The 226260-nt window shown below is 71.5% G+C and carries 204 protein-coding genes, 1 pseudogene and 1 riboswitch (1 of these 206 only partly in view); of the genes and pseudogenes, 116 read left to right on the forward strand and 89 right to left on the reverse strand.

The annotated features are described in order from the left end of the window. Positions 1–237: 237 nt before the first annotated feature. Complete coding sequence (locus tag ACIRS4_RS18965; RefSeq protein ID WP_404196934.1) at positions 238–996, reverse strand: hypothetical protein; 759 nt, start codon at positions 994–996, stop codon at positions 238–240. Between the two features lie 328 nt (positions 997–1324). Here ACIRS4_RS18965 and purN point away from each other — a divergent pair, with 328 nt between their 5' ends. Together purN and purH are read left to right on the forward strand one after the other, a co-directional pair. Next, a complete protein-coding gene (gene purN / locus ACIRS4_RS18970; protein WP_404196937.1) occupies positions 1325–1963 on the forward strand; it encodes a phosphoribosylglycinamide formyltransferase in 639 nt (212 codons plus the stop codon). Continuing rightward, entirely contained in the window at positions 1960–3543 is a 1584-nt protein-coding gene (purH, locus tag ACIRS4_RS18975) for a bifunctional phosphoribosylaminoimidazolecarboxamide formyltransferase/IMP cyclohydrolase (RefSeq protein WP_404196941.1), read from the forward strand. The genes purN and purH overlap by 4 nt, the downstream gene beginning before the upstream one ends. 89 nt (positions 3544–3632) lie before the next feature. Here the strand turns inward: purH and ACIRS4_RS18980 are convergent, their stop codons facing one another. Next, complete coding sequence (locus ACIRS4_RS18980) at positions 3633–4283, reverse strand: RDD family protein (protein ID WP_404196944.1); 651 nt, start codon at positions 4281–4283, stop codon at positions 3633–3635. 249 nt (positions 4284–4532) lie between these two features. Between ACIRS4_RS18980 and ACIRS4_RS18985 the strand changes: the two genes are divergently transcribed. The 10 genes from ACIRS4_RS18985 (at position 4533) to ACIRS4_RS19030 (ending at position 16475) form a co-directional block, all read left to right on the forward strand. Continuing rightward, positions 4533–5387, forward strand: a complete 855-nt coding sequence (locus tag ACIRS4_RS18985) for a bifunctional methylenetetrahydrofolate dehydrogenase/methenyltetrahydrofolate cyclohydrolase (RefSeq protein WP_130441231.1) — start codon at positions 4533–4535, stop codon at positions 5385–5387. 58 nt (positions 5388–5445) lie between these two features. Then, on the forward strand, positions 5446–5937 hold the full coding sequence (locus tag ACIRS4_RS18990; RefSeq protein ID WP_404197463.1) for a DUF3017 domain-containing protein: 492 nt from the start codon (positions 5446–5448) through the stop codon (positions 5935–5937). A gap of 109 nt (positions 5938–6046) precedes the next feature. Further along, positions 6047–6925, forward strand: a complete 879-nt coding sequence (locus tag ACIRS4_RS18995; protein ID WP_404196947.1) for a DUF2690 domain-containing protein — start codon at positions 6047–6049, stop codon at positions 6923–6925. Between the two features lie 429 nt (positions 6926–7354). Beyond that, the gene (locus ACIRS4_RS19000; protein WP_404196950.1) at positions 7355–8344 is read left to right on the forward strand and encodes a malate dehydrogenase; all 990 of its coding nucleotides are present in this window, start codon (positions 7355–7357) and stop codon (positions 8342–8344) included. Between the two features lie 231 nt (positions 8345–8575). Further along, on the forward strand, positions 8576–10096 hold the full coding sequence (locus ACIRS4_RS19005) for an aldehyde dehydrogenase family protein (RefSeq protein ID WP_404196952.1): 1521 nt from the start codon (positions 8576–8578) through the stop codon (positions 10094–10096). 151 nt (positions 10097–10247) lie between these two features. After that, the gene (locus tag ACIRS4_RS19010) at positions 10248–11837 is read left to right on the forward strand and encodes a GMC family oxidoreductase (protein WP_404196955.1); all 1590 of its coding nucleotides are present in this window, start codon (positions 10248–10250) and stop codon (positions 11835–11837) included. Further along, a complete protein-coding gene (locus ACIRS4_RS19015) occupies positions 11834–12958 on the forward strand; it encodes a glycine betaine/L-proline ABC transporter ATP-binding protein (protein ID WP_404196958.1) in 1125 nt (374 codons plus the stop codon). The genes ACIRS4_RS19010 and ACIRS4_RS19015 overlap by 4 nt, the downstream gene beginning before the upstream one ends. Then, on the forward strand, positions 12958–14898 hold the full coding sequence (locus ACIRS4_RS19020) for an ABC transporter permease (protein WP_404196960.1): 1941 nt from the start codon (positions 12958–12960) through the stop codon (positions 14896–14898). Before ACIRS4_RS19015 ends, ACIRS4_RS19020 begins: the two co-directional genes overlap by 1 nt. 1 nt (position 14899) lies before the next feature. Then, complete coding sequence (locus ACIRS4_RS19025) at positions 14900–15859, forward strand: ABC transporter substrate-binding protein (protein WP_404196962.1); 960 nt, start codon at positions 14900–14902, stop codon at positions 15857–15859. A 130-nt stretch (positions 15860–15989) separates the two neighbouring features. Beyond that, a complete protein-coding gene (locus ACIRS4_RS19030) occupies positions 15990–16475 on the forward strand; it encodes a carboxymuconolactone decarboxylase family protein (protein WP_404196965.1) in 486 nt (161 codons plus the stop codon). A gap of 91 nt (positions 16476–16566) precedes the next feature. On the opposite strand, the gene ACIRS4_RS19035 is transcribed toward ACIRS4_RS19030, so the two are convergent. The 6 genes from ACIRS4_RS19035 to ACIRS4_RS19060 all read right to left on the reverse strand — a co-directional run bounded on the left by ACIRS4_RS19035 (position 16567) and on the right by ACIRS4_RS19060 (position 24996). Further along, the gene (locus ACIRS4_RS19035) at positions 16567–17424 is read right to left on the reverse strand and encodes an aminotransferase class IV (protein ID WP_404196968.1); all 858 of its coding nucleotides are present in this window, start codon (positions 17422–17424) and stop codon (positions 16567–16569) included. A gap of 13 nt (positions 17425–17437) precedes the next feature. Beyond that, positions 17438–18616, reverse strand: a complete 1179-nt coding sequence (locus ACIRS4_RS19040; protein ID WP_404196971.1) for an FAD-dependent monooxygenase — start codon at positions 18614–18616, stop codon at positions 17438–17440. Further along, positions 18613–20268 carry a class I adenylate-forming enzyme family protein gene (locus ACIRS4_RS19045; RefSeq protein WP_404196973.1) on the reverse strand — a complete coding sequence of 552 codons (1656 nt, stop codon included), beginning with the start codon at positions 20266–20268 and terminating at the stop codon, positions 18613–18615. The genes ACIRS4_RS19040 and ACIRS4_RS19045 overlap by 4 nt, the downstream gene beginning before the upstream one ends. Positions 20269–20330: 62 nt before the next feature. Further along, positions 20331–21854: an AMP-binding protein gene (locus ACIRS4_RS19050; protein WP_404196976.1), complete on the reverse strand. Its 1524-nt coding sequence runs from the start codon at positions 21852–21854 to the stop codon at positions 20331–20333. Beyond that, on the reverse strand, positions 21851–24391 hold the full coding sequence (pabB, locus tag ACIRS4_RS19055; RefSeq protein ID WP_404196979.1) for an aminodeoxychorismate synthase component I: 2541 nt from the start codon (positions 24389–24391) through the stop codon (positions 21851–21853). The genes ACIRS4_RS19050 and pabB overlap by 4 nt, the downstream gene beginning before the upstream one ends. Positions 24392–24420: 29 nt before the next feature. After that, complete coding sequence (locus ACIRS4_RS19060; RefSeq protein ID WP_404196982.1) at positions 24421–24996, reverse strand: antibiotic biosynthesis monooxygenase; 576 nt, start codon at positions 24994–24996, stop codon at positions 24421–24423. Between the two features lie 407 nt (positions 24997–25403). Beyond that, positions 25404–25492: riboswitch (ZMP/ZTP riboswitch) on the forward strand. Positions 25493–25541: 49 nt separating this feature from the next. On the opposite strand from ACIRS4_RS19060, the gene ACIRS4_RS19065 reads away from it, so the two are divergent. Beyond that, the gene (locus ACIRS4_RS19065) at positions 25542–26993 is read left to right on the forward strand and encodes a glycine hydroxymethyltransferase (protein ID WP_404196985.1); all 1452 of its coding nucleotides are present in this window, start codon (positions 25542–25544) and stop codon (positions 26991–26993) included. A gap of 26 nt (positions 26994–27019) precedes the next feature. Here the strand turns inward: ACIRS4_RS19065 and ACIRS4_RS19070 are convergent, their stop codons facing one another. From ACIRS4_RS19070 to ACIRS4_RS19080, 3 genes are all read right to left on the reverse strand, one after another. After that, positions 27020–27757 (reverse strand): hypothetical protein, encoded by a 738-nt coding sequence (locus ACIRS4_RS19070; protein ID WP_404196987.1) that lies wholly within the window; start codon positions 27755–27757, stop codon positions 27020–27022. A gap of 125 nt (positions 27758–27882) precedes the next feature. Continuing rightward, complete coding sequence (locus ACIRS4_RS19075) at positions 27883–28767, reverse strand: hypothetical protein (protein WP_404196990.1); 885 nt, start codon at positions 28765–28767, stop codon at positions 27883–27885. Continuing rightward, the gene (locus tag ACIRS4_RS19080) at positions 28760–29320 is read right to left on the reverse strand and encodes an RNA polymerase sigma factor (protein ID WP_404196993.1); all 561 of its coding nucleotides are present in this window, start codon (positions 29318–29320) and stop codon (positions 28760–28762) included. The genes ACIRS4_RS19075 and ACIRS4_RS19080 overlap by 8 nt, the downstream gene beginning before the upstream one ends. Before the next feature lie 142 nt (positions 29321–29462). Here ACIRS4_RS19080 and trpS point away from each other — a divergent pair, with 142 nt between their 5' ends. Then, positions 29463–30476 (forward strand): tryptophan--tRNA ligase, encoded by a 1014-nt coding sequence (trpS, locus tag ACIRS4_RS19085; protein ID WP_404196995.1) that lies wholly within the window; start codon positions 29463–29465, stop codon positions 30474–30476. 158 nt (positions 30477–30634) lie between these two features. After that, positions 30635–31213 carry a 2'-5' RNA ligase family protein gene (locus ACIRS4_RS19090; RefSeq protein ID WP_404196997.1) on the forward strand — a complete coding sequence of 193 codons (579 nt, stop codon included), beginning with the start codon at positions 30635–30637 and terminating at the stop codon, positions 31211–31213. Here ACIRS4_RS19090 and ACIRS4_RS19095 read toward each other — a convergent pair whose 3' ends face one another. Then, positions 31214–31969, reverse strand: coding sequence for a decaprenylphospho-beta-D-erythro-pentofuranosid-2-ulose 2-reductase (locus ACIRS4_RS19095; RefSeq protein WP_404197000.1), 756 nt, complete (start codon positions 31967–31969; stop codon positions 31214–31216). It lies immediately after the preceding gene. 222 nt (positions 31970–32191) lie between these two features. On the opposite strand from ACIRS4_RS19095, the gene ACIRS4_RS19100 reads away from it, so the two are divergent. Continuing rightward, positions 32192–33139, forward strand: coding sequence for a YihY/virulence factor BrkB family protein (locus ACIRS4_RS19100; RefSeq protein ID WP_404197003.1), 948 nt, complete (start codon positions 32192–32194; stop codon positions 33137–33139). Here the strand turns inward: ACIRS4_RS19100 and ACIRS4_RS19105 are convergent. Further along, a complete protein-coding gene (locus ACIRS4_RS19105) occupies positions 33093–34475 on the reverse strand; it encodes a D-alanyl-D-alanine carboxypeptidase family protein (RefSeq protein ID WP_404197005.1) in 1383 nt (460 codons plus the stop codon). The two genes, ACIRS4_RS19100 and ACIRS4_RS19105, sit on opposite strands and share 47 nt — an antisense overlap. A 91-nt stretch (positions 34476–34566) precedes the next feature. Here ACIRS4_RS19105 and ACIRS4_RS19110 point away from each other — a divergent pair, with 91 nt between their 5' ends. The 4 genes from ACIRS4_RS19110 to ACIRS4_RS19125 all read left to right on the forward strand — a co-directional run bounded on the left by ACIRS4_RS19110 (position 34567) and on the right by ACIRS4_RS19125 (position 38384). Then, on the forward strand, positions 34567–34806 hold the full coding sequence (locus tag ACIRS4_RS19110; RefSeq protein WP_404197008.1) for an SCO4848 family membrane protein: 240 nt from the start codon (positions 34567–34569) through the stop codon (positions 34804–34806). Positions 34807–34845: 39 nt separating this feature from the next. Next, positions 34846–36111 (forward strand): metallophosphoesterase, encoded by a 1266-nt coding sequence (locus ACIRS4_RS19115; RefSeq protein WP_404197011.1) that lies wholly within the window; start codon positions 34846–34848, stop codon positions 36109–36111. A 236-nt stretch (positions 36112–36347) separates the two neighbouring features. Next, positions 36348–37886: an ABC transporter substrate-binding protein gene (locus tag ACIRS4_RS19120; protein ID WP_404197014.1), complete on the forward strand. Its 1539-nt coding sequence runs from the start codon at positions 36348–36350 to the stop codon at positions 37884–37886. A 90-nt stretch (positions 37887–37976) separates the two neighbouring features. Then, positions 37977–38384, forward strand: coding sequence for an ATP-binding protein (locus tag ACIRS4_RS19125; protein ID WP_404197016.1), 408 nt, complete (start codon positions 37977–37979; stop codon positions 38382–38384). A gap of 37 nt (positions 38385–38421) precedes the next feature. On the opposite strand, the gene ACIRS4_RS19130 is transcribed toward ACIRS4_RS19125, so the two are convergent. The 4 genes from ACIRS4_RS19130 to ACIRS4_RS19145 all read right to left on the reverse strand — a co-directional run bounded on the left by ACIRS4_RS19130 (position 38422) and on the right by ACIRS4_RS19145 (position 40678). Continuing rightward, positions 38422–39225 (reverse strand): TetR/AcrR family transcriptional regulator, encoded by an 804-nt coding sequence (locus ACIRS4_RS19130; RefSeq protein ID WP_404197018.1) that lies wholly within the window; start codon positions 39223–39225, stop codon positions 38422–38424. 11 nt (positions 39226–39236) lie between these two features. Continuing rightward, positions 39237–39746: a thiol-disulfide oxidoreductase DCC family protein gene (locus tag ACIRS4_RS19135; protein WP_404197021.1), complete on the reverse strand. Its 510-nt coding sequence runs from the start codon at positions 39744–39746 to the stop codon at positions 39237–39239. Between the two features lie 5 nt (positions 39747–39751). Continuing rightward, on the reverse strand, positions 39752–40156 hold the full coding sequence (locus ACIRS4_RS19140) for a hypothetical protein (RefSeq protein ID WP_404197024.1): 405 nt from the start codon (positions 40154–40156) through the stop codon (positions 39752–39754). Positions 40157–40270: 114 nt separating this feature from the next. Continuing rightward, positions 40271–40678 carry a VOC family protein gene (locus ACIRS4_RS19145; protein WP_404197027.1) on the reverse strand — a complete coding sequence of 136 codons (408 nt, stop codon included), beginning with the start codon at positions 40676–40678 and terminating at the stop codon, positions 40271–40273. Between the two features lie 152 nt (positions 40679–40830). Between ACIRS4_RS19145 and ACIRS4_RS19150 the strand changes: the two genes are divergently transcribed. The 3 genes from ACIRS4_RS19150 (at position 40831) to ACIRS4_RS19160 (ending at position 42128) form a co-directional block, all read left to right on the forward strand. Beyond that, a complete protein-coding gene (locus ACIRS4_RS19150; RefSeq protein WP_404197029.1) occupies positions 40831–41259 on the forward strand; it encodes a TM2 domain-containing protein in 429 nt (142 codons plus the stop codon). Next, the gene (locus ACIRS4_RS19155; RefSeq protein ID WP_404197032.1) at positions 41252–41662 is read left to right on the forward strand and encodes a DUF2752 domain-containing protein; all 411 of its coding nucleotides are present in this window, start codon (positions 41252–41254) and stop codon (positions 41660–41662) included. Before ACIRS4_RS19150 ends, ACIRS4_RS19155 begins: the two co-directional genes overlap by 8 nt. A gap of 202 nt (positions 41663–41864) precedes the next feature. Further along, complete coding sequence (locus tag ACIRS4_RS19160; protein WP_404197035.1) at positions 41865–42128, forward strand: TM2 domain-containing protein; 264 nt, start codon at positions 41865–41867, stop codon at positions 42126–42128. 80 nt (positions 42129–42208) lie between these two features. Here ACIRS4_RS19160 and ACIRS4_RS19165 read toward each other — a convergent pair whose 3' ends face one another. The 5 genes from ACIRS4_RS19165 to ACIRS4_RS19185 form a co-directional block, all read right to left on the reverse strand. Then, positions 42209–42979 (reverse strand): succinate dehydrogenase iron-sulfur subunit, encoded by a 771-nt coding sequence (locus tag ACIRS4_RS19165; protein ID WP_351095267.1) that lies wholly within the window; start codon positions 42977–42979, stop codon positions 42209–42211. Beyond that, positions 42979–44733 carry a succinate dehydrogenase flavoprotein subunit gene (gene sdhA, locus ACIRS4_RS19170; RefSeq protein ID WP_404197038.1) on the reverse strand — a complete coding sequence of 585 codons (1755 nt, stop codon included), beginning with the start codon at positions 44731–44733 and terminating at the stop codon, positions 42979–42981. Before sdhA ends, ACIRS4_RS19165 begins: the two co-directional genes overlap by 1 nt. Before the next feature lie 19 nt (positions 44734–44752). Then, complete coding sequence (locus tag ACIRS4_RS19175) at positions 44753–45235, reverse strand: succinate dehydrogenase hydrophobic membrane anchor subunit (RefSeq protein ID WP_130441293.1); 483 nt, start codon at positions 45233–45235, stop codon at positions 44753–44755. Positions 45236–45240: 5 nt separating this feature from the next. Continuing rightward, the gene (gene sdhC / locus ACIRS4_RS19180) at positions 45241–45621 is read right to left on the reverse strand and encodes a succinate dehydrogenase, cytochrome b556 subunit (protein WP_130441295.1); all 381 of its coding nucleotides are present in this window, start codon (positions 45619–45621) and stop codon (positions 45241–45243) included. Positions 45622–45811: 190 nt separating this feature from the next. Beyond that, positions 45812–46465 carry a 2-oxo-4-hydroxy-4-carboxy-5-ureidoimidazoline decarboxylase gene (locus ACIRS4_RS19185; protein WP_404197042.1) on the reverse strand — a complete coding sequence of 218 codons (654 nt, stop codon included), beginning with the start codon at positions 46463–46465 and terminating at the stop codon, positions 45812–45814. A 106-nt stretch (positions 46466–46571) separates the two neighbouring features. Between ACIRS4_RS19185 and ACIRS4_RS19190 the strand changes: the two genes are divergently transcribed. The 3 genes from ACIRS4_RS19190 (at position 46572) to ACIRS4_RS19200 (ending at position 49586) form a co-directional block, all read left to right on the forward strand. Further along, positions 46572–48272 (forward strand): glycoside hydrolase family 20 protein, encoded by a 1701-nt coding sequence (locus tag ACIRS4_RS19190; protein ID WP_404197044.1) that lies wholly within the window; start codon positions 46572–46574, stop codon positions 48270–48272. Positions 48273–48423: 151 nt separating this feature from the next. Then, positions 48424–49017 carry a hypothetical protein gene (locus tag ACIRS4_RS19195; RefSeq protein ID WP_404197047.1) on the forward strand — a complete coding sequence of 198 codons (594 nt, stop codon included), beginning with the start codon at positions 48424–48426 and terminating at the stop codon, positions 49015–49017. Between the two features lie 137 nt (positions 49018–49154). Then, on the forward strand, positions 49155–49586 hold the full coding sequence (locus tag ACIRS4_RS19200; RefSeq protein WP_404197050.1) for a hypothetical protein: 432 nt from the start codon (positions 49155–49157) through the stop codon (positions 49584–49586). 6 nt (positions 49587–49592) lie between these two features. Here the strand turns inward: ACIRS4_RS19200 and ACIRS4_RS19205 are convergent, their stop codons facing one another. Together ACIRS4_RS19205 and ACIRS4_RS19210 are read right to left on the reverse strand one after the other, a co-directional pair. Continuing rightward, positions 49593–50627, reverse strand: a complete 1035-nt coding sequence (locus tag ACIRS4_RS19205) for a LacI family DNA-binding transcriptional regulator (RefSeq protein ID WP_404197053.1) — start codon at positions 50625–50627, stop codon at positions 49593–49595. Beyond that, positions 50624–53020 (reverse strand): glycoside hydrolase family 2 protein, encoded by a 2397-nt coding sequence (locus ACIRS4_RS19210; protein WP_404197056.1) that lies wholly within the window; start codon positions 53018–53020, stop codon positions 50624–50626. The genes ACIRS4_RS19205 and ACIRS4_RS19210 overlap by 4 nt, the downstream gene beginning before the upstream one ends. 267 nt (positions 53021–53287) lie before the next feature. Here ACIRS4_RS19210 and ACIRS4_RS19215 point away from each other — a divergent pair, with 267 nt between their 5' ends. The 6 genes from ACIRS4_RS19215 (at position 53288) to ACIRS4_RS19240 (ending at position 60883) form a co-directional block, all read left to right on the forward strand. Beyond that, on the forward strand, positions 53288–54607 hold the full coding sequence (locus tag ACIRS4_RS19215; RefSeq protein WP_404197058.1) for an extracellular solute-binding protein: 1320 nt from the start codon (positions 53288–53290) through the stop codon (positions 54605–54607). 95 nt (positions 54608–54702) lie between these two features. Next, a complete protein-coding gene (locus ACIRS4_RS19220; protein WP_404197060.1) occupies positions 54703–55656 on the forward strand; it encodes a carbohydrate ABC transporter permease in 954 nt (317 codons plus the stop codon). Next, positions 55653–56507, forward strand: a complete 855-nt coding sequence (locus tag ACIRS4_RS19225) for a carbohydrate ABC transporter permease (RefSeq protein WP_404197063.1) — start codon at positions 55653–55655, stop codon at positions 56505–56507. The genes ACIRS4_RS19220 and ACIRS4_RS19225 overlap by 4 nt, the downstream gene beginning before the upstream one ends. A gap of 103 nt (positions 56508–56610) precedes the next feature. After that, positions 56611–58608 carry a glycosyl hydrolase gene (locus ACIRS4_RS19230; protein ID WP_404197065.1) on the forward strand — a complete coding sequence of 666 codons (1998 nt, stop codon included), beginning with the start codon at positions 56611–56613 and terminating at the stop codon, positions 58606–58608. 365 nt (positions 58609–58973) lie between these two features. Then, a complete protein-coding gene (locus ACIRS4_RS19235) occupies positions 58974–59633 on the forward strand; it encodes an RNA polymerase sigma factor (protein ID WP_404197068.1) in 660 nt (219 codons plus the stop codon). Beyond that, the gene (locus tag ACIRS4_RS19240; RefSeq protein WP_404197071.1) at positions 59633–60883 is read left to right on the forward strand and encodes a hypothetical protein; all 1251 of its coding nucleotides are present in this window, start codon (positions 59633–59635) and stop codon (positions 60881–60883) included. Before ACIRS4_RS19235 ends, ACIRS4_RS19240 begins: the two co-directional genes overlap by 1 nt. A 245-nt stretch (positions 60884–61128) precedes the next feature. Here the strand turns inward: ACIRS4_RS19240 and ACIRS4_RS19245 are convergent, their stop codons facing one another. After that, positions 61129–62070: a L,D-transpeptidase family protein gene (locus tag ACIRS4_RS19245; protein WP_404197074.1), complete on the reverse strand. Its 942-nt coding sequence runs from the start codon at positions 62068–62070 to the stop codon at positions 61129–61131. Positions 62071–62225: 155 nt separating this feature from the next. Here ACIRS4_RS19245 and ACIRS4_RS19250 point away from each other — a divergent pair, with 155 nt between their 5' ends. Then, positions 62226–63809 (forward strand): methylmalonyl-CoA mutase, encoded by a 1584-nt coding sequence (locus tag ACIRS4_RS19250; RefSeq protein ID WP_404197077.1) that lies wholly within the window; start codon positions 62226–62228, stop codon positions 63807–63809. Between the two features lie 163 nt (positions 63810–63972). Here ACIRS4_RS19250 and ACIRS4_RS19255 read toward each other — a convergent pair whose 3' ends face one another. Further along, complete coding sequence (locus tag ACIRS4_RS19255; protein WP_404197080.1) at positions 63973–65382, reverse strand: FAD-dependent oxidoreductase; 1410 nt, start codon at positions 65380–65382, stop codon at positions 63973–63975. Positions 65383–65454: 72 nt separating this feature from the next. Here ACIRS4_RS19255 and ACIRS4_RS19260 point away from each other — a divergent pair, with 72 nt between their 5' ends. From ACIRS4_RS19260 to ACIRS4_RS19270, 3 genes are all read left to right on the forward strand, one after another. Continuing rightward, a complete protein-coding gene (locus tag ACIRS4_RS19260; RefSeq protein ID WP_404197083.1) occupies positions 65455–66120 on the forward strand; it encodes a TetR/AcrR family transcriptional regulator C-terminal domain-containing protein in 666 nt (221 codons plus the stop codon). A gap of 134 nt (positions 66121–66254) precedes the next feature. Further along, the gene (locus ACIRS4_RS19265) at positions 66255–67238 is read left to right on the forward strand and encodes a glycosyltransferase family 2 protein (RefSeq protein WP_404197086.1); all 984 of its coding nucleotides are present in this window, start codon (positions 66255–66257) and stop codon (positions 67236–67238) included. Beyond that, the gene (locus ACIRS4_RS19270) at positions 67235–68578 is read left to right on the forward strand and encodes a polysialyltransferase family glycosyltransferase (RefSeq protein ID WP_404197089.1); all 1344 of its coding nucleotides are present in this window, start codon (positions 67235–67237) and stop codon (positions 68576–68578) included. Before ACIRS4_RS19265 ends, ACIRS4_RS19270 begins: the two co-directional genes overlap by 4 nt. Before the next feature lie 109 nt (positions 68579–68687). On the opposite strand, the gene ACIRS4_RS19275 is transcribed toward ACIRS4_RS19270, so the two are convergent. The 3 genes from ACIRS4_RS19275 to ACIRS4_RS19285 are packed head-to-tail and all read right to left on the reverse strand — an operon-like array spanning position 68688 to position 72192. Further along, positions 68688–69836, reverse strand: a complete 1149-nt coding sequence (locus ACIRS4_RS19275) for an acyltransferase family protein (protein ID WP_404197092.1) — start codon at positions 69834–69836, stop codon at positions 68688–68690. Continuing rightward, on the reverse strand, positions 69833–71212 hold the full coding sequence (locus ACIRS4_RS19280; protein WP_404197095.1) for a polysialyltransferase family glycosyltransferase: 1380 nt from the start codon (positions 71210–71212) through the stop codon (positions 69833–69835). Before ACIRS4_RS19280 ends, ACIRS4_RS19275 begins: the two co-directional genes overlap by 4 nt. Continuing rightward, on the reverse strand, positions 71212–72192 hold the full coding sequence (locus ACIRS4_RS19285; protein ID WP_404197098.1) for a glycosyltransferase family 2 protein: 981 nt from the start codon (positions 72190–72192) through the stop codon (positions 71212–71214). Before ACIRS4_RS19285 ends, ACIRS4_RS19280 begins: the two co-directional genes overlap by 1 nt. Before the next feature lie 197 nt (positions 72193–72389). On the opposite strand from ACIRS4_RS19285, the gene ACIRS4_RS19290 reads away from it, so the two are divergent. The 4 genes from ACIRS4_RS19290 to ACIRS4_RS19305 are packed head-to-tail and all read left to right on the forward strand — an operon-like array spanning position 72390 to position 77240. Further along, complete coding sequence (locus ACIRS4_RS19290; RefSeq protein WP_404197100.1) at positions 72390–73736, forward strand: DUF6716 putative glycosyltransferase; 1347 nt, start codon at positions 72390–72392, stop codon at positions 73734–73736. 20 nt (positions 73737–73756) lie between these two features. Beyond that, positions 73757–75067 (forward strand): cytidylyltransferase domain-containing protein, encoded by a 1311-nt coding sequence (locus ACIRS4_RS19295; protein WP_404197103.1) that lies wholly within the window; start codon positions 73757–73759, stop codon positions 75065–75067. 11 nt (positions 75068–75078) lie between these two features. Beyond that, a complete protein-coding gene (locus ACIRS4_RS19300; protein WP_404197106.1) occupies positions 75079–76017 on the forward strand; it encodes an N-acetylneuraminate synthase family protein in 939 nt (312 codons plus the stop codon). Positions 76018–76025: 8 nt separating this feature from the next. Continuing rightward, positions 76026–77240 carry a hypothetical protein gene (locus tag ACIRS4_RS19305; RefSeq protein ID WP_404197109.1) on the forward strand — a complete coding sequence of 405 codons (1215 nt, stop codon included), beginning with the start codon at positions 76026–76028 and terminating at the stop codon, positions 77238–77240. A 15-nt stretch (positions 77241–77255) separates the two neighbouring features. Here ACIRS4_RS19305 and ACIRS4_RS19310 read toward each other — a convergent pair. Beyond that, positions 77256–77804 (reverse strand): annotated as a pseudogene (locus ACIRS4_RS19310) (class I SAM-dependent methyltransferase); the annotation flags it as partial. Positions 77805–78148: 344 nt separating this feature from the next. Here ACIRS4_RS19310 and ACIRS4_RS19315 point away from each other — a divergent pair. The 8 genes from ACIRS4_RS19315 (at position 78149) to ACIRS4_RS19350 (ending at position 88972) form a co-directional block, all read left to right on the forward strand. Then, positions 78149–79378 (forward strand): amidohydrolase, encoded by a 1230-nt coding sequence (locus ACIRS4_RS19315; RefSeq protein ID WP_404197466.1) that lies wholly within the window; start codon positions 78149–78151, stop codon positions 79376–79378. 971 nt (positions 79379–80349) lie between these two features. Continuing rightward, a complete protein-coding gene (locus ACIRS4_RS19320; protein ID WP_404197469.1) occupies positions 80350–81417 on the forward strand; it encodes a BMP family protein in 1068 nt (355 codons plus the stop codon). Positions 81418–81661: 244 nt separating this feature from the next. Continuing rightward, entirely contained in the window at positions 81662–82714 is a 1053-nt protein-coding gene (locus tag ACIRS4_RS19325) for a BMP family protein (RefSeq protein ID WP_130441348.1), read from the forward strand. A gap of 265 nt (positions 82715–82979) precedes the next feature. Continuing rightward, on the forward strand, positions 82980–84653 hold the full coding sequence (locus tag ACIRS4_RS19330; protein WP_404197472.1) for an ABC transporter ATP-binding protein: 1674 nt from the start codon (positions 82980–82982) through the stop codon (positions 84651–84653). Then, positions 84650–85774, forward strand: a complete 1125-nt coding sequence (locus ACIRS4_RS19335; RefSeq protein ID WP_404197112.1) for an ABC transporter permease — start codon at positions 84650–84652, stop codon at positions 85772–85774. Before ACIRS4_RS19330 ends, ACIRS4_RS19335 begins: the two co-directional genes overlap by 4 nt. Continuing rightward, positions 85774–87036, forward strand: a complete 1263-nt coding sequence (locus tag ACIRS4_RS19340; RefSeq protein ID WP_404197115.1) for an ABC transporter permease — start codon at positions 85774–85776, stop codon at positions 87034–87036. The genes ACIRS4_RS19335 and ACIRS4_RS19340 overlap by 1 nt, the downstream gene beginning before the upstream one ends. Then, positions 87033–87446 (forward strand): cytidine deaminase, encoded by a 414-nt coding sequence (locus ACIRS4_RS19345; protein ID WP_404197117.1) that lies wholly within the window; start codon positions 87033–87035, stop codon positions 87444–87446. The genes ACIRS4_RS19340 and ACIRS4_RS19345 overlap by 4 nt, the downstream gene beginning before the upstream one ends. Before the next feature lie 248 nt (positions 87447–87694). Beyond that, entirely contained in the window at positions 87695–88972 is a 1278-nt protein-coding gene (locus ACIRS4_RS19350) for a thymidine phosphorylase (RefSeq protein ID WP_404197120.1), read from the forward strand. A gap of 70 nt (positions 88973–89042) precedes the next feature. Here ACIRS4_RS19350 and ACIRS4_RS19355 read toward each other — a convergent pair whose 3' ends face one another. Then, the gene (locus tag ACIRS4_RS19355) at positions 89043–90227 is read right to left on the reverse strand and encodes an SGNH/GDSL hydrolase family protein (protein WP_404197122.1); all 1185 of its coding nucleotides are present in this window, start codon (positions 90225–90227) and stop codon (positions 89043–89045) included. 46 nt (positions 90228–90273) lie between these two features. Next, the gene (locus ACIRS4_RS19360) at positions 90274–90846 is read right to left on the reverse strand and encodes a TetR/AcrR family transcriptional regulator (RefSeq protein ID WP_404197124.1); all 573 of its coding nucleotides are present in this window, start codon (positions 90844–90846) and stop codon (positions 90274–90276) included. An 87-nt stretch (positions 90847–90933) separates the two neighbouring features. Here ACIRS4_RS19360 and ACIRS4_RS19365 point away from each other — a divergent pair, with 87 nt between their 5' ends. After that, on the forward strand, positions 90934–91320 hold the full coding sequence (locus ACIRS4_RS19365) for an STAS domain-containing protein (RefSeq protein ID WP_404197127.1): 387 nt from the start codon (positions 90934–90936) through the stop codon (positions 91318–91320). On the opposite strand, the gene ACIRS4_RS19370 is transcribed toward ACIRS4_RS19365, so the two are convergent. Both ACIRS4_RS19370 and ACIRS4_RS19375 read right to left on the reverse strand, forming a co-directional pair. Further along, positions 91204–92229 (reverse strand): sigma-70 family RNA polymerase sigma factor, encoded by a 1026-nt coding sequence (locus ACIRS4_RS19370; protein WP_404197130.1) that lies wholly within the window; start codon positions 92227–92229, stop codon positions 91204–91206. The genes ACIRS4_RS19365 and ACIRS4_RS19370 overlap by 117 nt on opposite strands. 155 nt (positions 92230–92384) lie before the next feature. Beyond that, on the reverse strand, positions 92385–93689 hold the full coding sequence (locus tag ACIRS4_RS19375) for an MFS transporter (protein ID WP_404197133.1): 1305 nt from the start codon (positions 93687–93689) through the stop codon (positions 92385–92387). Between the two features lie 63 nt (positions 93690–93752). On the opposite strand from ACIRS4_RS19375, the gene ACIRS4_RS19380 reads away from it, so the two are divergent. Beyond that, entirely contained in the window at positions 93753–94715 is a 963-nt protein-coding gene (locus ACIRS4_RS19380) for a LysR substrate-binding domain-containing protein (RefSeq protein WP_404197135.1), read from the forward strand. Between the two features lie 12 nt (positions 94716–94727). Here ACIRS4_RS19380 and ACIRS4_RS19385 read toward each other — a convergent pair whose 3' ends face one another. After that, entirely contained in the window at positions 94728–95501 is a 774-nt protein-coding gene (locus ACIRS4_RS19385; RefSeq protein ID WP_404197138.1) for an alpha/beta hydrolase, read from the reverse strand. A gap of 113 nt (positions 95502–95614) precedes the next feature. On the opposite strand from ACIRS4_RS19385, the gene ACIRS4_RS19390 reads away from it, so the two are divergent. Beyond that, positions 95615–96778: an adenosine deaminase gene (locus ACIRS4_RS19390; protein ID WP_404197141.1), complete on the forward strand. Its 1164-nt coding sequence runs from the start codon at positions 95615–95617 to the stop codon at positions 96776–96778. A 134-nt stretch (positions 96779–96912) separates the two neighbouring features. Beyond that, positions 96913–97266 (forward strand): ATP-binding protein, encoded by a 354-nt coding sequence (locus tag ACIRS4_RS19395; RefSeq protein WP_404197143.1) that lies wholly within the window; start codon positions 96913–96915, stop codon positions 97264–97266. Between the two features lie 89 nt (positions 97267–97355). Here ACIRS4_RS19395 and ACIRS4_RS19400 read toward each other — a convergent pair whose 3' ends face one another. The 5 genes from ACIRS4_RS19400 to afsQ1 all read right to left on the reverse strand — a co-directional run bounded on the left by ACIRS4_RS19400 (position 97356) and on the right by afsQ1 (position 101229). Beyond that, positions 97356–97556, reverse strand: a complete 201-nt coding sequence (locus ACIRS4_RS19400; RefSeq protein WP_404197146.1) for a PspC domain-containing protein — start codon at positions 97554–97556, stop codon at positions 97356–97358. Between the two features lie 95 nt (positions 97557–97651). After that, complete coding sequence (locus tag ACIRS4_RS19405) at positions 97652–98203, reverse strand: VanZ family protein (protein WP_404197149.1); 552 nt, start codon at positions 98201–98203, stop codon at positions 97652–97654. 109 nt (positions 98204–98312) lie between these two features. Beyond that, positions 98313–98933: a hypothetical protein gene (locus ACIRS4_RS19410; RefSeq protein ID WP_404197152.1), complete on the reverse strand. Its 621-nt coding sequence runs from the start codon at positions 98931–98933 to the stop codon at positions 98313–98315. Then, the gene (locus tag ACIRS4_RS19415; RefSeq protein WP_404197155.1) at positions 98933–100555 is read right to left on the reverse strand and encodes an ATP-binding protein; all 1623 of its coding nucleotides are present in this window, start codon (positions 100553–100555) and stop codon (positions 98933–98935) included. Before ACIRS4_RS19415 ends, ACIRS4_RS19410 begins: the two co-directional genes overlap by 1 nt. Continuing rightward, positions 100552–101229, reverse strand: a complete 678-nt coding sequence (gene afsQ1 / locus ACIRS4_RS19420; protein WP_207228799.1) for a two-component system response regulator AfsQ1 — start codon at positions 101227–101229, stop codon at positions 100552–100554. Before afsQ1 ends, ACIRS4_RS19415 begins: the two co-directional genes overlap by 4 nt. 286 nt (positions 101230–101515) lie before the next feature. On the opposite strand from afsQ1, the gene ACIRS4_RS19425 reads away from it, so the two are divergent. Beyond that, entirely contained in the window at positions 101516–102280 is a 765-nt protein-coding gene (locus tag ACIRS4_RS19425; protein ID WP_358795693.1) for a SigE family RNA polymerase sigma factor, read from the forward strand. A 288-nt stretch (positions 102281–102568) separates the two neighbouring features. Here ACIRS4_RS19425 and ACIRS4_RS19430 read toward each other — a convergent pair whose 3' ends face one another. Beyond that, complete coding sequence (locus ACIRS4_RS19430) at positions 102569–103276, reverse strand: uridine kinase (RefSeq protein WP_404197158.1); 708 nt, start codon at positions 103274–103276, stop codon at positions 102569–102571. Between the two features lie 59 nt (positions 103277–103335). Here ACIRS4_RS19430 and ACIRS4_RS19435 point away from each other — a divergent pair, with 59 nt between their 5' ends. Continuing rightward, complete coding sequence (locus ACIRS4_RS19435) at positions 103336–103740, forward strand: hypothetical protein (RefSeq protein WP_404197161.1); 405 nt, start codon at positions 103336–103338, stop codon at positions 103738–103740. 92 nt (positions 103741–103832) lie between these two features. On the opposite strand, the gene ACIRS4_RS19440 is transcribed toward ACIRS4_RS19435, so the two are convergent. From ACIRS4_RS19440 to ACIRS4_RS19455, 4 genes are all read right to left on the reverse strand, one after another. Beyond that, positions 103833–104741 (reverse strand): aldehyde dehydrogenase family protein, encoded by a 909-nt coding sequence (locus ACIRS4_RS19440; protein ID WP_404197164.1) that lies wholly within the window; start codon positions 104739–104741, stop codon positions 103833–103835. Next, on the reverse strand, positions 104742–106199 hold the full coding sequence (locus tag ACIRS4_RS19445; protein WP_404197167.1) for an aldehyde dehydrogenase family protein: 1458 nt from the start codon (positions 106197–106199) through the stop codon (positions 104742–104744). A gap of 5 nt (positions 106200–106204) precedes the next feature. After that, positions 106205–107167 (reverse strand): deoxyribose-phosphate aldolase, encoded by a 963-nt coding sequence (gene deoC / locus ACIRS4_RS19450; protein ID WP_404197170.1) that lies wholly within the window; start codon positions 107165–107167, stop codon positions 106205–106207. A 763-nt stretch (positions 107168–107930) separates the two neighbouring features. Then, positions 107931–108737: an IPT/TIG domain-containing protein gene (locus ACIRS4_RS19455; protein ID WP_404197172.1), complete on the reverse strand. Its 807-nt coding sequence runs from the start codon at positions 108735–108737 to the stop codon at positions 107931–107933. A gap of 624 nt (positions 108738–109361) precedes the next feature. On the opposite strand from ACIRS4_RS19455, the gene ACIRS4_RS19460 reads away from it, so the two are divergent. The 4 genes from ACIRS4_RS19460 (at position 109362) to ACIRS4_RS19475 (ending at position 122382) form a co-directional block, all read left to right on the forward strand. Then, positions 109362–110096, forward strand: coding sequence for a PH domain-containing protein (locus ACIRS4_RS19460; RefSeq protein WP_404197175.1), 735 nt, complete (start codon positions 109362–109364; stop codon positions 110094–110096). A 343-nt stretch (positions 110097–110439) separates the two neighbouring features. Then, positions 110440–111057 carry a BMP family ABC transporter substrate-binding protein gene (locus ACIRS4_RS19465; RefSeq protein ID WP_404197178.1) on the forward strand — a complete coding sequence of 206 codons (618 nt, stop codon included), beginning with the start codon at positions 110440–110442 and terminating at the stop codon, positions 111055–111057. Positions 111058–111241: 184 nt separating this feature from the next. Further along, complete coding sequence (locus ACIRS4_RS19470; protein WP_404197181.1) at positions 111242–121933, forward strand: LamG-like jellyroll fold domain-containing protein; 10692 nt, start codon at positions 111242–111244, stop codon at positions 121931–121933. After that, entirely contained in the window at positions 121930–122382 is a 453-nt protein-coding gene (locus ACIRS4_RS19475) for an SUKH-3 domain-containing protein (RefSeq protein ID WP_404197184.1), read from the forward strand. Before ACIRS4_RS19470 ends, ACIRS4_RS19475 begins: the two co-directional genes overlap by 4 nt. Positions 122383–122496: 114 nt before the next feature. On the opposite strand, the gene ACIRS4_RS19480 is transcribed toward ACIRS4_RS19475, so the two are convergent. The 3 genes from ACIRS4_RS19480 to ACIRS4_RS19490 form a co-directional block, all read right to left on the reverse strand. Then, positions 122497–124128 (reverse strand): phospho-sugar mutase, encoded by a 1632-nt coding sequence (locus tag ACIRS4_RS19480; RefSeq protein WP_404197186.1) that lies wholly within the window; start codon positions 124126–124128, stop codon positions 122497–122499. A 227-nt stretch (positions 124129–124355) separates the two neighbouring features. Beyond that, a complete protein-coding gene (locus tag ACIRS4_RS19485; protein WP_358795704.1) occupies positions 124356–125180 on the reverse strand; it encodes a purine-nucleoside phosphorylase in 825 nt (274 codons plus the stop codon). Between the two features lie 123 nt (positions 125181–125303). Then, positions 125304–125744 (reverse strand): gamma-glutamylcyclotransferase, encoded by a 441-nt coding sequence (locus ACIRS4_RS19490; protein ID WP_404197189.1) that lies wholly within the window; start codon positions 125742–125744, stop codon positions 125304–125306. A gap of 102 nt (positions 125745–125846) precedes the next feature. Between ACIRS4_RS19490 and ACIRS4_RS19495 the strand changes: the two genes are divergently transcribed. After that, entirely contained in the window at positions 125847–127295 is a 1449-nt protein-coding gene (locus tag ACIRS4_RS19495) for an NAD(P)H-quinone dehydrogenase (protein WP_404197192.1), read from the forward strand. Positions 127296–127502: 207 nt separating this feature from the next. Next, positions 127503–128471 (forward strand): DeoR/GlpR family DNA-binding transcription regulator, encoded by a 969-nt coding sequence (locus ACIRS4_RS19500; protein WP_404197195.1) that lies wholly within the window; start codon positions 127503–127505, stop codon positions 128469–128471. Positions 128472–128578: 107 nt separating this feature from the next. Here ACIRS4_RS19500 and ACIRS4_RS19505 read toward each other — a convergent pair whose 3' ends face one another. Then, complete coding sequence (locus ACIRS4_RS19505; protein ID WP_404197197.1) at positions 128579–130351, reverse strand: acetyl/propionyl/methylcrotonyl-CoA carboxylase subunit alpha; 1773 nt, start codon at positions 130349–130351, stop codon at positions 128579–128581. A gap of 377 nt (positions 130352–130728) precedes the next feature. Here ACIRS4_RS19505 and ACIRS4_RS19510 point away from each other — a divergent pair, with 377 nt between their 5' ends. Continuing rightward, a complete protein-coding gene (locus ACIRS4_RS19510; RefSeq protein WP_404197200.1) occupies positions 130729–131325 on the forward strand; it encodes a hypothetical protein in 597 nt (198 codons plus the stop codon). Here the strand turns inward: ACIRS4_RS19510 and ACIRS4_RS19515 are convergent. From ACIRS4_RS19515 to ACIRS4_RS19530, 4 genes are all read right to left on the reverse strand, one after another. Continuing rightward, positions 131297–131914 carry a Maf family protein gene (locus ACIRS4_RS19515; protein ID WP_404197203.1) on the reverse strand — a complete coding sequence of 206 codons (618 nt, stop codon included), beginning with the start codon at positions 131912–131914 and terminating at the stop codon, positions 131297–131299. The two genes, ACIRS4_RS19510 and ACIRS4_RS19515, sit on opposite strands and share 29 nt — an antisense overlap. Before the next feature lie 43 nt (positions 131915–131957). Next, entirely contained in the window at positions 131958–132086 is a 129-nt protein-coding gene (gene mmpB / locus ACIRS4_RS19520) for a morphogenic membrane protein MmpB (protein ID WP_278044759.1), read from the reverse strand. Between the two features lie 109 nt (positions 132087–132195). Further along, positions 132196–132405: an acyl-CoA carboxylase epsilon subunit gene (locus ACIRS4_RS19525; RefSeq protein ID WP_404197207.1), complete on the reverse strand. Its 210-nt coding sequence runs from the start codon at positions 132403–132405 to the stop codon at positions 132196–132198. A 9-nt stretch (positions 132406–132414) separates the two neighbouring features. Next, complete coding sequence (locus ACIRS4_RS19530; RefSeq protein ID WP_404197210.1) at positions 132415–134034, reverse strand: acyl-CoA carboxylase subunit beta; 1620 nt, start codon at positions 134032–134034, stop codon at positions 132415–132417. A 110-nt stretch (positions 134035–134144) separates the two neighbouring features. Here ACIRS4_RS19530 and ACIRS4_RS19535 point away from each other — a divergent pair, with 110 nt between their 5' ends. Together ACIRS4_RS19535 and ACIRS4_RS19540 are read left to right on the forward strand one after the other, a co-directional pair. Beyond that, positions 134145–135005: a biotin--[acetyl-CoA-carboxylase] ligase gene (locus ACIRS4_RS19535; RefSeq protein WP_404197213.1), complete on the forward strand. Its 861-nt coding sequence runs from the start codon at positions 134145–134147 to the stop codon at positions 135003–135005. Between the two features lie 240 nt (positions 135006–135245). After that, positions 135246–136412, forward strand: a complete 1167-nt coding sequence (locus tag ACIRS4_RS19540; protein ID WP_404197215.1) for an adenylate/guanylate cyclase domain-containing protein — start codon at positions 135246–135248, stop codon at positions 136410–136412. 6 nt (positions 136413–136418) lie between these two features. Here ACIRS4_RS19540 and ACIRS4_RS19545 read toward each other — a convergent pair whose 3' ends face one another. Next, the gene (locus ACIRS4_RS19545; protein WP_404197217.1) at positions 136419–137141 is read right to left on the reverse strand and encodes a hypothetical protein; all 723 of its coding nucleotides are present in this window, start codon (positions 137139–137141) and stop codon (positions 136419–136421) included. Between the two features lie 232 nt (positions 137142–137373). Here ACIRS4_RS19545 and ACIRS4_RS19550 point away from each other — a divergent pair, with 232 nt between their 5' ends. The 3 genes from ACIRS4_RS19550 to hutH all read left to right on the forward strand — a co-directional run bounded on the left by ACIRS4_RS19550 (position 137374) and on the right by hutH (position 140998). Beyond that, positions 137374–138174 carry an enoyl-CoA hydratase/isomerase family protein gene (locus ACIRS4_RS19550; protein WP_404197220.1) on the forward strand — a complete coding sequence of 267 codons (801 nt, stop codon included), beginning with the start codon at positions 137374–137376 and terminating at the stop codon, positions 138172–138174. 54 nt (positions 138175–138228) lie between these two features. Continuing rightward, a complete protein-coding gene (locus ACIRS4_RS19555) occupies positions 138229–139371 on the forward strand; it encodes a diguanylate cyclase domain-containing protein (protein WP_404197223.1) in 1143 nt (380 codons plus the stop codon). Positions 139372–139459: 88 nt separating this feature from the next. Beyond that, positions 139460–140998 (forward strand): histidine ammonia-lyase, encoded by a 1539-nt coding sequence (hutH, locus tag ACIRS4_RS19560; protein ID WP_404197475.1) that lies wholly within the window; start codon positions 139460–139462, stop codon positions 140996–140998. Positions 140999–141064: 66 nt separating this feature from the next. Here hutH and ACIRS4_RS19565 read toward each other — a convergent pair whose 3' ends face one another. Both ACIRS4_RS19565 and ACIRS4_RS19570 read right to left on the reverse strand, forming a co-directional pair. Further along, positions 141065–141859 (reverse strand): hypothetical protein, encoded by a 795-nt coding sequence (locus ACIRS4_RS19565; RefSeq protein WP_404197226.1) that lies wholly within the window; start codon positions 141857–141859, stop codon positions 141065–141067. Positions 141860–141912: 53 nt separating this feature from the next. Beyond that, positions 141913–142299: an LPXTG cell wall anchor domain-containing protein gene (locus ACIRS4_RS19570; RefSeq protein WP_404197229.1), complete on the reverse strand. Its 387-nt coding sequence runs from the start codon at positions 142297–142299 to the stop codon at positions 141913–141915. A gap of 110 nt (positions 142300–142409) precedes the next feature. Here ACIRS4_RS19570 and ACIRS4_RS19575 point away from each other — a divergent pair, with 110 nt between their 5' ends. The 3 genes from ACIRS4_RS19575 (at position 142410) to ACIRS4_RS19585 (ending at position 145252) form a co-directional block, all read left to right on the forward strand. After that, complete coding sequence (locus ACIRS4_RS19575) at positions 142410–142775, forward strand: hypothetical protein (RefSeq protein WP_404197231.1); 366 nt, start codon at positions 142410–142412, stop codon at positions 142773–142775. A gap of 251 nt (positions 142776–143026) precedes the next feature. Beyond that, positions 143027–144289 (forward strand): Ig-like domain-containing protein, encoded by a 1263-nt coding sequence (locus ACIRS4_RS19580; RefSeq protein WP_404197234.1) that lies wholly within the window; start codon positions 143027–143029, stop codon positions 144287–144289. A gap of 177 nt (positions 144290–144466) precedes the next feature. Further along, a complete protein-coding gene (locus ACIRS4_RS19585) occupies positions 144467–145252 on the forward strand; it encodes a group II truncated hemoglobin (protein ID WP_404197237.1) in 786 nt (261 codons plus the stop codon). Positions 145253–145304: 52 nt separating this feature from the next. On the opposite strand, the gene ACIRS4_RS19590 is transcribed toward ACIRS4_RS19585, so the two are convergent. Continuing rightward, a complete protein-coding gene (locus tag ACIRS4_RS19590; protein ID WP_404197240.1) occupies positions 145305–146213 on the reverse strand; it encodes a helix-turn-helix domain-containing protein in 909 nt (302 codons plus the stop codon). A 192-nt stretch (positions 146214–146405) separates the two neighbouring features. On the opposite strand from ACIRS4_RS19590, the gene ACIRS4_RS19595 reads away from it, so the two are divergent. Both ACIRS4_RS19595 and msrA read left to right on the forward strand, forming a co-directional pair. Continuing rightward, positions 146406–147449 (forward strand): NAD(P)-dependent alcohol dehydrogenase, encoded by a 1044-nt coding sequence (locus ACIRS4_RS19595; protein WP_404197243.1) that lies wholly within the window; start codon positions 146406–146408, stop codon positions 147447–147449. 146 nt (positions 147450–147595) lie between these two features. Next, complete coding sequence (gene msrA / locus ACIRS4_RS19600) at positions 147596–148108, forward strand: peptide-methionine (S)-S-oxide reductase MsrA (protein ID WP_404197246.1); 513 nt, start codon at positions 147596–147598, stop codon at positions 148106–148108. A gap of 69 nt (positions 148109–148177) precedes the next feature. Here msrA and ACIRS4_RS19605 read toward each other — a convergent pair whose 3' ends face one another. Then, the gene (locus ACIRS4_RS19605) at positions 148178–149296 is read right to left on the reverse strand and encodes a hypothetical protein (protein WP_404197249.1); all 1119 of its coding nucleotides are present in this window, start codon (positions 149294–149296) and stop codon (positions 148178–148180) included. Between the two features lie 84 nt (positions 149297–149380). On the opposite strand from ACIRS4_RS19605, the gene ACIRS4_RS19610 reads away from it, so the two are divergent. Continuing rightward, entirely contained in the window at positions 149381–150535 is a 1155-nt protein-coding gene (locus ACIRS4_RS19610) for a cystathionine gamma-synthase (protein WP_404197252.1), read from the forward strand. A 10-nt stretch (positions 150536–150545) separates the two neighbouring features. Here the strand turns inward: ACIRS4_RS19610 and ACIRS4_RS19615 are convergent, their stop codons facing one another. The 3 genes from ACIRS4_RS19615 to ACIRS4_RS19625 form a co-directional block, all read right to left on the reverse strand. Then, a complete protein-coding gene (locus ACIRS4_RS19615) occupies positions 150546–150794 on the reverse strand; it encodes a hypothetical protein (RefSeq protein ID WP_404197254.1) in 249 nt (82 codons plus the stop codon). Between the two features lie 46 nt (positions 150795–150840). After that, complete coding sequence (locus ACIRS4_RS19620) at positions 150841–151341, reverse strand: sigma factor-like helix-turn-helix DNA-binding protein (RefSeq protein WP_404197257.1); 501 nt, start codon at positions 151339–151341, stop codon at positions 150841–150843. Between the two features lie 156 nt (positions 151342–151497). After that, positions 151498–151998 (reverse strand): MarR family winged helix-turn-helix transcriptional regulator, encoded by a 501-nt coding sequence (locus tag ACIRS4_RS19625; RefSeq protein WP_404197478.1) that lies wholly within the window; start codon positions 151996–151998, stop codon positions 151498–151500. A gap of 170 nt (positions 151999–152168) precedes the next feature. Between ACIRS4_RS19625 and ilvA the strand changes: the two genes are divergently transcribed. The 3 genes from ilvA (at position 152169) to ACIRS4_RS19640 (ending at position 155390) form a co-directional block, all read left to right on the forward strand. Then, a complete protein-coding gene (gene ilvA / locus ACIRS4_RS19630) occupies positions 152169–153398 on the forward strand; it encodes a threonine ammonia-lyase (protein WP_404197260.1) in 1230 nt (409 codons plus the stop codon). A gap of 151 nt (positions 153399–153549) precedes the next feature. Then, the gene (locus ACIRS4_RS19635) at positions 153550–154536 is read left to right on the forward strand and encodes an ATP-binding cassette domain-containing protein (RefSeq protein ID WP_404197262.1); all 987 of its coding nucleotides are present in this window, start codon (positions 153550–153552) and stop codon (positions 154534–154536) included. After that, positions 154533–155390, forward strand: a complete 858-nt coding sequence (locus tag ACIRS4_RS19640; protein WP_404197264.1) for an ABC transporter permease — start codon at positions 154533–154535, stop codon at positions 155388–155390. Before ACIRS4_RS19635 ends, ACIRS4_RS19640 begins: the two co-directional genes overlap by 4 nt. A 58-nt stretch (positions 155391–155448) precedes the next feature. Here the strand turns inward: ACIRS4_RS19640 and greA are convergent, their stop codons facing one another. Beyond that, positions 155449–155949 carry a transcription elongation factor GreA gene (greA, locus tag ACIRS4_RS19645; RefSeq protein WP_351097727.1) on the reverse strand — a complete coding sequence of 167 codons (501 nt, stop codon included), beginning with the start codon at positions 155947–155949 and terminating at the stop codon, positions 155449–155451. Between the two features lie 213 nt (positions 155950–156162). After that, entirely contained in the window at positions 156163–156561 is a 399-nt protein-coding gene (locus ACIRS4_RS19650; protein ID WP_404197267.1) for a DUF4307 domain-containing protein, read from the reverse strand. 171 nt (positions 156562–156732) lie between these two features. Here ACIRS4_RS19650 and mca point away from each other — a divergent pair, with 171 nt between their 5' ends. From mca to ACIRS4_RS19665, 3 genes are all read left to right on the forward strand, one after another. Continuing rightward, positions 156733–157593 (forward strand): mycothiol conjugate amidase Mca, encoded by an 861-nt coding sequence (gene mca / locus ACIRS4_RS19655; protein WP_404197481.1) that lies wholly within the window; start codon positions 156733–156735, stop codon positions 157591–157593. Beyond that, positions 157586–157846 carry a hypothetical protein gene (locus ACIRS4_RS19660; protein WP_404197270.1) on the forward strand — a complete coding sequence of 87 codons (261 nt, stop codon included), beginning with the start codon at positions 157586–157588 and terminating at the stop codon, positions 157844–157846. The genes mca and ACIRS4_RS19660 overlap by 8 nt, the downstream gene beginning before the upstream one ends. A 152-nt stretch (positions 157847–157998) precedes the next feature. Next, complete coding sequence (locus tag ACIRS4_RS19665) at positions 157999–160032, forward strand: thioredoxin domain-containing protein (protein ID WP_404197272.1); 2034 nt, start codon at positions 157999–158001, stop codon at positions 160030–160032. Between the two features lie 66 nt (positions 160033–160098). On the opposite strand, the gene ACIRS4_RS19670 is transcribed toward ACIRS4_RS19665, so the two are convergent. From ACIRS4_RS19670 to ACIRS4_RS19685, 4 genes are all read right to left on the reverse strand, one after another. Next, positions 160099–160830 carry a Mut7-C RNAse domain-containing protein gene (locus ACIRS4_RS19670; RefSeq protein WP_404197275.1) on the reverse strand — a complete coding sequence of 244 codons (732 nt, stop codon included), beginning with the start codon at positions 160828–160830 and terminating at the stop codon, positions 160099–160101. A gap of 80 nt (positions 160831–160910) precedes the next feature. After that, positions 160911–161549, reverse strand: coding sequence for a TetR/AcrR family transcriptional regulator (locus ACIRS4_RS19675; protein ID WP_404197278.1), 639 nt, complete (start codon positions 161547–161549; stop codon positions 160911–160913). Continuing rightward, the gene (locus ACIRS4_RS19680) at positions 161546–163126 is read right to left on the reverse strand and encodes an MFS transporter (protein ID WP_404197280.1); all 1581 of its coding nucleotides are present in this window, start codon (positions 163124–163126) and stop codon (positions 161546–161548) included. Before ACIRS4_RS19680 ends, ACIRS4_RS19675 begins: the two co-directional genes overlap by 4 nt. Before the next feature lie 124 nt (positions 163127–163250). Then, positions 163251–163964, reverse strand: coding sequence for a hemolysin III family protein (locus tag ACIRS4_RS19685; RefSeq protein ID WP_404197283.1), 714 nt, complete (start codon positions 163962–163964; stop codon positions 163251–163253). 294 nt (positions 163965–164258) lie between these two features. Here ACIRS4_RS19685 and ACIRS4_RS19690 point away from each other — a divergent pair, with 294 nt between their 5' ends. After that, positions 164259–166082 carry a phosphoenolpyruvate carboxykinase (GTP) gene (locus ACIRS4_RS19690; protein WP_404197286.1) on the forward strand — a complete coding sequence of 608 codons (1824 nt, stop codon included), beginning with the start codon at positions 164259–164261 and terminating at the stop codon, positions 166080–166082. A gap of 396 nt (positions 166083–166478) precedes the next feature. Beyond that, entirely contained in the window at positions 166479–167450 is a 972-nt protein-coding gene (locus ACIRS4_RS19695; RefSeq protein WP_404197289.1) for a hypothetical protein, read from the forward strand. A 97-nt stretch (positions 167451–167547) separates the two neighbouring features. Here the strand turns inward: ACIRS4_RS19695 and ACIRS4_RS19700 are convergent, their stop codons facing one another. From ACIRS4_RS19700 to ACIRS4_RS19710, 3 genes are all read right to left on the reverse strand, one after another. Beyond that, on the reverse strand, positions 167548–168822 hold the full coding sequence (locus tag ACIRS4_RS19700) for a glycosyltransferase (RefSeq protein ID WP_404197292.1): 1275 nt from the start codon (positions 168820–168822) through the stop codon (positions 167548–167550). A gap of 306 nt (positions 168823–169128) precedes the next feature. Next, positions 169129–169551 (reverse strand): hypothetical protein, encoded by a 423-nt coding sequence (locus tag ACIRS4_RS19705; protein WP_404197294.1) that lies wholly within the window; start codon positions 169549–169551, stop codon positions 169129–169131. A 154-nt stretch (positions 169552–169705) separates the two neighbouring features. Further along, entirely contained in the window at positions 169706–170917 is a 1212-nt protein-coding gene (locus ACIRS4_RS19710; RefSeq protein WP_403812013.1) for a pyridoxal phosphate-dependent aminotransferase, read from the reverse strand. A 170-nt stretch (positions 170918–171087) separates the two neighbouring features. Between ACIRS4_RS19710 and ACIRS4_RS19715 the strand changes: the two genes are divergently transcribed. Both ACIRS4_RS19715 and ACIRS4_RS19720 read left to right on the forward strand, forming a co-directional pair. After that, entirely contained in the window at positions 171088–171675 is a 588-nt protein-coding gene (locus ACIRS4_RS19715; RefSeq protein ID WP_404197297.1) for a hypothetical protein, read from the forward strand. Between the two features lie 123 nt (positions 171676–171798). Beyond that, a complete protein-coding gene (locus ACIRS4_RS19720; protein WP_404197299.1) occupies positions 171799–172692 on the forward strand; it encodes a trypsin-like serine peptidase in 894 nt (297 codons plus the stop codon). 18 nt (positions 172693–172710) lie between these two features. Here ACIRS4_RS19720 and ACIRS4_RS19725 read toward each other — a convergent pair whose 3' ends face one another. Further along, positions 172711–174360 (reverse strand): amidohydrolase family protein, encoded by a 1650-nt coding sequence (locus ACIRS4_RS19725; protein ID WP_404197301.1) that lies wholly within the window; start codon positions 174358–174360, stop codon positions 172711–172713. 11 nt (positions 174361–174371) lie between these two features. After that, positions 174372–175637: an amino acid deaminase gene (locus ACIRS4_RS19730; protein WP_404197304.1), complete on the reverse strand. Its 1266-nt coding sequence runs from the start codon at positions 175635–175637 to the stop codon at positions 174372–174374. A gap of 215 nt (positions 175638–175852) precedes the next feature. Here ACIRS4_RS19730 and ACIRS4_RS19735 point away from each other — a divergent pair, with 215 nt between their 5' ends. Continuing rightward, positions 175853–176467, forward strand: a complete 615-nt coding sequence (locus ACIRS4_RS19735; protein WP_404197307.1) for a hypothetical protein — start codon at positions 175853–175855, stop codon at positions 176465–176467. A gap of 73 nt (positions 176468–176540) precedes the next feature. Here ACIRS4_RS19735 and ACIRS4_RS19740 read toward each other — a convergent pair whose 3' ends face one another. Then, on the reverse strand, positions 176541–177938 hold the full coding sequence (locus ACIRS4_RS19740; protein WP_404197309.1) for a M14 family metallopeptidase: 1398 nt from the start codon (positions 177936–177938) through the stop codon (positions 176541–176543). A gap of 201 nt (positions 177939–178139) precedes the next feature. Between ACIRS4_RS19740 and ACIRS4_RS19745 the strand changes: the two genes are divergently transcribed. Beyond that, positions 178140–179468, forward strand: coding sequence for an Nramp family divalent metal transporter (locus tag ACIRS4_RS19745; RefSeq protein WP_404197311.1), 1329 nt, complete (start codon positions 178140–178142; stop codon positions 179466–179468). 85 nt (positions 179469–179553) lie between these two features. Here the strand turns inward: ACIRS4_RS19745 and ACIRS4_RS19750 are convergent, their stop codons facing one another. Next, positions 179554–180432, reverse strand: a complete 879-nt coding sequence (locus ACIRS4_RS19750) for a helix-turn-helix transcriptional regulator (RefSeq protein WP_404197313.1) — start codon at positions 180430–180432, stop codon at positions 179554–179556. Between the two features lie 102 nt (positions 180433–180534). Here ACIRS4_RS19750 and ACIRS4_RS19755 point away from each other — a divergent pair, with 102 nt between their 5' ends. The 6 genes from ACIRS4_RS19755 to ACIRS4_RS19780 all read left to right on the forward strand — a co-directional run bounded on the left by ACIRS4_RS19755 (position 180535) and on the right by ACIRS4_RS19780 (position 184847). After that, positions 180535–181230: an SDR family NAD(P)-dependent oxidoreductase gene (locus ACIRS4_RS19755; protein ID WP_404197315.1), complete on the forward strand. Its 696-nt coding sequence runs from the start codon at positions 180535–180537 to the stop codon at positions 181228–181230. 89 nt (positions 181231–181319) lie between these two features. Beyond that, positions 181320–181946 carry an NAD(P)-dependent oxidoreductase gene (locus ACIRS4_RS19760; protein WP_404197317.1) on the forward strand — a complete coding sequence of 209 codons (627 nt, stop codon included), beginning with the start codon at positions 181320–181322 and terminating at the stop codon, positions 181944–181946. A gap of 83 nt (positions 181947–182029) precedes the next feature. Further along, on the forward strand, positions 182030–182506 hold the full coding sequence (locus ACIRS4_RS19765; RefSeq protein WP_404197319.1) for a 4-oxalocrotonate tautomerase family protein: 477 nt from the start codon (positions 182030–182032) through the stop codon (positions 182504–182506). 195 nt (positions 182507–182701) lie between these two features. Beyond that, the gene (locus ACIRS4_RS19770; protein WP_404197321.1) at positions 182702–183133 is read left to right on the forward strand and encodes a 4-oxalocrotonate tautomerase family protein; all 432 of its coding nucleotides are present in this window, start codon (positions 182702–182704) and stop codon (positions 183131–183133) included. Continuing rightward, complete coding sequence (locus ACIRS4_RS19775) at positions 183126–184136, forward strand: zinc-binding dehydrogenase (protein ID WP_404197324.1); 1011 nt, start codon at positions 183126–183128, stop codon at positions 184134–184136. Before ACIRS4_RS19770 ends, ACIRS4_RS19775 begins: the two co-directional genes overlap by 8 nt. Positions 184137–184181: 45 nt before the next feature. Further along, positions 184182–184847, forward strand: coding sequence for a PaaI family thioesterase (locus ACIRS4_RS19780; RefSeq protein ID WP_404197327.1), 666 nt, complete (start codon positions 184182–184184; stop codon positions 184845–184847). A 121-nt stretch (positions 184848–184968) separates the two neighbouring features. Here ACIRS4_RS19780 and ACIRS4_RS19785 read toward each other — a convergent pair whose 3' ends face one another. The 7 genes from ACIRS4_RS19785 to ACIRS4_RS19815 all read right to left on the reverse strand — a co-directional run bounded on the left by ACIRS4_RS19785 (position 184969) and on the right by ACIRS4_RS19815 (position 193953). After that, entirely contained in the window at positions 184969–186228 is a 1260-nt protein-coding gene (locus ACIRS4_RS19785; protein WP_404197330.1) for a hypothetical protein, read from the reverse strand. A 71-nt stretch (positions 186229–186299) separates the two neighbouring features. Beyond that, complete coding sequence (locus ACIRS4_RS19790; RefSeq protein ID WP_404197333.1) at positions 186300–186809, reverse strand: SigE family RNA polymerase sigma factor; 510 nt, start codon at positions 186807–186809, stop codon at positions 186300–186302. Positions 186810–187098: 289 nt separating this feature from the next. Beyond that, complete coding sequence (locus tag ACIRS4_RS19795; RefSeq protein ID WP_404197336.1) at positions 187099–187509, reverse strand: Imm50 family immunity protein; 411 nt, start codon at positions 187507–187509, stop codon at positions 187099–187101. Beyond that, positions 187496–187999 (reverse strand): Imm50 family immunity protein, encoded by a 504-nt coding sequence (locus tag ACIRS4_RS19800; protein ID WP_404197338.1) that lies wholly within the window; start codon positions 187997–187999, stop codon positions 187496–187498. Before ACIRS4_RS19800 ends, ACIRS4_RS19795 begins: the two co-directional genes overlap by 14 nt. Continuing rightward, positions 187989–192659: a putative T7SS-secreted protein gene (locus tag ACIRS4_RS19805; protein WP_404197341.1), complete on the reverse strand. Its 4671-nt coding sequence runs from the start codon at positions 192657–192659 to the stop codon at positions 187989–187991. Before ACIRS4_RS19805 ends, ACIRS4_RS19800 begins: the two co-directional genes overlap by 11 nt. After that, on the reverse strand, positions 192659–193351 hold the full coding sequence (locus ACIRS4_RS19810) for a hypothetical protein (RefSeq protein ID WP_404197344.1): 693 nt from the start codon (positions 193349–193351) through the stop codon (positions 192659–192661). Before ACIRS4_RS19810 ends, ACIRS4_RS19805 begins: the two co-directional genes overlap by 1 nt. After that, a complete protein-coding gene (locus ACIRS4_RS19815; RefSeq protein WP_404197347.1) occupies positions 193348–193953 on the reverse strand; it encodes a hypothetical protein in 606 nt (201 codons plus the stop codon). The genes ACIRS4_RS19810 and ACIRS4_RS19815 overlap by 4 nt, the downstream gene beginning before the upstream one ends. Positions 193954–194469: 516 nt before the next feature. Between ACIRS4_RS19815 and ACIRS4_RS19820 the strand changes: the two genes are divergently transcribed. The 14 genes from ACIRS4_RS19820 (at position 194470) to ACIRS4_RS19885 (ending at position 205638) form a co-directional block, all read left to right on the forward strand. Continuing rightward, positions 194470–195336, forward strand: coding sequence for a hypothetical protein (locus ACIRS4_RS19820; protein ID WP_404197349.1), 867 nt, complete (start codon positions 194470–194472; stop codon positions 195334–195336). Positions 195337–195398: 62 nt separating this feature from the next. Further along, positions 195399–196106 (forward strand): Flp pilus assembly protein CpaB, encoded by a 708-nt coding sequence (gene cpaB, locus ACIRS4_RS19825; RefSeq protein ID WP_404197351.1) that lies wholly within the window; start codon positions 195399–195401, stop codon positions 196104–196106. A gap of 12 nt (positions 196107–196118) precedes the next feature. Further along, positions 196119–197366 carry a CpaE family protein gene (locus ACIRS4_RS19830; RefSeq protein ID WP_404197354.1) on the forward strand — a complete coding sequence of 416 codons (1248 nt, stop codon included), beginning with the start codon at positions 196119–196121 and terminating at the stop codon, positions 197364–197366. A gap of 5 nt (positions 197367–197371) precedes the next feature. Then, entirely contained in the window at positions 197372–197779 is a 408-nt protein-coding gene (locus ACIRS4_RS19835) for a TadE/TadG family type IV pilus assembly protein (protein ID WP_404197357.1), read from the forward strand. A 1-nt stretch (position 197780) separates the two neighbouring features. After that, positions 197781–198152, forward strand: a complete 372-nt coding sequence (locus ACIRS4_RS19840; RefSeq protein WP_404197360.1) for a TadE/TadG family type IV pilus assembly protein — start codon at positions 197781–197783, stop codon at positions 198150–198152. Positions 198153–198165: 13 nt separating this feature from the next. Then, entirely contained in the window at positions 198166–199503 is a 1338-nt protein-coding gene (locus ACIRS4_RS19845; protein ID WP_404197362.1) for a CpaF family protein, read from the forward strand. 4 nt (positions 199504–199507) lie between these two features. Continuing rightward, positions 199508–200452, forward strand: coding sequence for a type II secretion system F family protein (locus ACIRS4_RS19850; protein WP_404197365.1), 945 nt, complete (start codon positions 199508–199510; stop codon positions 200450–200452). A gap of 16 nt (positions 200453–200468) precedes the next feature. After that, positions 200469–201356 carry a DUF5936 domain-containing protein gene (locus ACIRS4_RS19855; protein ID WP_404197368.1) on the forward strand — a complete coding sequence of 296 codons (888 nt, stop codon included), beginning with the start codon at positions 200469–200471 and terminating at the stop codon, positions 201354–201356. Between the two features lie 10 nt (positions 201357–201366). Then, positions 201367–202695 carry a sensor histidine kinase gene (locus tag ACIRS4_RS19860; protein ID WP_404197371.1) on the forward strand — a complete coding sequence of 443 codons (1329 nt, stop codon included), beginning with the start codon at positions 201367–201369 and terminating at the stop codon, positions 202693–202695. Between the two features lie 14 nt (positions 202696–202709). Next, on the forward strand, positions 202710–203474 hold the full coding sequence (locus ACIRS4_RS19865) for a response regulator (protein ID WP_404197373.1): 765 nt from the start codon (positions 202710–202712) through the stop codon (positions 203472–203474). Between the two features lie 117 nt (positions 203475–203591). Continuing rightward, on the forward strand, positions 203592–203822 hold the full coding sequence (locus ACIRS4_RS19870) for a Flp family type IVb pilin (protein ID WP_351097815.1): 231 nt from the start codon (positions 203592–203594) through the stop codon (positions 203820–203822). Continuing rightward, entirely contained in the window at positions 203819–204409 is a 591-nt protein-coding gene (locus ACIRS4_RS19875) for a pilus assembly protein TadG-related protein (RefSeq protein ID WP_404197483.1), read from the forward strand. Before ACIRS4_RS19870 ends, ACIRS4_RS19875 begins: the two co-directional genes overlap by 4 nt. 16 nt (positions 204410–204425) lie before the next feature. Beyond that, positions 204426–205016: a hypothetical protein gene (locus ACIRS4_RS19880; RefSeq protein WP_404197376.1), complete on the forward strand. Its 591-nt coding sequence runs from the start codon at positions 204426–204428 to the stop codon at positions 205014–205016. A 7-nt stretch (positions 205017–205023) separates the two neighbouring features. Then, the gene (locus ACIRS4_RS19885; protein WP_130441523.1) at positions 205024–205638 is read left to right on the forward strand and encodes an OmpA family protein; all 615 of its coding nucleotides are present in this window, start codon (positions 205024–205026) and stop codon (positions 205636–205638) included. On the opposite strand, the gene ACIRS4_RS19890 is transcribed toward ACIRS4_RS19885, so the two are convergent. Then, on the reverse strand, positions 205613–205990 hold the full coding sequence (locus ACIRS4_RS19890) for a DUF192 domain-containing protein (protein ID WP_404197379.1): 378 nt from the start codon (positions 205988–205990) through the stop codon (positions 205613–205615). The genes ACIRS4_RS19885 and ACIRS4_RS19890 overlap by 26 nt on opposite strands. 107 nt (positions 205991–206097) lie before the next feature. On the opposite strand from ACIRS4_RS19890, the gene ACIRS4_RS19895 reads away from it, so the two are divergent. The 7 genes from ACIRS4_RS19895 to ACIRS4_RS19925 all read left to right on the forward strand — a co-directional run bounded on the left by ACIRS4_RS19895 (position 206098) and on the right by ACIRS4_RS19925 (position 214503). After that, entirely contained in the window at positions 206098–206973 is an 876-nt protein-coding gene (locus ACIRS4_RS19895) for an LLM class flavin-dependent oxidoreductase (protein WP_404197381.1), read from the forward strand. A 1-nt stretch (position 206974) separates the two neighbouring features. Further along, positions 206975–207784, forward strand: coding sequence for a methyltransferase domain-containing protein (locus ACIRS4_RS19900; RefSeq protein ID WP_404197384.1), 810 nt, complete (start codon positions 206975–206977; stop codon positions 207782–207784). An 891-nt stretch (positions 207785–208675) separates the two neighbouring features. Continuing rightward, the gene (locus ACIRS4_RS19905; protein ID WP_130441532.1) at positions 208676–209449 is read left to right on the forward strand and encodes an isoprenyl transferase; all 774 of its coding nucleotides are present in this window, start codon (positions 208676–208678) and stop codon (positions 209447–209449) included. A gap of 351 nt (positions 209450–209800) precedes the next feature. After that, complete coding sequence (locus ACIRS4_RS19910; RefSeq protein ID WP_404197387.1) at positions 209801–211126, forward strand: PhoH family protein; 1326 nt, start codon at positions 209801–209803, stop codon at positions 211124–211126. A gap of 417 nt (positions 211127–211543) precedes the next feature. After that, positions 211544–212227 (forward strand): transglycosylase SLT domain-containing protein, encoded by a 684-nt coding sequence (locus ACIRS4_RS19915; protein ID WP_404197390.1) that lies wholly within the window; start codon positions 211544–211546, stop codon positions 212225–212227. A gap of 62 nt (positions 212228–212289) precedes the next feature. Continuing rightward, on the forward strand, positions 212290–213024 hold the full coding sequence (locus tag ACIRS4_RS19920; RefSeq protein ID WP_404197393.1) for a transglycosylase SLT domain-containing protein: 735 nt from the start codon (positions 212290–212292) through the stop codon (positions 213022–213024). A gap of 156 nt (positions 213025–213180) precedes the next feature. Further along, entirely contained in the window at positions 213181–214503 is a 1323-nt protein-coding gene (locus ACIRS4_RS19925) for an AI-2E family transporter (RefSeq protein WP_404197396.1), read from the forward strand. A 78-nt stretch (positions 214504–214581) separates the two neighbouring features. Here the strand turns inward: ACIRS4_RS19925 and ACIRS4_RS19930 are convergent, their stop codons facing one another. Together ACIRS4_RS19930 and ACIRS4_RS19935 are read right to left on the reverse strand one after the other, a co-directional pair. Next, a complete protein-coding gene (locus tag ACIRS4_RS19930) occupies positions 214582–215115 on the reverse strand; it encodes an alkyl hydroperoxide reductase (RefSeq protein ID WP_404197399.1) in 534 nt (177 codons plus the stop codon). A gap of 6 nt (positions 215116–215121) precedes the next feature. Further along, complete coding sequence (locus ACIRS4_RS19935; RefSeq protein ID WP_404197402.1) at positions 215122–215676, reverse strand: peroxiredoxin; 555 nt, start codon at positions 215674–215676, stop codon at positions 215122–215124. A gap of 175 nt (positions 215677–215851) precedes the next feature. Here ACIRS4_RS19935 and ACIRS4_RS19940 point away from each other — a divergent pair, with 175 nt between their 5' ends. From ACIRS4_RS19940 to ACIRS4_RS19955, 4 genes are all read left to right on the forward strand, one after another. Then, the gene (locus ACIRS4_RS19940) at positions 215852–216802 is read left to right on the forward strand and encodes a LysR substrate-binding domain-containing protein (protein WP_404197486.1); all 951 of its coding nucleotides are present in this window, start codon (positions 215852–215854) and stop codon (positions 216800–216802) included. Between the two features lie 187 nt (positions 216803–216989). Then, positions 216990–217892 carry a MarR family transcriptional regulator gene (locus tag ACIRS4_RS19945; protein ID WP_404197405.1) on the forward strand — a complete coding sequence of 301 codons (903 nt, stop codon included), beginning with the start codon at positions 216990–216992 and terminating at the stop codon, positions 217890–217892. A 72-nt stretch (positions 217893–217964) separates the two neighbouring features. Beyond that, on the forward strand, positions 217965–218387 hold the full coding sequence (locus tag ACIRS4_RS19950; RefSeq protein ID WP_404197407.1) for a roadblock/LC7 domain-containing protein: 423 nt from the start codon (positions 217965–217967) through the stop codon (positions 218385–218387). A 4-nt stretch (positions 218388–218391) separates the two neighbouring features. Next, positions 218392–218820 carry a hypothetical protein gene (locus ACIRS4_RS19955; RefSeq protein WP_404197410.1) on the forward strand — a complete coding sequence of 143 codons (429 nt, stop codon included), beginning with the start codon at positions 218392–218394 and terminating at the stop codon, positions 218818–218820. A gap of 60 nt (positions 218821–218880) precedes the next feature. On the opposite strand, the gene ACIRS4_RS19960 is transcribed toward ACIRS4_RS19955, so the two are convergent. The 5 genes from ACIRS4_RS19960 to ACIRS4_RS19980 all read right to left on the reverse strand — a co-directional run bounded on the left by ACIRS4_RS19960 (position 218881) and on the right by ACIRS4_RS19980 (position 223766). Continuing rightward, positions 218881–221199 (reverse strand): ABC transporter permease, encoded by a 2319-nt coding sequence (locus ACIRS4_RS19960; RefSeq protein WP_404197413.1) that lies wholly within the window; start codon positions 221197–221199, stop codon positions 218881–218883. Next, positions 221196–221885: an ABC transporter ATP-binding protein gene (locus tag ACIRS4_RS19965; protein WP_404197415.1), complete on the reverse strand. Its 690-nt coding sequence runs from the start codon at positions 221883–221885 to the stop codon at positions 221196–221198. The genes ACIRS4_RS19960 and ACIRS4_RS19965 overlap by 4 nt, the downstream gene beginning before the upstream one ends. Next, positions 221882–222406, reverse strand: a complete 525-nt coding sequence (locus ACIRS4_RS19970) for a PadR family transcriptional regulator (protein ID WP_404197417.1) — start codon at positions 222404–222406, stop codon at positions 221882–221884. Before ACIRS4_RS19970 ends, ACIRS4_RS19965 begins: the two co-directional genes overlap by 4 nt. A gap of 140 nt (positions 222407–222546) precedes the next feature. Then, positions 222547–222804, reverse strand: a complete 258-nt coding sequence (locus ACIRS4_RS19975; protein ID WP_404197419.1) for a hypothetical protein — start codon at positions 222802–222804, stop codon at positions 222547–222549. Beyond that, on the reverse strand, positions 222801–223766 hold the full coding sequence (locus ACIRS4_RS19980) for an SPFH domain-containing protein (protein WP_404197421.1): 966 nt from the start codon (positions 223764–223766) through the stop codon (positions 222801–222803). Before ACIRS4_RS19980 ends, ACIRS4_RS19975 begins: the two co-directional genes overlap by 4 nt. Before the next feature lie 258 nt (positions 223767–224024). Between ACIRS4_RS19980 and ACIRS4_RS19985 the strand changes: the two genes are divergently transcribed. Next, a protein-coding gene (locus ACIRS4_RS19985; RefSeq protein WP_404197424.1) for a transglycosylase domain-containing protein crosses the window boundary here: on the forward strand, positions 224025–226260 show its 5' portion. 218 nt of this gene lie beyond the right edge of the window; the window shows 2236 of its 2454 coding nt (coding positions 1–2236); it begins with the start codon at positions 224025–224027; the stop codon falls past the right edge of the window.

The following is a 226260-nucleotide window of genomic DNA, read 5'->3' on the forward strand; positions in this document are numbered from 1 at the left end:
TGCTCCCGGACTCCCGCGTCGGCTCTGCTCCCGGACTCCCGCGTCGGCTCTGCTCCCGGACTCCCGCGTCGGCTCTGCTCCCGGACTCCCGCGTCGGCTCTGCTCCCGGACTCCCGCGTCGGCCCTGCCCTCGGACGAGCCCCCGCGTCGGCCCTGGACGGGCCGCGTCTTCAAGATCACCCTGGAGGGGGCGCCGCCCCCGGGCGGGCTGGACGCGCCGCGGCCCCGCCCCACGGGCTAAGCGTTCGCGCCCAGTACCTCTCGCAGCTGTTCCGGCAGCAGCTTGCTGCACGTCTGCTTCGCCTCGTTCGTCAAGGCGTCGTTCGTGCAGGTGTAGTAGTCGCGGTAGACCAGTTGCGCGGTGAAGGTGACGGCCACCAGGGACAGGGCCAGGCCCGCTGTGACCAGGCCGCTGATCGCGGCGGTCCGCTGGGGGCGGCCGGCGGGCTCGGAGGGCTGCGGAGCCGTCGGGTCGGGCGTGCGCGGCTTGGCGCGAAGGGCGCTGATGCCCCAGTGCAGGGCGAGCGCGCCGAGCAGCAGGGCCACGTACGGCCAGCCGAAGAGGGCGAAGAAGAAGGCCCACATCCCGCACAGCAGCGCGTACCGCGCACGGCGCTGGGAGGGGTCCGTCGGGTCCCAGCGGGGGCCGGGCTGCTGGCCGCCGGGGCCGCCCTCGCCGCCGCCGGGGCGCTCGCCGAAGCCGCCGGGGGCGCGGCCGGGCTGGCGGTCGCTCCACTGACCGCCCCAGGGGGAGCCCGACGCATCCCGGGAGCCGTCGGAGTCGTCGCCCGGGGCGGGGTGGCGGGGCTGCCAGGGGCGGTCGGGGGCGCCCTCCGGCGGCGGGGCGAAGGGGTTGTCGTCCTGGGGGGCGCCGCCGGAGTCGGAGGGCGCGTCGGGCGGGGTCGTGGGGCGCTCTCGCAGCAGCACGGCGCCGCGCTCCCCTCTCTGCGGTGACTGCGGGAGGAGCGTGAGGAGTCGCAGACTGCGGTCCGGCATCAAGTGAGCGTCTTCCCCTTGGTGATCACGACCGAGATCGAGTCGATCCCGGATTCGACTGTGTTTCGACTGTGTGCGGATGTCTACGGATGTCTGTGGCATCGACCGCCGGTGTCCGCGTTCACTTCGAGAACGTGCCGCACGGCGGTCGCGTTCCCGAGCCCGCTCGCCCCTGACGCTACCTGTCGGCCCCGCCCCCGTCCCGAGGGGGCCGTGCGGTGTGCCGGTATCGTTGCTGGCGGTCGGCCGCTTCGTAGACTTCCCCGTATCCCGGGGCGCGAAGCATTCGTACGACCCTACAAACGCTCTCCCGAGAAAGGGCCCCGCCGTGGCCGCCAAGCCCGTGGCCGAGCCGGCCAAGCGCCTCGTCGTGCTGGTCTCCGGATCCGGAACGAACCTCCAGGCGCTGCTCGACGAGATCGCCGCCGCCGGCGCGGAGGCCTACGGGGCCGAGATCGTGGCCGTCGGCGCCGACCGCGAGGGCGTCGAAGGGCTCGCGCGGGCCGAGCGGGCCGGGATCCCCACCTTCGTGCGGAAGGTGAAGGACTTCGGCACGCGCGAGGAGTGGGACGCCGCCCTCGCCGAGGCCGTCGCCGCACACGAACCCGACCTCGTCGTCTCGGCCGGTTTCATGAAGATCGTGGGCAAGGAGTTCCTGGCGCGGTTCGGGGGGCGGTTCGTCAACACCCACCCGGCCCTCCTGCCCAGTTTTCCCGGCGCCCACGGCGTCCGTGACGCGCTCGCGTACGGCGCCAGGGTCACCGGCTGCACCGTCCACTTCGTCGACGACGGCGTCGACACCGGCCCGATCATCGCCCAGGGCGTGGTCGAGGTCCGGGACGAGGACGACGAGAGCGCGCTGCACGAGCGCATCAAGGAAGTCGAGCGAAGGCTGCTCGTCGAGGTCGTGGGGCGGCTCGCCCGCAACGGCTATCGCATTGAGGGACGAAAGGTAGTTATCCAGTGACCGCCGACAGCACTGTCACGGCCGAGAGCAGCAAGCGGGGCATCCGTCGCGCGCTCGTCAGCGTCTACGACAAGACCGGGCTCGAGGAGCTCGCCCGCGGGCTGCACGAGGCCGGCGTCGCGCTCGTCTCCACCGGCTCCACCGCCGCCCGTATCGCCGCCGCCGGCGTCCCCGTCACCAAGGTCGAGGAGCTCACCGGCTTCCCCGAGTGCCTCGACGGCCGCGTCAAGACCCTGCACCCGAAGGTCCACGCCGGCATCCTCGCCGACCTGCGGCTCCCCGAGCACCGGGCGCAGCTGGAGGAGCTCGGCGTCGAGCCGTTCGACCTCGTCGTCGTCAACCTCTACCCGTTCCGTGAGACCGTCGCCTCCGGCGCCTCGCCCGACGAGTGCGTGGAGCAGATCGACATCGGCGGGCCGTCCATGGTGCGCGCCGCCGCCAAGAACCACCCCTCCGTCGCCGTCGTCACCAGCCCGGAGCGCTACGGCGACGTCCTCGCCGCGGTCGGCTCCGGCGGCTTCGACCTCGCCACCCGCAAGCGGCTCGCCGCCGAGGCCTTCCAGCACACCGCCGCCTACGACGTGGCGGTCGCCTCCTGGTTCGCGTCGTCGTACGCGCCCGTGGACGAGTCGCGCTTCCCCGACTTCCTCGGCGCGACCTGGGAACGCAAGAACACCCTGCGCTACGGCGAGAACCCGCACCAGCCCGCCGCCCTCTACGTCGACGGCGCAGGCGGCGGCCTCGCCGAGGCCGAGCAGCTGCACGGCAAGGAGATGTCGTACAACAACTACACGGACACGGACGCCGCGCGCCGTGCCGCGTACGACCACGCCGAGCCCGCCGTCGCGATCATCAAGCACGCCAACCCGTGCGGCATCGCGGTCGGCGCGGACGTCGCCGAGGCGCACCGCAAGGCGCACGCGTGCGACCCGCTGTCGGCCTTCGGCGGGGTCATCGCCGTCAACCGGCCGGTCAGCAAGGAGATGGCGGAGCAGGTCGCCGAGATCTTCACCGAGGTCATCGTCGCGCCGGACTACGAGGACGGCGCGCTGGAGGCTCTCGCGAAGAAGAAGAACATCCGGGTGCTGAAGGCTCCCGGCGCGCCCGCCGCGCCGGTCGAGGTCAAGCCCGTCGACGGCGGCGCGCTGCTCCAGGTGACGGACCGGCTCCAGGCCGACGGCGACGACCCGGCCCAGTGGACGCTGGCGACCGGCGAGGCGCTCGGCGCGCAGGAGCTCCAGGAGCTCGCCTTCGCCTGGCGGGCCTGCCGGGCCGTGAAGTCCAACGCCATCCTGCTCGCCAAGGACGGCGCCTCCGTCGGCGTCGGCATGGGGCAGGTCAACCGGGTCGACTCCGCGAAGCTCGCGGTGGAGCGGGCCGGCGCGGAGCGCGCGCGGGGGGCGTACGCCGCCTCCGACGCGTTCTTCCCCTTCCCGGACGGGCTGGAGATCCTCACCGAGGCCGGGGTGAAGGCCGTGGTGCAGCCCGGCGGTTCGGTCCGCGACGAGCAGGTCGTCGAGGCCGCGCGCAAGGCCGGCGTCACGATGTACTTCACCGGGACGCGGCACTTCTTCCACTGAGCCGCTGCTGACGCCATGAGAGGGCCCGCCGACCGTTTCCACGGTCGGCGGGCCCTCTCATACGGGTCTCGGCGCGAGTCCCCCGCCGGTTACCGGGCGCGGATCACCAGGGTCGAGCACACCTTGTCGGCGAACGTCTGCTTCTTGTCGTCCCACAGCGGCCACAGGTAGCCGAGGTAGCAGGGCAGGCCGTCGAGGATGTGCGCGAGGCGGCGGACGAAGGCCATGCCGAAGCCGAGGGTGCTGCCGTCCGCCTCGCGCAGCACGCGCGTGCCGACGGCCTTCTTGCCGATGGTCTGGCCGGTCGTGCCCTCCTTGTAGATCTGGAAGAGACCCATGCCGAAGGCGTAGAGAACACCGAGCAGCGACAGGATGCCCGCGGCGGCCGAGTCGGAGCCCATGGCGCTGGAGATGCCGATCAGCAGGTACATCGGCCCCATGATGATCAGGCCGTCGAGCAGCGTCGCCCCGAGCCGCAGGCCCCAGTGGGCGAGCTCGGGCCCGGTGCCGTAGCCGTAGCCCGGCGCTTGCGGGTAGTTGTAGCCCTGCTGCGGATGACCCGGCTGCTGGGGGTAGCCGTAGCCCTGCTGCGGCGGGACGCCCTGGGGGGCCTGCGGGTAGGCCGGGTAGCCGGGCTGCTGCGGGTTCTGCTGCGGCGCTCCGTAAGGGTTGCCGCCGGGCTGACCGAAGCTCGGCGGTTGTTCCCCGTAGGGGTTGCCTCCGGGCTGACCGAAGCTCATGACCGTGTTCCTCCGTTGCGTTTGCGGGGACGTCGCGATGCCGCGGAGGAACGTGTGAGCGAGAGCGGTTCGTCCCCCTGCCGGACCGCGGTGATGCGCCGTTCATCGTCATGTGCCGGACGAGTGATTGTCCAGTCGGATATACGGCTGTTGTGCAAGTGCAACATCAGTGGTCAAGAGGGGGCCTGGGGGGCGGCCCCGGCCGACCCTGATTGGAACCGGGGTCCGGTCATCCGGGAGGATGGGCGTATGACCGCCCAGCTTCTCGATGGCAAGGCCACCGCAGCCGAGATCAAGTCGGATCTGACCGCCCGTGTGGCGGCGCTGAAGGGCAAGGGCGTCACGCCCGGCCTCGGCACGATCCTCGTCGGGGACGACCCCGGCAGCCAGAAGTACGTCGCCGGCAAGCACCGCGACTGCGCCGAGGTCGGCATCGCCTCCATCCAGCGCGAGCTGCCCGGCACGGCCACGCAGGAGGAGATCGAGGCGGTCGTCCGCGAGCTGAACGAGGACCCCGCCTGCACCGGCTACATCGTGCAGCTTCCGCTGCCCCGGGGCATCGACGAGAACCGCATCCTCGAACTCATGGACCCGGCCAAGGACGCCGACGGCCTGCACCCGATGAACCTCGGCCGTCTGGTCCTCAACGAGCCCGCCCCGCTGCCCTGCACGCCCAACGGCATCCTCACGCTGCTGCGCCGGCACGGCGTCGAGATCAAGGGCGCCGAGGTCGTGATCGTCGGCCGCGGGGTCACCATCGGGCGTCCGATGCCGCTGCTGCTGACCCGCCGCAGCGAGAACGCCACGGTCACGCAGTGCCACACGGGCACCCGGGACCTGTCGGCGCACCTGAAGCGCGCGGACATCATCGTCGCCGCCGCCGGTTCCGCCCACCTGGTCCGGCCCGAGGACGTCAAGCCTGGCGCGGCCGTCCTCGACGTCGGCGTCTCCCGCAACGCCGAGGGGCGGATCGTGGGCGACGTCCACCCGGACGTCCGCGAGGTCGCCGGCTGGATCTCCCCCAACCCGGGCGGCGTGGGCCCGATGACCCGCGCGCAGCTGCTCGTCAACGTGGTCGAGGCGGCCGAGCGCAGTGCCGGCTGACAACGCGCAGAAGCCCGAGACCCCCGAGCCCTCCGACCCCGCCGAGACTCCCGAGGCCATGGAGACCCCGGCGAAGGCTCAGAGTGCCCTCGACGAGGCGTTCGAGGAACCCGTCGTCCGCGACCCGGTCAGCGCGCCGGACGCCGAGGGCGTCCCGCGCCGCAGCACGCGCCGCTTCCCGCTGTTCACCCGGGACACCGCGCGCCCCGAGGGCGGCGGTCGGGCCGCGCCCCGCGACGCCCCGGCGCCGGCGCGGCAGTGGCCGATGCTCGTGGTCCTGGGCCTGGTCGCGCTCGGCCTGCTGCTGACCGCGTTCGACGTGTTCAGGATCGGCACCATCGTGATCGGCGCGGGGCTGCTCACCGGCGCGGTGCTGCGCTGGCTCAGGCTCAACGTCGGCATGCTCGCCGTCCGTTCGCGCTTCACCGACGTCGCGACGTACGGGGTGCTGGGTGTGACGATCGTCCTGCTGGCGCTGATGGCGCAGCCGCGTCCGTGGCTCCAGATCCCGTTCCTGGGTGACACCCTGCACTTCACCGTGAGCAACTAAGAACTGTAGGGATTACGGGACATCCCTTAGCCCGTCCGAGCGCTACCGTGGTCGAACGGCCGAACGGTCATAAGCGGAAAAAGGGTTCACGGCGGAGGGAGGGGGGCCGATGCCTCGCTGGAGGGACCTTCCGGATGAACTCGACCCGTCGGTAGAGGAGTTGGCCCGTCGGCTACGGCGACTCGTGGACCACGCCGGCCTCGGCGTCGCCACCCTCGCCGACCGCACCGGCTACGGCGGGGCGTCCTGGGAGCGGTATCTCGACGGGCGGCTCCTCGCGCCGAAGGGCGCGGTCATCGCCCTGGCCGAGGTCACGGGCGCCGATCCGGCCGTTCTGATACCGCTGTGGGAGTCGGCCGAGCGCGCCTGGAACCGGGCGGGACGGCGGGAGGACGCGGCCTCGGAGGCCGTCCGCCTGTCCCGGGCGCGGACGGCCACGATCACCCGCCCCGTCCCGGAGCGTCCGCCCCCCGCTCCCGCCCCGCATCCGAGGCGGCCCCGCCCGGTCGTGTTCCTCGCCGGGGCTGTCGGCGTCGTGGGCGTCGCCGTGGGGGCGTTCCTCCTCACCCACGCCGACGCGGACTTGCCGGCGAAGGGCCGGACCGTCGCTGCCTCCCCTTCGCCGTCCCCCGCGCCCGCCGCGCCCCTCCCGCCCGGCGTGCTGTGCTTCGGGGCCGGCTGCACGGGCAAGGACGCGGAGGAGGCGGGCTGCGGCGGCGACCTGACGGCCACGGCGAGGAGCGTCACCGTGGGCGCCGTGCTGCTGGAGGTCCGCTACAGCCGGACCTGCGGCGCGGCCTGGGGGCGGATCACCCCGGCGGTCGCAGGCGACGTGGTGCGGGTGACCGCCGGCGCTATCCGGTACACCGGGCGGGTCACGGCCGCCGGCGAGACCGTCGCGTACACCCCGATGGTGGCCGTGAAGAACCCGGCCGAGATCCGTGCGTGCGCCGCACTCGCCTCGGGCCAGGAGGGCTGCACGCCCTAGAAAGGGGCCGCCGCACCCGTGACGCGTGGCCCGCGCCCCCGGGGAAGCCCCTTGCTCCAACCGAGTGAAGCCGGCGAAAAACCCGGCCGCCGGAGGAATATCCGGCACGCCGTGGGGCACGCGAACCGTACCCCCACGGGAGTCCGGCCCCCCGGCACCCCCACCCGGCGGCCGCCCGTTCCCTCTCCCGGATCGGCGGCCGCCGTTTCGCGTCCCCGGCGCACACCGGCCGAGTCCCCGAGTCGCCCCGCGAGATCCCGGCCGGACCCCGACCGGCTGTGGCCTGGGCCACACCGCCCCGGCGGCCCGGGATCCCGGAGGCGCGATAGCCTGACCGCTGGTCGATCTCTTGGTATCAAGAGATCGATCATCTGTACGTCCCACCCGGGGCAGGGACGCCCCACCGCCAGCTGTCATACGGAGAACGCCATGACCCGCACTCCCGTGAACGTCACCGTCACCGGCGCGGCCGGCCAGATCGGTTACGCCCTGCTCTTCCGCATCGCCTCCGGCCAGCTGCTCGGCGCGGACGTGCCGGTCAAGCTGCGCCTGCTGGAGATCACCCCGGCGCTCAAGGCCGCCGAGGGCACGGCCATGGAGCTGGACGACTGCGCGTTCCCGCTGCTCCAGGGCATCGAGATCACGGACGACCCGAACGTCGCCTTCGACGGCACGAACGTCGCCCTCCTCGTCGGCGCCCGCCCCCGCACCAAGGGCATGGAGCGCGGCGACCTCCTCGAGGCCAACGGCGGCATCTTCAAGCCGCAGGGCAAGGCCATCAACGACCACGCCGCGGACGACGTCAAGATCCTCGTCGTCGGCAACCCGGCCAACACCAACGCGCTGATCGCCCAGGCCGCCGCGCCGGACGTACCGGCCGAGCGCTTCACCGCGATGACCCGCCTCGACCACAACCGCGCGCTGACCCAGCTCGCGAAGAAGACGGGCTCCACGGTCGCCGACATCAAGCGCCTGACCATCTGGGGCAACCACTCCGCCACGCAGTACCCGGACATCTTCCACGCCACGGTCGCCGGCAAGAACGCCGCCGAGGTCGTCGACGACGAGAAGTGGCTGGCCGAGGACTTCATCCCGACCGTCGCCAAGCGCGGCGCCGCCATCATCGAGGCCCGTGGCGCCTCGTCGGCCGCCTCCGCCGCCAACGCCGCCATCGACCACGTGTACACGTGGGTCAACGGCACCGCGGACGGCGACTGGGCCTCCATGGGCATCCCGTCGGACGGCTCCTACGGCGTCCCGGAGGGCCTCATCTCCTCCTTCCCCGTCACCGTCAAGGACGGCAAGTACGAGATCGTCCAGGGCCTGGAGATCAACGAGTTCTCCCGCGCCCGCATCGACGCCTCCGTGAAGGAGCTGGAGGAGGAGCGCGAGGCGGTCCGCGCCCTCGGCCTCATCTGAGCTTTCTGAGCCAACTGTTTCCGACGATCCCCGGGTGGAGCCTTCCACCCGGGGATTGTCGCGTTCCTGTGTACGGTTTGTGCCGTTTCCTGTGCATGTTCAGTGACACGGCCCACTTTCGGCCATGGATTGCGCATGCAATCGCAGGGCCGGGGCATGCGGTCACGGTCCCAGTGAGTGACACGTGTGTGACACACGGGCAGCGAACAGGAACGGAAGGCAATCCCGATCATGGCGGACAACACAGAACTCCAGGCGCGGAAGACCATCCACGTGGACGGGGAATGGCGTGAAGCCGTCTCAGGCGCCACGCGCGAGATCCTCGACCCCGCGGACGCCCTGCCCTTCGCCGTGATCGCGGAGGGCGACGAGAAGGACACCGATCTCGCGATCGAGGCCGCCCGCAAGGCCTTCGACCACGGTCCCTGGCCGCACACCCCGGCCGCCGAGCGCGCCGCCCTGCTGCGCCGCGTCGCCGATCTCCTCACCCGGGACCGCGAGCGGCTGGGTCTGCTGGAGAGCCGTGACGCGGGCAAGACCGTCGAAGAGGGACGCGTCGACATCGACTGCGTCGCCGACGCCTTCCGCTACTTCGCCGACCTCGTCGCCGCCGAGGCCCCCGGCCGGGTCGTCGATGCGGGCTCGCCCGACATCCACAGCGTCGTCGTACACGAGCCGATAGGCGTCTGCGCGCTGATCACTCCCTGGAACTACCCGCTGCTTCAGGCCAGTTGGAAGATCGCGCCGGCCCTGGCCGCCGGCGACACCTTCGTGGTCAAGCCCAGCGAGATCACCCCGCTGACCACCGTCGCGCTCATCGAGCTGCTCACCGAGGCCGGACTGCCCGCCGGCGTCGCCAACATCGTCACCGGCCCCGGCCACACCGTCGGCGCCCGGCTCTCCGAACACCCCGACGTCGACCTGGTCTCCTTCACCGGCGGTCTGGTCAGCGGCACCAAGGTCGCGCAGGCCGCCGCCCCCACCGTCAAGAAGGTCGCCCTCGAACTCGGCGGCAAGAACCCCAACGTCGTCTTCGCCGACGCCTGCGCCACGGAGGAAGGCTTCGACACGGCCGTCGACCAGGCCCTCAACGCGGCCTTCATCCACAGCGGCCAGGTCTGCTCGGCCGGCGCCCGGCTCATCGTCGAGGAGTCCGTCCGCGACCGCTTCGTCGACGAACTCGCCCGCCGCGCCGGGAAGATCCGCCTCGGCCGCGGCACCGAGGACGGCGTCGAGTGCGGCCCCCTCGTCTCCGAGCAGCAGCGCGCCAAGGTCGAGGACTACGTCGAGTCGGCCCTCAAGGAGGGCGCGGTGCTGCGTTCCGGAGGCCGGCGCCCCGACCCCGCGCCCGAACGGCCCGAGAACGGCTACTTCTACGAGCCGACCGTCCTCGACCACTGCCACCGCGAGATGAGGGTCGTCCGCGAGGAGGTCTTCGGACCCGTCGTCACCGTGGAGACCTTCCGCACCGAGGACGAGGCCGTCGCTCTCGCCAACGACACCGAGTACGGTCTCGCGGGCGGTGTGTGGACCACCGACGCCGGCCGCGCCCGCCGCGTCGCCGCCCGGCTGCGCCACGGCACCATCTGGATCAACGACTTCCACCCCTACCTGCCGCAGGCGGAATGGGGCGGCTTCGGCAAGAGCGGCGTCGGCCGCGAACTCGGCCCGGCCGGACTCGCCGAGTACCGCGAGGCCAAGCACGTCTACCAGAACCTCGCGCCCAAGCCCGTCCGCTGGTTCGCCGGCTGAGCCCACGCGCCCGGCCGGCCCGCCCCACCATCACGCCCCCCCACGGGCGTCTCCTGATCTTCCCTCACCCCTCCCATCCCATCCCTCCTCCCCGTAGGACCCCGTCAGATCTCCAGTTCCTCCCCCATCGCACCCCTGGAGTACCACGCTCATGTCCGATCACACCCACGCGTTCGATGAATACGACTATGTCGTCATAGGCGGCGGCACGGCCGGGTCGGTCATCGCCTCCCGCCTCACCGAGAACCCCGACGTGACCGTCGCCGTCATCGAGGGCGGCCCCAGCGACGTCGGCCGCGACGACGTGCTGACCTTGCGCCGCTGGATGGGTCTGCTCGGCGGCGAGCTGGACTACGACTACCCGACCACCGAGCAGCCGCGCGGCAACTCCCACATCCGGCACAGCCGGGCCCGTGTCCTCGGCGGCTGTTCCTCCCACAACACCCTCATCGCCTTCAAGCCGCTGCCCTCCGACTGGGACGAGTGGGAGCAGGCCGGCGCCGAGGGCTGGGGCGCGGTGCCGATGGAGGCCTACTACGCCCGCCTGAAGAACAACATCGTCCCGGTGGACGAGAAGGACCGCAACGCCATCGCCCGCGACTTCGTCGACGCGGCGCAGTCGGCGCTCGGCGTGCCCCGCGTCGAAGGCTTCAACAAGAAGCCTTTCGACGACGGCGTCGGCTTCTTCGACCTCGCCTACCACCCGGAGAACAACAAGCGCTCCAGCGCCTCGGTGGCCTATCTGCACCCGGTGATGGACGAGCGCCCCAACCTGACGATCCTGCTGGAGACCTGGGCCTACCGGCTGGAGCTCGACGGCACCCACGTGCGGGGCGTCCACGTGCGCGCCAAGGACGGCGAGGAGTTCGTCGTACGGGCCCGGGGCGAGGTCCTGCTGTGCGCCGGCGCCGTCGACTCCCCGCGACTGCTCATGCACTCCGGCATCGGCCCCAAGGCCGACCTGGACGCGCTCGGCATCCCCGTCGTCCACGACCTGCCCGGCGTCGGCGAGAACCTCCTCGACCACCCCGAGTCGGTGATCGTCTGGGAGACCGACGGCCCGATCCCGGAGAACTCCGCGATGGACTCCGACGCCGGCCTGTTCGTGCGCCGCGACGCCGGACACGCGGGCCCGGACCTGATGTTCCACTTCTACCAGATCCCCTTCACCGACAACCCGGAGCGACTGGGCTACGAGCGGCCGGAGTTCGGCGTCTCCATGACCCCGAACATCCCCAAGCCCAAGAGCCGCGGCAGGCTCTACCTGACCAGCGCCGACCCGTCGGTCAAGCCCGCCCTGGACTTCCGGTACTTCACCGACGAGGACGACTACGACGCCCGCACCCTCGTCGACGGCATCCGCATCGCCCGCGAGATCGCCGCGACCGAGCCGCTGGCCCCCTGGCTCAGGCGCGAGGTGGCCCCCGGCCCGCACGTCACGAGCGACGAGGAGCTCAGCGAGTACGCCCGCAAGGTCGCCCACACCGTGTACCACCCGGCGGGCACCTGCCGCATGGGCGCCGCCGACGACGAACTCGCTGTCGTCGATCCGAAGTTGCGCGTACGCGGCCTTGAGGGGCTGCGCATCGCCGACGCCTCGGTCTTCCCGACGATGACCGCTGTGAACCCGATGATCGGAGTACTGATGGTGGGGGAGAAGGCCGCTGAACTCATCGGCGAGGACGCCGGTGACCAGGTCGGTGCGCGTACCGCCGAGCGGATCGGTGGTGGTTCGCGATGACCGAGGTCTCCAACTCCCCGGTTTTCCGCGTCGAGGGCCTGTGGAAGGTCTTCGGCCCCAAGCCGGAACGCGTCCCGGTGGACCCCGAGCTGGCCGCCCTCCCGGCCGCCGAGCTGCGCTCGCGCACCGGCTGCACGGCCGCCGTCCGGGACGTCTCCTTCGACGTGCGCAAGGGCGAGGTCTTCGTCGTCATGGGCCTGTCCGGCTCCGGCAAGTCCACCCTGGTGCGCTGCCTGACCCGGCTGATCGAGCCGACGGCCGGCAGCATCGTCGTCGACGGCGAGGACGTCCGCGCCATGGACCGCGCCCGGCTGCGCGAACTGCGCCGCCACCGGGCCGCCATGGTCTTCCAGCACTTCGGTCTCCTCCCGCACCGCACGGTCCTCGACAACGTGGCCTACGGCCTGGAGATCCAGGGCGTCGGCAAGGCCGAGCGGCGCGACCGGGCCCGCGAGATCGTCGCCAAGGTCGGCCTGGACGGCATGGAGACGCGCCGGCCCGGCCAGCTCTCCGGCGGCCAGCAGCAGCGCGTCGGACTGGCCCGCGCGCTCGCCGTCGACCCGGAGGTCCTGCTGTTCGACGAGCCGTTCAGCGCGCTCGACCCGCTCATCCGGCGGGACATGCAGGAGGAGGTGGTCCGCCTCCACCGCGAGGAGGGCCGCACGATGGTCTTCATCACCCACGACCTCAACGAGGCGCTCAAGCTCGGCGACCGCATCGCCCTGATGCGCGACGGCCGCGTCGTCCAGCTCGGCACCCCAGAGGAGATCGTCGGCTCGCCCGCCGACGAATACGTCCGCGAGTTCGTCCGCGACGTGCCCCGCGAACAGGTCCTCACGGTCCGCTCCGCCATGCGCCGGGCCTCCGCCGACGAGGCCGGCAGCGGCCCCGCCGTCGCCCCCGACGCCACCGTGTCCGAGGCGATCGAGGCGGTCGCCCGCGCCAAGGCGCCGGCCCGGGTCGTCGACCACGGGCGCTGCGTCGGCGTGGTCGACTCCGAGGCGCTGCTCGGCGTCGTCGCCGGCACGGCAGGCCCGGCGGGCGCCGACGGCACGGGGCGGCACGCCGCGCCGGAACCTCGTAAGGAGGCCGCCCCCGAGCCTCGTAAGGAGGCCGTGTGATGGCGACGATCACCGCACCCGCCTTCCGCCCCGGCGTCCCCGCCTTCCTCAAGCACCGGGCCGTCCACAAGCTGCTCGCCCTCGCGGTCGCCGCCGCGGTTCTCGTGCCGCTCGCCGACGCCCGCTGGGCGAGCGGCAGCTGGCCGCAGGCCCTGACCGTCGACCTCACCAAGCCGCTGACCGGTGTCAGCGACTGGATCATCGACAACCGGGACAGCCATCCGCTGTTCCTGTACTTCTTCGGCCACATCAGCAACGCCGTCGTGCTGTCCGTGCGCGCCGTCTACCTGGTGCTGCTGGGCGTCGGCTGGGCCGGCGTCACCGCACTGGGCGCGCTCGTCGCCTGGCGGGTCGCCGGAGCCCGGCTGGCGCTGGGCACCGCCGCCGCGTTCCTCGCCTGCGGGCTCCTCGGCATGTGGGTGCCGACCATGCAGACCCTCGCGCTGATGGTGGTCGCCGTTCTCGCCTCGGTCGTCGTCGGCGCCGTGCTCGGCCTCGCCGCCGGGCTCTCCGACCGCATGGAACGGATCCTGCGGCCGGTTCTGGACACCATGCAGGTGCTCCCCGCCTTCGCCTACCTGCTGCCCGTCGTCCTCGTCTTCGGCATCGGCGTCCCGGCGGCCGTCCTGGCCACCGTCGTCTACGCCGCCCCGCCCATGGCCCGGCTCACCGCGCTCGGTCTGCGCTGCGCCGACAAGGGCGTCCTGGAGGCGGTGGAGTCGCTCGGCGCGACCGCCCGCCAGCGGCTGCTGACCGCGCGGATCCCGCTCGCCCGCAAGGAACTCCTCCTCGGCCTCAACCAGACGATCATGATGGCGCTGTCCATGGCCGTCATCGCCTCCGTGATCGGCGGCGGCGGTCTCGGTGACCGCGTCTACCAGGCGCTCGCCTCGGTCGACGTGGGCGCGGCCCTCGCGGCCGGCATCCCGATCGTGCTGCTCGCCGTCGTCCTGGACCGGGTGACGGCCGCCGCGGGACAGGGCACCGGCGAGAACCACCGCACCCGGGGCGTCTACGCGCTGCTCGCCGTCGCCGTGGTGGTCGTGGTCGGCGGCCGGCTGATCGGGCGCCTCGACTGGCCCGACACCTGGACGATCGCCATCGCCGAGCCGGTCAACCGTGTCGTGGACTGGATGACGGCGCACCTCTACTCCGGCGTCCCCGTCGTCGGCGGCACCGCCGACTGGGCGGGCCACTTCACCACCTGGCTCCTCGACCCGCTCCGGGACGGCCTGCAGGCGCTGCCCTGGTGGTCCGTGCTGCTCCTGGTCGCCGCGCTGGCCTGGGTGATCGGCACCTGGCGCACCGCGCTCACCGCCGTCCTCGCCATGGCCGCGATCGGCGTGCTGGGTGTGTGGGAACCCTCCCTGGACACGCTGTCCCAGGTCCTCGCCGCGGTCGCCGTCACTCTCGTCCTCGGCTTCGGGACCGCCGTCGCCGCGGCCCGCAGCGACCGCGTGGAGCGGCTGCTGCGGCCCGTCCTGGACGTCTTCCAGACGATGCCGCAGTTCGTGTACCTCATCCCGGTCGTCGCGCTGTTCGGCGTGGGCCGCGCCCCGGCGGTCGCCGCGGCCGTCGTCTACGCCCTGCCGGCCGTCGTCCGCATCACGGCCCAGGGGCTGCGCCAGGTCGACCCGGCCGCCATGGAGTCCGCCCGTTCCCTCGGCGCCACCGGCAGCCAGCAGCTGCGGCAGGTACAGCTGCCGCTGGCCCGCCCGGCGCTGCTGCTCGCCGTGAACCAGGGCGTCGTGCTGGTCCTCGCCGTCGTCATCATCGGCGGTCTGGTCGGCGGCGGCGCGCTCGGCTACGACGTCGTCTTCGGCCTCGCCCAGGGCGACCTGGCGACCGGTCTGGTGGCCGGCGCCGCGATCGTCTGCCTCGGCCTGATGCTCGACCGGGTGACCCAGCCGGCCGACCGGCGTACTCAGAAGGGAGCGTGACATGCGACTTCGTACGACGACCGCCGTGGTCAGCGGTGTCTCCGCGCTCGCGCTGCTGACCGGGTGCGGCGCCGCCGACATGACCAAGCAGGCCTCGCCGTTCGCCAACGCCCAGGGCTCCAAGTCCGTCACCCTGTCGGTGCAGTCCTGGGTGGGCGCGCAGGCCAACGTCGCCGTCGCCCAGTACATCCTGGAGCACGAGCTCGGCTACCGCGTCGACACCGTGCAGGTCGACGAGGTCCCCGCCTGGGACGCCCTCAGCCAGGGCCGCGTCGACGCGATCCTGGAGGACTGGGGCCACCCCGAGCAGGAGAAGCGCTACGTCGACGACAAGAAGACCATCGCGCGCGGCGGCGAACTCGGCGTCACCGGGCACATCGGCTGGTTCGTGCCGACGTACTTCGCCAAGCAGCACCCCGACGTCACGAACTGGAAGAACCTCAACAAGTACGCCGAGCAGTTCCGCACGCCCGAGAGCGGCGGCAAGGGCCAGCTCATGGACGGCTCCCCGTCCTACGTCACCAACGACAAGGCGCTGGTGCAGAACCTGAAGCTGGACTACCAGGTGGTCTTCGCCGGCTCCGAGGCCGCCCAGATCACCCAGATGAGGCAGTTCGCCAAGGAGAAGAAGCCCTTCCTGACCTACTGGTACGCCCCGCAGTGGCTGTTCGAGAAGGTCCCCATGACGGAGGTCCAGCTGCCCCCGTACAAGGAGGGCTGCGACGCGGTGCCCGACAAGGTGGCCTGCGGCTACCCGCACACCCCGCTGGAGAAGTACCTCAACGCGGACTTCGCGAAGAAGGGCGGCAAGGCGGCCGCCTTCCTGAAGAAGTTCAAGTGGACCACCGAGGACCAGAACGCGGTCTCCCTCATGATCGCCGACCAGAAGCTCACCCCCGAGGAGGCGGCGAAGAAGTGGGTGAAGACCCACGAGTCGACCTGGCGGTCCTGGCTGAGCTGACCCGGACGGGGCCGCCTCACCGTGGGCGGCCCCCGGCCGGTTCCTCCGGCCCCCGACATCGCCCGAATGAAAAAGGGCGGGCGTCGAAGTTTTTCTCACCGGAAGTGAAAACGTCGGTTAGAGTCGGCGCATGAGCACTAGTGACCCCATATCGCGCGTGGCCCTCAAGAAAATCACCCCCGATGTGTCCACCGCGATGGGCGCCCTGCACGGCGCCGCCGTTTCCGCCGCCCGCGATGCGAAGGTCGAACCGGAGATCCTGGAACTGATCAGGATCCGCGCCTCGCAGATCAACGGGTGCGCGTTCTGCCTCGACATGCACACCAAGGACGCCCGCTCCCAGGGGGAGACCGAGCAGCGGATCTATGCCCTCAACGCCTGGCGGGAGACCCCGTTCTTCAACGGACGGGAGCGTGCCGCGCTGGCGTTGACCGAGGCGGTGACGCTGGTCCACGACGGCCGGGTGCCGGACGACGTGTACGCGGAGGCGGCCGAGGTCTTCGACGACGAACAGATCGCGGCGCTGATCTGGGCGGCCACCGTCATCAACGCCTACAACCGGATCGCCATCGCGACCCGGATGGTTCCCGGGGGTTATCAGCCCGCCGCGAAGTGATGCAACGGCGAATTCGGGCATCGGCTTTTTCCGCCGATGCCCTTCGCGTTGCCGTCGCTTTCTCGACGCTTTGTCGTCGATTCTTTTCCCGCTATGTGTGCGGCAGCGGCTCCGTGAGGTTATCCAGCCAGTTACGCCATTCCGCCGCCTTTGTCGCGGGGCCCGCCTTCATGGTGTCGTCCGTCCAGCTCGTCACCGGGCGGATGCCGTGCAGCGCGTTCACGAGCCACACCTCCCGGCCGGACAGCTCGGCCACCGTGCGCCTGCGGTGGGCGACGGGGACCGCCGAGCGGGCGGCCCGCTCCTGGATCAGTCCGGCCGTCACCCCGGGCAGCACGGGCGCCCCGTCAGGGGGCAGACAGAGGGTGTCGCCCTCCCACCACAGCACGCTCGCGGTCGCCGACTCCAGCACCGTCCCCGACGCGTCCACCAGAGGAGCCTCCTGGGCCCCCTCGGCGACGGCCCGCGCCCGCACCCCCGCCAGGGCGTCCAGGTCCGGGCCCTTGTGCCGGGGCACGCCGCGCGGGTCGGGCTGACCGGCCGACCACAGCCGCACCTGCGTGCCGAGCGGCGGCGCCTTGCGCAACCGCAGCCGCAGCTCCAGCGACCCGGCGGCCAGCTCCACCCGGGGGAACCACTCACCCGTGCGCGGCAGCGCGGCCGTCATGTCGTGCCAGAACTCCACCAGCCTGCGCGGCCCCGGCCCGCCGGGCTCCCCGCACGCCCCGGACTCCGCGCAGGCCCGCAGGAACCGCTCCCGGTGCCGCCCGTACCCGCGCACGCGGCCCTCGGCCAGCAGCCATGAGTCCGCCACCAGCAGGGGCTCCGCCGACGCCCGGCCCGAAGCGTGGTCCGACGTCTCCTTCGCCGCCCCGTCCGCCCACGGCGTCGGGCCCCCGCCCGGCGTCCAGGTCAGCAGCCCCTCTTGCGCGGCCAGTCGTGCAGTCACCCGTGCCTCCCGCTCAGTACTTGCCGCCCGCCACCGCCGGCGCCCCGTGCCGGGGACCGTACGGCGCGTGCTCCAGCCACGACCCGCACGACGGCAGCACCGGCGCGAGGGCCGCCGCGGCCCGCTGGCGGAGCCGTACGCTCCGTCGCCGCGGCCGCAGATGGTCCAGCGCGATCCCCGCGGCCTCGCTGTTGAACAGGCCCGCCGCCCGCCGTACGGCCGCGAACTCTTCCACCGCCTCGGCCGTGCCGGCCGCGACCGCCTCGGCCGCCGCCGCCGCGTCCGCGATCCCGCTGTTCATGCCCCGTGCGCCGAACGGCGGGAACAGATGCGCCGCCTCCCCGGCCAGCAGCACCCGCCGGTGCGGATCGGTGAAGGAGGCCGCCACCTTGCGCAGAAAACGGTACGTCGACACCCACAGGATCCGCTCGGCGTACCCCTCGCCCACCACACCGGGCAGCCAGCGCCGTACCGCCTCCTCGGCGCCCCAGTCCTCCTCCGCGTCGTGGTCGTGGCACTGCAGGTCCACCTGGAAGCCGCCGGTGAACGGCACCCGCATCACACTGCGGCCGCCGACGCCCGGATGCTCGTAGTGGAACACCCGCTCCAGCGGCAGCTCGCCTCCTGGCACGTCCGCCACGTCCGCGACCACGTGGAAACCCTCGCCCCGCGTCCCCTCCAGCGCGATGCCCAGCGCCTCACGGACCGCCGAGCGCGCCCCGTCCGCGGCGATGACGTACCCGGCGCTCCACTCCCTGCCGTCCCGGGCGGTCAGCGAGACACCGGCCGCGCCGGTCTGGACGCCCACGATCCGCGCGCCCCAGACGAACTCCACGCCCTCCCGCTCGCACGCGGCGCGCAGGAAGCGCTCGGTGTCCACCTGGCGCAGGCTGGTGAACGGCGGCAGCCCCGACGGGGGCGGGAACGTACGCGCGTACACCTCGCGGCCCCGGTACAGAGTGCGCCGGGTGTGCCAGGTCCGGCCGTACCCGGTGATCTCGGCGGCCAGCCCCGGGCACATCCCGTCCAGCAGCCGCAGCGTCTCCCGGTGCACGAACAGGGCCCGGCTGCCCGGCCGTTCACGGTCCTTCGGGTCGGCCTCCAGCAGCACCACGGGCAGCCCGCGCCCGCGCAGCGCGAGCGCGGCCGACAGCCCGACCGGGCCGGCGCCGACCACCACGACCGGGGTCATGCGCGCGCGCCCTCGGCCAGCATGCGGGTGATCTCCACCCGCTTCACCTTCCACGTCGCGGTCATCGGCAGCTCCTCGAACCGCCACTGCCGGGGCTCCGCCATCGCGGGCAGGTCCGCCGTCGCCTCCCGCCAGCGCTCCGCGTCCAGCGGCCGTTCGCCCCGCACGCACACCACCGGCACCGGCTCCCGGTCCACACCGGGCACGATGACCACCTCACGCAGCTCCTCCAGACGCGACATCAGGACGTCCTCGACCTCCAGGTTGCTGTGCACCGAGTCGATCTTGTCCACCTCACGGTCGATCAGGTGCAGCACCCCGAACCGGTTCCGGTAGCCCATGTCGCCCATCTGCCACCACTCGCCGTCCAGCTGACGTTCGTAGGTCTCCCGCGCGCCCAGGTAGGTGAGGATGCGGCCCCGTGTGCGCGCCTCGATCCGGCCCGCCACACCGGGCGCGACCGGCCGGCCTCGGTCGTCGGTGACACGGATCCGGGTGAAGCCCGGGATGCCGCTGCCCACCCGGCGACCGTCCGCGCGGGCGGCGCTGCGCCGGGTGAACCACTGGAAGGCCACCGGGCCCGTCTCGCTCTGCCCGTACAGCTGGATCAGCCAGGGCGCACGGCGCTTCGACGCCTGCAGCAGCCGCCGCACCGTGCGCGGATGGATCGCGTCGAACGTCGAGCCGTACGACCGGACCCGGGACAGCGGGGCCCCAGGCGCGTCGGCCAACTCCTCCCAGAGCACGAAGGTGTTGGGGTGGGTCTCGACGATCCCGGGGCGGTGCCTCGACAGCAGCGGCCCCACGTTCGCCGGTTCCGGGTCGGTGATCAGCACCAGCGGACTGCCGAAGCGCAGCAGGACGCCGAGCAGGTGGTAGAAGCGCGAGTGCACGAACGACATGTGCAGGGCCGCGGTCTCCCCGCGGGTGGGCCAGCCCATCGCCTGCTGCGGCACCAGCCGGTTCCACATGGTGTTCGCGCAGTGCACGGCCAGCTTGGGGATGCCGGTGGTGCCCGAGCTGTGCGTGATCAGCGCGGGTTCCCGCGGATGGAGCCGGACCGGCGGGGGCGGCTCGGCCCCCGCGTACTTCCCGAGGGGCTCGGCGTACGTCGCGGAGGGCGCGGCGGGCTGCCCCGAGGACGCGCCGGACGCCCCGGCTTCCCCGGACGCTCCGGCTTCCCCGGAGGCCCCGGCCACCGGCGCGTCGTCCACGGTCAGCGTCCGCCGCACCAGGCAGGACACGTCGACGTCGGCGAGCGGACCCGCCAGCTTCGCCCGGTCGGTGATCAGCCACGGCCGGCGCAGCCGCGCCAGCAACTGCCCCACGACCGGCCCCGACAGCCCGGGCGACAGCAGCGCGGGGACCGCGCCGATACGGGAGATCGCGCAGGTCAGCAGCACGATGTCCACGTTGTCGGTCTTGTGGACGGCCACCTGCTCCGAGGGCCGTACCCCCGCCTCCCACAGCCTGGCCGACAGCTCCTCGACGACGTCGGCCAGGACCGCGTAGCTGAGGTCCACCCCGCGGGCCGGGTCGACGTCCAGCGGCCGGTCCAGGGTGACGAAGACGGAGCCGTGCCGGTCGGCCGCCCGCCGGAACAACGGGCCGAGATAGAACCCGCGGTCGGCGAGCAGGGACTGCTGGGACATGCGGCTGTTCCTTTCACTTCGGTCGTGCGGCTCTGAGGGGGTGCGCGTCCGGTCGCGCCGGGTCACCACGCGCCCTTGCGGACCAGGTGACGGCGGAGCTTGCCCGTAGGGGTGCGGGGCAGCGACGGGACGAAGCTGACGCTGCGCGGCACCTTGAAGGCGGCCAGCCGCCGGCGCGCCAGCGCGATCAGGTCGTCCTCCAGACCGGCCGGCGCCGCGCCGCGCGGGACGACGAACGCCCGCAGCCGGCTGGCGCCGCCACCGTCCCGCACGGCCACGACCGCGACCTCCCGCACCGCCGGATGACCGCGCAGCGCCTCCTCCACCTCCAACGGCGAGACGGTGATGCCGCCGACCATCTCCATGTCGTCGGAGCGGCCCAAGTGCCGGTACGTGCCGTCCGGTTCGCGGCGCGCCCGGTCACGGGTGGCCAGCCAGCCGCCGACCAGGGTCCGTTCGGTCTCCTCGGGACGGTTCAGGTAGCCGGACGTCACCGTCGGGCCGCGCACCCACAGCTCGCCCTCGGCGCCCTCGGGCAGCGGACGCCCGTCACGGTCGCGGATCTCCACCTCGAAGCCGGGCACGGGACGGCCCACTGTGCCGGGGCGGTTGTGGGCCACGCTGTTGGCGCAGAAGGCGTGCCCGGCCTCGGTCGAGCCGATCTGCTCCAGCACCGGCGCGCCGAGCAGAGCGGTGACCTGTCTCTCCAGTACGGCGGGCATGCCCTCACCGGCCGACACGGCGGCCCGTACGGAGGCGAAGCAGGCCTCGTGCCCGTTGCCGCGGTCGGCCGCCAGGGCGGCGTACCCGGACGGCACGGAGTAGAGCAGCGTCACCCGGTGCCGGACGACCAGCTCGTCCACCGCCGCCGGGGTGGGGCGCCGGTCGGTCAGCACCGCGGAGGAACCGGAGAAGAGCGGGAAGACGAAGGCGTTGCCGAAGCCGTAGGCGAAGTACAGCCGGGACACCGACAGGGTGACGTCGTCCTCGGTGATCCGCAGCAGCCGTCTGCCCACCAGCTCGTGGTAGAGGCGCGGGTCGCCGTGTCGGTGCACGACCCCCTTGGGGGTGCCCGTGGTGCCCGACGTGTACTGGATGTACAGCGCGGTGCGCTCGTCGACGGGGTGGGCAGCGGCCGGCTCGGCGAAGGGCGCGAGCGCGAGGAGCTGGTCCGCGCCTAGCTGGGCCCGGCCGGCGAACCGGCTCTCCAGACCCGGGCCGGTGACGCACAGGACGGCGTCGGTGTCCTCGGCCATGAACGCGTGCTCCCGGGCCGGGAGTTCGGGGTTCACCAGGACCGCGGTGGCTCCCGTGCGGGCGACGCCGAGGAAGGCGACGATCCAGGCGATGCCGTCCGGCAGGGCGAGCAGCACCCGGTCGCCGGGGCGCACGCCGTGGTCGGCGAGCACGGTGGCGGCGCCGGCCGCGAGGGCGTGCACCTCGCCGTGGGTCCAGGTCCGGTGCCCCTGGTGGAAGGCGGCCCGCTCGTGCCAGCCGCGCTGCCCGGCGAGCACGGCGAGGTGCGCCGCGAGGTTGCCGGGGACGTGGAGGTCGGCCGGGGACAGCGTGGACTGCGGTGACGTCATGGGGCCGGCTCCGGGGTGACGATCTGGGAGGTTTGCGCGGTCCGGGCGTCGGCGCGCACCGTGGACGGGCGCTGCTGGGGGCCACGGGAGGCGGCGACCGGCTCCCGGCGCTGCCGGGCCGGCGGCCGCTCGGCGGACGGCCGTGCGGGCGGCAGAGCGGGTGGCAGCGATGACGGCGGGGCCGCCGGCCGGGCGGCCGCCCTCGCCGGCTGCCGGCCGGCAGCCGGGGGACGCCAGGCCAGGGCGGCGGCGTGCGCCCGCGTCTGCCCGGCCGTCTTCAGCAGCATCTCGTCGTACTCCGCGGCCGGGTCGGAGTCGAGGACGATCGCCCCGCCGGCCCCGACGCGCATCAGCCCGTCGGCGATCACGGCCGTGCGGATGACGATGCTCAGATCGGCGTCGCCGCCGCAGCCCAGGTAGCCGAGGGCGCCGGAGTAGACCCCGCGGGCCTCGGTCTCCAGGTCGTCGATGATCTCCATCGTGCGGAGCTTGGGCGCGCCGGTCATCGAGCCGCCCGGGAAGCAGGCGCGGACGCAGTCCACCGCGTCCCTGTCCTCGCGCAGCCGGCCCTCGACGGTGGACACGAGCTGATGCACCGTCGTGTACGTCTCGGTCTCCATGAGCCCGGTCACCCGGACCGTCCCGGTCCGGCAGAGCCTGCCGAGGTCGTTGCGCAGCAGGTCGACGATCATCAGGTTCTCGGCGCGGGTCTTGTCGTCCGCGCCGAGCTCGTCCCGCAGCCGGGCGTCTTCCACGGGATCCTCGGCGCGGCGCGCGGTGCCCTTGATGGGCCTGGCCTCGGCCACGCCGTCCCGGGTGATGCGCAGGAACCGCTCGGGGGAGGAGCCGGCCACGTCGAGGTCCCCGAACTTCAGGAAGGCCCCGTACGGCGCCGGGTCGCTGCGGCGCAGCACGCGGTAGAAGCCGAAGGCGTCGGGCGGCGCGGGCAGCCGGGCGGCGTCGGTCAGGCACACCTCGTAGCTGGTGCCGGCCAGCAGCTCCCGGCGGCAGGCGGCGATGTCGGCGAGGTACGTCTCGCGGTCGCGGACCAGCCAGGGTTCGGCTGCGGCGGGGTCCGGCTCCGCCGTCGGCACGGGCGGCGCGGGCAGGGCGGGGCCGGGTTCCGTGACCAGGCGGGTCAGCCGGGCGTGCGCCGTGTCCAGCCAGTCGGCGGCCTCCCGCGCGGCCTGCGCGGTGTCCTCCGCGAGGCAGACGGCGTAGGTGACGCCCTCCTCGTGGTCCACGGCGATCAGCCGGTCGGCGAAGAGCCAGCAGGCGTCGGGGACGTCGGAGCTGTGCCGGTTGGGGGAGCCGCAGTCGGCCTTGGTCTCGTAGCCGAAGTACCCGACGTAGCCGCCGGTGAAGCCGAAGGGCAGCTCGGCGGGGTCCACCCGGCGGCTCGCCAACTGCCGCTTCAGATAGTCGAAGACGCTCGCGCGGACCTTGCGCGGGGGCCTCCCGGGCCGCTCGATCTCGCAGCGTCCGGAGTCGACGTCGTAGCGCACGAACTCCGAGAGGGGACCGCTGCCGTCCCCGAAGAACGAGAACCGCGACCGCCCCGGCTCGACGAGTGAACTGTCCAGCCAGAACGCCCGCTCGGCCCCCGCGTACATCCGCCCGAAAGCGGTCTCGGCGTCGACTGCCCCCTCGACCCGCCGCCACTGCACCCGGTACCCGACCCCTTCGGTCCGCCGGGGGCGGGGGACCAGGGGAGCGGCGGGATGCGCCGCCTTGGCCGTGGTGCTCTCCGGGGCGGTCTCCGTGGGCGCGGGGTGCGGCGGGTGGGCCAGGGTGGCCAGCGGGAGCACCGTCGCCGTCGAGGTCACCGGCGCCGGTGAGAGCGGGGCCGGTGAGAGCGGGGCCGGGGAGCGCAGGACTCCCGCCGTCCGGGAGGCGCCCGCGGGGCGGGCGGTCGCGTTCAGGGGGACCGCGGTGTTCTTCGCGCGCAGCTTGCGCGCCCGCTCGGCCGTCAGGTTGCGGAAGTTCACCAGCATGCGGTGGCCGTACTCGGTGAGCACCGACTCGGGGTGGAACTGCACGCCCCACAGCGGCCGCGTACGGTGCCGCAGGCCCATCAGCACGCCGTCCTCCGCCCAGGCGGTGGCCTCCAGCGTGTCCGGCAACGGCTCGCGCACGGCCAGCGAGTGGTAGCGGACCGCGGTGAAGTCCTGCGGCAGGCCCTGGAACAGGTCACGGTCGTCGTGCCGCACGGTGGTCAGGTAGCCGTGCCGGGGCTCCGGCGCGGCCGTGACCTCGCCGTGCTCCCCGAGCGCGATCCCCTGGTGTCCCAGGCAGACGCCGAGCAGGGGCAGCGTGGAGCCGGCGATCACCCGGGCCGCGATGCCGAAGTCACGCGCGTTCTCCGGGTGCCCGGGTCCGGGCGACACCACCACGTTGTCGAACTCGGCGAGGTCGGGAACCGCTTCCGCCGGGGTGTCGTTGAGGATCACCACCGGTTCCTCGCCGTTGACCTCGGCGATCAGCTGGAACAGGTTGTACGTGTACGAGTCGTAATTGTCGATGAGCAGGGTCTTCACCCGCCCACCTCCCTCTGGTCGTTCCCGTCCTACGCGGTGCGTTTGTGCCGTCCGCGCAGCGCCTGAAGCGGTGGATACAGCCATTTCTTGAAAAATCGCTGGAGGCGCGGCATAAGAATCCAGGTGACGAGTCCCGTCACGCAGAGGCACAGCAACAGCGTACGAATGAGCGGATTGAGCGCGCCGAGATAGGGAAGCACGGTCACATTGAATATGAGCACCGGTGGAAAAACGGCGCTCATATTCACGAACCAGAGCTTCCATTTCGACGGCGGAGCCGGTGGGGCGGGCTGTGGGGCCTGGGAGTCGAACCAGGCCTTGCCGCCACGAACACTCTTGCGGCCCGCCTGCCGGGAGAACCCGACGGCCTCGACGTCCCACTGCCGGCGAGCGCTCGACTCCTCCCAGGCGGCCACGTCGCGCTCGCTGGCGAAGCGGTAGACCACATGCCATTCCGCCTCTCCGTCAACAAGGACGCCACCTCCCAGAAAGCCCGGTTGCCGGGCGCTCGCGGCCAGCATGGCCCAGCCCCAGGAGTGGAAGTCCGACTCGTGGCCCGGCACCACGTGGTAGGCCACGGTGACGGTGACGGGATTACTGGTCACGCTTTCGAGTACGGCCGGAACAACCGCTGTGTTCAAGCTTCAATGAACTTTTTTCGGCCGCCGGTAATGTCGATCTTGTGACGTTTTGGGACAGGCTCCTTTGTTATGTCGGTCGATCATCCGGGGTAACTTCTGATGGAATTCTGGAAAGCGCTTGCGGCGGCGGACGGAATGGCGCATCATTCCCGCGCACCTCCGGAAAGGGCCCGGAAAGAACCCGAAAAGGGCCCCCGGAAAGGGCTCCGCGATCCCTTCATGGCCTCTCCCCGATGCCTCCCTGAGTCCTCCGCAATCCCTCCACGTGACCCCCGCGAGGCCTCCGGACGGCCGAACGCACGCGCGGTGAAAAAGACGTCGCTCGCATGGTGGACGCGCGCCCTTGCCGTCCGTACCCGGCCGGTAGGCTGACCACGGGCCGTGACTGGCGCGCTGGGATGGGACGGACCATCGGGGAGCGGCCCGTGTGAGACGAGTGCCGTGCGCCTGGGCCGAGCCGTGAACCCGTGACCGCTTCTCAGCACCCACGCCACCCGGAGGCCGACGAGATGTCAGAGCAGCAGCCCCTCTCCACCCAGTCCACCGCCTTCCGCGCCGCCCTCGACGTCGTCCGCGCCGTGGAGCCCCGCGTCGCCGACGCCATCGGCCAGGAGGTCGCCGACCAGCGCGAGATGCTCAAGCTGATCGCCTCGGAGAACTACGCCTCCCCGGCCACGCTCCTCGCGATGGGCAACTGGTTCAGCGACAAGTACGCCGAGGGCACCGTGGGCCGCCGCTTCTACGCCGGCTGTCGCAACGTCGACACGGTCGAGTCCCTCGCCGCCGAGCACGCCCGCGAACTCTTCGGCGCCCGCCACGCCTACGTCCAGCCGCACTCCGGCATCGACGCCAACCTCGTCGCCTTCTGGGCCGTCCTCGCCGACCGCGTCGAGGCGCCGTTCCTGGAGAAGGCCGGCGCCCGCCAGGTCAACGACCTCTCCGAGGCCGACTGGGCCGAACTGCGCCAGGCCTTCGGCAACCAGCGCATGCTCGGCATGTCCCTCGACGCCGGCGGCCACCTCACCCACGGCTTCCGCCCCAACATCTCCGGCAAGATGTTCGACCAGCGCTCCTACGGCACCGACCCGGCCACCGGCCTGATCGACTACGACGCCCTGCGCGCCTCCGCCCGCGAGTTCAAGCCGCTGATCATCGTCGCCGGCTACTCGGCCTACCCGCGCCTGGTGAACTTCCGGATCATGCGCGAGATCGCCGACGAGGTCGGCGCGACGCTGATGGTCGACATGGCCCACTTCGCGGGTCTCGTCGCGGGCAAGGTCCTCACCGGCGACTTCGACCCGGTGCCGCACGCCCAGATCGTCACCACCACCACCCACAAGTCGCTGCGCGGCCCGCGCGGCGGCATGGTCCTGTGCGACGACTCCCTCAAGGACCAGGTGGACCGCGGCTGCCCGATGGTCCTCGGCGGCCCCCTCCCGCATGTGATGGCCGCCAAGGCCGTCGCCCTCGCCGAGGCCCGGCAGCCGTCCTTCCAGGACTACGCCCAGCGCATCGTCGACAACTCCCGCGCCCTCGCCGAAGGCCTCATGCGCCGGGGCGCGACCCTCGTCACCGGCGGCACCGACAACCACCTCAACCTGATCGACGTCGCCACCTCCTACGGCCTCACCGGCCGCCAGGCGGAGGCCGCCCTGCTGGACTCCGGCATCGTCACCAACCGCAACGCCATCCCCGCCGACCCCAACGGCGCCTGGTACACCTCCGGCATCCGCATCGGCACCCCGGCGCTCACCACCCGCGGCCTGGGTACGGCGGAGATGGACGAGGTCGCGGGGCTGATCGACCGAGTCCTCATCACGACGCAGCCCGGCACGACGAAGTCGGGCGCCCCGAGCAAGGCCTCCCACGTCCTCGACCAGAAGATCGCCGACGAGGTCGCCCACCGAGCCACCGACCTCGTCGCCGGTTTCCCCCTGTACCCGGACATCGACCTCGGCTGACCGAAACCTGCGAGCTCCGTCTCCTGTCAGAGATCGATGAGCTTGCGTCGCGGCTCGTGCGGCGGCCCGGACACCTCCGGCGCTGCCGCACGGCGTGTCAGAAGGGCCCAGCAGAAGCCCAGGGCGAGGCCCAGTGCGAGCGCGGGTATCGCCCACCACCAGCCGGTCCCGAGGGCCGGGTCGCCACTGGCGGCCGACCGGGCGACCGGCTCGTCCACACCGGCGGACGGCTTCGCGGAGGCCTTCGCCGCCCCGGGCGCGGGCCCCTCCGCCGCGCCGGACAGGCCGCCGGCCCCCGTGCCCGCCGATTCGCCCATGACCCCCAGCTCGGTGAACAGCGTCCGTAACCGAGCGGGATTCTTCGGCTGGTGCCAGGCACCAGCCGACGAGGTCCCCGCCGACGAGTCCTCCAGGGACGTCTCGATCCAGATCCCCCGGTCGCCGGGCCTCAGCCAGTACACCCGGTCCACCCGCCAGGGATGCACGTCATGCGCGAGCCACGTGATGTTGATCATGTGGCCCGTCACCTCGTCCAGCTTCGTGGGCCCCGCCCCGCCCGCTCCGCCCGAGTCGTGCAGAAGTCTGTCCAACCGGCCGTAGTCGTTGTCCGTGCCGTACAGCGAGGCCGTCTCCCGGCTCGTGGGCGAGGCCAGCAGCACACTCGTCGGCCCGCCCGCCGCCGAGGGCGTGGCGCCGAGCACCACACCCGCGAAGGCCAGCGCCAACGCCCCCGCAAGAGCGACCAGTTCACGCAACCAGCGCATCCGACACCCCCAGGTCCGAACCGGTGCGGCCCGCCCGCACTCGCCGTGTCACTTCTGGTACACCGCCCGGCCCGTCGGGGTTCCCACCTTTCCGGGCCGTTCCGGGCCGCCTCCGAGACCGTGCGTCAGGTCACCGACCGGGCGATCTCCAGGGCCCGTTCCCTGGATTCGACGCCTTCCAGACGGAACGTCAACTCGACGCCGTCCGCGCCGCGGTGGGTCCACAGCAGCGTCGGTCCGGCCGTGCGCTCCGACCGGGTGAAACGCTCGCCGTCCGCGCCCACCAGCCAGAACGTCAGCACATGCGGCTTCGGGAACCACAGGGCGTACTCCGGCACGACTTGGCCGGATTCCGCGCCGTCCCCGCCCTCGCCCAGCGGCAGGAACTCGGGCTGCTCCTCGACGGTCTTGACGAACGCGAAGTCCAGACCCGCCCGGAACTCGTCGACCTCGATCGTGCGCCCGCGCTCCCGTCGGCACAGGGCCACCAGGGACCGGTCTCCCGGCAAGGGCACCACCGTGACCGCGTCCGGCTCCCCGAACGCGCGCGGCACCACGGGCCGGAATCCCGCCTGCCGCGCGGCCTGACCGAGCGAGACGGATCCGTCACAGCCCGGTGCCGCATCCCGCGCGGACGGCACCGCGGACGGATCCACCCGCACCTCGACCCCGCCGAAGCCGAACCAGTCCGCCACGGACGCCCGCACAGGAGGAGTGAGCACGAGGACGGCGACCAGCCCGCACAGCCCGGCGGCTGTCGCCCGCCACCGCGCCCTCGCCCGGCGGCGCGCCGATCTCAGCCACTCGGCGGGCCCCCGCGGCTCGGCCACCGGCACGGGCACCTGCTCGGCGAGTATCCGCCGGAGCACCTGCTCGACCACGGTCTCGCCCCCGTCGTCCCCCGGCCGGTCCAGCGCACGCCCGAGCGCCCGCAGCTCCTCCGGCAGCCCGGTGTCCCGGTCCTGTGCCCGCAGCTCCTTCGGCGGTCCGGCGTCCCGGTCCTCACCCATCGTCGTCACCTCCTCCCCGCACCCCGCCCTCCGGCAACAGCCGCCCCAGTTTGCGCAGGGCGCGATTCAGCCGGGACTTCACCGTCCCCCTCGGCCAGCCCAGCGCCTGGGCCGTCTCGGGCTCGTCCATCTCCAGCAGGTAGCGGTACGTGACGACCAGCCGGTGCTCCTCACTGAGCCGGTCCAGCGCGGACAGCAGTGCGAGGCGTCGCTCGCCCGCCACGGCCGCAACCGCCGGATCGGCCGACTCCGGTATCAGCGGCTCCGCCCCCGCCATCGCAGCCTCCCGGCCCGCCAGCGTCAGCCGCCGGCCCGCCGCCCGCACGGTGTTGCGCGTCTCGTTGGCGACGATCGACAGCAGCCACGGCCGGAACGACTCGCCGTCCCGGAAGCGCCCCAGCGAGCAGTACGCCTTGAAGAAGGCCTGCTGCACCACGTCCTCCGCGTCCGCGCCCGCGCCCAGCGCTCGGGCCGCCCTCAGCGCGATCCCCGTATGGGCCCGCACCAGGTCCGCGTACGCCTCCGGCTCCCCGGCGCGTACGCGTGCGATCACCACGGCCTCATCGGCGATGCGGCCCCCCTCCCGCGCTTTCACACTCTTGCTACACCGCCGAGCGCCGATAGGTTCCCGCCCCGGGCACATCGGTTCCCGACGGATTCCGGAGCGGTCCCCCACACCTGAGACAATGGTGGACATGGCCTATGACCGACCCCGCGTGCTCTCCGGGATCCAGCCCACCGCCGGCTCGTTCCACCTCGGCAACTACCTGGGCGCCGTGCGCCAGTGGGTGGCTCTGCAGGAGTCCCACGACGCCTTCTACATGGTCGTCGACCTGCACGCGATCACGGTCCCGCAGGATCCGAAGGAACTGGTCGCCAACACACGGCTGGCCGCGGCGCAGCTCCTCGCGGCCGGCCTCGACCCCGACCGCTGCACGCTGTTCGTGCAGAGCCACGTCCCCGAGCACGCGCAGCTCGCCTGGGTGATGAACTGCCTCACCGGCTTCGGCGAGGCGTCCCGGATGACGCAGTTCAAGGACAAGTCCGCCAAGCAGGGCGCCGACCGCGCCTCCGTCGGCCTGTTCACGTACCCGATCCTCCAGGTCGCCGACATCCTGCTCTACCAGGCCGACGAGGTCCCCGTGGGCGAGGACCAGCGCCAGCACATCGAGCTCACCCGTGACCTCGCCGAGCGCTTCAACGGCCGCTTCGGGGAGACCTTCACGATCCCGAAGCCGTACATCCTGCGGGAGACGGCGAAGATCTACGACCTCCAGGAGCCGTCGATCAAGATGAGCAAGTCGGCGTCCACGCCGAAGGGCCTCATCAACCTGCTCGACGACCCCAAGGCCACCGCGAAGAAGGTCAAGAGCGCGGTCACCGACACCGACACGGTCGTGCGCTACGACACCGAGAACAAGCCCGGTGTCAGCAACCTGCTCACCGTCTACTCGACGCTGACCGGCGTGAGCATCCCGGAGCTGGAGCAGCGCTACGAGGGCAAGCTGTACGGCGCGCTCAAGACCGACCTCGCCGAGATCGTCGTCGACTTCGTGACCCCCTTCCGGGAGCGCACCCAGCAGTACCTCGACGACCCCGAGACGCTCGACTCGCTCCTGGCCAAGGGCGCCGAGAAGGCACGGGCCGTCGCGGCGGAGACGCTGTCCCAGGCGTACGAGAGGGTGGGCTTCCTGCCCGCGAAGCACTGAACGCGGCCGGGCGCACCACCGCACACACCGTCCGCCGGCAGAGCGCTGCACATCACTTCGGCTGCGCCTGCCCAGCGCACAGCGGTGGCCGTACAGTCGATAGACGTACGACTGAGCACGCGTGCGACAGCACGTTTGACACGACGACAGGAGACGACGTGGGGACCGTAACGATCGGCGTGTCGATCGCGGTCCCGGAGCCTCACGGCAGCCTGCTCCAGGAGCGGCGCGCGGGCTTCGGCGACGCCGCCGCGCACGGCATCCCCACGCACGTCACCCTGCTTCCGCCGACCGAGGTCGACTCCGCGAGCCTGCCGGCCGTCGAGGCGCATCTGCTGCGGGTCGCCTCGGCGGGCCGGCCGTTCCCGATGCGACTGTCCGGGACGGGCACCTTCCGGCCCCTGTCGCCGGTGGTGTACGTGCGGATCGCCGAGGGCCGGACGGACTGCACCCGGCTCCAGCAGCAGGTCCGCGACCCCGCGGGCCCCATCGCACGCGAACTGCAGTTCCCGTACCACCCGCACGTCACCGTGGCGCACGGCATCGACGAGGCGGCCATGGACCGCGCCTTCGCGGAGCTCGCCGACTACGAGGCGCAGTGGTCCTGCACCGGCTTCGCGCTCTACGAACAGGGCGCCGACGCCGTCTGGCGCAAGCTGCGCGAGTACCCCTTCGGCGGGCCGACGGTGCCCCCGCAGACCCCCCACGTCGACCGCGACACCCTGCCCACCCGGTAACTACAGCGGCAGTCTGCGGAAGAGCCCCCGCGGCAGATGCCGCAGCGCCGCCATCCGCACGCGCAGCAGGCCCGGCGCCCACACCGTCTCCGAGCGGCGGCGCAGGCCCAGCTCGATAGCCGTGGCGACCGCCTCCGGAGTGGTGGCCAGGGGCCCTTCGGGAAGGCCGGCGGTGCTCCTCGTCCGCACGAAACCCGGGCGTACGACCATGACGTGCACGCCCGTGCCGTACAGCGCGTCGCCCAGCCCCTGGGTGAAGGCGTCCAGGCCGGCCTTGCTGGAGCCGTAGATGAAGTCGGCGCGGCGGGCGCGCTCGCCGGCGACGGAGGACAGCACGACCAGCGAGCCGTGGCCCTGCGACTGCAGTGCGCACGCGGCGACCAGGCCCGCCGACACCGCGCCCGTGTAGTTGGTCTGCGCGACGCGCACGGCCGCCGCCGGGTCGCGCTCGTCGTGCGCCTGATCGCCCGGCACTCCGAACGCGAGCAGCACCAGGTCGACGTCGCCCTCCGCGAACACCTTGCCGAGGACGCTCTCGTGGGACCCGGGGTCGAGCGCGTCGAAGGCGACCGTGTGCACCAGCGCGCCCAGGGCGCGCAGCCCGGCCGCGGCCGACTCCAGGGCCGGTGAGGGGCGCCCCGCCAGCCACACCGTGCGGGTGCGGCGGGCGATCAGACGGCGCGCGGTGGCCAGCGCGATCTCCGACGTCCCGCCGAGGACGAGGAGGGACCGGGGAAGGCCAAAGGCGTCCTTCACGACAGCTCCTGGAGGTCGAGGGCCGACGGACATGTCGGCGACCGTACCGCCCTCCCGCAAGGCGGTTCATGGTGAAACATCCCCGACTACCCGAAACGGGTGATTAGTGGGATGTCGCCCCACGGGAGGCCCGTACCGGCCGGCAGCCGCACGTGGTCGGCCTGGGCCGACCGAGGCCGGTCCTGGGAGCATCGGCTGCATCCGCGAGGGCAGAGTCGGAGTATGGACTGGCTGAAAAAGCTCCCCGGGATCGGGCCGCTCGTCACGCGCGCGATGCTCACGCACGCGTGGCGGTCCTACGAACGGCTCGACCGGGTGCACTGGACCCGGCTGGCCGCCGCGATGACGTTCACCAGCTTCGTCGCGCTCTTCCCGCTGCTGACCCTGGCCGCCACCATCGCCGCCGCCACACTGGGCGCCGAGCGGCAGGGCGAGCTCCGGGACAAGCTCACCGAGCAGGTGCCCGGCATCTCCGACCAGCTGGACATCGAAGGCCTGGTGCAGAACGCCGGCACCGTCGGTCTCATCGCCGCCGCCGCGCTGCTGTTCACCGGCGTCGGCTGGGCCGGCTCGACGCGTGAATGCCTGCGAGCCGTCTGGGAGCTGTCCGACGAGGAGGAGAACCCCGTCCTGCGCAAGGTCAAGGACCTCGGCATCCTCCTCGGCCTCGGCGGCGCGGTCCTCCTCACCCTCGCCGCCTCCACGGTCGCCTCCGCGATGGTCGGCTGGATCACCCGGCAGCTCGGCATCGACGAGGGCGGCTGGGGCGGCGTCCTGCTGCACGTCGTCGCGTTCCTCGTCGCCGTCCTCGCGGACTTCCTGCTGCTCCTGTACGTCCTCACCCTGCTGCCCGGCGTCGAACCGAGCCGCCACCGCCTGTTCGTGGCCGCGCTGACCGGCGCGGTCGGCTTCGAACTGCTGAAGCTGCTGCTCAGCGGCTACATGCAGGGCGTCGCCACGAAGAGCATGTACGGCGCGTTCGGCGTGCCCATCGCCCTGCTGCTGTGGATCAACTTCACCGCGAAACTGGTCCTGTTCAGCGCCTCGTGGACGGCGACGCCCGCCAAGGAGGCGGACGAGGAGCACCGCGAGGCCGCGAACGGCGACGCCGGCCCCGGCGAGCTCAGCGGCGGCGGCGCACCAGGTCCGGCAGCGGCCACCGGCGGTTGACGAGGTACGCGGCACCCGCGAGCAGCACCAGCACCCCACCGGTGATCGCCATGGCGATGCCGACGCCTCCGGCGCCCTTCCCGGTCACCGCGCCGGCCACGGGCTTCGCGGACCCGTTCCCCGTGCCGCCGGCCCCTCCCGTCGCCGCGGAGTCCTCACCCGCCCCCTTCGAGGGCTTGCCGCCGGGCTGGGCGCCGGACTGCACGGCGCCCTTCGGCGGGACCAGCTCGCCGACGGGCCGCACCTTGCCGGCCGCCTGGAAACCCCAGTCGAACAGGGCGGCGGTCTCCTTGTAGACCTCGTTGTGGGCGCTCTTCTCCGGGTTCATGACGGTGACCAGCAGCACCCGGCCGCCCCGCTCGGCGACCCCGGTGAAGGTGGCGCCCGCGTTGGTGGTGTTGCCGTTCTTGACGCCGGCGATGCCCGGGTACTGGGAGATGTCGTAGTCGCCGCGCAGCAGCCGGTTGGTGTTCTGGATCTCGAAGGTGCGGCGGGTGGTCTTGCCCTTCTTGTCCTTCTTCGTCTCGCCCGGGAACGCGGCCCGCACGGTCGAGCAGTACTCCCGGAAGTCCTTCTTCTGCAGCCCGGAGCGGGCGATCAGCGTCAGGTCGTACGCCGATGACACCTGGCCCGAGGCGTCGTAGCCGTCGGGGGAGACCACGTGCGTGTCGAGGGCCTGGAGGTCCTCGGCGTGCTCGTTCATCTCCGCCACCGTCCGGCCGACGCCGCCGTTCATCGACGACAGCACGCGCACGGCGTCGTTGCCGGACTTCAGGAACACTCCCAGCCAGAGGTCGTGGACCGAGTAGGTCTCGTTCTCCTTTATCCCGACCAGGCTGGAACCCGGGCCGAGGCCCTCCAGGTCCTTCGGGGTGACCTTGTGCCGCGCGGTCCCGGGGAAGCGCGGCAGCACGGTGTCCGCGAACAGCATCTTCAGCGTGCTCGCCGGGGCCAGCCGCCAGTGCGCGTTGTGCGCGGCGAGCACCTCGCCGGACTCGGCGTCCGCGACGATCCACGACCGGGCGGTGACGTCCTTCGGCAGCACCGGGGCGCCCCCCGCCAGGTCGGCCTGCGTCCCGGCCTGCCCGAGGCGCACGCCGCCCACGGTCGACATGCCCGCCGGGGGAGTGGCCGTCGGACTCTTCGACGGCGAGGCCCCTGCGGACGGCGAGGCCCCCGCGGACGGGGAGGCGGGCACGGGCGGGGAGGCGGGCGCGGACGGTGACGGGCTCGGTGGGGCCGCCAGGGACATGGGCGCGGTCAGCGCGAGGGACGCGAGGGTCGCGGAGGTGACCAGCAGGGATCGCCTGACGGTCTGCATCAAAGGTGCGGGCACGACGCAGAACGTACCTGCCCGGCGGGTCGAAGTCCCGCGCCCCTCCCCACCCCGGACACGGAACCGGACACCGGGCGGCGATACTGAAGGCATGAAGCTCAGCCGCCCCGTGTCCTGGTTCCTGCTCGCCTTCGGGGTGTGGAGCTGGGTCATCTGGATCACTTTCGTCAAAAACCTGATCAAGGACGGCAGCGGGCTGGCGTTCGAGGACGGCGACCCGACGGCGTACTTCTGGGTGCATCTGATGCTGGCCGTCGTCTCCTTCGTATTGGGGACGGTCATCGGCGTCATCGGGTTGCGCGGACTGCGCGCACTGCGCCGAACGTCATAGCCACCACCGACCACAGCAGACAGCGGGGACCAAGACACCGTGGCCATCCTTTTCGTGCTGCTCGCCCTGGCCGTTCTGGCCGTCGTCGTGACGGCCAACTGGTACGTGTGGCGGCGGCTGTTCCGGGACACCACCCGTGGCCCCGGCTGGGTCCGCCGCGGCGGCGCGGCCCTCATCGCGGGCGGCTGGGCCATGGCCGTCGGCGCCCTCGTCGCCGAGCGCACCGGCGCCCCCTTCCCGCTCCAGCAGGCCCTGGCCTGGCCGGGCTTTTTGTGGCTGGCGCTGTCGGTGTACCTGCTGCTGGGCGTTCTCGCCGGCGAGGCGGTACGCCCCCTGCTGCGCCGTCACCTGGAACGACGCGACCGCACGTCCGAGCGGGCGGCCCCCGCCCCGACGCCGGCGGTGGTGACGGCGCCCCCGCTCGCCGCCGCAGAGGACCCGGCGCCTCCCGCCCCTCCCGCGCCTCCCGCGTCCCCCGCGCCCTCCCGGCGTCTGTTCGTCTCCCGGGTCGTCGGCGGGGCCGCGGCGGCCGCCGCCGTCGGGACCGTCGGCTACGGCACCTACGGCGTGCTGCGAGGGCCGAGGGTGAAGCGGGTCACCGTCCCCTTGGCCAAGCTGCCGCGCGCGGCCCACGGTTACCGGATCGCCGTCGTCAGCGACATCCATCTGGGGCCGGTCCTCGGCCGGGACTTCGCCCGCAAGGTCGTCGACACGATCAACGGAACCCAGCCGGACCTGATCGCCGTCGTCGGCGACCTGGTCGACGGCAGCGTCAAGGACCTCGGTCCGGCCGCCGCGCCGCTCGCCGGGCTGAAGGCCCGTCACGGCAGCTTCTTCGTCACCGGCAACCACGAGTACTTCTCCGGCGCCGAGCAGTGGGTGGAGGAGGTGCGCCGCCTCGGCCTGCTCCCGCTGGAGAACGCGCGCACGGAACTGCCGTGGTTCGACCTGGCCGGCGTCAACGACGTGGCGGGCGAGAGCGAGGGCCACGGCCCCGACTTCGTCAAGGCGCTCGGCGACCGGGACACCGCACGCGCGTGCGTGCTCCTCGCCCACCAGCCCGTGCAGATCCACGACGCCGTCGAGCACGGCGTCGACCTCCAGCTCTCCGGCCACACCCACGGCGGCCAGCTCTGGCCCGGCAGCCTCATCGCCGCCGCCGCGAACCCCACGGTGGCGGGCCTGGAACGCTACGGCGACACCCAGCTCTACGTCTCCCGGGGCGCCGGCGCCTGGGGTCCACCCACCCGAGTGGGCGCCCCCTCGGACATCACCCTCATCCAACTGACCTCCCCCGACGCCTGACCGCCCGCCCTCCCGGCCTTCCCCGGCCGCGGACAGCCGCGCCCCTGGGGAGGGAGGACTTGTGCAACTCGGTTGAAACAACCGGTCGGTAAGTACTTTCTCATCTCCGCCCAATCCCCTTCCCCCGGCCGAAACCGGTGTGGTTAGGTGAGCCCGCCGCCAAGGGGAGCGGCGCTTTTCATGTGCCGGGCGTACGGGCCCGGGGAGGGCAGGGCACACCCATGCGCTCGGTTCGCATGCGCATCCTGGTCACGTCGATGGTGCTCGCGGTGGTCGCGGTGGGCGGCTGGCAGTTGATGCCGGCCCGGGGCGGCCCGGGCAAGGCGATCAAGGTCGGCACGACGGACACCGTCACCTCGCTCGACCCGGCCGGCGCCTACGACGCCGCTTCCTGGGCGCTGTTCAGCAACGTCTTCCAGTCGCTGCTGACGTACGAGCCGGGCGGCACGACACCGGTCCCCGACGCGGCCAGGAGCTGCGCGTTCGCCGCCGGCGGTCTCACCACGTACCGGTGCCGTCTGCGCGACGACCTCACCTTCCCCAGCGGCCGCGAGCTGACCGCCGAGGACGTGAAGTACTCCTTCGACCGGGTGAAGAAGATCAACGCCGAGGTGGGCCCCGCTAGCCTGCTGTCCACCCTGAGGTCGGTGGACGCCCAGGGCGACACCGTCACCTTCCATCTCGCCGCTCCGGACGCCACGTTCCCGTTCAAGGTGGCCACCGGCGCCGGCTCGATCGTCGACCGCGAGCGCTACCCGGCGGACAGCCTGCGCACCGGCGACCAGGTCGACGGCACCGGACCGTACACACTCACCGGCTACACCAAGGGCAAGCGCGCCGAGCTCACCCCCAACTCCCGCTATCACGGCGCGGTCAGCACCGGACGACCCGTGGAACTGCGGTACTACGCCGACCCCGAGGCCCTCGACCAGGCGTGGAAGGCCAAGGAGGTCGACGCCGCCACCCGCCAGCTGCCCCCGAACGTGCTGGCCGCCCTGAACACCAGCGACCCGGACCAGCGCGTCACCGAGGCAGACAGCTCCGAGACCCGCAACCTGTACTTCAACACCCGCGCCGGGTCCCCCCTGCACCAGGCAGCCGTCCGCAAGGCGGTGGCCTGGCTGATCGACCGCGAGCAACTGGCGAACTCCGTGTACGACGGCACCGTCGACCCGCTGTTCTCCCTGATCCCGACCGGCATCACCGGCCACACCACCTCCTTCTTCGACGCCTACCCGGACCAGAACCCCCAGAAGGCGCGCAAGCTGCTCCAGCAGGCCGGCGTCAGCGTCCCCGTCGCCTTCACCTACGGCTACGGGCTGGGCAGCGGCGCGGCCGAGCAGGAGGCCAAGGAGATCAAGCGGCAGCTGGAGGCCTCCGGTCTGTTCGAGGTGACCGTCAAGGGCTACGAATGGACCGACTTCCAGAAGCGGTGGGCGACCGGCAAGCTCGACGCGTACGCCGTCGGCTGGGTCGCCGACTATCCCGACCCGGACACCTTCGCCGCCCCGCTCGTCGGCACCGGCTCCACCATGAACACGGGCTACAGCAGCAAGCCGGTCGACGGCTTCATCAAGGACAGCCGCCGCTACGCCGACCGGAGCCGTGTCTTCGACGACTTCCGCGAACTCCAGGAGTTCATCGCCGACGACGTGCCGGTCGTCCCGCTGTGGCAGCGCAAAGAGTACGTCCTGACCAGCGCGGACGTCGGCGGCGGCCAGTATCTCGCGGACGGCGACGGCGTGTTCCGGCTGTGGAAGTTGAACTGGATCTGACTCCGGCAGCCGTGCGTCCGCATGCGTCCGCCGCACACCGGGCAGTCACCCGACGCGGGTCCTGGTGGCGGAGGTGTGGGAGGAGCAGACGTGCTGAGACGCAACTCCTTCCGGCTGCCCCGGCACCCGGCGTCCGTCGGGCTCGCCCGGCGCCGGGTGCGGGACCATCTGGCCCAGTGGGGCCACGGCCCGGACGACCCGGCCCTCGGTGACGCCCTGCTGCTGGTCTCCGAGCTGGCGACCAACGTCGTACGCCACGGGCTGCTGCGGGAGCGGGAGTTCGAGGTGGCCGTGACGGCCCTCGCCGACGGCTCCTGCCTCATCGAGGTCTCGGACGAGGGCCGCCACGAGCCGCGCCCCCGCGCGGTCTCCGAGTGGGACGAGCACGGCCGCGGGCTGCACCTGGTGGAGCATGTGGCGGCAGCGTGGGGGGTGTGGGGCCGGGGCCGGCACGGCAAGACGGTGTGGGCTCTGGTGCTCACCGCCGACGAGGCCTGACGCGAAGCCCACGGCGACGCCCACGGACCCGCGCCGCCTACGCCTCGCCCCGCTTCCTCGCCGGGTCCGGCAGAGCCCTCGTCATTCCCGGCAGGAAGTCCGTGAACAGCTCGTGCACCTCGTGGACGAGCGGCCGCAGCACCCGGAACCGCGACAGCGTCACCCCGCGGGCGGTGAGGCGCGCGCCCCGCTCCGCGAGCCGGTAGCTGCGCTCACGTCCCTCCGTGCGGTCGAAGATCCAGTACAGGACGAGCCCCATCTGGGAGAGCCACATCAACTCGGGCAGCACCTCCCGCAGTTCCTCCGGCACCTTCGCCTTGGACCCGGCGAGCACCTGCTGGTGGACGGCGATCGCCTCCAGGCGCGCGTGCTCCGACTCCGGGGAGAAGGGGCTGAGCGGGCTGTCCGGGTCGGCGGCGTTCTTGAAGAACTGCACGGCGAACTCGTGGTACGGCGTGGCCACGTCCAGCCAGACCCGCAGCACGCCCGCGAGCCGCGCCTCCAGGCTCGTCTCCCTGGCCAGGACGTCCCGGATCGCCACCCGGTGCTCGGCGGCGAGCCGGTCGTAGAAGCCCTGGATCAGGTGCTCCTTGCCCGCGAAGTAGTAGTAGGCGTTGCCCACGGAGACACCGGCCTCCTGGGCGATGGCCCGCATCGTCGTCTTGTCGTAGCCGCGCTCCTGGAACAGCCGCATCGCGGTCTCCAGGATCAGCGCGCGGGTCTGCTCGGACTTGGACCGGGCGGCGCCCTCGGCCCCCTCGACCGCCTCGGCGGGGTCGGAGAGCGCGGAGGACTCGGACGGGGCGGCGCCCTCTGCGGGGCCTTCGTTCTTCGCGGACACGGAAGGAAAGCCTAGTCAGTGGCGCACGCGCCGCCGGCACAGGAGGGCGGGGTGTAGGTCCAGCCGTTGTGCGGGTGGAAGGACCAGCCGTCGGCGCTTCGGTACACGCCGCCGCCCCAGCCGGTGTCCCTCCACCGGGCCCCGCGCCACTTGGCGGCGGCCAGGACCGCGCCCTTGGCGAGCTTCGCCCCGGCGGGGGTGCTCAGGCGGTGGGCGAGCGGGCGGTGCTCGCGCAGGGCCCACAGGGTGACGATCCACGCGGCGGAGCCCCGGTAGACCTGGCCGCCGTCGCCCACGACGGTGATCTCCTCCAGGGTGGCCCGGTGGTCCAGCCCGGGGAAGCGGGCGGCGGCCTCCGGGGAGGCGGCCGGGACCAGGTCCAGCGGGACCAGTTGCGGTTGCCGGGCCAGCCAGTCGCGCACGAAGGAGCACAGGCCGCAGTCGGCGTCGTAGAGCACGGTGAGCCGGCGGACCGGGACGCGGGCGGCGTCCCGGTCGGCGCCGGCGCGGTCGGCCGTCATCGCGCTCACGCCCCGGCCGAGGGCGCCCAGCCCTGCGGGGCGACCGGCGGGACGTGCTCGCGCTCCATGACCCCGCGCCGCCGGATCCGGTTGAGCACGTACACGTTGCTCAGGTGCATCACGCCGAGCACCAGGAGCACCACGCCGAGCTTGGTCGACAGTGCCTCGAAGACGCCGCGGGTGTCCTGGATCGTCTCGTCCCCGCTGAGGTACAGCGCGACGAAGCCGAGGTTGACGAGGTAGAAGCCGACCACCAGGAGGTGGTTGACGGCGTCGGCGAGCTTCTCGTTCCCGTGCAGCACGTCGGCGAGGAAGATCCGTCCGTTGCGGCTGAGGGTCCGGGCGACCCAGACGGTCAGACCGATGCTGACCACCAGGTAGATGACGTACGCGATGACCGTGCGATCCATGTTCCCCACCTCTTCTGAACGCGTTCAAAACACTGTCGCAGAGCGACTGTAGACCTCTTTCTGAACGCGTTCAACTGACGGGCGGATGTGAGGTCGGACGCACCGCCCCCCGGCTCAGGCCCGGCCCAGTTCGGGACGCTTGGAGTAGTCCGTGAAACCCAGGACGTTGCCCCACGGGTCGGCGATCTCGACGAGCCAGCCGGTGGCCGCGGAGGCCGGCCCCTCCAGCGGGGTGATGCCGGCGGACGCCAGCCGCCGGGCCGCCGCGCGGGCGTCCGGCACCTCCAGCCACACGCGCGGGCAGGCCCACGGCGGCGTGCGGTGTCCCAGGGCGTCCTCCCGGCGCAGCAGGACGCCGGGCGTCTCGCCGCCGACCCTCAGCAGGGCGATGCCGGCCTCGTCGAACCGGTACGCCACCGCGAACCCGGCCCGCTCGTAGAAGTCCACGGCTTCGCCGAGATCCCCCACGGGCAGCAGCACGTTGTCGAACCCGAGCAGCTCGTACGACTCATCATCTGACATACCGTCACCATAGGGTCGCAGCGGTCACGAACCGGTCATTGCCCGGGGGTGCTCCGGGCCCGGCTTCTCACCGTCGCCCTTTCTGCTGCAAGATGACCTGCACTCACCTGTTGCGCCGTACATCCGATCATCTGGTCCCGGGAGACATCACCTTGTCCGAACAGCCGCAGTACCCCCAGCAGCCGCCCCAGCAGCCCGGGTACGGCCATCCGCAGGGCGGCGGCCCCTACGGGTACCCGCAGCAGGGCCAGCAGCCGCCCGGCTACCCCCCGCCCGCGGGCTACCCCGGCGGGGGCGGCTACCCGCCCCCCGGCGGCGGTTACCCCGGCGACCCCAGCGCCCCCTATGGCTACGACCCCTACGGGCGGCCCTACTCCGACAAGTCGAAGATCGTCGCCGGCATCCTCCAGCTGTTCCTGGGCAGCTTCGGCGTCGGCCGGTTCTACATCGGCAACGTCGGGATCGGCCTCGCCCAGCTCTTCACCTGCGGCGGGCTCGGCATCTGGGCGCTGATCGACGGCATCATCCTGCTCACCAGCAACGACAAGACCGACGCCGACGGCCGGATCCTGCGTGGCTGACCTGGCGGGCCGGGAGCACGGCTCCCTCCTGCGGCACCCGGCGGCGGCTCCCCTCGCGGTGCTCGCCGCCGGGGCGGCCGGCTCCGCCTATCTGTACGTCACCGACCCGCACGAAGGCGGGCACCTGCTGCCCCGGTGCCCCTTCCGGTTCGTCACCGGGCTGCTCTGCCCGGCCTGCGGCGGCACCCGCATGGTGTACGACCTGATGCACGGCGACCTCGCCCGGGCCTGGCTCGACAACCGGGCCCTGCTGCTCGCCTCGCCGTTCGCCCTCGCGCTGCTGGCGCGGTGGATGTGGGACGGCCTGCACGGCCGGCGCCGGCAGCTCCGGCTCGGCCGCCCCGCCCAGGCCGTCGTCCTGGGTCTGGCCGTCGCCTGGACCGTCGTACGCAACACCGTTTGACCATCGGCTCGCGCACTGGCCGATTTTGATCACGGAACTGGAACGATCGGTCCCGGCCACTCCCGTTCGCCCCACCGGCCTCTCTAGGCTCACGTTTCACAGGGGGGCGTTCTCGCATGTCCATGCACGGCCGACGCGACCGCACGTCAGGTCGCGATCCCTCCTGGCGTCCCCGTTCGCAGTGAACCCAGGAGCAGTTCCCATGAGCGTCCCCAACCACGAGGCCCCCTACGGCGTCGACCCGCTGGGTCGTCCGTACTCCGACAAGTCGAAGATCGTGGCGGGCATCCTCCAGATCTTCCTGGGCGGTCTCGGCATCGGCCGCTTCTACGTCGGCTCCGTCGGCGTGGGCATCGCCCAGCTCCTCACCTGCGGCGGCCTCGGCCTCTGGTCGCTGATCGACGGCATCCTGTTCCTCACCAGCAACGACCGCACCGACAAGCAGGGCCGCGTCCTGCGCGGCTGAGCGACCGCCCGCCGTACACGTCCGATGGCCCCGCTCCGGGAACGGAGCGGGGCCATCGGCGTGTCAGGGGCGAGGAAGCCTCAGAAGCGGCGCGTGATCAGCGCCCGCTTCACCTCCTGGATCGCCTTGGTGACCTCGATGCCACGCGGGCAGGCGTCCGTGCAGTTGAAGGTCGTGCGGCAACGCCACACGCCGTCACGGTCGTTGAGGATCTCCAGGCGCTGCTCGCCGGCCTCGTCACGCGAGTCGAAGATGAACCGGTGCGCGTTGACGATGGCCGCCGGGCCGAAGTACTGCCCGTCGTTCCAGAACACCGGGCACGACGACGTGCAGGCCGCGCAGAGGATGCACTTCGTCGTGTCGTCGAAGCGCTCGCGGTCCTCCGCCGTCTGCAGGCGTTCCCGCGTCGGCTCGTTGGTGTCCTTCGTGATCAGGAAGGGCATCACGTCGCGGTACGCCTGGAAGAACGGCTCCATGTCGACCACGAGGTCCTTCAGGACCGTCAGGCCCTTGATGGGCTCGACCGTGATCGGCTTCTCCGGGTTGATGTCCTTGATCAGCGTCTTGCACGCCAGACGGTTCTTGCCGTTGATCCGCATCGCGTCCGAGCCGCAGATGCCGTGGGCGCAGGAACGGCGGAAGGTCAGCGTGCCGTCGACGTCCCACTTGATCTTGTGCAGACCGTCGAGGACGCGCTCCTTGGGGTCGATCTCCAGCTGGAAGTCTTCCCAGGTCGCCTCCGCGGAGACCTCCGGGTTGAACCGGCGGATCCGGAAGGTGACGGTGATGTACGGGGAGGCCGCGGACGCCGAATCGGGGGTCTCGGCCTTGTCCAGAACGGGAGTTGCCATCAGTACTTACGCTCCATCGGCTGGTAGCGGGTCTGGACGACCGGCTTGTAGTCGAGGCGGACGGTCTCGGTGCCGTCGTCGCCGACCTCGCGGTACGCCATGGTGTGACGCATGAAGTTGACGTCGTCGCGGTTGGGGTAGTCCTCGCGGTAGTGACCGCCGCGGGACTCCTTGCGGGCCAGCGCCGACACCGCCATGACCTCGGCCAGGTCCAGCAGGTTGCCCAGCTCGACGGCCTCCAGCAGGTCCGTGTTGAACCGCTTGCCCTTGTCCTGGATCGCCACGTTCCGGTAGCGCTCGCGCAGCTCGGCGATCTTCTCGACGGCCGTCTTGATGGTCTGCTCGGTGCGGAACACCATGACGTTGGCGTCCATGGTCTCCTGGAGCTCGCGGCGCAGCTCCGCCACCCGCTCGGTGCCGGTCGAGCTGCGCAGCCGCTCGATCTGCTCGACGACCAGGGACTCCGGGTTCTCCGGCAGCTCGACGAACTCCGCCTTCTGGGAGTACTCGGCGGCGGCGATGCCGGCGCGGCGCCCGAAGACGTTGATGTCCAGCAGCGAGTTGGTGCCCAGACGGTTCGCGCCGTGCACGGACACGCAGGCGACCTCGCCGGCGGCGTACAGGCCGGGCACGACGGTGGTGTTGTCCGCCAGCACCTCGCCCTCGACGTTCGTCGGAATGCCGCCCATCGCGTAGTGCGCGGTCGGCTGGATCGGGATCGGGTCGGTGTACGGCTCGATGCCCAGGTAGGTCCGCGCGAACTCGGTGATGTCCGGCAGCTTGGCGTCCAGCTGCTCCGGCGGGAGGTGGGTGAGGTCCAGGAAGACGTGGTCGCCCTCGGGACCGCAGCCGCGGCCCTCACGGATCTCGGTGTAGATCGAGCGGGAGACGACGTCACGGGACGCGAGGTCCTTCATGACCGGCGCGTACTTCTCCATGAAGCGCTCGCCGTCCTTGTTGCGCAGGATGCCGCCCTCGCCGCGGGCGCCCTCCGTCAGCAGGATGCCCATGCGCCAGATGCCGGTCGGGTGGAACTGGAAGAACTCCATGTCCTCCAGCGGCAGCCCGCGCCGGTACACGGCCGCCTGACCGTCACCGGTCAGGGTGTGCGCGTTCGACGTCACCTTGAAGAACTTGCCGGTGCCGCCGGAGGCGTAGATCACGGCCTTCGCCTGGAAGATGTGGATCTCGCCGGTCGCCAGCTCGTACGCCACGACGCCGGCCGACTTCTTGACGCCGTCGACCTCGGTGATCAGCTGGTCCAGGACGTAGAACTCGTTGAAGAACTCCACGCCCTCCTTGACGCAGTTCTGGTACAGCGTCTGGAGGATCATGTGACCGGTGCGGTCGGCCGCGTAGCAGGAGCGGCGGACCGGGGCCTCGCCGTGGTTGCGGCTGTGGCCGCCGAAGCGGCGCTGGTCGATGGTGCCGTTCGGGGTCCGGTTGAACGGCAGGCCCATCTTCTCCAGGTCGAGGACGGAGTCGATGGCCTCCTTCGCCAGGATCTCGGCGGCGTCCTGGTCGACCAGGTAGTCACCGCCCTTGACCGTGTCGAAGGTGTGCCACTCCCAGTTGTCCTCCTCCACGTTGGCCAGCGCGGCGGCCATGCCGCCCTGCGCGGCGCCCGTGTGGGAGCGGGTGGGGTAGAGCTTCGTCAGGACCGCGGTGCGGCTGCGCTTCGTCGACTCGATGGCCGCGCGCATGCCCGCGCCGCCGGCGCCGACGATGACGGTCTCGTACTTGTGGATCTTCATGATTCTCGCAGCCCCGTGCCTAGCGGATGTTCGGGTCGAAGGTGAAGATCACCAGCGTGCCCAGCAGGATGGTGAACACCGTGGCGGTGTAGAGCAGGCCCTTCAGCCACAGCCGGGTGTTCGCGCGCTCCGCGTAGTCGTTGATGACCGTGCGCAGACCGTTCGCCCCGTGCAGCATCGCCAGCCACAGCATCAGCAGGTCCCAGACCTGCCAGAACGGGGACGCCCAGCGGCCCGCCACGAAGGCGAAGCCGATCTTCGACACGCCGCCGTCCAGCACCAGCTGGATGAGCAGGTGGCCGATGACCAGGACGACGAGCACCACGCCGGACAGGCGCATGAACAGCCACGCGGCCATCTCGAAGTTGCCCCGGGTCGACTTCGGGGACTTCTTGGTGCGCTTGCGCGGGGCCTCGATCAGCGGGGCCGGGTTGTCGACGCTGTAGCCGGAACCGCCCTCGACGGGGCCGATGCCGGAAGCGGTGGTTTCAGTGGTCGCCATCTGTCTCAGCTCCCGAGGACTTCACGAGCGGCGTGGCCGAGGACGGGGTAGATCGCCCCGAGCATCAGCACGACCCAGATGCCCACGACGGTCCAGAGCATCTGCTTCTGGTAGCGCGGGCCCTTCGACCAGAAGTCGACGGCGATGACACGCAGGCCGTTCAGCGCGTGGAAGAGGATGGCGGCGACGAGGCCGTACTCCAGCACGGCCACGATCGGCGTCTTGTACGTGGCTACGACCTTGTCGTAGTCCTCGGGGGAGACACGCACGAGTGCGGTGTCCAGCACGTGTACGAACAGGAAGAAGAAGATGAGGACGCCGGTGACTCGATGAGCCACCCAGGACCACATTCCTTCCCGGCCGCGGTACAGCGTTCCAGCCGGCACGGAAGAACCCTCCGGGAGCGGGGACTGGGGCCTGCCGGCTTCGGCGTCGGACGGGCCCGGCCGGGTACGGTCCACCGGCCCCCAGCATCGTAGCGACGCGCTGCCGCTGGGCTTACGGGGGGCCTCCCGGTGTGATCCAAGTGGCACGCGTTCGGGTGAACCTCGGCGGCGGCCCGGACGTTATGTTCGGTTATCTACCGACTGCGGGTGCGTTTCGGCTGGTCGCGCAGTTCCCCGCGCCCCTCAAGTGGGTCATCAACCGCCCTCTTGCCAGGCGGCGGAGTTCTTCGGCCGCCACCTCGCGCTCGGTCTCCGGATCGTTTGTCAATCGTGACCGGAATGCTTCGAGAGTGTGGTCGAGGGATTCCTCGGGAGGCGTGTCGCCGAGGTAGAGGACGAAGGCGTGGCCGAAGCGGGACTCGTAGGCGGCGTGGGCCGCGCTGAGGGCGGTGTGGGCGGCTCCGTAGGCGTCGGCCGGGAGGGCGGGGAGGGCCTCTGCGGCCAGCGCTTCCGCCAGGTCGGCCGGGGTCAGGTCGTACGCCGCCTCGTCGGACGCGGCCAGCAGGGCGTCCGGGGTGGGGTAGGGGCGGTGGTCCGCGACGCTGCGGGCCCAGCGCGGGCTGTGCAGACAGGTCAGCAGGGTGCGGCGGGCCTCGTCGTCGGGCGCGCCGTTGAACCCGTCCAGGGCGGGCGAAGGCATACGGGTCTGCTCGGGGAGCGTCGGTATGGCGACGCCGCCCGGGAGGCGGGAGATACGGTGCGCAGACAGCGTGGGTCCTCGCGTCACGTGTGATGTGTCAGGGGATCTTGTGAATGGTGTGACCACGTTATCGAGAGTGGTCATGACCTGTCCGAGAGATGCCCGAATTTCACCCGCACGGGAGAGTTTCGGAATCAGGGGTGGACCCCTTCGGCGCGCTTGACGCGCGCTCGGGTCGTAGGTTGGCGGAGTGAGCAGGCACAGGCACCGGCGCAGGGCGCCGGAGAAGAACCCGCAGAAAGTGACGCGGCGGGCCCTGCTGGCCGGTGGTCTCGTCGTCGTCCTGGGAGCCGGGGTGGGCGTATGGGCCTCCGGCGACGGGGACGGCGGAGCACCGGCCGGAGCGGCGGCGCGGCAGACCGACGGCGACGGCGGCAGCAAGGCCTCGGGCGGCGACAAGGCGGCCGGCGGCAGGTCCGCGGGCGGCCCAGCGGCGGCGGCGAGCCCGTCGCCCAGCCGCTCGTACGCGCTCTCGCAGCCGCCGCGGACCATACCCGCGGTCCGCTCGCACACCGCCGCGCGCGGACCCGGCTGGCGTCCCGCCGCCGGGCACCGGGTGGTGGTGGGCGACGCGGGCCTCGCCGACGAGGGGCGGCTGATAGCCGGCGAGCTGAAGATGTCCTACGCGGGCGTTCGGAGCGACACCCGCGCGGGGGACCTGCGGCTGACGCGGAACAAGGGCGCGGGCGCGAACCCGGAGTCGTACACCATGACCGTGCGGGGCGGGCAGGTCACCGTCAGCGGGCCGTCCGACGCCGGGGTCTTCTACGGCACACGGACGCTGAAGCAGGAGGTGCACGGCGGCGGCACGGCCCCCGAGGGCGTCGTCCGCGACGAGCCGGCCAAGCCGCGGCGCGGGTTCATGCTCGACATCGCCCGCAAGAACTTCACGGCGGACTGGATACAGGACCGCGTCCGCGAGCTGGGCGACCTGAAGTACAACGAGATCGGGCTGCACTTCTCCGACGACCAGGCCTTCCGGATCCAGTCCGACACCCACCCCGAGATCGTCTCCGCGAAGCACCTCACCAAGGCGCAGGTCAAGCAGATCGTCGACCTCGCGGCGAGCCGGCACATCACCGTCGTCCCCGAGATCGACTCGCCCGGACATCTGGGCGCGGTCCTCGCCGCCCACCCCGAGCTGCAACTGCGCAACGTGCGGGGCAACGCCACCCGCGGGGCGATCGACATCTCCAAGCCCGCCTCCGCCGCCCTCCTGGACGACCTGCTGAACGAGTTCGCCGGGCTGTTCCCGGGAGCGCAGTGGCACCTGGGCGGCGACGAGTACCAGGCGCTGACCGTCTCCGACCCCGAGGCCTCCTACCCGCAGCTCGCCGCCGCCGCCCGCAAGGCCTACGGCCCCGGCGCGGGTGTCGCCGACCTCGCCACCGGCTGGCTGAACGCCCGTGCCGACACCGTCCGCGCCCATGACCGCACCATGCGGGTGTGGAACGACGGCTTCTTCCGGCAGACGTCGGTGAAGGCCGCCGGCGACCTGGAGGCCGCCTACTGGACCGGCAAGGAGATCGGTGCGCGGCAGCCCCTCTCCTACCTGAGCACCGGCCGCAAGGTGATCAACTACAACGACGAGTACCTGTACTACGTCCTCGGCGAGCCCCAGACCTTCGTCTACCCGACGGGGCAGCGGATCTACGAGCAGTGGACCCCGCGGGTGCTGCGCGGCAGCACGGCGGTGCCCGCGAAATACGACGGCCAGATACTCGGCGGGACCTTCGCCGTCTGGTGCGACCTCGCGAACTCGCAGACGCAGGACCAGGTCGCGGCAGGCATCCGGATGCCTCTGCGGGCGACCGTCCAGAAGCTGTGGGACCCGGGCGCGCCGAAGCTGTCCTGGACGCAGTTCAAGGCGCTGGCGAACCGGCTGGGCTGACGGGGCCTCAGAGGATCGGCGCGGGGTGATCGTGGCTGAATCCTTGCGTTGATCCGTTTCGCCGTGCACCCTTTGACACTCCCTGACTGTCGCACGCAGTGAGGGGAACTGCGGGCTCCGTAAGGATGGGGCCCGGGGGAGGGAGGCGTGCATGAGCGTGGTGGACCTCATCGCCACGGCGGACGATCGCGGCCTGGCGGCGAGCGGACTGGCTTGTTTGGATCGGTGCGTGCCGCTGCTGGGCGGCGACGACGAGATCCTGCGCCCGCTGTGGGCGAACCTCACCGACGACTCCGACCCGGCGGGCTGGGGCCCGCTGGTCGAGCAGGTGCGGGCCAAACTGGACGCCGACGCGGGGGCTTTCGGCGACTCCGCGGCTCAGCGCGGCTCGGGGGATGCCGGCGACGAGCCCGTGCGGCTTGCGCGGCGCATGCTCGACGCGGCTCCCGCCGGGCGCTCCGCCGCCGAGCTGCGGGAGTGGGCCGAGGCCTGCTCGGTCGCCTCCCTCGGCATCCACCGGCTCCTCGACCCGGCCGACGACCCGACCCCGCTCGACGCGCGCCGCGCCGGGGACACCGAGGGCATGCCCCCGCTCGCCGCCGCCGAGCTGCGCCGCCAGCTCACCGTGCTGGAGGTCGTCGCCGCACGCGGCGCGGGCGGCCTGCGCCAGGCCCTGGGCCTCACCACGGAGGGCCGCCGCGTCCTGCGCGCGGCGGTCTCCCGCCGGGCCCGCGCCGCGGGCTGAGGCACGCGAGCCCTATGGGCGTCGTGTGGGCGTGCTGCGGGGGAGGCGGGGTGGTCCTGCACCGGTCCGGGAAAACACCCGTCTGAGGGCCCTCGACCCGGTGACGAACGCGGTCCCTTCCGCACATGATCCCTGGTATGACCAGCGCGACGACAGCCTTCCCGCAGACCCCGCACGCCCCCGAGGGACGCCCCCACGCCGCCGCGAAACCGGTGCGGTGGGCGGCCGACGCCGTGGCCACCCTGCGCGAGGGCGCGCGGCTGCGGCTCGACTACACGGCGCGGAGCCTGTGGCGCGTCGACCGGCTCATCGAGGACCTGCGGCGGGAGGGCACGCCGTACGCCGCCGTGGACGGCGTGCTGCGCGGGCTCGGCTCGTACGCGGGCGAGGTGCTCGCCCGTGAGACCGGCGCCGAGTGGTGGGCGACGGGCGGCGACCACTGGGTCCGCACGCCCGACGGCCGCCTCTGGGACCCGATCGACGAGGCCCGCCGCTGCTTCGCCGGCCACGGCTCCCTGCGCCTGCTGTGCCGGGACGCGACCACCGCTGGCCCCGCGTCGACGATGTGACGTCTCCTACCTGAGTGGTGGGGCCGTCGATCCGCGAGGGGTGAGCGAGGGCGTGGCGACCTGGTGGGACGAGGCTTCCTCGTCGCCCATGACCGCGAACAGGGTACGGGCGACGTCCGCGCCGAACCCGTGCACGTCGTGGCTCATCGCGGACAGCGGCGGGTGGGTCAGCCGGCACAGCTGGGAGTCGTCCCAGGCGAGCAGGGAGAGGTCACGCGGCACCGACAGGCCCAGTTCCGCGGCGACGGCGGTCCCGGCGACGGCCATGATGTCGTTGTCGTAGAGGATCGCCGTGGGCCGCTCGGCCATGAGCAGCAGGGAACGGGTGGCGCGGGCCCCCTCCTCGCCCTCGTAGCCCGTGGCGATCTGGAGGTCGTCGGCGAGGCCCAGTTCGCGCGTGGCCTCGGTGAACGCCTTCGCGCGGATGGCGCTGTGCCCGAGTCCGGCGGGACCGCCGACGCGGGCGATGCGGCGATGGCCGAGCGCCGCCAGATAGCGCACGGCCTCCGTGGCGGCGGTGGCGTCGTCCGTCCACACCGAGGTGAAGCCGCCCGTCAGCGACGGGTGGCCGACCGCCACCGCGGGGAGCCCGATGGCCCGCAGCGCGGGCACGCGGGGATCGTTCTCGCGGAAGTCCACCAGGATCGATCCGCCCACCTGCCGGCCCTGCCACCACCGCTGCTGGAGCGCGATCTCCTCGTCCACGTCCCGCACCAGATGCAGCAGGAGCGAGCAGGACCGCTCGGCCAGCACGCTCTCCACCCCGGAGATGAACTCCATGTAGAACGGCTCCAGCCCGAGCAGCCGGGCCGGCCGGCAGATGGCGAGGCCGATGGTGTCCACCCTGGTCCCGGACGACAGGCCGCGGGCCCGGACGTTGGGGGCCCAGCCCAGGTCCCGGGCCGCCTGGAAGATGCGGTCACGGGTGGAGTCGGACACCCCGGGCCTGTCGTTGAAGGCGAGCGACACCGCTCCCTTCGACACGCCGGCCCGGGCCGCCACGTCCTTGATGGTGACGCGTCGGGGAGGTGCTGCGCTCACGTCGGTTCCACGCAGAAGACGGCCGCCCGGGCCGCCGCGGTGCCGGGCTCGGACCAGCCGCCCACCCGGATCCTGGTCTCCTCGCCGGGAAGCAGAGTGACAAGACCTGTGTCGGCCGTCGCGTCGGGGGCGAGGCGGTCGGGTTGCAGGAGGAGGTCCCGTACGAGGGTTTGCGCTGTGACCACGACGTCGACTGTATCCGCAGCGCCGGCGACCGGTTCCACGCGCACGTCGAACCGGGGAGGCGGGTAGGGGAACTCGCGGTCCGGCACCGGGAAGTGCACGGCGCGCAGCCCGTCCACGTCCGCGACCAGGAACTCTCCCTCCCCTGCGACGCCGAGTGCGTCCACGGGCAGCGGTGTCCGGACGGCGTCACGCGCCGCCACCTCCACGGTGAGCGGCACCCGGGCGGACACCGCCCCGTCGGCGGTGGTCCGGCGGACGGTGACCTCGGCCCGCCAGGGGGTGGCCGACTGGTTGACCAGCCCGAGCACGACCCCCTCGGCGGCGGGCTGGAGGGTGAGCAGCCGGTCGGCGTACAGGCGCCGCAGCTCGTGGTGGAGCGGCTTGAGCCGGCCGTCTCCGTCGACGGCGGACCAGGAGCTGACCGGCCAGCAGTCGTTGAGCTGCCACACGATCGTGCCCGCGCAGCGGGGCCAGTGGGAGCGCCAGTGCTCGATGCCCGCGGCGATCGCCCGTGCCTGGACCACCTGGGTCAGGTAGTGCCAGCGGTCGAAGTCGCCCTCGGGGAGCGCGAAATGGCGTGCCACCCCGCGGTTCAGTTTGCCGTTGCCGTCCTCGGCCTTCTGGTGGTGCAGCATGCCCGGCGAGCCGGGCGCCAGGTCCTCGCCCGGCAGGGCGCGGCGCAGGGTGGCCAGGGCGGGCGGCGCCTGCCAGCCGAACTCGGCGACGAACCGGGGCACGCTGTCGCGGTACCCGGCGAAGTCGCGGCGGTTCCACACTTCCCAGGAGTGGTGGGTGCCGTGTGCCGGATCGTTGGGGTGGTGGTCCCAGGAACCGGACCAGGGGCTGCCCGCCGTGTACGGCCGGGTCGGGTCCAGCTCGGCCACGACCCGCGGCAGCAGGCCCAGGTAGTACCCCTCGCCCCAGGAGTCTCCGGCGAGTTCGGGCTCCCACCCCCAGTCCCTGAAGCCCCACAGGTTCTCGTTGTTGCCGTTCCACACCACCAGCGAGGGATGCGGCATGAGACGTACGACGTTCTCGCGTGCCTCGGCCTCCACCTCGCCGCGCAGCGGCTGCTCCTCGGGGTAGGCGGAGCAGGCGAACAGGAAGTCCTGCCACACCATCAGGCCGAGTTCGTCGCAGGCGTCGTAGAAGGCCTCGTCCTCGTAGATGCCGCCGCCCCAGACGCGGACGAGGTCGATGTTCGCGTCAGCGGCCTGGGAGAGGCGGTGGCGGTAGCGCTCGGGGGTGATGCGGGAGGGCAGGACGTCGTCGGGGATCCAGTTCACGCCGCGGGTGAAGAGGCGTACCCCGTTGACGACGAGGGTGAAGCCGGTGCCGTGCTCGTCGGCGGTGCGGTCCACTTCGACCGTGCGGAAGCCGATCCGGCGCCGCCAGGCGTCCAGTGGGCTGTCGCCGTCGGTGAGGGTGACCGTCAGGTCGTGGAGCGGCTGCCCGCCCTGGCCGCGCGGCCACCACAGCTCCGGCTCGGGGACGTCCAGGACGAGGGTCGCCTCCGTGCCCTCGACGGTGATCCCGGTGTCGACGCCGGCCACGGAGGCCCGTGCGGTCAGCGGGCGTCCGGCGCCGGCGGCGGTGCGCTCCAGGACGAGGCGGACCTCCACCCGTCCGCGCGTCCCGACGACCGTGACCGCGGGCCGGACCTGGGCGATCCTGGCCGTCGACCAGTGCTCCAGGCGGACCGGCCGCCACATGCCGGCGGTGACGACGGTGGGTCCCCAGTCCCAGCCGAAGCTGCACGCCATCTTGCGGATGTACTGGGACGGTTCGGGATAGACGTTGGGCCGGTCGCCGACCGCCTTGCGCACCGCCTCGGCCTCCTCGCGGGCCGGGGTGAACAGCACCTGGAGCTCGCCGCCGCGGCCGGTGACGTCGAACCGGTACGAGCGGTGCATGTTGCGGGTCCGGCCGAGCACCTCGCCGTCCAGCGTGATCTCGGCCGCGGTGTCGAGGCCGTCGAAGACCAGGTCCGTCCGTTCGTGGGCGCTCTCGGTGGTGAGCCGGGCGGTGTACGTCCAGGCACGGTCGCCGACCCAGGCCACCTCGTGCTCGTTGGCGCCGATGAAGGGGTCCGGGATGAGCCCCGCGCCCAGGAGGTCGGCGTGCACGCAGCCCGGCACCCGGGCGGGCAGCACCTCGTCCCCGTGGCACAGCCCCCACCCGTCGCTGAGCTCGGTGACGTCCTTCATGTGCGGCTCCCCTCACGGAGGTCGGTCTTGGTCACGGCGCAGGCCAACCTAACCGCCTGAGCAAGCGATGTCCATAAACCGGTATAGCCCCGCCCTGTGTGCGGCTTATGGCGAGTTTTACCTTGATTAAGCCCAGGTGTATCCGCCGGCTTTCGGGGCTCGGGGTAACAATTTTGTCTCTGGAGCTTTACCGGTTCAATTTGGCGGTGCCATAGTGCCGACAGCCCAAAGCCGGGTCTGAGCCGCACACTGGAAGGAGCTGGGCGTATGGGGAGGAAGGCACTCGCCGTCGCCGCACTGACCGCAGTCATGGCGGTCACCGCGACGGGATGCACGGGAGCGGCGGCGCCGAAGGGCGAGTCGGCTGCCGCGGCGTCGGATCCGGGCAGCGTGTCCGGCGCCATCACCGTCCTGACGCACCGTACGGACCTGGTGCAGAACGGGACGCTGAAGAAGTACGCCGCCACGTTCAACAAGATCTACCCCAAGGTGACCGTGAAGTTCGACGGCATCACCGACTACGAGGGTGAGGTCAAGATCCGCATGAACACCCGCAACTACGGTGACGTGCTGATGATCCCGAACGCGATCGCCAAGAAGGACTACCCGTCGTTCTTCGCCTCCCTCGGCAGTGCCACCGAGCTGAGCAGGAAGTACCGCTTCACCGACAAGGCGAATGTCGACGGCAAGGTGTACGGCCTCGCGACCGTGGGCAACGCCGACGGCTTCGTCTACAACAAGGCCGTCTGGAAGAAGGCCGGCATCACCTCCTGGCCCACCAGCCCGGAGCAGTTCCTGACCGGTCTCAGGGCTGTCAAGGCCAAGACCGACGCGGTGCCGTACTACACGAACTTCAAGGACCAGTGGCCGCTGACCGCCGGCACCGCGAGCATCGGCTCGGTCAGCTGCGACGCACAGGCCAACGACAAGCTGGCGACCTCCACCGCCCCCTGGGCCGCGGGCAGCGACCTCGACGTCATCGACACCCTGCTCTACGACGTCGTCCACGAAAAGCTCATCGAGAAGGACCCCTCCACCACCAACTGGGAGAACTCCAAGGGCATGATCGCCCGCGGTGAGATCGCCACCATGCAGCTCGGCTCCTGGGCCATCAGCCAGATGCAGAACGCGGCGACGACGGCCGGGACGAACCCCGACGACATCGGCTTCATGCCGTTCCCCGCGCAGAAGAACGGCAAGTTCTGCGGCATGCTCTCCTCCGACTACCAGGAAGCGGTGAGCATCCACTCCAAGAACAAGGCCGCCGCACGGGCGTGGGTCGACTGGTTCACCGACAAGTCCGGCTTCGCGCAGAACGAGGGCTCCATCCCGACGCTCAAGTCCGGTGCCCTGCCTGCCACCTTGAAGCCCTTCGAGGACAACGGTGTCAGCCTGATGGAGCGGTCCGAGGCCAAGAGCACCCAGGTCAACGCCATCGACAACGCGGCCGAGATCGGCCTGGCCAAGCCCGACTACCGGCAGAAGCTGGTCGACATGGCGCGTGGCGTCCAGGGCGGAAGCCTGAAGGACTACTTCGCCGACCTCGACAAGAAGTGGAGCCGGGCGGCGAAGTCCGCGGGCAGCTGACGGGGAGCGACACCCGGGGGCCGGGGCCGGGGCCGGACGCCCGCCGGCCGGCCCCGGCCCGCCGACCGCGTCAAGTGGACGACCGAAAGGCCGACATGACCCACACCACCCACCCGCCCGCCGCACGCGTGGACAAGGAGAGCACCAGCACCCGCCCGGCGCCGAGCGGTTCCCGCTCCGGCGGGGGAGTCCTGCGCAGGGCGACCCCGTGGTTGTTCCTCCTGGCTCCGCTGGTCCTGCTGATCACGTTCACCTACGTGCCCGTGGCGAACATGATCTACTACAGCTTCACCGACTGGGACGGCGTCAGCCCGGAGATCCACCTCACGGGAACCGGCAACTACGCCGAGCTGTTCACCAGGCCCGAGCTGTTCCGGGTGTTCTTCGTCAGCCTCTACTACCTGGCCGCGTCCGTCGTGCAGATCGTCATCGCCCTGTACTTCGCGACCGTCCTGAGCTTCAACCTGCGCCTGCGCAACCTGTTCAAGGGAATCCTGTTCTTCCCGTACCTCATCAACGGCGTCGCGATCGGCTTCGTCTTCCTGTACTTCTTCCAAGACGGCGGCACACTCGACTCGGTGCTGTCCTGGTTCGGCGCGGGCGCCGACCACTCCTGGCTCGGCACGCCGACGTCCGCGAACGTCTCCCTGGCGGGCGTGTCCGTCTGGCGCTTCACCGGCCTGAACTTCGTGCTCTTCCTGGGAGCGATCCAGTCCGTCCCGGGGGAGCTGTACGAGGCGGCCCAGCTCGACGGCGCCACCCGCTGGCACCAGTTCCGGCACCTGATCCTTCCGAGCATCAAGCCCGTGGTCAGCCTGAGCGTGATCCTCGCCGTGTCCGGCTCGCTGTCGGTGTTCGAGATCCCCTACATCATGACCGGCGGCGCCACGGGCACCACGACGTTCGTCATCCAGACGGTGAAACTCGCGTTCCAGTTCAACAAGACGGGGCTGGCCTCGGCCGCCGCCGTCGTACTGCTCCTGATCATCCTGCTGATCACCTGGATCCAGCGCCGCCTCGTGCCCGACGAGAGAGTGGACCTCGTATGACCGCCGACACGGTGGACGGCCGTCGTCCCCGGGGCATCGCCTCGGTCCTCATCCATCTGTCCCTGGTCCTGGCCTCGCTGGTGGTCCTGGTCCCCCTGGCCGTCGTGTTCCTCACCTCGCTCAAGACGGAGAAGGAGGCGACGAACGGAGGCGGGGCGTTCCGACCTCCCGGCGACTGGCTGAACTTCTCCAACTACGTCACGGCCTTCCGGGACGGCCAGATGCTGACGGCGTTCGGGAACACCGCCTTCATCCTGCTGTTCTCCGTCACCGGCACCGTGATCATCGGCTCGATGACCGCGTACGCCATCGACCGCTTCCACTTCCGGGGCAAGAAGCTGGTCATGGGGCTGTTCCTGGTGGCCGCCCTGGTACCGGGCGTGACCACGCAGGTGGCCACCTTCCAGGTGGTCAACAGCTTCGGTCTCTTCGACACCCGGTGGGCGCCGATCCTGCTGTACACGGGCACCGACATCGTGTCCATCTACATCTTCCTGCAGTTCATCCGCTCGATCCCCGTCTCCCTCGACGAGGCCGCCCGACTCGACGGCGCGAACGCGCTCACCGTCTACTGGCGGATCATCTTCCCGCTGCTCAAGCCGGCGATCGCCACCGTCGTCATCATCAAGGGCATCACGGTCTACAACGACTTCTACATCCCGTTCCTCTACATGCCTTCCGAGAACCTCGGCACGATGTCCACCGCCCTGTTCCGCTTCAAGGGCCCCTACGGCGCCCACTGGGAGGCCATATCGGCCGGCGCGATCCTCGTCATCGTGCCGACGCTGGTCGTCTTCCTCTTCCTCCAGCGCTACATCTACAACGGGTTCGCGCGCGGCGCCACCAAGTGAGACCGGTGTCCGACCGCCCGACCGCGTGACCCGTCCGCCCGGTTCACGGCTCGAAGCGAGCTGCCGTCCCGCACGAGGAATCGCCACGTCGAAGGAGACGTACATGACCGACTCGCCGCTGAACCGCCGCACGTTCCTCGTCATCGGCACCGCGGTCGCCATGACGGCCGGCACCCGGTTGCCGGCGGCCGCAGCGCCCGCCGGCGCCGCGACACCGGTCCGGATCGTCGACGACAGGGCGACCCCCGCCACCCGCTCGCTCTTCGCGTATCTCAAGAAGCAGCAGGGGAAGGGCATCCTGTTCGGTCACCAGCACGACCTCACCTACGGCTTCACCTTCACCACCCCCGACGGCAAGGCGTCCGACACCGAGGCGGCGGTGGGCGACCACCCCGCGGTCTTCGGCTGGGACACCCTCATCCTCGACGGCCGCGAACGCCCCGGCAGCGAGGAGGCGACCGAGGCCGACAACATCGCCGCGCTCAGCCGGTGCATCCAGCAGGGGGACGCACGGGGAGGGATCAACACGCTCAGCGCCCACATGCCGAACTTCGTCACGGGCGGGGACTTCTACGACACCTCGGGCCGGGTGGTCGCCCAGATCCTCCCCGGCGGAGCGAAGCACGCCGAGTTCAACGCCTTCCTCGACCGCGTCGCGAAGGCGGTCGAGGGCGCGCGGCGGCCGGACGGCACCCTGATCCCGGTGATCTTCCGCCCCTTCCACGAGAACAACGGCGGCTGGTTCTGGTGGGGCGCCGGCCACACCGCGTCCGCCGAGTTCATCGAGGTGTACCGCTACACCGTCGAGTACCTGCGCGACACCCGGTGCGTCCGCAACCTGCTCTACGCCTATTCGCCCAACTCCGGCTTCGGAGGCGACCCGACGGGCTACCTCAAGACCTACCCGGGCGACGAGTTCGTCGACGTCCTCGGCTACGACGCCTACGACGATTCAGCCGGCTCGACGGCCTGGCTCGACGGCCTGGTGAAGGACCTGGCGATGGTCGTCCGGCTCGCGAACGAACGCGGCAAGGCGCCCGCCTACTCCGAGTTCGGGGAGAGCGGCGTCGAGAACCGCGACCCGAACTGGTTCACCCGACTCCTGGCGGCCGTCAAGGCGGACCCGCAGGCCCGGCAGGCGACCTTCATGCTCACCTGGGCCAACTTCGGCGGCGACAACCGCGCTTACGTTCCGTACCAGGGCCGGCCCCTGCTGCCCGACTTCGTCGAGTACCACCAGGACCCGTACACGGTGTTCGCCGCCGACCTGGGCAAGGTGTTCTCCCTCCGCACCACCGCGACCGGGAACGCCCCGTTCCTGCACCTCGTGACCCCCACGGACCGGCAGCGCGTGACGGTCCCCCGCACGACCGTCCGGGTGCGGGTCACCTCCGGGAAGGCGAGCCGGGTCACCTACGCCGTGGACGACGGCCCCGCCCGGCCGCTGCGCCTCGACGCCGAAGGCTTCTGGTCGGGCGTCTGGTCGATCGCCCCGGCCCGGCTGGACAACCGCCCGGTGACCGTCAAGGTGAGCGCGCGGGTGGGAGGAAGGACGTTCACCGACTCGGCCCTGGTCTTCCTCGGCGAGGCCCCGCCCCTGCCGGCGGGATGGGTCGACGACTTCGAGGGGTACGCCGGGGACGACGTCAGCCTGAGCGAGGCGTACAGCCATGTCAACGCCAACACCACCACCCTGTCGGCCGACCACAAGTCCTCGGGCTCCCACGGGCTGGCCTACGCGTACGACTTCACCGGCGCCGAGTACACCGGCATCGGCAAGCCGGTCGACGCGGACTGGTCGGCCTTCACCTCCATGGCCCTGTGGCTGCGGGGAGACGGTTCCGCGAACGGGGCCGTGCTCCAGATCGTCGCCGACGGCGCCTACTTCGAGTACGGGGCCTCGCTGAGCGACACGAACGGGAAGGAGGTCAGGGCGCCGTTCAGCGCGTTCAAGCCCGCCCCCTGGGACACCGCGCACGCCGATGCCGTGCTCGACGCGGCCCACCTCGCCAAGGTGAGCGGGTTCAACCTGTACCTCGGCCACGGAAACGGCGCGGCGACCAAGGGAGTCGTGTACGTGGACGACATCAGAGCCGAATGAGCCCCTGAAGACGAACGACGCCCACCGGACCCGCCCGCCCCGGTCCACCCCCGGTGGGGCGAGGCGACGACGACCGGGGCCGCCACCCCCCACAGGAGAGGCCCCGGCCGCCGCGCGGACACGGGCCGCGCGGCGGCCCGTACTCTCCTCAGCGCCGGGAGTGCGTTTTTTGTCACACCGGAAGCGGGACTTCGCGTCACGAGTCGATTGCATTTTGTACGGACATGGACGACCGGCGGTTTCAGGTCGTAACGTGCCTTTCGCGCCGGACGGCGGAGCGGCCGGAACACCGCGATCACCCGCGGACCAGTCGCGGACCATCCGTGGATCGGTGAGACCGCCATCATCAATCGAGGAACCACGACGTGGGGGACGACGCGGAGCTGACCGCCGCGGTGCTCGCGGCACAGCGCGGAGACGAGACCGGGTTCCGTGCTGTGTACCGCGCGGTGCACCCTCGGCTGCTCGGCTATGTCCGCACACTCGTCGGCGACCTCGACGCGGAGGACGTCACCTCCGAGGCCTGGCTCCAGATCGCCCGCGACCTCGAACGCTTCAGCGGGGACGCCGACCGGTTCCGGGGCTGGGCCGCCCGGATAGCCCGCAACCGCGCCCTCGACCACATCCGCATGCGTGGCCGGCGGCCCGCCGTCGGCGGTGACGAGGCGGAGCTGACCGGCCGGCCCGCCGAGTCCGACACCGCCGGCGAGGCCATCGAGGCCCTCGCGACCGGCCGCACGCTCGACCTCATCGCCCGGCTGCCGCAGGACCAGGCCGAGGCCGTCGTCCTGCGGGTCGTCGTGGGCCTCGACGCCAAGACCGCCGCCGAGACCCTCGGCAAACGACCCGGCGCCGTGCGCACGGCCGCCCACCGGGGGCTGAAGAAGCTCGCCGAGCTGCTCGGCGACGACCCCGAGACGGCCGGCGTCCTCGACGCGCTGCCGCCGCAACGCGCGACGCGCTCCCGCGCGGTCACGTCCGCCGGTGTGACGCATGCGTACGCACGGACGCAGAAGGACATGTGATGGCCGACGAGCGCTGTGCCCACCCGGGGGACGACGAGCCCTCCGGCGACCCCGCCGCGCGCCGGCGGCCCGGCCGATGGCTGGACGGCCGTACGGCGGAACGGCTGCTGGACGGGGACGCGCCGGACAACGCTGTCGCCCCCGCCCACCGCGACGAGGCCGAACGCCTCGCCCGCACCCTGAACGCCCTGGCCGCCCTCTCCGACCCGCCGGTCCCGCCGGACGAGGAACTCCCCGGCGAGGCGTCGGCCCTGGCGGCCTTCCGCAAGATCCACGCGGACCGCACGACACCCACGACCGCCTACGTCGACTCCCGCGACCCCTCCGCCGACGCGGCGGTGCTCGCGTTCCGCGCGGCCCGGGCCGAACAGGGCGGCGCCTCCGGGGCGCAGGGCGCACCCGCCCCTGACGACGGGGCGGACGCCCAGGTGGTGCGGATCGGCGCGGGGCGGCCCGAGCGGACGCCGTCGCGCCGCGGCCGGACCGTTCGCCTGGGCGCGGCGGCCGCCCTGGCCGTCGGCATGGCGGGCGGGGTGGCGGCGGCGACCGGTGTCGGCGGGTTCCCCGCCCCCTTCGACGCCGCCGAGCCCGCCCCGGTCACCTCCGTCTCCGCCGCAGCGACGCCCGGACCTCCTCTTCCGCTCGACTCCCCTTCTCCTGCGCTGTCCCCCTCACCCGCGCCGGGCGCGGGCCACGGCGGCCGGGCCGGCCCGGACACCCCGGGCGGCACGGCGAGCGGCGGCCCGGCCGCCCCGAGCGCCGGGGGCAAGGCGAAGGGCGACGGTGACGGAGGCGGCCCCGGCGTCGGGAACCGCCGCGCCTGGCCGAGCGGCGTGCCCGCCGCCTGCCGGGACCTGCGCGACGGCAAGATCCTGAACCAGCAGCGCCGCCGCTCCCTGGAGAGCGCCGCGGGCGGCGTCTGGCGTGTGCCGGTGTACTGCGCCCACGTCCTCACCACTCCCGACGGCCCGTCCGGCACGGACACCGGGACGCAGAAGCCCGGCGGGCAGGGCCGGACCGGCGGCCACGGTCAGAACGGCTGGGGCGGGCAGTACGGCGGCCCCGGCGGCGACGGCGCCGGCTGGGGCGGCGGCAAGCCCGGCCTGGGCGACGGCCACGGCCACGGTCCTGATCACGGCCGCCACCACGGCAGGGGCGGGAAGGGCGACAGGGGCGCGGACGGCGAGGACGGCGGCCAGGGTGGCCAGGGCGACGGGGCCGGGAACGCCGGCGGGAACGGCGGCGACTAGAGAGCCCGGTCAGCCTCGCCCGCATGACCCCCGTGCCCCCTTCTGACCTGCGGTTTCTCGCGTCGTCGAAAATTCTCCGGCTCAGGTGTGACGTTTTTGCTGGGCCCGGCGCAGTTAGAAGTGAGCCGACTGGTCATCGGCCCTCGCATGGAGCCGGGGTTCCCCCCGTACCTACGGCTCGTGCACCTGGCGCGGGCGGGACACGTTCCCCCGGTCCCGCCCGCGCCCCCCACGTCGCAGGCACCTCACCAGGAGACGACGACCTTGTCGCCGTCCCTCACCTGCGCGAACAGCCTCGCGATCGCCCCCTCGTCCCGGACGTTGACACAGCCGTGCGACGCCCCCGCGTACCCCCGCATCGCGAAGTCGGACGAGTAGTGCACCGCCTGACCGCCGCTGAAGAACATCGCGTACGGCATCGGTGAGTCGTAGAGCGTGGACACATGGTGGCGGGACTTCCAGTAGACCTGGAACACGCCCTCGCGGGTGGGCGTGTACTGGGAGCCGAACCGCACCGACATCGTCGACACGGTCCGCCCGTCGATCATCCAGCGCAGTGTCCGGCTCGTCTTGTCCACGCAGATCACCCGCCCGGTCAGGCACCGGGGGTCGGGTGCGGCGGCGGGCTGGCCACCCAGCAGATACAGCTCCCAGCGGCCCGGCTCGTGGGTCATGGCCAGCAGCCGCTGCCAGGTCACGGTGTCCGTCTGTCCCGTGCGCGGCAGCCCGCGCTTGCCCTGGAACCCCTTCACGGCCTCCGCGGTCGCGCCGTCGTACGTCCCCGTCGGCCCGTCGTGCAGCCAGTCGACCTGCCGCAGCCTGGCCTGGAGCTCGCGCACGTCCCGCCCGTAGGCGCCGCGGGACCACAGGACGGCAGGCGGGGCCGCCGTCGAAGCCGTGGGCGTCGGGCTCTCCGCGGGCGGCGACGTCCGGGGTCCGGCGTCGGCCGCTGTCGCCGCCGGACCGGGAGCGCCCGAGGCGTCGCCCGCCCCCGGGCTGACGCGGACGTGGACCGGCGCCCGGCCCTTGGGGTCGGCGGGGGCCGGCTGCACCGTGCAGCCGCACACCGTCACCAGAGCCGCCGCACCCACCGCGGCGACGACCGCTCTCACCCTGCCGCGCTTGCCCGTGAGGCCACTGAGGCCGGTGGAGCCCCTGAAGCCCGCGGCGTCCGTCATTGCCGTCATGCCCGTACTACGCACTCGCGACCCCCGTCGTCTCACCGGCGTACGTCCTCGGTCCCTGAATGGTCCATGGAGTTGTTCCCCGCGGATGACGACGCGCGAACGGCCCGGCATTGTTGGGACCGAAGGCGTGACAGTGCGGCGGAAGGTGTCACCCCATGGCGCGCGAGTCGGAATCAGGGCTTCCCATCGAGCCGGTGTACGGGCCTGACGGCCTCACGAGCGGCTGGGACCCGGCGGAGAGACTGGGCGAGCCGGGTTCGTACCCCTATACCCGGGGCGTGTACCCGACGATGTACACCGGGCGGCCCTGGACGATGCGCCAGTACGCCGGTTTCGGCACGGCGGCCGAGTCCAACGCCCGCTACAAGCAGCTCATCGCGCACGGCACGACCGGCCTGTCCGTCGCCTTCGACCTGCCCACCCAGATGGGCCACGACTCCGACGCCCCGCTCGCGCACGGCGAGGTCGGCAAGGTGGGCGTCGCCGTCGACTCCCTCGACGACATGCGGGTGCTGTTCGACGGGATCCCGCTGGACCGGGTCTCCACGTCGATGACGATCAACGCCCCGGCCGCCCTGCTGCTCCTGCTCTACCAACTGGTCGCCGAGGAACAGGGCGTGGGCGGCGACCGGCTCACCGGCACGATCCAGAACGACGTGCTGAAGGAGTACATCGCCCGCGGGACGTACATCTTCCCGCCGGGGCCCTCGCTGCGCCTGATCGCCGACACGTTCAGGTACTGCCGGGCCGAGATCCCCCGGTGGAACACCATCTCCATCTCCGGCTACCACATGGCCGAGGCGGGAGCCTCGCCCGCGCAGGAGATCGCCTTCACCCTCGCCGACGGCGTCGAGTACGTCCGCACGGCGGTCGCGGCCGGCATGGACGTCGACGACTTCGCGCCCAGGCTCTCCTTCTTCTTCGTGGCCCGTACGACGCTGCTGGAGGAGGTCGCCAAGTTCCGTGCCGCGCGCCGCATGTGGGCGCGGCTGATGCGGGACGAGTTCGGCGCGCGCGACCCCAGGTCGCTGATGCTGCGCTTCCACACGCAGACGGCCGGCGTGCAGCTGACGGCCCAGCAGCCCGAGGTGAACCTCGTCCGGGTGGCCGTCCAGGCGCTCGCGGCAGTCCTCGGCGGCACCCAGTCCCTGCACACCAACTCCTTCGACGAGGCGATCGCGCTGCCCACCGACAAGAGCGCGCGCCTGGCCCTGCGTACGCAGCAGGTGCTCGCGCACGAGACGGACGTGACCGCGACGGTCGACCCCTTCGCCGGGTCGTACGCCGTGGAGAGGATGACCGACGACGTGGAGGCGGCGGCGCTGGAGCTGATGCGCAAGGTCGAGGACCTCGGCGGGGCGGTGGCGGCCATCGAGCGCGGCTTCCAGAAGCGGGAGATCGAGCGCAACGCCTACCGCATCGCCCAGGAGACCGACTCGGGGGATCGGGTCGTCGTCGGCGTCAACCGCTTCCGCCTCGACGAGGAGGAGCCGTACGAGCCGCTCCGCGTCGACCCGGCCATCGAGGCCCGGCAGACGGAGCGGCTGGCCCGGCTGCGTGCCGAACGCGACCGGCCGGCGGTGGACGCGGCGCTGGCGGCGCTGCGGAAGGCCGCCGAGGGCGAGGACAACGTCCTGTATCCGATGAAGGAGGCGCTCAGGGCACGGGCGACGGTGGGCGAGGTGTGCGGCGCGCTCCGGGAGGTCTGGGGAAGCCATGTGCCGGCGGAGGCGTTCTGAACGGAGGGGATTCCTCCGAACGGGTGATCGCCGAGGCTCTCCTCGACGCTGACGGCCAGTGCCGTGACCGGAAAGGTCTGCCGGGAAGCTCGCGGAGTCCACAACGCGGCGGTGGGGGAGCCGTGCCGGGCGTCGCGAGCCGGTGAACCTCTCCGGACACGCCCTAGCGCTGCCCGAACCGGCTGAGGTAGTCCACGGCCCCGGCCGTTCCGTCCCCGGCCCAGCCGACATGGCCGTCCGGCCGGACGAGGAACAGTCCGGAGCCGTACGTCCCCGGAGTGCCCTCGCCGTGGACCACCCGCACGGCGGCCGGAACAGCGTCCGGTGTCGGCGTGCCCACCGCGACCAGGGTCCAGTGCGGTCCCCGGAAGGCGTCGAAGAGGCGGACGCCGCCGACCGTGCCGTCCGGCGCGCGGTCCCCTGCCCGTACCGCTCCCGGCGTCCGGCGCGTCTCCTCCGTCAGGCTCGACTCCCGGTAGCCGATGCCCAGTTGACGGGTCGCCGCCCCGCGTCCGACCTCCCCGCGGTGCACGCGCGTCGACAGGCCCAGCATCTCGGCCGCGACGGTCCGCCGTTCCTCCTCGTAGGTGTCGAGCAGGGAGGCGTCCGCCCCGTCCCGCAGCACCGCGCCCAGCTTCCAGCCCAGGTTGTAGGCGTCCTGCACGCTGGTGTTGAGGCCCTGGCCGCCGGCCGGCGAGTGGACGTGTGCCGCGTCCCCTGCCAGGAACACCCGACCGGCCCGGAACCGGTCCGCGAGGGCCGCTCGCGGGCGGAAGTCGGACGCCCAGCGCACCTCGGTCACGTCCTCGGGCGCGAGGTGCGAGCGGGCGGCGACGAGCTTGCGGACCCCGTCGAGGGAGAGGTCCACCTCCGTCCCTTCGGGGAACTGCGCCACCGCCTGGAAGTCCTCCGTACCCGCGAGCGGGCAGATCACCAGGAAGCCGTCGTCTTCCCCGCGCGCGGGGAAGATGTGCCAGTTGTCGCGGTCCAGCCCGGTGATCCGCAGATCCGCCACCAGCGTCGGGCGCGGGTCGACGCTCTCCCCGGTCATGCCGACGCCGAGCGCCCGGCGCACGCCGGAGCGGCCGCCGTCCGCCGCGACGAGGTACCGCGCGCGGACGTCCGGTCCGGACGCGAAGTGCGCCGTCACGCCCAGCTCGTCCTGAGCGATCCCGACGACCTCCCGCCCGAAGGAGACCGACCCGCCCAGCTCCTCCAGGCGCGCCCGCAGGACCTCCTGCGTCCGCCACTGCGGCACCAGCAGCGGCTCGGCGTACGGCGAGTCCTCGGTCGTCTCCGCCGGGTCGAACATCCGGTGCTCGCCCATCCGCCGCCCGTCCTGCCAGATCATCCCGACCGGGTAGCCGCCCCCGGCCGCGCGGATCGCGTCCAGTACGCCGAGGTCGTCGAAGACCTCCAGCGTGCGGGGCTGGAGGCCCTTGCCGCGCGAACCCGGGAACAGCGCGTCGCCCCGTTCCGCCACGAGCGCGTCCACCCCGCGCCGGGCCAGGTCGACGCCCAGGGTCAGCCCGCAGGGGCCCGCGCCGACGACCAGTACGTCCGTCGTGATCATTCCCAGTCTCCTTAACGCTGTTAAGTTCCGCCTGCCACGAAGACTGGCCTTAACGCCGTTAAGCTGTCAAGCGTGAACACGGAACGACGTGCGCCCCTCGACCGGAAACGGGTGGCCGACACAGCGCTGAGACTCCTCAACGAGGTCGGCCTCGACGGCCTCACCCTGCGGGCCATCGCCAAGGAGCTGGACGTCAAAGCGCCCGCCCTGTACTGGCACTTCAAGGACAAGCAGGCCCTGCTCGACGAGATGGCGACCGAGATGTACCGCCGGATGACCGCCGGCACGCCGCTCGACCCGGACGACACCTGGCGCGAGCGGATGCTCAAGGCCAACCACGGCCTGCGCACGGCGCTGCTCGGCTACCGCGACGGCGCGAAGGTGTTCAGCGGCTCACGGTTCACCGGCATCGAGCACGCCGGGCAGATGGAGGACAACCTGCGCCTCTTCACGGCCGCCGGCTTCACCCTCGCCCAGGCCGTGCGCGCGATCACGACGACGTACCTCTACACGCTCGGCTTCGTCACCGAGGAACAGGGCGTCCAGCCCCTGCCAGACGAACGGCGCGAGGGCTTCGACGTCGACGAACGCGCCCGCCTGATGGCCGACTTCCCGCTGTCGGCCGCGGCCGGCGCGGAGATCTTCGACCAGTACGACCGGGCATTCGCGGAAGGACTCGAACTCCTCCTGGCGGGAATCGAGGCGCGGTACACGCGCCCGCCCGGCCCCGCCGACTGAACCCGAGGGCCGCGCGGCCGGTTCACCGCCTCTTCATCCGAGCTTCCCCTCGCACAGGCACGCAGTTACCCGCCGCTCAAGCCTGCCCTTCCTACGATCGTGCGACCTCCCGCTCAGAATTCAGGTGCGCACACGTGGCCAACAGAATCACCCTGTCCGTCGTCGTCCCCTGCTACAACATCGAGCCGTACGTCGCCGAGACCGTGACCAGCCTGGTCAACAACGCCCGGGACGACTTCGAGTTCCTCTTCGTCGAGGACCGCTCCACCAAGGACAGGACCTACGAGGCCCTCCTCGCCCTGACCGAGAAGCTCCCCCGCAGCAGGGTGATCCGGCACGAGCACAACGGCGGGCTGGCGACCGCGCGCAACACCGGCATCGACGCCGCCGAAGGCCGCTACCTCACCTTCCTCGACGGCGACGACTGGCTGGCCCCGGGCCACCTCGCCCGGGTGGTCGGCGTCGCCGAACGGTTCGACGTCGACTTCGTCCGCACCGACCACGTCCAGGTCACCGGTGTCGAACGGGCCGTCCACCGCGCGCCCGAGGGCCGCCGCCACACCCCGCTCGACCCACGCGAGTCCATCCTCCCCGTCGACGACACGACCATGGTCGACTACCCGTACGCCTGGGCCGGCGTCTACCACCGCCGCCTCCTCGACCGGGGCATGCTGCGCTTCCACGACGGGCTGCGCACCGCCGAGGACCGACCGTGGATCTGGGACCTGCACCGCAGGGCGGACTCCTACGTCGTCGCGAGTCTGCCCGGCGTCTTCTACCGCCGGGGGCTCACCGGTTCGCTCACCCAGATCGGCGATGTGCGCCAGCTGGACTTCTTCCGCGCCTTCGACCTCGTCCTCGCCGAACTCGCCGACGACCCCGAGGCCGGCCGGCTGCGCCGCAAGGCGCTGCGCGACTACTGCGTCGTCATCGCCCACCAACTCCTCGACCGGCGACGCTTCGAACGCGGCGTGGCAGCGCGGCTGAGGCAGCTGGCCGCCGGGGCGCTCGGCGCGATGAGCGAGGAGGAACTGGGGGAGGCCGTGGTGGGGATGGGCGAGGAACGCGTCCGGGTGCTGCGCCGGGTGCGGGGCGGCATGAAGGGAGTGGCCGCGTGATCCAGGTCTTCTGCTCCGCCACCCAGTACGCGGCCGCGACCGTCACCGCCGCGATCCGCGCCGGTCTGTTCGGCCCGCGCGAGGGCGTGCGCCGCGTCCTCGTCGTCAGCGACACCTCCGCCGTGCCGGAGGTCGGCACCCCGCTGGACCGGATGCCCGGCTTCGACGCGCTGCGCGGCGAGTTCGACGAGGTGCGCTCCTGGAACGCCTTCATCTCCCCCCACCACCCGGCCGGCTGGTCGCCGCGCGCCCAGGACGCCCGGCTCTGGGAGAAGGCCGTACGCCTCGCCTGGGACCTCGGCGACGAACCCGTCGAGATCGCCTGCGAGTCCCTCCAGGCCAACCCCTCCCGCGCGATCGCCGACATCTTCGCGGACAGCCCCCTCCACGTGTACGCGGACGGCCTGATGAGCTACGGCCCGACCCGCAACCGCATCCCGCACGGCGTGAGCAGCCGCATCGCGCGCGTGCTCCACCTCGACCTCGTTCCCGGGCTGCGGCCGATGCTGCTGTCCGAGTACGGCGTGCCTTCCGTGGCGGTGCCGGACGCGGCGGTCGTCGACGTCCTCGCCCGGCTCGGGGAGGCGAACGCCCGCCTCCTCGCCGAGCGGCTCCCCGCCGACCGCCCGCCCACCGCCGTACTCCTCGGCCAGTACCTCTCCGCGATCGACCTGATCAGCCAGGACGAGGAGGAGCGGCTGCACGTCCGCATGCTGCGGGCCGCCGCCCGCGCGGGTCACGAGGACGTGCTGTTCAAGCCGCACCCGAGCGCGCCCACCGTCTACGGCGAGGCCCTTCAGGCGGCTGCCGCGGAACTCGGTGTACGGCTCACCGTCCTGACCGAACCCGTCCTCGCCGAGACCGTCTTCGCGCACCTGAAGCCGAAGCTCGTCATCGGCTGCTTCTCGACGGCGCTGATGACCGCCGCCGCGTTCTACGGCATCCCCGTCGCCCGCGTCGGCACCGAACTGCTCCTGGAGCGCATCACGCCGTACGAGAACAGCAACCGGATCCCGCTCACGATCATCGACGCGGCCCTGCCCGACGCGGAACGCTCCCCGCTGGGAGAGCCGGTCGAACTTGCCGGTCTGGCCGATGAGTTGACGCCCCTCGTGCGGGCGGTGGCCTATTGCATGCAGTCCCGCAGGCATCACGCTCTGCGGACCGAGGTTGTCGCCTGGCTCGCCGTCCATCTCGCCGACCGCGAGCGGTACTTCAAGCGGCGGCGGTTGACCAACCTGCGGTTGCCCGGTGGGGCGCCGGTGCGGGGAGCCGCGCTGCGGCGGCATCCTGCCGTGCGGCGGGCGGTACGCAGGCTGCGGGCCACGGCGGCGCAATAGGGGGTGCCGCGTGATGTCGTCCCGCGTCTGCGGCTGCATCGTGGCTGGTCGCGCAGTTCCCCGCGCCCCTGGCAGGGACGGGGCGCTGCGCGCCTCCGCCCCTGCCGTCCTAGTCCCGGCGGACCTGCAGTGACTTCTTCATGCGGGGGCCGAGCGGTTTCTCCACGTAGCGGTGCAGCAGCCAGGCGATGGCCAGCATGGACAGGACCGTCGCGGCGAGCGTCGCGTACGGGTCCAGGTGCATGCCGCGGTACAGCACGCGGATGAAGAACCAGCCCAGGTGCTCGTGGACCAGGTAGAACGGGTACGTCAGCGCGCCCGCCACGGTCAGCCAGCGCCAGTTCGCCCGGCTCGTCCAGCCCAGGGCCACCGCGGCGACGGCGGCGAAGGCGAGGAAGGCGATCGCCTGGATGACGTAGGGGTTGCGATGGAAGTCGCCGTGCATGCCCGGGTGCCACAGGGCCGTCACCGAGTAGCGCTGGCCGAGCAGGAAACTGACGCCGACGATCCCCCACAGCAGCAGGTCACTGCCGAAGCGGTGGATCAGGTACAGGGCGAGACCGCCGATGAAGTACGGCGCGTGGTCGCGCATCACCAGCTCGTCGGTCAGCGGATGGTCGGCGACCCGGGCGAAGACGCCGGCCAGTGTCCACAGGACGCAGAACACGACCACCCGCCGGTAGGTGACGCCCCGCCAGACCACGCACAGCGCGAACAGAGCGTAGAAGCGGACCTCCACCCAGAGCGTCCAGTCCACGCCCAGCACCCGGTGAGCCCCCATCGGCTGTTGCAGCATGGTGAGGTTGACGAGGAGCTCGTCCGAGCGCAGCGGCGCGGACACCACCGGCAGGATCAGTCCCGCGGCGGTGACCAGCACGATCGCCGCCCAGTACGCGGGGTACAGCCGGGCTGCCCGGGAGCGGAAGAAGTCGTCCGGGGTCCGGCCCCAGCTGCTCATGCAGATCACGAAGCCGCTGATCACGAAGAAGAACTGCACGCCCAGGCTGCCGTAAGTGGCGAACTGCGACAGCGTCGGGAACTTCACGCCCGGGGACTGGCGCCAGGACTGCGCGACCTCGCCGTTCTTGCCGGCGTAGTGGTAGAAGCACACCATCAGGGCCGCCAGCAGACGCAGGCCGTCCAGCGCGCGCAGCCGGCCGTCCGCCCGGGGCCGCACGGTCGAGCGGTCGGGGAGGGGGAGGGTCAGCCGGGGCGCCGGACTCGTCGCCGGTCCCATGGCCTGGTCGGTCGCGCTCATCCTGGAGGCCTTCCGTGGAGGGGCAGTCTGGTGGGAATGCGGATGTGGGGGACGCGTCCGCTGCGCAGCGCCCTCGCCCGGCGTGCCAGCCGGCGTACGGCCGGGTTGCGGGGCAGGAACGCCAGTCCCGCCGGAACACCCCCCGGCAGGGCCAGTGACGCCAGCCGCCGGCGGGTGAAGTAGCGCGAGGCCGCCCGGCCGGGGTGCGCGGACAGGTACCGTTCCGCCTCGCCCCGCAGCTCCGGATGAATCCTGGGCCGCATGGCGAAACCCACCGCCCGCAGGAGCGCGGCCAGTTCCCGCACCCGTTCCGCCGACGGAGGTGTCCACCCGGTCGTCACCCCTGCGGGGTCCTCCAGGTCCGGCAGCAGCGCGTCGACGACGGTGAGCGGCGCCCGCTCGGCGTTCCCGTACGGCGTGAGCCCAGCCAGCGCGGCGCCCGTCCCGGCCCGCGCGACCGGGAGGCCGTACAGCACGGCGGCGGTCAGCAGCGCGGGGGAGGAGCAGCCGACGACCAGGGCGGGCCGCAGTCGCCGGAAGGCGACCTCCGCGAGCACGGGCCTTTCCAGCACGGTGAGTTCGGCGCCCAGCCGGCTCGCCTCGTCCTCCAGCGGCCGGTACCGGCGTGCGGGCGCCGCCGGGTGCGGCGCGAAGACCAGCGCCCGGTGCCCGAGCGCCACCGCGCCGCGCACCATGCGCAGATGCGGCTCCTCCTGCGCGGCGGAGCCGCACCGCCCGAGCAGCAGGGCGGGCCGCTCGGCCGGCTCCGGCAACTCCTCTTCCAAATCTGCGAGTTCGCCGGTCACCTGGAGGAACGCCCCGGACGGCACCGGCACCGCCGGCACGCCGAACTCGGTGAGCAGCAGCGGGGTGAGACCCGGCACCAGGTCGAGGTGCAGCAGCCGGCCGACGCGGGTCCCGATCAGCGGGTCGAGCTTGTCGGGGCTGGGGCCGTAGCTCAGCAGATCGTCGGCGTAGACGTCCACGGGGGCCCCGGTGAACACCTGGCACAGCGCCGACGACGGGTTGCCGTGGACGGACTCCACCGCGAGGTGGACCTCGTCGTCGCCGAGCCCCCACAGCAGCCGCAGGTGCCGCTCCCACAGCGGGACGTCGTCCGGGCGCGGTGTCCAGCCGCCCGGGTGGAAGGGGGAGACGGCCTCGTTCCAGGAGTGCACCTCGTCGAAGCGTTCCCGGATGCGGGCGAAGCCGGGCGCGGCGGCGACGGACGGGGCGGTCTCGGGGTTGGGCGCGGTGTCGGCGACCAGCAGCAGCCGGCGGTCGGACGGCTCGAACAGGCCGGCGTCGAGAGCGGCGGCCAGCGTCGCCGCGCCGCGCACGGTGGAGACGCAGAAGATCCGGGCGGTGCGGGGCATCAACGGGCCCCCGTCCCCGCGGTCACCGGCCGGCGCCGAACCCGGCGCAGCGTGCCCGCCCGCCGGGCGTCCATCGTCTCCATGACCTGAGCGAGCACGTCCTGCGGCATCCTCCGCAGGGCGGCGGCGCACATCGCGCGCAGCCTGCGCGCCACGGCCGGCTCGAACCGCTCGATCGAGCCGAGATGGTGGGCCATGACCGCGCAGTACGTGCGCACCGCCTTCGGCAGCAGCGCCCCGGCCTCGGGGTCGCGTGCCGTCTCCTCGACGACCTGGTCGAAGGCGCGCACGAAGTCCAGTTGCCGCACATCACCGATCTGGGTGAGCGAAGAGGCCACCCCGCGCCGGTAGAAGACGCCCAGCAGTCCTACGACCGCGAAGGTCTCCGCCTCCCGGTGCAGCTTCCAGATCCACGGCCGGTCCTCGGCGGTGCGCAGCCCGTCGGTGAAGTGAAGCAGCCCGCGCTCGACCAGCCGGCGGTGGTAGACGCCCGCCCACGCGTAGGCGTAGTCCACGGGCGTGGACCGGTCGGCGGGCAGGATCGCCGCCCGAGGGTCCAGCACCGTCCAACGGCGTCCGTGCGGGACGCGGTGCACGGCGCGGGCCCGCCCGGTGCACTGCACATGGTCGGTGCGCACGAAGTCGCAGCCCAATCCCTCGATCGCGTCGACCAGTCGGGGAAGGTGGCCGGGCGCGAGCCAGTCGTCGCCGTCGAGGAAGGTCAGGTACTCGCCGTGCGCCCTGTCGATGCCGGAGTTCCTCGCGCTCGCCAGCCCCGCGTTCCGCTCGTGCGACACCAGCACCGCGCCCGGCAGTTCGCGTTCCGCGCGGGCGAGGATGTCGGGGGTCGCGTCGGTCGAACAGTCGTCGACCAGAATGAACTCGAAGTCGGCGCGCGCATTCGCACGCAAACTCTTGAGTGTGTCGGACGCGAATTGCTGCACGTTGTAGAACGGCACGATCACCGAGAGCTTGGGCACGCCGAAAACCCTAGGAGGCCTTATTGCGGCTCCCCTTGACGCCCGGAATATGGCTGGTGAACTCGATGTGTCGGAACGGTGCATCGCGGATGCGCAACGGCCGCCGGCCGGCCGGTTATTACTTCGGCCTTACTCCGTTAACCATTCGTTGAATCACGGTTCGGCCCGTCCTGGATTTCGCTTCCTAGGTTCGAGCCGTGCCACTTCGTACTCCGAAGCCCCTGCGGGTCGCCGTCCTCGCCGACTCCGACACCCGCTGGAAATGGGGCGCCCTGACCGCGGGACGCGTCCTGCCCGCCGGCCCCGCCGCCGCCCCGGTGCTGGACGGCTTCCTCCTGCGCGGCAGGGCCACCCCCACCCCCCGCCAACTGCGCGAGGTCGGCGTCCGGGCCGACTCGCTGCGCGAGGTGACGGCCGTGGAGTTCCTGCGCGTCATGGCGCGTGAGTCGTACGACGTGCTGGTCCTCGCCCTCGTGGGCGGCGGTGTCCAGGCCGTGCTGCACGGCCTGGGGCGGGTCTGGGACGGGCGGAGCGAGCGGCCCGTCGTCGTCACCGGCTACGTCGGCGTCGTCTACGAGAAGCTCGCCGACGGTCTGCTGCTGCGGCACGGCGCGGACCTCGTCCTCGCCAACTCCCGCCAGGACGCGGAGCGTTTCCGCGCGGTGTACGAAGGGGTGGGCGCCGACGCCACAGCGGTGACCGAGGTGGCCCTGCCGTTCCTCGGCGGCGCCCCCTACCAAGGCGAACACAGCCCTTACACCGTGGTGTTCGCGGCGCAGCCCTCCGTGCCGGAGAGCCGCGCGGACCGCGCCTATCTGCTGGACAGGCTGATCCGGCACGCACGGCGCCACCCCGACCGGGAGGTGCTGCTCAAGCTCCGCTCCCAGCCGGGCGAACACACCACCCACGTCGAGGAGTTGCCCTACCAGAAGCTGGTGCGCGACCTCGACGCGCCGCCCAACCTCCACCTGGTCTACGGCAACATGGGCGAGGTCCTCGACCGCGCCGACCTCATGGTCACGGTCAGTTCCACGGCCGCAATGGAGTCCCTGCACCGCCGCGTCCCCACCGTCGTCCTCACCGACCTCGGCGTCCGCGAGGCCCTCGGCAACCACCACTTCATCGGCTCCGGCTGCCTCGCCTCCTGGGACCAGCTCGACGCCGGACACCGGCCCGCGCCCGACCCGCGGTGGGTGGCCCGGCAGGGCGTGGCCCCCGGCGCCGCCGGTGGAGCCGCCGCGGCGGGAGGGTCGTACGCCACCGCCTTCGACGCGGCGCGCGAGCGGATCGGCGCGCTGCTCGACCGGCCCGGCGGTCTGCCGCCGCTGACCCCGTACTACACACCCACGACCGCGCCCGGCTACCTGCCCGGCATCCTCGCCCGCCACCACCTCGGCCCGGACGGCAGCCCGCTGCCCGGCGCGCCCGCCGCCGACGAGGAGCCCGGAGCCATCCGCAGGATCGTCCGCCGGGCGGCGCTCGGCGCCTACCGGCACGGAGTGCAGCGGGTGGCGCCCGTCATCCGGCGGATGGGGGAGCTGTGACCCGTCAAGGAGAGACACCCATGACCGACCACCGGCCCGGCGCGCACCGCGTCCTCGCCGTCATCCCCGCGCGCGGCGGCTCCAAGGGCGTGCCCGCGAAGAACCTCGCACCCGTCGGCGGAGTGCCGCTGGTGGCGCGGGCGGTCCGAGAGTGCCGCGCCACCCGCCTGGTGACGGACGTCGTCGTCTCCACCGACGACCAGGCCATCGCCGCCGCGGCCCGGGAGGCCGGCGCGCAGGTCGTGCCGCGGCCCGCCGCCATCGCCGGCGACACCGCGACCTCGGAGGCGGCGGTCCTGCACGCCATGGACGCCCACGCCGCCCTGAGCGGCGCACCCGCCGACGTGGTGCTCCTGGTCCAGTGCACCAGCCCGTTCCTCGTCCGGCAGGACATCGACGCGGTGGCGGCGGCGGTGACGGAGGGCGGCGCGGACACCGCGCTGACCGTCGCGCCGTTCCACGGCTTCGTCTGGCGCGACGCGGCCGACGACCTCGCCGCGCACGGCGGGACCGGCGACGGCGGGACCCCTCCCGCACGGGCCGCCGGCGGCCACGGCGTCAACCACGACAAGTCCTTCCGCCCCCGCCGCCAGGACCGCCCCCAGGACCTGCTGGAGACCGGCGCCGCCTACGCCATGGACGCGGCCGGCTTCCGCGAGCACCGCCACCGCTTCTTCGGGCACACCGCCCTCGTACGGACCGACCCCGCCCGCGTCCTGGAGATCGACGACCCGCACGACCTCGCCCGCGCCCGGGCGCTGGCCCCCCTCCTCGACGCGAACGGCCCCGGCGCCCTGCCGACCGCCGGCGACGTCGACGCCGTCGTCCTCGACTTCGACGGCACCCAGACCGACGACCGGGTGCTGATCGACTCCGAAGGACGGGAGTTCGTCTCCGTCCACCGCGGCGACGGACTCGGCATCGCGGCCCTGCGCCGCAGCGGGCTGAAGATGCTGATCCTTTCCACGGAACGCAACCCGGTCGTCGCCGCCCGCGCCCGCAAGCTCGAACTGCCGGTGCTGCACGGCGTCGACCGCAAGGACCTCGCACTCAAGCAGTGGTGCGACGAACAGGGCGTCGCACCGGAGCGCGTGCTCTACGTCGGCAACGACGTCAACGACCTCCCGTGCTTCGCCCTCGTCGGCTGGCCCGTGGCGGTCGCGAGCGCCCACGACGTCGTGCGCGGCGCCGCGCGCGCGGTCACCGCCCTCCCCGGCGGCGACGGCGCGATCCGGGAGATCGCCGGCTGGCTCCTCGGGCCCGCCCTCGACCCGGTCACCCCCCTCACTCCCCTCGACCCTCTCCCTCCCCTCACCCCCCTTTCCCGGTAAGGAACCCACAGATGAGCACCAACTCCCGCCTCCGCCGCTTCGGTTCGCGCACCGCCGGACCCGGCCGCCCCGTCTACGTCTGCGGCGAGATCGGCATCAACCACAACGGCGAGCTGGAGAACGCCCTCAAGCTGATCGACGTGGCCGCCGAGGCCGGCTGCGACGCCGTGAAGTTCCAGAAGCGCACCCCGGAGATCTGCACCCCGCGCGACCAGTGGGACATCGAGCGCGACACGCCCTGGGGCCGCATGACCTACATCGACTACCGGCACCGCGTCGAGTTCGGCGAGGACGAGTACCGCGCCATCGACGACTACTGCAAGACCAAGGGCATCGCCTGGTTCGCCTCCCCGTGGGACACCGAGGCCGTCGCCTTCCTGGAGAAGTTCGACGTCCCCGCCCACAAGGTCGCCTCCGCCTCCCTCACCGACGACGAACTGCTGCGCGCCCTGCGTGCCACCGGCCGCACCGTCATCCTCTCCACCGGCATGTCCACCCCGAAGCAGATCCGGCACGCGGTCGAGGTCCTCGGCAGCGAGAACATCCTGCTCTGCCACGCCACCTCGACCTACCCGGCGAAGGCCGAGGAGCTCAACCTCCGCGTCATCAACAGCCTCCAGGCCGAGTACCCGAACGTCCCGATCGGCTACTCCGGCCACGAGACCGGCCTGCAGACCACCCTGGCCGCCGTCGCCCTCGGCGCCGCGTTCGTAGAACGCCACATCACCCTCGACCGCGCGATGTGGGGCTCCGACCAGGCCGCCTCCGTCGAACCGCAGGGCCTTCAGCGCCTCGTCCGCGACATCCGCACCATCGAGGCGTCCCTCGGCGACGGCGTCAAGAAGGTCTACGACTCCGAACTCGGCCCCATGAGGAAGCTGCGCCGCGTCCCCGGCGTCGTCGCCGAGGCGGAGATCGCCGCGGCGGCGGGCGAGCCCGTCGCGGTCTGACGACACCGATGAGCCCCCGCGCCGGCGCGGCCGGCACCACCCCCCACACCCTCGCCTTCGTCGAGAGCCCGGTGCAGCTGCTCAACGTCCTGGAATGGGCGCACGCTCGAGGCCTCGGCGGCGAGGAGCGCTCCGGCGCGGAGCTCACCGTCGTCGTTCTGTCCCCGGTCGACCCGATGACCCGCGGCCAACTGCGCCGCATGGCCGAACTGGCCCGCGACGAAGGCCACATGGTCCGCTGGGAGGATGCCCGCGACGGCGCGGGCGCGCCCCTGCACACCGTCCGCGGTCTGACCCCGCTGCTGCGCGCGGCGAGCCGGATCGTCGTCGGCGACCCCTTCTCCCGCTACGTCCAGCTCCTGCTGACGATCGCCCGCCCCGCCGACCTCGTCGTCGTCGACGACGGCACGGCCACCATGGAGTTCGTCGGTCAACTGGCGCGCGGTGAAAGGCTCGTGCGCTGGCACCGCACGGGCGGCCGGCCCAGCCCCCGCGATCTGCTCTTCGCGCCGGTGTCGGCCGCCGCCCGCCGCCGTCTGACGCCCGGCCCGGGCCGGGGGGTGGAGGTCTTCTCCTCCATGCCGGTGCCGCAGACCCCGGCCGGCGTCACGGTCACCGCCAACGCCTTCGCCTGGACCCGGTCCCGCTTCGGCCCGCCGCGCGTGACCAAGGGCGCCGACCTGGTCGGCACGTCCCTCGTCGAGACGGGCGTCGTGGACGGCGACCGCTACCTCGACGCCGTCGGCCTCCTCGCCCGGACCCACGGCGCGGCCCGCTACTTCGCGCACCGCCGGGAGAGCGCCGACAAACTCCGCCGTCTCGCCGCCGCGACCGGACTGGAGATCGTCCGCCCCGACCTGCCCCTCGAACTGATCGCCCGCCGCGGCCCCGTCGGCCGCACCGTCCTCAGCTTCCCCTCCACCGTCGTCCACACCCTGCCCCTGGCCCTGACCGGCACCGGGGTCCGCGTGGCCGTCTGCGACATCGACCCCGACTGGCTGACCGGCCACGCCTCCCCCCGCGCCCAGGGCTTCCTCACCGCGGTGACCGCCACGGCCCGGGCCGCCCACGACCTCACCGAGGTCACACCGCGACAGACGTCAGCTCTCCCGCTTATGGGCCAGCAGGAAGGACACCGGGCGACTGGTCTCGGCCTCGGGCTCCAGGACGGTGCTGGCCAGCAGGGTGAGGCCGGCCTGTTCGAGGTGGGCGGTGACCGCTGACGGGGAGCGCCAGTGGTAGGAGAGGGCGACCTCCCGCCCGAAACGCTCCGTGAGCTGCTGCTCCTCCCCGCCGCCGGTCTGGAAGCAGAGCAGGACGTAACCGCCCGGGGCGAGGACCCGCCGGAACTCCGCGAGCACACCCGGCAGATGGGCGTCCGGCACATGGATGAGCGAGAACAGGGCGAGCACTCCGCCCAGCGTTCCGTCGGGCAGGTCCAGGGACTCCATCGACCCCACGTGGAACCGCACCCCGGGATGGGTCCGCCGGGCCAGCGCCGTCATCCTCGGTGAGACGTCGACGCCGAACACCGGGACACCGAGTCGGGCCAGCCGCGCCGTGACGTGCCCCGGCCCGCTGCCCACGTCCGCGACGGGCTCGCGCCCCCTGGATCTGACCAGTTCCGCGAAGGCGCAGAGCAGCGCCCGGTCCAGGGGCCGGCGCTCCAGCCAGTCGGGGATCTGCCGGGCGTACTCCTCGGCGATCGCGTCGTACGAGGTCCGTGCGTCCCGCACGAAACCGGGCTCCGCGATCACCGGACAGGAGCGTGTGTTCGGTGCGCTCACGGGCCGGACTCTACCGACGCGGCCCCCGCCGGGAGGCCGAACCCGCAGATCCGCCCGCTGACCCCGGGTGCGCGGGCCCGGACCGGCGCCCTCGGACGTCCCGGTACGTGGACAGGCCCGGCGTGATCCGCTCGGGGCGTGGTATGCGTGGAAGTGGAGAGAGTAAAAAGTGGGATGGATCAGGATTCATGATCCACTCGGGCGAAGTCGGCCGAGTGTACCCATCCCGAAAGACAGCCATGCGCCGTGCGACCGGCTTTTCTGCCTCTAACGGGCTGAATTTTTGTTGATCGTGGGTCAGTCGACCGTCCCGGCGTCCTACCCTTCAGAGGGTGAAGCAACTGATGTCCCGAGAGTCCGAGGCCGATCCTTCAGGGGACGCGGTGCTCCCCGGCGCCCTGCCGGAGGCCCTGCGCGCTGAGCTCGTCGCCTTCCGCCGCGACATGCACATGCACCCCGAGCTCGGCAACCAGGAGTTCCGCACGACCGCCGCGATCAAGGAGCGCCTGGAGCGGGCCGGCCTCAAGCCGCGCGTCCTCGCCGCCGGGACCGGCCTCGTCTGTGACATCGGCGACGCGAGCGACGGCACGCCGGTCCTCGCCATGCGCGCCGACATCGACGCGCTGCCCATCCCGGACACCAAGACCGAGTGCTCCTACCGCTCGACGGTGCCCGACCGCGCCCACGCCTGCGGCCACGACATGCACACCACCGTCGTCCTCGGCGCCGGCCTCGTCCTCGCCGACCTGCACCGCCAGGGTCTGCTGCCGCGTCCGGTGCGGCTGGTCTTCCAGCCCGCCGAGGAGGTGCTGCCCGGCGGCGCCGCCGACGCCATCCAGGACGGCGTGCTGGAGGGCGTCGGCCGGATCATCGCCGTGCACTGCGACCCGCGCGTGGACGCGGGGCTGATCGGGCTGCGCGCGGGCCCCATCACCTCTGCCTGCGACCGCCTGGAGATCGCCCTCGAAGGCCCCGGCGGTCACACCGCCCGCCCGCACCTGACCACCGACCTCGTCACCGCCGCCGCCCGTGTCGTCACCGATGTGCCCGCGCTCGTCGGCCGCCGCGTCGACACCCGTGCCGGCCTCGCGGTGACCTGGGGCCGGATCGACTGCGGTCACGCGCCGAACGTCATCCCGCAGCACGCCGAGCTCTCCGGCACCGTGCGCTGCCTCGACATCGAGGCCTGGCGGCAGGCTCCCGACCTGGTGGTCGCCGCGATCGACGAGGTCGCCAACCTGCACCGCGCCAAGTCGGAGATCAACTACGTCCGGGGCGTCCCGCCGGTCGTCAACGACGCCGACGTCACCGCCCTGCTCAACGACGCGATGATCGCCCGCCATGGCGAGGGCACCGTGGAGAGCACCGAGCAGAGCCTCGGCGGCGAGGACTTCTCCTGGTACCTGGAGCGCGTCCCCGGCGCCATGGCCCGCCTCGGCGTCCGCCACCCCGGCGAGCGCACCGTCCGCGACCTCCACCAGGGCGACTTCGACGCCGACGAGTCCGCGATCAAGGTCGGCGTGGAACTGTTCACCGCAGCAGCCCTCCTGGACGCCGCAACCCGAACGGCCTGACGAGGGCCGCCCCGAACGGCCTGAACGGGAGCGACCCGGGCGGCGGCCTGAGCGGTGGCGACCATCCCAGCCTGCACGGGGAGCGACCCGCGGGGCCTGAGCGGGAGCGGCCCGGGCGGAGGCCTGAGCGGCAGCGACCAGCACAGCCCGCGCGGAGCGTGACCGCGGGGCCTGAGCGGAAGCCGCCCGGACGGCCTGCGGGAGCGAATCCGGCGGCCCGCCCGAATGGCAGGCACGGCCTGGGTGGAAGTGGCCCGTGCGGCCTGCGATGGATCGTCCCGGGAGGCCCACGCGGGGAGCGACCCGTGGGGGCCTGGGCGGGAGCGGCCGGTACGGCTTGCGGAAGTGAGCCCGGCAGTCCGCGCGGAAGTGGCCAGTACGGCCTGAATGGGAGTGGCACGCGTGGTCCGTGCGGCAGAGGCCCGGGCGGCCCGCGCGGGGGCGACCCGGATGGCTCAAACGGCGGTGACCAGCGCAGTCCGCGCGGGGAGTGACGGCGGCAGCCGGACCGGGCGAGGCCAATACCGCCCTGCGGAAGCGAGCCCGGCAGCCCGCGCGGAATCGGCCAGTACGGCCTGAGCGGGAGTGGCCCGGGCCGCCCGCGCGGAGGGACCGGGCGGCACCCGCGGCAGCGGCCTGCACAGTCCGCGGCAGCGATCCACACCGCCCGCCGGCAGCGACCAGCACGGTTCACGCGGCAGCGGCCGGTGCGGTGGGGTGGCCGGAAGGGGGTCCTTCGTCTGGCGGTGGCACCCGGCCGGGACCGCCCGGGCCCGCCTGGGACGCGGTGGCGGCACGAATCGATAACGGCCGGAGGAAACCCCGTTCCCCTCCCCTTCTACGCGCGTTACTGTGCGCCGAAATCGCCAGCCGGATCGGACAGTTGGGGGAGCCGCGCCGGAGGCGCCACATGGGGACACGCGGGCCGTTCGGCGGCGCCGTGGGGATGAAGGGTGCTTGCTGTGCGTTCGATCTCTCGGAAGACCAGATTCTCCCAGGCCGCCGTGGCCGTCGCGGTCGTCGCGCTCGCGGCCTCCGGCTGCGGCGAGTCCAGCACCGGCGCGAAGAGCGACGGCGACAAGCAGTCGTCCGGCAAGTACTCGGGCAAGGGCGTCGGCCTCGCGTACGACATCGGCGGCAAGGGCGACCAGTCGTTCAACGACGCCGCCTTCGCCGGCTTCCAGAAGGCCGACAAGGAGTTCGGCATCGGCGGCCGGGACGTCGAGCCCCAGGACGGCGAGTCCGAGGCGGACAAGGTCCAGCGTCTGACCCAGCTGGCCAAGGAGGGCTACAACCCGGTCATCGGCGTCGGCTACATCTACGCGTCGGCCGTCAAGGAGGTCTCCGCGAAGTTCCCGAACACCACCTTCGGGATCATCGACGACGAGACCGTGCAGGCCAAGAACGTCGCCGACCTGGTCTTCCACGAGGAGCAGGCCTCCTACCTGGCCGGCGTCGCCGCCGCCAAGGCGACCAAGAAGGCCCACATCGGCTTCATCGGCGGCGTGGACATCCCGCTGATCCACAAGTTCGAGGCCGGTTACGTCCAGGGCGCCAAGTCGGTCAACCCCAAGATCAAGATCGAGTCGCAGTACCTGACGGAGACCCCCCAGGAGGGCGGCTTCTCCAGCCCCGACAAGGGCAAGGCGGGCGCGAGCGGCCAGATCGACGCCGGCGCCGACGTCATCTACCACGCGGCCGGCCTCTCCGGCCAGGGCGTGATCTCCGAGGCCGCCGCCAAGAAGGTGTGGGCCATCGGCGTCGACTCCGACCAGTACAACCAGAGCTCGCTGGCCGCCTACAAGGACTACATCCTCGGCTCGGCCCTGAAGAACGTCGGCGGCGCGGTCTACGACCTGGCCAAGTCGGTGTACGAGGGCAAGCCCCTGTCCGGCGTGGTCCGCGGCAGCCTCGCCAACGACGGCGTGGGCTTCGCCGACTCCAACCCCAAGTACAAGGCCCTGACCGACGTGGTCGCCGCGGTCGACAAGGCCAAGAAGGACATCGTCGACGGCAAGGTCAAGGTCGACACGAAGTAACGCTTCGGCACACACGGGAACGGCCGCTGCCCGGCCCTCCCCAAAACCCGCACCGGCATCCCCGCAGACCACAGCGCCCCTCGCCTTCCGCGAGGGGCGCTGTGCTGTCCGTAATCTCCAAACCGACTGCGGCCACAGCTCGATAACGGACCGGACAGAAGCCTTTTTCCGCCAGGTCTACGCGCGTTACGCTGCGGCGGAACCAGCGCCTGGTTTGGGCGCTTGCACAAAGGAGTCACGTTCCATGCGCCGGGTGTCCCGTATCGCGGTTGCGGGTGTTGCGACCGCTGCCCTCGCCGTCACCGTTTCCGCTTGCGGAAGCTCGTCCAAGTCGTCGTCCTCCTCCGCCGGCGAAGACAAGAACCTGGGCCTCGCGCTCGCGTACGACATCGGCGGCAAGGGCGACCAGTCCTTCAATGATGCCGCCACCGCGGGCATGGAGAAGGCCAACACGGAGTTCGGTTACAAGTCCTCCGCGGTCGAGCCGCAGGACGGCGAGTCCGAGGCCGACAAGGTGCAGCGCCTGGAGAGCCTCGCCAAGCAGGGCTACAACCCGGTCATCGGCGTCGGCTTCGCCTACGCGCCGGCGGTCAAGGAGGTCTCCGCCAAGTTCCCGAAGACCACCTTCGGCATCGTCGACGACGAGACCATCAAGGCCGCCAACGTCGCCGACCTGGTCTTCCACGAGGAGCAGGCCTCCTACCTGGCCGGCGTCGCCGCCGCCAAGGCCACCAAGACCAACGTGGTCGGCTTCATCGGCGGTGTCGACATCCCGCTGATCCACAAGTTCGGCGCCGGCTTCAAGCAGGGCGTCCAGGACACCAAGAAGGGCGTCACGGTCAAGGAGCAGTACCTGACCGAGACCCCCGCCGAGGGCGGCTTCTCCAGCCCCGACAAGGGTGAGAGCGCGGCCGAGGGCCAGATCGACGCGAAGGCCGACGTGGTCTACGCCGCCGCCGGCCTGTCCGGCCAGGGCGTCATCAAGGCCGCCGCCGCGGCCAAGGTCTGGGCGATCGGCGTCGACTCCGACCAGTACAAGCAGGACGCGCTGAAGGCGTACAAGGCCTCGATCCTGACCTCGGCCATGAAGAACGTCGAGGGCGCGGTCTACGAGCTGGCCAAGTCCGTCAAGGACGGCAAGCCGCAGACCGGCGTGATCCGCGGCAGCCTCTCCAACGGCGGCGTGAGCCTGTCGGCCTCCAACCCGGCCTTCGCGTCGAACAAGGAGATCCAGGACGCGGTCAACAAGGCCGCCGAGGCGATCAAGGCCGGCACGATCAAGGTGAAGACCTCCTGACCGCAGTGTCGAGGCCTGCCGAAGGTCTCTCATAGGCCGGTCGAGGACATGGCCAAACGGGCGCTGTGATGACAGCGTTACGCCCACGCGACGGGGCACGGGACGCAAGCTCGGCCCGCGCCCCGTTCGCGCGGCAGAATGCTCGGAACGGATCGGGACTCGATCGGAAATTCGATCAAGTGGATCAAGCCGATCAAGTCCGAGCACTATTTAAAGCAGGGGCGCTACGCGCGTAGAGTGGCCCCTTTCCCGAGGAGAGTGCGCCATCGACGCGTCCAGCAGCCCTCCGCTCACCGCCCGGTCGACAGTCGCGGTAGAGCTCGCGGGCATCACCAAGCGATTCCCCGGTGTCGTCGCCAACCACGACATCCGCCTGACCGTCCGCAAGGGCACCGTGCACGCCCTGGTCGGCGAGAACGGCGCCGGCAAGTCGACCCTGATGAAGATCCTCTACGGCATGCAGAAGCCGGACGAGGGCACCATCGAGGTCGACGGCGACCAGGTGAGCTTCTCCAGCCCCGCCGACGCCATCGCCCGCGGTATCGGCATGGTCCACCAGCACTTCATGCTCGCGGACAACCTGACGGTCCTGGAGAACGTCGTCCTCGGCAGCGAGAAGCTGTACGGAATCGGCGGCGGCGCCCGCAAGAAGATCAAGGAGATCTCCGACCGCTACGGCCTCGGGGTGCGCCCCGACGTCCTGGTCGAGGACCTCGGCGTCGCCGAGCGCCAGCGCGTGGAGATCCTCAAGGTCCTCTTCCGCGGCGCCCGCACCCTCATCCTCGACGAGCCGACCGCCGTCCTCGTCCCGCAGGAGGTCGACGCGCTCTTCGACAACCTGCGCGAGCTGAAGTCCGAGGGCCTCTCCGTCATCTTCATCTCCCACAAGCTGGGCGAGGTGCTGTCCGTCGCCGACGACATCACCGTCATCCGGCGCGGCACCACCGTCGGCACGGCCGTCCCCGCAGAGACGACCCCGCGCCAGCTCGCCGAGATGATGGTCGGCAGCGAGCTGCCCACCCCGGAGACCGCGGAGTCGACGGTCACCGACCGGGCCGTCATCGAGGTCGAGAAGCTCACCGTCTACGCCGGCGGCGGCGCCTCCGTGGGCTGGGAGGAGGAGCCCGCCGGAGCGGGACTCACCGAGTTCTCGGGCGGCGGCGACGCCAAGCGCGTCCTCGACGACGTCACCTTCACCATCCACGCCGGCGAGGTCATGGGCATCGCCGGTGTCGAGGGCAACGGCCAGACCGAGCTGATCGACGCGCTGATCGGCACCAAGCACGCCCACTCCGGCGCCATCCGCTTCCTCGGCGAGGACATCACCCCCTGGCCGACCCGCAAGCGCCGCGAGTCCGGCGTCGGCTACATCCCCGAGGACCGCCACCGCCAGGGCCTGCTCCTGGAGGCCCCCCTCTGGGAGAACCGCATCCTCGGCCATGTGACCGAGGCCCCCAACGCCAAGGGCTTCTGGCTGAACCCCAAGGGCGCGCAGGCCGACACCCGCCGGATCGTCGAGGAGTACGACGTCCGCACTCCCGGCATCGACGTCACCGCCGCCTCCCTCTCCGGCGGCAACCAGCAGAAGCTGATCGTCGGCCGCGAGATGAGCCACAACCCCAAGTTCCTGATCGCCGCCCACCCCACCCGCGGTGTGGACGTCGGCGCGCAGGCCCAGATCTGGGACCGCATCCGCGAGGCCCGCCGCGAGGGCCTGGCCGTGCTGCTGATCTCCGCCGACCTGGACGAGCTCATCGGCCTGTCGGACACCCTGCGGGTGATCTACGACGGCAGGCTGGTCGCCGACGCCGATCCCGCCACCATCACCCCCGAGGAGCTGGGCTCGGCCATGACGGGCGCCGCGTCCGGTCATCTGGAACACGTTGAGACGCCCATGGCAGACGACGAAGCTGCCGGCCCGGAGGACGAGGCCCGATGAAGAAGTTCGACAAGGAGCGCCTGCTCCTCGCGGTGGCCGGCCCGGTCATGGCGCTCGTCGCGGCGATCCTGCTGACCTCGGTCGTGCTGATCGCCTCCGGCAAGAACCCGTTCGAGCCGTACGGGCTGATGCTGGAGCAGATCCCGTTCTCCGACGTCCAGGTCCTGATCCTCAACCAGGCGTCGCTGTACTACATCGCCGCCCTCGCGGTCGCCCTCGGCTTCCGCATGAACCTGTTCAACATCGGCGTCGACGGCCAGTACCGCCTCGCCGCCATGATGGTCGCGGTGGTCGGCGCGCACGTGGCGCTGCCGTCCTTCCTGCAGATCCCGCTGCTGCTGCTGGTCGGCTCGCTCACCGGCGCGTTCTGGGCGGGCATCGCGGGCGTCCTGAAGGTCACCCGCGGTGTCAGCGAGGTCGTCGCGACGATCATGCTGAACGCGATCGCCACCAGCGTCATCGGCTACCTCACCCTCCGCGAGAACTTCGGCGTCCTGGTCGGCGACAACGTCACCACCGGCGAGATGAAGGAGTCCGGCTGGGTCCCCGGCATCAACCTCGGCGCGGACGTCGGCGAGATCTACGGCCTGGTCTTCCTCGCCGTCGCGCTCGGCATCGGCTACTGGGTCGTGCTCAACCGCACCCGCTTCGGCTTCGACCTGCGCGCCACCGGCGAGTCGGAGACCGCCGCCGCGGCCTCCGGCGTCAACGCCAAGCGCATGGTCCTCACCGCCATGCTGATCTCCGGCGCGGTCGCCGGCCTGTCCGGCCTGCCGCTGCTCCTCGGCGACGCCCACACCTACAGCCTGAGCTTCCCGACCGGCCTCGGCTTCACCGCCATCGGCATCGCGCTCCTCGGCCGCAACAACCCCGGCGGCATCGCGCTCGCCGCGCTGCTGTGGGCCTTCCTGGAGAAGACCTCGCCCGCCCTCGACTACGCCACCCCGGTCGCGTACGAGAAGGAGATCGCCACGATCATGCAGGGCCTGATCGTCTTCGCGGTCGTCATCTCCTACGAGTTCGTCCGCCAGTGGGGTCTGCGCCGCCAGCAGAAGCGGGTCGGCGCCGAGCTCGCCGCCCAGGCCGCCAACAACAACGCCAAGAAGGAGGTGGCGGCCTGATGTCCACCGCGACCATCGCCGAGCCGCAGGCGAAGAAGCCCGGCAAGGGCGGCCGCCGCATGTCACTCCCGGTACTCCTGCTGGTCATCGCGGGCGTGCTGGTCCTCACCTCGATCGTGCGCCTGATCAGCGGCGCGGACGGCATCACCTCGACCGGGCAGATGTCCACCGCGCTGCGGCTGGCCGTCCCGATCGGCCTGGCCGGCCTCGGCGGCCTGTGGGCCGAGCGCGCGGGCGTCGTCAACATCGGCCTCGAGGGCATGATGATCCTCGGCACCTGGTTCGGCGCCTGGGCCGGTTACCAGTGGGGCCCGTGGACCGGCGTGGCCTTCGGCATCATCGGCGGCGCGCTCGGCGCCGTGCTGCACGCCGTCGCCACCGTCACCTTCAACGTCAACCACATCGTCTCCGGTGTGGCGCTGAACATCCTGGCCCTCGGCACCACCCGCTACCTGTCGAAGTTCACCTTCGAGGAGGCCCCGCAGGGCTCCTCCAAGCAGTCCCCGCCGATCGACTCGCTCGGCACCTTCGACATCCCCGGCCTGTCGGACTGGCTGCAGACGCTGAACGGCAAGCACTGGTTCCTGGTCTCCGACCTCGCCGGTCTGATCGGCGGCCTGGTCACCAACCTCTCGCCGCTCACCGTCGTCGCCGTCGCGCTCGTCCCGGCCACCTGGTGGGTGCTGTGGCGCACCGCCTTCGGCCTGCGTCTGCGCTCCTGCGGCGAGAACCCGGTGGCCGCCGAGTCCCTCGGCGTCAACGTCTACAAGTACAAGTACATCGCCGTGATCATCTCCGGCGGCTTCGCCGGTCTCGGCGGCGCGTTCCTGTCCATCGTGGCCTCGAACGTCTACCTGGACGGCCAGACCGCGGGCCGCGGCTACATCGGCCTCGCCGCGATGATCTTCGGCAACTGGATGCCGGGCGGCCTCGCCCTCGGCGCGGGCCTGTTCGGTTACACCGACAGCCTCAACCTGCGCGGCGGCACCACCAACGTGCACGCGCTGATCCTGCTGCTGGCCATCCTGACGGTGATCGGCGCGGCCTACCTGGCGTGGCAGAAGAAGTACGTCAGCGCCGTGAGCACCCTGCTGGCCTCGGTCGTGCTGTTCGTCTGGTACGTCAGCGTGGACGAGGTCCCGCGCCAGGTCGTCTCCGCCGCCCCGTACCTCGTCACCCTGCTGGTGCTGTCGCTGTCCGCCCAACGCCTGCGCATGCCCAAGGCGGACGGTCTGCCGTACCGGAAGGGACAGGGCAAGTGACCCCGGCCGCCGTCGACTGGGACGCTCTGCGGGAGCTGGCCCGGGAGGCCATGAGCCACGCGTACGCCCCCTACTCGGGCTACCCGGTAGGGGTCGCGGCCCTCGTCGACGACGGCCGCACGGTCACCGGCTGCAACGTGGAGAACGCCTCCTACGGGCTCGGCCTGTGCGCCGAGTGCGGGCTCGTCTCCGAGCTCCAGCGGACCGGCGGCGGTCGGCTGACCCACTTCACCTGCGTGGACGGGCGGGGCGAGGTCCTCGTGCCGTGCGGCCGCTGCCGCCAGCTGCTGTTCGAGTTCGGCGGGCCGGACCTGCTGCTGGAGACCCCGGCCGGCATCCTCCCGCTGGCCGACATGCTCCCGCAGGCCTTCGGCCCCGACCACCTCAGGCAGCCGGGCCACACCGAGTAAGGGGTTCTTGCGCTATGAGCGTCCGATCAGGGCGCGTGGTCTGGTGCCGTGCATCGCAAGGCGCCGGAGGTCGCTGGTAGCGGAGCTACCAGGGGGCTTCGGCAACGCGGCGAGGTGCGGTGCCAGGCCGCGCGACCCGGACGGGCATAGTGCTAGGACCCCTAAGCCCCCCGTGCGGCCCCTGAGCCCGCTCGCCTCGGGCACAGGGGCCCGCACGGTCTTGATTTCCCGAAAGGAACGTTATGGCCATGGACGCCATCTCCGTCATCCGCACCAAGCGGGACCGCGGTGAGCTCAGCGACGAGCAGATCGACTGGGTCATCGACGCGTACACCCGCGGCGAGGTCGCCGACGAGCAGATGTCGTCGCTCGCCATGGCGATCCTGCTGAACGGCATGAACCGCCGTGAGATCGCCCGCTGGACGGCCGCGATGATCGCCTCCGGCGAGCGCATGGACTTCTCGTCCCTGTCCCGTCCGACCGCCGACAAGCACTCCACGGGCGGCGTCGGCGACAAGATCACGCTTCCCCTCGCCCCCCTCGTCGCGGCCTGCGGGGCAGCCGTTCCCCAGCTCTCCGGCCGCGGCCTCGGCCACACCGGCGGCACCCTGGACAAGCTGGAGTCGATCCCCGGCTGGCGCGCGCTGCTCTCCAACGAGGAGATGCTGTCGGTGCTGGACGGCACGGGCGCGGTGATCTGCGCGGCCGGCGACGGTCTCGCCCCGGCCGACAAGAAGCTCTACGCCCTGCGGGACGTCACCGGCACCGTCGAGGCCATACCGCTGATCGCCTCCTCGATCATGTCCAAGAAGATCGCCGAGGGCACCGGCTCGCTGGTCCTGGACGTCAAGGTCGGCACCGGCGCCTTCATGAAGACCATCGAGGACGCCCGCGAACTCGCCTCCACGATGGTGGGCCTCGGCACCGACCACGGTGTGAAGACCGTCGCCCTGCTCACCGACATGTCCACCCCGCTCGGCCTCACCGCCGGCAACGCCCTGGAGGTCCGCGAGTCCGTCGAGGTCCTCGCCGGCGGCGGCCCCTCCGACGTCGTGGAACTCACCGTCGCCCTGGCCCGCGAGATGCTCGACGCGGCCGGCGTGCGCGACGCCGACCCGGCGAAGGCCCTGGCCGACGGCTCGGCGATGGACGTCTGGCGCCGCATGATCGCGGCCCAGGGCGGCGACCCCGACGCGAAGCTGCCGGTGGCCCGCGAGCAGCACGTGATCAAGGCCCCTTCCACCGGCGTCCTCACCCGCCTGGACGCCTACGGCATCGGCGTCGCCGCCTGGCGTCTCGGCGCGGGCCGCGCCCGCAAGGAGGACCCGGTGCAGGCGGGCGCCGGCGTGGAACTCCACGCCAAGCCCGGCGACACCGTGGCCGAGGGCCAGCCCCTCCTCACCCTCCACACGGACACCCCGGAGCGCTTCGACTACGCGCTCCGGTCGATCGAGGGCTCCTACGACATCGCCACCCCGGGAACGCGGCACGAGGCGACCCCGGTGGTACTGGAGCGCATCGCCTGAGACAGCCCGTCCCGAGGGCCGCGGCCCCCGGGACGGGGCGGGAAGGGGCGGCGGGGGGCGAGAATCGCCGTCAGGCGAACGCGCCCCCCTCCCCGAAGACCAGCGCGGCGAACCGCTCGCCCATCCGGCGATGGGTCGCCGCATCCGGGTGGAGCTGATCCGGCAACGGCAGCTCCTCCACGTCCCCCTCCCCGTACAGCTCCCGCCCATCGACGTGGCGCAGGAACGGATCCTCGGCCGCCCGCTCCGAGACGATGCGCTCCAGCTCCCGCCGGATCACCCGCAACGTCAGTTTCCCCCCGGCCACCTCCGCCGCCTCTCCCATCGGCACGAACGTCAACCGCCCTTCCCCCAGCCCGCCGAAGTCCGGCGCGGTGGGCCCGGGCGTCTCCTCGTGCATCGGGCACAGAATCGGCGAGACGACCAGCAGCGGCGTCCGCGGATGCCCCTCCCGCACGGTGTCCAGGAACCCGTGCACGGCGGGCCCGAAAGCCCGCAACCGCATCAGATCCAGATTGACCAGATTGATCCCGATCTTGAGGCTGATCAGATCGGCCTCCGTGTCCCGTATCGCCCGCGCGGTGAACGGATCGAGCAGCGCGCTCCCACCCAGCCCGAGGTTGACCAGCTCGACCCCGCCGAGCGACGCGGCGACCGCGGGCCAGATGCCGGTGGGTCCCGCCCCGTCGGAGCCGTGGCTGATCGAACTGCCGTGATGCAGCCACACCCTCCGCCCCGACGGACGTGCCGGCTCGACCGGCGCGTCCGTGCGCAGGGCGACGAGCTCGGTGGTCTCGTTGTGCGGCAGCCAGATCTCGACGTCCTTGTCGCCCTCGGGCAGACCCTCGAAGCGGACGGTCCCGGGCCGGCCGGCGCGGCGTTCGACGCTTCCGTCCCGCATGTCCATGGTCACCGTGTTGCCGTCGGAGATCCTGCCCCGGCCGGCGGGACGGCCGTCGGCGAGCAGTTCGTAGACGCCGTCGGGACGGGGCGGCGCGCCGATGTAGAGCCGTTTGGTGGGCAGCGCGTCGAGTTCGACGGCGGTGGCCCTGGTGCGGAACGCCAGCCGGACGCCCGACGGCTGGGACTCGGCCATGGCGAGCTGCTCGTCGGCGCACTGGGCGCGGGCCCGGGCGGGCAGCCGGTGCGGCAGCACGCCGTGCTCGGTCCGCTCGACGTCCAGGGCGCCGCGCAGCAGCGCGGCGGTGACGGGCGTGGTGATCCAGCGGTCGTGGGAGCGGTCGTCGGTGGGCATGACCTCATCCTTGTCGTTCGACGAGAAGGGGCGGGCGGCGCGCGTCTCAGGAGGGCGCGGGCCAGTTCCGCAGCAGGGCGTCGAGGGCGTCCACGATCCGCATCCAGCTCTCCTGACTGTCGGGGGCGCTGTGGTCGAAGCCGCCGCCCAGCTCCAGGCCGACGTATCCGTTGAAGACGCTGCCCAGCAGACGCACGGCGTGGGTCTGGTCCGGTTCGCTCAGGTCGTAGCCGCGCAGGATCGCCCGGGTCATCCCGGCGTGCCGGACGCCGGCGCTCGCGGCGGCCGTCTCCGCGTCGAGCCGAAGCTGGGCGGCGGCCCAGCGGCCGGGGTGTTCGCGGGCGTAGTCGCGGTACACGCCTCCCAGGGCGGCGAGCGCGTCCTTGCCGGCCCGCCCGGCCAGCGCGGCCGCGCCCCGGTCGGCCAGCTCCTCCAGGGCGACCAGGGCGATCCGCGTCCTCAGGTCCTGGGAGTTGCGCACATGCGAGTAGAGGCTCGCGACCTTGACGTCGAAGCGCCTGGCCAGCGCCGAGACGGTCACCTGGTCGAAGCCGACCTCGTCGGCCAGTTCCGCGCCCGCTCGGGCGAGGCGTTCCGGGGTCAGACCTGCACGCACCATGGAACCGATTATGCAATTGCCTAAAGGTATTAGGCAAACAAGGCGCCCCCTGTCGGAGCCTCGGCACCCCTTAGGAGTGAGCTGACGATGAGTTACGCGTCCACGCCCGGTCTACCGCACGTGGACGAGACGACACCGCCCGTACTCACCCTGCCCGGACCCATACCCCGCGCCCGGGTGCCCGAACTCTGCGACGACGTGGGCGCGATGCTGCAGCGCACCGGGGCCCGGGCCGTCGTCTGCGACGTCACGCGCCTCGGACCGCCGGGGCTCGGGACCGTCGATCTGCTGGCCCGGCTGCAACTGGCCGCCCGCAGGGCCGGCGGGCGGGTCCGGCTGCGCGATCCCGATCCCTCGCTACGCGCCCTGCTGGACCTGGTCGGGCTCCGCTTCGAGGTGGAGGGGGAGGCCGAAGAGGGGGAACCAGCGCGCGGTGTCGAGGAAGAAGTGGAATCCGGTGAGGCGGCCCTCTGACACCTCCAGCACCTGGATCGCCCACGGCGCGAACCCGCCCGCCTCCGGGTCGGGCTTGTACTGCGCGAACCCCGGCAGACCGTTGACCTCGACGGGCAGCAGCCGTGAGCCCGCGCAGGCCGCGCCGAACGTCGTCATGAAGCCCGCGATGTCGTCGTGACCGGTCAGCCACAGGTCGAACGGCGGCATCGACATCACGGCGTCCTCGTGCAACAGGGCCGTCAGCGCCGTCATGTCGTACCCCTCGAACGCGGCCACATAGCGCTCCAGGAGTTCGCGCTGCCCCTCGTCCAGAGGGTCGGAGACCGCCGCGTCCGCGCCGGAGTCCGCCCGCTCGGCGAGCGTCGCGCGGGCCCGCTGCAGGGCGCTGTTCACCGAGGCCACCGACGTGCCGAGCAACTCGGCGACCTCGCCGGCCCGCCACGCCAGCACCTCGCGCAGGATGAGCACCGCCCGCTGCTTGGGCGGCAGTTGCTGCAAAGCCGCCATGAACGCCAGCCGCACGGACTCCTTGGCCACGGCCGCCTCCGCCGGGTCCTGGACCGCCGGCAGCACCCGCGCGTCGGGCATCGGCTCCAGCCAGGTGTGGTCGGGGCTGGGTGACAGGGCCGCCTGGGCGAGCGGCGTGGACTCGGTGAGGTCCATCGGGCGGGCACGCTTGTTGCCGGCCGAGAGCATGTCCAGACAGACGTTCGTCGCGATCCGGTACAGCCACGAGCGCAGGCTGGAGCGGCCCTCGAATCTGTCGTAGCTCCGCCATGCCCGCACCAGGGTGTCCTGCACGGCGTCCTCGGCCTCGAAGGAGGAGCCGAGCATCCGGTAGCAGTAGCCGGTCAGCTCGACCCGGTGCTTCTCCAGCCTCGCGTCGAGATCGTCGACCGTCGCCATGCCCGCCGTACCGTCAGTCATCGTCGTCCACCCACCCCTGTGGCCCGTCTGTCACGCCCCAGTGCGCCCAGTACTCCGGAAGCTATCGCACGCCACTGACAACGGCCCGCCGAGCCGCGGAAACCGCAGGTGGGGGCCGTTCGTCAGAAGTCGGTCAGGGGCTGCCGACGAGCCTTTCAGCCGGCGGCGAGAAGCGTCTGGCGGCGGGCCGCCCGGGTGCCGAACACGGTGATCGTCACGACGCCCAGCACCGCGAGGACGCCCACGCCGACCGTGCCGGCCCAGCCGCCCGCGTGGAAGGCGATCGCGCCGACCGTGCTGCCCGCGCTGGAGCCGATGTAGTACGCCGACTGGTAGAGCGCCGACGCCTGGGCACGGCCCGTCGTCGCCGTCTTGCTGACCGCCGACGACGCCACCGCGTGGCCCGCGAAGAAGCCCGCCGTGATCAGCACCAGGCCCAGCAGCACCAGCGGCAGCGAGTCCGCCAGGGAGAACAGCAGGCCCGTCGCCGTGGTGCCGCCCGCCAGGTACAGCGCCCCGCGCCGGCCGAGGGTGCCGACCAGGCGGCCCGCCGTCGACGCCGACACCGTGCCCACCAGGTACACCAGGAAGATCGAGCCGACGATGCCCTGCGGGAGCGAGAACGGCGCCTCGGTGAGCCGGTAGCCGATGACCGTGTACACACCGCCGAAGACGGTCATGAACAGCGCGCCGATCGCGTACAGCCGGCACAGCAGCGGGTTCGACAGGTGGGCGCGGACCGTACGGGCCAGGACGCGCGGGCGCAGCGAGCCCGGGGCGAAGTGCCGCGGCGTCGGCAGCAGCAGCCGGAAGGCGACGGCGCAGGCCACCGCGAGCACGCCGATCGCGCCGACGGCGATCCGCCAGCCCCACTCCTGGGCGACCCAGCCGGTGATGACCCGGCCGCTCATCCCGCCGACGCTGTTGCCCGCGACGAACAGGCCGATCGCGGTGACCAGAGCACGCGGACGGACCTCCTCCGCGAGATAGGCGGTGGCCGAGGCGGGCAGTCCGGCCAGGGCCGCGCCCTGCACGCCCCGCAGCACGACCAGCCAGCCCAGCGAGGGGGCGAAGGGCACCAGCAGGCCGACGCCCACGGCGACGGCCAGCGAGGCCGTCATCACCGCGCGGCGGCCGTAGCGCTCCGACAGGGCGCTCATCGGCAGGACGAACAGCGCCAGACCGCCGGTCGCCGCCGCCACCGTCCAGCTCGCCTCGCTCGCCGCGACCCCGAACTCGCCGGAGATCAACGGCAGCAGCGCCTGCGTGGAGTACAGCAGGGCGAAGGTGGCCACACCGGCGAGGAAGAGGGCGAGGCTCATCCGGCGGTAGCCGGGGCCGCCCGGGGCCATACGGGAGTCGGAATCCGCCCGGGACACGCCGGAGACGGCGGAGGCGGAGGAGGGAACGGTCGCGACGGCGCCCACAGCGGTGGACGCCCCGGTACTGGCGGGAGACATGCTTCGAAACTACGGACGACCCCGCTCATCCGTCCAATGCATGGAATCGCCATAATCGTTCCCATGGTGCATCAGCAGAGGTCACAGAGCCGCCTGTCACCGTTCAGTGACACAACAGACATGAATGACGACATCGTCACGCTCCTCGCCCCGCGGCTCGCGTACTTCGCGGGCGTCGCGCGCACCGAGCACGTCACCCGGGCCGCGCACGAGATGCAGGTTCCGCAGTCCACCCTGTCGAGGGCCATGGTCCGCCTGGAACAGGACCTCGGCGTCGACCTGTTCGCCCGCCACGGCCGCACGGTCTCCCTCACCCCCGCCGGCCGCACCTTCCTCACCTCCGTCGAACGGGCCCTCGCCGAGATCGAGCGGGCCGCCGACGAGGTGCGGGCGGACGCCGACGCCGCCACCGGCAAGGTGGCCTTCGGGTTCCTGCACACCATGGGCGCCGAGACCGTCCCCGCCCTGATCCACGCCTTCCGCGCGGACCACCCCCGCGTCCGCTTCAGCCTCGTCCAGAACTACGGCGAGGCGATGCTCGAAGGCCTGCGGGCCGGCGAACTCGACCTCTGTCTGACCTCGCCGATCCCCGACGCCCCCGACCTGGTCGCCCGCCGGCTGGACGAGCAGAAGCTGCGCCTGGTCGTCCCCGCCGACCACCGCCTCGCCGCCCGCAGACGCGTCCGCCTCGCGGAGGCCGCCGACGAGAGCTTCGTGACGCTGGAACCCGGCTACGGACTGCGCCGCATCACCGACGCCCTCTGCCTGGAGGCCGGTTTCCGCCCGAGGGTCGCCTTCGAGGGCGAGGAGGCGGAAACCCTGAGGGGGCTGGTGGCGGCGGGCCTGGGCGTCGCCCTCCTCCCGCCCCCGGCCGTCCCCCGCCCCGGCGTGGTGGAACTGACGGTCACGGCGCCGAGAGCGGTCCGGGAGATCGGCGTCGCCTGGCTGGACGGCCACCCGGACACACCCCCGGTGGCCGCCTTCAAGAAGTTCCTGCTGTCGAGAAGGGGACACCTGCTGCCCTGACGGGGCGACCCCCTACCGCCGCAACGACTTGCCGAACCCCGCAGCCAACGGCATCCGCAGCCCCAGCGGCGGCGGAGCCATCAACGCGTCCTCGACCGGCCGGGAGAACCCCCGCCCGAACAGCACGCCCATCACGAAGTCCTCACCCAGGGAGAGCACTTCGTTCCGGTACTGATGCAGCCCGTGCCCGTCGGCGTGGACCTCGAACCGGCACACCTCCCGGTTCACCTTCTTCGCCCGGGCGGCCAGCCGGAACGACAGCTCGGGGTCGGTGCGTTCGTCGTGCGTGCCGTGCACGATCAGCACCTGCCGGCCCACCAACTGCTTCACCGGTTCGGGCGCGGCCGCCATGTCCTCCTCCGGCAGCCAAGGAGCGATCGCGAGCACCGAGTTGACGGCGTCGTGCCCGCCCGCGTGCAGGGCGGCCCGTCCGCCCATGCCGACGCCGGCCAGGCACACGGGGACGTCCCCGTAGCGCCGTACGGCCTCGTCGGCGGCCCAGGAGGCGTCGGCGACGAGCCGGGCCTCGCTGCCGTTCCAGCCGCGGTAGCGGTACTGCACCGGGTGCACCGCCAGCCCGTCGCGCCGCCCCGCGCGGGCGAGCCTGCGGCCGAGGGCGCGGACCGGCGAGGCCGCCCGGGCCGCCCAGGACAGCGCCGAGGGTCTGCGCTCGGAGACCTCCGTCCCGTCGGGGAGCAGCAGCACCACGCCGCTCACCGTCTCCGGCTCCGGTCCGATCGCCTTCCCCAGCCCGGCCGTTCGTACCGGCGTCGCTTGCTGTCCCATGGCAGAACAGTGTCAGAAGCGCGGGCGTACGCGACCTGTCCTCGCGGTCACCGTTGCATATCGGCCGGAGCGCGCACCGCGCCGTCTACGCGCGTAGGAGTTAGAGTGCGGAAATGACGAGCCAGAGCATCCAGAGGGGCGCCGCACCGAGTTCGGACCAGATCCGCCGCGCGCCCAAGGTTCTGCTGCACGACCACCTCGACGGCGGGCTGCGCCCCGGCACCGTCGTCGACCTGGCCCGCGAGGCGGCCTACGACCGTCTCCCCGAGAGCGATCCCGACAAGCTCGGCGTCTGGTTCCGGGAGGCCGCCGACTCCGGTTCCCTCGAACGGTATCTGGAGACCTTCTCGCACACCGTCGGCGTGATGCAGACCCGGGACGCGCTCGTGCGGGTCGCCCGCGAGTGCGCCGAGGACCTCGCCGAGGACGGCGTCGTCTACGCCGAGGTGCGCTACGCCCCCGAACAGCACCTCGACGGCGGACTGAGCCTGGAGGAGGTCGTCGAAGCCGTCAACGAGGGCTTCCGGCAGGGCGAACGGCTGGCCCGCGACAACGGCCGCCGCATCCGCGTGGGCGCCCTCCTCACCGCGATGCGGCACGCGGCCCGCGCTCTGGAGATCGCCGAACTCGCCAACCGCTACCGGGACTCGGGCGTCGTCGGCTTCGACATCGCCGGCGCGGAGGCCGGCTACCCGCCCACCCGGCACCTCGACGCCTTCGAGTACCTCAAGCGCGAGAACAACCACTTCACCATCCACGCCGGCGAGGCCTTCGGGCTGCCGTCCATCTGGCAGGCCCTCCAGTGGTGCGGCGCCGACCGGCTCGGGCACGGGGTGCGCATCATCGACGACATCGAGGTCGCCGAGGACGGCTCGGTGAAGCTCGGCCGGCTCGCCTCCTACGTGCGCGACAAGCGGATCCCGCTCGAACTGTGCCCCAGCTCCAACCTCCAGACCGGGGCCGCCGACTCCTACGCCGAGCACCCGATCGGACTGCTGCGCCGGCTCCACTTCCGCGCCACCGTCAACACGGACAATCGTCTGATGTCCGGCACCAGTATGAGCCAGGAATTCGAGCACCTTGTCGACGCATTCGGTTATACGCTCGACGACCTCGCATGGTTCTCCGTCAATGCTATGAAGTCAGCTTTCATTCCTTTCGATGAACGGCTGGCCATGATCAATGACGTGATCAAGCCCGGTTATGCCGAGCTGAAGTCCGAATGGCTGTTCCAGCAGACCGCTTCCACCAGCGGTTCCGTGGCCGGGGAGAGCTGAACCCCGCAATTCTGGGGCACGGAATTCGGGCGGGCCTTCACGGTCCGTCCGCATTTCGGTGTTTGCGGTGGGCGCCTTTCCGTGTTTACGGTCTTGGACCGCTCAGTTCCCCTGTCTTCGAGGACGCATTCATCATGAAGCAGTCTGCTGCCAAGACCCTCGGCGTCGCCGCCCTCGGCGCCGCCTTCGCCGCCGTCGGCGCGGGCGCCGCCAACGCCGCCCCGGCCGTCCCGGACGCCGCCCAGGCGCTGGACGGCGTCACCAAGACGCTGCCGGCGGAGAACGTCGCCCAGGCGCTGCCGGGCGCCGACGGGGTGCTGGAGCAGGCCCAGCCGTCCCTCGGCGCGGGACTGGCCGCCGTGCAGCCGGTCGCCGAGAACGTGCTCGCGCAGGGCCCCACCGCGCCCGTCGCGGGCCTCCTGGGCGGGCTGCCGGTGCAGGGTCTGCCGACCCACGGCCTCCCGGTGAACGGCATCCCCCTGGGCTGACCCGCCTCACCCGTCGCCGGGGCGCACCCGTACCCACGGGCGCGCCCCGACGGCGTTCCGCGCTCGGCGCCGTCGGCGGACCTGCGGCCTCACCAGGCCGCGCGGCTCCCGCCCTCCGCGGGCAGGAAGATCCACAGAGCGATGTAGAGCAGGAACTGCGGGCCCGGCAGTAGACAGGACAGCAGGAACAGCACGCGCATCGTCGTCGAGGAGACGCCGAACCGGCGGGCCAGCGCGGCGCACACTCCGGCGATCACGCGGTCGTTCGTGGGGCGGGCGAGGGCGGACATCTGCGGCTCCTTCGCGAGCGTCGGTCCGAGGCGGCCCTGTGCGGCCGTCCCGACTGCCTTCCACGCTAAGGAGACGAAGGGGACGAAGCGTCGCTCTACGGGGCGATCCCGACCCTGGGAATCGTCGGGGTCCTCCCCTGAGCCACCTCGTCCGCCCAGGCCGCCCGCCGCTGCCGGCGCTCACTGCGGCGCCGCAGCCGGCCACGGGCCGCCGGCACCACCGCCACGTGCGCCAGCGCCACGCCCGTCGTGTTCAACAGCAGCGAGTCGACGTCCACGACGCGACCGGGCACCCCGGTCTGCAACAGCTCGACGGCCAGCGACATCAGGGCGCCCGCAGCGACCGTACGGACGAAGGAGGCGAGCGGGGAGACCCGCAGCCGGCCGTGGGCCAGCGGCAGCAGCACGCCCACCGGGGCGAACAGCGCGAGTCCCTCGCATATGCGCCGCGCCGCCTGCGGCCAGCCCAGCCGCAGATCGGCGCGGATGCCGGCGAAGGGATGCAGATTGGTGGGCATCACCCACGGGACGTCGAGCGGGCGCAGCGTGCACCAGGCGACGAACAGAAGGTGTGCGGCCAGGAGGACGATCCCGGTCGCACGGATGCGGATCACGGCGCTGCCGCCGATGGAGCCTTGACGCTGCACGAACCCCTAGACGCGCCCCCCGGCACGATCGGTTCCGGCCCGGGACAGGTGTGCCCCCTGTCACTCCCCGGGCGACCCTTAAGGGCTTCCCGAAGGGTCCTGAGGGTCCTCAGGCGATGGCCGTGGACGGCGGCTTCTTGGCGCCCGGCCGTGAACGCACCTCGTCCGTGCACGCGTACCGGCGCGGCCGCTCCGCGTCCGGACCGCCCAGCACCACCGAGCCGTCCCCCTCGGCCGCCGCCGAGTCGGAGAACGTGCACACCAGTTGGGCGAGGGCGTACGAGGTCAGGTCGCCGGGGGAGACGCTCAGCCGCAGCGCGTCGTCGGGATCCCCGGGGCGCGGCCCCGCCACCTTGACGCCGCCGTTCACGTCCGTCGTGTAGCCGGCCTCCTTCTCGGCCGCCGACGGCGACCCGGCCAGCTCGTTCAGCAGGCCCTGGGCGACCAGGACGCGCCGCGCGGAGTCCACGGCGCCGTCCGGCACCGGCAGGCTCCGGTCCACGGCGACCAGCGACGAGCCGCACAGCAGGAACACCCGCACCGGTACGCCCCGTGAGCTCTGCGCCGCAGCGTCCGGCCCGGCGAGGGAGCAGCGCACCCAGGAGGGCGCGGGGCCGAAGTCGGTCGGCACCTCGGTCGCCCGGATCCCGCAGCCGGCGAGCAGCACAGCCGAGAGCCCCGCGAGCAGCGGCAGGGCGAGCCGACGGCGAGCGTTCCCTCGTACGTTCATCAGGCGTCCCCCCGCATGTCCCGCTGCGCCTCCGTGCGCACGTCGCTCCGTATGTCGCCCGGCACGTCCTTCTGCCGGTCCTCGCCGTCCGCGTCCGTCCCCTCCGGTTCCGAGACGCCCCGCGGCAGTCGCAGCGTGAACACCGCGCCTCCGTCGGGGGAGTTGGCGGCCGTGATCCCGCCGCCGTGGATATGGGCGTTCTCCAGGGCGATGGACAGCCCCAGACCGCTGCCCTCGGAGCGCGGGCGGGAGGCGCTCGCCTTGTAGAACCGGTCGAACACGTGCGGCAGGACGTCCTCGGGGATGCCGGGGCCGTGGTCGCGCACCGCGATGACCATCTCGTCGTCCGCCGCCGTCACCGACACCCGCACCGGCGAACCGCCGTGCTTGAGCGCGTTGCCGATGAGGTTGGCCAGGATCACGTCCAGGCGGCGCGGATCGATCCGCGCGTGGAGGCCCCGTTCGGCGTCCAGCTCGACCGCGTCCAGCCAGGCCCGCGCGTCGATGCAGTGCGTGATCTGGTCGGCGACGTCCACGTCGTCCAGCACGAGCCGCGCCGTGCCGGCGTCGAAGCGGGTCACCTCCATCAGGTTCTCCACCAGGTCGTTGAGCCGCCGCGTCTCGGACACCACGAGCCGCACCGCCGGCTCGATCATCGGGTCGATGCCGCCGGACTCGGCGTCCAGCTCCTCCTCCAGCACCTCCGTGACGGCGGTGATCGCGGTGAGCGGCGTGCGCAGCTCATGACTCATGTCCGCCACGAAGCGGCGCGAGGCCTCGTCCCGGGCGGCCATGTCGGCGACCCGTTTCTCCAGCGCCTCCGCCGTCCGGTTGAACGTCCGCGACAGATCGGCCAGTTCGTCCGTCCCGGAGACCCGCAGCCGGGTGTCGAGCTGCCCCTCGCCGAGCCGGCGCGCGGCGACCCCCAGCCGGTGCACCGGCTTCAGCACGGTCGTCGCGGCAGCCTGCGCCAGCAGCGCGGCGCCGACCAGCGCCAGCCCGGTGGCGATCCCGAGCGACCACGCCAGCGAGTTGAGGTCCTTGGCCTCCGGTTCGAGGGACTTGCGCATGTAGCCGGTCGGCCCCCCGCCGAGCACCCTCGTCCCCGCCACCAGATACGGCGTCCCGTGGTCGACGACCCGCTGCCAGTACAGGTGGTACGGCGACTTGTTGCCCGCGCCGGTGTCCTGCTTGCGGTTCACCGCGGCGCGCAGCGACTCGGGCACGTCCTGGAGCGAGAAGCCGTTCAGGCCCCCGGAGCTGCCGTACACCGCAGCGCCGCCCGCGTCCTCGGCGACGAGCAGCACGCTGAAGCGCTGGCTGCTGTTGGCCATCTGCCCGGCCGTGTGCTGCAGTTCGTCCTGCGAGGGATCGGCGGGCAGCGCGCCCGCCCGGTTCTGCATCTCCTGCTCGAAGTCCCGCAGCACCGCGCCCTGCGTACGCGTCAGCACCGCCTCGCGGTTGAGCCAGTACGCGATGCCGGACGCGGACACGGCGGCGGTCAGCGCCACCAGCCCGAAGACCACCACCAGCCGCAGCCGCAGGCTCGTGAAACGCAGCCGTGCGATGTGTCCCTTGCGCGCCGCGGACCAGCCGCGGATCCCCCCTTGCCGTCGGATCACTGAGGGTTGTCCAGGCGGTAGCCGACTCCGCGCACGGTACGGATCAAGGTCGGGGAGGACGGCACGTCCTCGACCTTGGCGCGCAGCCGCTGGACGCAGGCGTCCACCAGCCGGGAGTCGCCGAGGTAGTCGTGCTCCCACACCAGCCGCAGCAACTGCTGCCTCGACAGCGCCTGACCGGGCCGCCGGCTCAGCTCGAGGAGCAGCCGCAGTTCAGTGGGGGTCAGCTGGAGGTCCTCGCCGTTCTTCGTCACCGTCATCGCCGCGCGGTCGATGACGAGGCTGCCGAAGGCCGCCGAGTCGTTCGACTCCCGTTCCCCGCGGCGCAGCACGGCCCGGATGCGGGCGTCGAGCACCCGCCCCTGGACAGGCTTGACCACGTAGTCGTCGGCGCCGGACTCCAGCCCGACCACCACGTCGATGTCGTCGCTGCGCGCGGTCAGCAGGATGATCGGCAGCTGGTCGGTGCGCCGGATGCGCCGGCACACCTCGAAACCGTCGATGCCGGGCAGCATGACGTCCAGCACGATCAGATCCGGCCGCTGCTCGCGCAGCAGCTTCAGACCGTCCTCACCGCTCGCAGCGGTCGCCACCCGGTGTCCCTGGCGCGTCAGTGAGAGCTCCAGGGCCGTACGGATGGCGTCGTCGTCCTCGATCAGCAACAGGGAAGGCACGGGCTCATTCTGGCCCATGGCGGCCCGTCGTTCGACCTGTGGGGCATGACGGTTGCAGCACCGCCTCGTGTGAACGATCTGTGGTGTCGCCGTGAGCGACCCCTGTGACAGGTCTGTGACAGTCGGCGGACACGGCGATGAAGTGACCCCGGCAAGCTTTTCGGCACAGGCAAGGAAGCAGGACCGGAAGCGAGCCGGAAGGCGAGAGACCGGGAGCGGAACGCCGACGGCGAGCCGCACGGAACAAGAGACCGAAACACCGGAAGTCCACGACGGGGGGCGCGAGATGAACACGCTGCACGGGCTGAGCAACAGCGCAGTGGTCACGCGTCTGCACGACGTGCACCGGGTTTCCGAGAAGTCCGGTGTTACGAGCGGACGGGGGTGCGCTCGCAACACCGGACGTCAGCACACGACCTTCATGTCCGTGGTCGACGGGCGCTCGGGGGAGAGCGCCAGGGCGGCCGACGGGGGAGTCGCGTACGGGGAGGAGCAGGGGGAGCGCCGCTCCCTGACGGAGGCAGCGGACGCCGAAGCGGCGTTCACCGCCTACGTACAGGAGCGCCGCGCCTCCCTGTACGCGACCGCGTTCCACCTCACCGGGGACCGGTTCGAGGCCGAGGACCTGCTGCAGAGCGCGCTGTTCTCGACCTACCGGGCCTGGGACCGGATCAGCGACAAGGCCGCGGTCGGCGGCTACCTCCGCCGGACCATGACCAACCTGCACATCAGCGCGTGGCGCCGCCGCAAGCTGAACGAGTACCCGACCGAGGAGCTGCCGGAGACGGCCGGCGACACGGACGCGATGCGCGGCACCGAACTGCGCGCCGTCCTGTGGCAGGCGCTGGCCCGGCTGCCCGAACTCCAGCGCACGATGCTGGTCCTTCGCTACTACGAGGGCCGCACCGACCCGGAGATCGCGGAGATCCTCGACATCAGTGTCGGCACGGTGAAGTCCAGCATCTGGCGGTCGCTCCGCCGGCTGCGCGAGGACGAGGTCCTCAGCTTCGGCCGTGACGAGGAGGACGCCTTCGGCGAGCTCGTCGCCTGAGGTGAACGGGGGAGCCGGCTCCGTTCAGGGAAGCCGGTGTACGGGGGAACACGGGGGAGCGGTACCGGGGGGCCCGACGGGGGAAGCTCGGGGAGCGGTACCGCACCACGCCGCCGGGCGCCTGCGGGGGGACACGCAGGCGCAAGAAAGCGGGGGAAGCACGGGGGAGCACGAAGAAGCGGGGCTGGAGGGCCGGGGGGTCCGTCCAGCCCCGCTTTCGTGCTGTCCCGAGCGCCCGCAGGCCGTCCGTACGCCCGGCGAGACGCCCCGCGGGCCGCCGTACGCCCGCTACGCGGCCGTACGCGTCGTCGGCGCGCGCCGGCCCGCCGCCGCGGAGGCCAGGCGGCCCATGGCCTCGTCACGGTCGCAGGCGTACGCGCCGAGCGCCGACTGCCGGGCCACGATGGAGCGTTCGGTCCGCATCAGGCGCCAGCCACGCCGCAGCAGGAAGGGAACCGATTTGCGGCCCTCCTTCAAGTCCCGCAGGAAGCGCCGCCGGAACGTCGTCACCGCACCGCGGCTCAGGCACAACGCGTCGGCCAGGACGCCCAGTTCACGGCAGCGGCCGATGATCTCGGCGGCGAAGATGCCCTCGGCGATGAACAGCGGGGTCCGCCCGATGTCGACCGACTCCACGCCGGTGCGGGCGCTCAGGGAGATGTCGTAGACGGGTACGCCGGTACGGCCCGTGCGGCACAGTTCGGTGATCGCGGCGATCGCGGTGTCCGCGTCCCAGGAGCCGGGATGGTCCCAGTCGATGTCGGAGCTCCCCGCCACCAGCGGCAGGGTCGGGTCGTCGCCCTCCTTGTAGAAGTCGTCGAGCCGCAGCACCGGAAGGCCGGAGCGGGCCGCGAGAAGGGACTTGCCGGAGCCGGAGGGGCCGCAGAGCAGCACGACGCGCGCGGGTATGGGCGGATGGGAACTCACGGGACACCAGTGTGAGGCATCGACCGGCCCCGTCACGACCCCGCGGGTCGGCTTTGCAGCGCGCGTCACACCCCAACTACCCTTCGTGTCGACCCGATCACCGAACGCACCAGAAAGTGGGCGCCGCGATGGCCCGACACGCTTCCCCCAAGAACCCCGCCGGCCGGCGCGCCCTGGTCGCCCTCGCTACGGCGGGGGCGGCGCTGGGCGTGGGCGCGGGGACCGCCGCCGCCGACACCGCGCCGGGCCTGGACCTGGGGCAGACCCGCCCCACCTCCCTGGGCGAGGTCGACCCGCAGGCGGCCCTGGCGACCCTGACCGGCACGGTCGGCTACGCCACCGGCCCCGTCGCGGACCTCAAGCCCAACCCCCTCGCCGGTACCGGGGTGGACCCCCTCGACAACGGCGTGGGCACCCAGCTCGCCGACTTCCAGCCCCTGAAGTCCCAGATGCTGACGGGCCAGGTGGCCCAGGCGGAGTCGTTCCGCAGCATGCCGGTGGTCGGCCAGGCGGCGGGCCTGCTGGGAGCCTGACCGCTTCCCGTGGGGCCCACCTCCCGAACGAACAGGCCGGGTCCCTCCGTCCGGAGAGACCCGGCCTGCGCTGCACGACGTGCGGCCCGGTGTCAGTACGACGAGCCCGACGCGCCCAGCGATCCCGTCGGGTGCCAGACCGTCTTGGTCTCCAGGAACGCCGTCATGCGGTCGATGCCCGGGGTGGCGGACCAGTCGTCCACAGGCTGTGGACGCAGGACGCGCTTCAGGTTGTCCGCGGCGGCGATCTCCAGTTCCTTCGCCAGCGCCTCGTCCGCGCCCGCGAGGTCGATCGCGTTGACGTCCTGGTGGGCGGCGAGGGGCGCCGCGAGCTCCGCCGTACGGCCGGAGAGGACGTTGACGACTCCGCCGGGGACGTCGGAGGTGGCCAGGACCTCACCGAGGGAGAGGGCGGGCAGCGGGGCCTTCTCGGAGGCGATCACGACCGCCGTGCTGCCCGTCGCGATCACCGGGGCCAGCACGCTCACCAGGCCCAGGAACGACGACTCCTGCGGGGCCAGGACGGCCACCACGCCCGTCGGCTCGGGGGAGGACAGGTTGAAGTACGGCCCCGCGACCGGGTTGCCGCCGCCCAGCACCTGGGCGATCTTGTCGGTCCAGCCCGCGTACCAGACCCAGCGGTCGATCGTCGCCTCGACCTGCTCGGCGGCCTTCGACTTCGACAGGCCCTCCGCGTCGGCGACCTCGTGCGCGAACTGGTTCTTCCGGCCCTCGAGCATCTCGGCGACCCGGTACAGGACCTGGCCCCGGTTGTACGCCGTCGCGCCCGCCCAGCCGCCGAACGCCTTGCGGGCGGCGACGACCGCGTCCCGGGCGTCCTTGCGGGAGGACAGGGGCGCGTTCGCCAGCCACTTCCCCTTCGAGTCGCTCACCTCGTACACCCGGCCGCTCTCGGAACGCGGGAACTTCCCGCCGACGTACAGCTTGTAGGTCTTGAAGACGCTGAGACGCTGCTGCTCGGACTTATCGACTGTGCTCATTTATCGCTCGCCCTCCGGGCTCGACGGGGCGAGGTACGCCTCCAGGCCGTGTCGGCCGCCCTCGCGGCCGAAGCCCGACTCCTTGTAGCCGCCGAACGGCGAGGTGGGGTCGAACTTGTTGAACGTGTTGGACCAGACGACGCCGGCCCGCAGCTTGCTCGCCACCGCGAGGATGCGCGAGCCCTTCTCCGTCCAGATGCCCGCCGACAGGCCGTACGGCGTGTTGTTCGCCTTGGCGACGGCCTCGTCCGGGGTGCGGAAGGTGAGGACCGACAGGACCGGGCCGAAGATCTCGTCGCGGGCGACGGTGTGCGCCTGGGTGACGTTGGTGAACAGCGTCGGGGCGAACCAGAAGCCGGACGTGGGCAGCTCACAGGCCGGCGACCAGCGCTCGGCGCCCTCGGCCTCGCCCTGGTCGGCGAGCGCGGTGATCCGGGCCAGCTGCTCGGCGGAGTTGATCGCGCCGATGTCGGTGTTCTTGTCCAGCGGGTCGCCGAGGCGCAGGGTGGACAGCCGCCGCTTCAGCGACTCCAGCAGCTCGTCGTGGATCGACTCCTGGACGAGCAGTCGCGAGCCCGCGCAGCAGACCTGGCCCTGGTTGAAGAAGATGCCGCCGACGATGCCCTCGACGGCCTGGTCGATCGGCGCGTCGTCGAAGACGATGTTGGCGCCCTTGCCGCCCAGTTCCAGCGTGAGCTTCTTGTGGCTGCCGGCGACCGTGCGGGCGATCTCCTTGCCGACGGCGGTGGAGCCGGTGAAGGCGACCTTGTTCACGTCCGGGTGGGCGACGAGCGCGGCGCCCGCGTCGCCGTAGCCGGGCAGGATGTTGACGACGCCCCTGGGCAGGCCCGCCTGGCGGCAGATGTCCGCGAAGAACAGCGCCGACAGGGGGGTGGTCTCGGCCGGCTTGAGGACGACCGTGTTGCCGGTGGCGAGCGCCGGAGCGATCTTCCAGGCCAGCATCAGCAGCGGGAAGTTCCAGGGGATCACCTGGCCGGCGACGCCCAGCGGACGGGGCGAGGGCCCGAAGCCGGCGTGGTCGAGCTTGTCGGCCCAGCCGGCGTAGTAGAAGAAGTGCGCGGCGACGAGCGGCAGGTCCGCGTCGCGGGTCTCCTTGATCGGCTTGCCGTTGTCCAGCGTCTCCAGGACGGCGAGCTCACGGCTGCGCTCCTGGATGATGCGGGCGATGCGGAACAGGTACTTCGCGCGCTCGGAGCCCGGAAGCGCCGACCACTTCCCGAACGCCTTGCGGGCGGCCCGTACGGCCCGGTCCACGTCCTCGGCGCCGGCCTGGGCCACCTCGGAGAGGACTTCCTCGGTGGACGGGGAGACCGTCTTGAAGACCTTGCCGTCCGCCGCGTCGGCGAACTCGCCGTCGATGAAGAGGCCGTAGGACGGCGCGATGTCGACGACCGAGCGGGACTCGGGAGCCGGGGCGTACTCGAATGCGGATGCCATGGTGATCAGTCCACCGTCACGTAGTCGGGGCCGGAGTAGCGGCCGGTGGCCAGCTTCTGACGCTGCATCAGCAGGTCGTTCAGCAGCGAGGAGGCGCCGAAGCGGAACCAGTGGTTGTCCAGCCAGTCCTCGCCCACGGTCTCGTTGACCAGGACGAGGAACTTGACCGCGTCCTTGGTGGTGCGGATGCCGCCGGCCGGCTTCACACCGACCTGGACGCCGGTCTGGGCGCGGAAGTCGCGGACGGCCTCCAGCATGAGGAGGGTGTTCGCGGGCGTCGCGTTGACGGCCACCTTGCCGGTGGACGTCTTGATGAAGTCGGCGCCCGCGAGCATGCCGATCCAGCTGGCGCGGCGGATGTTGTCGTAGGTCGACAGCTCGCCCGTCTCGAAGATGACCTTGAGCCGGGCGGAGTCGCCGCAGGCCTCCTTGACGGCGACGATCTCGTCGTACACCTTGCCGAACCGGCCCGCGAGGAACGCCCCGCGGTCGATGACCATGTCGATCTCGTCCGCGCCCGCGGCGACGGCGTCACGGACGTCGGCAAGCTTCACGTCGAGCGCGGCGCGGCCGGCCGGGAAGGCGGTGGCGACGGAGGCCACCTTCACGCCGGAGCCGGCGACGGCGGCCTTGGCGGCGGCCACCATGTCCGGATACACGCAGACCGCGGCCGTGGCGGGCGTGGTGCGGTCGGTGGGGTCGGGGTGGACCGCCTTCGCGCCGAGCGCCCGGACCTTGCCCGGGGTGTCCGCGCCTTCCAGCGTCGTCAGGTCGACCATGGAAATGGCCAGGTCGATGGCGTACGCCTTCGCGGTCGTCTTGATGGATCGGGTGCCGAGGGATGCGGCGCGCGCCTCCAGGCCGACCGTGTCGACGCCGGGCAGCCCGTGGAGGAAGCGGCGCAGCGAGCTGTCGGACGTCGTGACGTCCGCGAGTGCGTGAGCTGCGGTGGGTGCATTGGTGGGCATGGTCACCAGACGAGCATATCTACGCGCGTAGCGGGTGTACACCCCGGCGGCGGATCGGGGGCGGTTCCGGAGTGGCGTCCAGTGGGCACGCCGGTGGGCCGGCGCTGCGGCGGCCTCCCGCCGGGAACCGGCGGGGAATGGTGAATACGGGGTGAGCGGCGCCAGAGGCGAGGTCATCGCCGGAGTGACGAACACCGGCGGATATCTGAATTGCCGCGCCTTGACCGGGGAATTGTCCACACCGTCCGGCAGGAGCCGTTTTGTGGACTTTCGCGGGGTGGATGACCAACCGCCCAGCCGGCGCCAAGGAAATGACGCCGGCTGGGGGATCCATTCCTCTCGGGGGGTGCCCATCGCGACGTCGAGCTCGATGCTGGGCTGCCCTACGCGCAAGGCAGACAGCGGCCGGGCCGGACACCGCGCCCCCCGGAGAGGTTGGGCTGCCCACCGGTTGGATACCTCCAGTGACGCAGAATGCGGAATATGCCGCAAGGGATATGAACTCCCGTCACCCGATCGGAGGGGCGTATTCAGGAGCGCATTCCAGGGGAGGGTGGTTCGCTATTCCATTACTGAAAATATTGTCCGGTGTATGCGTCATCGATCGCTAATGGAGAAGGCCGTCCTGCCGGCCTTGATCCCTGCGGGAAGGATCGATTTTGCAGCAGAGGAATCCGGTCGGTGGTCCGTCGGCCGCCGTGACGGGACCCACGCACGCGTGCGGGCCGGGCGGCGATCGCCGTCCGGCCCGCACGCGCCTCTGTCACACGTAGGTGAACCCGCCGGCGACGGTCACACTGCCGGCCGGCGTCGTCACGACGACCGCCGCGTTCCCGGCCACTCCGGCCGGCGTGATGGCCGCCAGCACGGTGCCGGTGACGTCGACGACCACGCTGGTCGCCGGGACGCCGCCGATGGTCACGCTGGCCCCGGCGAGGTTGGTGCCGATGATGGCGATCGGCGTGCCGCCGACGGTGGCGCCCACCGACGGGGTGATGGAGACCGCCGTGGGCAGCGGCAGACCGACGTAGGTGAACCCGCCGGCGACGGTGGTGCTGCCCGCCGGCGTGGTCACGACGACGGGGACGTTCCCGGCGGCGTGCGGCGGGGTGACGCCGGTGAGCAGGACGCCCGCGACGACGTTCACGCCGACGGCGGGAACCCCGTCGAAGGTGACGCTGGCGCCGGTGAGGTTGGTCCCCACGATCGTGAAGGGGGTGCCGCCGGTCGTCGGGCCGGTCGGCGGGGTGAAGACGAGGACCGTCGGCGGCGACGGCACGACCGGTCCCACGTAGGTGTAGTTCGCGGGCGTGCTCGCGCCGGCCGGGGTGGTCACCACGACGGGCACGTTGCCGGCGGCGTGCGGGGGCGCGACCACGGTGATCAGGAAGCCGAAGAGGTCCTGGGAGACGATGGTCGCGGGTGTGCCCCCGAAGGTGACCGAGGTGGCGCCGCCGAGGTTGGTGCCGATGAGCAGGACGCTGTTGCCGCCGGTGGTCGGCCCGAAGCCGGGCACGGCGGCGATCAGCGTCGGCGTCGACAGGACGGGGAGCAGGCTGGGTGCAGACATGGCTGTCCTCCTGGACGAGGTTGTGGTGTGTGCGAGGCACGGCGCTCGCGCCCCGCGGGTGCCGGAGTGGTTCTGGGCCGGGTCGGCACTGCCGCATGGGCAGGGAAGAGGGTCCGAGTGGGGACGTCGGACGATCAGGGTGCCGGGGTCAGAGGCCACGATCTTGGTCGCTGTGACGGCCTTCGACGAGCCGCCGAAGACCTGTCGTCCAGCGCTCGGCATGGGCTGCAGCGCGGCTGCATGTGCGACGGACGCACATGAGACAGGTCGCGAGCATCAGCGATACGCGCTACCCCGAATGGGATGGGCCGCCCACCGGTATGTCCATTGATCCATGCGGGTGAGGGAGTGACAAGAGAGCTGACGGAACATCACCCGTATGGCGGGGCGCGCGACCTGCGCCGACGCCGTACGGCCCGTACCGGCCTTCCGATGCGCCCGTCTGCGCCCTTGTTCACGGCGGGACGGGAGTTTCACCTCCGCGTGGTTGTGGAAGAGGAGGCCCGTCGGCGAGGGGGCGGGGCCGAGGGCTTGGAAAGGCCGGCGTTCCCGCTCACCGCCGCTCGGGCGCCCGGCGTCCGGGCGGGTCGGCCCGGCGCGGGGCGCTGCGGCAGAATCGGGGGCATGACGACCCCGGAAGACCAGTCACCAGCACCGCGGCCCCCGGCGCCCGAGTCCAAGGACCGCATCTACCGGTCCCCCTCCGGCATCGCGGCCGGAGTGCTGCTGCTCGGGCTCGTCGGCTGGCTCGGCCTCGACGCGATCCTCGCCGGCAAGGGCCGCACGCCGTGGCTGGCGCTGGCGACGCTGCTCCTTCTGGTGCCGCTGATCGTCGCGTTCACGGTCCGCCCCGCGGTGTACGCCAACGAGGATCGTCTGCGCGTGCGCAACCCGTTCCGGGTGATCGCACTCCCCTGGGGCGAGGTCGACTCCCTCCGGTCCGGCTATTCCAACGAGGTCGTCACCCACGCCGGGGCGAAGTTCCAGCTGTGGGCGATCCCGGTCTCCCTGCGCGCCCGCAAGAAGGCGAACCGGCAGGAGGCCAGAGCGGAGGCGGACCGCGAGGGACGCGGCGGCGGCCGGGGCGGCCGTCGAGCCGGGGGCCTGGGCGGGTTCGGCGGCTTCGGCGGCGGCGAACCGACCGCGCGCGGCGCGAACGCGCGTACCGGTACGGGCGCTCCCGAGGGCCCGGTGAGAGCCGAAGGCGACAAGATCATCCACGAGCTGCGGCTCCTGCGCGAGGTGCGGGAGAAGGCGGGCGGCGCCCAGGGCGAGGTGACGATCCGCTGGGCTTGGGAGATCATGGGCCCCGCGGCGGCGGGCGCGGTGCTCCTCGGCATCCTGCTCGGCCTGGGCTGAACCCCGGCGCGACACGCCTCCCACCGCCGAGGGACCATGACGCGACACCCCCGCGACCGACGAGGCCCGGGGCGAGGCCCCGGCGCGATCCGCTGACGTCTGCCGCGCCCGGCCCCTCGATCAGCGTGCCGAGCGGGCCGTAGGCATCTGCGTGCCCAGCGGGCCGTACGCCCGAGCACGTGCCCGTCCGGGGCGTGCCGGTCGCGGGCGTCGTCGGCGCGGGTGTCACCGTCGATACGGCCTGATCCGGCCGGCCCCCGCGCCGTCCGATCGGGCGCGGTCCACCGTCCAGTCAGTCACCGGTGCACAGCCGCACCGACCCGAGAGTCGAGGGGGGCTTCCCATGAAGACCCGGCGCAATTGGCGCAGCAACAGCAAGCAGAACCCCGAGCGCGGGGCGTGGGCCCCGGCCCTGGTGAACAGGGTGGCGGAGGCGGTGCGCAGCCGCCGGGGCAGGTTGGCGGGCGGTGTCGCCGTCGCGCTGCTCGCCCTGGCGGGCGGCCTGTGGCTGCTCCTCGGCGGGGACGAGGACGGGAACCGGCCCCCCGACTCCCGGGCACGGGAGTACCAGGACGTCGACGCCTGCCTGTTGACCGGTGCGGACGGCATAGCCCAGGGGACGGTCGCCTCCTCGGTGTGGGACGGGATGCAGCAGGCGTCCGAGGAGACCCGGGCCAGGGTGAGCTGGGTGCCGGTCACGGGGGAGCAGTCGGCGGCCAACGTCCGGCCGTTCCTCAACGGGCTCGTGCAGCGGCAGTGCGAGGTCGTCCTGACGGTGGGCACACCGCAGGCACAAGCCGTCGAAGCGATCGCCCCCCAGCATCCGTCCCTGCCGTTCCTCGTGGTGGGCAAGGGTGTGGCGACGGCGAAGAACAACGTCACCGTCGTACCGCCGGGGGAGGGTCTCAAGGCCGCGGTGGAGCGGGAGATCCGGGACGCCGCGTCGGACAAGAGGTCCTGAACAGCCGCAAACTGATCACCACTCAGTAAAGATCACATAAACATGGGGATCTCGTGTAGAAATTTTGTTCGCGAATCAGCAAACCTTGCGAGGTTCTGTAAGAACCACGTAAAGGCTGTCCATGCGCAAGCAACGGGGGCGTGGTACTCGCCTGTTTCCGCCGGGTCGAACCGGCAGGCGCAGGATGAGGACCACGGCGCTATCTGTTCTCGTCTTCTTCTCCTTCACCCTCACCACCGAGACGGCGGCGGCGACGGGCGCCACGCTGCCCGCGCTGAGCATGCCCGAGCTGTCGCTGTCCGGTCTGTGGGAGTGGGCCGGTGAGTCGCCGCTCGACACGCCCGACCAGCAGGGCGGCACCGCCGAGGGCAAGAGCCACACCGCCTCGACCGCCGCCACCAGCGCCGACGACGGGGTGGGGCGCGCGCCGGGCGAGGGCAAGGGCGAACTCGACGTGTACGAGCGGCCCGTGGACGAGACCGACAAGGTCACGACGGGCTCCGCGACCGCCACGGCGAAGAGCTTCGACCCCGCCACCAGCGAGCGTGACGCGGCCAAGTCCACCGCCATGTCGGACTACTTCGTCAACGCCGACGGCTCCACCACGATCCGCCACTACACCGGCCGGGCCAACTTCAAGGACGCCGACGGCACCTGGCAGCCGATCGACACCGGCCTGGTCAAGGGCGAGGACGGACGGTTCACGCAGGAGGCCAACTCCCTCGACGTCGAGTTCGCCCCGGACTCCCGCGACGAGGAACTGGCCTCCGTCGAACTCGGCGACGGCCGCGCGCTGTCGTACACCCTCCAGGGCGCCCGCGAGGTCACGGCGGCCGAGAAGCGCGACGGCACCCTCGTCTACGCCGGTGTCCTGCCCGGCACGGACGTGGAACTCGTCCCCACCGCCGACGGGTTCAAGGAGAACGTCGTCCTGCACTCCAAGGACGCGGCCGACTCCTGGGTGTTCCGGCTGGACGCCAAGGGGCTGACCCCGCGCCTCGCCGACAACGGCGACGTGGAGTTCACCGGCGCCGACGGCAAGGTGACCGCGAGCATCCCGCACGCCTTCATGGTCGACTCCCGCATCGACCCCCGCTCGGGCGAGGGCACGCGTTCGCAGCAGGTCTCCTACGAACTCACCACCGTGGACGGCGAGCCGGCGCTGCGGATGACCGCCGACCGGGCCTGGCTGGACGACCCCGAGCGGGTCTACCCGGTCACCGTCGATCCGACGACGGTCGTCGCCTCCAGCGAGGCGACGTACGTGCAGTCCGACGCGAGCATCAACCGCTCCAACGAGGCGCAGATCAAGGTCGGTTCGTACGACTCGGGCACCAACAAGGCGAACTCCTTCCTGCAGTTCTCCACGCTGAGCTCCAAGATCGCCGGCCAGAAGGTCTCCGCCGCGACCCTCAACGTGTACGCGATGTGGTCGTCGACGTGCACCGCGACGCCGTTCTCGGTGTACCCGGTGACGCAGTCGTGGTCGCCTTCGACGACCACCGCCTACCCCGGTCCCTCGTACGGTTCCGCCATCGGCACGGCGACCGTCGCGCCCGGCGCCTCGTGCAGCAACAGCGACGGCAGCACCGACGTCGGTGTGAAGATGCCGGTCACGCTGTCGACGCCGTGGTTCACGCAGGTCGCCACCGGCGGCGCCAACTACGGTCTGGCGATGGCCGCTCCGACCTCGGACGGGCTGCACTGGAAGCGGTTCCACTCCGACGACTCGGCGACCGCCGCCATGCGTCCCTCGCTGGACCTGACCTACGCGGCCAACACCCAGCCGCAGGTCAACGCCCAGTACCCGCCGGAGAACTTCCAGGCCAACACCCTCCAGCCGGAGCTGCTGGTCTACGCGAGCGACGCCGACAAGTGGCCCAACCCGGCCCTGACCTACACCTTCGAGGTGTACGACGCCGACTCCGGCAGCACCACCCCCGTCGTCACGTCCGGCGCCCTGGCCAAGGGCAGCTGGAAGATACCCGCGGGCAAGCTCAAGTGGTCCAAGAACTACGCCTGGTACGTCGGCGTGTCCGACGGCTACCAGGAAGTGACCTACTCCAGCCGCTTCACCACCGCCGTACCGCAGCCGCCGGTCACCTCGGGCCTCGCCCAGAACACCGACGGGCACGACTTCGACCCCTCGGACGGCAACTACACCACCGATGACACCGACGCGGACGTCGAGGTCGTCGGCCCCTCGCTCCAGATCGACCGCTCCTACAACAGCCTCGACCCGCGCACCGACCAGGCCTTCGGCGCCGGCTGGTCGACGGTCGCCGACATGAAGGCCGCCGAGGTCAAGGACCCCTCCGGCGCGGTCACCAGCGTGATCGTCACCTACCCCGGCGGTGAGCAGGTCGCCTTCGGCCGCAACACCGACGGCACGTTCCAGCCCCCGCTCGGCCGGTACGCCCGGCTGCTCGCGGTGTCCGGCGGATACACGCTGACGGACAAGGAGTTCACCGAGTACGCCTTCAAGCAGGCCACCGCCAAGGCGGGCACGTACGCGATCTCCGGCATCAAGGACTACGCCGGCCGCGCCGAGACGTTCACGTACAACGCCTCCAAGCAGCTGACGAAGATCACCAACAGCACGGCCAAGCGGTCCCTGACGCTGACCTGGACGACCCCCTCCGGGGCGAGCGCCGCGCACGTCGACTCCGTCGCCACCGACCCCTCGGTCACGGGTGACGCGACCACCGTCCAGACCTGGAAGTACGGCTACTCCGGCGACCGGCTCACCTCGGTCTGCCCGCCGGCGAGCCCGGCCAAGTGCACCACGTACGGCTACGCCACCGGCAACCACTACCGCACCACGGTCCTCGACGCCGACCCCTACGCCTACTGGCGGCTCGGTGAGGCGAGCGGCACGACCGTCGCCACGGACACGGTCGACACCAACCAGGGTCGCTACAACGGCCTCTACCACGATGTGACCCTGGGCAGCTCCTCCCTGCTGGCGGGCTCGACCCAGAAGACGGCCACCTTCAACGGCACCACGTCCTACGTCGAGATGCCGTCCGCGCCCGGCGCGACGCCGTCGTACATGACGGTCTCCCTGTGGTTCAAGACCACCACGCCCGGAGGCGTCCTCTTCTACTACGGCGACAAGCCGCTGAGCGACTCCGACCCCGTCGCCAACACGACCAAGAACACCCCCGCGGTCTACGTCGGCACCGACGGCAAGCTGCGCGGCTGCCTCGCCATGTCGCCGAGCTGCAGCCCCACCGCCGTCTCCACCGCCACGGTCACCGACGGCCAGTGGCACAACGCGGTCCTCACGGGCCAGGCCAGCAGCCAGACCCTGTACCTGGACGGCGTCTCCCAGGGCTCGCTGACCGGCGCCATCAACGACTGGGAGCAGCCCTGGATCTCGCTCGGCGCGGGTGTGAACACCCATGGCTGGCCGGCGATGAACCCGGACGACAAGCTCGGGCACTACACCGGCCAGATGGCCGAGGCAGCGATCTACTCGGAGCCCCTCGACCCGTCGGCGATCACCGCGCAGTTCCAGGCCGCCAAGCGGTCCACCGGACTGCTCGACAAGATCACCACGCCCGGCGGCAAGGTCCAGGCGAAGGTCGAGTACGGCACGACCGACGACCTCGTCCAGCAGGTCACGGACGGCGACGGGGGCGTTTGGAAGCTCAACCCGTCCGCCGTCAAGGGTTCTTCGCAGGTCTACCGCTCGGCGGTCATGGGTTCCGCCCCGACCGGGTACTGGCGCCTCGCCGACACCCTCGGCGCGCCGCAGGCAGCGAACGAGGTGCACACCGGCTTCGGCACGAACAACACCGTCACGCAGGGCGTGGCCGGCCCGTTCGGCGCCGGTGACGTGACCGCCGCCTCCTTCAACGGCACCTCGTCGTACGCCGAGATCCCGTACACCCCCTGGCACGGCTCCTCGCAACGAGCCGTCGAGCTGTGGTTCAAGACCGCCCGTCCCGGCACGCTCCTCTCCGACCAGTCGCAGCCGCCGACCCTGTCCGCCCCGTCCGGCACCTGGACTCCCACGCTGTACGTCGGCGCGGACGGCAAGCTGCGCGGTCACTGGTGGAGTTCGGGCACCGCGAACGCGGACTTCGGGTCCACGAAGGCCGTCACCGACAACGTCTGGCACCACGCGGTCCTGACCGCCGACGGCGCCAAGCAGACCCTGTACGTCGACGGCGTCAAGCAGGCCGACCTCGCCAGCGGGGTGAACGACCAGTCCAACACCCGCACGTTCATCGGCGCGGGCTTCAACAAGTGGTTCAGCTCGCCCGGTGACGTGAGCTTCTTCAACGGCTCCATCGCCGAGGTCGCGGCCTACGACCACGCCCTGACCGAGGACCAGGTCGAGCAGCACTGGTCCGCCTACAAGGCCTCGTCCGGCGTCGCACCGGTGCGCACCGTCACGCTCACCGACCCGACCGACAAGACCCTGACCTACGTGTACGACGCGGAGATGGGCAACCGTCTGCTGGCCGCGATCGACACCAACGGCAAGCGGACGACGTACGGTTACGACACGTCCGGCTTCCTGCACACGGTGACCGACGCCAACGGCAACCGGAGCATCACCGGTCACGACATCCGCGGCAACACGGTCTCGCAGACCGACTGCCAGGACACGGCCGCCGACAAGTGCGCCACCGAGTACTACACGTACTACCCCGACGCGACCACCGCCTTCCCGGCGATGGACCCGCGCAACGACCTGCTCCTCACCGAGCGGGACGCCCGCTCCGCGTCCGCCACCGACAACACGTACCTGACCAGCTACACCTACGACGCCGGCGGCAACCTGCTCACCGTCACCGGCCCGCCGGTGGCAGGTCACCCGGGCGGCCGTACGGCGTCCACGACCTACACCACGTCGTCGACGCCGGCCGCCGAGGGCGGCACGGCGGTCGCGCCGGCCGGTCTGATGGACACGGTCACGACTCCCGGCGGCAAGCGGACGAAGTACGTCTACTTCGCCGACGGAGACCTCGCCGAGACCCTCGACGCCAACGGCGCGAAGGTCAAGTACACCTACGACGACATCGGCAGGCAGAGCAGCAAGACGGAGATCTCCGACGCCCAGCCGAGCGGCCTCACCACCTCCTGGACGTACGACAAGAACGACCAGGTCGTCACCGAGACCAGCCCCCCGGTCACCAACCGCGTCACCGGCGCCAGGCACCAGGCCAAGTCGACCACCGTCTTCGACGACGACGGCAACATCGTGTCGCAGACCGTCGCCGACCTGACCGGCGGAGACGCCTCGCGCACCACCTCGATGACGTACGACGCCTACAACCGGCTCGTCTCGCGGACGGACCCGGGCGGCGACACCACGTCCTTCGAGTACGACGTCTACGGCAACAAGGTGAAGGAGACCGACCCCGAGGGCAACGTCAACGCCTACACCTTCGACGCCGAGGGGCGGCCGCTGACCACCAGCCTCCTGAACCACACCGGCGACCCGAACGACCCGAAGTCGCCGAGCACCCTGGTCCAGGAGTCCCGGGCCTACGACCCGGCGGGACGGCTCGCCTCCCTCACCGACGCGATGGGCTGGGTGACGGCGTACACCTACACCGACGACGGCCTCGCGGCGTCGGTCGTGCGCAAGGACCCGGCGACCGGCAAGCAGTTCGTCGAGCAGGACAACACCTACGACCTGGCCGGCAACCTGATCAAGCAGGTCACCAATGACGGCCGCACCACCACCACGTTCGCGGTGGACGCCGCCGACCGCGTCACCTCGTCGGTGCTCGACCCGACCGGCGTCAACCGCACCACGAAGGTCTCCTACGACCCGGACGACAACGTCGTGACCGAGTCCGAGACCGACCCGGCGACCGGTGACACCGACCAGGTGGACAGTCGCTACGACAACCTCGGCAACATCACCGGCACCACCGTCCACGACGGCACCACCGCCCCCGTGGCCCGCTGGAAGCTGGCCGAGACCAGCGGCCTCACCGCTCAGGACTCCTCGGGCGGCAACAACAAGCTGACGCTGACCAGCGCCGTGACCCGCTCCACCGAGAAGGGCGGAGCGATCGTCGTCAAGGGCGCGGGCTCCTACGCCCAGTCGAGCGGGCCCGCCGTCAACACCGGTGGCAGCTTCACCGTCTCGGCGTGGGTCAAGCTCAACTCGACCACCGCCAACAGCGACGTCGTCGCCCAGGACGGCAAGACCGCCAGCGGCTTCCAGCTGTACTACTCCACGGCGTACGGCTGGACCTTCAACCGCCACGCGGCCGACGCGACCAACGCGGCGACCATTCGCGCCTCCTCCGGCACCTCGGCGGTGACGTCGGGCGTCTGGACCCACCTCACCGGTGTGTACGACCAGGCCTCCGCGTCGCTCAAGCTGTACGTCAACGGCGCCCAGTCCGGGACCACGACCGCCTTCACCACCCCCTGGGAGTCCACCGGTCCGCTCCAGCTCGGACGGCGTCTGTACAACGGCGCCTACGCCGAGAACACGCAGGCCGCCATCGCCGACGTCCAGGTCTACGGCGAGGCGCTGACCGCCTCCCAGGTGTCCGCGGTGTACGGCGGCACGCTTCCCGCGGCGGGCAGTTCGGTCCGCACGACGACATGGAAGCTGGACCAGCGCGGCCTGCCCACGTCGATGACCGACGCGGTCGGCAACACCACCGACTACGGCTACGACGAGGCGGCGCAGCAGACCACGGTCACCGAGCCCGCCGTCAACGCGGAGACCGGCGGCGGCGCGGCCTCCTCCGTCCGCCCGATCTCGATGACGGGCTACAACACCTTCGGCGAGACGACGGAGACCTCCGACCCGCTCGGCAACGTCACGACCGTCGCCTACGACGCGGAGGGGCAGGAGACCTCGACCACGTCCCCGGGCTACACCGCGCCGGGGTCCACCACCCCGGTCACCGCGACCGCCTGGAACGAGTACAACGAGCTCGGCCAGGTCACCGCGGAGGTCGACCCGCTGGGCAACCGCACGACGTACACCTACACCCAGCTCGGCGACGTGGCCTCGGTCACCGAGCCCGGCGGCGGCAAGTCCACGTTCGTCTACTCCACCAACGGCGACCTGCTGTCGGCCACGCGGCCCGGCGGGGCGCGCGAGGAGTCGACCTGGGACTACCTCGGGCGTGAGCTGACCAGCACGGACATCGTGCGTCAGCCGACGCAGCGGGCGTACACGTCGATCAACGAGTACGACGCGCCGGGCGGCGACCTGTCCCGGACCGTGAGCGCGGCGGGTGTGGCCGAGTCGTACAAGTACAACGCGCTCGGCGAGGTCACAGAGGTGACCGACGGCGCCGGCAACACCTCGAAGTTCACGTACACCATGGACGGCGACGTCCTCACCGCGACGAACCCGGACGGCACCGGCACCCGCAACACCTACGACGGCTACGGCCAGTTGACGGAGACCAGCGACCTGGACACGTCGGGCGCGGTGCTGCGCACCAGCCGCACGGCGTACGACCGCGCGGGCAACGCGGTGTCGGCGACCGACCCCCGCGGGCACAGCACGACGTACACGTACGACCCGACGGGCCTGGTCACCAAGGCGGTCGAACCCGTCTCGGCCACCGAGTCCATCACCACGACCTTCGGCTACGACGTGGCGGGCAACCCCACGCGCTTCACCGACGGCCGCGGCAACCCGTTCATCACGACCTACAACACGTGGGGGCTGCCCGAGTCGGTGATCGAACCGTCCACCCCGGCCCACCCCGACCTCGCCGACCGCACCTTCACCACGGTGTACGACGCGGCCGGCCGCACCAAGGAGCAGCGCTCCCCGGGCGGAGTCGTCGTCACCCAGGAGTACGACGCCAAGAGCCGGCTGGTGAAGCAGTCCGGCACCGGCGCGGAGGCCGAGACGGTCGACCACACCTACGCCTACGACTCCGACGACCGCGTCACCTCGGTGACGGGCACGGACTCCGACACCGGCAGGGACACGTTCACGTACGACGACCGGGACCTGCTCCTGTCGACGTCGGGACCGTCCGGCGCCTCGTCCTTCGCCTATGACGGCGACGGCGCGATGACGTCCCGGACGGACGCCTCGGGCACCTCGACGTACGCCTACGACACGGCCGGCCGCCTGAAGACGCAGGTCGACGGCGCCACCGGCACGACGATGACGTACTCCTACGACGTCGACAGCAAGGTCAAGCAGATCGACCTCGGCAGCGGCAAGGCCAAGAGGGAGTTCTCCTACGACGCGCTGCAACGGCCGACGTCGGAGAAGCTGACCTCGCCCACCGGCAAGACGGTGGCGTCCCTCGCGTACGGCTGGGACGAGAACGACAACCTGACGTCGAAGACGACGACGGGCGTCACGGGCGCGGCCACGAACACCTACACCTACGACTGGGCGAACCGCCTGACGTCGTGGAACAACGGGACGACGACGGAGGTCTACGGCTACGACGCCTCGGGCAACCGCACCCGCGTCGGCGGCGACACCTACACCTACGACGCCCGCAACCGGCTCACCTCGGACGGGCACTCCACGTACGCGTACACCGCGCGCGGCACCATGAAGACCACGACGGACGAGAGCGGCCGGCAGACGTCGGTCAAGGCGGACGCCTTCAACCGCGTGATCAGCGAGGGCGACCGCACGTACGCCTACGACGGCCTCGACCGGGTGCTCAACGCCAAGGACGAGACCGGCGCGGAGGCCTTCTCCTTCCGGTACAGCGGCTTGGGCAACGACGTGGCCTCCGACGGCTCCGCCGTCTACAGCCGCGGGGCGGACGGTTCGCTCGCGGGCGTGAAGACGGCCCTGTCGTCGGTGCTGGTGTGGACCGACCTCCACGACGACGTGGTGGCCCAGTTCACCGACGCCGCCGAGACGCTGTCGGGCTCGACGACGTACGCGCCGTTCGGCAAGGTCACCGCCACCACCGGCATGCTGGGCAACCTCGGCTACCAGTCGGGCTGGACCGACCCGGAGACGGCCAAGGTCAACATGGCCGCGCGCTGGTACTCGCCGGAGACCGGGCAGTTCGACAGCCGTGACACGGTGTCCAACAGCCCGCTGCCGGCGTCGGTGAACGCCAACCGCTACTCCTTCGCCAACCAGAACCCGATGACGGAGATGGACCCGACGGGCCACTGGTCCATCGGCGGCCTGGTGAAGAGCTTCAAGAAGACCGTCAAGAAGGCCGCGAAGAAGGCCAAGTCGGCCGTCAAGTCGACCTGGAAGAAGGGCAAGGCCGCGGTCAAGAAGGCCGCGAAGAAGGTCCGCAAGGTCGCGAAGGCCGTCAAGCGCGCGGTCAAGAAGGTCGTACGCAAGGCGCACCGCGCGGTACGCAAGGCGGTGCGGTACGTCCAGGACAGCGTCAAGAAGGTCAAGAGATACGCCAAGCGGGCCTACAAGTACGCCAAACGCCAGGTCCATCGCGTCGTCCACAAGGTCAAGAAGACGGCACGGGCGGTGGCCAAGGCCGTCAAACACGTCGCCAAGAAGGCGGTCGCGGCCGGCAAGAAGGCGGCCAAGAAGATCGGCAGAGGCCTGAAGAAGGCAGCCAAGGCCTCAGCCAATTACGTCAAGCAGCATGCGGCGACCATCGTCTCGGTCGCTGTGGGTGTGGTGGTCTTCGCCGGCTGTACGGGAGCCACCTTGGGCGGTGGCGTCCTGGCCTGCGCGGCCCTGGCGGGCGCGGCGGCCAACGGCGTCGGCTACATGATGAGCGACGGTCCCAAGTCGGTCGGCGGGCTTCTCGGTTCGATGGCGATCGGCGCCGTGACCGGAGCCGTCGGCGGCGCTGTGGGCGGCGCGGCCTCCGGCGCGGTCGGTCGCCTGCTGGCGGGCGTCGGCGGCAAGGTGGCGCAGGGCGCGGCCATGGGCGCCGCGGGCGGCGCTGCCGAAGGCGCGGTCGGCTACGGCATCAGCTGCGCGGCGAGCGAGGAAGGCTGCAGCGCGAGCGGCGCGGCCAAGGCGACGGCGACCGGCGCGGTGGTCGGCGGCATCTTCGGAGCGGCGGCGAGCAAGTACGGCGGCAAGGGCAAGTCGTCCAAGTCCGACGAGACGCCGGCGGCAAGCTGCCGCGTCCCCGCGAGGCACAGCTTCACCGGTCTCACCGGTGTGCTGATGGCCAACGGCGCCGTCAAGCAGATATCCGAGGTCAAGGTCGGCGACTACGTCCTGACCGCTGAACCCGGCAAGAAGAAGAAGGAGAAGCACCGCGTCAAGGCGGTCATCGTCACCAAGACCGACCGTGACTACGTCGACGTCGTCGTAGCCACCAAGTCCGGCAAGAAGGCGATCCAGACCACCAAGCACCACCAGTTCTACGAGGTCAGCCACAACAGCTGGACCCAGGCGGGCGACCTCAAGCCGGGCCAGACCCTCCAGAACGCCGACGGGGCGGCGACCCGCATCGTCGAGATCAAGTCGTACACGGCGCAGAGGGTCACGTACGACCTCAGCGTCGAGAGCCTGCACACGTACCATGTGCTCGCGGGTGCCACGCCGGTACTGGTGCACAATTGCGACGAGGTCGATCTTCGGCAGGAGCTGACCCAGCTCGGCCGAGCTCGGATCAACCAGATCAAGGCCGGGCTTTCTGACGATGGCTTCTTTCCGGGCGCGTTCAGTGTGGGACGTGACCGAACCACCGGTAAGACGTACTACGGCGAGAGCGGGCCTGAGGACGGGCTTCACCCAGATGTGACATCGCGGCTTCCGGGTGAATCCCAGCACCCCGCTGGTCGCCCGCCGGGCGTATGCGCAGAGGCGCGTATGTGCACCAATGCCCTGAACGACGGAGCCTCTTTGGAGAACCTGGATATCATCACGCTCAACCAGAAGGGTAAGAAGTTCCCGATGTGCGACAACTGTAAAGTGTGGGTTCCGGGGGCAGTCAGGAAGGTGTTGACCGGATGAGCGAATCCAACGAGAACGCCCGGCGACAGAGGCTGCGGGACGCGTTCCCTGGTGCCACGCGAGTGGACCTGGGGGAGGCTTCTGTCGAGCGGGTGGCAGGACTCTACGAAGAAGCCGGCTATCCGGTGGAGACGGAACTTCTCAGTTTCCTCTCGGAGTACCGAGAGTGCTCCATTTCATGGATGTATCGCGGAACGGAGGTGGGGGTGACCATCGATGCTGAAGAGGCGCTCTCTTTCTATCCGGGAAACATTCGTATCTACTCTCGTAGAGTGGGTCGCCCTCTGGTCCCCGTCGGGTCTGCATTCGCCACCGAAGAAGTGGTTCTGATGGCGCGTGATGGCGACGTGTTTCTCGGTGGAGACGCGGGAATGCAGTACGTGGGCAACGGGTTCGTGAAATCCGTGCTGGCTCTGATTTCCGGCGACTGGGACAAGACCTTCTTCTGAGCGCGCTGAAATCAGCCACAGTTCTGCATGAGGGCTCGGATGCCAAATGACAGGCGCCCTGCGTTTTCGCAGGGCGCCTGTCATTTGTGGTGTGCCGAACTCCCTCGGGTCGGGTCAGATGCCGGCCGCCGCCGAGAGGTCGTGCTTGATCGCTGTCAGGAGGTCCGTCGCCTTCGCGTGCGCCGTCGGGAGGTCGGCGTGGGCCGGGGCCGGGACCACCACCTCCAGGTAGCACTTCAGCTTGGGCTCCGTGCCGCTCGGGCGGACGATGACGCGGGCGCCGTCCAGGGTGTAGCGCAGGCCGTCGGTCGGGGGGAGAGTGTCCGTGCCCTGGGTGAGGTCCTCGGCCCGGGTGACCCGGAGACCGGCGAGCGTGGTCGGCGGGTGCTCGCGCAGGCGGGTCATCGCGTTCGCGATGACCGACAGGTCCTCCACGCGGACCGACAACTGGTCGGTCGCGTGCAGGCCGTGCTCGACGGCCAGGTCGTCCAGGAGGTCAAGCAGCGTGCGGTTCTCCGACTTGAGCTGCGAGGCCAGTTCCGTGATGAGGAGGGCCGCCGTGATGCCGTCCTTGTCGCGGACGCCCTCGGGGTCGACGCAGTAGCCGAGCGCCTCCTCGTAGCCGTAGCGCAGACCGTCCACGCGGGCGATCCACTTGAAGCCGGTGAGGGTCTCCTCGTAGGGCAGGCCCGCCTTCTCGGCGATCCGGCCCAGCAGCGACGAGGAGACGATCGACTCGGCGAACGTGCCCCGCGCGCCGCGGGCGACCAGGTGGGCCGCGAGCAGCGCGCCGACCTCGTCGCCGCGCAGCATGCGCCAGTCGCCGCCGTCCTTGACCGCCACCGCGCAGCGGTCGGCGTCCGGGTCGTTGGCGATGACCAGGTCCGGGTCGCTCTCGCGGGCCTTCGCGAAGGCGAGGTCCATCGCGCCGGGCTCTTCCGGGTTGGGGAAGGCGACCGTCGGGAAGTCCGGGTCGGGTTCGGCCTGTTCGGCGACGAGGACCGGCTCGGGGAAGCCGGCGCGGGCGAACGCGGCGAGGAGGACGTCCTTGCCGACGCCGTGCATCGCCGTGTAGACCGTGCGGGCCGTGCGGGGGGAGGCGGGGTCGAGGACCGCGTCCGTGCGGGCCAGGTACGCATCCAGGACGGAGTCGTCCAGCGTCTGCCAGCCGGACTCCGGGCGCGGTACGTCGTCCAGCGAGCGGACGGCGGCGATCTCGGCGGCGATCTCCGCGTCGGCCGGCGGGACGATCTGGGAGCCGTCGCCCAGGTAGACCTTGTAGCCGTTGTCGCGGGGCGGGTTGTGGCTGGCGGTGACCTCGACGCCGGCGACCGCGCCCAGGTGCCTGATGGCGTACGCCAGGACGGGGGTGGGGAGGGGGCGGGGGAGGACGGCCGCGCGCAGGCCCGCTCCCGTCATCACGGCGGCGGTGTCCTGCGCGAACTCCGCCGACTTGTGGCGGGCGTCGTAGCCGATGACGACGAGGCCGTCGCCCTGGCCCTTGGCCTTGAGGTACGCGGCCAGGCCGGCGGCGGCGCGGATGACGACGGCGCGGTTCATGCGCATGGGGCCGGCCCCGAGTTCGCCCCGCAGGCCTGCGGTGCCGAACTGGAGGGTGCCGGAGAAGCGGGCGGTCAGCTCGGTGACGTCTCCCGCGTCGAGGAGCTTCGCGAGTTCCTCGCGGGTCTCCGGGTCGGGGTCCTCGGCGAGCCACGTCTGGGCGCGGGCGGTCAGGTCGTCGTGCACGGTTGGGTCAGCCTCTCGTGTGGTCGTGGGTTTCCTCGCCCCCGCCGCCCCTTCCCGTCCCGTCCTCGGGGGCTGCCGCCCCCGGGCCCCCGCTCCGGCCCTGAACGGGCCTCGTCCTCGAACGCCGGACGGGCTGGACGGCCTCACCCCGATGGGGAGCGGGCGAGCCCGGGGGCGGCAGCCCCCGGTGGGTTTCAGGGGCGGTGCCCCCGAACGCCGGGTCGGCCCTACAGCCGGCCCAGCACCTGCGCCAGCAGCGATCCCATCCGCGTCGCGCTGTCCCGCCCGGCCTGCAGAACCTCCTCGTGGTTCAGCGGCTCGCCGGTCATGCCGGCGGCGAGGTTGGTGACGAGGGAGATGCCCAGCACCTCCGCGCCCGCCTCCCGCGCGGCGATGGCCTCGAGGACCGTGGACATGCCCACCAGGTCGGCGCCGATCGTGCGCGCCATCCGGATCTCCGCCGGCGTCTCGTAGTGCGGGCCGGGGAACTGGGCGTAGACGCCCTCCTCCAGCGAGGAGTCGATCTCCTTGCACAGCGTCCGCAGCCGCGGCGAGTAGAGGTCCGTGAGGTCGACGAAGTTCGCGCCGACGATCGGGGAGGTCGCCGTCAGGTTGAGGTGGTCGCTGATCAGGACCGGCTGGCCGGGGCGCATGCCCTCGCGCAGGCCGCCGCAGCCGTTGGTCAGGACGATCGTCTTGCTGCCGGCCGCCACCGCGGTCCGCACGCCGTGGGCGACGGCGGCCACGCCGCGGCCCTCGTAGTAGTGGGTGCGGCCCAGGAAGACCAGGGCGCGCTTCTCGCCGATCCGGTACGAGCGGATCTTGCCGCCGTGGCCCTCGACCGCCGGCGGCGGGAAGCCGGGCAGCTCGGTGACCGGGAACTCGGCGTCCGGCGCGCCCAGGGCGTCCACGGCCGGTGCCCAGCCGGAGCCCATCACGAGGGCGACGTCGTGGGTCTCGGCGCCGGTCAGTTCGCGCAGCCGCGCCGCGGCGGCGTCGGCGGCCCCGTAAGGGTCGCCCTGGATGTCGTCCGGGAGAAGAGATGCGTTCACGCGATGAGGGTAGCCCGGATCGGCCTACGCGCGTAGATGAGGAACCCGACGGGATGGGGATCGTTGCCTTGTCGTTTCCAACCAGCGGCTCGGACGACCGCTCACCGGTCGTGGGCTGCCGCCTCAGCAGGGCCGCTTCCGCAGTTCCATCACGTAATCGTGTGGTGCTCCCGCCGACTCCGCCGCGTCGGCGATCTCGCCGAGGTAGCGGGCCGACGGCAGGCCGCCCTCGTAGCCGTTGAGGACGTACGTCCAGCCCTGCTCCTCGCCGTCGAGGGTGTGGGCGCGGATCCGGGTGCGCCGGTAGACGTCGAGGCTGCCGACGCCCTCCCAGCGGTCCAGGGACTCCTCGTCCATGGGGGCGATGTCGTACAGCGCCACGAAGACCTGCGAGAAGGGGTCCTCCACGATCGTCGCGAGCGCGCCCTCCCAGCCCATGTGCTCGCCGCCGAAGGTCAGCCGCCAGCCGTTCAGCCAGCCCGTCGCGCGCAGCGGGGAGTGCGGGGCGCGGCGGGTCATCAGCCGCGCGTCGAGGTTGCCGGCGTACGCGGCGTAGAGCGACATGGGTCGAGAGTACGGCAGCCCGGGCGAGGCCACCGAGGTGTCCGCCGCCACTCGGGCACCGCCCGCCCCCCGGGGAAGTGCCGCGTCGACGCGTGCGGGACAATGGAGTACGTGACTCGGATCGTGATCATCGGTGGCGGACCCGGCGGCTATGAAGCGGCCCTGGTGGCCGCGCAGCTCGGCGCGGAGGTGACCGTCGTCGACGCCGACGGTCTGGGCGGGGCGTCGGTGCTCACCGACTGCGTGCCGTCGAAGACGCTCATCGCCACGGCGGAGGTGATGACCACCTTCGACTCCTCCTACGAGGAGCTGGGCATCATCGTCGCCGACGACACCCCGCCGCTGGAGCAGGCGGCCCGGGTGGTCGGGGTGGACCTGCACAAGGTCAACCGGCGCGTGAAGCGGCTCGCGCTCGCGCAGTCGCACGACATCACCGCCTCCGTGACCCGCGCCGGCGCGCGCGTGCTGCGGGGGCGCGGCCGGCTGGAGGGCATGCAGTCCCTGGACGGCTCCCGCAAGGTCGTGGTCACCGCCGCCGACGGCACCGAGGAGACCCTCACCGCCGACGCCGTCCTCATCGCCACCGGCGGTCACCCGCGCGAGCTGCCCGACGCCCAGCCCGACGGCGAGCGCATCCTCAACTGGACCCAGGTCTACGACCTGCGGGAGCTGCCCGAGGAGCTCATCGTGGTCGGCTCCGGCGTGACCGGCGCCGAGTTCGCCGGCGCCTACCAGGCCCTGGGCTCCAAGGTGACGCTGGTGTCGTCCCGGGACCGGGTGCTGCCCGGCGAGGACCCGGACGCCGCCGCCGTCCTGGAGGACGTCTTCCGCCGCCGCGGCATGAACGTGATGGCCCGCTCCCGCGCGCAGTCCGCCAAGCGCGTCGGCGACCGGGTCGAGGTGACGCTCGCCGACGGCCGGGTCATCACCGGCTCGCACTGTCTGATGGCCGTCGGCGCGATCCCCAACAGCGAGGGGCTCGGCCTCGAGGAAGCGGGCGTCAGGGTCCGCGACTCCGGGCACATCTGGACCGACAAGGTCTCCCGCACGACCGCCCCCGGCGTGTACGCCGCCGGCGACGTGACCGGCGTCTTCGCGCTCGCCTCCGTCGCCGCCATGCAGGGCCGCATCGCCATGTACCACTTCCTCGGCGACGCGGTGGCCCCGCTCAACCTCAAGACGGTCTCCTCCAACGTCTTCACCGACCCCGAGATCGCCACCGTCGGCTACACCCAGGCCGACGTGGACGCGGGCAAGATCGACGCCCGGGTCGTCAAGCTGCCGCTGCTGCGCAACCCGCGCGCGAAGATGCAGGGCATCCGGGACGGCTTCGTCAAGATCTTCTGCCGCCCGGGCACGGGGATCGTGGTCGGCGGTGTGGTCGTGGCGCCGCGCGCCTCGGAGCTCATCCACCCCATCTCGATCGCCGTCGACAACAATCTGACGGTCGAACAGATCGCGAAGGCCTTCACGGTGTACCCGTCGCTGTCGGGCTCGATCGCCGAAGTCGCGCGGCAGTTGCACACGCGCAAGGCGGGGGACGAGGCCTGAGGGCCGGGCCGCGCAGGGCGCCCACCAGGCCCTGGGGGGTCGGCCGGAATCGACTCCCCGCTGGTCACGGGGAGTTGTGGCCCGTGCGGATGGCATAGGCGAGGCAACTAGACCCCTATACCACCTCTGTCCCTACTGTGCGAACAACTTCTATTATTCGGCGCAAAGAGCTGAAAGCAGACGGTCGCCCGCGTTACTGTCAGTTTCGTGTTCGCTGCAGAACGTCGCCAATTGATCCTCGAAATGGTGCGAGCCAACGGAGCCGTGTCGCTCCGTGAGCTCGCCCGCGTCGTCCAGACCTCCGAAGTGACCGTACGGCGGGACGTGCGCGCACTGGAGGCAGAAGGACTCCTCGACCGCCGGCACGGCGGTGCGGTATTGCCGGGCGGTTTCACGCGGGAGTCCGGCTTTCCGCAGAAGTCCCATCTCGCGACCGCCGAGAAGACCGCCATCGCCGACCTCGCCGCCAACTTCGTGGAAGAGGGCGAGGCCATCGTGGTCGGGGCGGGTACCACCACCCAGGAGCTCGCGCGCCGCCTCGCCCGGGTGCCAGGCCTGACCGTCGTCACCAACTCCCTGCTGGTGGCTCAGGCGTTGGCCCACGCGAACCGGGTGGAGGTAGTGATGACCGGCGGCACGCTCCGAGGGTCCAACTACGCCCTCGTCGGCAGCGGGGCCGAGCAGTCCCTCCAGGGACTGCGGGTCTCGCGGGCCTTCCTCTCCGGAAGCGGACTCACCGCCGAGCGCGGACTGTCCACGTCCAACATGCTCTCCGCGTCCGTGGACCGGGCGCTGGTGCAGGCCGCCGCCGAGGTCGTCGTCCTCGCCGATCACACCAAGCTGGGCACCGACACCATGTTCCAGACCGTGCCGACGGACGTCATCACCCGTCTGGTGACCGACGAACCGCCCGCCCACGACGACCGCGCCGCCACCGAACTCCAGGCCCTCGCCGACCAGGGGGTGCAGATCGCCGTGGCCGGGGCGTCGGGAAACCCGGGGGGTGACGCGGTCCCGGCGCGCCGTCAGCAGCAGCGCCGGGACGTCCCCCTGCCCGCCCCCCGCCGGGGCCAGGTCCCCGGCGCGAACGGACTGCGCACGGCCGCGGTGCTGGGCGGGGAGCAGACCCCGGGGGGTGAGCGGGCGGCCCGCGTCGCGGATCTCCGCCGCCGCTGAGCCGGACCCCCGAAGGGGGCCGGGCCGGGAATCCACTCCCGATGTACGGCGAGGCGCCCGCCGGATCCCAGGGATCCCGCGGGCGCCTCGGCGCGTGTGCCTCTGTGTCAGTCCTTGATCTCGCAGATCGCCGCGCCCGACGTGACCGACGCGCCCACCTCCGCGGACAGGCCCTTGACCGTGCCGGAGCGGTGCGCGTTCAGCGGCTGCTCCATCTTCATGGCTTCCAGGACGACGATCAGGTCGCCTTCCTGGACCTCCTGGCCTTCCTCGACCGCGATCTTGACGATGGTGCCCTGCATCGGGGAGGCGAGGGTGTCGCCGGAGGCGACGGGGCCGGACTTCTTCGCCGCGCGGCGCTTGGGCTTGGCGCCGGCGGCCAGGCCGGTGCGGGCCAGCGACATGCCCAGCGACGACGGCAGCGAGACCTCCAGACGCTTGCCGCCGACCTCGACGACGACCGTCTCACGGCCGGGCTCCTCGTCCGTCTCCGCGTCGCCGGGAGCGGTGAAGGGCTTGATCTCGTTGACGAACTCGGTCTCGATCCAGCGGGTGTGGACCGTGAACGGATCGGCCGAGCCGGTCAGCTCCGGCGCGAACGCCGGGTCCCTGACCACCGCGCGGTGGAAGGGGATCGCCGTCGCCATGCCCTCGACCTGGAACTCCTCCAGCGCGCGGGCGGCCCGCTCCAGCGCCTCCTTACGGGTGCGGCCGGTGACGATCAGCTTCGCCAGCAGCGAGTCCCACGCCGGGCCGATCACACTGCCCGACTCCACGCCCGCGTCCAGACGCACACCCGGACCCGACGGCGCGTCGAAGAGCGTGACCGTGCCCGGAGCGGGCAGGAAGCCCCGGCCCGGGTCCTCGCCGTTGATGCGGAACTCGAAGGAGTGACCGCGCAGCGCCGGGTCGCCGTAGCCGAGCTCCTCGCCGTCGGCGATCCGGAACATCTCCCGCACGAGGTCGATGCCGGCGACCTCCTCGGTGACCGGGTGCTCCACCTGGAGACGGGTGTTGACCTCCAGGAAGGAGATCGTCCCGTCCAGACCGACGAGGAACTCCACCGTGCCGGCGCCGACGTAGCCGGCCTCCTTCAGGATGGCCTTGGAGGAGGAGTACAGCTCGGCGAGCTGCTCGTCGGACAGGAACGGCGCCGGGGCCTCCTCGACCAGCTTCTGGTGGCGGCGCTGCAGCGAGCAGTCGCGGGTGGACACCACGACCACGTTGCCGTGCCGGTCGGCCAGGCACTGCGTCTCCACATGGCGCGGCTTGTCGAGGTAGCGCTCGACGAAGCACTCGCCGCGGCCGAACGCGGCGACCGCCTCCCGCACCGCCGACTCATACAGCTCGGGCACTTCCTGCAGCGTCCGGGCGACCTTCAGACCCCGCCCGCCGCCACCGAAAGCGGCCTTGATCGCGATCGGCAGACCGTGCTCCTCGGCGAAGGCGACGACCTCGTCCGCGCCGGACACCGGATCCGGCGTGCCCGCCACCAGCGGCGCGCCGGCCCGCTGGGCGATATGACGGGCGGCCACCTTGTCACCCAGGTCACGGATGGCCTGCGGCGGCGGACCGATCCAGATCAGACCCGCGTCCAGCACCGCCTGGGCGAACTCGGCGTTCTCCGAGAGGAAGCCGTACCCCGGATGGACGGCGTCCGCACCGGACTCACGCGCGGCGGTCAGCACCTTGCCGATGTCCAGATAGCTGCTCGCCGGTGTGTCACCGCCCAGGGCGAACGCCTCATCCGCGGCGCGGACATGCAGAGCGTCCCGGTCCGGGTCCGCGTATACGGCCACGCTCGCGATACCGGCATCCCGGCACGCCCGGGCCACGCGGACTGCGATTTCGCCACGGTTGGCGATGAGCACCTTGCGCACGATTGAGGCTCCCTCCTTGAAACAAGCCGAGTTTAGGGACTGCCGACACGGCTCTTCGACCCGTCCCCAGAGGTGAGCTTGCCCACACGGAGCGTGATGCGAGGCTCACTCGACCGCGAAATCCCTTGTAGTACCGCCGTACGCAGCACTCCTCCCGGAAACCCTAGCCCTCCATTGTGGCCAAGGTCTCTGTGAGCACGTGCTGCGGCCCACTCCGTTTCTTTGTGGAGTCCCTACGAATGGCCCAACGATTCTTTGCCGCCCGCGGAACCCTTGTCCCGCGGTTTACCCGTTAGTAGCGTTCGCGATGTCACGAACGCACGTACTTGGAGTAACGAGGGCCCCGCTCGGGGCCGGGTCGAAAGTGGGTGGGGCCGGTGGTGCGCAGGCCGGTGGCTGCGGTGGTGACGCTGGTGCTGTTCGCCGAGGCGCTCGGTGTGGCGGCGCTGAACTGGTTCCTCGGCGTGGTCGTGGACCGTCAGCACATGTCCCTCGCGGGGCTGGACCCTGACGTGATGTCGACCTCGTCGAAGATCGGCGGGCTCGTCTTCGGCCTGTACTTCGTGCTGTGCGGGGTGGTCACCCTGCTGGTGCTGATCCGCGACCGCCCGCCGGCCGGCCTCGGCCGCATCCTGCTGGTCAGCGCCGCCGTGGTGCACGGCCTCTTGGGCGCCTTCAGCTGGGGCCTGGTGGGCCGGTCGGCGTTCGCCTTCATGATGGTCGTGCTCGCGCTGATCGTCCTGCTGCTGATGGGCTACGACCGCCAGGAGGGCCCGCCCGCCACCGAACCGGCGTCCACCGCGCCCTCGGACGCAGGTCCGCCGGCGGGCGGCCCGTCGGACGTCCGTCCGTCCGGGCACGGTCCGTCGGGCGACGGCCCCGAAGGCGAGGGTCCGTCGGGGCACGGCCCCTCGGGCGCCGGTCCCTCCGGCGGCGGGCCTGCGGTCACCGCGCTGGTGACCACAGCTCCGTGATGCCCACGCCCAGCTCGGCCAGCAGTCGCCTGACGAGGGGCAGACTGATGCCGATGACGTTGCCGTGGTCGCCGTCGATGCCGTTGATGAAGGGCGCCGAGCGGCCGTCGAGGGTGAAGGCGCCCGCGACGTGGAGCGGCTCGCCCGAGGCGACGTACGCGGCGATCTCCTCGTCCGTCGGCTCGCCGAAGTGGACCACCGTGGAGGCCACGGCGGAGGTGTACCGCCCGGCGGCGGTGTCGTAGACGCAGTGACCGGTCTGGAGCGTGCCCGCGCGGCCGCGCATCCCCTTCCAGCGGGCGGTGGCCTCCTCGGCGTCCGCCGGCTTGCCCAGCGCCTGGCCGTCCAGGTCGAGGACCGAATCGCAGCCGATCACCAGCGCACCCTTGACCTCGGGCTTCGCCGCCACGACGGAGGCCTTCGCCTCGGCCAGGGCCAGCGCCAGCTCGGCCGGGGTGGGGGCGGTGACGGCGTCCTCGTCGACCCCGCTCACGATCACCTCGGGAGCGAGTCCCGCCTGTCGCAACAGGCCCAGCCGGGCGGGGGACTGAGAGGCGAGGACGAGGCGGCGGCGCGGCTGATCGGTCATGCGGTCAAGCGTATCGGCCGGCGCTCGGCGCGGTCCGGCCGCTTCACCCGAGGGCCAGCACCAGCAGCGCCACCAGCATGGCCACCGCGAGGAAGAGACCGAGCCGTCTCAGCGTCTCCTGCATGGCGCGGAGTTCGTCGGGCGGCTCGTTCTTCGGGTCGGACCACAGCATTCCACCAGCGTGCGGCCTGGCCGGGGCCGGTGCCTGAGTACGGGTACTCAAAAACATGCCCCGGGTTGTCCCTCTGTGCGCGGTTCCCCGCGCTCCTGAAGATCTGCTCTCAGCTCGGCCAGTAGGTGCGGGACCAGGACGACCGTCCCGGTTGCGGGACCCGGCGGGCCGCTATCCGGGACGGGTCGGACCATGCGTCCTTGGGGGCGAGGTCCGCGCCGGACGGCTGGGCCGCCGCCGCCGCGGCGCGGGCGCGGACCACCGCCAGGGCGGCGGCCAGCTCCTCCGGGGTCGGATTGCCTCGAACGACCTTGATCACAGCGGCTCCTTACAGGGGGATGTTGCCGTGCTTCTTCGGAGGCAGGGATTCCCGCTTGGTACGCAGTTGACGCAGACCGCGCACGACGTGCCGGCGGGTGTCCGACGGCATGATCACCGCGTCGACGTAACCGCGTTCGGCCGCGACGTAGGGGTTGAGCAGGGCGTCCTCGTACTCCTGGATCAGCCGGGCCCGCGTGGCGTCGCCGTCCCCCGCGGCCTCCGCCTCGGCGATGGTGCGGCGGTGCAGGATGTTGACCGCGCCCTGCGCGCCCATCACGGCGATCTGGGCGGTCGGCCAGGCCAGGTTGAGGTCGGCGCCGAGGTGCTTGGAGCCCATGACGTCGTACGCCCCGCCGAAGGCCTTGCGGGTGATGACGGTGATCAGCGGGACGGTCGCCTCCGCGTACGCGTAGATCAGCTTGGCGCCGCGGCGGATGATGCCGTCGTGCTCCTGGTCGACGCCCGGCAGGAAGCCCGGCACGTCGACGAAGGTGATCACCGGGATGTTGAAGGCGTCGCAGGTGCGCACGAAACGCGCGGCCTTCTCGCTGGCCTTGATGTCCAGGCAACCCGCGAACTGCATCGGCTGGTTGGCGACGATGCCGACCGGGTGGCCCTCCACCCGCCCGAAGCCGGTGAGGATGTTCGGCGCGAACAGCGGCTGCGTCTCGAAGAACTCGGCGTCGTCCAGGACGTGTTCGATCACCGTGTGCATGTCGTACGGCTGGTTGGCGCTGTCCGGGACCAGCGAATCGAGCTCCAGGTCCTCGTCGTTGACGGAGAGGTCCGCCTCCTCCGGGAACGCCGGGGCCTCGCTGAGGTTGTTCGACGGCAGGTACGACAGGAGCTGCTTGACGTACTCGACGGCGTCCTTCTCGTCGCCCGCCATGTGATGGGCCACGCCCGACGTGGAGTTGTGGGTCCGGGCGCCGCCCAGCTCCTCGAAGCCGACGTCCTCGCCGGTGACCGTCTTGATGACGTCCGGCCCGGTGATGAACATGTGCGAGGTCTGGTCGACCATCACCGTGAAGTCGGTGATCGCCGGCGAGTACACCGCGCCGCCCGCGCACGGCCCGACGACCAGGCTGATCTGCGGGATGACGCCGCTCGCATGGGTGTTGCGGCGGAAGATCTCGCCGTACGCGCCGAGCGAGGCCACGCCCTCCTGGATGCGGGCGCCGCCGGAGTCGTTGATGCCGATGACCGGGCAGCCGGTCTTCAGCGCGAAGTCCATGACCTTGACGATCTTCTGGCCGTAGACCTCGCCGAGGGCGCCGCCGAAGACGGTGAAGTCCTGGGAGAACACGGCCACCGGGCGGCCGTCGACGGTGCCGTAACCGGTGACGACGCCGTCCCCGTAGGGGCGGTTCTGATCCAGCCCGAAGTTGGTGGAGCGGTGCCGGGCGAACTCGTCCAGCTCGATGAAGGACCCCTCGTCCAGGAGGAGTTCGATGCGCTCACGGGCCGTCAGCTTGCCCTTGGCGTGCTGCTTCTCGACGGCGCGCTCGGAGCCGGCGTGCGTCGCCTCCTGGACGCGGCGCTGCAGGTCAGCGAGCTTGCCCGCGGTCGTGTGGATGTCGATCCCCGGGTTCCCGTGGATCTCTTGGCGCTCTTCCGGCTCGGACATCGGGATGCGGCTCCCTGCCTGCTCAAAAGGGGGGACGGTTACTCATCCGTAGAGTAGTGCTGGGTCAACCGATCGGCAGTGCGGCGTTTCACACACCTAGGGTGGCTTGCATGACGCCGCGAGATGCAGCAGACGCCAGCCGCTGGTCCGACCTCGACCGCCCGCCGCTCAACGCCGCCGCGCTGCGGTGCGGGCTCGTCCGGGAGGGCGGGCTGTGGACCGCGGTGGAGGTGGTGCCGCGCACCGGCTCCACCAACTCCGACCTCGTCGCGCTCGCGGCCGCCGGGAAGGCGGGCGAGGGGAGCGTGCTCGTCGCCGAGGAGCAGACCGCGGGCCGCGGCCGCCTGGACCGCCAGTGGTCCGCGCCGCCCCGATCGGGCCTGTTCTTCTCCGTTCTGCTGCGCCCGGCCGGGATCCCGGTCGGCCGCTGGGGCTGGCTGCCCCTGCTGACGGGCGTCGCGGTCGCCACCGGACTGTCCCGCGCGGCCGGCGTGGACACGGCACTCAAGTGGCCGAACGACCTGCTGGTGACCGTCGGCGGCGAGGAGCGCAAGGCCGGCGGCATCCTCGCCGAGCGCGCCGGCGAGGACGGCGTCGTCGTAGGCGTGGGGATCAACGTCACGCTCCGGGCCGGCGAACTGCCCGTGCCGCAGGCGGGCTCCCTGGTCCTCGCCGACGCGGTGACCACCGACCGCGACCCCCTGCTGCGGTCCGTGCTGCGCACCCTGGAGGACTGGTACACCCGCTGGCGCGCCGCCGACGGCGACCCGGCCGTCAGCGGCCTCCAGGAGGCGTACGCGGCGGGCTGCGCCACGCTGGGCCGCACGGTCCGGGCGGAACTCCCCGGCGACCGCGCGATCACCGGCGAGGCGACGGCGATCGACGGCGACGGCAGGCTGGTGATCACCACACAGGCAGGCGCCCGCGAACCGGTGGGGGCAGGAGACATCGTCCACCTGAGGCCGGTGTGAGAGGGGGCCGCGAACGCCCCGTGCGGCTCCGCCGTGTGGGCGCGACCGGCCACAGGGTGACTGCACCCACGAGAGACCCCCGCCCCAGTGGCCGAACAAGGACCACACCGACCCCGTACACAGTGGAAAGGCACCTCGACTCAAGGACCGGCGGAACCCGACGGAGTGAGCTGGCGCACACCTGCCGTAGAGTTGAGGCCGGTCGATACCTGACCGCGGTAGATCGGAAGGGCAGCACGCGTGACCGTCGACGACACGGGCTCCGGCGAGGGCGAGGGCGTGGACGGCCGGGTTGACCCTCCTCCACTCTCGGCCTCGTCCGAGCGGGGGGATCCCCTGGCCCCCGAGCCGGGCGACGACCCGCTCGCCCTGCGCCTGGAACAGCTCATCCTGGGCGCCGAGCGCCGCTACACCCCGTTCCAGGCGGCCCGCAGCGCAGGCGTCTCCATGGAGCTGGCGTCCCGTTTCTGGCGGGCGATGGGCTTCGCCGACATAGGGCAGGCCAAGGCGCTCACCGAGGCCGACGTCCTGGCCCTGCGACGCCTCGCCGGTCTCGTGGAGGCGGGCCTGCTGAGCGAGGCCATGGCGGTGCAGGTCGCGCGGTCCACTGGCCAGACCACCGCACGTCTGGCGGAGTGGCAGATCGACTCCTTCCTGGAGGGGCTCACCGAGCCGCCCGAGCCGGGGATGACCCGCACCGAGGTCACGTATCCCATCGTCGAGCTGCTCCTGCCCGAGCTGGAGGAGTTCCTCGTCTACGTCTGGCGCCGCCAGCTCGCCGCCTCGGCGGGCCGGGTCGTGCAGGCCGCCGACGACGAGGAGATGGTCGACCGGCGGCTCGCCGTCGGCTTCGCCGACCTCGTCGGGTTCACGCGGCTGACGCGGCGCATGGAGGAGGAGGAGCTCGGCGAGCTCGTCGAGGCCTTCGAGACGACCGCCGCCGACCTGGTGGCCGCTCGCGGCGGCCGGCTCATCAAGACCCTCGGCGACGAGGTCCTGTACGCCGCCGACGACGCGGGCACCGCCGCCGACATCGCGTTGCTGCTGGTGGAGACCATGAGCAACGACGAGACGATGCCCGAGCTGCGGGTCGGCATGGCGTTCGGCACGGTGACCACCCGGATGGGCGATGTGTTCGGGACGACCGTCAACCTGGCCTCGCGGCTGACGTCGATAGCGCCGCGGGACGCCGTCCTCGTCGACAGCGCCTTCGCCGAGGAGCTGATCCGCACCGGTGACGCGCCCGCCTCCGAGGCGCAGGCGGCCGAGGAGGCGGCGGCCGCCGAGAAGGAGGGCGAGGAGCCGCCCGTGTACCGGTTCGCCCTCCAGCCGATGTGGCAGCGGCCGGTGCGAGGGCTCGGCGTGGTCGAGCCCTGGCTGCTCACCCGGCGCGCCGGCGGCGAGTGAACCCGGCTACCGCTTCGGTGCGAGGAGCGGGTCCACACAGAGGCCGATGACCGGTACGCACAGCCCGGGTCGGTCCGGCCGCTGCGTCACGGGGGCCGCCGTGCCGGGTTCGGGCGCGGGTGTGGACGGCTCAGGGCCGGCTGTCGACCGGGGCGGGGTGGATCGGGAAGGCGTCTCCGGCGACCCCGGCGTCTGCGGGGCGCGTTCCGCTGCGGGCCCGGTGGGTCCGGGGCGCCTCGGGGCCGCCGTCGCGGGCGCGGAGGAGGCGCCGCGGCTGCGGGCAGGGACCACCGGGGCGGCGGAGCCGGTGGCGGCGGGGCTCGCGCCGGGGGCCGGGGCCGCGGACGGTCCGCCGCCCATGGGCGCGGGCGCCGTCGGATGCGCGGCGGGGGTGGACGGGGCCGCCGTCGGCGGGGCGTCCGTCGACTCCGCGGTGGGCTCCATGCGCGGGTCGGCCTCCGCCGTGCCGATGCCGGGCACGGACGCGTCGGGCGTCAGCCGTACGAGGCTCAGCGCGCCGGCCGCGAGAGCGAGACCGCCGGCGGCGAGCAGCACCTTGCGGGGCCGGGGGCGGCGGTGCCGGCCGCGGGCCCGCGGGAGCCAGAGGCGGACGTGTTCGGCCGGCTCCGCCATGTGCTCCGCTGTCCCGGTCCCGGTCCCGGTCGCCGTCCGCTGTTCGTACGGTCTTCCGTACGTTCCGGTGTGCGTCTTCACCGGTGTCGTCGCCATCGCGTTGCCTCCCCCGTCTGTGCGCCCCCGATGCGCCGTGGCGGACGCACGTTATGCGCTCCCGTGGGCGGTGTGGGGAGAGTCGGGCGGGATGTCACCCGAACGGGTAAGCGGCGGTCGGCGGGAGCGGGTGACGGGCGGTGGCGGACGCGGCCGGCCCTTTCCCCGGCGGGGCGCGGCTGCGATGATCGGGCGAGCTGGAGTTGTTAACCCGCGTTAACCGGAGGGTGTCATGAGCGAGGAACGGTTCGGGGAGTTCGTGCTGGTGCGGCGGCACGAGGACGGGCATGTCGCGGAGCTGGCCCTCGACCGGCCGAAGGCCATGAACGCCGTGTCGAGCGAGATGGCCCGGTCCATCGGCGCGGCCTGTGCGGCGCTGGGCGAGGACCGGGACGTACGGGTGGTCGTGGTGACCTCGACGCACGAGCGGGCCTTCTGCGTGGGGGCCGACCTGAAGGAGCGGAACTCGCTGACCGACGCGGAGCTGGTACGGCAGCGGCCGGTGGCGCGGGGCGCGTACACCGGGGTGCTGGAACTGCCGGTGCCGACGGTGGCGGCGGTCCACGGGTTCGCGCTGGGAGGCGGGTTCGAGCTGGCGTTGGCGTGCGACGTGATCGTGGCCGACCGTACGGCCGTGGTGGGGCTGCCGGAGGTGTCGGTCGGGGTGATCCCGGGAGGCGGAGGCACGCAGTTGCTGCCCCGGCGGGTGGGAGCGGCCCGGGCGGCCGAGCTGATCTTCACCGCGCGGCGGGTGGAGGCGGCGGAGGCGAGTGAGCTCGGGCTCGTGGACGTGCTGGTGGAGGCGGGTCGCGACCGGGAGGAGGCGTTGGCCCTGGCGGCCCGGATGGGGGCGAACTCGCCGGTGGGGCTGCGGGCGGCCAAGCGGGCGCTGCGGCTGGGGCAGGGGCTGGACCTGCGCGCGGGGCTGGAGGTCGAGGACGCGGCGTGGCGCGCGGTGGCGTTCTCGGGGGACCGGGCGGAGGGGGTGGCGGCGTTCAACGAGAAGCGGGCGCCGCGCTGGCCGGGGGAGTGAGCGGCCACCGGGCTGGGCGCGGCGTTTGGCGGGGAATGTCCCTAGCCTGGGGTGATGGGTGATGACGGACGGCTCGCGGCTGTGGTGGCGCTCGCGCAGGGGATGGCCGCCGCGCGGTCGCCCAGGCAGTCGTGGCGGGCGGCGGCGCTCGGGGCGTGCCGGGCGCTGTCCGGCGGTTTCGCCGCCCTGTCGGTGTGGGAGCGGGACCTCGGACGGCTGCGCGTCCTCGTGAACGTCGGGGAGCTGGCCCCGGACGAGGAGGAGTTCCCGGAGGGCGAGGCCTACCCGGTGCACCAGTTCCCCGAGATCACCGAGTTCCTGCACGAACGCTGGGTGTCCGGCGGCGAGCCCAACGCCTGGGTGGAGACGGCCGAGGGCGCCGCCGCCGGCCGGCCCGGGTACTGCCACCAGCGGGTGGCCGCCCTGCGCCGACGGGGCCGGGGCTCCTGCGTCGTCGCGCCGATCGTGCAGCACGGCCTCGCCTGGGGCGAGCTGTACGTGGCCCGCCCGGCCGGAGCCCCCGCCTTCGAGCGCGCGGACGCCGACTTCGCCACTGTCCTGGCCGCCGTGGTCGCCGCCGGGATCGCGCAGACCGAGCGGCTGGAGGAGGCCCGCCGGCTCGCCTTCACCGACGCCCTCACCGGCCTGGCCAACCGCCGCGCGGTCGACGTACGGCTGGAGGAGGCCGTCGAGCGGCACCGGACCGGCGGGGACGTCGTCAGCCTCGCGGTCTGCGATATCAACGGGCTCAAACGGGTCAACGACAGCCTCGGGCACGCCGTCGGCGACCGCCTGCTGGAACGGTTCGGCTCGGTGCTGTCGCTGTGCGGGGCGATGCTGCCCGGGGCGATCGCCGCGCGGCTCGGCGGGGACGAGTTCTGTCTGCTGGCGGTCGGCCCGTCCGCCGACGACATGGTGAAGGTCGCCGGAGAACTGTGCCGGCGGGCCGCCGAGCTGGAGCTGGGGGAGGGCGTGGCCTGCGGCGTCGCCTCCACCGGCGACCCGATCGGACCCGTGCGCTCCGCCCGCCGCCTCTTCCGGCTCGCGGACGCCGCCCAGTACCGGGCGAAGGCCGTACGGGCCTCCCGCCCGGTCGTCGCGGGCCGGGAGGGGCCCGACGACCCCGTCGTACGCCTCGCCGACGAGCCGCCGCGCGGGCCGGCCGCCGAACGCCGCAGCTTCCGCGGCCGGCCGTGACGCCGGCCATGACGCGGCCGGTCGCAAGGAGCGCGACGACCGCCTGGTGACATCCTCGTCTTCACTGCGTACGCTCCTGAATATGGATATGCATACTGTGGTGGTGGGGACGTCCGGCGTCACCGCGTCCGACGTGCTCGCCGTGGCGCGAGGCGGCGCGCGGATCGAGCTGTCCGAGGAGGCGGTCGCCGCCCTCGCCGCGGCGCGCGGGATCGTGGACGCGCTGGCGGCCAAGCCCGAGCCCGTCTACGGCGTCTCCACCGGTTTCGGCGCCCTCGCCACCCGGCACATCAGCCAGGAGCTGCGCGCACAGCTCCAGCGCAACATCGTCCGCTCGCACGCCGCCGGCATGGGGCCGCGCGTGGAGCGCGAGGTGGTGCGGGCCCTGATGTTCCTGCGGCTCAAGACCGTCTGCTCCGGGCACACCGGCGTACGGCCCGAGGTCGCGCAGACCATGGCCGACCTGCTGAACGCCGGCGTCACCCCCGTCGTCCACGAGTACGGCTCCCTCGGCTGCTCCGGCGACCTCGCACCGCTCTCGCACTGCGCCCTGACCCTCATGGGCGAGGGGGACGCCGAGGACGCGGACGGCGTCGTCCGCCCGGCCGGCGAACTCCTCGCCGCGCACGGCATCGCCCCCGTCGAGCTGCGAGAAAAGGAGGGGCTCGCCCTCCTCAACGGCACCGACGGCATGCTCGGCATGCTGATCATGGCCCTGGACGACCTGGACACCCTCTACAAGTCCGCCGACGTCACCGCCGCGCTCAGCCTGGAGGCACTGCTCGGCACCGACAAGGTCCTCGCGCCCGAGCTGCACGCCATCCGCCCCCACCCGGGCCAGGGCGCCAGCGCCGCCAACATGCTAGCCGTGCTGAAGGGTTCGGAGCTCACCGGGCACCACCAGGACGACGCGCCCCGCGTCCAGGATGCCTACTCGGTGCGCTGCGCGCCCCAGGTCGCCGGCGCCGGACGCGACACCATGGCGCACGCCCGCCTGGTCGCCGAGCGGGAACTCGCCTCGGCCGTCGACAACCCCGTCGTGCTCCCGGACGGGCGCGTGGAGTCCAACGGCAACTTCCACGGCGCGCCCGTGGCCTACGTCCTCGACTTCCTCGCCATCGCCGCCGCCGACCTCGCCTCCATCGCCGAGCGCCGCACCGACCGGCTGCTGGACAAGAACCGCAGCCACGGCCTGCCGCCGTTCCTCGCCGACGACGCCGGCGTCGACTCCGGGCTGATGATCGCCCAGTACACGCAGGCCGCACTGGTCAGCGAGATGAAGCGGCTCGCCGTGCCGGCGTCCGCCGACTCCATCCCGTCCTCCGCGATGCAGGAGGACCACGTCTCCATGGGCTGGTCGGCCGCCCGCAAGCTGCGCACGGCCGTCGACGACCTCGCGCGCGTCATCGCCGTCGAGCTCTACGCCGCCACCCGCGCCGTCGAACTGCGCGAGGGGCTCACCCCCGCGCCCGCCACGCGGGCGGTCGTCGAGGCGGTGCGCGCGGCGGGCGTCCAGGGCCCGGGCCCGGACCGGTTCCTCGCCCCCGACCTCGCGGCGGCGGACGCGTTCGTGCGCGACGGGCGGCTCGTCGCGGCGGTGGAGACGGTCACGGGGCCGCTGCGGTAGCCGGCGGAAACGGCGCGGGGCCCTGCCGGGTGTGTCTGCCGGCAGGGCCCCGATGCGTGAAGGGGGCTACTTGAGCTTGGCGACCTGCGCCTGGACGACCGGGGCCGGGACCTTGGACTCCCCGCCCTTCGACATCGCGCCGAAGTTGATCGCGTAGAACGTGGCGACGACGCCGCCCTTGCGCGCCACCTCCACGTTGAACTTGGCCGTGCCCTCTCCGTCCATGTCGGCCACGGCGGTGAACGCCGTGGACTCGTCGGCGGTGGCGGACGCCTTCCCCGCGGTGACCTTGGTGATCTTCTGCGTCTCGCCGTCGGAGGTGATGCCGAAGCCGCCGGAGCAGGCGGCGACGCCGTCGGAGACCGCCTTGAACGCCTTCTGTGCGCCGTCGCCGTCGTAGGAGGAGAGGCCCACGAAGGTCGTGGCCATGTCGAACGCGTCCTCGAGGCTGCTGAGAGAGTCCTTCGAGGCGGAGGGGCTCGCCGCCTTGTCCTCGGCCACCGTGTTGCTCGCGCCGGCGTTCGTCTCACCCGGCGGCAGGGCGGCCATGGCGTAGGCGAGGGGTGCGCACTCCGCCTTGTCGACCTTCACGACGGCCTTGGACTTCGGCAGGGTGGCGTCCCCCGAGTCCACCTTGTAGCCCTTGATCTCGCCCTGCGCGAGCAGGAGCTTCTCCAACTCGGCCGCGGCCAGGCCCTTCTCGGCCGGTGCCGACGACGCGGGAGTGCTCGCGGCGGTCCCCGCGGCCCCCTTCGCGTCGTCCTTCTTCGAACCGTCGTCAGAACAGCCCGTGATGAGGGCGAGCGACAGCGCGCCCGCCACGGTCACGGCGCACAGCCGCGCCCCCGATGATCTCTTCATGGGCGGACTATGAGCGTTGAGTCATGTAAGCGTCAAGTCGATCCAAAAGCGACTCAGAAGCCGAGCCGCTCCCGCCGCACCGAGTACGCCACGAAAGCCGCCCCCAGGGCGAGCAGGGCGGTCCCGCCGACCACGTAGGGCGTGGTGTCGAAGCTGCCGGTGTCGGCGAGGCGGGCCCCGTCGGCGGTCGTGGCGACGCCCGATGAGGCGCCGGTGGCGTCGGCGGTGCCGGCGGTGGTGTCGGACGCGGTGGAGGCGTGGGACGCCGTGGACGCGTGGGACGTCGCCGAGACGGCCCGCGCCTGCGTGGTGACGTGTGTCGTCACTGCCGTTCTCGCCTGGTCGTCCGGTGTCGCGTTGGCGTTCGGGACGAACCACAGGGCACCCAACAGGGTCCCCGCGGCGGTGGCGGTCAGCAACGGACGGCGAGCGGATGACACGGAATATCGATCCCCTTGTGGCGCTGGCGAATTGGCCGTGTGGGCCGATGCTAATGAAAGGCGCGGGTCGCGGGAAAGTTGCGGGAGGGCGGAGCCGTACGCTCCGGTGCATGAACACAGAAGAGACGTCACGATATGTCCGGCTTCGCGTGGAACTCGTGCTGGAAATCGACGATGCGGACGCGGTGACCGAGGCCGCACTGCGACGCGTCGCCGAGGATCCCGAGATGCCGGAGAGCGAGCGCACGCACGCCGAGAGCACCGTGCGGGAGGACACCGCAGAGGCCCTCGCCTACCTCGTCGATCCCTTCGACCTGGTCGGCGACGTGCCGGGAGTGGAACTCCAACAGGCCTCCTGGTCCAGCGAACCCGTCGCCCACGACCCCGACGCGCCCGACTGGGACCTCGACGACGAGTTCGACGGCGACGGTGAGGGCGACGCCGGCGATGACGGCGACGATTCGCGCATCGGCTGAGCGTCTTGGGAAACTCGTGGCCCCGGGCGGCAACCGCCGCCCGGGGTTTCGTCGTCTCAAGGGACGCGCTGGCCGACATCCGCACCACGGATCCCGGCGGACCTTCCGCCGTGAGGCGGTCCGCACCGCCCGTGAACGTGGTGTGGCCCACACATTCCGCGGAAGTGGAACGGGGAGAACCGGTCGTAGCGTTGAAGCCCTTGACGAGGACTCTCGACGGGGACTCACGGGGTTTACGGGAATCGGCAACGATGGAGAAGCGTGTGATGACGAACAGTAGGCGGCGCAGGGGTCTGGCGACCGCGTCCGCACTGCTCGGCGGTGTTCTGGTGCTCTCTGCGTGTTCGAGCGGCGACAGCAGCGCCTCGGACGACAAGGGCAGTTCCTCACAGGCGAAAGCCGACGAGGCGGCGGCCGAGAAGGCATCCGAGGCCCAGATCAAGATCACGCCTGCGGACGGTTCCAACAACGCCTCCATCAACAAGTCGGCGGCCGTCACGGTGAGCAAGGGCACGCTCACCACGGTGACGATGACCGCCGCCGACGGCACCGCCGTGAAGGGCGAGTTGTCCGCCGACAAGACCAGCTGGAAGCCGAGCGGACAGCTCGAGCGGTCCACCACCTACAAGCTCGCGGCGACCGCGAAGGACTCCGACGGCCGCGAGGCCCACGAGAACGCCTCCTTCACCACGGTCTCCCCGGCCAACAGCTTCATAGCCAACTTCACGCCCGAGGACGGCTCCACCGTCGGCGTGGGCATGCCGGTGTCGATCAACTTCAACAAGGAGATCACCGACAAGGCCGCCGTCCAGAAGGGCATCACGGTCAACTCCACCGGGGGCCAGGAGATCGCCTGCCACTGGTTCAGCACCACCCGCATGGACTGCCGGCCGGACGAGTACTGGAAGGAGAACTCCACCGTCACGCTGAAGCTCGCGCTCGACGGCGTCCAGGGCGCCAAGGGCGTCTACGGCGTCCAGCAGAAGACGGTCACCTTCAAGATCGGCCGCAACCAGGTCACCTACGTCGACGCGAAGACCAAGCAGATGAAGGTCACGCGGAACGGCAAGACCGTGCGCACCATCCCGATCTCCGCCGGCTCGCCCGAGAACAAGACGTACGAGGGCCAGATGGTGATCTCCGAGAAGTTCAAGGAGACCCGGATGAACGGCGCGTCGGTCGGCTTCACCGACGACGACGGCAAGGGCGAGTACGACATCAAGGACGTGCCGCACGCCATGCGCCTGACCACCTCCGGCACCTTCGTGCACGGCAACTACTGGGGCGCGAAGTCCATCTTCGGCTCGGTGAACACCAGCCACGGCTGCGTCGGCCTCTCCGACGCCAAGGGCGCCAACGACAGCGGCACGCCCGGCGCGTGGTTCTACAACAACTCCATGGTCGGCGACGTCGTGGTCGTCCAGAACACCGGCGACAAGACGGTGTCCCCGGACAACGGCCTCAACGGCTGGAACATGGACTGGGCCCAGTGGAAGGCGGGTTCGGCCGCCTGAGCCGCCCGCGCTGAGCCACGCCTCCCCGATGCCGTCCCCTTCCCGGGGGCGGCATCGGCGTCTGTGCGGCCGCCTCCGCAGCCCCCCGAGCGCTCCGCCCGCCGCGTTCGCTGAGCGCTGAGCGAACGCCCCGCCGGAAGACGAGCCTCCAGCGGCCGTTCGTGCTTGCGTAGGCCCATGACGGCAGCAGAGACAGCCAGCAAGGTCATCGAGTACATCCGGTACCGCATTCCCGAGGAACGCTCCGCCGACTTCCTCGCCGCCTATCACCGCGCCGCCCCCCTCCTCGCGGCCTCCCCCCACTGCGTCGACTACGAACTCGCGCGCTGCGAGGAGGACTTCGCCCACTTCGTGCTGCGCATCACCTGGACGTCCACGGCGGACCACCTCGAAGGCTTCCGCACCTCGGACCTGTTCCCCGCCTTCCTCGCCGAGATCCGTCCGTACGTCGGGCACATCGAGGAGATGCGGCACTACAAGCCCACCTCGGTGCGCGGCCGGGGCTCCGCCGAACCCACCCTGTACGCGTGGGCGGGCGGCGCGGAGGCCTTCACCCGCCTGACGGAGGCCTTCTACGCCAAGGTGCTCGACGACGACCTCCTCGCCCCCGTCTTCGCGGGCCTGGCCCCCGAGCACGCCGAGCACGTCGCCCTCTGGCTGGCGGAGGTCTTCGGCGGCCCGCAGACCTACTCCGCGACGCAGGGCGGCCACAGCCACATGGTCGCCAAGCACTTCGGCCGGGACATCACCGAGCCCCAGCGGCGCCGCTGGGTGAACCTGATCCAGGACGCGGCGGACGAGGCGGGCCTCCCCACGGACGCGGAGTTCCGCTCGGCGTTCCTGGCGTACGTCGAGTGGGGCACGCGCCTGGCCGTGCACTTCTCGGGGCCGGACGCCAAACCGCCGGCCGAGCAGCCGGTGCCGAAGTGGGGCTGGGGCGCGGCCCCGCCGTACCAGGGCTGACGTCTGAGCCCGGGACCCCGCCGGCGCGGGGCGCCTCGCTCCGGGCGGCCCCTCAGGCCCCGGTCCCGGCCCGCGGAGCAGCCGCGTCAGCGCCCCAGCTGGCCAGCAGCCGCAGCGCGTCCGCCGAGGGCGACCCGGGCTCCGCGTGATACGTCACCAGCGACTGCTCCCCGTCCCCCATCAGCCGGAATCCCTCGAAGTTCAGGGACAGTTCGCCCACCAGTGGATGCCGGAGCCGCTTCACGCCGAACGTCTTGTCCTTGACGTCGTGGGTCGCCCACAGCCGCCGGAAGTCCTCGCTCTTCACCGACAACTCGCCCACCAGCGCCGACAGTCGGGGATCGTCCGGGTGGCAGCCGGCGTCCATGCGCAACGCGCACACGATGTCGATCGCCTTCTGCTCCCAGTCGACGAACAGCTCCTGGTAGGCGGGCCGCAGGAACACCAGCCGGGCCCAGTTCCGCTCCCCGGCCGGGAGTTCGCCCCAGTCGCCGAAGACGGCCGCCGCCATCCGGTTCCACGCGAGGATCTCCGCGCGCCGGCCCACGACATACGCGGGCACCCCGTCCATCTGGTCCAGCAACTGCCACAGCGAGGCCCGCACCTGCTGGCTGCGCGCCGTCGGCTTCTTCTTGTGCTGCTTGGGCTTGGCGAGATGCGTGAGGTGGGCGTGCTCGGCGTCGGACAGCCGCAGCGCGCGGGCGATGGAGCCCAGCACCTCCGCGGACACGTTCCGCCCGTTGCCCTGCTCCAGCCGCGTGTAGTACGCCACCGACACCCCGGCCAGCTGCGCCAGCTCCTCGCGCCGCAGCCCCGGCACCCGGCGGCGCCCGAAGTCGGGCAGCCCGACGTCCTCGGGCTTCAGCCGGGCGCGCCGGGTGCGCAGGAACTCGCTGAGCTCGGCCCGCCGGTCCAGACGCCCGCCGGACCCCTGTACGGCGGCTTCGCTCTGTTCGTCCATACCGCCAGTATTCCTGGTCGTACGCCCCCGATCCTGACCCCGCCAGTGGTACGCACACCGAACGTAGGCACAGGTGAGGCCTGGGTGAGCCGCGCGTCTTCGGGCAGGCTGGTGCCTCGGAACCGAACACCGTGCCCGGCCGAACGACAGGCCGGACGCCGCACACCGAACCACTGCTAGGAGATCCACGGCATGACCACCGTCGCCGCCTACGCGGCCCCCTCCGCCAAGGCTCCGCTGGAGCGCACGACGATCGAGCGCCGCGAGGTCGGCGAGTTCGACGTCCTGATCGACATCAAGTTCGCCGGCATCTGCCACTCCGACATCCACCAGGCCCGGGAGGGCTGGGGCGAGGCCGTCTTCCCGATGGTCCCCGGCCATGAGATAGCCGGCGTGGTCAGCGAGGTCGGCGCCGGTGTGACGAAGTTCGCCGTCGGCGACCGGGTGGGCGTGGGCTGCATGGTCGACTCCTGCCGCGAGTGCGAGAACTGCAAGGCCGGCCTGGAGCAGTACTGCACCGGCGGCGGCATGGTCGGCACGTACAACTCCGTCGGCAAGGACGGCGAGCCCACCTACGGCGGCTACTCGCAGAAGATCGTCGTCGACGAGAACTACGTCGTCCGCGTCCCCGACGGCCTCGCGCTCGACGTGGCCGCCCCGCTGCTCTGCGCCGGCATCACCACGTACTCGCCGCTGAAGCACTGGAACGCCGGCCCCGGCAAGAAGGTCGCCGTCCTCGGCATGGGCGGCCTCGGCCACATGGGCGTCAAGATCGCGCACGCGCTCGGCGCCGAGGTGACGGTGCTCTCCCAGTCGCTGCGCAAGCAGGACGACGGACTGCGGCTCGGCGCCGACCACTACTACGCCACCAGCGACCCGGAGACCTTCAAGAAGCTGGCCGGCACCTTCGACGTCATCCTCTCCACCGTCTCCGCCCCGCTGAACCTGGACGCCTACCTGTCCCTGCTGCGGACGGACGGCGCCTTCGTGAACGTCGGCGCCCCCGAGGAGCCCGTCGCGCTCAACCTGTTCTCGGTGATCGGCGGCCGCAAGACCCTCGCCGGCTCGGGCATCGGCGGCATCCAGGAGACCCAGGAGATGCTCGACTTCTGCGCCGCGCACGGCTTCGGCGCGGAGATCGAGCTGATCAGCGCCTCCGAGATCAACGAGGCCTACGAGCGCGTCCTCGCCAGCGACGTCCGCTACCGCTTCGTCATCGACGCGGCCACGATCTGATCCGGCCCCACCCGCGAACCGCACCGAGCCCCGGCCCCGCGCCGGGGCTCGGCGCGTGAGCCGGGACCACGGAATCGTCGGGGGGCCGCGTGTGTTGTCCAGGGTGGGCCCGGAGGACCGGGCTGACAGACGTGGGAGGAGCCGTGATGGCTGTGCAGACGCAGAGGGCCGTGCTTGCGGGCGGATGCTTCTGGGGCATGGAGGAACTGATCCGCCGGCTCCCGGGGGTGACGGCCACCCGGGTCGGCTACACCGGGGGCGACGTGCCGAACGCGACGTACCGCGACCACGGCACGCACGCGGAGGCCATCGAGATCCTCTACGACCCGGAGAAGACCGACTACCGCGCCCTCCTGGAGTTCTTCTTCCAGATCCACGACCCGAGCACGAAGAACCGCCAGGGCAACGACATCGGCCTCAGCTACCGCTCGGCGATCTACTACGTCGACGACGAGCAGAAGCGGATCGCCGAGGACACCATCGCGGACGTCGACGCCTCCGGACTGTGGCCCGGCAAGGTCGTCACCGAGGTGGAGCCGGTCGGCCCCTTCTGGGAGGCCGAACCCGAGCACCAGGACTACCTCCAGCGCTACCCCGACGGCTACACCTGCCACTTCCCCCGCCCGGGATGGCGGCTCCCCGCCCGCACGGAAGGCTGACCCCCAGGGCCGGACCGCCAGGTTTGACCCCGGGCGCGACGACCGCGAGGCCGCCCGGCCGGCGCCCGCTCAGTGCGGCAGCGACGCCGGGCTGCCGCCGTTCGCCTCGAAGCCCGCCACCGCCAGGGCCCGGTACACGGCGAACTCCGCCGCCGGGTCCGCGGACAGCGTCCACGGCAGCGCGCCCACATGACCGTCGACGTGTATCAGCTGGTTCATGGCCTCCGACCAGCGCTCCGAACGCACCAGGAAGAACACCAGGAGATGGCGCACATGAGCCGCCATCGGGTCGTCGGGGCGGGCCGACTGGACGGCGAACAGCGCGCCGTGGACCGCCTTGCGCACCACCTCGCTCCGGTAGAAGCCGCTCACCAGGTTCACCTCGGGCAGGTGCTCGAACACCGCGAACAGGGGCATCGCGGCGAGCAGCGAACCCCCGGGCGCGCGGGCCGCGGCCGCCTCCGCGAAGGACGTCGCCTCCTCGCGCGAACCGTGCCACTTCTCGCACCAGTAGTGCAGAGCCGCCAGATGCGCCCCCATGTGCGCGGGCGCGCGGTCCAGGATCTTCAGCCAGAGCCGCTCGAACTCCGGCTGCGAGTAGTCCAGCCCCCGCGCCACGGACAGCTCGACGATGTACGGGATCGGGTCGCCGGGGGCCAGCAACGTCGCCTGACCACAGGCGTCCTGGGCCTCCTCCATGATGATCCGGAAGTCGTCCGTGCCCGGCGTCGACGTCCGCCACGCCTGCTGCACCAGGAACTCGGCGTGCACCGCCGCGCCGCCCGCGTCCTTGGGCTCCTCGGTCCGCCACACCCGCAGCCACTGCCCGCCCGGGGTCTCGGAGACGCCGCCCGGCCGCTGCTGCAGCTCCAGCGCCGCGGCCCCCGCGAAGGCCTGCACACGCTGCCAGCGCCGCTCGCCCTCCGTCTCGGTCCCCGCCAGCAACTGCTGCGCCGCCCGGTAGTCCTGCGTGCGCTGCACCACGGCCAGGACGTCCAGCAGGTCCTGGTCGGGGCCGGGCATGCGGATGTCGAGCTCCTCCTCGCGGACGAAGCCGTAGTTCGCCGGATCCGCGGCGTCGGGGTGGCCCGCCGGGACCTGCTCGATCGTGCCCCGCCGGCGCCGCAGGAACGGGAGCAGGACGAAGCTGAGCATGACCAGCGCCACCAGGACCCAGAGAATCTCCATGTCTCAAGGGTTCCAGAAGCCGCTGACAATTGGCCAACCCGGTCGGGTCGAGCCCGCCGCTTCGGCGCATTACCCTCGGGACCCATGAGCGACAGGCACATCAGTCAGCATTTCGAGACCCTCGCGATCCACGCGGGCAACACCGCCGATCCCCTGACCGGCGCGGTCGTCCCGCCGATCTACCAGGTCTCGACCTACAAGCAGGACGGCGTCGGCGGTCTGCGCGGCGGCTACGAGTACAGCCGCAGCGCCAATCCGACCAGGACCGCCCTCGAGGAGAACCTCGCCGCCCTGGAGGGCGGCGTCCGGGGTCTCGCGTTCGCTTCCGGACTGGCGGCCGAGGACTGCCTGTTGCGTACGCTGCTGCGGCCCGGCGACCACGTGGTCATCCCCAACGACGCCTACGGCGGCACGTTCAGGCTGTTCGCGAAGGTCGTCTCCCGGTGGGGCGTGGAGTGGTCGGTGGCCGACACCAGCGACCCGGCCGCCGTACGCGCCGCGATCACCCCGAAGACGAAGGCCGTGTGGGTGGAGACCCCCTCCAACCCGCTGCTCGGCATCACCGACATCGCCGCCCTCGCGCAGATCGCGCGGGACGCGGGCGCGCGGCTCGTCGTCGACAACACCTTCGCCACCCCCTACCTCCAGCAGCCGCTGGCGCTCGGCGCGGACGTCGTCGTGCACTCGCTGACCAAGTACATGGGCGGCCACTCCGACGTCGTGGGCGGCGCGCTGATCGTGGGCGACCGGGAGCTCGGCGAGGAACTGGCCTTCCACCAGAACGCGATGGGCGCGGTCGCCGGGCCCTTCGACTCCTGGCTGGTGCTGCGCGGCACGAAGACGCTGTCGGTGCGCATGGACCGGCACAGCGAGAACGCCACCAAGATCGCCGACATGCTGACCCGGCACGCGCGCGTGACGCGCGTCCTCTACCCGGGGCTGCCGGACCACCCCGGCCACGAGGTCGCCGCCAAGCAGATGCGGGCCTTCGGCGGCATGGTGTCGTTCCAGGTCGAGGGCGGCGAGGAGGCGGCCGTCGAGGTCTGCAACCGCGCCAAGGTGTTCACGCTCGGCGAGTCCCTCGGCGGCGTGGAGTCCCTGATCGAGCACCCCGGGCGCATGACGCACGCGTCCGCGGCCGGCTCGGCCCTCGAGGTCCCGGCCGACCTCGTGCGCCTCTCCGTGGGCATCGAGAACGTCGACGACCTCCTGGACGACCTCCAGCAGGCCCTCGGCTGAGGCCTGAGACTCACCAGTTCGTCAGGGGTGGGGTCGTCTCCGACGGCGGCTCCACCCAGGGCTGGACCGTCACCGCCCAGACGGTGAACGCCACGGCCACGGCCAGCAGCGTCAGCCACAGCAGCCTCCGGGCGAGCGCGCGGCGACGCAGCAGGCGGTCGCCGCGGCGTACGACGTCCTCGTGGAGCTCCGGGGGCACGCGCGGCGCCGTCCGCTCCATGATCCGCCGTACGGCGGCCTCCCGTTCCGGCCGGTTCACGGGAGCCTCCACGGGCCAGGTGCCGGGGCGTCCGCGTCCTGCGTCCTCACGGCGTCGCCGTCCTCGCCGCCGCCCCGGCCGCCGCCGGGTTCGCGGCGGGCGGGCGCGGGGGGTGCAGCAGGGTCGCCGTCGCCCGGTCGCACAGGGCGTGGACGCGCTCCGCCGGGAGGCCGAGGAGGGCCGCGACCTGTTCCTCCCCGACGCCCTCGTACAGCCGCAGCACCAGGATCAGGCGCTCCTGGGGCGTGAGCGCGGCCAGCGCTCCGGTGGGGCGGGGGCCGCCGTGGCGGTGCCAGGCGCCGCGGGCGAAGCGGGTGGCCAGGTACTGGCGGGCTCGGTCGTACGGGTCCTCGCCGCGCAGCCGGTCCCAGCACGCGTACGTGTGCGCGAGGGCCAGTGTCAGCAGGCGCCGCGCGCGCGGGTTGTCGTCCGGCGCCTCCGCCGTGAGCAGGGTGGCGGTGTGCAGCAGCCGTCCGCCCGCGCCGGCGACGAACGCCTGGAACTGCCTGGCCCGGCGGGCCGCCTGCGCCTCATGACGTGCTCTCACCGCGCCCTCCCGCCCGTCGGCGACCCCCTGGAACGGACCCCGGCGGTGTGCGGACGGGGACCCGGTCTCATATAGGGCCAGGGGCGGGGTTTCGGTCAAGAGCCACGCACGCGCGGGATCCTCGCCCCAGCACCTCCGGACGCCTTGGGGGCAGGCTCAGGAAGCGGGCGCCGGCTCCGCGCCGGGGAGCCCCTGGGCGGCCATCCGCGCGGACAGCGCGCCGTTGAAGCGCGTCAGGAGCATGCAGAAGGACTCGCGCTCCTCCGGCTCCCAGTCCTGGGTCAGTTCCGCCATCAACCTGCGTCTGGACGAGCGCACTTCCTCGAGGCGCGACATCCCGCGCGGGGACAGCTGCAGTACCACGGCCCGGCCGTCCTCCGGGTGCGAGGTCCGCTTGACCAGCCCCGTGTCGACGAGGGGAGCCACCTGCCGGGTGACGGTCGAGGAGTCGATGCCCATGCTCGCGGCGAGCGCCTTGACGCCCATCGGACCCTCGTTGTCGAGACGGTTCAGCAGCAGGTACGCGGCGCGGTCCATGGAGTTGCGCACCTGCCCGACGCCGCCGAGCCGGGTCTGTTCGGCACGGCGCGCGAACACCGCTACCTCGTGCTGCAGCGTGTCGAGGAGACCGGTGTCACCGACGGTCGTCATGTCCATCGACATTTCAGGTGTTGTGGGCATGGCCGGGGGCTCGCTTCATGAAAAGGGGTGCTGGGTTGGGGGACAGGGTACGCGGCTGGAAGGCAGGCCGTACCGGCGCTGAGGAAACCGGTCTCGGTGGTTGGTCACAGCGGTTGTTCCCGCTTGTGAACTGCGATGCTGGAGTCATGAGCTACGGCACGGCTGACTCCTCGCGGCCCGTCACCCTCGACGACGTGCGCGGCGCGCAGAAGATGCTCACGGGCGTGGCGCGGACGACCGCGATGGAGGGCAGCCGGCACCTGTCCCAGCTCGTCGGGGCGCCGGTGCACCTGAAGTGCGAGAACCTCCAGCGGACGGGGTCGTTCAAGCTGCGCGGCGCGTACGTGCGCATAGCCGGTCTGCTGCCGGAGGAGCGGGCCGCCGGGGTGGTCGCCGCGAGCGCCGGCAACCACGCGCAGGGCGTGGCCCTGGCGTCGTCGCTGCTGGGCGTGCGGTCGACGGTGTTCATGCCGCAGGGCGCCCCGCTGCCGAAGGTCAGCGCGACGCGGGAGTACGGCGCCGAGGTGCGGCTGCACGGCCAGGTCGTCGACGAGACGCTGGCGGCGGCGCAGGAGTACGCGGACGAGACCGGCGCGGTGTTCATCCACCCCTTCGACCACGCGGACGTCATCGCCGGGCAGGGCACGGTCGGCCTGGAGATCCTGGAGCAGTGCCCGCAGGTGCGCACGATCGTCGTCGGGATCGGCGGCGGGGGGCTGGCGGCGGGCATCGCGGTCGCGGTGAAGGCGCTGCGGCCGGACGTGCGGCTGGTGGGCGTGCAGGCGGAGGGTGCGGCGGCGTATCCGCCCTCACTGGCGGCCGGGCGTCCGGTGTCGCTGAGCAACCCGGCGACGATGGCCGACGGCATCAAGGTGGGACGCCCCGGCGACGTGCCGTTCGGGATCGTCGGCGATCTCGTCGACGAGGTGCGCACGGTCTCGGAGGGCGAGCTGTCCACGGCGCTCCTGCTCTGTCTGGAGCGGGCCAAGCTGGTCGTCGAGCCGGCCGGGGCGAGCCCGGTCGCGGCGCTGCTGAGCGAGCCCGGCGCGTTCGAGGGCCCGGTCGTCGCGGTGCTGTCCGGGGGCAACGTCGACCCGGTGCTGATGCAGCGCGTCCTGCGCCACGGCATGGCCGCGCAGGGCCGCTACCTGGCCGTTCGTCTGCGTCTGACGGACCGGCCGGGGGCGCTGGCCACACTTCTGGGGGCGTTGTCAGTGGTGGACGCTAACGTCCTGGACGTGAGCCATGTGCGAACCGATCCCCGGCTCGGGCTCTCGGAGGCGGAGGTCGAGCTGCATCTGGAGACGAAGGGGCCGGTGCACTGCGTCGAGGTCGGTCAGGCTTTGCGCGAAGCGGGCTACACGGTCATCGACTGACCGGTCGCCGACGAGTTGATCACCGCTCCTTCACTCGTTCGGGTAAGTCCATTGAGAGACGCGATATATCGCGTTATGGTGTGTGTCGCATGGCTCGACCCAATGACCCCCGACGACGATCCCCGACGACGCGGAGACTCAGGAGACTCATATGCCAGGCGCCATCCATGCCGAAGGACTGGTGAAGACCTTCGGTGACGTCAAGGCTCTGGACGGCGTCGATCTCGACGTCCCGGAGGGCACGGTCCTCGGCCTGCTCGGGCCGAACGGGGCGGGCAAGACCACCACGGTCCGCTGCCTGACCACACTCCTGCGCCCGGACAGCGGTCGCGCCGTGGTCGCCGGGCTGGACGTGCTCAAGCACCCCGACGCGGTCCGGCGCTCGATCGGCCTGTCCGGCCAGTTCGCCGCGGTGGACGAGTACCTCACCGGCCGCGAGAACCTCCAGATGGTCGGCCAGCTCTACCAGATGCGGACCGCGGACGCGAAGGCCCGTGCCGCGGAGCTGCTCGACCAGTTCGACCTGGCCGACGCCGCCGACCGCACCGCCAAGACCTACTCCGGAGGCATGCGCCGCCGCCTCGACCTGGCGGCCGCGCTGGTCGTGTCACCGCCCGTGATGTTCATGGACGAGCCGACGACCGGTCTCGACCCGCGCAACCGCCAGCTCCTGTGGGACGTGATCAAGCGCCTCGTCTCCGGCGGCACCACACTGCTGCTGACCACCCAGTACCTGGAGGAGGCCGACCATCTCGCGCACGACATCGCGGTCGTCGACCACGGCAAGGTGATCGCCCGCGGCACCTCCGACGAGCTCAAAGCCCGCACCGGCGGCGAGCGCGTGGAGGTCGTGGTCCACGACCGCGAGCACATCCCCGCCGCCGCCGAGGTGCTGGCCGGCTTCGGCAAGGGCGAGACCGCCGTCGAGGAGCACACCCGCAAGCTCACCGTGCCCGTCACCGGCGGCGCGAAGCTGCTCGCCGAGGTCATCCGCGAACTGGACGCCCGTGGCATCGAGATGGACGACGTCGGTCTGCGCCGCCCCACCCTCGACGACGTCTTCCTGTCCCTCACCGGCCATGTCGCCGACTCGAAGAACGGCGAGACGGGCCACCACGCCAAGGAGGAAGCGAAATGAGCGCCGCCACCCAGGCCGCCCCCGCTGCGGCGCCGAACCGCCCGCGAGGACAGGCCGTCCGGGACTCCCTGGTCGTTGCAAAACGCAACTTGATCAGAATGTCCAGAATTCCTGAGATGGTCATTTTCGGGCTTATTCAGCCCATCATGTTCGTGGTGCTGTTCACTTATGTCTTCGGTGGGTCCATGCAGATCGGCGGCAGCACCAGCGCCACCGACTACAAGAACTTCCTCATGGCGGGGATCTTCGCCCAGACCGTCACCTTCGCCACCGCCGGAGCCGGCGCGGGCATCGCCGACGACATGCACAAGGGCCTCATCGACCGCTTCCGTTCCCTGCCCATGGCGCGCGGCGCGGTCCTCACCGGCCGCACCCTCGCCGACCTGGTGCAGACGGCGCTCACCCTGCTCGTCCTCGCCGTCGTCGCGCTCCTGGTCGGCTGGCGCCCCGGCTCCGACGGCAGCACGAACGCCGCACGGGTTCTGGCCGCCTTCGGGCTGCTGCTCCTGCTCGGTTACGCGTTCACCTGGATCGGCGCTCTGATCGGCCTGTCCGTGCGCACCCCCGAGGCCGCCACCTCCGGCGGGCTGATCTGGCTCTTCCCGGTCACCTTCATCTCGAACGCGTTCGTGGACACCAGCAACATGACGCCCTGGCTGCGCCATGTCGCCGAGTGGAATCCCTTCAGCGCGACCGTCCAGGCCTGCCGGGTCCTCTTCGCCAACCCGGGCCAGTCGCCGTCCGACGCCTGGCCCATGCAGCACCCGGTCTGGGCCTCGCTGATCTACTCGGTCCTGATCGTCCTCGTGTTCCGCACGCTGGCGGTGCGCAAGTACCGCTCGGCCACCGCATGAGCGATGCCCCCGGCGCCGCAGGGGCGCCGGGGGCATCGGACAGAAGATCAGAAATCCGTCAGCCGTTGTAGGGCTCGGCCTTGAGGATGCGGACGGAGGCGGTCTTGCCGTTCGGCAGCTCGTACTCCGCGTCCTCGCCGACCTTGTGACCGATCACGCCGGCCCCCAGCGGGGACTGCGGCGAGTAGGTCTCGATGTCGGCGCTCGCGTACTCGCGCGAGGCCAGCAGGAAGTCCAGGGTGTCGTCCTCGTCACCGTCGAAGGCGATCGTCACGACCATGCCGGGGGCCACCGCACCGTCCGCGGACGCCGGAGCCTCGCCGACCTTCGCGTTCTCCAGGAGCTGGGTCAGCTGGCGCACGCGCAGCTCCTGCTTGCCCTGCTCCTCCTTGGCCGCGTGGTACCCGCCGTTCTCGCGCAGGTCGCCCTCCTCGCGCGCGGCCGCGATCTTGGCGGCGATCTCCGTGCGCGCAGGACCAGTAAGGTACTCAAGCTCGTCCTTGAGCTTGTTGTACGCCTCCTGGGTCAGCCAGGTGACGTTCTCGCTGGTCTGGGTCACAGGGTGCTCCTCGTCGGTACTGGGAATACAAAGCGTCGCCCTGCCCGGAAGCATGTTCCTCCAGAGATGGGCGAAACCACGAGCCTAACAATTCAGGGGCCGAAGGGGGAGGACATAAGCCACCAGAATTACGTCGGCGCAGGTCACCGCGTATGTATTGCGGAGGAAAGACGGGCGCCCGGCGGGCGGAGGGCCGCGGCCGGGACCGTGGGGTCAGTCCGCGTGACAGCCGAGCAGTTCCGCCGTCGTGCCCTGCGCCGTCGTACGCAGCGTGACCACGCGGTCGATCCGGGTGTCCGAGCCGGAGAACCGGAAGTCCGCCCGGCCCACCTCGGCGCCGTTCTCGGCCTGCGAGCGGACCGTGCAGTAGCCGCTCGTGCCCGCGTCCTTGCGGACCTCCAGATGCGCCTGCACCGAATTCGCGGTGGCCTTGAAACTGATCACCTCGGCGCTGATCTTGTTCTGGCCGACGTAGTGGTAGGCGAAGTAGCCCACCAGGGCGAGGAGCGCCGCGCCCAGGACGGCGCCTACGAGCTTGAGGGTGCGGTCGGCGCGCTCGTCGGAGGAGCGGCCGTAACGACCCTGGGGCGGTCGCGTGGTCGCCGTACTCATGATCGTCCTCTCCGCGGGGGCGGGACGAACGTCCCGAATCAAGGCATCGGAGCCCCGCTCCGGAATTATTGAGCCCCCGATTCGGTCACTATAGAAGCCGCCGACCGCACCCCGGCCCATGGGGGGCGCCGACTTATCGAGGATTGAGTCTTGACTGACCAGCTGCGACTGATGGCCGTCCACGCGCACCCCGACGACGAGTCGAGCAAGGGCGCGGCCACCATGGCGAAGTACGTGTCCGAGGGGGTGGACGTGCTGGTCGTGACCTGCACGGGAGGGGAGCGCGGCTCCATCCTCAACCCCAAGCTCCAGGGCGACGCCTACATCGAGGAGCACATCCACGAGGTGCGCAAAAAGGAGATGGACGAGGCCCGCGAGATCCTCGGGGTCAAGCAGGAGTGGCTCGGCTTCGTCGACTCCGGCCTCCCCGAGGGCGACCCGCTGCCCCCGCTGCCCGAGGGCTGCTTCGCCCTGGAGGACGTGGACCGGGCGGCCGGCGAGCTGGTGCGGCAGATCCGCTCCTTCCGCCCGCAGGTGATCACCACCTACGACGAGAACGGCGGCTACCCGCACCCCGACCACATCATGACCCACAAGATCTCGATGGTCGCCTTCGAGGGCGCCGAGGACACCGTGAAGTACCCGGAGGACGAGTACGGGCCGGCGTACCGTCCGCTGAAGCTCTACTACAACCAGGGCTTCAACCGCCCCCGTACCGAGGCGCTGCACCACGCGATGCTCGACCGCGGGCTGGAGTCCCCCTACGGTGAGTGGCTCAAGCGCTGGGACGAGTTCGGGCGGAAGGAGCGCACCCTCACCACGCACGTCCCGTGCGCCGACTTCTACGAGATCCGTGACAAGGCGCTGATCGCGCACGCCACGCAGATCGACCCCGACGGCGGCTGGTTCCGGGTGCCGATGGACATCCAGAGGGAGGTCTGGCCCACGGAGGAGTACGAGCTCGCGAAGTCGCGGGTGGACACCTCCCTCCCCGAGGACGACCTGTTTGCGGGCATCCGCGACAATGCCTGACATGAGCGCAAGCGTGAGCCTGGCAGTGACGCAGTTCGCCACCCTCGCCAAGGAGGTGGACGAGGACAAGGTCACCCCCGGCGTCCTCGGTTTCATCGTCTTCGCGGTGATGGCCCTGGCCGTGTGGGGCCTGATGAAGTCCATGAGCAAGCACATGGGCAAGGTCGACTTCGAGGAGAAGTCCGACCCGGACCAGCCGGCGGCCCCCGCCGGCGACGGCTCCAAGGGCAAGGCCTCCCCGGCGAACGGCTGACCCGCCCGCAGGGGTGCGAGCACCCCTGAGATCCGCCCCACGCACACCCGTGCCCCGTGGGGCGGCCCCCGGCACGCCCCCGCGCCGTGCCACGGCCGCCCCGACGGACGCCTGACGCACGGGGGGCGGGGTACTGCGGCAGGATGGACGTCATGGCGAACCGACTGGCCCACGAGACCTCCCCCTATCTCCTCCAGCACGCCGACAACCCGGTCGACTGGTGGCCCTGGTCGGCGGAGGCGTTCGAGGAGGCGCGCAGGCGGGGCGTGCCGGTGCTGCTCAGCGTGGGGTACTCCAGCTGCCACTGGTGCCATGTGATGGCGCACGAGTCGTTCGAGGACCAGGCGACCGCCGACTACCTCAACGAGCACTTCCTCAGCGTCAAGGTGGACCGCGAGGAGCGTCCCGACGTCGACGCCGTGTACATGGAGGCCGTGCAGGCCGCCACCGGGCAGGGCGGCTGGCCGATGACCGTTTTCCTCACGCCGGACGCCGAGCCCTTCTACTTCGGCACGTACTTCCCGCCCGCGCCCCGGCACGGCATGCCGTCCTTCCGGCAGGTGCTGGAAGGGGTGCGGCACGCCTGGACCGACCGGCGCGAGGAGGTCGCCGAGGTCGCCGGGAAGATCGTGCGGGATCTGGCGGGCCGGGAGATCTCCTACGGCGACGACGTCGCCCCGGGCGAGCAGGAGCTGTCGCAGGCGCTGCTCGGGCTGACCCGGGAGTACGACCCGCAGCGCGGCGGGTTCGGCGGGGCGCCCAAGTTCCCGCCGTCCATGGTGATCGAGTTCCTGCTGCGCCACCACGCCCGCACCGGCGCCGAGGGCGCGCTGCAGATGGCCCGGGACACCTGCGAACGCATGGCCCGCGGCGGGATCTACGACCAGCTCGGCGGCGGCTTCGCGCGCTACTCCGTGGACCGGGACTGGATCGTGCCGCACTTCGAGAAGATGCTGTACGACAACGCGCTGCTGTGCCGGGTGTACGCGCACCTGTGGAGGGCCACCGGCTCGGAGCTCGCGCGCCGGGTCGCGCTGGAGACCGCCGACTTCATGGTGCGCGAACTGCGCACCGCCGAGGGCGGGTTCGCCTCCGCGCTGGACGCCGACAGCGACGACGGGACCGGCCGGCACGTCGAGGGCGCCTACTACGTCTGGACGCCCGGGCAGCTCACGGAGGTCCTCGGTGCCGAGGACGCGCAGGCGGCCGCCCAGTACTTCGGCGTCACCGAGTCGGGCACCTTCGAGGAGGGCGCCTCCGTCCTGCAACTCCCGCAGCAGGAGGGTGTGTTCGACGCCGAGAAGGTCGCGTCGATCAAGGAGCGGCTGTCGGCTGCGCGGGCGGCACGGCCTGCTCCCGGCCGGGACGACAAGGTCGTCGCCGCCTGGAACGGGCTCGCGATCGCCGCGCTGGCCGAGACCGGCGCGTACTTCGACCGCCCCGACCTCGTCGACGCGGCCGTCGCCGCCGCCGACCTCCTCGTACGGCTGCACCTCGACGACCGGGCCCGGCTGGCCCGCACCAGCAAGGACGGGCACGTCGGCGCGAACGCGGGCGTGCTGGAGGACTACGCCGACGTGGCGGAGGGCTTCCTCGCGCTGGCCTCCGTGACGGGGGAGGGCGTGTGGCTGGAGTTCGCGGGCTTCCTGCTCGACCATGTGCTGGTCCGTTTCGCGGACCCTGAGTCGGGGGCGCTGTACGACACCGCCGCGGACGCCGAGCGGCTCATCCGGCGGCCGCAGGACCCGACCGACAACGCGGTGCCCTCCGGGTGGTCGGCGGCCGCGGGCGCACTGCTGTCGTACGCGGCGCACACCGGCTCCGAGCCCCATCGCACCGCCGCCGAGCGGGCGTCGGGGGTCGTGAAGGCGCTCGGGCCGCGAGTGCCGCGGTTCATCGGATGGGGGCTGGCCGTGGCGGAGGCGCTGCTCGACGGGCCGCGGGAGGTGGCCGTGGTCGGCCGGGCCGGGGGCGATCCCGCCGCCGACGAGCTGCACCGCACCGCGCTGCTCGGCACCGCGCCCGGCGCGGTGGTCGCCCGGGGCGCGCTGGACAGCGAGGAGTTCCCGCTGCTCGCTGACCGGGTGCTCGTGGAGGGCGCGGCGACGGCGTACGTCTGCCGGGGGTTCGTGTGCGACCTGCCGACGACGGACGCGGACGCCCTGCGGGACAGGCTCACCCGGTAAGGGGGTGTCCTGTTCGTCTCCGGGTGCGGCGGCGCCGGGCTGACGTCCACGGGACAGCCCTTGGGCTCAGTCGGTGGACGCGAACTCCGTCATCGCTCGTTCCACGATGGTCTCCAGCTGTTCGTGGTGCGCGCCCTTCCAGTAGGCGCGGCCGCATTCCCGGCACTGGGCGAACACGTCGTAGGAGCGCTGCGTGCCGTGCTTCAGCTGGTCGGCGACCTCGTCCTTGGTGGCCTGTCCGAGCAGACCGTTGCAGGCGGTGCAGCGCGTCCAGGGGCGCAGCTCCGGCGCGAACCGGGCGAGGACGTCGCGGAGTTGGTCGTCGGGGCGGGTGCTGTAGACGTAGCCGCCGGCCCACAGTTCGCGGCGGCGCAGCAGGCCCCGGTCGCGGCTGAGCATGACCCGGCGCTCGGCGGCGGAGCGGGCGGCGAGGGCCGGGTCGCCGATGTCCGTCGACTCGTAAGCGGTGTCCACGCCGAGCAGGCGCATCCGGCGGGCGAGGGTGCCGAGGTGGACGTCGAGGAGAAAGCGCAGGGGCGCGCCGGGCACCCGCTGGGGCCGGGCGACGGGGCGGACGCTCACCGACTCGCCGTGCGCCGGGATGTGCGAGAACGGCGCCTCACGGCCGTCGACGACGAGGGCGCCGACCTCGGTCAGGGGGACGCCGAGGGATTCCACGACATGGCCGAGGGTGGAGACGCCGTCGACGGCGAGGGGGTGGACGCCGGCCCGCCGGGCGTGCGGGACGAACAGGGCCAGTTCGGGGGCGACTTCGACGTGGATCTCGGATGTGCTCACCCGGCCAGGATGGCACGGGGAGGGCCCGGGCTCGCCCGGGTTTTCCCGGCCCTTCCCCCGGCCCCTCCCTGAGGCCTCGCTCAGGGGCCTTCCCGGGGCAGGCCGTGCTGGAGGACCCGCAGGGCGCGGTCGACGAGTTCGGCGAAGTCGTCCCGGTGGCCGTTCTCCGCCCAGTACAGCGAGGTCTCCATCAGGCCGCCGAGGAGGGACATCGCGTGCACCCGCACCTCCAGGCTGTCGGGGGCGCGGCCGGTGCGTTCGGCGATGGCGGTGCACAGCATGCGGCCGGTGGCCGACATGCTCTCCATCATCCGGGAGCGCACCGCCGGGACCTCGACCATCAGCCGGGTGCGCAGCCGCGCCACCTCGGGGTCCTCCTCGACGCCGGTGCGGACGGCCTCCCGCAGCATGTGCCGGATGCTGTCCGTCCACGGCTCGTCGGCGGGCCGCCCGCGCAGCTCCTCCAGCAGGACGGCGTCGTACTCGTCGGTGAGGACGATGTCCTCCTTGGCCGGGAAGTAGCGGAAGACGGTCGACGGCGACACCTCCGCCCGCTCGGCGATCTGCTCGATCGTGGTGGCCTCGTACCCCTGCTCCTCGACGAGGGCGTAGGTCGCGGCGCGGATCGCCTCACGGGTCTTGATCTTCTTGCGCTCTCGGAGTCCCGGCCGGGGGCGGTCGGCGGGGGAGGTGGTCTGTACGGCCGTCATGCTGGTCATTGTCGGACATCGGCCCGCGGCAGGGCCACGTCCGGCGGCTCGGGCGACTCGCCGGCCTCCCGCGTCGCGGGGCGGGGCGCGGAAGGCAGCAGCGCGGCGGCGAGCAGGGCGGCGACGATCGCCGCGATCCCGCACACCACGAGGGCGACGTCCATGCCGTGGACGTACGCGCTGTTCGCGGAGGCGGTCAGCTCGACGAGGCCTGTGCGCTCGGCGAGCAGGTGGGCCGCGACGACGGAGCCCTCGGCGGCGTCGGCGGCCTCCGTGGGCAGTCCGGTGACGTGAAGGCGGCCGCGGTAGGCGCTTGCGAGGAGGCTGCCGAGCAGGGCGATGCCGATCGCGCCGCCCACCTGGCGCAGTGTCATCAGCAGCCCGGAGCCGCTTCCGGCCCGATCGGACGGCAGGGTGCCGAGGGCGCCCGACATCGCGGGCACGAGGGAGAAGCCGAACCCGAACCCTGCGATCGACAGCCACAGCGCGGTGAAGCCGTAGCCGGAGTCCACTGTCGTACGGCTGCCCAGGAGCGCCGCGAAGGCCAGCACCGCCAGACCGGCGCTCACCACGGCCCGCGCGCCGAGGCGGAGGACGAACGGCTGCGCGGCCCGGGCGGCCACGACCAGTCCGCCCATCATCGGCAGCAGCCGCACCCCGGTGCCGAGGGCGTCGTGGCCGAGGACCGCCTGGAGGTAGGGCGGCAGCACGAACAGCAGCCCGGACAGGACGAAGACCACCAGGGTCGCCGCGAGCGTGTTGAACAGGAACCCGCGCCGGGCGAGCAGCGCCAGGTCGAGCAGGGGCCGGGGCATCCGGCGTTCGCGCAGCACCAGGGCGGTGATCAGGGCGAGGGCCGCGCCCAGCGTGCCGAGGACGAGCGGATCGGCCCAGCCGCGTCCGGGCGCCTCGATGATGGCGTAGACGAGCGCGCCGAGCCCCGCCGCGGTGAGCGCGGTGGAGACGGCGTCGACCTCGGGCGACGACGGGTCGCGGGTCTCCGGCAGCAGCAGGAGGCATGAGGCGATGCCGAGCGCGGCCATCGGGACGTTGACGAGGAAGACCGAGCCCCACCAGAAGTGGTCGAGCAGCCAGCCGCCGACGATCGGGCCGAGCGGCAGGCCGAGCGTCGAACCGGCGGAGACGACGCCGACGGCCTTGGCGCGTTCCTCGGGTGCGAACAGCGAGGGCAGGACCGACAGGGCGAGCGGAGTGACCAGCGCCGCCCCGACGCCCATCAGCGCGCGGGCGGCGATGACCGCGCTCACGTTCTCGGTGAGCGCTCCCGCCAGCGAGCCGGCCAGGAAGACGCCGAGTCCGGTGATCAGCATCCGCCGTCGGCCGAACCGGTCGCCGAGCAGCCCGGCGGGGAGCATCAGCGCCGCGAAGACGACGACGTAAGCGTCGGCCATCCACTGTTGTTCCCCGGTGCTCGCGCCCAGGTCGGCGGCCATCGTGGGCAGCGCCACGTTCAGGATCGTGATGTCGAAGCCGAGCGTCAGCATGCTCGCGACCAGGGCCCCCAGGGCCCACCAGCGTCGGGGGTCCGGGTGGGTGGACCCGGCAGGTAAAGTGACAGCATCCATGAAATGAGAGTAGCTCTCAAAATGTAGCGGCTGTCAATACTCGGGAATTCGGCGTCGGTGCGGGCAACGCGAAAGGGCCACGGCTCGCAAGCCGTGGCCCTCTTCGCTTCGGGGTGGGGGTGCTCTACGTGTGCTGGTACGCCACCAGTGAGATCCCCACGTAGTGGACGACGAACGCGGCCAGTGTGAAGGAGTGGAAGACCTCGTGGAAGCCGAACCAGCGCGGTGACGGGTTGGGGCGCTTGATGCCGTAGATCACGCCGCCGGCGCTGTAGAGCAGGCCGCCGAGGACCACCAGGACCAGGACGGCGATGCCGCCGGTGCGCATGAAGTCCGGGAGGAAGAACACGGCCGCCCAGCCCATCGCGATGTAGCAGGGGGTGTAGAGCCAGCGCGGGGCGCCGACCCAGAAGACCCTGAACACGATCCCCGCGGCGGCGGCGGCCCAGATGCCCCACAGCAGCCACTGCCCCTTGGCGCCGGGCAGGAGCAGCATCGTCAGCGGGGTGTAGGTGCCCGCGATGATCAGGAAGATGTTCGCGTGGTCGAGGCGGCGCAGGATGCCGTCCATGCGCGGAGACCAGTCGCCCCGGTGGTACAGGGCGCTCACGCCGAACAGCAGGCAGGCGGTCAGCGCGTAGATGCCGCAGGCGATGCGGCCTCTGGTGGAGTCGGCCAGGGCGGTGAGCACCAGCCCGGCGATGAGCGCGGCCGGGAACATACCGAGGTGCAGCCAGCCGCGCAGCTTGGGCTTGACCGGGTGCGGCAGGGAGAGCGCGACGGGACCGCGGCCGGCGGCCGGCTGGTCCGTGGGCGCGTCGGGGGCGGACGCAGTCATACCCGGCATCGTACCCAGGGAACAACCGTAAGTTGCGGGTCCGTGCGGCGAGATGGGAGCCCCGAGTGCCCGTCGTCTCGCGCCGGACCGCAGGTGGGGGACGGGGTGCGCCCGCACACGTGGCGAGCCTCACGCCGCTCATCTGTGACGTCCCCTGGACAGATGCGCTCATTCGGCGGATGATCAAATGAGTGCGGTCGGCACCGGATGAGCGCTCAGCAGGCAGCTGCGAAGCATCCGGGCCGCGGCCCCCACGGGGCAGACAAGGACAAAATCCCTCACCTAGGAGCGATCGTGGCGCGCGACATCGCGGCTCCCCCCGTCATCCCCACCCAGCACCAGGAACTGATCTCGTGGGTCAACGAGATCGCCGAACTGACGCAGCCGGACAACGTGGTCTGGTGTGACGGATCCGAGGCCGAGTACGAGCGGCTCTGCGAGGAGCTGGTCGCGAAGGGCACCTTCAAGAAACTCGACCCGGTCAAGCGCCCGCATTCCTACTACGCGGCCTCCGACCCGACCGACGTCGCGCGTGTGGAGGACCGCACCTACATCTGCTCCGAGAAGGAGGAGGACGCGGGCCCGACCAACCACTGGAAGGACCCCGCGGAGATGCGGGAGATCTTCAGCGGCGAGAAGGGCGTATTCCGCGGCTCGATGCGCGGCCGGACGATGTACGTCGTCCCGTTCTGCATGGGCCCCCTCGGCTCGGACCTCTCCGCCATCGGCGTCGAGATCACCGACTCCGCCTACGTCGCCGTCTCCATGCGCACCATGACCCGCATGGGACAGCCCGTCCTCGACGAGCTCGGCTCCGACGGCTTCTTCGTGCGTGCCGTGCACACGCTCGGAGCGCCGCTCGCGGAGGGCCAGGAGGACGTGCCCTGGCCGTGCAACAGCACCAAGTACATCTCCCACTTCCCCGAGAGCCGCGAGATCTGGTCCTACGGCTCCGGCTACGGCGGCAACGCCCTGCTCGGCAAGAAGTGCTACGCCCTGCGCATCGCCTCCGTCATGGCCCGCGACGAGGGCTGGCTCGCCGAGCACATGCTCGTGCTCAAGCTGACCCCGCCGCAGGGCGAGGCCAAGTACGTCGCCGCCGCCTTCCCGAGCGCCTGCGGCAAGACCAACCTCGCCATGCTGGAGCCCACCGTCTCCGGCTGGACCGTGGAGACCATCGGCGACGACATCGCCTGGATGCGCTTCGGCGAGGACGGCCGCCTGTACGCCATCAACCCCGAGGCCGGCTTCTTCGGCGTCGCCCCCGGCACCGGTGAGCACACCAACGCCAACGCGATGAAGACGCTCTGGGGCAACGCCGTCTTCACCAACGTGGCGCTGACGGACGACGACGACATCTGGTGGGAGGGCATGACGGAGGAGACCCCGGCCCACCTCACCGACTGGAAGGGCAACGACTGGACGCCGCAGTCGGGCGTCCCGGCCGCCCACCCCAACGCCCGCTTCACCGTCCCCGCCGCCCAGTGCCCGATCATCGCGCCCGAGTGGGAGGACCCCAAGGGCGTGCCGATCTCCGCGATCCTCTTCGGCGGCCGGCGCGCCACCGCCGTACCGCTGGTCACGGAGTCCTTCGACTGGAACCACGGCGTCTTCCTCGGCGCCAACGTGGCCTCCGAGAAGACCGCCGCGGCCGAGGGCAAGGTCGGCGAGCTGCGCCGCGACCCCTTCGCGATGCTGCCGTTCTGCGGCTACAACATGGGCGACTACATGGGCCACTGGATCGACGTCGCCAAGGGCAAGGACCAGTCCAAGCTGCCGAAGATCTACTACGTGAACTGGTTCCGCAAGAACGACGCGGGCAAGTTCGTCTGGCCCGGCTTCGGTGAGAACAGCCGCGTGCTGAAGTGGATCGTCGAGCGCCTCGACGGCAAGGCCGAGGGCGTCGAGACCCCCATCGGCGTGCTGCCGGCCAAGGGTGCGCTGGACACCGACGGTCTGGAACTGGCCGACTCCGACCTCGACTTCCTGCTCACCGTCGACAAGGAGGTCTGGCGCGAGGAGGCCGCCCTGGTGCCCGAGCACCTCAACACCTTCGGCGACCACACGCCCAAGGAGCTGTGGGACGAATACCGCGCGCTGGTGGAGCGCCTGGGCTGAGCCGAGCCCCCAAGACGCCGCGGCCGGCTCCGATCGTGCCCTGACCAGCAACATCGTCACGGTCGGCCGCGGTGAGAGCACCATACGGACGAGGTCCCGCACAACGGCGTGCGGGACCTCGTCCGTGTGTCGGCGCCGATGCCGGCGCCGGGCCTTCGCGGCGGTCGGCTCGCGCTGTCCGATTCCATCCTTTTGGAGGTGTGGCGGGCGGTCGCCAAAGGTGCACGCGCCGCTCGGGTGATCCTTGTCCACGAGGAGGGCGAACACATAATCATTCTTCATGAAAAGGGAAGAACTGCCTCGTCTGTGTCCGCAAGGGGATGAGGCACGCAAGCGAGACGAAGCGTGTGAAACGCATGCTGGCGGTCTGATCCCTCTTCCGTGAGGAAGGTTCTCTTGAACCGTAGAACGATTCGAATCGCGCGCCTGAGATCCGCCACCATGGTGTCGGTGGGCGCGGTCGCCGTCGCCCTCAGCGTTGTCCCGAGCACGGTGGCCGTCGCCGACGCGATGCACGGGTCCGGCGGCGGCCGCGCCGCGACGCACCTGCGCGCGAACAACGCCCCCACCGGCGTCATCGCCGACGCGATCCGCCGGGCCGGCGCGGCCGGCCAGGCCCCGGTGCTTCGGGCGAGCGCCCTGGACTACGGCAACGACGGCCGTGGACACGGCGGTCACGACCGTGGCCCCCAGGGCCCGCGCGGCCCCCAGGGCAAGCCCGGCAAGCCGGGCCCGCAGGGCCCGCAGGGAGCCCAGGGAGCCCAGGGTGCTCAGGGCGCGCAGGGTGCTCAGGGCGCGCAGGGTGCTCAGGGTGCTCAGGGTGCTCAGGGTGCTCAGGGCGCGCAGGGTGCTCAGGGCGCGCAGGGTGCTCAGGGCGCGCAGGGTGCTCAGGGTGCTCAGGGCGCGCAAGGAGCCCAGGGTGCTCAGGGTGCTGCTGGTGCCGACGGCGCTCAGGGTGCTCAGGGTGCTCAGGGCGCGCAAGGAGCTCAGGGAGCCCAGGGTGCTCAGGGAGCCCAGGGCGCTCAGGGAGCCCAGGGCGCGCAGGGCGCGCAAGGAGCTCAGGGAGCCCAGGGCGCGCAGGGCGCGCAAGGAGCTCAGGGAGCCCAGGGTGCTCAGGGCGCGCAGGGTGCTCAGGGCACGGTCGGCAGTTCCTACGTGATCACCGGCACCGGTGTCGGAATCGCGACCGCCGACTGCCTCGACAACGACGTCGCCACGGGCGGCGGGGCTCTGACGACCACGGGCGTCCTCATGGGGAGCGTCCCGACCGGCGGTACCGCCGTCACGCCTCCCACCGGGTGGCAGGGCACGGTCACCGGAGAGGGAGCCACCGTCACCACCTACGTGGTGTGTGCCGTGGTGCCGTAACCCCTCTGCGCGGCGCCCCCGAGGCTCAGGCCGAGGGGGCGCCGTTCGAGTGGTGACACGCCGCATCGGCCGAACGGGTGTCGAGGGGGCGAGGGGCCTAGACCAGCAGCGGCCCGCCGCACCGCTCGGCGCCGTCCTTCATCGCGATGAGGTTGGCGATCACGTACGAGATGTTCTTCTCGGAGTGCCACTCGGACGGGAAGCAGGTGGCCAGCCGCGAACTCTGGAACCGTGCCTCGAGGTCGGGCACGTAGGTGCGGTACTGGTCGTCCGTGTAGTACCAGAACGAGTTCTCGTTGTAGTACGCGACATGACTCGGGTCCTGGTGCGCGCCGCGGCCGTCGGAGCTGGGCGTCGTGGTGAGGAGCATGCCGCCGGGGGCCAGCAGCCGGTACAGCTCGTTGATCAACGGCACCTTCGCGGGCACGTGCTCGAGGAAGTTCACGGCCCGCACCAGACCGACGGAGTCGTCGGGCAGGTCCAGTCTGTCGGGCAGGGCGGCGACGATGTCGACCCCCTCGCCCGGCTGCTTGTCGACGCCCGTGTAGCCGGGCGGCTTGCGGCGGGCCGCGCCGAGGTCCAGCGCGAGGAGCCCCTTGCGGTACGTCCAGGAGAGGGCGTTGGCCTCGATGTACTTGTCGTACAGAGCGACCGTCTCACGCTGGATGTACGCGTTGATCTCCGGGTCCCGCTGGGTGTTCGCGGGGTGCATCCGCTGGAGGTACAGACAGCGGGGGATGTGGTGGAAGTCGCCGACGTGGAAGAGGCGGCACATCAGGTCCTGGTCGTCCAGCACCGTGCGGGTCGCGTCGTAGCCCCCGGACTTCTCGTAGGCCTCCTTGCGGAACGCCCGCACATGGTTGGGCGCATACCAGATGTAGGCGACGTTGTGCGGCGTCGGCGCCATGGACCGGACCTGCAGCAGCTTGCGGCCGTCGACGCGCACGTCCTCGTAGTGCCAGCCGTGCGCCTCGTTGAAACGGCTGTCGTCCCGCTTGCCGTCCTCGGTGATCTGCGCGGTGTTGCTGTAGACGAAGACGGCGTCGGGATGCGCGTCGAAGGCCTCGCCGAGCTCCGCCAGGCACGCCTTCGCCAGCAGGTCGTCGTGGTCGAGTTCCACGAGGATCTCGCCCCGGGCCAGTTCGCAGGCCCTGCGCTTGGCCGCTCCGACGCCGACGGCGTCGTCGGCGATCTCCACCCGGACCCTGTCGTCGGGGTGTTCCGGCCGCCAGCGGGCCCCGTTGTTGAGCAGGACGATCCATTCCCAGTCCGGGCAGGTCTGCGCCTGCAGGGTCGCCAGGCACTCGTCGAGGAACCGGGGCCGGTGGCTGGGGGTGAAGACGGAGAACCTGGGCGTCGCGGTCGACGTCATCTGATGCTCCCTGCTGGTCTCGATCAGGGGGAGCCAGGCGGTCGGAGCGGGATTCCGGCACTTTTGGTGCGGGGAACGGCTTCTGGGACCGGCCGCGACCGCTCGGCGTATTCTCCGCTGACGTTACGAGGCCGCGCCGACGCCGCCGTCGTCCGGCGGGCCCCGGGGCGCGCAGTCCACCCGAATGTACGCAGAAGGCGCCCGCTGACGCGGACGCAGCTCATGGGTGCGGATGGCGCCCGGTCCGCGCGTCGCTGCGGGTGCACGCGGACCGGGGCCGTCGAGGGGGACCCGGGGCGGGGTCGGTCAGCCGGCGGTGGCCAGTCGCTCGTCCGCCAGCGCGGCGGAGTGGGCGTCCATGCGCTCCGCCGTGAGGATCGCGACCGCCGTGTCGGCCCGGGAGGCGGCGACGACGAGGGCGCGTCCGGCGAGGGTGTGCGCCCGCCGGTGCAGTGCCGCCGCCTGGGGCGCGCCGGCTCCGGAGGTCGTGGAGCGGGCCGGAGCCCGCCCGCCGCGCAGCCGGCCCACCTGCTGGGCGAGCCGCTCCGCCGCGGTGTCCAGGTCGGCGGACGGCGTCAGGCCGCGCAGTTCGTCGGTGACGGCGAGGAGGGCCGCGAGATGGCCCGCGAGCTGGATGTCCAGCTCCTCCTCGCGGGACCGGTGCGGGAAGCCGGGGTTGGGCCCGTCCACCGTGCTATGGACCGACTTGGTGCGGATCGGTTCGTACATGGGAGGGCCTCCTGAGCGTTTCCAGGAAACCATCCTAGCTTGGATTGCGTCTAAAGTTGAGTCGAGGGTGAAATTGGTTCGGTTCGCCGCTGAACATGTTCCGGGGCCGGTGCCGCCCGTGCCCGGGGTTGGTGCCTGCCGCCCGTGTCCGGCGTCAGTGCTGGCTGTAGCCGTCCAGGAAGCGGCCGATCCGGCCGACCGCGTCCCGCAGGTCCGTCACCGTCGGCAGGGTCACCACCCGGAAGTGGTCCGGCTCGGGCCAGTTGAAGCCCGTGCCCTGAACCACCATGATCTTCTCGCGGCGCAGCAGGTCCAGGACCATCCGCCGGTCGTCCTTGATCTTGAACACCGTCGGGTCCAGGCGCGGGAAGAGGTACAGCGCACCCTTCGGGCGTACGCACGTCACGCCCGGGATCTGCGTCAGCAGCTCGTAGGCGGTGTCCATCTGCTCCCGCAGTCGCCCGCCGGGCAGCACCAGGTCGTCGATGGTCTGGCGGCCGCTGAGGGCGGCCACCACGCCGTGCTGTCCCGGCATGTTCGCACACAGCCGCATGTTGGCCAGGATCGTCAGGCCCTCGATGTAGGAGTCGGCGTGGGCGCGCGGGCCGGAGATCGACATCCAGCCGACCCGGTAGCCGGCCACCCGGTACGCCTTCGACATGCCGTTGAAGGTGAGGGTGAGCAGGTCGGGGGCGATCGCGGCGGTCGGGGTGTGCGTGGCGCCGTCGTAGAGGATCTTGTCGTAGATCTCGTCCGAGCAGACGAGGAGGTTGTGGCGGCGGGCGATGTCCGTGAGCCCGCGGATCATGGCCTCGTCGTACACCGCGCCCGTGGGATTGTTCGGGTTGATGATGACGAGCGCCTTGGTGCGGTCGGTGACCTTGCGTTCGATGTCGGCGAGGTCGGGCATCCAGTCGGACTGCTCGTCGCAGCGGTAGTGCACGGCCGTGCCGCCGGAGAGGGAGACGGCGGCGGTCCACAGCGGGTAGTCCGGGGCGGGGACGAGCACCTCGTCGCCGTCGTCCAGCAGGCCCTGCATCGCCATCACGATCAGCTCGGAGACGCCGTTGCCGATGAAGACGTGCTCGACGTCCGTCTCTATGCCGAGGGTCTGGTTGTGCATGACGACCGCGCGGCGGGCGGCCAGCAGGCCCTTGGCGTCGCCGTAGCCGTGCGCCGAGGAGACGTTGCGGAGGATGTCCTCCAGGATCTCCGGCGGGCAGTCGAAGCCGAAGGCGGCCGGGTTGCCGGTGTTCAGCTTCAGGATGCGGTGCCCCGCCGCTTCCAGGCGCATCGCCTCCTCGAGAACCGGCCCCCGGATCTCGTAACAGACGTTGGCGAGCTTGGTCGACTGGATCACCTGCATGTCTGGGAGCTTACGGCTCGGTAACGCCTCTCGGGGGGTGTTTTCCGCCACGTGGGACGAGTGTTTTGGGCGGGTATCGCCGCTCGCTGTCCCAAGGGCCCCACTGGTCTCTAGAATGCGCGGCCATGTCCAGGCCTGGTGAAAGAGGAACCCCCCGGGTTCCGCCGAACGTGTACCTCCCGAGGGGGGCGGACGCGCCGGCGTACGACGCGTACGCGGATCCGGCCGCCGCCCACGGCTGGCAGAACGCCTATGACGAGACGGCCGAGCTGCCCCGCGTCGGCCCCCCGGCCGGCGCCGTCGGCCCTTCGGCGGGCCGGGCCGGCCGACGGCGCGAGGCGCGCCGGGCCGGAGGGCGGCGCTCACGGCGAACGGGGCTCGCGGCGGGGGCCGTGGGGCTGGTGTCCGTGGGTGCGGTGGTCGCGGCGCTGGGCTTCTCCTCGGGTCCCGAAGGCGCCCGGCGGACCGGCCCGGAGGGCACGCGCTCGGCGACGGACGGCCCCGCCGGCCCGGCGGAGCCCGCGTCCCCCTCCGTGGCGGTGAGCGCTCCCGGCGGCCCCGGTGCGCAGACGCCCGCTCCCCGGGTCGCTCCGTCCTCCTCGGCCGCGGCGACCGAGGCCTCCGCGGCCGAGGCCTCGCCCTCGGCCGGGGACGCCACGAGTTCGGCGCCCGCCGCCTCGGCGTCCTCGCCGGCCACGCCCTCCGAGCGGGCGAAGGGGAAGGGGCGCGGACAGGGGACGTCCAAGAGCCGCCGCTAGAGCCTCCCGTGGCTGAAAGCCACTGCTTGTTCTCTCCCTCCCTCGCGCTAACAATGCGCATGACAAGCCAGTGGGCGGCCGGAAGATCTCCGGTCGCCCTGTCATGCAGAGGGGACCCCCCACATGAGCAAGCCTCTCGTCGCCGCGCTCTTCGCCCTGGCGATCGCCGGGGCCGGCGCGGCGCCCGCGACCGCGGCGCCGGCCTCCACGACCACCGCCCCCGCCGCCACGGCGGCCGCCGCGAGCACCGCGGCCAAGCCGGCCGCCGCCTCGCCGACCCTCAAGGCCGTCACCTTCGCCGGGACCGTCGCGCTCAGCAACTGCTCCGGTTCCGTCGTGCGCTTCCCCAACTCCCTGGACACCGCGCCCGCGCTGGTCCTCACCAACGGCCACTGCCTGGAGAGCGGCTTCCCGGAGCCCGGCGAGGTGCTCGTCAACCGGGCGTCCACCCGCTCCTTCGGCCTGCTCAACTCCGCCGGCACCCGCGTCGCCACCCTGCGCGCCAGCAAGATCGCCTACGGCACCATGACCGACACCGACGCCGCGATCTACCAGCTGACCAGCAGCTACGCGACGATCCGCAACTCGTACGGCATCAACGCGCTCACCGTCCAGGACACCCACCCGACGGCCGGCACCGCCATCACCGTGGCCTCCGGCTACTGGAAGCGGATGTACAGCTGCAACATCGACGGGTTCGTGTACCGGATGAAGGAGGGCGACTGGACCTGGAAGGACTCGGTCCGTTACACCTCCGCCTGCCAGACCATCGGCGGCACCTCCGGCTCCCCGGTGATCGACCAGGCCACCGGCAAGGTCGTCGCGGTGAACAACACCGGCAACGAGGACGGCGGGCGCTGCACCGAGAACAACCCCTGCGAGGTCGACGCGAACGGCAACGTCACCGTCCGCAAGGGCATCAACTACGCCCAGGAGACGTACCTGTTCGCCGCCTGCTTCACCAGCGGCAACCAGCTCAACCTGAACGCGGCCGGCTGCGCGGTGCCCAAGCCGTAAGCCCTGAAGGGCGCTCCGTCACACGGGACTGCGACGGATCGCCCGGCCCGCGAGCGTGTCCGTGCGACGGCCGTCCTCGATGACGAAACGGCCGTCGATCAGGACGTGCGGGATACCGGTGGACAGCGTGCGCGGGGCGGCGTGGACGGAGCCGGTCGCGACGGTGCGCGGATCGAAGAGGACCAGGTCGGCGCGGTAGCCCTCGCGGACCAGGCCCCGGTCCGGCAGGCGCAGCCGGGCCGCCGGGCGGGAGGTGAGATGGGCGACGCACTCCTCCAGCGACAGCACGCCCGACTCCCGCACGCAGTGGCCGAGGTAGTGCGGGAACGTGCCGTAAGCGCGAGGGTCGGGTTCCGCGCCGTGCGGGATGCCGTCGGACCCGCCGGTGTGGACACGGTGCCGCATGATCGCGCGGACGTCCTCCTCGTGCCCCACTTGGTGGAGGATCGCCGGGGCCGGCCGGTCTTCGACGAGCAGCCGGCGCGCCGTCGTCCAGGGCGCCTCGCCGCGCAGGTCCGCCGACTCCCGGACCGTGCGGCCCACGTGGTCGGCGAGGTGCGCGGCCGTCACCCCGGAGATCTCGACCGTGTCCCAGTCGACGGGCACGCCGTGGCAGCCGTCGGAGCCCACGACCTCCAGCTCGTGACGGATCCGGTCGGCGGTCGCGTCGTCCGCCAATCGGGCGAGGACCGCCTCCGGGCCGCCCTCGCCCGCCCAGCTCGGCAGCAGTCCGGCCAGCGTCGTGCAGCCGGAGGTGTGGGCACAGGTGTCGAGGGTGATGTCGACGCCGGCCGCCAGCGCCTCGTCCAGCAGGGACAGCAACCGCGGGGCCCGGCCCTCGTTCACGCCGAAGTCCGGTGTGGCCTGCGCGAGATGGAGCGGGCAGCCGGAGTTGCGGGCGACCTCCACCATGTCCGCGCACGCGTCGACCGCGCCCGGGCCGCAGGAGCGGTGACGCGTGCAGTGGTAGCCGCCGTACGACGCCACCACCCGGCACAGTTCGGTCAGTTCGGCGCCCCCGGCATACCTGCCGGGCGAGTACGTCCGCCCGGAGGACATGCCGACCGCGCCCTGCTCCATGCCCTCCGCCACCAGCAGCCGCATCCGCTCCAGCTCCCGGGGTGTCGCCGCCCGGTCCTCCCAGCCGACGGCGAGCGCCCGCACCGCCCCCTGGGGAATCAGATAGACCGCGTTGACCGCGATGCCCCTCCCGTCGACGCCGTGGTCCAGCCGGTCCAGGTACTCGCCCACCGAACGCCAGTCGAAGTCGAGGTCGAAGTCGAGGTCGAAGTCGACGTCGCCGCCGTGGCCGTCCCGCCCGGCGATCGCCCGGCGCACCCCGGCCAGTGTCCGGTCGTCGACCGGGGCGTACGACAGGCCGTCCTGGCCCAGGACTTCGAGGGTCACGCCCTGCGCGGCCTTGGCGCTGTGGTCGGGGTCGCACAGCAGCGCCAGATCGCTGTGGGCGTGCATGTCGATGAAGCCAGGGGAGAGGACCAGGCCATCCGCGTCCAACTCGCGCATCGCGCTCGGGCGTTGACAGCCCGCCGCCGCGGCCTCCTGGACGATCGCGACGATCCTTCCGTCGTCGACCACCACATCGGCGCGGTACGACGGTCCGCCGGAGCCGTCGACGACGTCCGCGTCCCGGATGACGAGGTCTTCCATCCTCGCGTTCCTCAGAAGAAGGTGCGGATGTAGTCGACGACCGTGCCGTCCGCCTCGGTCAGCGGGATCACCGGCCACTTGTCGAAGGTCGTGCACGGGTGGGACAGGCCGAGGCCCACCCAGTCGCCGACCTCGACGTCCGCCTCGGGCAGGGTGCGCAGCCAGGCGTGCTGGTCGGACAGTGCGGTGACGGTGACGCCGGTCGCGGGGCGTTCCGCGCCGTCCCGGCGGATCACCCGGGCGACGGGGAGGTCCATGTCGTGGCCGGCGTCCCGCTTGCCGCCGTTCACGAACGCCTGCTCGGGCGAGGGCCGGGAGAGCACCTGTGTCCACAGGCGGAGCGCCGGTTCCAGGGCGCCCTCCTCGGGGACCCGGTTGAACGGGGTGAGCTCGCGGTAATGGCCGTCGTCGTGCGAGACGTACGCGCCCGATCGCAGCAACTTCAGTACCGGGACGGAGAGTTCGGGGATCTCCGCGAAGACCTCGGCGACCACGTCGAACCACTCGCTGCCGCCCGCGCTGACCACGATCTCGTCCAGGCCCGGGAAGCGTCCCGCCTCGTCGAAACCCATGGCGAGGGCGACCAGCCGCCGCAGCCAGGCCCGCACGCGCTCCGGGGACGCGTCCGGCACCGAGGCCTCGTAGCCGGCGACACCGACCAGCCGCAAGGTCGTCGTGGCCGCGACCGCGTCCGCGACCGCCGCGCACTCCGCCTCCGTCCGCACGCCCGTGCGGGCGCCCTCCCCGGCGGCCAGTTCGACCACGACGTCCACGGGCCGCCGCGCGCCGCGCAGCGCCGCGTCCATCAGTTCGACGCCGCGTACCGAGTCGACGTAGCAGAGGAGACGGAAGTCGTCGTCCGCGTCGAGCTCGGCGGAGATCCAGCGCAGCGCGGCCGCATCCACGACCTCGTTGGCGAGGAACACCCGCTGGAAGCCGAACTCCCTTGCCACGCGCACCTGGTGGGGGGCGGCGAGAGTGATGCCCCAGGCGCCGTGGTCGAGCTGCCGCTGGAAGAGCCGGGGCGCCATTGTCGTCTTGCCGTGCGGGGCGAAGGCGAGGCCGTGACGGATCGCGTACGTCTCCATCAGGCGCAGGTTGTGCTCCAGGCGCTCGGCGGACAGGACCAGGACGGGGGTGGTGAAGCCGTCGGTGAAGAGGTTGCGGCGCTGGGCGGCGAGTTCGCCCAAGGTGATGCCGTCGGCGTCCGGGGGGAGGCCCCTGAAGCGGTGGTCGACTCGTTCCCCGGCGAGACGGGCGAGCGCTTCGCTGCTCATCGAGAGCCTCCTGATCTGCCTTGTCGCTACTGCCTCACGTTAGTCGCGTATGTCGTCCGCTCCTGTCCGACATCCCCGCCGGGCGAGGCCGCGCTCGGGGCGACGGGTCGCCCCCCTCTGACCGCTTGACCCCCCGACCGCCTGAAGTAGGCGTCTCATAACGAAGTTCGGGGCGGGCTGTGTCCGGCACAGGATCGTCGACCATACTGCCCGGTGTGGAGCAGCGCATAGGTTCGAGCAGCCAGCCCCTGGAGGGCGCCGGATTCGACCCGGCATTCATCCCCGGGCTCACGTCGCCCGTGACCGTCGAGCCGGAGGACGACAGGCCGGAGGACGGCAGGCCGGAGGACGCGAGGGCGGGGGCCGCCGAGGCGGCGAAGTCCGAGGCGTCCGAGGCGTCCGAGGCAGAGAAGGCCGACGCCGGTGAGTCCGCGACGGCGCGGACGCCGGAAGCGGCCGACGAGACCGCCGATGCGGAGCGGGAGACGCCCGACGGCCCTGTCTTCGAGGCCTCCGACCGGCGGGCGCGGATCGTCGCCGACGCCAGGGGCGTCCGGCTCCGCCTCGACGAGGAGGAGTGCGAGTTCCGCTGGGACGAGATCGGCGCCGTGGAGACGGAGACGCCCCGCTTCGGCAAGCGGTACACCGTCACGGTCCACACCCCTGACCGCCGCTGGTACCCGATCGAGATCGAGGCGACGGCCAGGGACCGCTTCAAGGAGTGGGACGAGCGCCTCGACGAGGTGCTGGACGCCTACTTCGAGGACGAGGCCCCCGCGGAGCCGACGGAACCCGAAGGGCCGGCAGAGCCGGAAGGCGACGACCGGTAGGACAGCCGGGTGCACGGGACCCCGCGCACCCGGCTCCGTGGCCCAGTGCCGTGACCGGAAAGGTTCACCGGCTCTAGCCGCAGTACTGCGCCGCCTTGCCGATGGACCGGTACATGCAGTCGGCGTTCTCCAGCAGTTGCAGCACCGCGTCCCTGTTCCGCGCGGTCTCCCGCTCGATGACCTCGTCGGGCGGGTAGAAGCCGCCGCCGCCCGCAGAGCCCGGGTACATCTCGAAGGTGTACCCGAAGATCTTGTGGGCGCCCCAGAGGTAGTCGTCGATCGACCCGTCGGTGATGTACAGGTCGCTCGACTGCTCGGGCGTGTAGCCGTTGCTCGCGGCCATCGAACGGCCCACCGTGGCGAAGGCGTTGCGGTCGTCCGCCGTCATCCCGGTGGTGGTGTCCGAGTAGGTGAAACCGAAGGGCCACAGCACCAGTTCGCTGTAGGTGTGGAAGTCGATGCCGGCCTTGATCTGCTGCACGCCGCCGACGACCCGGCCGCGCACGAAGTCGGAGACCACCTTCACCTCGGGCGCGGACTCGGCCGCCGGGCCCCGGTAGGTCTCGGAGGACGTCGAGCCGGAGGAGCCGCCGCAGCAGCCCCAGCGGAAGGCCCAGTTGCGGTTGAGGTCCGTACCGACGTTCGATGAACCGGAGTTGGGCTGGCGGTTCTTGCGCCAGGAGCGGTAGGAGCCGGTCGCGACGTCGTACTCGCCGCCGTCCGGGTTGACGTCCGGGACGATCCAGATCTCCCGGCTGTTCACCATGTTCGTGATGCGTGCGTCGGTGCCGTAGCCGGCGCCCAGCTCGCGGATCAGGTAGAGCGCCATCTCGACGGTGAGGTGCTCACGGGCGTGCTGGTGGTGGGTGAACAGCACCTCCGGCTCGGCCTCGTCGGAGGCGACGTTGTCGCTGATCTTGACGGCGACGATGTCCCGGCCCTGGTACGACTTCCCGATCACCCGTTTGCTGATGATGCTCGGGTGGGCCGCGATCCGCTGGTCGATCTCCGCGTTCATCTCGGCGTAGTTGTGGTAGCGGGAGTCGGCGGAGGGGAAGTCGTAGAGCCGGGCCCCGCCCCCGGCGGCGCGGTCCGGCGCGGAGCCCAGGAGCGCGACCTCGTACCCCTGGGCGCGCAGCTTGCCGATCTGGTCGGCGCGGCCGGAGACGACGACGGTCTCCTCGTCGGCCTCGTCCACGCTCACCCCGGAGGCGGCGATGGCGGTGCGGGTCTGCGGGGTGCTGTGGGGGACGTGGATCTCGTACTGGCGGACGTCGTCGGCGGCGGGCGCGGCCTTGGGGGCGCTGCGCGCGGCGGCGTCGGTGGCGGTCGCCGAGAGGGGCGCGGCGAGGGCCAGGGCCAGCAGGGCAGCGAGGGCGGCGGTCCGTCCGCCGCGGGCACTGCGGCCGTCCGGTGCGCCGGGGCGGCCGTCTGCGTGTCGTGCGCCTGAGCCGCGTATGCGAAGTCGCATGAAGTCTCCTCGGTTCTCCGGGAGTCCGGGGTCGCCGGACGTGTGGGGAGTGGAGCGGGGGTGGTCCTGCGTGCGACGTGCTGCTGCTGTGCGCTTGCTGTGTGCGGCGTGCGGGGTGTCGCTCATCGTCGAGGCATGACATGGTCAGGTCAATAGCGTGTCCTCTTGCGGACGGAGCGGCTTTGCTGTTCCTTGACCTTCATGGCGGACACCACGGGAAACCCCACGCACTCCGAGGCAGCATCCGGCACCGACCGCACCACATCCCCCCGCAAGTCCAGTTGGCGCCACATCGGCCCCGGCATCGTCGTCGCCGCGACCGGCGTCGGCGCCGGCGACCTGGTCGCCACCCTCATCGCCGGCAGCAACTTCGGCTACACCCTGCTGTGGGCGGCCGTAGCCGGCTGTCTGGTGAAGATCTCCCTCGCGGAAGCGGCCGGCCGCTGGCATCTCTCCACCGGGCGCACCCTTTTCGACGGCTGGGCGAGCCTCGGCCGCTGGACGAGCTGGTTCTTCGTCGCCTACGTCGTCGTCTGGGGGTTCGTGTACGGGGCAGCGGCGATGTCGTCCAGCGCGCTGCCGCTGCAGGCGCTGTTCCCCGGCGTGATGGACCTGCGATGGTGGGCCGTCGCCTGCGGACTGGTCGGCCTGGTCTTCGTCTGGTTCAACAAGTACGCCGTCTTCGAGAAGGTCATGACGGTCCTGGTCGGCGTCATGTTCGCGGTGACGGTGTACCTGGCGGTCCGCGTCACCCCCAACCTCCCGGACGCCCTCGCCGGCCTGCTGCCGGTCCTTCCCGACGAGAAGGACTCCGTCCTCAACACCCTCGGCCTGATCGGCGGCGTGGGCGGCACCATCACGCTCGCCGCGTACGGCTACTGGGTCAACGCCAAGGGCTGGACCGACACCGGGTGGATGAAGGTGATGCGCCTGGACAACCGGGTCGCGTACGCCACCACAGGCGTCTTCGTCGTCGCGATGCTCTTCGTCGGGGCCGAGCTGTTGCACTCGGCGAACGTGGCCATCGCGAGCGGCGACAAGGGGCTGATCCAGCTCGGCGACATCCTGGAGGAGGAGTACGGTTCGGCCACCGCCACGTTCTTCCTCGTCGGCTTCTTCGCCACCTCCTTCACCTCCCTCATCGGCGTCTGGCACGGCGTGAGCCTGATGTTCGCCGACTTCGTGGCCCGCTCTCGCCGGGGCGACAGCGCGACGGGCGCCGAGGTCGCCTCGGGCGAGCGGGAGCGCTCGTGGCCCTTCCGGCTGTACCTGCTGTGGCTGACGTTCCCGCCGATCGTGCTCCTCTTCCAGGGCCAGCCGTTCCGGCTGATCATCCTGTACGGGGTGCTGGGCGCGGCCTTCCTGCCGTTCCTCGCCCTGACGCTGATCTGGCTGCTCAACTCGGCCCGCACGCCCCGGGAATGGCGCAACGGCCCGCTGAGCAACGTGATGCTCGCGGCGGCGGGGCTGCTGTTCCTGGTGCTGTGCGTGAAGCAGGTCTGGGACCAGCCCTGGGCCGACTTCTTCTGAGCCGCGCTCTCTCCGGCGGGTGCCGCGAGTTCACCGACGGACCCTGCCTCTGCGTGCTGGACGAGATCCGGCCGGCCCGATCACGCTATGGCCTGGAGTACAGGCTGGGCCCCGGAGGCGAGGAGCCGTCGGCGCGGACGCCGTTCGTGACCCGCAGGAACTCCAGCTTTTCCGCATCGGCGGAACCCGCGGCCACCGTGTAGACGACGAGGCGGACGTCGCAGCCCGGGACGGTGAGCACGTCGCAGTCGCATGTCACCTCACCGACCTGGGGGTGCACGATGGTCTTGCGGGCCGAGACGTGCGGACCGACCGCACCCTCGTCCCACAGCCTGGTGAACTCCGCACTGGTGGAGTTCAGTTCCTCGACGAGGTCGATCAGTCCACGGTCGCGGGGGTAGTCGACGAGAGCCGTGCGCAGGTCGGCCACGAGGGCGGGGCCGAGGGCGTCGCCGTCCTGGAGCACGGGCCAGGCCGCGAGCCCTGAGGGGCCCGCGGCGAAGACCGCCCGCACCAGGTTCCGCTCGGCGTGTGTCCGTCCGCTGGGGTCGCCCAGCAGCGCCGCCCACGCGGGAGTCCAGGACAGCAAGGTCCAGTCGGCGCTGAACACGCCCACGGGGAACCCTCCGAGGCGGGCCAGCATCCGTTGGACCCCCGCCGGAACATGCGTGGAGACCGTCCCCTCCTGGGGAGGGAGGAGGCCGGCCAGCCGGTAGGCGTGATCGCGCTCCACGGGTTGCAGTTGCAGGGCCCTGGCCAGGCTCGCGACGACCTGCGCCGAAGGGCTCGTGGCGCGCCCCTGCTCCAGCCGCACCACATAGTCGACCGACAGCCCTGCGAGCTCGGCCAGTTCCTCGCGTCGCAACCCCACCGCACGGCGTCCGGGCCGCGAAGTCCGCCCGACGTCGAGGGGGGAAAGCCGGTCGCGCCAGCGGCGCAATGCCGTGCCAAGGGTTTCGTCCACTCGACCATTGTGTCCGCCGGACAGCCGATGTGCCTGGTACTGGCGGTCCTACCGTCGCCCAGGGCACTGGTTGTCCTCTCGTCACGGGCCGAGAGTGAACGCATGACGACGACATTCATCACAGGAGCCAACAAGTCCCTCGGGTACGAGACCGCCCGCCGCCTGATCGAGGCCGGTCACACCGTCCTCGTCGGCGCTCGTGATCCGGAGCGTGGCCAGGCGGCCGCCGACGCGCTCGGCGCCCGGTTCATCCAGATCGATGTGACGGACGAGGCCTCGGTGGCCGCGGCCGTCGCCGACGTCGAGGCCCGCGAGGGCGGCGTCGACGTCCTGATCAACAACGCCGGCGTCTTCGGGACACACCACCCCGCCGACGAGATCACGGCCGCTGACGCCGGCGAGGTGTTCGAGGTCAACGTCGTGGGGATCGTCCGGGTGACGCACGCGTTCCTGCCGCTGCTGCGCAAGTCCGCGAACCCGGTCATCGTCAATGTGTCCAGCGGCATGGGGTCGTTCGCGGCCACCCATGACCCGGGGCGCGTCGAGGGCCGAGCCGTCGCGCCGCTCTACACGGCGTCGAAGGCCGCTGTGACCATGCTGACCACGCAGTACGCGAAGTCCTGGCCGGACCTGAAGGTGAACGCGGCCGACCCGGGCTACACCGCGACCGACTTCAACGGACACAGCGGCCCGCAGACGGTGACCGAGGGGACCGACGCGATCGTCGAACTCGCCACCCTCGGGGCGGACGGACCGACCGGAACCTTCCGTGACCGTCACGGTGAGATGCCCTGGTGATCCACCTCCGGATGCGGGATGTGCCCGGGGAAGACCTCGCCGGCCTCGCGTGACACCGACCCGACCCCGCGGATGAAAGGCACCATGTCATGAAGCTGTTGGTCCTCGGAGCGACCGGTCCCACCGGCCGCCACCTCATCGACCTGGCCCTGCGCGCAGGCGACCAGGTCACCGCCCTGGTCCGCGACCCGGCCGGGCTGGGGGAGCCGGCGGGTCAGGTCACGGTGCTCACCGGAGACGCGACCTCCCGCCACGACGTCTCCGCCGCCCTGGCCGGGCAGGACGCCGTCGTCTCCGCCCTCGGCCGGGGCACTTCGGTGGTCGCCGACGACCTCTTCGCGCGCGCCTCGGCGGCTTTGATCGCGGCCGCGCAGGAGACCGGCGTGTCCCGTGCGGTGTGGCTGTCGTCCTTCGGGGTCGGCCACACCCTCGCGTGGGCGAGCGTGCCCCAGAAGGCCATCTACCGGACCTTGCTGCGCTCGATCTACGCCAACAAGGAGATCGCCGACGACGCCATCCGCGCCAGCGGGCTGGACTGGACCGTGGTCTACCCGACCCGGCTGACCCACGGCCCGGCCAGGGGCACGTACCGCGCGGACGACCGGCTGCCGATGAAGGGCAACCCGACGATCAGCCGGGCGGACGTCGCCGCCTTCATGCACCGGGCGGTGCACGGGAGCGAGTGGATCGGCCGCTCGGCTGTCATCTCCGACTGAGTGTCCGCAACACCGGTATGACAGTCGTTATAGGCGAGGTGTAGCCTGACCGCCGTCTATAACGACTGTCATAGGAGTGTGTCGTGACGATCATCACGGTGAGCGCCCTGAAGGGCCGCCTGAGCCAGGAGCAGCGCCGCAAGCTTGCCGAGACGCTGACGGACGCGGTCCTCGTTCCCGAGGTCGGGCAGTTCGCCCCCGCCGCGAGGGTCGGATTCCAAGTGCACTTCGTGGAGCGTGAGGCCGACATGATGGCCATCGGCGGGCGGCTCCTCACCGACGCCGGCCCGGACGCCGACGTCATGGCGATCGATGTGACGGTGATGGACGGGGACTGGCGGGACGAGGTTCGAGCCGAGGTCGTCGAGCGCGTCCTGGCCGCGATGGCCGACGCCTGTGGACTCCCGGAGCCCTCGCCGGCCTGGTGGGTCACCTTCCGGGTGATCGACGAGGGCAGCTGGGGGTCACGCGGCGGCGTACTCTCCGTGCTCTCCCTCCTGGGCAGCGGCGTGTTCACCGAGGAGAAGGCCGAAGCCGTCCGCGCCGCACTCGGCGCGTGAACCGCGTCCGCGTCCGCGTCAGCGCTTGAGCGTCGCTGGCCGCGCGGACTGCTCCGCCTCCTCTCGCGTGACGGCGTAGTGCTCCTGGCCGCCCGGGCGCGTCCCCTCTGGCTATAACGATCGTCATAGTCTACGGTGGCCACTCGTTATGACGATCGTCATAACGAGTGGCCCTCGAAGAGCGAAGGAGTCGCCATGCCCATGATCCGACTGACCGCCCCCACCGGTTCTCTGAGCGAGGAGGGCCGCACCACCGTCCAGCGGAACCTCGCCGCCGTGCTGCTGCGTTGGGAGGGCGCCCCCGACACCGCCTTCTTCCGCGCCCAGGCGTGGAGCTACCTCGTCGAAACGCCCGAGGGCGCGCAGACCACGGCCGAGGACGACGCGCCACGATTCCTGGTGGAAGTCACCGTCCCGCAGGGGGCTTTGTCCGAGCGCCGAAAGGCCGGCCTGGTCGAGGAGGCGACGAAGACCGTCCTGTCCGCGGCCGGCCTCTGCCCGGACGACGCCCTGCGGGTGTGGGTCCTGGTGCACGAGCAGCCCGACGGCACCTGGGGCGCGGGCGGCGCCGTCATCCGCTACGCCGACCTGGTGGCCATGGCGAAGGGGGAGCGCACCGATGCGTGAACTGACCTACGTCGCCCGGCGCACCGTCGAATGGCGAGAAGCGCCCGACCCCACGATCCGGTCGAGCGACGACGCGATCGTCGCTCCGGTCGCTGCCACTCCCTGCGATGTCGACTCCTCCATCCTCGCCGGCCACGGCTTCGTCGCCCCGCCCTTCGCCCTCGGCCACGAGTGCGTCGCCAGGGTCGTGGAAACCGGCGACGCGGTCACTGCCGTCGCCCCCGGCGATCTCGTCGTCGTCCCGTGGTCCATCAACTGCGGCGACTGCGACCGCTGCCGGGCCGGGCTCACCGCGCACTGCACCGCCGTGCCCTACATGGCCATGTACGGCGCACCCGTCGGCGGGAACTGGGGCGGACTCTTCTCCGACCTGGTCCGCGTCCCGTACGCCGACGCCATGCTCGTGCCCCTGCCCGCCGGCCTCGACCCGGTCGCCATGGCCTCCGCCAGCGACAACTGGTCCCTGGCCTGGCGCCTGATCGCACCCCACCTCAAGGACCGCCCCGGAGCCCGCGTCCTGGTCGTCGCCCGCGGGAGCATCGGCCTCTACGTCTGCGACATCGCCCGCGCGCTCGGCGCCTGTGACGTGCTCTACGTCGACCCCGACCCCGAACACCGCGCACTCGCACGGGGCTTCGGAGCCGTCACCGCCGAGTCCCTGGAGTCGGTCCCGCGGGGCTACGACCTCGCCGTGGAGGCCACCGGACGGGTCGACCAGCTCGCCGCCACCGTCAAGTGCCTCGCCCCGGAAGGGATCTGCGAGAGCGCGGGCAACCACTTCCGCCCCGGCGAACTGCCCCTGCTCGACATGTATCTCACCGGCGTCACGCTGCGCATCGCCCGCGACAACGTACGCGCCCACATCCCAGAAGCCCTCGCACTCGCCGCCGCCGGCGAGGTCGACCCCGGGAAGGTCGTCTCCCACGTCATCGACTGGGACGACCTGCCGAACGCCCTCCCGGAAAAGCATCTGAAACCGGTCTTCGTCCGCGCGGACGTCTGACCGTCCCGGATGCCGCCCCACCGCCCCAGCACACCCGGAAGCCCGATGCACACCTCCCTCACCGACCCGCCGGCCGCCGGCACACCGGAGCTGGAACGCCAGAAGGCGGCCATCAACCGCCTCGGCGACGAACTGCGCGCCTTGGTGGAAGCCACCGTCCGCACCGCCGCCTCCCCTGCGACCCTCCACCGCATGGCGGACGGCGTGCGCACCCTCACCGGACAGCTCACCGGGCGCCCACGCGCGAGGGGCGAGATCCCCGAAGTCGACGAATTCCCCAACGGCACCCGGATCTACAGCCCGGTCAGCGGAGTCGGCAGCCCGCTCGCCCCGCCGATGCGGGTCACGCCCGCCGACGACGGCCTGATCGGCGAGTGCACCCTCGGCATCGCTCACGAAGGACCGCCCGGCTACGGCCACGGCGGCATGAGCGCGATGCTCCTGGACGAACTCATGGGCCGCGCCTGCGCGGCAGCCGACATGCCCGGCCTGACCGTCTCCCTCCAGACGCGCTATCACCGACCGGTCCCGCTGGAGACGCCCCTGCGAATCCTCGCGCGCGTCACCGGCACGAACGACCGCAAGATCTTGGTGAGCGGTTCGATCACGAGCCGGGCGGATCCCGGCACGCAACTCGTCACGGCCGACGGGACCTTCGTCGCCCCCGACCCCCACCGCGCCCGCGCCCTGTTCCCCGGCATGCGGCCGTAGCTGCCCCAGGTCAGCGCCCCGTGACTCCCGTTCGCCGCACGAGTGGCAGCCCACGGAACGGCGGGTCGCCCCATCCCGCCGGCCGGCCGTGTGCGGAGGCCGGCCGGCGGGAGGCGGCTGATCAGCGGCCGATCGAGTCCCAGTGCGGGGCGAGGGCGATGTCCCTCAACTCCTGCATGGTGAGGACCGGTTCCGGCCGGGTCGCCCCCGTCTTCAGGCCGGCCGCGTTGTAGGCGCTGACCACGACCCGCTTGCCGTCCTTGCGCATGGTGTCGACGGTCCACATGACGACCCCGGCGCGCCCCTTCTCGTCCGGCTGCTGACGGGTCTTCACCCGGGTGCCGTCGGGAAGGGTCTCGGCCCCCTGGTACAGAGAGTCGGCGACGTCCAGCATGTTCGGCTGCACGTTGATCTCGACGTAGCCGCGGCCCTTGCCGTCGTCGACGACGACGTAGCCGTACTCCGGCTCCTGCCCGCCGCGCGAGAGGACCTTCACGTCCTTGGGCAGCCGGGCGGTGAGGACGCCGAGGATCCGCTGGAGCCCCACGCCCCGGTCCGCGCTCGGCGACGCGACCGGCGCCTTGGTCGGCTGGGGCACGGCGTCGATGATCCGGCGCCACTCCGTCGCCGCGGCGAGCCTCTTCAGCCCCGCCGTGTCCAGCGGCGGCTCGGGACGGCTGACCGGCTTGCCCTTCTCCGCCGGGGAGTTCCACTCGGACACGTTCACCCGCTGTCCGGACGGCGTGATCAGCTCCGCCCCCCACGCCTTGGTGTCCGCGCGCCGGTCGGGGTACTCGTACCCCTTGAAGACGGTGATCGCGGACCCGTCGGGCAGCGTGCCGGACTCGCAGCTGTCCAGCCCGGACGGCGCGCCCTCGCCCGTCTCCGGGCACGGCAGCACCTCGTGGGCCGGGTCGAAGCCGCGGCCCGTCGGGATCCGGCCCAGCCCCACGGAGACGGCCGCCGGGCCCTTGCCGTCGTCGTACACGACGTAGGCGAGCGGTCCGGCCTCATCGGCCGTCCCCCGGCCCTCCTGGCCGCTGAACGTGCCCCCCGGCAGCAGCTTCTCGAGCGTCTTGACCACTTCGCGGGCGGAGAACCCGCCCGCTCGGGGCGTGGCCGTACCCTTCGCCGCGACGGAGGACTCGGCCGGCTGCGGACTGCTGTCGGACGGTACGAGCAGGGCACCGCCCACCCCCACGAGGGCGAGCCCTGCCGCACCCCCCGCGACGGCGGCCCGCCGCCGCAGCCGCAGCCGGCGACCACGCGCCTGGCCGGCGGCGGCGAGCGCCGCCCGGTCGGTGTCGAAGGAGCCGCCCGCGTCGCGCAGGGCGACGGAGAGCTGGTCCTCGAAGGGGTCGGGGAACTGGTCAACGGGCATGGCACACCACCGGTTTCCGTGGCTCGAAGTGATGAGAGAAGTCGTGGGGGTCGTGTGCGGGCGTGACGCGACTACGGTCGCGCGTACTCGCCGATGTCCTCGCCCAGCAGCTCCCGCAGCCGGCCGAGAGCCCGTACGCACCGAGTGCGCACGGCGGCGGAACTGGCGTTCATGGCCCCGGCCGTCTCCTCCACGGACCGGTCCTCCCAGTACCGCAGGACGAGGACGGCCCGGTCCTTGGCGGGCAGCCGGCCGAGGGCCTGCATCAGCGTCAACCGCAGCGTCACGTCGACTCCCGCGCCGGCGGCGCGTTCGGGGACGACGTCCACGGCGCGCTCGCCGCTGCTGCGCCGGCGCTGGTGCGCGAGGAAGGTGCGGGTGAGGACGGTCTGGGCGTACGCGGCGGGGTTGTCGGCGCGCACGACGCGCCCCCAGCGGACGTACAGCCTGCCGAGGGTCTCCTGAACCAGATCCTCGGCGAGGTGCGTGTCCCCCGCGGTGAGCAGACAAGCGGACCGGTACAACTGCCCCGTCCGCGCCGCAGCGAAGTCCGCGTACTCGTCCGCGCGGGCCTGTCTCATGCGCTCCCCCAGCTTCCTGTGTCCGTCGTCCGTCCGCAGTGTCCTCACCTCACTGATGTGGTGGGGCGGGGAAATGTTTCAAGGGGGGAGGAAGGAACTTGCGCAGACTTCGATCCCCGACCGCGCCCTCGCCGCAGACCCGGCTGTGCCGCCTGGTGGTCGCCTCGTCAGAGCTCGCAGACGATGTCGCTGTCCCGCTGAGGGGGCGGGACCAGGGTGGCCCCAGGCTCCTGTCGGGGCCGACGACACCGAGCCGGTTTACCGCCCCCAGGGGGGTCGCTACCGCGCTTCAGGTGCCCTCGGCGGCCAGATACACGCGGACGCCGGCCAAACCCACCGACGAAGCGCGGAAGCTGATGCCGGCCGGCTCGCGACCGGCTTTGACGGTGACCCCTTCTCTCCGTGTGCCTGAAATATCGAAGTCCTTGGCCTCGGTGGCGCTCCACCCATTGACGGTGAATTCGGCCAGATCCTCAAATAGAAAATAGAATTCCAAGCGATTGTACGGCTTTTCACTCCACTCGGGTCGAGGGTTCGAAGGGAGGATTTTGGTGGCGAACGCAATAGTCACCGAGTCGCCTCGCTCGTCGAGGTGAACGTAGAAAAGTTCGCACTGTTCCGGTGCGGGAGGGGCGTCTGTGTAAAGTTCACCCAGAAACTGGGGTGAGCTGAGGAGATCAAGCCAATCAGGCGTGCTCATAATATGTCTTCTCGCAGGTCTCTGGGAGGGAGCTGTGACGCAGTGCGTCGAGTCGGCTCAAAAATGACCTCGGCCCGCTGTCCGATCCGTCGGAGTGAATCCGGAAAGCGCTCAAGTGCCCGATGACTACGGAGTCGCTGCACTCGAATGCAAGGTCGATCGTGTCGCTCTTCGCCCGGATGTGAACGCTCCCTCGATCTCTTTGGGGGGCCGCTTCGATCCGGGCGGTGGCCGGTGGTTCCCAGGCCTGGATCGTCATATTCTCTACCGCCAGGAACTGGAGATGGCACTGGACCGTGTCCAAGCTCGCGTCCAGCCAGCTTTGCGGGGCCGCTTCAGGGAAATATGGAAGGTCGACGCGGAGCGTCACAGTGGGGCCGCGCCAGTTGATATTGATCGAACGCACTCTTACGACATCTCCGAGTACGGGGGCGGCCCCATAAATCGAATGCAGCGCATCAGGATTGATGATCAGTTCGTCAACGGTCATAGTAGTAATGTTCCTCTGCGCCTGGAATCTGCCCGTTACGCTGGTCCTCGTACGGCCGTACGTGGACATGCGATGGCTGATAACCGGGCTCGCCCGGTTGCTGGTGTCCGAACCAATGATCCTGGTACACGATGAGGTCCCGCCCATTGGGATGCTCGTACACCTCTTCAGTGTAGAAGATGGGTCGATGGTTCTCATCCATGAGTTGCTTGGATCCCATCCACTCCGGAGTCGTGGCAGGGACATAATTGTTGACATCGATGGGTTCGGCGCCTTCCGGAATTCCTGCATCGCGCAATGCGTCGGCTTTGGCGCCTTCGAGGGAGCGTCCAACCTTACCCGGGTATTCCGGAGAAAGCCCGAGGGGGTCGCTCCACGTGTTGGGATTATCGACGTAGGTGGCAGGGTTGGGTGCGGGGCCGATCCCCAGCGGGTCGGGGCTGAGGTATCGAGCGACCTCGGGGGCATAGTGCCGGAAATAATTGTAGTGCAGCCCCGTTTCAGGATCGTAGTATTGGCCAGGGAACCGCAATGGCGTATAGGCGGTGCTATTGGTGGCCCATGCCGTCGTGCCCCACAGCGTGCTGCGTGTTCGCCAGGCGATTTCGCCCTGCTCGTCGACGAGTTCGGTCGGGGTGCCGACCAGGTCCGTGACGACCGCGAAGAAACGGGAATCGATTGCCTCCTGGGTGGCGTCGGCTCCGAGAATGCGTTCGGTCTGGGCGAGGGGATGCAAGCCCTGGTGATCCCACGTGAGGGTGACCGAGTTGGGCAGGGTGGGGCATGTCGTGGTTTGTTCGCACAGGGTTGTTCCGTCCCAGGTGAACAGGACTTGCTCGACAACCGTTTCGCCGTCCCGCGCCAGGCGGAGCTTCGCAGTGCGACGGCCCAGGGGATCGTAGGTGTAGCGCCAGCGAGTGCCGTCCGGGGTGGTGACGGAGGTCAGGCGGCTCTCCGCGTCCCACTCGTAGCGCCAGGTGTCCGGCTTGCGGGACAGCCGGGTCATCTGGCGGAGAACGACGCGGCCAAGGTCGTCGTGTTCATAGCGGACGCGGCCCGCCCGGGTGATGCGGGTGCCTCTGTATTCGCGGTCGCCGCTCGCCTCTCCGCCCGGGTGTGATTCCGGCCAGGACGCGGAAGTCTGGTTGCCCGCCGCGTCGTACGCGTACGCCTCCGTCCAGTTCGTCGCGTGCACCGCCGTCACCCGGCCCGCCGCGTCCACGTCGAAGGTGCGCCGACCCGCGAGCTGGTCGTCGATGTCGATCAGATTTCCGTCAGCGCGGTAGGTGTACGTGCGGGACTGGATCGAGTCACCCTCGGCTGCTTTCACCGACTGGGTGATCAGGCGGCCGACCTCGTCGAAGCCGTGCTCCAGGGTGACGGTCTCGCCGATTCGACGGGCCAGCTCGCGGCCTGCGATGTCGTAGGTGAAGTCAATGGACCGGCCCGATGCTGTCATGCCTGTACGCCGCCCCGCTGCGTCGTACGACCATGTCGTTGTGGCTCCGGTCGGGGTCGTGCGGCCCGTGCGGCGGCCGAGATCGTCATACGTGTAAGTCATGGTCCGGCCGTCGACTGTCTCCGAGTGCAGGCGGCCGAACCGGTCCCGCAGAATCGTGAGCGCAGTGCCGTCCGGGCTCGTCGCCCGAGCGAGCCTGTCCGTCAGGTCGTACGCGTATGTCGTGACACGGCCGGACACCACCTTGCGGATCACCCGGCCGAGCGTGTCGCGCTCGAAGGACACAACCTCGCCGATCGCGTTCACGCGGGAGTTCAGGCGGTCCGCCGCATCGTAGGTGTATGTCAGCGCGCGGTCGTCGAAGTCGGTCTCCGTGATCAGACGGCCGGCCGCATCGTAGTCGTACGTCCACGTCAAACCGTGCGGGTTCGTGACTTTTGTCAGCCGCAGCTCCATGTCGTGATCGAACTTGTAGCGCACGCCGTCCGGGCCCGTGCGGGCCGTCAACAGGTCGAAGTGCGTGTACTCGAAGCGTGAGACCCCACCCATGGGGTCGGTGTGGGTGGTGCAGTTGCCCTCGCCGTCGTACCGCCAGGATTCGGTCGTGCCGTCGGCGGCCGTACGGCGGGACAGCCGGCCCTCGATCGTCCACTCCAGGCGGGTCGTCGAGCCGGTCGCGTCTGTAATTGTGACGGGTCGGCCAAAAGCGTTGCGTTCGTAGCGTGTGACCGCACCGAGTGGGTCGGTGATCTCCGTAGGGAGGCCCCCGCGGTCGCACACGACCCTGGTCGTGTGGCCGAGGGGGTCGGTCACCGATGTCAGGTGGCCGGCCTCGTTGTAGGTGAAGTGGGTGGTCCGGCCCGTCGAGTCGGTCACCGTCGTGCGGTTGCCCCGGTCGTCGTACGTCTGGCAGATGGTCCTACCGTCCGGGTTCACCACCTTCACCGGCAGCCCGAGGTCGTTGTATTCGACCTTCCGCACGCGCCCGTCGGGACGGGTCACCGAGAGCAGGTTGCCTGCCTCGTCGTAGTCGAAGGTCGTCCGGTGGCCCAGAGGGTTCGTGTATGAGAGAAGACGGTGGTAGCGGTCGCGTTCGAAACGGGTGATCGAACCCAGGGAGTCGGTCTCGGTCATCACCTGGCAGGCGTCGTTGACGGTGTACCGTCGGGTGTGGCCCTCAGCGGTGGTAGTCGTCGTAACGCGTAGACCGGTGTCGGGGTCGCGTTCGCCGTACGACAGGCGCAAGGCCATGTGCCCGTGTGTGCCGCCCTCGGCGACGCAGCGGTCTTGGTCGTCGTACTCGTAGCTGTAACCGCGGTCGTTCGTGTCAGTCCAGGAGGTGACGCGGCCGGCCTCGTCGTAGGTGAAACGCAAGGGCAGGCCCGAAGAGTTGGTTACTTCCGTCAGATTGCCGTCCGTGTAGGAATAGCGGATCAGGACCGTGTCTGCCGCTGATAGGCGCAGGGCAGTGACCCTGCCGTTCTCCGTGGACACACGGACGTCGTAGCCAGCGCTTGAGACGATGCCCAAGAGGGTGCCCTCGGTGTCGTACTCGAAGGTGAGCCAGTTGCCGTTGCGGTCGTCGATCTGTTCCAGTATCGCCAGGCCATCACCTCGCTCGCCAAAGTGGAAAGTGCGTCCGTTCCGCGGGTCGGTGATCGTGTAACCGTCGTCCTCGCGGTTCAGCGGCCAGCGTGGGCCGTGGCTGGGGAAGGTGGGCAGGCCGGGGGCCGGGTGCGGGTAGGTGAGCAACATGCCGTCCTCGGTCACGAAGACGACGCCCTCGGAGTCGATCTCAAGACGCTGGTCGACCGTCGAGGACCAGGACGGGCCGAACCAGCGGCCGAAGCGGTAGCCCGACTCGACGCGTCGGCGGAAGACGAGAGGCAGGGCACCCGGCAGCGCCAGGTCCGTCTGTGGCAGATACATCTTGCCGGTGGTGAGGTCGACCGGGTCGGTGGGGTCCTTGTCGACCTTCTGTCGGGGATCAGGGTTGTCGTGCTCGACAGGGTTTCTTCTTGCGGTTTCGGCGGCCCCGTACGACTCCTTGCGCGCGGCTGACTCGGCGGCCTCCTCAACTCCCGCCTTGATCCCCGCGCGCATCCCGCCCCGAGCCGCCCCCAGCCCCTTCGTGCCGAGCAGCTCGGGCAGTAGTCGTCCCGTGCCCTCAGCCGGGTCTTTCACGAAGCCGTCCCAGGCAGACTTCGCCGTGCGCTCTGGGTGAGAGGCGGCCGAGACCAAACCCGACAGTGTCATGCTGACGTTCTGCAGGTACTGGGCCGGGTGGGTGATGTTGTAAGGCTCCATGGGGTTGAGGCCGCGAGCGAAGCTCACCAGGCCGGCCGTGCCCTTCACCACGCCGCCCATCAGGTGGGTGACCTCGGTGTTGACCGCCGTGTACCCGTCCTCGACGTCGGACTGGAGGCGATCCAGCGGCGGCGGCTCGGTGGGGGCGTGGGCGAGGGCGGCGGTGACCGAGGCGGCGGCGGTGCGGCCGGCGGCGTCACGCTGGCGGCGGGCCTCCTTGAGGACTTCCTGGGCGCGTTCGATGACGGCCGTGCCGGGATCCTGGAAGGGGGTCGGCCGCGGGCCGGGGTCCTCGTTCGCCTGGATCTTGGCGTTGTAGGCGTCGACGAGCTTGTTGTAGGCGTCCGCAGCCTCCTCTGAGGCCTTCCTTCCCTCCTTGTGCAAGTCGACGGCATGCCGGGCCTGCCCCTGGGCCCAGACGACTGTGTCGGCGAATTCCTCCAGAGCGTGGCCGGCCTTCTCGCAGGCGTCCGCCGCGTGCAGCCACTTGGCGGGATGTATGGCGAACTTCTCGCGGAAGGTTTCGGCGGCCTCGCCATGCCAATTCGAGGAGTCCAGCTTCCGCATGCCCTCACCGGTGGTGTCGAACGCCTTCATGAAATCCTTGAGGTGCCCGGCGGCGCGTCGGATCGCTATCGGGTCTCCGTGGACCAACTCGTCCACCTGCTCGGTTTCGCCGAGCTGTTGCTCACTTGGGGTCGCTCCCAGGTCCGAGGCCAAGTCGTCGCCGAAGTCCTCGACCTTGTCGGCGTAGTCCTCGGCACCGACCTTCTCCAGAGCCCATCCGACAGCGTCGGTGCCCTTGTCGATGCCCTCGCCGACGAGTTCTTTGCCCGCGTCGATGCCGTCACCGAGCTTGTCCAAGCCGGCGTTGACCAGGTCACCGATCCCCATCAGTCTGCATCCCCGTTCTGCTGGCCCGGCTGTGTCCCTTGCCTGGAGGCCTCGGCCCGATCTTTCGGCGACGGGCCGAAGGTTTCGTCCAGCCACTGGTCGTACTGCTGGTCACTCATCCCGATCGCGCTGTGAAGGTTCTGCGGGTTGAGGTACATCGGGCCGCCCCAGGGCGAGGTCATCGCGTCCTGGCCGGCGTCCTTCCAGCCCTGCTTGCTGTTCTCCCATGCCTGTTCGAAGGACTCTTCGCTGTAGTCGGGATTGCGGTGAGCGTCGACGCTGTTCTGGGCGAGTTCACTCCAACCCATCCGTATGACCTCGTCCTCGGAGGCATGCGGGTTGCCGATCAGAGAGTTCACGCCGATCTTCAGGGCGCCGTGGACGTACTGGTCGGTCTCGTAGAGCGTGCCCGCGGCGAGACCCACGTTTTGCGCGAAGCGATTGCCCTCGATCACGAGAGCGCGAACGCCCCACTCCCAGCGTTCGCAGAACGACTCGAACGCGGAGGTCAGGGCTCCGTGGCCCAGTTGCAGACCGGACAGGGAGAGGTCGGAGAAGCCCCGGCCCGCGCCAGCCATGCTGTCGACGCCGATTTCTTTCAGTTCGGTCAGCGTCAGGGTGATTCCCGTAGCGATCGCGTCCAGGCCCGAGGCCCTGACGTCTCTGCTCTCCACGCCCTTGTCACCGCTCACCGTGGCTCCTCCCCGTTCTCCGCATGCCTGTCCACGGCAACTGCGTCCGGTACGATCCCCGCCACTGGCGGAAACAGAACGCCTACCTGTGCGCCGCCGACGTCCAGCGCCACCCCGCACGGCGTGCCCGTCGCCCTGACGCCGACGTCCAGCAAGCGGGCTCCCAGCACCCGCCGGTATGCCCACTCCCGACTGCCTTCCCCCCTCGCCGTCGCGAATCGAGCCAGGGCCAACTCGTCGGAGAAGGCATAGATCCAGCGGATGCCGCCGAAGTCGGCGGCCAGAGGGGCCTCGTCGCCGTCGATGGGAACGAGCGGTACGAGTACGGCCGTACGCCGGAACTCGCCGAGCAGGGCCGGGAACGTATGGCGGTCACGTGCGAGGGCGTGGGCCGCGTCGGGGTAGCGCGAAACCGTGGCGGTCGGGGGAGAAGGGGCGAGCGGTAGCACTTCCGTCGCGATTGAGGGGGCCGATGGAAGGAGTTCGGTCGCGGGATCCGAGCCGCCAGGCCCCGTCCTCTCCGGAACCGTCATCGCCGCGTACTCGTCCAGCCGGGACCTGCGCTGCTGCCTCTCTGGGCCGGTTCCTCCGTTCGCCGTCATGTTCGGGATCTTCACACCAGCGGATCGCCGGATGCAACGCGAAGCCCGCAGGTGGCGCGAAGTCCGCGGATGCTTCCCGAAGCCGCTGGGAGCCCAAAACCCTTGGTCCACCGACCGCTGTCAGGGCAGCCTGTGCACGTGCGGCCTCACGGCGCCCGACCACTTGTTCCCCTGCGTGGCCGCTGTCCGCGTCACGGCCGGACTCGAAGCCGACTTCCTTACGTTGTTCACGACCGTGGACGCCTGAGCCGCTCCGGCCTGAGTGACGGTGGCGGTCATCGCTCCCGACCAGAACCGGTTGATCCTCGCCGAGGTCCCGTCGATGGGGGGCCGCTGTGCGCAACCTGCCCCGGTTTGCCGTCACTTGCGCCGAAGACAGTCTCCGAGAGGCCGTCGAAAGCGGTTCTCCGGCCACAACCACGTGGTTACAGTGCTGATGTAGTCACGCAATGAAGTCACCCCGGTGCACCGGAGTAACACCGACGCACCGGACCGCGGGAAGTCGGGGAGCTGCGCGTGCCAACTGCCATTGCCGTGACCGGCGCCGATCTGGCGCTGCCGCCGCAGGACGAACGGACCCTGCCCGCGGCCGTCCTCGACGGCCTCGACCGCCGCCCCCTCGACGAGGCCGTCGCCGCCGTCCAGAGCCTTCTCGACCAGCACGGCCATGTGATCGTCCTGTACTCACGGGCCACACCCGCGGCCGTCGCGCAGCGGCTGCACACTGTGCGCTCCCTCCTGGAGAGCGACCGCGTCGCCCTGTTCCGGCCCGAACTGCCCCCGCTCTCGGTCGCCGTGCTGGCCCGCCAGTTACGCCAGCTGGCCTCCTGCGACCTCGGCCCCGGCGTCCTCGCCTCCGCGGGCCGGCTCCTCACCCACTACCTCCACGCCGGCGCCCTCCTCGCCTCCGTCGCCCGTCTCGATCGCGTCCCCGTCGGCCTGAAGTCGCACGCCCGCTCCTGGATGCCGGGCAGCCAGTTCGGGGTCCTCGCACACCCCCAGCCGCAGTTGGTCAAGGCCGGCCCCGAAACCGTCCTTCCCGGACCGGAGTTCGGGACGTGGATGCTGGTCGCCCGCGGCCAGCTCCAGTCCGACTGGGTCACCGGCGTCCTCGCCCCCGCCTGGCAGGCCCAGGGGCTGCGCGAGACCGAACTGCCCGCCGAGTCCGCCCAGTGGTGGGGCACCGGCCGGCTGATCGAGTTCTGCGCCTACCTGCCCGACCTGTCGGTCCTCTACCAACTGGTCGCCTCCGTACGGCAGACCGTCTGCCATTGGTGCGGCATCGACGTCATCGGCGACCGCTGCGTCTTCTGCTCCGCCACCCCGCCGCCTCCCGACGAGATCGCCGCCCGCCCCGCCCGCGCGCTCACCGCGGGCGGCTGAACAGCTCAGGAACCCAGCGCGTCCGTCCCGCTCGACCCGACCCCCAACGAGGTTGCACGGAAATGAACTCCCGTCAGCGCCGCGGCGTGATCCTCCTGCTCCTGTCGGTCCTGTGCGCCCTCGGCGCCTTCGCCGGTGTCCTCTCCGTCATCGACGACGTGCGCTCCAAGGTCGGCCCGGAGGTCGCCGCGTACCGGCTCAGGGCGAACATCGCGCCCTACACGCCGCTCACCGCGGCCCAGTTCGAGAAGATCGAGATGCCTGAGCGCTGGCTGTCCGACAACGCCGTCACCGACCTCGCCGCCATCCGCGGCAAGATCGCCGTGACGACCCTGAAGAAGGGCTCCCTGCTCCAGAGCGACATGATCGTCGACCAGCCCGCCCTCCAGCCCGGCGAGCAGGAGGTCGCCATCATGATCGACGCGGCCACCGGCGTCGCCGGCAAGATCACCCCGGGCTCCTCCGTCAACGTCTACGCCACCTTCGAGGGCGCCAAGCAGAGCGACCCCGACCAGTCGAAGATCATCGTCACCAACGCCCGCGTCCTCGACGTCGGCGAGCTCACCGCGCTCCGGCCCGACGCCGACGACCGCACCCGCCGGCCCACCGACGCGGTCCCCATCACCTTCGCGCTGTCCACCCGCGACGCCCAGCGCATCACGTACGCCGAGTCGTTCGCCAAGCGCGTCCGACTCGCCCTGGTGGCGCCCGGCACCCCCACCACGGTCCCCGATCAGGACCGGACGTACGAACTCGCCACGGACAAGTGAGAGGCCGCCGCCATGCCCACGAGGATCCTCCCGGCCGTCGGCGACGCGGACGCGGTCCGCTCCCTCACCACCCTGCTCAGCCAGCTGCCCGACGCCGAGCCCCTCACGCCGGTCACCGACTCCACCCAGCTCGTCGACGCCCTCGGCCGCCTCGCCGCGGAGTCCATCGACGAACTCCCCGAAGTCGTCGTCGTCCACGAACGGATCGGCCCCGTACCGGCGCTGGAACTCGTGCGCGAGGTCGCCCTGCGCTTTCCCGCCGTCGGCGTCGTCCTCGTCACCACCGACGTGAGCCCCGGCCTCTTCCAGGCCGCCATGGACGCCGGCGCCCGCGGCCTGGTCACCCTCCCGCTGAGCTACGAGGAACTCGCCAGCCGCGTCCAGTCCGTCGCCCAGTGGTCGGTCGGCGTACGACGCCATCTCGGCCACGGCGGCGACGTGTTCACCGGCGTCGGCGGCACCGTCGTCACCGTCAGCGGCGCGAAGGGCGGCGTCGGCGCGACCCTGCTCGCCGTCCAGCTCGCCCTGGCCGCCCAGGCCTCCGGCCGGCCAACGGCCCTCGTCGACATGGACCTCCAGACCGGCGACGTCGCCTCCTACCTGGACGTGCAGTTCCGCCGCTCCGTCGTCGACCTCGCCGCCATCGCCGACATCTCGCCCCGCATCCTCGCCGAGGCCGTCTTCCGCCACGACAGCGGCGTCGCCCTGCTCCTCGCCCCCGGTGAGGGCGAGCGCGGCGAGGAGGTCACCGACCGCGCCGCCCGCCAGATCATCGGCGCCCTGCGCTCCCGCTACGAGGTCGTCGTCGTCGACTGCGGCGCCCAGCTCGCCGGCGCCGGCGCCGCCGCCGTGGAGATGGCCGACCGGGCGCTGCTGGTCACCACCCCCGACGTGGTCGCGGTCCGGGGCGCCAAACGCGCCGTCCGCATGTGGGACCGGCTCCAGATCCGCAAGGCGGAGGAGACCACGGTCGTCGTCAACCGCCACGGCCGCGCAACGGAGATCCAGCCCGCGCTGATCCAGCGCATCGCCGGCACCGCCGTCGCGGCGACCACGGTCCCGGCGAACTTCAAGGAACTCCAGGCGGCCGTCGACGCCGGCCGCGTCCACGACCTCGACGCCAAGGGCGCGGTCCGGCAGGCGATGTGGGCGCTCGCGGGAGAGCTGGGGCTGGTCAGGACGCCCGGGGGCGAGCTGGAGCGCCGCGGGGGGCGCGCCCGGGAGCGGGGCGCGGGCGGCCTGCGACGGCGGAAGGAGTGAGGGTGATGAAGGGCGCCGCCCCGGCGAAGAGGGCAGGACGGCTCGCGCGGGACCGGGGCCAGGTCACGATCGAGTTCCTCGGCATGACCCCGCTGATCATCGTGACCTTGGCCGTGGTCTGGCAGTTCGTACTGGTGGGATACACGTTCACGCTCGCGGGGCATGCCGCCGACGAGGCGGTACGGGCGGGGACGGCGGCGCCACGGGGGGAGCGGTCCGCGGTGTGCGAACAGGCGGGACTCAAGAACCTGCCGCCGGCGTGGAAGGGGAACGCCGAGGTGACCTGCGACACCGACGGCTATGTGACGGCCCAGGTCACCCTGCACGTCCCCGTCCTCTTCCCGGGCCTGATCGACTTCCCGTTCCCGGTGCACGGCCACGCCGGCGCCGTAGAGGAAGAGGACGACGACTGACATGCGGCGCCCACACGCACGCCGGGGACGGGACCGGGGCCAAGTGGCTCTGGAGTACCTGGGTTTTCTGCCACTCCTCCTTCTCGTGGCGCTGGCCGCCGTCCAGTTGGGCCTGATCGCGTACGCCGCCCAGCAGGCCGGCACCGCGGCCCGCGCGGGCGCCCGCAGCGCCTCCCTCGCCGGCGACCCGCAGGGGGACTGCGCGCGGGCGGTGAGCGGCTGGCTCAACGCCCGCTGCGGTGATGTCGCGTACTCGGGCGACGAGGTCCAGGTCACCTCCACCGTCGACATCCCGTCCGTCATCCCCGGCATCGGGGACTTCGGCGAGGCCCACAAGACGGCCACCATGCCGGTCGACCACCGAAGCCCATGAGGAGGAACGGAAGATGAGCCTACGGGCCCGCATCACCTCCCCCGAGGAGAACGGCGGCCGGGGCGAGGACGGCCACCTGGTCTCCTCGTACCGGGCGAAACTGCTGGAGGAGATCGACCTCGCCGAGATGAGCTCGCTCGCGGCGGCCGAGCGCCGGGCGCGCCTGGAGCGCGTCCTCGGGCACATCATCAGCCGCGAGGGCCCGGTGCTGTCCACCGTCGAACGCTCGCAGCTGATCCGCCGCGTCGTCGACGAGGCCCTCGGCCTCGGCATCCTGGAGCCGCTCCTGGAGGACGCCTCCATCACCGAGATCATGGTCAACGGCCCTGACGCGATCTTCGTCGAGCGGGCCGGCCGGGTGGAGCAGCTCCCCATCCGCTTCGCCTCCGACGACCAGCTGATGCAGACCATCGAGCGCATCGTCTCCACGGTCAACCGGCGTGTGGACGAGACGAACCCCATGGTCGACGCCCGACTGCCGTCCGGCGAACGCGTCAACGTCATCATCCCGCCGCTGTCGCTGACCGGCCCCACCCTCACCATCCGCCGCTTCCCGCGCTCCTTCACCCTCAACGAGCTGATCGGCTTCGGCTCCCTCGACGAGTCCATGGTCCATCTGCTGGCCGGCCTGGTGCAGGCGAGGTTCAACGTGATCGTGTCCGGCGCCACCGGCACCGGCAAGACCACCCTGCTGAACGCCCTGTCCGGACTCATCCCCGACGGCGAACGCATCATCACCATCGAGGACTCGGCCGAACTCCAGCTCCAGCAGTCGCACGTGATCCGGCTGGAGTCCCGCCCGCCGAACGTCGAGGGCAAGGGCCGCATCACCATCCGCGACCTGGTCCGCAACTCCCTGCGGATGCGGCCCGACCGGATCGTGGTCGGCGAGGTCCGCGGCGGGGAGTCGCTCGACATGCTCCAGGCCATGTCCACCGGCCACGACGGCTCCCTCGCCACCGTCCACGCCAACAGCGCCGAGGACGCGCTGATGCGGTTGCAGACCCTGGCCTCCATGAGCGACGTCGAGATCCCCTTCGTCGCCCTGCACGACCAGATCAACAGCGCCGTCGACGTCGTCATCCAGCTCACCCGCTTCGCCGACGGCGTCCGCCGCATCACCGAGATCGCCCTGCTGGAGAGCCACGGGGGAGAGCCGTACCGGCTGGCGACGATCGCCCGGTTCAACGCCCGGCCGATGACCGCGGACGGCCGCGTCCACGGCGCCTTCGAGTACTTCCCCCTCCCGCGCCGCACCGCCGACCGCCTCTACATGGCGAGCCAGCCCGTCCCGCAGGCCTTCGGAGTGGCCCGCACCCTCGACGAACTGACGACCAGGGAAGCCCGGTAGCCGCATGGACCTCGACACCCTCATCAGCCTCACCACCGGCGCCGCCCTGCTGACCTGCGCCCTGGCCGTCGCCGGCGTGCACGTCCACGCCAAGGGGCGCGCCCAGCGCGCGGCGCTCGTGGAACGGCTGTCGTACACCGGACAGGTCACGGCGACCGGACGCCGGCGCCGCTTCCGCACCCTGGACCGGCGGCTGCGCCGTACGACGGCGGGCCGCAGGCTGGAACGGAAGCTGGCGGCGACCGGCCTGGACGTCACACCAGGGGAGTTCGCCGTCTGCATGCTGGCGGCGGTGGCCGGACTGTGGCTGATCGGCCAGGCCACCCTGGCCCCCTTCTTCGGCCCGCTGGCCGGACTCCTGGGCCTCTGGGCGGCCTGGCAGTTCCTCAACTGGCAACGCCAGAAACGCATCGAGCGCTTCATCAACCAACTCCCCGAACTGGCCCGCATCCTGGCCAACGCGACCAACGCCGGACTCGCCCTGCGCACCGCGATCGGCATGGCGGCGGAGGAGCTCGAAGCCCCCGCCGGCGAGGAACTGGCGAAGGTGGCCAACCAGTTGGCCGTCGGGCACTCCCTCGACGACGCTCTGGGTGAACTCGCCGACCGCCTCCCCTCCCGCGAACTGGTCGTCCTCGTCACCACGTTGGTCCTCTCCAACCGCGCCGGCGGCCAGGTCGTCGGCGCCCTGCGCAACCTGACGGAGACCCTCGAGGAACGCAAGGAGACCCGACGCGAGGTTCGCACGCAGTTGTCCCAGGTGAACATGACGTCCTACGCGGTGCCCGCGCTGGGCGTCGGGGCACTGTTCCTCATGGACAGCGTCGAGGACGGCACCCTGGACCGTATGACGGGCTCGGCCGTCGGCCAGGCCTGCGTGATCGTCGCCTTCGCCCTCTACGCCGTCGGCTTCGTCCTCATCCGCCGCATGTCCCGCATCGACGTCTGAGGAGGGAACCCACGGCATGGAACTCCTGCTCGCACTCCTCATGGCCCTCGCCGTCTGGGGCGTCTTCACCGGCATCCGCATGTACCGGGCCGAGGTGAAACTCCCCGGCGACCTGGCCCTCGCCCTGGAGGTCGGCTCCACCCGCACCGGCGCGGTGGGCTCGCTCGTCGACCGGCTGGGCATGCGCTACGCGCCCGCGGTGCTGCGGCTCATGGGCCCCCGGCAGGTCGCCCGCTACCGGCGCCGCATCGACCTGGCCGGCAACCCCGGCGGACTCACCGTCGACCGCTATGCGGCCCGCCGCGCGGTCTACGGCGCGATCGGCGCCCTCGGCGTCCTCGCCGCGCTCCTCCAGGGCAGCTTCTTCATCGCCCTGCTGATGTTCGCCTTCGCCGCGTTCTGGTCCGAGGTCGGCATCTGGTCGGCGATCCGCGTCCGCAAGGACGCCATCGAACGCACCTTGCCGGACTTCCTCGACGTGCTGGCCGTCGTCGTCAGCGCGGGCCTCGGCTTCCGCCAGGCCCTGGACCGCGTCGCGTCCCGCTACCAGGGCCCGTGGGCGGACGAGATCCGCATCACCCTGCGCCAGATGGACCTCGGCGTCAGCCGCCGCGAGGCCTTCCAGGAACTGCGCCGCCGCAACGACTCCGAACAGGTCGCCATGTTCGTCACCGCGCTCCAGCAGGGCGAGGAACTGGGCGCGCCGATCGTCGACACCCTCGTCTCCATCGCCAAGGACATGCGCCGCACGGACGCCCAGAACGCCCGCCGCAAGGCCGCGCGCGCGGTCCCCAAGGCCACCTTGATGATCACCACGTTCATGGTCCCGGCCACGATGCTCCTCCTCGGCGCGGGCATGCTGCTCGGCTCCGGCACCGACTTCAGCTCGATCACGGGCGAGTAGGGGGAGCGGGATGGCCATGACGGCGGCGGCACGGCGGGAAGACAGGGGGCCGAGAGCGCTGTTCGGACGCGGAACAGCACCTCGGGAGCCCGTGACCGGCCCACCGCTCACCCTCCAGATCAACGCCCTCCAGGCGATGTGCCGGCAGGTCTTCGGCTTCCGCCTCGCCATGATCGCCCTGGCCGCCCCGGCGGCGCTCCTCAACGCCACCCCCGGTCTGGGCGTCCGCCTGGTGGGCGCGGCCGTCGTCATCACCTTCATGGGCTCCTACGTCCTCTTCCGCGACTGGGAGCGCTTCGGCCCCCTCCTCCTGCGCCACCCCAGCCTCCTGGCCGTCGACACCCTCTTCGGCACCCTGCTGCTGGTCTCCGCGGGCCCCGACACCACGCTCGCCTACGTCAGCGTCTGCACCCCGCTGCTCGCCGGCATCGTCTACGGCTGGCGCGGCGCCGCCTGCTTCGCCTCCCTCCAGTCGCTGATCCTGCTGCTGGTCCACGCCACCCTGGAGCGGGAGTCGGGCACCGGCCTCGCCGAGAGACTGCTGCTGCCCGGCTTCTGCCTCATCACCGGGGCCGTGGGATCCGCACTGCGCGGCCTCATGCTGCGCTTCGGCACCGCGACCCAGGCGCTGACCGCCGTCCGGGCCCGGCTCGCCGTCACCGAGGCGGTCGCCGCCGAACGGGCCCGGCTCGCCCGCGAGATGCACGACTCCGTCGCCAAGACCCTGCACGGCGTCGCCCTCGCGGCGGACGGCCTGGCCCGCTCGGCGACATCGCCGCACCCCGACCCCGAGCGGGTACGGCAACAGGCCGAACTCGTCGCCCGCGCCGCCCGCCGGGCCGCCGCCGAGTCCCGCGAACTCCTCACCGACCTGCGCCGGGAGTCCGACCCGGCGCACGGCGTCGACATCCTGGCCGAACTGGCCGCTCTCACAGAGGACTTCGCGGCCCGTACGGATCTGCCGACCGCGTACCACGCCATGGGTGACCGCTCCTCCCTCCCCGTTCCGCCCGCTGTGGCCCGCCACCTCCTGACGATCGCCTCCGAGGCGCTGGAGAACGCCCACCGTCACGCGGGTCCCGCCCATGTCCGGGTGCGGGCGGGCGTGGACGGCGACCTGCTCCGCGTCGGCGTCCTCGACGACGGCCGCGGCCTGCCGCCCGACACCGACCTCGGACAACTGCGGATCGACGGCCACTTCGGGATCGTCGGCATGACCGAGCGGGCCGCCTCCGTCGGCGCCCGCGTCACCATCGGACCCGGTCCGGACGCCCGCGGCACCGAAGTCCTCCTGGAACTGCCGCTCGACGCCCTGACCGACCACCCGCTCACCGCATGAGAGGAGGCCGCCCGATGCCGAACCAGCCGCCGCCCGGCCGGGAACCCGACCGCACGCCCGCCCTCGCGCCCGTGCGCGTGGTCGTGGCGGACGACAACCCGGTGGTCCGCGCGGGCCTGACCGCGCTGCTCTGCGACCGGCAGGACATCCACGTCGTCGCGGAGGCCGTCGACGGCCGCCAGGCCTACGAGGCCACCCTGCTGCACCGGCCCGACGTCGTCCTCCTCGACGTCCGCATGCCGGGCGTGGACGGCCTCTCCGTCCTGCCCCACCTGGCGCCGATCGCCCCGGTGCTGATGCTCACCTACAGCGACGAGCACAGGATCGTTCAGGAGGCCCTGCTGCGGGGGGCCGGCGGCTACCTGGTCCACGGGGAGTTCACCGTGGACGAGCTGCTCTCCGCCGTAAGGGACGCCCGCCGGGGCCGCGCCCACTTCAGCCCGACGGCGGCCACCGCGGCCCTCGCCCACCTCCGCGCCGGTGCGACTGCACATGCTGACGTAGACCCAATCCCCCCATTCTCGGGAACTTTTACGGAACCGCTTTCGCAACTGCAATCGCCTGTGGGACAGTCACGCACAGGGTTTCGGCTCAGCGGGAGGGAGGCGGAGATCATGGACCTGATCGCCTCGGGCATGAACAACCAGCAGATCGCCGCCGCCTGCTTCATCAGCGAGAAGACGGTCAAGAACCACATCAACCGCATCTTCGCCAAGCTGCACAGCAGCAGCCGCGCCGAAGCGGCGGCCAAGTGGCTGGGCACGGCGGTGACGACATGAAGACGCGCCGCCGGTCGACGACTTGGGCCCGACCTTGGGCCCTGGGACCCTCCCCCTCCTCCCGCCGCGCGCCCTACGTTCCTCCTGCCGGTAACGCCTCATACGGAGAGGAACGCCATGAGCGACCTGATGCTGAAGACCACCGTCGCGGCCAGGACCCGGGTGAGCGGCTGGGCCGACACCACGGTCCGGGCGATGCGCCGTCGCGGCGACCGGGGGCAGACGGCGGTCGAGTACCTGGGCATCATCGCGGTGGTGGTGGCGATCGTGGTGCTGATCGCGAACACGAATCTCGGGGCCACCATCGTCAACAAGCTCACCGCTCAGATCGCCAAGGTTGCTCCCTGACTCGACGCTGCGGTCACGGCGACGCAGGGCAGGTCTTCCCCATCTACATCACGGTGGTGGCGGGCCTGCTCTTTGTCGCGTTCGCGTTCTTCGCGGTCGGCCAGGCGGCGGTGAAGCGCAACGACGCGCAAACGGCCGCGGACGCCGCGGCGCTGGCGGCGGCCCAGGAGACCAGGGACGAGCTCGCCGACCTGTGGGTGCTGGCCGTTCTCGACCCGACGAAGTGGCAGGGCATCTTCGACGGCGACGGCGGAAGCAACCGGTGCGAGCGGGCGGTCGAGCTGGCCGCGATGAACGACGCGAAGGCCCAATGCTTCCCTGACGGCCCTCTGAGTTACAGAGTCAAAGTGGCTACGAACAAGCCCATCGGCGAGTCGGTCGTGCCCGGCACGGCGGGCAAGCACGCGCACGCCGAGGCCGTCGCGGTGATCGAGCCGCTGTGCGACCCTCCCGGCCAGATCCCACCGGGCAATGGACTGCCCACGCTCAACTGCGACGACGACGTCGACTGGGTGCTGGACCCGGCGGACCTGACCGAGCTGCCCGGGCCCGAGGACCTGTTCGACGTCCACCTGGCCGCCGGATGACGAAGGAAGCGGAGTGATGAACATGCGATGCACGGCGAAGGCCCGAAGGGGGATGGTCGCGCTGGCGGTCGTCGCGGGGCTCGCCCTGGGCTCGGCCGCGTGCGGGAGCGGAGGTGACGGCGGCGGCGACGGAAAGAAGCCGCAGAGCTCGTCGCCCGCTTCCAAGCCCGGAGGATCGCAACCCAACCCGCAAGAAGGGAAGTCCGAGGCACCCATCGCCGAGGTGAAGGGCCCCGGCGGACTGCTCCTTCAGATCACCGCCGCGGTACGGGATTCCGGTGGCTTCGTCACCGTCAACGGTTCCCTGAAGAACGATGGGGCACAAGTGGCGGTTATCCCACTGGAGTTGAGCGGCAACGAAACCGAGATCATGAACAACGGCAGGTCCCTCGGCGGAGCCACCCTCGTCGACTCGAAGAGCAAGAAGCGCTATTACGTTCTCCGTGACACCGAAGGCCGCCCCCTCACCACCACAGGCTTCTCCACTCTCAAAGCCGGCGAATCGATCGACGTCTTCCTCCAGTTCCCGGCCCCGCCCGCCGACACCGCCGACGTCTCCTTCCAACTCCCGCTGTTCCCCAGCGCGGTAGTCAAGATCTCCGGGTGAGGCCGCCATGACCCCACGCCTCACCCTCGCGGTGGTCACAGCCACCTTGGTGATCGTCGGCACGGCCCCCACCGCGCACGCCGACACCTCGCCCAGCGTCCCCCCGGGCACGGAGCCCACCGCCGCCGCCCCCGTGAAGGTCGACGCCAACGACCCGGATCTCAAGCTGCCCGAGGGCGGCACCCTCGCCGAGCCCAAGGTGCTGGACATCAAGGAGGTCGTCGAGGACGAGTCGGGTGACGAGCGGCGCGAGGACACCAACGCGGACGTGACGTTCGCCCTCCAGGCGGAGGTCCTGTTCGGCAAGGACAGCGCGCGGCTCGGCGCGGCGGCGAAGGCACGGGTCGCGGCGATCGCCGCCGAGATCAAGAAGCAGAACACCACCCTGGTCCGCGTCTTCGGCTTCACCGACAACCTGGGCTCCTCCGCCCACGGCGACGTCCTGTCGAAACAGCGCGCCGACGCCGTCCAGGCCGAACTCGCCGGCGACCTGAACAACCCGGGCATCACCTTCGAGGTGCGCGGCTACGGCGAGCAGTATCCGATCTCCGACAACTCCACAGAGGAGGGCCGCAAGAAGAACCGCCGAGTGGAGGTCACCTTCCCCCGCACGACGAACTGACGACCTCGACCCGGGCCCCGGCCCGTACCCCCCACCCCGCCATCGCCCCCGCCTCCGCCTCCAGCACGTGCCGGGCTCGCAGACGGGGCAGGCCGAGGCGGCCCGGGGGCATGGTGCGTACCGTCAGGACGTTCAGGCGGCGGTCCAGGTAGGCCACGTCGATGGGGATGCGCATGCGGAAGGTGTGGACGCTGTTGGCGGGGGACAGCAGCAGCGCCCCGTCCAGGGAGGTCCGCCCGAGCAGCCCTCTCGTGCGGGCGCGGTAGGAGGACGCGATCTCCAGGGGGACGGTGACCGCCCCCGCGTCCCCGTGCACGATCAGACGACCCCGTCCGTCACGCCAGCGCGCCATGTCCCGTCTCCCCTCGGCGGTTTCGCCCCACTCGACACGGTAGCGAGCCCACGCGGCGGATTCGTAAAGGAGTTGTCGTCGGGCCGGAGGGCGGATAGGAAGGGATCATGACCGCACTCGGCGCCATCTTCCGACCCCAACTGCCGCCCGAACGGCTGCGCGAGATCGCCCGTCTCGCCGACGGCACCGGGCTGGACGAGCTCTGGCTGTGGGAGGACTGCTTCCGGGAGGCGGGGATCTCCTCGGCGGCGGCCGCGCTCGCCTGGACCGAGCGGGTCAGGATCGGCGTCGGACTGCTGCCCGCCCCGCTGCGCAACGTCGCGCTCACCGCGATGGAGGCGGCCACTCTGCACCGGATGTTCCCGGGCCGTGTCGTCCTCGGCGTCGGCCACGGCGTCCAGGACTGGATGGGCCAGGTCGGCGTCCGCGCCGGCTCCCCGCTGACGCTGCTGCGTGAGTACACCCTCGCGCTGCGCGGTCTGCTGAACGGCGAGCGGCTCACGAGCGGGGGGCGTTACGTGACGCTGGACGACGTCGCCCTGGACTGGCCCCCGCAGAGCGGCGCCGAAGTGCTGGTGGGCGGCATCGGTCCGCGCACCCTGCGACTGTCCGGCGAGGTCGCCGACGGCACCGTCCTCAACGAGTCCTTCTCGCCGGACGGCGTGCGCGAGGCCCGCCGGATCATCGAGGAGGGCCGGGCGGCGGCCGGTCGGAACGACGAGCACCACCGGATCGTCGTCTACCTCACCACCGCCACCGGCCCCGACGCCTCCGCCCGCCTGGACCGCGAACTGGCCGCGACCGGCCTGACCGGCGTTCCCGGGCTCGGCGTCGCCGGCGACGCGGCCCGGGTCGCGGAGACCGTCCAGCGGTTCGCCGACGCCGGCGCCGACACCGTCGTCCTCCTCCCGACGGCCGACGAACCCGACCCCGAGGCCTTCGTCCGGTTCGCCGGGGACGCCGTACGACCACTGGTGAAGTGACATGATGCACACTCACGAGGAGAGGCGCGCCGCCGGGCGCACCTTCGAGGACCTCGTCGCCGAGGGCGCCGCCGTGCCCACCGAGGGATGGGACTTCTCCTGGTTCGAGGGGCGGGCCACCGAGGCGCGGCCCTCCTGGGGGTACGCCGTGTCGCTGGCGGGACGGCTGGCCCTCGCGAGCGCGGCTCTCGACGTGGAGACCGGCGGCGGGGAGGTCCTGGACTTCGCCCTCGGCCGCGCCGCCCCCAGGGCCCCGCTCCTCACCGTCGCCACCGAGGGCTGGCCGAGGAACGTGGCCAAGGCCACCGCCCTGCTCCGGCCGCGTGGCGTCCCGGTCGTCGCCGTCCCCGAGGACGCGCCCCTGCCCTTCGCCGACGACGCCTTCGACCTGGTCTCCAGCCGGCATCCGGTACGCCCGCCGTGGGCGGAGATCACCCGCGTTCTCCAGCCGGGCGGCACCTACTTCGCGCAGCACGTGGGCCCGCGCAGCGTCTTCGAACTCGTCGAGCACTTCCTCGGCCCGCTGCCGGACGAGGTCAGCGCCGGCCGCCATCCCGACCGCGAGCGCGCCGACGCCGAGGCCGCCGGCCTGGAGATCGTCGACCTGCGGGCGGAGCGGCTCCGTGTCGAGTTCCACGACATCGCCGCCGTCGTCCACTTCCTGCGCAAGGTGGTGTGGATGGTGCCGGGCTTCACCGTGTCGGGCCACGAGTCCCGGCTGCGCGCGCTGCATGAACGGATCGAGTCCGAGGGCCCGTTCGTCGCCCACAGCACCCGTCACCTCGTCGAGGCGCGCAAGCCGTCCCGCTGACCGGGAGGGGAAGCGGCCCGCCGTCGCCTCCTCCGCCACTGCGTCCGGCGTCAACACTCTGTTGATACAAGGCAGTTCACGATCGGGAAGCGGGTCCGCGCCGGCTCCCCCGGTGGGGCCGGCCGGGAACCGCCGCCGAAACCGCTCGTTCGCTCGCCGCGCACCCGCCGCGTTCCGCCCGGCCGCCCGCGCACCGTCCGCAGCCCCCTGGATCCACCCGCTGCTGCAACGCCGCGAAGAGAGCCGCCCTCAAGCCCCGCACCCCGCCACGGAATCGGACATTCCAGGTCAGTCCGCAGCAGAGCGCCCTCTCATCTCCACGCGGTTTCCACATCGTTATCGCGAACGGCTCGCATCTGCTCTCCGCCTCACGTAAGTTCAGTGTCAGGCAATTCGCGTGAGCAAAGCTGCGCGGGCGTCACCGCGCGGAGGAGGGGGCCGCGCGGTGCCGTCGGCGTCAAGGGGACGCACGCGCCCGGGGTAGCCCGTGGGAGGGACCCCGGGTGCGGCGACCCGCCGCGAGGTGAAGTGGCCTCAAGGCCTCCACTTCCAGCGTGTGCGCCCCGGTTCGCCTGCGAATCCGCTGTTTTCTGGCCATCGATCACCCGAATGCCTGCCTCGGGCGGCCACCGCCCCGTCGCCGCGCGGTTTCGGAGAGTAATTGTGGTGCGCCGATGCACCCGGCATCCCTCACGAAGGGTTATGGTGGAAACCCCCCCTCGGGCCGGTCCGTCTCCCCCCCCACGGACCGGCCCGTTTTTTCTGCCCGCATCCGGGTGACTCGACCGAAGCCACCGCCCGAGCACCCCACCCCGCTCGCACCCGACCGCTCCCGGAGGGGTAGGCTGCGCCTCGCGGGGACCGCCACCGCACGGAGGGGCTGACAATCACGTGAACCTGCGCGACAAGCTGCGCGGCCTGTTGGTGAGGCTGTACGCGCGCCGGGTGGAAGGTCACCTGGACCACGCTCAGGTGCCCAAGCACATCGGCGTCATCATGGACGGCAACCGCCGCTGGGCCAAGGCCGCCGGCTCCACCACCGTGCACGGCCACCGAGCCGGCGCCGAGAAGATCGAGGAGTTCCTCGGCTGGTGCTCCGAGACGGACGTCGAGGTGGTCACCCTCTGGCTGCTGTCCACGGACAACTTCGACCGCGCCAAGGAGGAGCTCGTACCGCTCCTCGGCATCATCGAGGACGTGGTGCGCACCCTCGCGGCCGACGGTCGCTGGCGCGTCCACCACGTGGGCACCCTGGACCTTCTCCCGGCCGGCATGCAGCGCACTCTGAAGGAAGCCGAGGAGAGCACCGCCGACAAGGACGGGATACTGGTCAACGTGGCCATCGGCTACGGCGGCCGCCAGGAGATCGCCGACGCGGTGCGCTCGATGATCCTCGACGCCCACGACAAGGGCGTCCCGATGGAGGAGCTCGCCGACTCCGTCACCGTCGACATGATCGGCCGCCACCTCTACACCAAGGCGCAGCCCGACCCCGACCTGGTGATCCGCACCAGCGGCGAGCAGCGGCTGTCCGGGTTCATGCTGTGGCAGACGGCTCACTCGGAGTACTTCTTCTGCGAGGTCTTCTGGCCGGCCTTCCGCAAGGTGGACTTCCTGCGCGCCATGCGTGACTACGCCGCGCGCCACCGCCGTTACGGCGGCTGACAACCGGCCACGGCCAGGGTTGTGCACGGGCTCACACGCGTCCCGGAGGGACGCTCGGGTACCCCGTTCGGGGCAGAAGTAACGCGGAGTTCACCGGTGCGCCGTCATATGCCGTGGCATGGCGGCGTGTGTTCGAGGGAATAAGCCAAGCAGGTCGACGCCCGAACCACGGGTGTCGGATCTCAGCGGACGGCACGGGGCCGTCCGCCCGGGAGGCCCTTTGCACCAGCCCGACCGTGCGGTCCGCACGGACGCAGCGGAGGGCCGGTTCTCGGCCCGTGCAGACGGCCGACTTCCGGTCCAGCTCCACTCCGTCGCTCCCCGACCTCATCCGAGGGGGTACGTCCTTCCGTGGTGACCAGCACAAAGCGCCACAAGCCCGACCGGCGCACCTACGTTCTCGACACCAGCGTCCTGCTGGCCGACCCGAACGCCCTGACCCGATTCGACGAGCACGAGGTCGTGCTCCCCATCGTCGTGGTCACGGAGCTGGAGGCCAAGCGGCACCATCCCGAACTCGGCTACTTCGCCCGGCAGGCCCTGCGCCTGCTGGACGACTACCGGGTGCAGCATGGACGCCTCGACGCCCCCATCCCGATCGGGGAACTGGGCGGGACCATCCGTGTCGAGCTCAACCACTCGGACCCCAGCGTGCTGCCCACCGGCTACCGTCTGGGGGACAACGACTCACGCATCCTCGCGGTCGCCCGAAATCTGCAGGCCGAGGGGTTCGACGTCACCGTCGTGTCGAAGGACCTCCCGCTCAGGATCAAGGCCTCCTCGGTGGGCCTCCTGGCGGAGGAGTACCGCGCCGAACTCGCCATCACGGACTCCTCCGGCTGGACCGGGATGTCCGAACTGACCCTGCCCGGCGAGCAGGTGGACATCCTCTTCGAGGAAGGGCGCGTGTACGTCCCGGAGGCCGCCGACCTCCCCGTGCACACCGGCCTGACCATCCAGTCCGAGCGCGGCAAGGCGCTGGGCCGGGTCACCGCCGACGGCAACGTCCGCCTCGTGCGCGGCGACCGGGAGGCGTTCGGCATCAAGGGCCGCAGCGCCGAACAGCGGATCGCACTGGACCTGCTGCTCGACCCGGAGATCGGCATCCTGTCGATGGGCGGCCGGGCCGGCACCGGCAAGTCGGCGCTGGCGCTGTGCGCGGGTCTCGAGGCGGTGCTGGAGCGCCGTCAGCACCAGAAGGTGATGGTCTTCCGTCCGCTGTACGCGGTGGGCGGACAGGAGCTGGGCTATCTGCCGGGCACCGAGGCCGAGAAGATGGGCCCCTGGGCGCAGGCGGTGTTCGACACGCTGTCGGCCGTCGCCTCCCGCGAGGTCATCGAGGAGGTCACCGCCCGCGGCATGCTGGAGGTCCTCCCGCTGACCCACATCCGCGGCCGCTCGCTCCATGACGCGTTCGTGATCGTGGACGAGGCCCAATCGCTGGAACGGAACGTGCTGTTGACCGTTCTGTCCCGGATCGGCGCCAACTCGCGGGTCGTTCTGACCCATGACGTGGCGCAGCGGGACAACCTGCGGGTCGGCCGCTACGACGGTGTCGTCGCCGTGGTGGAGAAACTGAAGGGGCATCCGCTCTTCGCGCACGTCACCCTGAGCCGGTCCGAGAGGTCCCAGATCGCGGCACTCGTGACCGAAATGCTGGAGGACGTGCAGATCTGACCCGCTCACCCCGTTTCGCGGGGTCCGTACGGCAGTTGGCGCCGTCCGGCAAAGGCCGTGAGCCTAGCCGGGCGGCGCCTGCATGTGTGGCCGAACCCTGAAATTCCCGGGGTCAAACGGGGTGTGAGCTTTCACACGCAACTCGGAATTGCCTCGCGGCGTCCGGTTACGGCAAAGTCTCATTCCTGTCAGGCCCCGCATACGACACACGTGTACCCCCAGCGGTCCACAGCAACGAAGCACCACCTTCAACTCCATACCTACGTCGTATGCCGCCCGAGCATCACACGGCTCTCCCGCAAGGGAGTCGCCCACCGGGCCCGCGCCTCCGTGACCCCGCAGTTGGGAGGCCAGCGCCAGGGGCACGATTGCGTCCGCCAGGGTCACCGAGGCGGGCGCTGCTGGAAGGAAAACCGTGTGAGCCGGATCTCGGTCCGGGGATTCGCAGTGGCCTCGGCCACGGCGGTCACCGCTGTCGGAAGCGTCGTCGGCGTTGCCTCGGGCAGCACCGCGCAGGCCAACGATGCAGAGGCGACGGCGGGCGACGCCACGCTCCTCGCGGACGTGCCGGTCGGCCTTCAGGCCACCGTGCAGACGACGTCCCTGACGGAGCAGGCCAGCGTCCAGGCGATCGCCGCGGACGAGAGCGCCAAGAAGGGCGCCGAGGAAGCCGCTCGCAAGGCCGCCGCCAAGACCGCCGTCGCGAAGAAGGAGGCCGCCGAGAAGGCGGCCAAGGACGCCAAGAAGCGCGCGGAGCTCAAGGCCGCGGCCAGCCGCAGCGCGTCCGACTTCCCCGTCCTCAGCCACTACAGCATCGAGCAGATCCAGGCGATGGCACGGCAGATGGTCCCCAGCGGCCAGTTCCAGTGCTTCAGCAACATCGTGGACCACGAGTCCGACTGGAAGATCGACGCGGTCAACCCCTCCTCCGGCTCCTACGGCCTGTTCCAGGCCCTGCCGGCGTCCAAGTACTCCTCCGCTGGCGCCGACTGGCGGACCAACCCGGCCACGCAGATCAAGTGGGGCCTGAACTACATGAACGACCGCTACGGCAGCCCTTGTGAGGCCTGGTCGTTCTGGCAGGCGAACCACTGGTACTGAGTACCGGCGGCTCCGGCCGCACGCACCACTTCCATCTGACGACGCAGAGGTAAGGACAACGTGTGAGCCGGATACCGGCCAGAGGATTCGCAGTGGTCTCGGCCACCGCGGTCACCACTGTCGGCGCGGTCATGGGCGTGGCCCAGGCCAACACCGGACAGCCTGGCGACGAGGCCGAGACCAAGGCGAGCGGCTCCGCCCTCCTCGCCGACTTACCCGTAGGCGCACAGGCCCAGGTGCAGACCGCCTCGCTGACCGAGCAGGCGGACGCCCAGGCCATCGCCGCGGACTCCACCGCCCGCAAGTCGGCGGAGGCGGCGGCCCGCAAGCAGGCGGCGAAGGACGCCGTTGCCAAGCAGAAGGCCGCCGCGGACAAGGCGAAGGCCGACAAGGCCGCGCAGGACGCCAAGGACCGCGCGGAGCTCGAGGCCAAGTCGGCCCAGGCCACGACCGAGAGCGCCGTCACGGGCGGCAGCAGCGCGAGCTTCCCGCAGCAGTCGTCGTACTCGGTCTCCGAAGTGCAGTCCATCGCCCGGCAGATCGTGCCCAGCGGCCAGTTCCAGTGCTTCAGCAACATCGTGGACCACGAGTCCACCTGGAACTACCGGGCCGTCAACCCCTCGTCGGGCGCCTACGGTCTCGTCCAGGCCTACCCCGGCTCGAAGATGTCGTCGGTGGGCGCCGACTGGCGGACCAACCCGGCCACGCAGATCAAGTGGGGCCTGAACTACATGAACGACCGCTACGGCAGTCCCTGTGACGCCTGGGCCTTCTGGCAGGCCAACGGCTCCTACTGAGCCCGCCCCGCGCCCGGCCCCACTCCTTCGACAGCCCCTCCCCGTCCCCGGGTGAGGGGCTGTCGCCCTGTACGGTCAAAGCCGACGACTCCAGGGCGACATCAGGCCGCCCGGAGGGGGGAACCGGTGAGGGAGAGACGGGGGAAGAGGACGGACATGTCGCGACTGCCAGGGTGGCTTGGCCGGCTGGGCACGAATCTGAGCGAGATGGGCGAGCGGCTCGACCAGCGCCGCGCCGAGGCCGAACGGAAGGACGACGGCATCGAACCGCCTGTGCCGGACATCGTCCACGCGCTCCCCGAGGAACTGCCGCCGGGCGTCCAACGCCCCGACCCCGCGCACGTGGTGCCGTGGGGGGTGCGGGTCGCGGCCGAGGCCGGCTGGCGGCTGCTGGTGCTGGCGGGCACCGTCTGGGTGCTGATGAAGGTGATCAGCGCGGTCCAACTCGTCGTGCTGGCCTTCGTGGTGTCGCTGCTGCTGACGGCGCTGCTGCAGCCCACGGTCGCCCGGCTGCGACGGCACGGCGTCCCCCAGGGGCTCGCCACCGCGCTGACCGCCATCCTCGGGTTCGTCATCATCGGCCTGATGGGCTGGTTCGTGACCTGGCAGGTCATGGAGAACATCGACAACCTCTCCGACCAGGTCCAGGACGGCATCGACGACCTGCGCCGCTGGCTGCTCAACAGCCCCTTCCACGTCACCGACAAGCAGATCAACGGCATCGCCCAGAACCTGCGGGAGGCCATCGGGGCGAACACCGAGCAGATCACCTCGGCGGGCCTGGAAGGCGTCACCGTCGTCGTCGAGGCGCTCACCGGCATCCTGCTGGCGTTCTTCTCGACGCTGTTCCTGCTCTACGACGGCAAGCGCATCTGGGAGTGGACGCTGAAGCTGGTGCCCGCGGCGGCGCGGCCGGGCGTGGCCGGCGCGGGCCCGCGTGCGTGGGCGACGCTGACGGCGTACGTGCGCGGCACCGTGGTCGTCGCGCTGATCGACGCCATCTTCATCGGCCTCGGCATCTACTTCCTCGACGTGCCCATGGCCGTCCCGCTCGCCGTCTTCATCTTCCTGTTCTCCTTCATCCCGCTCGTGGGCGCGGTCGCCTCCGGCGCGCTGGCGGTGGTGGTGGCGCTGGTGACGCAGGGCGTGTTCACCGCGGTGATGACGCTGGCGGTGGTGCTGGCGGTGCAGCAGATCGAGGGGCACATCCTCCAGCCGTTCATCCTCGGGCGGGCGGTGCGGGTGCATCCGCTGGCGGTGGTCCTCGCGGTCGCCTCCGGCGGGATGGTCGCGGGGATCGGGGGAGCGGTGGTGGCGGTGCCGCTGGTGGCGGTGTCGAACACGGTGGTGTCGTATCTGCACGCGTACTCGCGGGAGGCGGCGATGCGGACGGCTCCGCGGCCGCGAGGGGCGACGGCGCTGGACGTCGCCCCGGTCCAGCCCCCGCAGGCCCAGCCCCCGGGCTCCCCTCCGGCGTGACACCCGGACGAGCCCCCGGGTACGAAGACGGGCCCCGCCCACCGGTCAGGTGAGCGGGGCCCGAGGCACACGCCGGGATCACTCCGAGAGGATCGACTCCGCGTCCAGCGTCACGCCGACCGCCTGGATCACCGATGCGATCTTGAACGCCTCCTGGACGACCTCACGCTCGACGCCGGCCTTGCGCAGCACCTGCTCGTGCGAGTCCAGGCACATCCCGCAGCCGTTGATCGCGGACACGGCGAACGACCACAGCTCGAAGTCGACCTTGTCGACCCCGGGGTTGCCGATGACGTTCATCCGCAGACCGGCCCGCAGGTTGCCGTACTCGTGGTCGGACAGCAGGTGCCGGGTGCGGTAGAAGACGTTGTTCATCGCCATCACCGCGGCGGCGGACTTGGCGGCCGTGTACGCCTCGGGCGACAGGTTCGCCTTGGCCTCCGGCTCCAGCTCGCGCAGGACGATGGGGGAGCGGGAGGCGATCGCGGTCGCCAGCACCGTGCCCCACAGCTGCTGCGCGGGAAGGTCGGAGTTGCCGATGACCGAGCCCAGGTTGAGCTTCAGGTCCTTGGCGTAGTCCGGAACACGCGACTTCAGGGTGTCGAGGGACATGTCAGATCACTCCCCGGCCAGCAGCGCGACCGGGTCCAGGGTGTCGTCGCCCTTGGACCAGTTGCAGGGGCACAGCTCGTCGGTCTGCAGGGCGTCCAGGACCCGCAGGACCTCCTTGGGGTTACGGCCGACGGAGCCCGCGGTGACCATCGTGAACTGGATCTCGCGGTTGGGGTCCACGACGAACACGGCGCGCTGCGCGAAGCCGTCCTCGCCCTCGATGCCCAGGTCCCGCATCAGCTCGTGCTTGGAGTCGGCCATCATCGGGAACGGCAGGTCCGTCAGGTCCGGGTGGTCCTTGCGCCAGGCGTGGTGGACGAACTCGGAGTCACCGGAGAAGCCGAGGATCTGCGCGTCGCGGTCGGCGAACTCGTCGTTCAGCTTGCCGAACGCGGCGATCTCGGTCGGGCAGACGAAGGTGAAGTCCTTGGGCCATGCGAAGACCACCAGCCACTTGCCCTCGTAGGACTTGTGGTGGATCTGCTCGAACTCCTTGCCCTTCTCCATCGAGACGCAGGCCGTCAGTTCGAACTCGGGGAACTTGTCACCAACAGTGAGCACACGCTCTCCTTGCAGCGAAGAAGCGTCCGGATCGCGGACGCTTCCCATGGGTTGGACAAGTGCGACTCTGGCACAGGGTGCATTGATTAGAGAAATCGCTACACTCGGTCGGGTTGATCGGAGGTGGCTATCAGTGACCGTGGGTGACCCGAGCCCCAAGAGTGCCGGCGTCGGCGTGGGCGTCGGAGCCAAGCGGCGGCTCCCCAGTCTCGCCCAACTGCGCGCCTTCGCGGCCGTCGCCGAGCATCTGCACTTCCGGGACGCGGCCGCCGCCATCGGCATGAGTCAGCCCGCCCTGTCCGGCGCCGTCTCCGCGCTGGAGGAGGCGCTCGGCGTGACGCTCCTGGAGCGTACGACCCGCAAGGTGCTGCTCTCCCCGGCCGGCGAGCGGCTCGCCGTACGCGCCAAGGCGGTGCTGGCCGAGGTCGGCGCGCTGATGGAGGAGGCCGAAGCGGTACGGGCGCCCTTCACCGGGGCGCTGCGCCTCGGCGTCATCCCCACCGTGGCGCCGTACCTCCTGCCCACCGTCCTGCGCCTGGTCCACGACCGCTATCCGCGCCTCGACCTCCAGGTCCACGAGGAGCAGACCGCCAGCCTGGTCGACGGCCTGCACACCGGCCGGCTCGACCTGCTGCTCCTCGCCGTGCCCCTCGGCGTCCCCGGCACGGTCGAACTCCCCCTCTTCGACGAGGACTTCGTGCTCGTCACACCCCTGGGGCATCCGCTCGGCGGCCAGGACGGCATCGCCCGCGAGGCGCTCAGGGAGCTGAACCTGCTGCTCCTGGACGAAGGGCACTGCCTGCGCGACCAGGCCCTGGACGTCTGCCGTGAGGCCGGACAGGAGGGAGCACCGGTCACCACCACCGCGGCCGGCCTCTCCACGCTCGTCCAGCTCGTCGCCGGCGGCCTGGGCTGCACCCTGCTGCCGCGCACCGCCGTCACCGTCGAGACCAGCCGCAGCACCCTGTTGTGCACCGGCCGCTTCGCCGAACCCGCCCCCACCCGGCGCATCGCCCTCGTCATGCGCGCGGGCGCCGCGCGCCGGGCCGAGTACACGGAGCTGGGCGACGCCCTGCGCGAGGCGTTGCGGCCGCTGCCCGTGCGGATCCTCCAGGCCGGCGGTTGACCGCTCACACCCGGTCAACCGAGCGCCCGATCCGGTGAATCGAGCGCCCTGTGAGAACCCGAACGGGCAACTTCTCTCACCCTGGGGGCAGCTGGGGAATCCGCCACTGGATCATCCGCCCGCCCTGATACACCTTCCCTCCTCAGTGCTACGCGTCAGGCGTATGTGCGACATGCCAAGGGGAGTGATGTCGGGCTACGAGCTGCTGGCACGCGAACTGGCCGCGTGCGGGCGTGACGGCTTCACCGGCGAGGTGCGGGTGTCCGGCTCACCCGGTGGCACGGTCCATCTGCGCGGCGGACTGGTCGTCGCCGTCGAGTCACCGGGCGCTCCAGGACCGGAGGCCCTGCTGCTGCGCTCCGGCCGGATCGGCGGCGAGGAATGGGCCGACCTGGTCCGCGAGTCCGGCGGATCGCGCTGGCCGGCCGCCCAGATCATCGCCCAGGGCCGCACGGGAGCAGCCGAGCTCCGCGTCGTCTGCGCGATGGCCCTCCAGGACGCCGTGTTCGCCGTCGTCGCGGGCATCGTCGCCGACTGCGAGCGCGGCCCCGGCGACGGCAGCCCGCCCGCCGCCATCGCCGTCGGCGAACCGCCCACCCGGCTGCTCCAGGAGGCGGCGCGCAAGGTCAACGCGCTCCTGGCGCTCCCGTGTCCGGTGCGCCCCGAGCGGGAACGTCCCGCGCCCGCCTCCCCGTCCTGCGACGCCACCCGGCTCGGCCCGCTGCAACGGGAGCTGCTGCTGCACGCCGACGGCCGCCGCACCTCCCGTGACCTGGCCTTCCTCACCGGGCGCGGGGTGTACACGGTCACCGTGGAGGTGGCCCGGATGCTCGGGGAGGGGCTGCTGGAGTGCCCTCGCACGCCCGCGCCGATCCCGGTCCGCCTCCCGCCCGGCGGACAGCCCGTCCGCCCCCGCGAACCCGCACCGCCCCCGCCTTCGCCCGCACCCGCTCAGGCCCCTCCGCCCGCACCGGCCGTGCTGCCCCGCCGCAGTCCCGGCGCCAGCGGCATCACCGAGGCGATCGGCGGCGAACGCGGCGGGACGGGCTGGAAGGAGTTCTTCCGACTGCGCAACCCGACGACGAAATAGGCCGGCCCCACCAGCAGGTACGCGACAGACGACAGACGGTCATATGCGAACAGAGACAAGGGAGTTCCATCCATGGACCACAAAGCCCTCGCGCGGGAGATGCGCGGCCTGCGCGAGCAGGTGAGCGGCATCACCGACACGGCGGTCGCGGCGGCCGACGGCCTGCTCATCGCCGCCGACACCGCGGACTCCATCGACCCGGACGGCCTCGCCGCCCTCGCCGCGGCCGGCCTCGGCCTCGCCCGCCGCACCGCCGAGGCCACCTCCCGCGGCTCCCTCAACCGCACGGTGGCCTACGGCAGCCACGGCTGCGCCGCGTTCTACGCGGTCGGGGAGACCGCGCTCATGGTCGTCCTCGGCGACGAGGGCATGGACGTGGAGCGCCTGCACCGGGCGACCCAGCCGGCCCTGCGCCGCATCGACCTGATCCTCACCGACCGGGCCCCGGAGCCCACCCCGTTCGCGCAGCCCCACAGGGCAGCCGAAGGAGTCTGAAAGGATGGCGACGAAGCGTATGACCCCCGGTTTCTCCGACCAGGTGATGGGCCTGGTCAAGTCGTTGCGCACGGATGCCCCCGACTGCGTCGCCTCCGGCGTCGTCGACATGTCGACCGGCATGCTGCTGTCCTACGAGACCGTCGACAACCACCCGCCGGAGGTCCTCGACCTGCTCGCGGGCGCGACCCTGGACCTGTTCCAGGGACGGACGGTCGTGATGATCGAGGACGTCTTCAAGGAGCGTCGCGGGACCAGCGGCGACAACCACTTCTTCCAGGAGATCCTCGTCAACAGCGAGAACCTCACCCACCTGTTCGTGAGGATGAACGAGCAGCAGGACGTCGTCGCGGTGGTCGTCTGCCGCAAGTCGGTCAATGTGGGGATGCTGTTCGCCCAGGTGCGGCGCGTGGTGAAGGAGTACAGCCTCTGAGACGGGCGACGGCCCCTCCCCGGGCGGGAAGGGGCCGTCGCCGGGCTCGCGGGCCGGCGCTCACTCCGTGCGCAGGCCCTCCGGCCGCATCAACCGCACCAGCGGCGGCAGGCTGAACAGCGTCACCGCCAGCACGACGGCCGCGCCGATGCCGGTCATGGACAGCACGCTCGCCCAGTCCACGCTCACCGGCGTGTCCGTCATCATCAGCAGTACCGTGCCCAGCGTGACGCCCACCAGCGAGGCCAGCACCAGGCCCAGCCCGATCGGGATCGCCGTCTGCCACAGCACCGACAGACTCAGCGTGCGCCGCCGGGTGCCGAAGGCGACCAGCGAGGACAGCAGCTTGCGCCGCTCGCGCAGCTGCTCCAGCTGCGACACCAGCAGACTCGCCCCGATCAGCGCCAGCACACAGGCGGCGCCGACGAAGAGGCCGGTACGGATCTTGTCGTAGGTCTCCGAGCGCTCGCTGGCCGTCCACATCGAGGCCTCGCCGATCGGGTCGATCCGCCCGGCGGTGTTCCGCACGTACTCGGCAGCGTCGGCCACCTCGTCGTCGAGCGAGAGGTAGACCTGCACGGACATCGCCCGCTCGGACCCCGCGGGCAGCGCGCTGGGAGTCAGCAGGAAGCCGCCGCGCAGCTGCCCCGCCGGGTCGGTGACCGGACGCACCCGCTCGATGCCCGCCGGCACCGTCCAGCCGTACGGGCTCTCCCGGCCGTCGTCGAACCACAGGCGCGTGCCGGGCTTCGACACCGCGGGCGTGGCGGAGCCGTAGTCGCCGCCCTCGAGGAGGAAGGAGTCGCCGTCGCGGCAGGAGGGGATCGAGGCCGCCGTGCGCAGGGTGGCGCAGTCGGCGACGGTGATCTGGGTGAGCTCCTCGGCGTCCTTGCGCCGGTCGTTGACGTAGGCCTCACCGAAGGCGTGGACCTTCCGCACCCCCTCGGTCGCCCCGAACGCGGCCGTCGCCCCGGCCAGGGCAGTCCCCTTCGGCAGCGACACCTGCATCTGCGCCAGGGAGAGGTTCTTGTCGGTCTCCTCGGTGTACTGGCCCTCCACCCCGGCGAACAGCATCTGCAGGGCGATGGCGCCCGCCACCGCGACCGCGATGCCGTTGACCATGCGGGCGGCCGTTCCACTGCTCAACTGAAGCCTTCGGATGGCCAGTTGCCAGGCGACGCCGCCCGCGCCGAGCCGGGTGACGACCGCCTCCACGACCCACGGCAGCAGCGCGGTCACGCCGATGAGCAGCAGCAGCACGCCACCGGAGACCAGGTACTGGTTGAACTCCCCGCTGTTGCGGCCGTTTCCGATCATCGGGTAGAGCATCCCGAGCCCGGCCAGCGGCAGCAGCAGCCGCCACCACAGCCGGCGGCGCGGCGGCTTCGCCGTGCGCACCACACCGAGCGGCTCGATCACCACGCTCCGCAGCGCGAACAGCGTGACCAGCACGGCGGCGGCCGGGACCGCGACCGCGACCAGCAGCGCCAGCACGGGGGAGGGGTTCAGGTAGCTGGGGAACACGCTCACGTCGAGCAGTTCCATGGACCCGGCGGCCTGCCGTCCGATCAGGAAGAACACCGTGCCGAAGACGAGGCCCACCACGGCGCCGGCCATCGCCTCGCCCGCGGCGATCCGCCGGGTCATCCCGCTGTCGGAGCCCACCAGCCGCAGGGCCGCGAGCCGCCGGTCGCGGCGCTCGCCGCCGAACCGCACGGCCGCGGCGATGAAGACGGCCACCGGCATCAGCAGCACCAGGAACACCACGAGGACCAGCAGGACCAGGACGGGGTCCGTGCTCTGCGGGGTCGGATCCGGGTCGCCGAACCGGTCGATACGGGCGATCCGGTAGGTTTCTTCGGAGAGCGTGAGGTGGTCCACGCCGCGGAAGTACGCGAACTCCTGTGAGCCGATCAGTCCGGACTCGCCGATGGTGCCGACGATCCGGTCCGGCAGCCGCTCCCGCAGCAGCTTCCCGTCGTCCGACTCCAGCAGCCGCTTCAGCGCCGGGGAGACCACCATCTCGCCCACGGCCGGGAACCGCGCGACTCCCGGCGGCAGCGGCGCCCGGGCCCCCTCGGGCTGCACCTCCCGCCCGCGCACCTCCTTCTCACGGAAGGTCGTGGGGACGTCGGCGACCAGCAGCGTGGAGTCCGACCTGGGTATCTTCTCGTTGTTGAACGTGACGTCGGTGCGCGCCCCCTCCCGCTCGTGCCGTACGGCCAGCGCGTTCGGGATCGCGGTGGTGAGCAGCAGCAGCGCCACGCCGAGTCCCACGCCGACGGCGGTGAGCAGCATCCGCCCCCACCCCTCCCGTCCGCCGGCGAAGGCGAACCTGGCCCCCATGCCCAGGTCCGACACCCACAGGCGACGTCTCATACGGCCCGCTCCATGTCCCGTGACTTCCCGTCCCGTACGACGATCTCGCGGTCGGAGTAGGCCGCCACCCGGGCCTCGTGCGTCACCAGCACCACGGCGGCGTTGGTCGACCGGGCCGCCTCGGTGAGCAGTTCCATCACGCGTTCGCCGTTGAGGGAGTCCAGCGCGCCGGTCGGCTCGTCGGCGAACAGCACCCGCGGGCCGGTCACCAGCGAGCGGGCCACGGCGACCCGCTGCCCCTGGCCGCCGGAGACCTCGCCGGGCCGCTTCCTGGCGAGGCCGTCGACCTCCAGCCGCTCCATCCAGGCCAGCGCGCTGCGCTCGGCCTGCTTGCGCGGGGCGCCGTTCAACCGCAGCGGCAGCGCCACGTTCTCCACGCACGTCAGCTCGGGCACCAGCTGGCCGAACTGGAACACGAACCCGAAATCCGAGCGCCTGAGGGCGCTGCGCCGGGTGTCGTTCATCGTCGCGAGCTCCTGTCCGTCGTACAGGATCGAGCCCGAGTCGGGCGTGACGATCCCGGCGAGGCAGTGCAGCAGGGTGGACTTGCCGGAACCGGAGGGGCCCATCACGGCGACGACCTCGCCGGGGTGGATGGAGAACTCGGCGCCGTCCAGTGCCAGGGTCGGCCCGTACGCCTTGCGCAGGTCGTGCGCGGCCAGCAGGGAGCCCGCGGGAGCGTTCACGCGGTCACCGCCTCTCGGAGCTTGTCGAGGCGCGCGGCGGTGAGCTCCAGCCAGCGCAGATCGGCCTCTAGGTGGAAGAGGGCGTGATCGCAGATCAACTGGTCGGCGAGGTCGCCCTTGCGTTTGCGGTCGGTCAGGATGCGCATGCCGCGCAGGTGCTCGGAGCGCTGGGCGTCCAGGATGTCGGCCGCGTCGCGGTGGGTGAGCAGCGCCAGGACGACCTTGGTGTAGAGGGTCGACTGCAGGTACGGCTCGGGCTTCTCGGGCGTGGCGAGCCAGCGCTGGACGTCGGTGACGCCGGCGTCGGTGATGGCGTAGCGCTTGCGCTCGGGGCCGCCGCCCGCCTCGATGCCGTCGACTTCGACGAGGCCGTTCTTCAGCAGCCGGGACATCGTCGAGTAGACCTGGCCGTAGTGCAGCGGCCGGTCGTGACCGAACTTCTCGTCGAAAGCCCGCTTCAGGTCGTAGCCGTGGCGGGGCCCGGACTCCAGGAGTCCGAGGAGCGTGTGACCGATGGACATGGTCAGGACTGTACATGCGGTGTATACCCACGATGTATACACGGTGTGCGGAGCTGGTGGCGCGGTGTGCGGGTGCGCAGGTGGGAGGGGGTTGTCACCGTTTCGCTACAGCGCCGAAGGTGCGTCCGGGAGCGGGCCGTTCAGGCCGGCGGAGGGCCGGGGGGCGGGCTCCCCGGCGGCCGTCCGCGGCGCGGGATCGGCCCGGTGTCACGAGGCAGCCTCCCGGCCTCGGCGAGGGCGCGGCGCAGCAGGAACTCGATCTGCGCGTTGGCGGACCGCAGCTCGTCCCCGGCCCACCGGGCGAGTGCCTCGTACACCAGCGGGTCCAGCCGCAGCAGCACCTGCTTGCGCTGCTGCGGCCGACGCCGAGGGGGCGTCCCCTCTTCGGGCGGGGTCACTGGTAGAGCGTCCCGGTGTTGAGCACGGGCTGGGGCGCCCGGTCCCCGCAGAGCACCACCATCAGGTTGGACACCATCGCGGCCTTCCGTTCCTCGTCGAGTTCCACGATGCCCTGCTCGGCGATCCGCTGGAGCGCCGCCTCCACCATGCCGACCGCGCCGTCCACGATCTCCCGCCGGGCCGCGACCACCGCGCCCGCCTGCTGCCGCTGGAGCATCGCGGAGGCGATCTCCGGGGCGTAGGCGAGGTGGGTGAAGCGGGACTCGATGATCCGCACGCCGGCCGCCTCCACGCGAGCGTGGAGCTCGACGGCGAGCTTCTCGGTGATCTCCTCGGCGTTGCCCCGCAGCGAGAGCTCGCTCTGGTCATGGGCGTCGTAGGGGTACTCGATGGCGATGTGCCGGACGGCGGCCTCGGTCTGGGTGGCGACGAACTCCAGGAAGTCGTCCACCTCGAAGCTGGCCTGGGCGGTGTCCTGCACGTTCCACACCACGACAGCGGCGAGCTCGATCGGGTTGCCGTAGGCGTCGTTGACCTTCAGCACCGACGTCTCGTGGTTGCGCACGCGGGTGGAGATCTTCTCGCGGGAGGTGAAGGGGTTCACCCAGCGCAGTCCGTCCTCGCGGATCGTCCCCCGGTAGCGGCCGAACAGCTGCACCACCCGGGCCTCGCCCGGCGCGACCATGTTCAGCCCGCACATCGCGATGAAGGCGGCCAGCGCCACCACGATGCCGCCGACGATCAGCCCGGCCTTGGCGGCGGTGACGGTCATGGCCGCACCGGCCAGGATCAGAGCGACGCCGGCCAGCAGCCCCAGCAGGCCGGTCATCAGGGCCAGTCCGCCGCCGACGCTGCGCGCCGGGAACTCGTGCACGCGCGGAGCGGGCATCGCGGGTGCGTCGACGGTGTCCGACGGGCGGATGGCCGACGGGTCTGCTGTCGACGGGTCGTGCGCGGTCATGGGGGTCCCCCGTTTCTCGAACTCAGCTTCGGTCTAGCTAAGTGATATCACTTTACCTCGGGATGGCAACCCTGAACCCCGTTCGCACGTCGAATCCCTTGGAACGGGGGCCGGTTCCAGCGGGCGGGGTGCTGATTCTCACCCCTGTCCGGGGCCGGATCGAGAGCCCTTTGTCATAGAGAGCGGTGTTAGCTTTCTGAGCTGACTGCCTCCGGGCACGGGTGTGACAGCCGAGTAGGAAGCGGAGCGAGCAGAGTCATGGGACGAGCGGACGACAGACGAGCGCGCCAGCGCGGTGGCCGCCGCGCGGCGCCCAAGAATCGTTCGTCACGGGCGGAGACACCGCCGACGCGCAGCGAGCCGGCGTCCCCGGCCGAGGAGACGACGTCCGCGGCCACCGCGACCGCCACCGCTCCCCATGGCGGCCGCGCCGCCGCCCGCCGGGGGGCCAGGAAGGGCGCCAAGCCCGGCAAGGCCGACCGCGGTCTCATACGCCGCATGTTCACCTGGAAGAAGGTGCTCGGCACGTTCCTCGGCGTGTGCCTGCTCACCATCGGCGCGTTCATCGTGCTCTACGTGACCACGCCGATCCCGGACACGGCCAACGCCGAGGCCCAGCTGCAGAGCAACGTCTACAAGTTCAGCGACGGCACGCTCCTCGCCCGCGACGGCAAGCTCAACCGCGAGAACGTCGACCTGGCCGACGTCCCCAAGGCCGTCCAGCGCACCTTCGTCGCCGCCGAGAACAAGTCCTTCTACGACGACGCCGGCGTCGACCTGCGCGGCACCGCCCGCGGTGTCCTCAACACGCTCATGGGCAAGGGCGCTCAGGGCGGTTCGACGATCACCCAGCAGTACGTCAAGAACTACTACCTGACCCAGGAACAGACCGTCACGCGCAAGCTGAAGGAGCTGGTCATCTCCCTGAAGCTGGACCAGGAGGAGTCCAAGGAGTACATCCTGGCCGGCTACATCAACACCAGCTACTACGGCCGCGGCGCCTACGGCATCCAGGCCGCCGCCCAGGCCTACTACCGCGTCGACGCCGACAAGCTCACCGTCGCACAGGGCGCCTACCTCGCCGCACTGCTCCAGGCCCCCAGCCAGTACGACTGGTCCTCCGCCACCTCCACCGGCAAGCGCCTGGTCCAGCAGCGCTGGAACTACGTCCTGAAGAACATGGTCGAGGAGAAGTGGCTCCAGCAGTCCGAGCGCGCCGGCATGGAGTTCCCGGTTCCGAAGGAACCGAAGGCCGCGCCCGGCATGCAGGGCCAGGTCGGCTACCTGGTCGACGCCGCCAACGGCGAGCTGGAGAAACAGCTCGTCGCCCAGGGCGTCGCGGCGAACGCCAAGGAAGCCGAGGCGATGGTCAACGCCGGCGGCTGGAACATCACGCTCAACATCGACAAGAAGAAGCAGAAGGCGCTGGAAGCCTCCGTCAAGAAGCAGCTCACCGACAAGCTCGACCCGAAGAAGCACTCGGTCGACGCCGACGTCCAGGCCGGCGCCGCCTCGGTGGACCCGAAGACGGGCGCTGTCGTGGCGATGTACGGCGGCGTGGACTACGTCAAGCACTACGTCAACAACGCCACCCGCGCCGACTACCAGCCCGCCTCCACCTTCAAGCCGGTGATCCTGGCCGCCGCCCTGGACAAGGGCGCCAAGACCCAGGACGGCGACGAGATCGACGCGAACACCGTTTACGACGGCACCAGCAAGCGCCCGGTCAAGGGCAGCGACATCGGCTTCGCCCCGGAGAACGAGGACGAGCGCGACTACGGCGACGTCACCGTCCAGACCGCGATGAACAAGTCCATCAACTCCGTCTTCGCGCAGATGGGCGTCGACGTCGGCATGGACGAGGTGCTCAAGACCGCGAGCGACCTCGGCATGAACACCAAGGACCTGAAGGCGGTGCCCGCCCAGACCCTCGGCACCATGGGCGCGAGCCCCCTGCAGATGGCCGGCGTCTACGCCACCCTGGACAACCACGGCAGGAAGGTCACCCCGACCCTCATCAAGTCGGCGCAGAACAGCGCCCACTCGGTGCAGCCGGCCGACGGCGTCGGCGAGCAGGTCATCGACCGCAAGGCCGCCGACTCGGTCACCTCGGTCCTCACCGGCGTGGTCGACGACGGCACCGCCAAGCTGTCGGTGCGCGACAACCCGCTGCGCAAGGGCCAGAAGGTCGCCGGCAAGACCGGCACCTCCGACTTCAACAGGTCGGCCTGGTTCACCGGTTACACCCCCGACCTGGTCACCTCCGTCGGTCTGTTCGGCGAGTCCGCCAAGCCCCCGCACGCCCAGGTCCCGCTGACCGGCGCGACCAACGGCCTGAAGAACGACGACGGCCGCGTCAACGGCGGCGGCTTCCCCGCGGAGATCTGGGCCGGGTACACCTTCGGCGTCTCCACCAAGGTCAGCAAGTTCGACCTGGAGACCGACCAGGGCGCCGCGGTCCAGCAGCCCCCCTCGCCCAGCCCGTCGCCGTCGA

It is taken from the genome of Streptomyces sp. NPDC101166 (assembly GCF_044768125.1).
In the GTDB taxonomy this organism is placed as follows: domain Bacteria; phylum Actinomycetota; class Actinomycetes; order Streptomycetales; family Streptomycetaceae; genus Streptomyces.

Excerpts from the sequence above, each read along its gene's own strand:
- ACIRS4_RS18965 (WP_404196934.1), bottom strand. The coding sequence starts at position 996 with ATGCCGGACCGCAGTCTGCGACTCCTCACGCTCCTCCCGCAGTCACCG.
- ACIRS4_RS18980 (WP_404196944.1), bottom strand. The coding sequence starts at position 4,283 with ATGAGCTTCGGTCAGCCCGGAGGCAACCCCTACGGGGAACAACCGCCG.
- ACIRS4_RS18985 (WP_130441231.1), top strand. The coding sequence starts at position 4,533 with ATGACCGCCCAGCTTCTCGATGGCAAGGCCACCGCAGCCGAGATCAAG.
- ACIRS4_RS18990 (WP_404197463.1), top strand. The coding sequence starts at position 5,446 with ATGGAGACCCCGGCGAAGGCTCAGAGTGCCCTCGACGAGGCGTTCGAG.
- ACIRS4_RS18995 (WP_404196947.1), top strand. The coding sequence starts at position 6,047 with ATGCCTCGCTGGAGGGACCTTCCGGATGAACTCGACCCGTCGGTAGAG.
- ACIRS4_RS19000 (WP_404196950.1), top strand. The coding sequence starts at position 7,355 with ATGACCCGCACTCCCGTGAACGTCACCGTCACCGGCGCGGCCGGCCAG.
- ACIRS4_RS19005 (WP_404196952.1), top strand. The coding sequence starts at position 8,576 with ATGGCGGACAACACAGAACTCCAGGCGCGGAAGACCATCCACGTGGAC.
- ACIRS4_RS19010 (WP_404196955.1), top strand. The coding sequence starts at position 10,248 with ATGTCCGATCACACCCACGCGTTCGATGAATACGACTATGTCGTCATA.
- ACIRS4_RS19015 (WP_404196958.1), top strand. The coding sequence starts at position 11,834 with ATGACCGAGGTCTCCAACTCCCCGGTTTTCCGCGTCGAGGGCCTGTGG.
- ACIRS4_RS19020 (WP_404196960.1), top strand. The coding sequence starts at position 12,958 with ATGGCGACGATCACCGCACCCGCCTTCCGCCCCGGCGTCCCCGCCTTC.
- ACIRS4_RS19025 (WP_404196962.1), top strand. The coding sequence starts at position 14,900 with ATGCGACTTCGTACGACGACCGCCGTGGTCAGCGGTGTCTCCGCGCTC.
- ACIRS4_RS19030 (WP_404196965.1), top strand. The coding sequence starts at position 15,990 with ATGAGCACTAGTGACCCCATATCGCGCGTGGCCCTCAAGAAAATCACC.
- ACIRS4_RS19040 (WP_404196971.1), bottom strand. The coding sequence starts at position 18,616 with ATGACCCCGGTCGTGGTGGTCGGCGCCGGCCCGGTCGGGCTGTCGGCC.
- ACIRS4_RS19045 (WP_404196973.1), bottom strand. The coding sequence starts at position 20,268 with ATGTCCCAGCAGTCCCTGCTCGCCGACCGCGGGTTCTATCTCGGCCCG.
- ACIRS4_RS19050 (WP_404196976.1), bottom strand. The coding sequence starts at position 21,854 with ATGACGTCACCGCAGTCCACGCTGTCCCCGGCCGACCTCCACGTCCCC.
- ACIRS4_RS19065 (WP_404196985.1), top strand. The coding sequence starts at position 25,542 with ATGTCAGAGCAGCAGCCCCTCTCCACCCAGTCCACCGCCTTCCGCGCC.
- ACIRS4_RS19070 (WP_404196987.1), bottom strand. The coding sequence starts at position 27,757 with ATGCGCTGGTTGCGTGAACTGGTCGCTCTTGCGGGGGCGTTGGCGCTG.
- ACIRS4_RS19075 (WP_404196990.1), bottom strand. The coding sequence starts at position 28,767 with ATGGGTGAGGACCGGGACGCCGGACCGCCGAAGGAGCTGCGGGCACAG.
- trpS (WP_404196995.1), top strand. The coding sequence starts at position 29,463 with ATGGCCTATGACCGACCCCGCGTGCTCTCCGGGATCCAGCCCACCGCC.
- ACIRS4_RS19100 (WP_404197003.1), top strand. The coding sequence starts at position 32,192 with ATGGACTGGCTGAAAAAGCTCCCCGGGATCGGGCCGCTCGTCACGCGC.
- ACIRS4_RS19110 (WP_404197008.1), top strand. The coding sequence starts at position 34,567 with ATGAAGCTCAGCCGCCCCGTGTCCTGGTTCCTGCTCGCCTTCGGGGTG.
- ACIRS4_RS19120 (WP_404197014.1), top strand. The coding sequence starts at position 36,348 with ATGCGCATCCTGGTCACGTCGATGGTGCTCGCGGTGGTCGCGGTGGGC.
- ACIRS4_RS19135 (WP_404197021.1), bottom strand. The coding sequence starts at position 39,746 with ATGACGGCCGACCGCGCCGGCGCCGACCGGGACGCCGCCCGCGTCCCG.
- ACIRS4_RS19140 (WP_404197024.1), bottom strand. The coding sequence starts at position 40,156 with ATGGATCGCACGGTCATCGCGTACGTCATCTACCTGGTGGTCAGCATC.
- ACIRS4_RS19145 (WP_404197027.1), bottom strand. The coding sequence starts at position 40,678 with ATGTCAGATGATGAGTCGTACGAGCTGCTCGGGTTCGACAACGTGCTG.
- ACIRS4_RS19160 (WP_404197035.1), top strand. The coding sequence starts at position 41,865 with ATGAGCGTCCCCAACCACGAGGCCCCCTACGGCGTCGACCCGCTGGGT.
- ACIRS4_RS19165 (WP_351095267.1), bottom strand. The coding sequence starts at position 42,979 with ATGGCAACTCCCGTTCTGGACAAGGCCGAGACCCCCGATTCGGCGTCC.
- sdhA (WP_404197038.1), bottom strand. The coding sequence starts at position 44,733 with ATGAAGATCCACAAGTACGAGACCGTCATCGTCGGCGCCGGCGGCGCG.
- ACIRS4_RS19175 (WP_130441293.1), bottom strand. The coding sequence starts at position 45,235 with ATGGCGACCACTGAAACCACCGCTTCCGGCATCGGCCCCGTCGAGGGC.
- ACIRS4_RS19185 (WP_404197042.1), bottom strand. The coding sequence starts at position 46,465 with ATGACCACTCTCGATAACGTGGTCACACCATTCACAAGATCCCCTGAC.
- ACIRS4_RS19195 (WP_404197047.1), top strand. The coding sequence starts at position 48,424 with ATGAGCGTGGTGGACCTCATCGCCACGGCGGACGATCGCGGCCTGGCG.
- ACIRS4_RS19200 (WP_404197050.1), top strand. The coding sequence starts at position 49,155 with ATGACCAGCGCGACGACAGCCTTCCCGCAGACCCCGCACGCCCCCGAG.
- ACIRS4_RS19210 (WP_404197056.1), bottom strand. The coding sequence starts at position 53,020 with ATGAAGGACGTCACCGAGCTCAGCGACGGGTGGGGGCTGTGCCACGGG.
- ACIRS4_RS19215 (WP_404197058.1), top strand. The coding sequence starts at position 53,288 with ATGGGGAGGAAGGCACTCGCCGTCGCCGCACTGACCGCAGTCATGGCG.
- ACIRS4_RS19220 (WP_404197060.1), top strand. The coding sequence starts at position 54,703 with ATGACCCACACCACCCACCCGCCCGCCGCACGCGTGGACAAGGAGAGC.
- ACIRS4_RS19225 (WP_404197063.1), top strand. The coding sequence starts at position 55,653 with ATGACCGCCGACACGGTGGACGGCCGTCGTCCCCGGGGCATCGCCTCG.
- ACIRS4_RS19230 (WP_404197065.1), top strand. The coding sequence starts at position 56,611 with ATGACCGACTCGCCGCTGAACCGCCGCACGTTCCTCGTCATCGGCACC.
- ACIRS4_RS19240 (WP_404197071.1), top strand. The coding sequence starts at position 59,633 with ATGGCCGACGAGCGCTGTGCCCACCCGGGGGACGACGAGCCCTCCGGC.
- ACIRS4_RS19245 (WP_404197074.1), bottom strand. The coding sequence starts at position 62,070 with ATGACGGCAATGACGGACGCCGCGGGCTTCAGGGGCTCCACCGGCCTC.
- ACIRS4_RS19250 (WP_404197077.1), top strand. The coding sequence starts at position 62,226 with ATGGCGCGCGAGTCGGAATCAGGGCTTCCCATCGAGCCGGTGTACGGG.
- ACIRS4_RS19255 (WP_404197080.1), bottom strand. The coding sequence starts at position 65,382 with ATGATCACGACGGACGTACTGGTCGTCGGCGCGGGCCCCTGCGGGCTG.
- ACIRS4_RS19275 (WP_404197092.1), bottom strand. The coding sequence starts at position 69,836 with ATGAGCGCGACCGACCAGGCCATGGGACCGGCGACGAGTCCGGCGCCC.
- ACIRS4_RS19280 (WP_404197095.1), bottom strand. The coding sequence starts at position 71,212 with ATGCCCCGCACCGCCCGGATCTTCTGCGTCTCCACCGTGCGCGGCGCG.
- ACIRS4_RS19295 (WP_404197103.1), top strand. The coding sequence starts at position 73,757 with ATGACCGACCACCGGCCCGGCGCGCACCGCGTCCTCGCCGTCATCCCC.
- ACIRS4_RS19300 (WP_404197106.1), top strand. The coding sequence starts at position 75,079 with ATGAGCACCAACTCCCGCCTCCGCCGCTTCGGTTCGCGCACCGCCGGA.
- ACIRS4_RS19305 (WP_404197109.1), top strand. The coding sequence starts at position 76,026 with ATGAGCCCCCGCGCCGGCGCGGCCGGCACCACCCCCCACACCCTCGCC.
- ACIRS4_RS19315 (WP_404197466.1), top strand. The coding sequence starts at position 78,149 with ATGTCCCGAGAGTCCGAGGCCGATCCTTCAGGGGACGCGGTGCTCCCC.
- ACIRS4_RS19325 (WP_130441348.1), top strand. The coding sequence starts at position 81,662 with ATGCGCCGGGTGTCCCGTATCGCGGTTGCGGGTGTTGCGACCGCTGCC.
- ACIRS4_RS19335 (WP_404197112.1), top strand. The coding sequence starts at position 84,650 with ATGAAGAAGTTCGACAAGGAGCGCCTGCTCCTCGCGGTGGCCGGCCCG.
- ACIRS4_RS19340 (WP_404197115.1), top strand. The coding sequence starts at position 85,774 with ATGTCCACCGCGACCATCGCCGAGCCGCAGGCGAAGAAGCCCGGCAAG.
- ACIRS4_RS19350 (WP_404197120.1), top strand. The coding sequence starts at position 87,695 with ATGGACGCCATCTCCGTCATCCGCACCAAGCGGGACCGCGGTGAGCTC.
- ACIRS4_RS19355 (WP_404197122.1), bottom strand. The coding sequence starts at position 90,227 with ATGCCCACCGACGACCGCTCCCACGACCGCTGGATCACCACGCCCGTC.
- ACIRS4_RS19360 (WP_404197124.1), bottom strand. The coding sequence starts at position 90,846 with ATGGTGCGTGCAGGTCTGACCCCGGAACGCCTCGCCCGAGCGGGCGCG.
- ACIRS4_RS19365 (WP_404197127.1), top strand. The coding sequence starts at position 90,934 with ATGAGTTACGCGTCCACGCCCGGTCTACCGCACGTGGACGAGACGACA.
- ACIRS4_RS19370 (WP_404197130.1), bottom strand. The coding sequence starts at position 92,229 with ATGACTGACGGTACGGCGGGCATGGCGACGGTCGACGATCTCGACGCG.
- ACIRS4_RS19375 (WP_404197133.1), bottom strand. The coding sequence starts at position 93,689 with ATGTCTCCCGCCAGTACCGGGGCGTCCACCGCTGTGGGCGCCGTCGCG.
- ACIRS4_RS19380 (WP_404197135.1), top strand. The coding sequence starts at position 93,753 with ATGGTGCATCAGCAGAGGTCACAGAGCCGCCTGTCACCGTTCAGTGAC.
- ACIRS4_RS19385 (WP_404197138.1), bottom strand. The coding sequence starts at position 95,501 with ATGGGACAGCAAGCGACGCCGGTACGAACGGCCGGGCTGGGGAAGGCG.
- ACIRS4_RS19390 (WP_404197141.1), top strand. The coding sequence starts at position 95,615 with ATGACGAGCCAGAGCATCCAGAGGGGCGCCGCACCGAGTTCGGACCAG.
- ACIRS4_RS19395 (WP_404197143.1), top strand. The coding sequence starts at position 96,913 with ATGAAGCAGTCTGCTGCCAAGACCCTCGGCGTCGCCGCCCTCGGCGCC.
- ACIRS4_RS19400 (WP_404197146.1), bottom strand. The coding sequence starts at position 97,556 with ATGTCCGCCCTCGCCCGCCCCACGAACGACCGCGTGATCGCCGGAGTG.
- ACIRS4_RS19410 (WP_404197152.1), bottom strand. The coding sequence starts at position 98,933 with ATGAACGTACGAGGGAACGCTCGCCGTCGGCTCGCCCTGCCGCTGCTC.
- ACIRS4_RS19425 (WP_358795693.1), top strand. The coding sequence starts at position 101,516 with ATGAACACGCTGCACGGGCTGAGCAACAGCGCAGTGGTCACGCGTCTG.
- ACIRS4_RS19435 (WP_404197161.1), top strand. The coding sequence starts at position 103,336 with ATGGCCCGACACGCTTCCCCCAAGAACCCCGCCGGCCGGCGCGCCCTG.
- ACIRS4_RS19440 (WP_404197164.1), bottom strand. The coding sequence starts at position 104,741 with ATGAGCACAGTCGATAAGTCCGAGCAGCAGCGTCTCAGCGTCTTCAAG.
- ACIRS4_RS19445 (WP_404197167.1), bottom strand. The coding sequence starts at position 106,199 with ATGGCATCCGCATTCGAGTACGCCCCGGCTCCCGAGTCCCGCTCGGTC.
- deoC (WP_404197170.1), bottom strand. The coding sequence starts at position 107,167 with ATGCCCACCAATGCACCCACCGCAGCTCACGCACTCGCGGACGTCACG.
- ACIRS4_RS19455 (WP_404197172.1), bottom strand. The coding sequence starts at position 108,737 with ATGTCTGCACCCAGCCTGCTCCCCGTCCTGTCGACGCCGACGCTGATC.
- ACIRS4_RS19460 (WP_404197175.1), top strand. The coding sequence starts at position 109,362 with ATGACGACCCCGGAAGACCAGTCACCAGCACCGCGGCCCCCGGCGCCC.
- ACIRS4_RS19465 (WP_404197178.1), top strand. The coding sequence starts at position 110,440 with ATGAAGACCCGGCGCAATTGGCGCAGCAACAGCAAGCAGAACCCCGAG.
- ACIRS4_RS19470 (WP_404197181.1), top strand. The coding sequence starts at position 111,242 with ATGAGGACCACGGCGCTATCTGTTCTCGTCTTCTTCTCCTTCACCCTC.
- ACIRS4_RS19475 (WP_404197184.1), top strand. The coding sequence starts at position 121,930 with ATGAGCGAATCCAACGAGAACGCCCGGCGACAGAGGCTGCGGGACGCG.
- ACIRS4_RS19490 (WP_404197189.1), bottom strand. The coding sequence starts at position 125,744 with ATGTCGCTCTACGCCGCGTACGCCGGCAACCTCGACGCGCGGCTGATG.
- ACIRS4_RS19495 (WP_404197192.1), top strand. The coding sequence starts at position 125,847 with ATGGAGTACGTGACTCGGATCGTGATCATCGGTGGCGGACCCGGCGGC.
- ACIRS4_RS19515 (WP_404197203.1), bottom strand. The coding sequence starts at position 131,914 with ATGACCGATCAGCCGCGCCGCCGCCTCGTCCTCGCCTCTCAGTCCCCC.
- mmpB (WP_278044759.1), bottom strand. The coding sequence starts at position 132,086 with ATGCTGTGGTCCGACCCGAAGAACGAGCCGCCCGACGAACTCCGCGCC.
- ACIRS4_RS19530 (WP_404197210.1), bottom strand. The coding sequence starts at position 134,034 with ATGTCCGAGCCGGAAGAGCGCCAAGAGATCCACGGGAACCCGGGGATC.
- ACIRS4_RS19535 (WP_404197213.1), top strand. The coding sequence starts at position 134,145 with ATGACGCCGCGAGATGCAGCAGACGCCAGCCGCTGGTCCGACCTCGAC.
- ACIRS4_RS19545 (WP_404197217.1), bottom strand. The coding sequence starts at position 137,141 with ATGGCGACGACACCGGTGAAGACGCACACCGGAACGTACGGAAGACCG.
- ACIRS4_RS19550 (WP_404197220.1), top strand. The coding sequence starts at position 137,374 with ATGAGCGAGGAACGGTTCGGGGAGTTCGTGCTGGTGCGGCGGCACGAG.
- ACIRS4_RS19555 (WP_404197223.1), top strand. The coding sequence starts at position 138,229 with ATGGGTGATGACGGACGGCTCGCGGCTGTGGTGGCGCTCGCGCAGGGG.
- hutH (WP_404197475.1), top strand. The coding sequence starts at position 139,460 with ATGCATACTGTGGTGGTGGGGACGTCCGGCGTCACCGCGTCCGACGTG.
- ACIRS4_RS19565 (WP_404197226.1), bottom strand. The coding sequence starts at position 141,859 with ATGAAGAGATCATCGGGGGCGCGGCTGTGCGCCGTGACCGTGGCGGGC.
- ACIRS4_RS19575 (WP_404197231.1), top strand. The coding sequence starts at position 142,410 with ATGAACACAGAAGAGACGTCACGATATGTCCGGCTTCGCGTGGAACTC.
- ACIRS4_RS19580 (WP_404197234.1), top strand. The coding sequence starts at position 143,027 with ATGGAGAAGCGTGTGATGACGAACAGTAGGCGGCGCAGGGGTCTGGCG.
- ACIRS4_RS19585 (WP_404197237.1), top strand. The coding sequence starts at position 144,467 with ATGACGGCAGCAGAGACAGCCAGCAAGGTCATCGAGTACATCCGGTAC.
- ACIRS4_RS19590 (WP_404197240.1), bottom strand. The coding sequence starts at position 146,213 with ATGGACGAACAGAGCGAAGCCGCCGTACAGGGGTCCGGCGGGCGTCTG.
- ACIRS4_RS19595 (WP_404197243.1), top strand. The coding sequence starts at position 146,406 with ATGACCACCGTCGCCGCCTACGCGGCCCCCTCCGCCAAGGCTCCGCTG.
- msrA (WP_404197246.1), top strand. The coding sequence starts at position 147,596 with ATGGCTGTGCAGACGCAGAGGGCCGTGCTTGCGGGCGGATGCTTCTGG.
- ACIRS4_RS19605 (WP_404197249.1), bottom strand. The coding sequence starts at position 149,296 with ATGGAGATTCTCTGGGTCCTGGTGGCGCTGGTCATGCTCAGCTTCGTC.
- ACIRS4_RS19610 (WP_404197252.1), top strand. The coding sequence starts at position 149,381 with ATGAGCGACAGGCACATCAGTCAGCATTTCGAGACCCTCGCGATCCAC.
- ACIRS4_RS19625 (WP_404197478.1), bottom strand. The coding sequence starts at position 151,998 with ATGGACATGACGACCGTCGGTGACACCGGTCTCCTCGACACGCTGCAG.
- ilvA (WP_404197260.1), top strand. The coding sequence starts at position 152,169 with ATGAGCTACGGCACGGCTGACTCCTCGCGGCCCGTCACCCTCGACGAC.
- ACIRS4_RS19635 (WP_404197262.1), top strand. The coding sequence starts at position 153,550 with ATGCCAGGCGCCATCCATGCCGAAGGACTGGTGAAGACCTTCGGTGAC.
- ACIRS4_RS19640 (WP_404197264.1), top strand. The coding sequence starts at position 154,533 with ATGAGCGCCGCCACCCAGGCCGCCCCCGCTGCGGCGCCGAACCGCCCG.
- ACIRS4_RS19650 (WP_404197267.1), bottom strand. The coding sequence starts at position 156,561 with ATGAGTACGGCGACCACGCGACCGCCCCAGGGTCGTTACGGCCGCTCC.
- mca (WP_404197481.1), top strand. The coding sequence starts at position 156,733 with ATGGCCGTCCACGCGCACCCCGACGACGAGTCGAGCAAGGGCGCGGCC.
- ACIRS4_RS19660 (WP_404197270.1), top strand. The coding sequence starts at position 157,586 with ATGCCTGACATGAGCGCAAGCGTGAGCCTGGCAGTGACGCAGTTCGCC.
- ACIRS4_RS19665 (WP_404197272.1), top strand. The coding sequence starts at position 157,999 with ATGGCGAACCGACTGGCCCACGAGACCTCCCCCTATCTCCTCCAGCAC.
- ACIRS4_RS19675 (WP_404197278.1), bottom strand. The coding sequence starts at position 161,549 with ATGACCAGCATGACGGCCGTACAGACCACCTCCCCCGCCGACCGCCCC.
- ACIRS4_RS19680 (WP_404197280.1), bottom strand. The coding sequence starts at position 163,126 with ATGGATGCTGTCACTTTACCTGCCGGGTCCACCCACCCGGACCCCCGA.
- ACIRS4_RS19685 (WP_404197283.1), bottom strand. The coding sequence starts at position 163,964 with ATGACTGCGTCCGCCCCCGACGCGCCCACGGACCAGCCGGCCGCCGGC.
- ACIRS4_RS19700 (WP_404197292.1), bottom strand. The coding sequence starts at position 168,822 with ATGACGTCGACCGCGACGCCCAGGTTCTCCGTCTTCACCCCCAGCCAC.
- ACIRS4_RS19705 (WP_404197294.1), bottom strand. The coding sequence starts at position 169,551 with ATGTACGAACCGATCCGCACCAAGTCGGTCCATAGCACGGTGGACGGG.
- ACIRS4_RS19710 (WP_403812013.1), bottom strand. The coding sequence starts at position 170,917 with ATGCAGGTGATCCAGTCGACCAAGCTCGCCAACGTCTGTTACGAGATC.
- ACIRS4_RS19720 (WP_404197299.1), top strand. The coding sequence starts at position 171,799 with ATGAGCAAGCCTCTCGTCGCCGCGCTCTTCGCCCTGGCGATCGCCGGG.
- ACIRS4_RS19725 (WP_404197301.1), bottom strand. The coding sequence starts at position 174,360 with ATGGAAGACCTCGTCATCCGGGACGCGGACGTCGTCGACGGCTCCGGC.
- ACIRS4_RS19730 (WP_404197304.1), bottom strand. The coding sequence starts at position 175,637 with ATGAGCAGCGAAGCGCTCGCCCGTCTCGCCGGGGAACGAGTCGACCAC.
- ACIRS4_RS19740 (WP_404197309.1), bottom strand. The coding sequence starts at position 177,938 with ATGCGACTTCGCATACGCGGCTCAGGCGCACGACACGCAGACGGCCGC.
- ACIRS4_RS19745 (WP_404197311.1), top strand. The coding sequence starts at position 178,140 with ATGGCGGACACCACGGGAAACCCCACGCACTCCGAGGCAGCATCCGGC.
- ACIRS4_RS19755 (WP_404197315.1), top strand. The coding sequence starts at position 180,535 with ATGACGACGACATTCATCACAGGAGCCAACAAGTCCCTCGGGTACGAG.
- ACIRS4_RS19760 (WP_404197317.1), top strand. The coding sequence starts at position 181,320 with ATGAAGCTGTTGGTCCTCGGAGCGACCGGTCCCACCGGCCGCCACCTC.
- ACIRS4_RS19770 (WP_404197321.1), top strand. The coding sequence starts at position 182,702 with ATGCCCATGATCCGACTGACCGCCCCCACCGGTTCTCTGAGCGAGGAG.
- ACIRS4_RS19775 (WP_404197324.1), top strand. The coding sequence starts at position 183,126 with ATGCGTGAACTGACCTACGTCGCCCGGCGCACCGTCGAATGGCGAGAA.
- ACIRS4_RS19780 (WP_404197327.1), top strand. The coding sequence starts at position 184,182 with ATGCACACCTCCCTCACCGACCCGCCGGCCGCCGGCACACCGGAGCTG.
- ACIRS4_RS19785 (WP_404197330.1), bottom strand. The coding sequence starts at position 186,228 with ATGCCCGTTGACCAGTTCCCCGACCCCTTCGAGGACCAGCTCTCCGTC.
- ACIRS4_RS19790 (WP_404197333.1), bottom strand. The coding sequence starts at position 186,809 with ATGAGACAGGCCCGCGCGGACGAGTACGCGGACTTCGCTGCGGCGCGG.
- ACIRS4_RS19795 (WP_404197336.1), bottom strand. The coding sequence starts at position 187,509 with ATGAGCACGCCTGATTGGCTTGATCTCCTCAGCTCACCCCAGTTTCTG.
- ACIRS4_RS19800 (WP_404197338.1), bottom strand. The coding sequence starts at position 187,999 with ATGACCGTTGACGAACTGATCATCAATCCTGATGCGCTGCATTCGATT.
- ACIRS4_RS19805 (WP_404197341.1), bottom strand. The coding sequence starts at position 192,659 with ATGGGGATCGGTGACCTGGTCAACGCCGGCTTGGACAAGCTCGGTGAC.
- ACIRS4_RS19815 (WP_404197347.1), bottom strand. The coding sequence starts at position 193,953 with ATGACGGCGAACGGAGGAACCGGCCCAGAGAGGCAGCAGCGCAGGTCC.
- cpaB (WP_404197351.1), top strand. The coding sequence starts at position 195,399 with ATGAACTCCCGTCAGCGCCGCGGCGTGATCCTCCTGCTCCTGTCGGTC.
- ACIRS4_RS19830 (WP_404197354.1), top strand. The coding sequence starts at position 196,119 with ATGCCCACGAGGATCCTCCCGGCCGTCGGCGACGCGGACGCGGTCCGC.
- ACIRS4_RS19835 (WP_404197357.1), top strand. The coding sequence starts at position 197,372 with ATGAAGGGCGCCGCCCCGGCGAAGAGGGCAGGACGGCTCGCGCGGGAC.
- ACIRS4_RS19840 (WP_404197360.1), top strand. The coding sequence starts at position 197,781 with ATGCGGCGCCCACACGCACGCCGGGGACGGGACCGGGGCCAAGTGGCT.
- ACIRS4_RS19845 (WP_404197362.1), top strand. The coding sequence starts at position 198,166 with ATGAGCCTACGGGCCCGCATCACCTCCCCCGAGGAGAACGGCGGCCGG.
- ACIRS4_RS19850 (WP_404197365.1), top strand. The coding sequence starts at position 199,508 with ATGGACCTCGACACCCTCATCAGCCTCACCACCGGCGCCGCCCTGCTG.
- ACIRS4_RS19855 (WP_404197368.1), top strand. The coding sequence starts at position 200,469 with ATGGAACTCCTGCTCGCACTCCTCATGGCCCTCGCCGTCTGGGGCGTC.
- ACIRS4_RS19860 (WP_404197371.1), top strand. The coding sequence starts at position 201,367 with ATGGCCATGACGGCGGCGGCACGGCGGGAAGACAGGGGGCCGAGAGCG.
- ACIRS4_RS19865 (WP_404197373.1), top strand. The coding sequence starts at position 202,710 with ATGCCGAACCAGCCGCCGCCCGGCCGGGAACCCGACCGCACGCCCGCC.
- ACIRS4_RS19870 (WP_351097815.1), top strand. The coding sequence starts at position 203,592 with ATGAGCGACCTGATGCTGAAGACCACCGTCGCGGCCAGGACCCGGGTG.
- ACIRS4_RS19880 (WP_404197376.1), top strand. The coding sequence starts at position 204,426 with ATGAACATGCGATGCACGGCGAAGGCCCGAAGGGGGATGGTCGCGCTG.
- ACIRS4_RS19885 (WP_130441523.1), top strand. The coding sequence starts at position 205,024 with ATGACCCCACGCCTCACCCTCGCGGTGGTCACAGCCACCTTGGTGATC.
- ACIRS4_RS19890 (WP_404197379.1), bottom strand. The coding sequence starts at position 205,990 with ATGGCGCGCTGGCGTGACGGACGGGGTCGTCTGATCGTGCACGGGGAC.
- ACIRS4_RS19895 (WP_404197381.1), top strand. The coding sequence starts at position 206,098 with ATGACCGCACTCGGCGCCATCTTCCGACCCCAACTGCCGCCCGAACGG.
- ACIRS4_RS19900 (WP_404197384.1), top strand. The coding sequence starts at position 206,975 with ATGATGCACACTCACGAGGAGAGGCGCGCCGCCGGGCGCACCTTCGAG.
- ACIRS4_RS19925 (WP_404197396.1), top strand. The coding sequence starts at position 213,181 with ATGTCGCGACTGCCAGGGTGGCTTGGCCGGCTGGGCACGAATCTGAGC.
- ACIRS4_RS19930 (WP_404197399.1), bottom strand. The coding sequence starts at position 215,115 with ATGTCCCTCGACACCCTGAAGTCGCGTGTTCCGGACTACGCCAAGGAC.
- ACIRS4_RS19945 (WP_404197405.1), top strand. The coding sequence starts at position 216,990 with ATGTCGGGCTACGAGCTGCTGGCACGCGAACTGGCCGCGTGCGGGCGT.
- ACIRS4_RS19950 (WP_404197407.1), top strand. The coding sequence starts at position 217,965 with ATGGACCACAAAGCCCTCGCGCGGGAGATGCGCGGCCTGCGCGAGCAG.
- ACIRS4_RS19955 (WP_404197410.1), top strand. The coding sequence starts at position 218,392 with ATGGCGACGAAGCGTATGACCCCCGGTTTCTCCGACCAGGTGATGGGC.
- ACIRS4_RS19960 (WP_404197413.1), bottom strand. The coding sequence starts at position 221,199 with ATGAGACGTCGCCTGTGGGTGTCGGACCTGGGCATGGGGGCCAGGTTC.
- ACIRS4_RS19970 (WP_404197417.1), bottom strand. The coding sequence starts at position 222,406 with ATGTCCATCGGTCACACGCTCCTCGGACTCCTGGAGTCCGGGCCCCGC.
- ACIRS4_RS19980 (WP_404197421.1), bottom strand. The coding sequence starts at position 223,766 with ATGACCGCGCACGACCCGTCGACAGCAGACCCGTCGGCCATCCGCCCG.